The sequence below is a fragment of the Streptomyces sp. NBC_01017 genome (genome assembly GCF_045162795.1).
In the GTDB taxonomy this organism is placed as follows: domain Bacteria; phylum Actinomycetota; class Actinomycetes; order Streptomycetales; family Streptomycetaceae; genus Streptomyces; species Streptomyces machairae.
Genome location: NZ_CP108683.1, coordinates 6473792 through 6704477, shown reverse-complemented (window position 1 = coordinate 6704477; position 230686 = coordinate 6473792). Strand labels below are relative to the sequence as shown.

Annotated in this window: 188 protein-coding genes, 2 tRNA genes, 3 rRNA genes, 1 other RNA gene, 4 pseudogenes and 1 riboswitch (2 of these 199 cut by a window edge); of the genes and pseudogenes, 71 read left to right on the top strand and 127 right to left on the bottom strand. The window is 70.4% G+C overall.

Annotated elements, in window-relative coordinates; genetic code table 11:
- Nucleotides 1-2313: the 5' portion of a helix-turn-helix domain-containing protein gene (locus OG331_RS30755; RefSeq protein WP_406202180.1), read on the bottom strand. Its footprint begins 276 nt before the window's first position; 2313 of the gene's 2589 nt are visible here — the first part of the coding sequence; the start codon lies at nt 2311-2313; its stop codon lies beyond the left edge, outside the window.
- A gap of 211 nt (nt 2314-2524) precedes the next feature.
- Here OG331_RS30755 and OG331_RS30750 point away from each other — a divergent pair.
- The 5 genes and pseudogenes from OG331_RS30750 to OG331_RS30730 all read left to right on the top strand — a co-directional run.
- Nucleotides 2525-3616: pseudogene (locus OG331_RS30750) on the top strand (BTAD domain-containing putative transcriptional regulator); the annotation flags it as partial.
- Between the two features lie 398 nt (nt 3617-4014).
- A complete protein-coding gene (locus OG331_RS30745) occupies nt 4015-4815 on the top strand; it encodes a DUF6585 family protein (protein WP_406202178.1) in 801 nt (266 codons plus the stop codon).
- Between the two features lie 196 nt (nt 4816-5011).
- Nucleotides 5012-5869 carry an LLM class flavin-dependent oxidoreductase gene (locus tag OG331_RS30740; protein ID WP_406202176.1) on the top strand — a complete coding sequence of 286 codons (858 nt, stop codon included), beginning with the start codon at nt 5012-5014 and terminating at the stop codon, nt 5867-5869.
- A gap of 71 nt (nt 5870-5940) precedes the next feature.
- On the top strand, nt 5941-6438 hold the full coding sequence (locus OG331_RS30735) for a hypothetical protein (protein ID WP_406202175.1): 498 nt from the start codon (nt 5941-5943) through the stop codon (nt 6436-6438).
- Nucleotides 6439-6492: 54 nt separating this feature from the next.
- Nucleotides 6493-6795: a hypothetical protein gene (locus OG331_RS30730; RefSeq protein ID WP_406202173.1), complete on the top strand. Its 303-nt coding sequence runs from the start codon at nt 6493-6495 to the stop codon at nt 6793-6795.
- 98 nt (nt 6796-6893) lie between these two features.
- Here the strand turns inward: OG331_RS30730 and OG331_RS30725 are convergent, their stop codons facing one another.
- On the bottom strand, nt 6894-7253 hold the full coding sequence (locus tag OG331_RS30725) for a VOC family protein (RefSeq protein WP_406202171.1): 360 nt from the start codon (nt 7251-7253) through the stop codon (nt 6894-6896).
- A 137-nt stretch (nt 7254-7390) separates the two neighbouring features.
- On the opposite strand from OG331_RS30725, the gene OG331_RS30720 reads away from it, so the two are divergent.
- Complete coding sequence (locus OG331_RS30720) at nt 7391-8953, top strand: alginate lyase family protein (RefSeq protein ID WP_406202169.1); 1563 nt, start codon at nt 7391-7393, stop codon at nt 8951-8953.
- Between the two features lie 58 nt (nt 8954-9011).
- On the opposite strand, the gene OG331_RS30715 is transcribed toward OG331_RS30720, so the two are convergent.
- Nucleotides 9012-10505: an MFS transporter gene (locus OG331_RS30715; protein ID WP_406202167.1), complete on the bottom strand. Its 1494-nt coding sequence runs from the start codon at nt 10503-10505 to the stop codon at nt 9012-9014.
- A gap of 79 nt (nt 10506-10584) precedes the next feature.
- Nucleotides 10585-11952 carry a DUF445 domain-containing protein gene (locus OG331_RS30710; protein WP_406202165.1) on the bottom strand — a complete coding sequence of 456 codons (1368 nt, stop codon included), beginning with the start codon at nt 11950-11952 and terminating at the stop codon, nt 10585-10587.
- 233 nt (nt 11953-12185) lie between these two features.
- Here OG331_RS30710 and OG331_RS30705 point away from each other — a divergent pair, with 233 nt between their 5' ends.
- Nucleotides 12186-13523: an SGNH/GDSL hydrolase family protein gene (locus OG331_RS30705; protein ID WP_406202163.1), complete on the top strand. Its 1338-nt coding sequence runs from the start codon at nt 12186-12188 to the stop codon at nt 13521-13523.
- A 78-nt stretch (nt 13524-13601) separates the two neighbouring features.
- Here OG331_RS30705 and OG331_RS30700 read toward each other — a convergent pair whose 3' ends face one another.
- The 4 genes from OG331_RS30700 to OG331_RS30685 all read right to left on the bottom strand — a co-directional run bounded on the left by OG331_RS30700 (nt 13602) and on the right by OG331_RS30685 (nt 17173).
- Nucleotides 13602-14420, bottom strand: a complete 819-nt coding sequence (locus tag OG331_RS30700; RefSeq protein ID WP_406202161.1) for a DUF1707 domain-containing protein — start codon at nt 14418-14420, stop codon at nt 13602-13604.
- 62 nt (nt 14421-14482) lie between these two features.
- Nucleotides 14483-15523 carry an ATP-binding cassette domain-containing protein gene (locus OG331_RS30695; RefSeq protein WP_406210383.1) on the bottom strand — a complete coding sequence of 347 codons (1041 nt, stop codon included), beginning with the start codon at nt 15521-15523 and terminating at the stop codon, nt 14483-14485.
- Between the two features lie 17 nt (nt 15524-15540).
- Nucleotides 15541-16305 carry an ABC transporter permease gene (locus OG331_RS30690; protein ID WP_406210380.1) on the bottom strand — a complete coding sequence of 255 codons (765 nt, stop codon included), beginning with the start codon at nt 16303-16305 and terminating at the stop codon, nt 15541-15543.
- A gap of 67 nt (nt 16306-16372) precedes the next feature.
- The gene (locus OG331_RS30685) at nt 16373-17173 is read right to left on the bottom strand and encodes an ABC transporter permease (protein ID WP_406210377.1); all 801 of its coding nucleotides are present in this window, start codon (nt 17171-17173) and stop codon (nt 16373-16375) included.
- Nucleotides 17174-17411: 238 nt separating this feature from the next.
- Between OG331_RS30685 and OG331_RS30680 the strand changes: the two genes are divergently transcribed.
- Complete coding sequence (locus OG331_RS30680; RefSeq protein ID WP_406202159.1) at nt 17412-19820, top strand: transglycosylase domain-containing protein; 2409 nt, start codon at nt 17412-17414, stop codon at nt 19818-19820.
- A gap of 10 nt (nt 19821-19830) precedes the next feature.
- Here the strand turns inward: OG331_RS30680 and OG331_RS30675 are convergent, their stop codons facing one another.
- The 3 genes from OG331_RS30675 to OG331_RS30665 form a co-directional block, all read right to left on the bottom strand.
- Nucleotides 19831-20151 (bottom strand): DMT family transporter, encoded by a 321-nt coding sequence (locus OG331_RS30675; RefSeq protein WP_406202157.1) that lies wholly within the window; start codon nt 20149-20151, stop codon nt 19831-19833.
- A gap of 33 nt (nt 20152-20184) precedes the next feature.
- Nucleotides 20185-20257, bottom strand: a riboswitch (guanidine-III (ykkC-III) riboswitch).
- Nucleotides 20258-20303: 46 nt separating this feature from the next.
- Nucleotides 20304-20660 (bottom strand): co-chaperone GroES, encoded by a 357-nt coding sequence (locus OG331_RS30670; RefSeq protein ID WP_328881377.1) that lies wholly within the window; start codon nt 20658-20660, stop codon nt 20304-20306.
- A gap of 55 nt (nt 20661-20715) precedes the next feature.
- Nucleotides 20716-21045: a DUF3618 domain-containing protein gene (locus tag OG331_RS30665; RefSeq protein WP_328427386.1), complete on the bottom strand. Its 330-nt coding sequence runs from the start codon at nt 21043-21045 to the stop codon at nt 20716-20718.
- A 95-nt stretch (nt 21046-21140) separates the two neighbouring features.
- Here OG331_RS30665 and bcp point away from each other — a divergent pair, with 95 nt between their 5' ends.
- Complete coding sequence (gene bcp / locus OG331_RS30660; protein ID WP_406202154.1) at nt 21141-21608, top strand: thioredoxin-dependent thiol peroxidase; 468 nt, start codon at nt 21141-21143, stop codon at nt 21606-21608.
- On the opposite strand, the gene OG331_RS30655 is transcribed toward bcp, so the two are convergent.
- Nucleotides 21589-22131, bottom strand: coding sequence for a GNAT family N-acetyltransferase (locus OG331_RS30655; protein ID WP_406202152.1), 543 nt, complete (start codon nt 22129-22131; stop codon nt 21589-21591). The two genes, bcp and OG331_RS30655, sit on opposite strands and share 20 nt — an antisense overlap.
- Nucleotides 22132-22279: 148 nt before the next feature.
- Between OG331_RS30655 and OG331_RS30650 the strand changes: the two genes are divergently transcribed.
- The 3 genes from OG331_RS30650 (at nt 22280) to OG331_RS30640 (ending at nt 23696) form a co-directional block, all read left to right on the top strand.
- Nucleotides 22280-22942: an HNH endonuclease gene (locus OG331_RS30650; protein ID WP_406202150.1), complete on the top strand. Its 663-nt coding sequence runs from the start codon at nt 22280-22282 to the stop codon at nt 22940-22942.
- Nucleotides 22939-23634: an HNH endonuclease gene (locus tag OG331_RS30645; RefSeq protein WP_406202148.1), complete on the top strand. Its 696-nt coding sequence runs from the start codon at nt 22939-22941 to the stop codon at nt 23632-23634. The genes OG331_RS30650 and OG331_RS30645 overlap by 4 nt, the downstream gene beginning before the upstream one ends.
- A tRNA-Leu gene (locus tag OG331_RS30640) sits at nt 23613-23696 on the top strand. Before OG331_RS30645 ends, OG331_RS30640 begins: the two co-directional genes overlap by 22 nt.
- 54 nt (nt 23697-23750) lie before the next feature.
- On the opposite strand, the gene rdgB is transcribed toward OG331_RS30640, so the two are convergent.
- The 4 genes from rdgB to OG331_RS30620 form a co-directional block, all read right to left on the bottom strand.
- Nucleotides 23751-24353, bottom strand: a complete 603-nt coding sequence (gene rdgB, locus OG331_RS30635; protein WP_328881373.1) for an RdgB/HAM1 family non-canonical purine NTP pyrophosphatase — start codon at nt 24351-24353, stop codon at nt 23751-23753.
- A 150-nt stretch (nt 24354-24503) separates the two neighbouring features.
- Nucleotides 24504-24908 carry a hypothetical protein gene (locus OG331_RS30630; protein ID WP_406202145.1) on the bottom strand — a complete coding sequence of 135 codons (405 nt, stop codon included), beginning with the start codon at nt 24906-24908 and terminating at the stop codon, nt 24504-24506.
- Between the two features lie 147 nt (nt 24909-25055).
- Nucleotides 25056-25793 (bottom strand): ribonuclease PH, encoded by a 738-nt coding sequence (rph, locus tag OG331_RS30625; RefSeq protein ID WP_391402086.1) that lies wholly within the window; start codon nt 25791-25793, stop codon nt 25056-25058.
- Nucleotides 25794-25911: 118 nt separating this feature from the next.
- On the bottom strand, nt 25912-26145 hold the full coding sequence (locus OG331_RS30620; protein WP_406202143.1) for a glucose PTS transporter subunit EIIB: 234 nt from the start codon (nt 26143-26145) through the stop codon (nt 25912-25914).
- Between the two features lie 153 nt (nt 26146-26298).
- On the opposite strand from OG331_RS30620, the gene OG331_RS30615 reads away from it, so the two are divergent.
- Nucleotides 26299-27591 carry a PTS transporter subunit EIIC gene (locus tag OG331_RS30615; protein WP_406202141.1) on the top strand — a complete coding sequence of 431 codons (1293 nt, stop codon included), beginning with the start codon at nt 26299-26301 and terminating at the stop codon, nt 27589-27591.
- Between the two features lie 187 nt (nt 27592-27778).
- Nucleotides 27779-29044, top strand: coding sequence for a PTS transporter subunit EIIC (locus OG331_RS30610; protein WP_362382996.1), 1266 nt, complete (start codon nt 27779-27781; stop codon nt 29042-29044).
- 105 nt (nt 29045-29149) lie between these two features.
- Here OG331_RS30610 and OG331_RS30605 read toward each other — a convergent pair whose 3' ends face one another.
- A complete protein-coding gene (locus OG331_RS30605; protein WP_406202138.1) occupies nt 29150-29902 on the bottom strand; it encodes an MBL fold metallo-hydrolase in 753 nt (250 codons plus the stop codon).
- Nucleotides 29903-30156: 254 nt separating this feature from the next.
- On the opposite strand from OG331_RS30605, the gene OG331_RS30600 reads away from it, so the two are divergent.
- Nucleotides 30157-30621, top strand: coding sequence for a type II toxin-antitoxin system PemK/MazF family toxin (locus tag OG331_RS30600; protein WP_406202136.1), 465 nt, complete (start codon nt 30157-30159; stop codon nt 30619-30621).
- A 63-nt stretch (nt 30622-30684) separates the two neighbouring features.
- On the opposite strand, the gene OG331_RS30595 is transcribed toward OG331_RS30600, so the two are convergent.
- The 7 genes from OG331_RS30595 to clpS all read right to left on the bottom strand — a co-directional run bounded on the left by OG331_RS30595 (nt 30685) and on the right by clpS (nt 35682).
- Nucleotides 30685-31635, bottom strand: a complete 951-nt coding sequence (locus OG331_RS30595) for a cysteine synthase (RefSeq protein WP_362383002.1) — start codon at nt 31633-31635, stop codon at nt 30685-30687.
- A 5-nt stretch (nt 31636-31640) separates the two neighbouring features.
- On the bottom strand, nt 31641-31919 hold the full coding sequence (locus OG331_RS30590; protein WP_406202134.1) for a MoaD/ThiS family protein: 279 nt from the start codon (nt 31917-31919) through the stop codon (nt 31641-31643).
- 114 nt (nt 31920-32033) lie between these two features.
- Nucleotides 32034-32129 (bottom strand): putative leader peptide, encoded by a 96-nt coding sequence (locus tag OG331_RS30585; protein ID WP_316959376.1) that lies wholly within the window; start codon nt 32127-32129, stop codon nt 32034-32036.
- A gap of 98 nt (nt 32130-32227) precedes the next feature.
- Nucleotides 32228-32674 carry a Mov34/MPN/PAD-1 family protein gene (locus tag OG331_RS30580; protein WP_406202131.1) on the bottom strand — a complete coding sequence of 149 codons (447 nt, stop codon included), beginning with the start codon at nt 32672-32674 and terminating at the stop codon, nt 32228-32230.
- Nucleotides 32675-32919: 245 nt separating this feature from the next.
- The gene (locus OG331_RS30575; RefSeq protein WP_406202128.1) at nt 32920-34359 is read right to left on the bottom strand and encodes an amino acid permease; all 1440 of its coding nucleotides are present in this window, start codon (nt 34357-34359) and stop codon (nt 32920-32922) included.
- Nucleotides 34360-34699: 340 nt separating this feature from the next.
- Nucleotides 34700-35308 carry a DUF2017 domain-containing protein gene (locus tag OG331_RS30570; protein WP_406202126.1) on the bottom strand — a complete coding sequence of 203 codons (609 nt, stop codon included), beginning with the start codon at nt 35306-35308 and terminating at the stop codon, nt 34700-34702.
- A 56-nt stretch (nt 35309-35364) separates the two neighbouring features.
- A complete protein-coding gene (gene clpS, locus OG331_RS30565) occupies nt 35365-35682 on the bottom strand; it encodes an ATP-dependent Clp protease adapter ClpS (protein ID WP_328881361.1) in 318 nt (105 codons plus the stop codon).
- A gap of 109 nt (nt 35683-35791) precedes the next feature.
- Between clpS and OG331_RS30560 the strand changes: the two genes are divergently transcribed.
- Both OG331_RS30560 and OG331_RS30555 read left to right on the top strand, forming a co-directional pair.
- Nucleotides 35792-37150 carry a nicotinate phosphoribosyltransferase gene (locus tag OG331_RS30560; protein WP_406202124.1) on the top strand — a complete coding sequence of 453 codons (1359 nt, stop codon included), beginning with the start codon at nt 35792-35794 and terminating at the stop codon, nt 37148-37150.
- Nucleotides 37151-37286: 136 nt separating this feature from the next.
- Nucleotides 37287-37877, top strand: a complete 591-nt coding sequence (locus OG331_RS30555; RefSeq protein ID WP_406202121.1) for an isochorismatase family protein — start codon at nt 37287-37289, stop codon at nt 37875-37877.
- A 40-nt stretch (nt 37878-37917) separates the two neighbouring features.
- Here the strand turns inward: OG331_RS30555 and OG331_RS30550 are convergent, their stop codons facing one another.
- Both OG331_RS30550 and OG331_RS30545 read right to left on the bottom strand, forming a co-directional pair.
- Nucleotides 37918-38262, bottom strand: coding sequence for a hypothetical protein (locus tag OG331_RS30550; protein WP_328881358.1), 345 nt, complete (start codon nt 38260-38262; stop codon nt 37918-37920).
- A gap of 146 nt (nt 38263-38408) precedes the next feature.
- Nucleotides 38409-40757: an immune inhibitor A domain-containing protein gene (locus OG331_RS30545; RefSeq protein ID WP_406202119.1), complete on the bottom strand. Its 2349-nt coding sequence runs from the start codon at nt 40755-40757 to the stop codon at nt 38409-38411.
- Between the two features lie 391 nt (nt 40758-41148).
- Between OG331_RS30545 and OG331_RS30540 the strand changes: the two genes are divergently transcribed.
- Nucleotides 41149-41406 carry a hypothetical protein gene (locus tag OG331_RS30540; RefSeq protein ID WP_406202117.1) on the top strand — a complete coding sequence of 86 codons (258 nt, stop codon included), beginning with the start codon at nt 41149-41151 and terminating at the stop codon, nt 41404-41406.
- Nucleotides 41407-41451: 45 nt separating this feature from the next.
- Here the strand turns inward: OG331_RS30540 and OG331_RS30535 are convergent, their stop codons facing one another.
- Complete coding sequence (locus tag OG331_RS30535) at nt 41452-42132, bottom strand: RDD family protein (RefSeq protein WP_406202114.1); 681 nt, start codon at nt 42130-42132, stop codon at nt 41452-41454.
- A gap of 89 nt (nt 42133-42221) precedes the next feature.
- Nucleotides 42222-43775: an RDD family protein gene (locus OG331_RS30530; RefSeq protein WP_406202111.1), complete on the bottom strand. Its 1554-nt coding sequence runs from the start codon at nt 43773-43775 to the stop codon at nt 42222-42224.
- 264 nt (nt 43776-44039) lie between these two features.
- Here OG331_RS30530 and OG331_RS30525 point away from each other — a divergent pair, with 264 nt between their 5' ends.
- A complete protein-coding gene (locus OG331_RS30525; RefSeq protein ID WP_406202109.1) occupies nt 44040-44453 on the top strand; it encodes an SsgA family sporulation/cell division regulator in 414 nt (137 codons plus the stop codon).
- A 19-nt stretch (nt 44454-44472) separates the two neighbouring features.
- Here the strand turns inward: OG331_RS30525 and OG331_RS30520 are convergent, their stop codons facing one another.
- Nucleotides 44473-45879 carry an FAD-binding oxidoreductase gene (locus OG331_RS30520; RefSeq protein WP_406210375.1) on the bottom strand — a complete coding sequence of 469 codons (1407 nt, stop codon included), beginning with the start codon at nt 45877-45879 and terminating at the stop codon, nt 44473-44475.
- A 103-nt stretch (nt 45880-45982) separates the two neighbouring features.
- On the opposite strand from OG331_RS30520, the gene OG331_RS30515 reads away from it, so the two are divergent.
- On the top strand, nt 45983-47476 hold the full coding sequence (locus tag OG331_RS30515) for a tetratricopeptide repeat protein (protein WP_406202106.1): 1494 nt from the start codon (nt 45983-45985) through the stop codon (nt 47474-47476).
- Between the two features lie 7 nt (nt 47477-47483).
- Here OG331_RS30515 and nthA read toward each other — a convergent pair whose 3' ends face one another.
- The 4 genes from nthA to hppD form a co-directional block, all read right to left on the bottom strand.
- The gene (gene nthA / locus OG331_RS30510) at nt 47484-48065 is read right to left on the bottom strand and encodes a nitrile hydratase subunit alpha (protein WP_406202103.1); all 582 of its coding nucleotides are present in this window, start codon (nt 48063-48065) and stop codon (nt 47484-47486) included.
- A complete protein-coding gene (locus OG331_RS30505) occupies nt 48055-48342 on the bottom strand; it encodes an SH3-like domain-containing protein (protein WP_406202100.1) in 288 nt (95 codons plus the stop codon). Before OG331_RS30505 ends, nthA begins: the two co-directional genes overlap by 11 nt.
- A complete protein-coding gene (locus tag OG331_RS30500; protein WP_363047162.1) occupies nt 48335-48631 on the bottom strand; it encodes a hypothetical protein in 297 nt (98 codons plus the stop codon). The genes OG331_RS30505 and OG331_RS30500 overlap by 8 nt, the downstream gene beginning before the upstream one ends.
- A gap of 75 nt (nt 48632-48706) precedes the next feature.
- On the bottom strand, nt 48707-49852 hold the full coding sequence (gene hppD / locus OG331_RS30495) for a 4-hydroxyphenylpyruvate dioxygenase (protein WP_406202097.1): 1146 nt from the start codon (nt 49850-49852) through the stop codon (nt 48707-48709).
- A 137-nt stretch (nt 49853-49989) separates the two neighbouring features.
- Here hppD and OG331_RS30490 point away from each other — a divergent pair, with 137 nt between their 5' ends.
- Genes OG331_RS30490 through OG331_RS30470 form a run of 5 tightly spaced genes read left to right on the top strand, consistent with a single transcriptional unit; the run spans nt 49990 to nt 54214 of the window.
- Nucleotides 49990-50469, top strand: a complete 480-nt coding sequence (locus OG331_RS30490) for an Lrp/AsnC family transcriptional regulator (RefSeq protein WP_406202094.1) — start codon at nt 49990-49992, stop codon at nt 50467-50469.
- Nucleotides 50470-50495: 26 nt separating this feature from the next.
- Nucleotides 50496-51143 (top strand): ABC transporter permease, encoded by a 648-nt coding sequence (locus tag OG331_RS30485; RefSeq protein ID WP_328427358.1) that lies wholly within the window; start codon nt 50496-50498, stop codon nt 51141-51143.
- Nucleotides 51136-52386, top strand: coding sequence for a betaine/proline/choline family ABC transporter ATP-binding protein (locus tag OG331_RS30480; protein WP_406202091.1), 1251 nt, complete (start codon nt 51136-51138; stop codon nt 52384-52386). The genes OG331_RS30485 and OG331_RS30480 overlap by 8 nt, the downstream gene beginning before the upstream one ends.
- Nucleotides 52383-53258, top strand: coding sequence for an ABC transporter permease (locus tag OG331_RS30475; RefSeq protein ID WP_406202088.1), 876 nt, complete (start codon nt 52383-52385; stop codon nt 53256-53258). Before OG331_RS30480 ends, OG331_RS30475 begins: the two co-directional genes overlap by 4 nt.
- Nucleotides 53255-54214 (top strand): glycine betaine ABC transporter substrate-binding protein, encoded by a 960-nt coding sequence (locus tag OG331_RS30470; protein ID WP_406202086.1) that lies wholly within the window; start codon nt 53255-53257, stop codon nt 54212-54214. The genes OG331_RS30475 and OG331_RS30470 overlap by 4 nt, the downstream gene beginning before the upstream one ends.
- 84 nt (nt 54215-54298) lie before the next feature.
- On the opposite strand, the gene OG331_RS30465 is transcribed toward OG331_RS30470, so the two are convergent.
- The 7 genes and pseudogenes from OG331_RS30465 to OG331_RS30435 form a co-directional block, all read right to left on the bottom strand.
- Complete coding sequence (locus tag OG331_RS30465) at nt 54299-55090, bottom strand: PDZ domain-containing protein (protein WP_406202083.1); 792 nt, start codon at nt 55088-55090, stop codon at nt 54299-54301.
- Nucleotides 55091-55178: 88 nt separating this feature from the next.
- Nucleotides 55179-56288 carry an o-succinylbenzoate synthase gene (menC, locus tag OG331_RS30460; RefSeq protein WP_328881344.1) on the bottom strand — a complete coding sequence of 370 codons (1110 nt, stop codon included), beginning with the start codon at nt 56286-56288 and terminating at the stop codon, nt 55179-55181.
- Nucleotides 56285-57067 (bottom strand): chorismate synthase, encoded by a 783-nt coding sequence (locus OG331_RS30455; RefSeq protein WP_406202080.1) that lies wholly within the window; start codon nt 57065-57067, stop codon nt 56285-56287. The genes menC and OG331_RS30455 overlap by 4 nt, the downstream gene beginning before the upstream one ends.
- An 82-nt stretch (nt 57068-57149) precedes the next feature.
- Entirely contained in the window at nt 57150-57791 is a 642-nt protein-coding gene (locus OG331_RS30450) for an IclR family transcriptional regulator (RefSeq protein ID WP_406202077.1), read from the bottom strand.
- Between the two features lie 314 nt (nt 57792-58105).
- Nucleotides 58106-59911 (bottom strand): DEAD/DEAH box helicase, encoded by a 1806-nt coding sequence (locus OG331_RS30445; RefSeq protein ID WP_406202074.1) that lies wholly within the window; start codon nt 59909-59911, stop codon nt 58106-58108.
- Between the two features lie 202 nt (nt 59912-60113).
- Nucleotides 60114-60472: pseudogene (locus tag OG331_RS30440) on the bottom strand (type II toxin-antitoxin system death-on-curing family toxin).
- 194 nt (nt 60473-60666) lie between these two features.
- Nucleotides 60667-62121 carry an MFS transporter gene (locus OG331_RS30435; protein WP_406202071.1) on the bottom strand — a complete coding sequence of 485 codons (1455 nt, stop codon included), beginning with the start codon at nt 62119-62121 and terminating at the stop codon, nt 60667-60669.
- 337 nt (nt 62122-62458) lie between these two features.
- Between OG331_RS30435 and OG331_RS30430 the strand changes: the two genes are divergently transcribed.
- Nucleotides 62459-62530, top strand: a tRNA-Cys gene (locus OG331_RS30430).
- Between the two features lie 38 nt (nt 62531-62568).
- Here the strand turns inward: OG331_RS30430 and OG331_RS30425 are convergent.
- Nucleotides 62569-62991: a hypothetical protein gene (locus tag OG331_RS30425; RefSeq protein ID WP_406202068.1), complete on the bottom strand. Its 423-nt coding sequence runs from the start codon at nt 62989-62991 to the stop codon at nt 62569-62571.
- 195 nt (nt 62992-63186) lie between these two features.
- Here OG331_RS30425 and OG331_RS30420 point away from each other — a divergent pair, with 195 nt between their 5' ends.
- A complete protein-coding gene (locus tag OG331_RS30420; RefSeq protein WP_406202065.1) occupies nt 63187-63870 on the top strand; it encodes a neutral zinc metallopeptidase in 684 nt (227 codons plus the stop codon).
- 110 nt (nt 63871-63980) lie between these two features.
- Nucleotides 63981-65231, top strand: a complete 1251-nt coding sequence (locus tag OG331_RS30415; protein ID WP_406202062.1) for an LPXTG cell wall anchor domain-containing protein — start codon at nt 63981-63983, stop codon at nt 65229-65231.
- A 106-nt stretch (nt 65232-65337) separates the two neighbouring features.
- Here the strand turns inward: OG331_RS30415 and OG331_RS30410 are convergent, their stop codons facing one another.
- The 10 genes from OG331_RS30410 to OG331_RS30365 form a co-directional block, all read right to left on the bottom strand.
- Entirely contained in the window at nt 65338-66537 is a 1200-nt protein-coding gene (locus OG331_RS30410; protein WP_406202059.1) for an SUKH-4 family immunity protein, read from the bottom strand.
- A 292-nt stretch (nt 66538-66829) separates the two neighbouring features.
- Nucleotides 66830-69139, bottom strand: coding sequence for a xanthine dehydrogenase family protein molybdopterin-binding subunit (locus tag OG331_RS30405; RefSeq protein WP_406202057.1), 2310 nt, complete (start codon nt 69137-69139; stop codon nt 66830-66832).
- Nucleotides 69136-70767: a 2Fe-2S iron-sulfur cluster-binding protein gene (locus OG331_RS30400; RefSeq protein ID WP_406202054.1), complete on the bottom strand. Its 1632-nt coding sequence runs from the start codon at nt 70765-70767 to the stop codon at nt 69136-69138. Before OG331_RS30400 ends, OG331_RS30405 begins: the two co-directional genes overlap by 4 nt.
- Nucleotides 70764-71657: an FAD binding domain-containing protein gene (locus OG331_RS30395; protein WP_406202052.1), complete on the bottom strand. Its 894-nt coding sequence runs from the start codon at nt 71655-71657 to the stop codon at nt 70764-70766. The genes OG331_RS30400 and OG331_RS30395 overlap by 4 nt, the downstream gene beginning before the upstream one ends.
- A gap of 226 nt (nt 71658-71883) precedes the next feature.
- Nucleotides 71884-73512, bottom strand: a complete 1629-nt coding sequence (locus tag OG331_RS30390) for a beta-N-acetylhexosaminidase (RefSeq protein WP_406202050.1) — start codon at nt 73510-73512, stop codon at nt 71884-71886.
- Nucleotide 73513: 1 nt separating this feature from the next.
- Complete coding sequence (locus OG331_RS30385) at nt 73514-74365, bottom strand: carbohydrate ABC transporter permease (protein WP_328881330.1); 852 nt, start codon at nt 74363-74365, stop codon at nt 73514-73516.
- Nucleotides 74366-74370: 5 nt separating this feature from the next.
- The gene (locus OG331_RS30380; RefSeq protein ID WP_406202048.1) at nt 74371-75234 is read right to left on the bottom strand and encodes a carbohydrate ABC transporter permease; all 864 of its coding nucleotides are present in this window, start codon (nt 75232-75234) and stop codon (nt 74371-74373) included.
- 113 nt (nt 75235-75347) lie between these two features.
- Nucleotides 75348-76661: an extracellular solute-binding protein gene (locus OG331_RS30375; RefSeq protein WP_406202046.1), complete on the bottom strand. Its 1314-nt coding sequence runs from the start codon at nt 76659-76661 to the stop codon at nt 75348-75350.
- 216 nt (nt 76662-76877) lie between these two features.
- Nucleotides 76878-77162 (bottom strand): DUF3039 domain-containing protein, encoded by a 285-nt coding sequence (locus OG331_RS30370; protein WP_328427332.1) that lies wholly within the window; start codon nt 77160-77162, stop codon nt 76878-76880.
- 29 nt (nt 77163-77191) lie between these two features.
- Nucleotides 77192-77764 (bottom strand): YqgE/AlgH family protein, encoded by a 573-nt coding sequence (locus tag OG331_RS30365; RefSeq protein ID WP_328881327.1) that lies wholly within the window; start codon nt 77762-77764, stop codon nt 77192-77194.
- 253 nt (nt 77765-78017) lie between these two features.
- Between OG331_RS30365 and murA the strand changes: the two genes are divergently transcribed.
- The gene (gene murA, locus OG331_RS30360; protein WP_406202043.1) at nt 78018-79358 is read left to right on the top strand and encodes a UDP-N-acetylglucosamine 1-carboxyvinyltransferase; all 1341 of its coding nucleotides are present in this window, start codon (nt 78018-78020) and stop codon (nt 79356-79358) included.
- Between the two features lie 289 nt (nt 79359-79647).
- Here murA and OG331_RS30355 read toward each other — a convergent pair whose 3' ends face one another.
- The 6 genes from OG331_RS30355 to OG331_RS30330 form a co-directional block, all read right to left on the bottom strand.
- A complete protein-coding gene (locus tag OG331_RS30355) occupies nt 79648-79929 on the bottom strand; it encodes an HU family DNA-binding protein (protein ID WP_007498188.1) in 282 nt (93 codons plus the stop codon).
- 372 nt (nt 79930-80301) lie between these two features.
- Nucleotides 80302-81726, bottom strand: a complete 1425-nt coding sequence (locus tag OG331_RS30350) for an NAD-dependent malic enzyme (protein WP_406202039.1) — start codon at nt 81724-81726, stop codon at nt 80302-80304.
- A gap of 311 nt (nt 81727-82037) precedes the next feature.
- The gene (locus OG331_RS30345; protein WP_406202036.1) at nt 82038-84446 is read right to left on the bottom strand and encodes a HelD family protein; all 2409 of its coding nucleotides are present in this window, start codon (nt 84444-84446) and stop codon (nt 82038-82040) included.
- Between the two features lie 69 nt (nt 84447-84515).
- Nucleotides 84516-85346 (bottom strand): anti-sigma factor family protein, encoded by an 831-nt coding sequence (locus OG331_RS30340; RefSeq protein WP_406202034.1) that lies wholly within the window; start codon nt 85344-85346, stop codon nt 84516-84518.
- Nucleotides 85346-85867 (bottom strand): sigma-70 family RNA polymerase sigma factor, encoded by a 522-nt coding sequence (locus OG331_RS30335; protein WP_010039908.1) that lies wholly within the window; start codon nt 85865-85867, stop codon nt 85346-85348. Before OG331_RS30335 ends, OG331_RS30340 begins: the two co-directional genes overlap by 1 nt.
- Nucleotides 85868-86186: 319 nt before the next feature.
- On the bottom strand, nt 86187-86810 hold the full coding sequence (locus OG331_RS30330) for a CGNR zinc finger domain-containing protein (protein WP_406202032.1): 624 nt from the start codon (nt 86808-86810) through the stop codon (nt 86187-86189).
- A gap of 206 nt (nt 86811-87016) precedes the next feature.
- On the opposite strand from OG331_RS30330, the gene OG331_RS30325 reads away from it, so the two are divergent.
- Entirely contained in the window at nt 87017-87550 is a 534-nt protein-coding gene (locus OG331_RS30325) for an anthrone oxygenase family protein (RefSeq protein WP_391402724.1), read from the top strand.
- Nucleotides 87551-87801: 251 nt separating this feature from the next.
- Here OG331_RS30325 and OG331_RS30320 read toward each other — a convergent pair whose 3' ends face one another.
- The 6 genes and pseudogenes from OG331_RS30320 to OG331_RS30295 all read right to left on the bottom strand — a co-directional run bounded on the left by OG331_RS30320 (nt 87802) and on the right by OG331_RS30295 (nt 96874).
- A complete protein-coding gene (locus tag OG331_RS30320; protein WP_406202029.1) occupies nt 87802-88953 on the bottom strand; it encodes a uroporphyrinogen-III synthase in 1152 nt (383 codons plus the stop codon).
- Nucleotides 88954-89162: 209 nt separating this feature from the next.
- Nucleotides 89163-90545 (bottom strand): nitrate/nitrite transporter, encoded by a 1383-nt coding sequence (locus OG331_RS30315; protein WP_406202027.1) that lies wholly within the window; start codon nt 90543-90545, stop codon nt 89163-89165.
- 244 nt (nt 90546-90789) lie between these two features.
- Nucleotides 90790-91969, bottom strand: a pseudogene (locus tag OG331_RS30310) (amidase domain-containing protein).
- A gap of 115 nt (nt 91970-92084) precedes the next feature.
- Nucleotides 92085-93371, bottom strand: a complete 1287-nt coding sequence (locus tag OG331_RS30305; protein WP_406202024.1) for a hypothetical protein — start codon at nt 93369-93371, stop codon at nt 92085-92087.
- A 47-nt stretch (nt 93372-93418) separates the two neighbouring features.
- Entirely contained in the window at nt 93419-95674 is a 2256-nt protein-coding gene (locus OG331_RS30300) for a transglycosylase domain-containing protein (RefSeq protein WP_406210373.1), read from the bottom strand.
- Nucleotides 95675-95884: 210 nt separating this feature from the next.
- Complete coding sequence (locus OG331_RS30295; protein ID WP_406202021.1) at nt 95885-96874, bottom strand: LysR family transcriptional regulator; 990 nt, start codon at nt 96872-96874, stop codon at nt 95885-95887.
- Nucleotides 96875-96976: 102 nt separating this feature from the next.
- Here OG331_RS30295 and OG331_RS30290 point away from each other — a divergent pair, with 102 nt between their 5' ends.
- Nucleotides 96977-98239, top strand: coding sequence for an MFS transporter (locus tag OG331_RS30290; protein ID WP_406202018.1), 1263 nt, complete (start codon nt 96977-96979; stop codon nt 98237-98239).
- Nucleotides 98240-98770: 531 nt separating this feature from the next.
- On the opposite strand, the gene OG331_RS30285 is transcribed toward OG331_RS30290, so the two are convergent.
- The 16 genes and pseudogenes from OG331_RS30285 to OG331_RS30210 form a co-directional block, all read right to left on the bottom strand.
- Nucleotides 98771-99022, bottom strand: a complete 252-nt coding sequence (locus tag OG331_RS30285; RefSeq protein WP_406202016.1) for an acyl-CoA carboxylase subunit epsilon — start codon at nt 99020-99022, stop codon at nt 98771-98773.
- 8 nt (nt 99023-99030) lie between these two features.
- Complete coding sequence (locus tag OG331_RS30280; protein ID WP_406202013.1) at nt 99031-100644, bottom strand: acyl-CoA carboxylase subunit beta; 1614 nt, start codon at nt 100642-100644, stop codon at nt 99031-99033.
- Entirely contained in the window at nt 100641-101507 is an 867-nt protein-coding gene (locus OG331_RS30275; RefSeq protein ID WP_406202011.1) for a 4'-phosphopantetheinyl transferase family protein, read from the bottom strand. Before OG331_RS30275 ends, OG331_RS30280 begins: the two co-directional genes overlap by 4 nt.
- On the bottom strand, nt 101504-102916 hold the full coding sequence (locus tag OG331_RS30270; protein WP_406202008.1) for an MFS transporter: 1413 nt from the start codon (nt 102914-102916) through the stop codon (nt 101504-101506). Before OG331_RS30270 ends, OG331_RS30275 begins: the two co-directional genes overlap by 4 nt.
- Entirely contained in the window at nt 102913-103806 is an 894-nt protein-coding gene (locus OG331_RS30265) for an alpha/beta hydrolase (protein WP_406202006.1), read from the bottom strand. The genes OG331_RS30270 and OG331_RS30265 overlap by 4 nt, the downstream gene beginning before the upstream one ends.
- Nucleotides 103807-104185: 379 nt before the next feature.
- Nucleotides 104186-105649: pseudogene (locus OG331_RS30260) on the bottom strand (FAD-dependent monooxygenase); the annotation flags it as partial.
- A 42-nt stretch (nt 105650-105691) separates the two neighbouring features.
- Nucleotides 105692-107221: an FAD-dependent monooxygenase gene (locus OG331_RS30255; RefSeq protein WP_406202004.1), complete on the bottom strand. Its 1530-nt coding sequence runs from the start codon at nt 107219-107221 to the stop codon at nt 105692-105694.
- Between the two features lie 2 nt (nt 107222-107223).
- Nucleotides 107224-108174 carry an aromatase/cyclase gene (locus OG331_RS30250; RefSeq protein ID WP_406202002.1) on the bottom strand — a complete coding sequence of 317 codons (951 nt, stop codon included), beginning with the start codon at nt 108172-108174 and terminating at the stop codon, nt 107224-107226.
- Between the two features lie 98 nt (nt 108175-108272).
- Nucleotides 108273-109061 carry a 3-oxoacyl-ACP reductase FabG gene (gene fabG / locus OG331_RS30245; protein ID WP_328881304.1) on the bottom strand — a complete coding sequence of 263 codons (789 nt, stop codon included), beginning with the start codon at nt 109059-109061 and terminating at the stop codon, nt 108273-108275.
- A 144-nt stretch (nt 109062-109205) separates the two neighbouring features.
- Nucleotides 109206-109481, bottom strand: coding sequence for an acyl carrier protein (locus tag OG331_RS30240; protein WP_406201999.1), 276 nt, complete (start codon nt 109479-109481; stop codon nt 109206-109208).
- A gap of 586 nt (nt 109482-110067) precedes the next feature.
- Nucleotides 110068-111279, bottom strand: a complete 1212-nt coding sequence (locus OG331_RS30235; protein ID WP_406201997.1) for a ketosynthase chain-length factor — start codon at nt 111277-111279, stop codon at nt 110068-110070.
- The gene (locus tag OG331_RS30230; protein ID WP_406201994.1) at nt 111276-112562 is read right to left on the bottom strand and encodes a beta-ketoacyl-[acyl-carrier-protein] synthase family protein; all 1287 of its coding nucleotides are present in this window, start codon (nt 112560-112562) and stop codon (nt 111276-111278) included. The genes OG331_RS30235 and OG331_RS30230 overlap by 4 nt, the downstream gene beginning before the upstream one ends.
- On the bottom strand, nt 112559-112888 hold the full coding sequence (locus tag OG331_RS30225; RefSeq protein ID WP_328881300.1) for a TcmI family type II polyketide cyclase: 330 nt from the start codon (nt 112886-112888) through the stop codon (nt 112559-112561). The genes OG331_RS30230 and OG331_RS30225 overlap by 4 nt, the downstream gene beginning before the upstream one ends.
- Nucleotides 112889-112956: 68 nt before the next feature.
- Entirely contained in the window at nt 112957-113151 is a 195-nt protein-coding gene (locus OG331_RS30220; RefSeq protein ID WP_406201991.1) for a hypothetical protein, read from the bottom strand.
- A gap of 25 nt (nt 113152-113176) precedes the next feature.
- Nucleotides 113177-114949 carry an acetyl/propionyl/methylcrotonyl-CoA carboxylase subunit alpha gene (locus tag OG331_RS30215; protein ID WP_406201988.1) on the bottom strand — a complete coding sequence of 591 codons (1773 nt, stop codon included), beginning with the start codon at nt 114947-114949 and terminating at the stop codon, nt 113177-113179.
- 352 nt (nt 114950-115301) lie between these two features.
- Nucleotides 115302-116051 carry a response regulator transcription factor gene (locus OG331_RS30210; RefSeq protein WP_406201986.1) on the bottom strand — a complete coding sequence of 250 codons (750 nt, stop codon included), beginning with the start codon at nt 116049-116051 and terminating at the stop codon, nt 115302-115304.
- Between the two features lie 554 nt (nt 116052-116605).
- On the opposite strand from OG331_RS30210, the gene OG331_RS30205 reads away from it, so the two are divergent.
- Nucleotides 116606-117316, top strand: coding sequence for a ScbR family autoregulator-binding transcription factor (locus OG331_RS30205; protein ID WP_406201984.1), 711 nt, complete (start codon nt 116606-116608; stop codon nt 117314-117316).
- A gap of 709 nt (nt 117317-118025) precedes the next feature.
- Here OG331_RS30205 and OG331_RS30200 read toward each other — a convergent pair.
- On the bottom strand, nt 118026-119120 hold the full coding sequence (locus OG331_RS30200) for a ScbA/BarX family gamma-butyrolactone biosynthesis protein (protein WP_406201982.1): 1095 nt from the start codon (nt 119118-119120) through the stop codon (nt 118026-118028).
- Nucleotides 119121-119239: 119 nt separating this feature from the next.
- Between OG331_RS30200 and OG331_RS30195 the strand changes: the two genes are divergently transcribed.
- The gene (locus OG331_RS30195; RefSeq protein WP_406201979.1) at nt 119240-120073 is read left to right on the top strand and encodes a ScbR family autoregulator-binding transcription factor; all 834 of its coding nucleotides are present in this window, start codon (nt 119240-119242) and stop codon (nt 120071-120073) included.
- A 41-nt stretch (nt 120074-120114) separates the two neighbouring features.
- Here OG331_RS30195 and OG331_RS30190 read toward each other — a convergent pair whose 3' ends face one another.
- A complete protein-coding gene (locus OG331_RS30190) occupies nt 120115-120789 on the bottom strand; it encodes a response regulator transcription factor (protein WP_406201977.1) in 675 nt (224 codons plus the stop codon).
- A 64-nt stretch (nt 120790-120853) separates the two neighbouring features.
- Nucleotides 120854-121546, bottom strand: a complete 693-nt coding sequence (locus OG331_RS30185) for an antibiotic biosynthesis monooxygenase family protein (protein WP_406201975.1) — start codon at nt 121544-121546, stop codon at nt 120854-120856.
- A 259-nt stretch (nt 121547-121805) separates the two neighbouring features.
- On the opposite strand from OG331_RS30185, the gene OG331_RS30180 reads away from it, so the two are divergent.
- From OG331_RS30180 to OG331_RS30170, 3 genes are read left to right on the top strand one after another with little or no spacing between them, the layout of a single operon-like run.
- The gene (locus tag OG331_RS30180) at nt 121806-122249 is read left to right on the top strand and encodes a nuclear transport factor 2 family protein (RefSeq protein ID WP_406201972.1); all 444 of its coding nucleotides are present in this window, start codon (nt 121806-121808) and stop codon (nt 122247-122249) included.
- Nucleotides 122246-123556, top strand: coding sequence for a cation:proton antiporter (locus OG331_RS30175; protein WP_406201969.1), 1311 nt, complete (start codon nt 122246-122248; stop codon nt 123554-123556). Before OG331_RS30180 ends, OG331_RS30175 begins: the two co-directional genes overlap by 4 nt.
- Before the next feature lie 13 nt (nt 123557-123569).
- Nucleotides 123570-124121 (top strand): flavin reductase family protein, encoded by a 552-nt coding sequence (locus tag OG331_RS30170; RefSeq protein ID WP_406201967.1) that lies wholly within the window; start codon nt 123570-123572, stop codon nt 124119-124121.
- Nucleotides 124122-124157: 36 nt separating this feature from the next.
- Here OG331_RS30170 and OG331_RS30165 read toward each other — a convergent pair whose 3' ends face one another.
- Entirely contained in the window at nt 124158-124577 is a 420-nt protein-coding gene (locus OG331_RS30165; RefSeq protein WP_406201965.1) for a winged helix-turn-helix transcriptional regulator, read from the bottom strand.
- 161 nt (nt 124578-124738) lie between these two features.
- Between OG331_RS30165 and OG331_RS30160 the strand changes: the two genes are divergently transcribed.
- The 5 genes from OG331_RS30160 to OG331_RS30140 all read left to right on the top strand — a co-directional run bounded on the left by OG331_RS30160 (nt 124739) and on the right by OG331_RS30140 (nt 131770).
- Complete coding sequence (locus OG331_RS30160; protein WP_406201962.1) at nt 124739-126226, top strand: MFS transporter; 1488 nt, start codon at nt 124739-124741, stop codon at nt 126224-126226.
- A 34-nt stretch (nt 126227-126260) separates the two neighbouring features.
- Entirely contained in the window at nt 126261-126656 is a 396-nt protein-coding gene (locus tag OG331_RS30155; RefSeq protein ID WP_406201959.1) for a pyridoxamine 5'-phosphate oxidase family protein, read from the top strand.
- 176 nt (nt 126657-126832) lie between these two features.
- Nucleotides 126833-128305, top strand: a complete 1473-nt coding sequence (locus OG331_RS30150; RefSeq protein ID WP_406201957.1) for an FAD-dependent monooxygenase — start codon at nt 126833-126835, stop codon at nt 128303-128305.
- A 56-nt stretch (nt 128306-128361) separates the two neighbouring features.
- Nucleotides 128362-130089: an NAD(P)/FAD-dependent oxidoreductase gene (locus OG331_RS30145; RefSeq protein ID WP_406201955.1), complete on the top strand. Its 1728-nt coding sequence runs from the start codon at nt 128362-128364 to the stop codon at nt 130087-130089.
- 163 nt (nt 130090-130252) lie between these two features.
- Entirely contained in the window at nt 130253-131770 is a 1518-nt protein-coding gene (locus OG331_RS30140; protein WP_406201952.1) for an FAD-binding oxidoreductase, read from the top strand.
- Between the two features lie 77 nt (nt 131771-131847).
- On the opposite strand, the gene OG331_RS30135 is transcribed toward OG331_RS30140, so the two are convergent.
- Nucleotides 131848-132429: a TIGR03086 family metal-binding protein gene (locus OG331_RS30135; protein WP_363039900.1), complete on the bottom strand. Its 582-nt coding sequence runs from the start codon at nt 132427-132429 to the stop codon at nt 131848-131850.
- A gap of 64 nt (nt 132430-132493) precedes the next feature.
- Here OG331_RS30135 and OG331_RS30130 point away from each other — a divergent pair, with 64 nt between their 5' ends.
- Both OG331_RS30130 and OG331_RS30125 read left to right on the top strand, forming a co-directional pair.
- Nucleotides 132494-133516 (top strand): helix-turn-helix transcriptional regulator, encoded by a 1023-nt coding sequence (locus OG331_RS30130; protein WP_406201949.1) that lies wholly within the window; start codon nt 132494-132496, stop codon nt 133514-133516.
- Between the two features lie 44 nt (nt 133517-133560).
- Nucleotides 133561-134406: an SDR family oxidoreductase gene (locus OG331_RS30125; RefSeq protein WP_406201946.1), complete on the top strand. Its 846-nt coding sequence runs from the start codon at nt 133561-133563 to the stop codon at nt 134404-134406.
- Nucleotides 134407-134513: 107 nt separating this feature from the next.
- Here the strand turns inward: OG331_RS30125 and OG331_RS30120 are convergent, their stop codons facing one another.
- The 8 genes from OG331_RS30120 to ftsE form a co-directional block, all read right to left on the bottom strand.
- Nucleotides 134514-135497, bottom strand: a complete 984-nt coding sequence (locus tag OG331_RS30120) for an alpha/beta hydrolase family esterase (protein WP_406201943.1) — start codon at nt 135495-135497, stop codon at nt 134514-134516.
- A gap of 77 nt (nt 135498-135574) precedes the next feature.
- Nucleotides 135575-136138, bottom strand: a complete 564-nt coding sequence (locus OG331_RS30115) for a hypothetical protein (RefSeq protein WP_406201940.1) — start codon at nt 136136-136138, stop codon at nt 135575-135577.
- A complete protein-coding gene (locus tag OG331_RS30110; protein ID WP_406201938.1) occupies nt 136135-137145 on the bottom strand; it encodes a DUF4232 domain-containing protein in 1011 nt (336 codons plus the stop codon). Before OG331_RS30110 ends, OG331_RS30115 begins: the two co-directional genes overlap by 4 nt.
- A 202-nt stretch (nt 137146-137347) precedes the next feature.
- Nucleotides 137348-137734, bottom strand: a transfer-messenger RNA (tmRNA) gene (gene ssrA / locus OG331_RS30105).
- A 95-nt stretch (nt 137735-137829) separates the two neighbouring features.
- Nucleotides 137830-138378: an SsrA-binding protein SmpB gene (gene smpB, locus OG331_RS30100; protein ID WP_406210371.1), complete on the bottom strand. Its 549-nt coding sequence runs from the start codon at nt 138376-138378 to the stop codon at nt 137830-137832.
- 59 nt (nt 138379-138437) lie between these two features.
- Nucleotides 138438-139604 (bottom strand): S41 family peptidase, encoded by a 1167-nt coding sequence (locus OG331_RS30095; protein ID WP_406201935.1) that lies wholly within the window; start codon nt 139602-139604, stop codon nt 138438-138440.
- A 67-nt stretch (nt 139605-139671) separates the two neighbouring features.
- Nucleotides 139672-140589, bottom strand: a complete 918-nt coding sequence (gene ftsX / locus OG331_RS30090; protein ID WP_328427281.1) for a permease-like cell division protein FtsX — start codon at nt 140587-140589, stop codon at nt 139672-139674.
- Nucleotides 140590-140625: 36 nt separating this feature from the next.
- Nucleotides 140626-141315 (bottom strand): cell division ATP-binding protein FtsE, encoded by a 690-nt coding sequence (gene ftsE / locus OG331_RS30085; RefSeq protein WP_328427280.1) that lies wholly within the window; start codon nt 141313-141315, stop codon nt 140626-140628.
- A 257-nt stretch (nt 141316-141572) separates the two neighbouring features.
- On the opposite strand from ftsE, the gene OG331_RS30080 reads away from it, so the two are divergent.
- A complete protein-coding gene (locus OG331_RS30080) occupies nt 141573-141764 on the top strand; it encodes a hypothetical protein (RefSeq protein ID WP_048586204.1) in 192 nt (63 codons plus the stop codon).
- Between the two features lie 115 nt (nt 141765-141879).
- On the opposite strand, the gene OG331_RS30075 is transcribed toward OG331_RS30080, so the two are convergent.
- The 4 genes from OG331_RS30075 to OG331_RS30060 all read right to left on the bottom strand — a co-directional run bounded on the left by OG331_RS30075 (nt 141880) and on the right by OG331_RS30060 (nt 147078).
- Nucleotides 141880-142494: a hypothetical protein gene (locus OG331_RS30075; RefSeq protein ID WP_406201931.1), complete on the bottom strand. Its 615-nt coding sequence runs from the start codon at nt 142492-142494 to the stop codon at nt 141880-141882.
- Between the two features lie 295 nt (nt 142495-142789).
- Complete coding sequence (gene prfB, locus OG331_RS30070) at nt 142790-143896, bottom strand: peptide chain release factor 2 (protein WP_328881276.1); 1107 nt, start codon at nt 143894-143896, stop codon at nt 142790-142792.
- A gap of 92 nt (nt 143897-143988) precedes the next feature.
- On the bottom strand, nt 143989-145230 hold the full coding sequence (locus OG331_RS30065; protein ID WP_406201928.1) for a serine/threonine-protein kinase: 1242 nt from the start codon (nt 145228-145230) through the stop codon (nt 143989-143991).
- A gap of 135 nt (nt 145231-145365) precedes the next feature.
- Nucleotides 145366-147078 carry a serine/threonine-protein kinase gene (locus OG331_RS30060; protein WP_406201926.1) on the bottom strand — a complete coding sequence of 571 codons (1713 nt, stop codon included), beginning with the start codon at nt 147076-147078 and terminating at the stop codon, nt 145366-145368.
- A gap of 370 nt (nt 147079-147448) precedes the next feature.
- On the opposite strand from OG331_RS30060, the gene OG331_RS30055 reads away from it, so the two are divergent.
- From OG331_RS30055 to OG331_RS30020, 8 genes are all read left to right on the top strand, one after another.
- Nucleotides 147449-150943: an FHA domain-containing protein gene (locus OG331_RS30055; protein ID WP_406210369.1), complete on the top strand. Its 3495-nt coding sequence runs from the start codon at nt 147449-147451 to the stop codon at nt 150941-150943.
- Between the two features lie 244 nt (nt 150944-151187).
- Nucleotides 151188-152570, top strand: coding sequence for an ABC transporter substrate-binding protein (locus OG331_RS30050; protein ID WP_406201923.1), 1383 nt, complete (start codon nt 151188-151190; stop codon nt 152568-152570).
- Nucleotides 152571-152574: 4 nt separating this feature from the next.
- The gene (locus OG331_RS30045; RefSeq protein ID WP_406201921.1) at nt 152575-153921 is read left to right on the top strand and encodes a carbohydrate ABC transporter permease; all 1347 of its coding nucleotides are present in this window, start codon (nt 152575-152577) and stop codon (nt 153919-153921) included.
- Nucleotides 153918-154832: a carbohydrate ABC transporter permease gene (locus OG331_RS30040; RefSeq protein WP_406201919.1), complete on the top strand. Its 915-nt coding sequence runs from the start codon at nt 153918-153920 to the stop codon at nt 154830-154832. Before OG331_RS30045 ends, OG331_RS30040 begins: the two co-directional genes overlap by 4 nt.
- Before the next feature lie 168 nt (nt 154833-155000).
- Nucleotides 155001-157286 (top strand): CDP-glycerol glycerophosphotransferase family protein, encoded by a 2286-nt coding sequence (locus OG331_RS30035; protein ID WP_406201917.1) that lies wholly within the window; start codon nt 155001-155003, stop codon nt 157284-157286.
- A gap of 178 nt (nt 157287-157464) precedes the next feature.
- Nucleotides 157465-159666 (top strand): CDP-glycerol glycerophosphotransferase family protein, encoded by a 2202-nt coding sequence (locus tag OG331_RS30030; protein WP_406201914.1) that lies wholly within the window; start codon nt 157465-157467, stop codon nt 159664-159666.
- 9 nt (nt 159667-159675) lie between these two features.
- Nucleotides 159676-161916, top strand: a complete 2241-nt coding sequence (locus OG331_RS30025) for a CDP-glycerol glycerophosphotransferase family protein (RefSeq protein ID WP_406201912.1) — start codon at nt 159676-159678, stop codon at nt 161914-161916.
- Nucleotides 161917-162007: 91 nt separating this feature from the next.
- Complete coding sequence (locus tag OG331_RS30020; protein ID WP_406201910.1) at nt 162008-163654, top strand: hypothetical protein; 1647 nt, start codon at nt 162008-162010, stop codon at nt 163652-163654.
- Between the two features lie 19 nt (nt 163655-163673).
- Here the strand turns inward: OG331_RS30020 and OG331_RS30015 are convergent, their stop codons facing one another.
- Nucleotides 163674-164087, bottom strand: coding sequence for an organic hydroperoxide resistance protein (locus OG331_RS30015; RefSeq protein ID WP_328881267.1), 414 nt, complete (start codon nt 164085-164087; stop codon nt 163674-163676).
- 121 nt (nt 164088-164208) lie between these two features.
- On the opposite strand from OG331_RS30015, the gene OG331_RS30010 reads away from it, so the two are divergent.
- A complete protein-coding gene (locus OG331_RS30010) occupies nt 164209-164676 on the top strand; it encodes a MarR family winged helix-turn-helix transcriptional regulator (RefSeq protein ID WP_406201907.1) in 468 nt (155 codons plus the stop codon).
- 271 nt (nt 164677-164947) lie between these two features.
- Here OG331_RS30010 and OG331_RS30005 read toward each other — a convergent pair whose 3' ends face one another.
- The gene (locus tag OG331_RS30005; protein ID WP_406201905.1) at nt 164948-165193 is read right to left on the bottom strand and encodes a hypothetical protein; all 246 of its coding nucleotides are present in this window, start codon (nt 165191-165193) and stop codon (nt 164948-164950) included.
- Between the two features lie 138 nt (nt 165194-165331).
- Here OG331_RS30005 and OG331_RS30000 point away from each other — a divergent pair, with 138 nt between their 5' ends.
- Together OG331_RS30000 and galE are read left to right on the top strand one after the other, a co-directional pair.
- Nucleotides 165332-167032, top strand: coding sequence for a glycosyltransferase family 2 protein (locus tag OG331_RS30000; protein WP_406201902.1), 1701 nt, complete (start codon nt 165332-165334; stop codon nt 167030-167032).
- A 50-nt stretch (nt 167033-167082) separates the two neighbouring features.
- Nucleotides 167083-168063 (top strand): UDP-glucose 4-epimerase GalE, encoded by a 981-nt coding sequence (gene galE, locus OG331_RS29995; protein WP_406201899.1) that lies wholly within the window; start codon nt 167083-167085, stop codon nt 168061-168063.
- A 66-nt stretch (nt 168064-168129) separates the two neighbouring features.
- On the opposite strand, the gene OG331_RS29990 is transcribed toward galE, so the two are convergent.
- Both OG331_RS29990 and OG331_RS29985 read right to left on the bottom strand, forming a co-directional pair.
- A complete protein-coding gene (locus OG331_RS29990; RefSeq protein ID WP_406201897.1) occupies nt 168130-168774 on the bottom strand; it encodes a response regulator in 645 nt (214 codons plus the stop codon).
- Nucleotides 168775-168852: 78 nt separating this feature from the next.
- Entirely contained in the window at nt 168853-169491 is a 639-nt protein-coding gene (locus tag OG331_RS29985) for a TetR/AcrR family transcriptional regulator (RefSeq protein WP_406201895.1), read from the bottom strand.
- A gap of 198 nt (nt 169492-169689) precedes the next feature.
- Between OG331_RS29985 and OG331_RS29980 the strand changes: the two genes are divergently transcribed.
- From OG331_RS29980 to OG331_RS29965, 4 genes are all read left to right on the top strand, one after another.
- Nucleotides 169690-170613: an ABC transporter permease gene (locus OG331_RS29980; protein ID WP_406201892.1), complete on the top strand. Its 924-nt coding sequence runs from the start codon at nt 169690-169692 to the stop codon at nt 170611-170613.
- Between the two features lie 31 nt (nt 170614-170644).
- Nucleotides 170645-171538, top strand: coding sequence for an ABC transporter ATP-binding protein (locus tag OG331_RS29975; RefSeq protein ID WP_406210367.1), 894 nt, complete (start codon nt 170645-170647; stop codon nt 171536-171538).
- 155 nt (nt 171539-171693) lie between these two features.
- Complete coding sequence (locus OG331_RS29970; RefSeq protein WP_406201889.1) at nt 171694-173940, top strand: CDP-glycerol glycerophosphotransferase family protein; 2247 nt, start codon at nt 171694-171696, stop codon at nt 173938-173940.
- Nucleotides 173937-175643, top strand: a complete 1707-nt coding sequence (locus OG331_RS29965; protein ID WP_406201887.1) for a glycosyltransferase family 2 protein — start codon at nt 173937-173939, stop codon at nt 175641-175643. Before OG331_RS29970 ends, OG331_RS29965 begins: the two co-directional genes overlap by 4 nt.
- Nucleotides 175644-176013: 370 nt before the next feature.
- On the opposite strand, the gene OG331_RS29960 is transcribed toward OG331_RS29965, so the two are convergent.
- Nucleotides 176014-177513, bottom strand: a complete 1500-nt coding sequence (locus OG331_RS29960) for a hypothetical protein (RefSeq protein WP_406210364.1) — start codon at nt 177511-177513, stop codon at nt 176014-176016.
- Nucleotides 177514-177645: 132 nt separating this feature from the next.
- A complete protein-coding gene (locus OG331_RS29955; protein WP_406201884.1) occupies nt 177646-182580 on the bottom strand; it encodes an NAD-glutamate dehydrogenase in 4935 nt (1644 codons plus the stop codon).
- A gap of 775 nt (nt 182581-183355) precedes the next feature.
- Here OG331_RS29955 and OG331_RS29950 point away from each other — a divergent pair.
- Nucleotides 183356-183922 carry a DJ-1/PfpI family protein gene (locus OG331_RS29950; protein ID WP_406201881.1) on the top strand — a complete coding sequence of 189 codons (567 nt, stop codon included), beginning with the start codon at nt 183356-183358 and terminating at the stop codon, nt 183920-183922.
- Between the two features lie 95 nt (nt 183923-184017).
- On the opposite strand, the gene OG331_RS29945 is transcribed toward OG331_RS29950, so the two are convergent.
- On the bottom strand, nt 184018-184683 hold the full coding sequence (locus tag OG331_RS29945) for an HAD family hydrolase (protein ID WP_406201878.1): 666 nt from the start codon (nt 184681-184683) through the stop codon (nt 184018-184020).
- 78 nt (nt 184684-184761) lie between these two features.
- The gene (locus tag OG331_RS29940) at nt 184762-185277 is read right to left on the bottom strand and encodes a DUF6912 family protein (protein WP_406201875.1); all 516 of its coding nucleotides are present in this window, start codon (nt 185275-185277) and stop codon (nt 184762-184764) included.
- Nucleotides 185278-185630: 353 nt separating this feature from the next.
- Here OG331_RS29940 and OG331_RS29935 point away from each other — a divergent pair, with 353 nt between their 5' ends.
- A complete protein-coding gene (locus tag OG331_RS29935; protein WP_406201872.1) occupies nt 185631-186254 on the top strand; it encodes an Rv3235 family protein in 624 nt (207 codons plus the stop codon).
- A 148-nt stretch (nt 186255-186402) separates the two neighbouring features.
- Here OG331_RS29935 and secA read toward each other — a convergent pair whose 3' ends face one another.
- Nucleotides 186403-189252: a preprotein translocase subunit SecA gene (secA, locus tag OG331_RS29930; protein WP_406201869.1), complete on the bottom strand. Its 2850-nt coding sequence runs from the start codon at nt 189250-189252 to the stop codon at nt 186403-186405.
- A 270-nt stretch (nt 189253-189522) separates the two neighbouring features.
- Here secA and OG331_RS29925 point away from each other — a divergent pair, with 270 nt between their 5' ends.
- Together OG331_RS29925 and OG331_RS29920 are read left to right on the top strand one after the other, a co-directional pair.
- Nucleotides 189523-190104: a GNAT family N-acetyltransferase gene (locus tag OG331_RS29925; RefSeq protein ID WP_406201866.1), complete on the top strand. Its 582-nt coding sequence runs from the start codon at nt 189523-189525 to the stop codon at nt 190102-190104.
- Nucleotides 190105-190192: 88 nt separating this feature from the next.
- Nucleotides 190193-191398: a winged helix-turn-helix domain-containing protein gene (locus OG331_RS29920; protein WP_406201864.1), complete on the top strand. Its 1206-nt coding sequence runs from the start codon at nt 190193-190195 to the stop codon at nt 191396-191398.
- 22 nt (nt 191399-191420) lie between these two features.
- On the opposite strand, the gene OG331_RS29915 is transcribed toward OG331_RS29920, so the two are convergent.
- The 7 genes from OG331_RS29915 to mtnA all read right to left on the bottom strand — a co-directional run bounded on the left by OG331_RS29915 (nt 191421) and on the right by mtnA (nt 200583).
- On the bottom strand, nt 191421-192167 hold the full coding sequence (locus OG331_RS29915) for a response regulator transcription factor (protein WP_328881249.1): 747 nt from the start codon (nt 192165-192167) through the stop codon (nt 191421-191423).
- A gap of 202 nt (nt 192168-192369) precedes the next feature.
- Complete coding sequence (gene hpf, locus OG331_RS29910) at nt 192370-193062, bottom strand: ribosome hibernation-promoting factor, HPF/YfiA family (RefSeq protein WP_406201862.1); 693 nt, start codon at nt 193060-193062, stop codon at nt 192370-192372.
- 315 nt (nt 193063-193377) lie between these two features.
- Nucleotides 193378-194364 (bottom strand): ComF family protein, encoded by a 987-nt coding sequence (locus OG331_RS29905; RefSeq protein WP_406201860.1) that lies wholly within the window; start codon nt 194362-194364, stop codon nt 193378-193380.
- A gap of 305 nt (nt 194365-194669) precedes the next feature.
- Nucleotides 194670-196514, bottom strand: a complete 1845-nt coding sequence (locus OG331_RS29900) for an LpqB family beta-propeller domain-containing protein (RefSeq protein WP_406201857.1) — start codon at nt 196512-196514, stop codon at nt 194670-194672.
- A complete protein-coding gene (gene mtrB / locus OG331_RS29895; RefSeq protein WP_406201855.1) occupies nt 196504-198579 on the bottom strand; it encodes an MtrAB system histidine kinase MtrB in 2076 nt (691 codons plus the stop codon). The genes OG331_RS29900 and mtrB overlap by 11 nt, the downstream gene beginning before the upstream one ends.
- Nucleotide 198580: 1 nt before the next feature.
- A complete protein-coding gene (mtrA, locus tag OG331_RS29890) occupies nt 198581-199270 on the bottom strand; it encodes a two-component system response regulator MtrA (protein WP_187283109.1) in 690 nt (229 codons plus the stop codon).
- Between the two features lie 161 nt (nt 199271-199431).
- On the bottom strand, nt 199432-200583 hold the full coding sequence (gene mtnA, locus OG331_RS29885) for an S-methyl-5-thioribose-1-phosphate isomerase (protein WP_406201852.1): 1152 nt from the start codon (nt 200581-200583) through the stop codon (nt 199432-199434).
- Between the two features lie 140 nt (nt 200584-200723).
- On the opposite strand from mtnA, the gene OG331_RS29880 reads away from it, so the two are divergent.
- From OG331_RS29880 to OG331_RS29860, 5 genes are read left to right on the top strand one after another with little or no spacing between them, the layout of a single operon-like run.
- A complete protein-coding gene (locus tag OG331_RS29880) occupies nt 200724-202058 on the top strand; it encodes a glycerophosphoryl diester phosphodiesterase membrane domain-containing protein (protein WP_406201850.1) in 1335 nt (444 codons plus the stop codon).
- A gap of 4 nt (nt 202059-202062) precedes the next feature.
- Nucleotides 202063-202788, top strand: coding sequence for a DUF4129 domain-containing protein (locus OG331_RS29875; protein ID WP_406201847.1), 726 nt, complete (start codon nt 202063-202065; stop codon nt 202786-202788).
- On the top strand, nt 202785-203993 hold the full coding sequence (locus tag OG331_RS29870) for a DUF4350 domain-containing protein (protein WP_406201845.1): 1209 nt from the start codon (nt 202785-202787) through the stop codon (nt 203991-203993). Before OG331_RS29875 ends, OG331_RS29870 begins: the two co-directional genes overlap by 4 nt.
- A complete protein-coding gene (locus OG331_RS29865) occupies nt 203993-204982 on the top strand; it encodes an AAA family ATPase (RefSeq protein WP_406210362.1) in 990 nt (329 codons plus the stop codon). Before OG331_RS29870 ends, OG331_RS29865 begins: the two co-directional genes overlap by 1 nt.
- Nucleotides 204982-206292 carry a DUF58 domain-containing protein gene (locus OG331_RS29860; protein WP_406201842.1) on the top strand — a complete coding sequence of 437 codons (1311 nt, stop codon included), beginning with the start codon at nt 204982-204984 and terminating at the stop codon, nt 206290-206292. Before OG331_RS29865 ends, OG331_RS29860 begins: the two co-directional genes overlap by 1 nt.
- A gap of 115 nt (nt 206293-206407) precedes the next feature.
- On the opposite strand, the gene rrf is transcribed toward OG331_RS29860, so the two are convergent.
- The 4 genes from rrf to OG331_RS29840 form a co-directional block, all read right to left on the bottom strand.
- Nucleotides 206408-206524 (bottom strand): 5S ribosomal RNA (gene rrf, locus OG331_RS29855).
- Nucleotides 206525-206609: 85 nt separating this feature from the next.
- Nucleotides 206610-209728: ribosomal RNA gene (locus OG331_RS29850) — 23S ribosomal RNA — on the bottom strand.
- 317 nt (nt 209729-210045) lie between these two features.
- Nucleotides 210046-211571 (bottom strand): 16S ribosomal RNA (locus tag OG331_RS29845).
- The 16S, 23S and 5S rRNA genes sit together here, the layout of an rRNA operon.
- A gap of 566 nt (nt 211572-212137) precedes the next feature.
- Complete coding sequence (locus OG331_RS29840) at nt 212138-213145, bottom strand: stage II sporulation protein M (RefSeq protein ID WP_406201840.1); 1008 nt, start codon at nt 213143-213145, stop codon at nt 212138-212140.
- Between the two features lie 130 nt (nt 213146-213275).
- Between OG331_RS29840 and OG331_RS29835 the strand changes: the two genes are divergently transcribed.
- Nucleotides 213276-214232, top strand: coding sequence for an RDD family protein (locus tag OG331_RS29835; protein WP_406201837.1), 957 nt, complete (start codon nt 213276-213278; stop codon nt 214230-214232).
- Nucleotides 214233-214257: 25 nt separating this feature from the next.
- On the opposite strand, the gene OG331_RS29830 is transcribed toward OG331_RS29835, so the two are convergent.
- Complete coding sequence (locus OG331_RS29830; RefSeq protein WP_406201835.1) at nt 214258-214872, bottom strand: hypothetical protein; 615 nt, start codon at nt 214870-214872, stop codon at nt 214258-214260.
- Nucleotides 214873-215066: 194 nt separating this feature from the next.
- On the bottom strand, nt 215067-216524 hold the full coding sequence (gene ahcY, locus OG331_RS29825) for an adenosylhomocysteinase (protein WP_406201831.1): 1458 nt from the start codon (nt 216522-216524) through the stop codon (nt 215067-215069).
- A gap of 548 nt (nt 216525-217072) precedes the next feature.
- On the opposite strand from ahcY, the gene OG331_RS29820 reads away from it, so the two are divergent.
- Nucleotides 217073-219202 carry a fructose-specific PTS transporter subunit EIIC gene (locus OG331_RS29820; RefSeq protein WP_406201828.1) on the top strand — a complete coding sequence of 710 codons (2130 nt, stop codon included), beginning with the start codon at nt 217073-217075 and terminating at the stop codon, nt 219200-219202.
- Nucleotides 219203-219271: 69 nt separating this feature from the next.
- Here the strand turns inward: OG331_RS29820 and OG331_RS29815 are convergent, their stop codons facing one another.
- The 7 genes from OG331_RS29815 to OG331_RS29785 form a co-directional block, all read right to left on the bottom strand.
- Nucleotides 219272-220252 (bottom strand): cation diffusion facilitator family transporter, encoded by a 981-nt coding sequence (locus OG331_RS29815; protein WP_406201826.1) that lies wholly within the window; start codon nt 220250-220252, stop codon nt 219272-219274.
- Between the two features lie 187 nt (nt 220253-220439).
- Nucleotides 220440-221591, bottom strand: a complete 1152-nt coding sequence (gene manA, locus OG331_RS29810; protein WP_406201824.1) for a mannose-6-phosphate isomerase, class I — start codon at nt 221589-221591, stop codon at nt 220440-220442.
- 118 nt (nt 221592-221709) lie between these two features.
- Nucleotides 221710-222843: an SIS domain-containing protein gene (locus tag OG331_RS29805; protein WP_406201821.1), complete on the bottom strand. Its 1134-nt coding sequence runs from the start codon at nt 222841-222843 to the stop codon at nt 221710-221712.
- A gap of 314 nt (nt 222844-223157) precedes the next feature.
- Nucleotides 223158-223328 carry a Trm112 family protein gene (locus OG331_RS29800; protein WP_328427236.1) on the bottom strand — a complete coding sequence of 57 codons (171 nt, stop codon included), beginning with the start codon at nt 223326-223328 and terminating at the stop codon, nt 223158-223160.
- A gap of 308 nt (nt 223329-223636) precedes the next feature.
- Nucleotides 223637-225001 carry a phosphomannomutase/phosphoglucomutase gene (locus tag OG331_RS29795; protein WP_406201817.1) on the bottom strand — a complete coding sequence of 455 codons (1365 nt, stop codon included), beginning with the start codon at nt 224999-225001 and terminating at the stop codon, nt 223637-223639.
- A 113-nt stretch (nt 225002-225114) separates the two neighbouring features.
- Nucleotides 225115-226731, bottom strand: coding sequence for an L-lactate permease (locus tag OG331_RS29790; protein WP_406210359.1), 1617 nt, complete (start codon nt 226729-226731; stop codon nt 225115-225117).
- 139 nt (nt 226732-226870) lie between these two features.
- Nucleotides 226871-227248 (bottom strand): DUF3499 domain-containing protein, encoded by a 378-nt coding sequence (locus tag OG331_RS29785; RefSeq protein ID WP_256333189.1) that lies wholly within the window; start codon nt 227246-227248, stop codon nt 226871-226873.
- Between the two features lie 343 nt (nt 227249-227591).
- On the opposite strand from OG331_RS29785, the gene OG331_RS29780 reads away from it, so the two are divergent.
- The gene (locus tag OG331_RS29780; protein WP_362384847.1) at nt 227592-228041 is read left to right on the top strand and encodes a metallopeptidase family protein; all 450 of its coding nucleotides are present in this window, start codon (nt 227592-227594) and stop codon (nt 228039-228041) included.
- A 162-nt stretch (nt 228042-228203) separates the two neighbouring features.
- Here OG331_RS29780 and OG331_RS29775 read toward each other — a convergent pair whose 3' ends face one another.
- On the bottom strand, nt 228204-229721 hold the full coding sequence (locus OG331_RS29775) for a DUF5719 family protein (protein WP_406201814.1): 1518 nt from the start codon (nt 229719-229721) through the stop codon (nt 228204-228206).
- Nucleotides 229718-230686 carry the end of a glycosyltransferase family 2 protein gene (locus OG331_RS29770; RefSeq protein WP_406201812.1) on the bottom strand. The gene runs 2673 nt beyond the window's last position, so the window shows 969 of its 3642 coding nt (coding positions 2674-3642); the start codon falls outside the window, past its right edge; its stop codon occupies nt 229718-229720. Before OG331_RS29770 ends, OG331_RS29775 begins: the two co-directional genes overlap by 4 nt.

Here is a 230686-nt window from a genome sequence, read left to right as displayed (position 1 = left end):
GAAGGCGCCGCCGAGGCCGCTGATGATGCCGAGCACGAGGCCGGCGTCGGAGGACCAGACGAGCGGGCCCAGGGGCCCCTGCAGGAGGTCGACCACCACACCGCTGCCGAAACCGACCACTGCCCCGAACGTGGGTGCCCAGACGAGCAGTTGGGTGGTCACCGTGGCACGGTTGGTGTTGAGGAGGCTGCGTGGGCTGACGACGGAGTCGAGGTCGAGGGGGCTTTCGAGGACGCCGAGGAGGCAGAAGGTCAGGCCGGCCCCGGCACTGAACACGACGCCGAAGACGAGTCCGTCGACGAGCCCGATGCGCAGGCAGGTCGGGAGTGCGGCTTGCCAGCTGTACGCCTTGACCACGCCCGCCACGAAGCCGTAGGCGAATCCGAAGAACCCTCCGCCCAGTGTGCCGATCAGCAGTCGGGGGCCGGCCCTCCATGCGGTGGACTCCGGTCTGCCGCGGATCTGTAGGCGTACGGCGGACGGCGCTACGTGCTTGCCCTTGACCGAGTACGTTAGCCAGTGCACGAGCCCGAACATGAGGCCGGCGAGGAGCCCGACGACCGACGCGTCGAAAATGGCGCCCAGGAGCACGCCTCCGATGGCGAGACCGGCGGCCCCGTCGACGAGGCCGATCGCCAGGCCGGTCACGAGCGCGGTGACGAGAGTGCGGGTGGAGCGGCTCAGTCCGTTGCCGAGTCGCCACCAGGCGAGGTCGGGGGTTTCCAGCCGGGTCAGGTGGTGGGCGAGGTAGCCGAGCCAGTGCCGGGCGCGTTCCGCGTCGAAGTCCGGGGGCGGCTTGCCGGTCGGGCTCCGGTGGAGTCGGTGGCGGTAGACGGTGGGGATGAAGTTGTCGAGGAGGTGGTCCTCCAACTCCTCCGCGGTGCCGAAGCGTTCGGTGTCGAGGAGTGAGGCGGGGTCGTGGTCGGGGGTGTCGCTGTAGATGGTGCGGGCGAGCGCGACCATCAGGGGGGTGGCCAGGACCTTGGCGAGCGGGGAGGTGGGGTCACTTTCCTGTGGCTGATGCGGCTGGTGCGGCTGGTGCGGCTGCTGGTGGGGCTGGTTCCGCTGCTGGTGCGGCCGCTTGGCCAGTTCGGTCAGTACCGGTTTCCAGGCGTTCGCGGAGGGGTCCGCGCGGTCGGTCTTGCGGGTGGTGCGGGGCAGGTAGTCGGCCAGGTCGTCGAGGGTGAGGTCGGTGAGTTCGATCGCGGCGGCGGCGGTCAGTACGTCGGTTTCCGCGACGGCGGCGGCGTATTCGGCGGGGCGGCTGGTGAGCAGCAGGGGGAGGGTGGTGGCGTTCAGGGCTTCGAGTGCGGGGCGGCGCAGACCGTCGGCCATCTCGTCGAAGCCGTCCAGTACGGGGAGGATGCGGCCGGACTCGACCAGCGCCGAGGCCAGGCTCTCCCGGCCGGAACCCCGTGCGGCGTAACCCGGGTGATCGCGCGTCAGCTGGGCGGTCAGCCAGTCGCGCAGGGTGAGGGTGGTGGGGTTCCAGGCGCCGACACTGAAGATCACCGGGACGGGTTCCGCGGAGGTGCGCGACTTCAGGTGGTCGAGGACGAAGCGCAGGGCCAGGATCGTCTTGCCCGAGCCGGACCTGCCCAGGACGACGAGGCGTCCGGACGGGATGCGCCGGTAGGTGTCGCTGATCTCGTCCAGTTGGCCGTCCAGGTCGAGGGGGTCGGCCGTGGCTCTCGCCGGGAGCCGGAGGATGTTGGCCCAGTGGTCGGTGACGGCCTCGGACGCCGTCCGCCAGCGGACGGGGAGCGGGAACGGGTCCTGGACCTGGCGCTGTTCTTCCTCGCGTTGCCAGCGGGCGGCTACCTGCTTGGCGAGTTGCTCGGCGGGGTCGGGGGGTGTCGGGGAGGGCTCGGTCGCTGGGGCGTACGGGGGGTCGGGGTTGGGGCCGGTAGGGGGCTCGGGGTTGGGGTTGGGGGCGGCGTTGGGGTTGGCGTCGGCATCCGCGTCGGCCGTAGAACTGGCGCCGGGCTCCTCCTTGGCCCCGTCCTGCTGGTCGCCCTGGTGGTAGCCCTGTTGGTCGCCCTGTTGGTGGCCCTGTTGGTCGCCGTCCAGGTTCCTGGGGACGGCGGCGCGGAATAGTTGCTCCAGTTCCTCCGGCCGTAGCGGCAGCGCCTTGGCCAGTTCCTGCACCGTGGTCATGCGCGGGTTCGTACGGTTGCCGGTCTCCAGGCGGCGGATGGTGCGCTCACTCACCCCGGAGTTCTCCGCCAACTCGTCCTGGGTCAGCCCCGCCCGGACCCGCAACCGCCGCAGCACCTCGCCGAACGCCTCGAACCCGTCTAACTCACCGGCCACAAGTCACGACCCTTCCCCCGGGGATGTCGACTTTTCGCAGGTGAGGGACTCTAGCGCGGCCACCGGCCACATATGACCGCCTCAATGTCCTGTCCACGTTTCCTCCACCACGGCACCTTCGAGAGGACCGACGGGATCGACCGGATCAAGTGCGGCGAGTGCAGCGATTGCAGCGAGCGCCTTGCCCGGTCCGGAGAAACGGGGAACCGCCATGCCGACGACGACCGCACCCCAGGGGCACCCGAGCGCGACCGCCCTCACCGCGCACGCCCTCACCCCGCACACGCTCACCTCACAGGAGCGCGAGCTGCTCTACGCGCTCGGTTGCGGCCTGGAGGACGCAGAGATCGCCGACGCGCTCGCGCTGCCCGAGCATGAGGTGGCCGCACAACTGGGCCGTGTCCTGGTGAAGTTGGGGCTGCGCGACCGGACCGCCGCCATCGTGCACGCCTTCGACTGCGGGCTGGTCGTACCGGGACAGGGGCCGCGCAGGCGGGCGGCGGCGCGGGGGACGACGGTCCACGGACGGCCCGGCCCGGCGGCGCCCGGTACACGGCTCCGGGTCTCCTTGCTCGGTCCGTTGCGGGCCCGGTTCGCAGGGGAGCCCGTGGACGTGGGGCCGGTCCGGCAGCAGGCCGTGCTGGCGGCACTCGCGTTGAGCCCGGGGCGGTCGGTCAGCCGGCAGGAACTGCTGGACGGCGTATGGGGGATGGAGTCGCCCGGCGGGAACGTCGTACCGGTCTACGTGTACCGGCTGCGCAAGGGCCTGCGGCTCGGGGAGTGCCAGGACTCGGTGATCAGGACCGACCGGTACGGCTATCGGCTGGCGCCCGGGGCGGTCGACGTGGACGTGACCTGTATGGAGGAACTCGTCACCGCGGCCGGGGCTGCCGAGCGGGCCGGTGATCCGGCCGAGGCGGTGCGGCTGTGCGGGCGGGCGCTGGATCTGTTCCGTGGTGAGCCGTTGGCCGGACTGCCCGGGCCCTTGGCGGAGTTGGAGCGGCTGCGGCTCGTCGAGCGCCGGGTCGCCCTGGCGCAGCGCAAGGCGCAGTGGCAGCTCAGGCTCGGCCGGGTCGCCGAAGCGGCCGCCGACCTGTCCGAGCTGGCCCTCCAACAGCCACTCAACGAACCCGTCGCCGCACTGCTGATGCACGCCCTGAACCGCGACGGCCGCCGCGCCGAGGCCCTGTCCGTCTTCAACCGCACCGGCCGCCGCCTCGCGGACGAGTTGGGGGTACCCCCGGGGGAACTGCTGTGCCGGGCGCGGTGGTCGGTGCTGCGGGGGGAGGGTGGGGGACGGGGCCGGGATGGTGGGGGTCCGGGGCGGGACGGCAGGGGCCGGGGGCCGGACGGCACGAGCCGGGGGCCGGACGGCAGAACTCCCCGACGGGACGGCAGAGTTCCCAGCCCCGGTGACGGGCGTCGAGGCCTGGCCGACACAGGTCGCGGCCTGGACGACACAAGTCGCGGCCTGGACGGTGCGGCTCCCGGCTCGGGCGGCGAGGGCCGGGGCGAGCACGGCACGGATCATGGCCGGCATGGCGCAGCTCCGAGCCTGAACGGCAGACCTCCCGGCCCGGACGGCGGGGGACGAGGCCCGCTGAGCACCGGCCGCGACACGGAGAGCCCGGCTCCCGGCCCGAACGGCAGGGCTTCCCGCCGTAACGGCACCGCTCCCCGCCGTGGTCAGGCAGGTGCGGCGTGAGCGACGGGAGTCACCGGGACCGTTCCGACGACAGCGGGGGCGACCACTCCCTCACTCGCCCGGGCAACCCCTCCCCCACCCGCCCGGGCGACCGCTTCGCCGACCGCGCCGACCAGTTGCTGCTGGCCAGGGTCTCCGAAGCCGCCGGACGGGCCCGGCTCGGCAGGCGGCAGGCCACCTATGGGGCGCCGGTCACCGGACCCGGGGGCCGGGGAGCCGCGGTCGGGGTCGTGCGTCGACTGCTGGGGGGCGGCGGCCCGGCAGGGGCTAGGGCACGTGCGCGGCTGGACCTGTACGAGCGCGGGCTGACCGTCGCCGGGGCCGGGCGGATTCATGTCGTGCGGTACGACAGCACGGTGGTGCGGCGGCGCCGGGTGCTGTCCCCGCAGGGCCTCGCCCGTGCCTACGTGCTCGTCGATGTCGACGGTGAGCGGATCGTGCTGCGCTGCGGCGAGTTCGGCCACCCGGAGGTGTGGGGGCCGGAGATCCGCCGGGCCGTCACCGACGCCCAGTTGCCGCGCGCCCTGGCCGCGCTGGCCGAGGGGGCGCGGCTCGCCTTCGGCCCCGTGTGGCTCACCAGGGAGGCGGTCGGCTCCCGGGGGGCCTCCCTGCGCTGGGAGCAGGTCCGGCGGATCGAGGTCCTCAACGGGTCCTTCGCGGTGCGCGCCGCCGCCGGGCGGTGGCAGGTGTGGGGAACCGTCGCCTCGGGGATCCCGAACCTCTGCGTCCTCCAGGCCCTCGCCGAACACCTCGCCGCGACCGCGCCGCGCCGACGGGACGACGACAAGCGGAACTGAGCACAACCCGCCGAGCACACAAATGGTTTGTCCCGTGAAACCGGCCCGTTCTACAGTGAGTTCACTTCGACGAGACGTTCCCCTGGAAGCAAGCCGCAGAGCGGGAACGTCCCACCTCACCGAGCCACACCGAGCTCACCGAGGTGCCGAAGGGGCGGCAGTCGTCTTTGTCGACCCCTCTTTCGGAGGCCCCTTCATGAACATCGGTACGAACGTGGGCATCGGTCTGCCCATCGGCGACCCGGCCGCCCTGCTCACCTGGGCCCGGCGCGCGGACGCCGGTCCCTTCAGCACGCTCGGCCTGCTGGACCGGCTCGTCCACGACAACCCCGAACCGCTGGTCGCCCTCGCCGTCCTGGCAGGTGCCACCACGCGCATCCGCGTCCAGACGGAGGTCCTGCTCGCCCCGCTGCGCGAAACCGCCCTGCTGGCCAAGCAGGCCGCCACCCTGGACCGGATGACCGGGGGCCGCCTCGTCCTCGGCCTGGGCATCGGCGGCCGGGACGACGACCACCGGGCCGCGGGCACCGACCTGCGCACCCGGGGCCAGCGCCTGGACGCGCAGATGGCCACCATGTGCCGCCTGTGGTCGGGCGATCCGTACGGCGACGGCGTCGGCCCGATCGGTCCGGCGCCCGCTCGGCCCGGCGGCCCGGAGGTGCTGTTCGGCGGCTTCAAACCGGCCGCGCTCGAACGCGTCGCACGCTGGGGCGACGGCTTCCTCGCGGCCGCGCCACCCTCCTGGGCGGGCGGCCTGTTCGACACCGTCCGCCAGTTCTGGAAGGAGCACGGCCGCGACGGCGAGCCCCGCCTCGTCGCTCAGGTCAACGTCGCGCTCGGCCCACCGGACGTGCTCGACGACGCCCGCGCCCGCATGCACGCGTACTACGCCTTCACCGGCACGGCCGACCGCATGGTCGACGGCCTCCTCACCACGCCCGCCGAGATCCGCGCCGCACTCACCGCCTTCGCCGACCTGGGCGCCGACGAGGTCATGCTCTACTGCTACGGCCTGGACCCGGACCAGGTGGACCGTCTGGCGGATGTGCTGTGATCCCGGATCTGTGATCCCGGAGCTGTGACGCCTGTGTCACCGAGCCCGTGAGACCACTGTCTGGAGGACATGTGTCCCTGCTGTTCCTGCTGTTCGTCGTCATCGCGGTGATCACCGCCGTCGGGCTCTGCGGCTACGGCGCCCGCACCCTGGCCGACCGGCGCGCACAACGCACGGGCGCCTCCGGCCTGCTGCGCGGACTGGCGGCCCTCGCGGGCGCCGGTGCGTTGGTCATGTACGCCTGGGGGCTGCTCGCCGTCACAGGCGCGGTGATGACGGCGGAGGACGGCGGAACCGACTCGTCGCCACCTCGGTCCTGCCGTACGGCGGGCTGGTGGGAACGGGCTCAGCAGGGCGTCGAGATCGTCGACTACACGGTCACGTACGTCCCTCTCGCCTTCGTCTGCGAGACCAGTGACGGCGGGAGTTACGACAACGGCGACGTGCCCGGCTACGTCAATCCGGGCGTCCTGGGTCTCGCCCTCACCGCCGCCGGGTGCGCCATCGGCGCGGGGTACGTGTCGGAGCTGGGTGCCCGGGCCGAGCTGCGGAAGGGGGAGGCCGGTTAGCCTCGGACCGTCGAGGCCGGCAGGGGTTGCCGGCTGAAGTGGTGGGAGGCAGACATGGCGAAGATCCCCAGCGCGGTGCTCGCCGCAGGCGGACTCGTCGGCGGTTACGGCGTGGCCCGCTGGACCAGGAAGCGGCAGCTCGGCGGGGCCGTACTGGCCGTCGCCGGGGCCGCGGCCGCGCAGCAGTGGCGGCAGCAGGCGGGCGGGAAGGCCGCCGGCGCGCTGACCGCCGCGTATGTCGCCGCCTTCGCCGGTTCGCACCCGCTGGCCAAGAAGGTGGGCGCCTGGCCCGCCGTGTTCGGGGTGGCCGGGGCGGTGGCCCTGGCGTCGTGGGCGGTGGCGGACCGCCGGGGCTGACCCGCGCCGCCCCGACGCACGGCCACCGGACGGCCACCGGCCCGACGCGGCCAGGCGCGGGGCCTCGGCACATCGTCACCACCGGGCGCCCGACGCCGCTAGGCCCGGTGGGTCAGCACATTCACCACCCGCCCGTTCGGATCCCGTACGAAGAACCGCCGTACGCCCCACTCCTCGTCCCGCAGCTCCCGTACGATCTCCGCGCCCGACGCCCGTACCTGCGCGTACACGGCGTCGACGTCCTCGACCTCCACGCTCAGGTCGGGGACGACCGGAGCGGTGCGTTCCGCGGTGAAGAAGCTGATCTGGGCGGTGGGGTTGGCGGGGGACGCCAGGGTCATCACCCAGCCCATGTTCATCACCTCCTCGAAGCCGAGCAGGCCGTAGAAGTCCCGGCTGGTCTCCATCTGTTCCTCGGACCCGACCTGGAAGTCGGGCATGATCCTGCGGATCGTCATGGAACGCGGCTCCTGATCGTGGGCCGGGGTTTCGGCCGGGGTCGTCGGTGGGCCGCGATACCGGCGGCCGGAGTTTCTGTTATCCCCGGCAGTGTCTCCCCGTCTCCTCACCGTCCCCAGCCCCAGGCACGCGAGGAATGAGCCACGTGACACGACAGATCAGCCGCCGGAGCATGCTCAAGGCCACGGGTGCGACCGCCGGAGCCGTCGGGGCCGCGATGGGCGCCGGCGCCGGAATCGGCATCGGTACGACCGCTCTCGCACCCCCGGCAGCCGCCGTCGGCGCCTCGTTCGCGCACCCCGGCCTCCTGCACACCCGCGCCGACCTGGACCGGATGGCCGCCAAGGTGAAGGCCGGCGCCGCTCCCCACACGGCCGGGTTCGCCAAGCTGACCGCCAACCGGCACGCCCAGAGCGGCTGGACGGCCAACCCGCAGGCGACCGTGGTCCGGGGAGGCGCCGGCCAGAACTACGCGATCCTCTACAACGACATCCACGCCGCCTACCAGAACGCCCTGCGCGGCCACGTCAGCGGCGACAGCGCGTACCTCGACACCGCCGTGGCCATCCTCAACGCCTGGTCGGCCGAGCTGACCACACTCGCCGGCAACGCCGACCGCTTCCTGGCCGCCGGGATCTACGGCTACCAGTTCGCCAACGCCGCCGAACTCGTCCGCGACCACCCCGGCTTCGAGCTCGGCCGGTTCCAGGAGATGCTGACCACCGTCTTCGCGCCGCTGAGCGACAGTTTCCTGGTCAGGCACAACGACGCCGTCGTCTCCAACTACTGGACCAACTGGGACCTCACCGCCATGTGCTGCGTCCTGGCGACCGGCATCCTCTGCGACGACAAGGCCCAAGTCGCCCGCGCGGTCGAGTACTTCAAGCACGGCGAGGGGCTCGGCTCGATCCGGAACGCCATTCCCGTCGTGCGCGACGACGGCCTCGCCGAGTGGCTGGAGGCCGGACGCGACCAGGGACACGCGCTGCTCGGCGTCGGCCTGATGGGCACCTTCTGCGAGATGGCCTGGAACCAGGGCATCGACCTGTACGGCTACGACGACAGCCGCTTCCTCAAGGGTGCCCAGTACGTCGCCAAGTGGGCGATGGGCGGGGAGGTGCCCTTCACCGCGAACACCCGCAGGAAGGGTGCGCTCAACGGCTGGTCGGGGTCGGAGACCGTGACCGAGGCCGCGCCCGTCGACCCGGCGATGACCCGCCCGATCTGGGCGATGATCGCCAACCACTACACCAAGCGCCGGGGCCTGCCGGCGTCGTACCTCACCCGGATCGCCGCGAAGGCCTCGCCGGAGGGCGGCGGCGGGGACTACGGGCCCAACAGCGGGGGGTACGACCAACTGGGGTTCGGCACGCTGGCGTTCACGCGGGACAAGGTGACGGGGTCAGGGGCGGGCCCGGGCGGTTCGGCCGGTCCGGCGGCTTCGGGGGCGGCGTCCCCGGCGGCCGGGGCCGGGGCGGGGTCCGGGGCGGCGTCGGGGTCGGACGCCCGGCCGCAGACGGGGGCCACGGCAGCGCCCTCCGCGTCCGCCTCCGCGTCCGCCTCCTCCACCGCCGGCGACCTCGCTGCCACCGGCTCCAACGACGTCATCGGCTGGACCGCCGCCACCGGCATCACCGCCCTCGCCGGCGGCCTGCTCCTCCTGCGGCGCAGGGAGCGGGTCCGGGGCGCATCCCAGTAGGGCTGCGTCAGGGCTCCGTTAGGGCACTCCGTCTCTTGTCCCCGTGGGGCTACGCCCCTTACGCCTCCGTAGCCCCTGCAGTGCCCGCCCGGGCCGGCTTCGTCACCGCCGTGAGCGGCCGGGCGATGTCCTCCAGCGACCGGCGTTCCGCGCGGACCGCGAGGAAGGCCGCCACCAGGCCCGCCAGGCACATCAGGGCCGCGCCGATCTGGAAGGCGAGGACCGTGTCGCCGACCTTGCCCGTCTCGGTGAGGTCGGCGAAGAGCAGGGGGCCGCTGATACCGCCGGCCGCGGTGCCGAGGGCGTAGAAGAAGGCGATGGACATCGCGCGGGTCTCCATCGGGAAGACCTCGGACACCGTGAGGTAGGCGCTCGACGCGCCGGCCGACGCGAAGAACAGGACCGCGCACCAGCAGGCCGTCAATGTGCCGGCGCTGAGCGTGCCCTGGTCGAACAGCCAGGCGGTGCCGAACAGCAGGATGCCCGAGAGCAGGTACGTCGACGAGATCATGATGCGGCGGCCGACCGTGTCGAACAGCCTGCCCAGCAGCAGCGGGCCCATGAAGTTGCCGACCGCGATGACCGCGAAGTAGTAGCCGGTGTTGCCGCTCGGGACGTCGTAGAACGTGGTGAGGATCGCGCCGAAGCCGAAGGTGATGGCGTTGTAGAGGAACGCCTGGCCGATGAACAGGGAGAAGCCGAGGATCGCCCGCCTGCGGTACTTCGAGAAGACCGTGCGGCCGATCTCCACGAACGTCACGCTGCGGCGCTGGCGGATGGTGATCTCGCCCTCGGGGCGCGGCAGCGGCTCGTCCCGCTCGGCCTCCACCCGCTCCTCGATGGAGGACACGATCCGTTCCGCCTCGTCGTCGCGGCCGTGGATCAGCAGCCAGCGTGGGCTCTCCGGGACGTGCCGCCGGACCAGGAGGATGACCAGGGCGAGGACGGCGCCGAGCGCGAACGTCAGCCGCCAGCCGACGTCCGCCGGGAAGATCGCCGTGTCCAGCGCGACGATCGACAGCAGCGAGCCGCCGACCGCGCCCAGCCAGAAGCTGCCGTTGATCATCAGGTCGACGCGGCCGCGGTACTGCGCCGGGATCAGCTCGTCGATCGCGGAGTTGATCGCCGCGTACTCGCCGCCGATGCCGAAGCCGGTCAGGAAGCGGAACAGGAAGAACCACCAGGTGTGGAAGGAGAACGCGGTCAGGGCCGTCGCCGCCAGGTAGACCGCCAGCGTGATCATGAACAGCTTCTTGCGGCCCCACCGGTCGGTCAGGCGGCCCCAGAACAGGGCGCCCAGGCAGGCACCGGCCACATACAGCGCGGCGGCCAGGCCGGTGACCTGGCCGGAGGTGATCGGCAGTCCGCTGCCGGGCTCGGACAGGCGTGGCGCGATGTTGCCGACGACCGTGACTTCCAGGCCGTCCAGGATCCACACGGTGCCGAGACCGATCACGATCGTCCAGTGCCAGCGTGACCACGGGAGGCGGTCCAGGCGGGCGGGGATGTCGGTCGTGACGGTACGGCCGGTCTCGGCTTCTGCGGTGGTCATGGGCTCCCTCCCCATCGAGCGGAACCCGTGACGAGTGCCCTGAGGGGGGCGGTTCTACGCCGCCCGGGGCCTGGGAGGGCTACGCCCCCAGTGCCCGCGACACCGTGTAGATCACCAGGCCGGCGAGCGAGCCGACCACCGTGCCGTTGATCCGGATGAACTGCAGATCGCGTCCGATGTGCGCCTCGATCTTCTTCGTCGTGTGCTCGGCGTCCCAGCTCGCCACGGTGTCCGTGATCAGGGAGGTGATCTCCTTGCGGTAGGTGGTGACGACGTACACCGCCGCGCCCTCGACCCAGCCGTCGACCTTGGCCTGGAGCCGCGGCTCGACCGCCATCCGCGCGCCCAGTGACAGCAGTGAGGCCCGCACGCGCAGGCGCAGCTCACTGCGCTCGTCCTCGGCCGCCGAGACGATCATCGACCGTACGGCGGTCCACGCCGACGCGATCAGGTCCTGGACCTCGCCGCGCCCCAGCACCTCGCCCTTGAGCCGCTCGACACGCGCGCGCGTGTCCGTGTCGGACTGGAGGTCGGAGGCGAAGTCGGTGAGGAAGCGGTCGAGGGCGCCGCGGGCCGGGTGGGAGGGCATGTCGCGCATCTCGGTGACGAAGCGGAGCAGCTCCTTGTAGACGCGCTCGCCGACCCTCTTGTCGACGAACTTCGGGGTCCAGCCGGGGGCGCCGCCCTGGACCGCGTGCATGATCTCCTCGTCGTGCAGGATCAGCCAGTGCTGGGCCCGCGCGACGATCAGGTCGACGGCACGCTTGTGGCCGCCGTCCGCGACGATCTTGTCCAGCATCTTCCCTATGCCGGGCGCGATCTCCTGGGCGTCGGCCCGGCGGGTGATCGCCTCCCCCACCACCGCCTGGACGTCCGAGTCGCGCATGACCGCCAGGGCGCCTCTGAGCGCCGCCGACAGCTCGGCCGTCACGCGGTCCGCGTGCTCCGGGTCCGCCAGCCATGCCCCCAGCCGGCTGCCGATGCCGACCGCGCGCAGGCGCTGGCGTACGACGTCCTCGGAGAGGAAGTTCTCCCCGACGAACTCGCCCAGCGAGACGCCCAGCTGGTCCTTCTTGTTGGGGATGATCGCGGTGTGCGGGATGGGGATGCCGAGCGGGTAACGGAACAGGGCCGTGACCGCGAACCAGTCCGCGAGCGCGCCGACCATGCCGGCCTCGGCGGCCGCGGCGACGAAGTTCGCCCAGTCTCCGGCGCCCTGGTGCGACGCCACCTTGGCGAGGACGTACACCAGTGCCACGAACAGCAGCAGGCCGGTCGCGGTGAGCTTCATCCGCCGTACGCCGCGCTGCTTCTCCTCGTCGGCGGCGGTGAACGTCGTCATCGCACGTACGGCCGATGCGGGGACGCGCCGGTTACCGGCAGCGCCCGGCCGGGCATGCTGCTCTACGTCACGCGTTCCCGTTTCTTCCGGATTCGTACGTTCCATTCCGCTCCACCCGTCCAGGATCCCCCGTACTCATTGTCCCTACCTGACCGACTCCTGGAACGAAACAAGAGTTCCCGGCGTCTGTTCGGTGGGGGGAGGTCGATGACGAACTCCGGATGAACGCCGGCGGCCCAATGGGGGGTCCGTGCAACTCCCCTCCGCCTTATGACGCATCATGAGGTGATCACATCGGAGCCTCGGGCTCCCATCCCGCCCGAGGAGACACGCACCGCATGACCAGGCGTAACGGTTATGCCTTGCTCGCCGCGATCGTCACCCTGATCGTCACGCTTTCCGCGGCCATATACGTCGGAGTCGCCTCCGACGACGGCAGCGCCACCAGCAAGAGCACCCCCACCAACGAAGGCGCCCCTCGGGGCCCCGCCGCCCCGGCCTCCACCGGCATCTGGGTCGGCGCCTGGTCGACCTCCCCGGTCGGCTCCGAGCCCGGCACCGAGATAGAGGGCCTCGCGGGCCGCTCGGTGCGCAACGTCGTGCACACCGGCGTCGGCGGTACGAGTGCCCGGATCACGCTGTCCAACCTCTACGGCCAGTCCGCGCTGACCATCACGCACGCGTCGGTCGCCGTGGCCGCCGGCACCGGGACCGCGGCGGCGATCGTGGACACCATGCGCAGGCTGACCTTCGGCGGGAGCACCACGGTCGTCATCCCGCCCGGGCAGCAGGTACTGAGCGACGCCGTGCGCCTCGCCGTCCCGGCGGACACCGACATCCTTGTCACCACGTACTCCCCCACCCCGTCAGGGCCGGTGACCTACCACCCGCACGCGCGCCAGATCAGCTACGTCGCCGAGGGCGACGTCACCGAGGACGCGACCGGCGTGGCGTACACCGGGCAGGTCGGCTCCTGGCGCTACCTGACCGCGCTGGACGTCCTCAGCAACGAGTCCCACGGCACCGTCGTGGTCTTCGGCGACTCGCTGACCGACGGCATCACGTCCACCGAGAACGCCAACCGGCGCTGGACGGACGCCCTCTCGCGCCGGCTGCGCGCGGCGATCACGGCCCGCCAGGACGTGCCGCGCTACAGCGTCGTCAACCAGGGCATCAGCGGCAACCAGATCCTCGTCAGCGGCACCGGGCGCCCCGCGAACAACGAGGCCGGCCTCACCCGCTTCGGCCGCGACGTCCTCGCCCGTACGAACGTCAAGGTCGTCGTCATCGACCTCGGCGTCAACGACATCCTGCGCAACCCCAGGCTCGCCGACCCCGACAGCATCCTCGACGGTCTGCGCGCCCTGGTCCGCCAGGCCCACGCGCGCGGCATCAAGGTCGTCGGCGCCACCCTGATGCCCTTCCAGGGCCACCGCGGCTACACCGACGCCCGCGAGAACGTACGCCAGCAGATCAACGCCGAGATCCGCAGCGGCCGGGTCTTCGACGCCGTCGCCGACTTCGACGAGGCCCTGCGGGACCCGTACAACCCCCGCAAGTTCCGCCCCGACTACGACTCCGGCGACCACCTCCACCCCAGCGACAAGGGCTACGACCGCATGGGAGAAGCCTTCAACCTGGAGGACCTGAGGGGCGCGGCTCCGGCGAAGCTGTAGGGGCAGGCCGGCCAGCCATCGGCCGGCTGCGGGCCGTCGCGCCGCTCGGGCGACGCCCCTCCCAAGAAGGCCGGCAGCTCAGTCCTCGTCCCGCTCCCGCGACCGCCTGCCGCGCTCCCGGCGGTCGCCATGCGCATGCCGCCACATGTCCCGGTGCTCTTCGAGCATCTCGTGGTGCGCCTCGTACTGCTCGTCCCGGATCGACGCCCGCAGCTCCCGCTGCTGTTCCCGGCGCGCCAGCTTCTCCCGCCGGCGCTCCTCGCGGAACTCCTGGCGCTGTTCCCGCGTGCGCTTGCGCTCGACCCCCACGCCGCCCCAGAAGGCGAACCCCGTCACGATCACCCGAGGGGCGCCCGGATCCCCCGGCACGCCCTCCTCGCGGTGGTCGAACCCGCCCATGATCCCGAGCCCCCGCACGACGACCTCGACGCCGGGCGGCACGGTCACCTGCATCCCGCCCATGATCGCGATGCAGTTGATCACGGCCTCGCGGTCCGCGAAGTTGGCCTCGCGCAGATCGATCTCCCCGCCGCCCCAGAAGGCGAAGCAGTTGAACCGCCGGGGCACGGTCCACCGCCCCTTGCGCTGGAACCCGGACATCACGGCGACACCCCCCGTCGACGACCCCTCGCCGCCGACGATCCGGTCCGCCCAACTCCCGTCCGGCACCTCGGACTTCTTGACCATGTCGACCTTGGGAACGGCCACCGCGCCGACGGGCAGATCCCGGGTCAGCGGCGCCAGCTCCCCGTACGTACGCGCCTTGTACGTGGCATCCAGGCGTTCCTCGAACTCCTCCATGTCGAGACGCCCCTCCGCGACGGCGTCCCTCAGTACCTCGGCGACTCGTTCACGATCTGCGTCGGAGGCACGAAGCTCCGGGACGTCATCGGTCATGTGAGCAGCCTACGAGCAACCCCGCCCGGGGGCTACGAGATCGTGGGCTACGAGACGGCGGACTACGAGACGGCCCGCTCGGCCTGATCCGGCGGGGGTTTGGGGGTGTCCCCCAATGAGTGCAGCATCTTGGCGATCACCGCCTCGATGTCCGGCTCCCGCACCGACAGATCCACCAGCGGATACTCCGCCGCGATCGCCGCCACCAGCACCGCCGCGGACTCGGCCGCCGGGAACGCCAGCCACTGCCGCGGCCCCTCCACCTTCACCACCCGCGCGGGCGGCGCCTCGATCGGCGGCAGCTCCCGCTCCAGGTCGACGACCAGCGTGCGCTCGCTCTCCCCCACCTCGTGCAGCCCGGCGAGCGGACCGTCGTACATCAGCCGCCCGTGGTCGATGACCATCACCCGTGAACACAACTGCTCGATGTCCTGGAGATCGTGCGTGGTCAGCAGCACCGTCGTGCCACGCTCCACGTTCAGCTCCCGCAGGAAGTCCCGGACCTTCGCCTTCGAGATCACGTCGAGTCCGATCGTCGGCTCGTCCAGGTACACCACCTCGGGATCGTGCAGCAGCGCCGCCGCGATGTCGCCGCGCATCCGCTGCCCGAGGGAGAGCTGACGCACCGGGACGTCCAACAGTGCGCCCAGGTCGAGCAGTTCGACGAGCCGGTCGAGGTTCTCGCGGTAACGGCCGTCCGGGATGCGGTACATGCGGTGCATCAGCTTGTACGAGTCGATCAGCGGCAGGTCCCACCACAGCGTCGTGCGCTGCCCGAACACCACCCCGATCCGGTGCGCGAGCCGCATCCGCTCGCGGGACGGGTCGATGCCGGCGACCCGGAGCCGGCCCCCGCTCGGGGTCAGGATGCCGGTCAGCATCTTGATCGTCGTCGACTTGCCGGCGCCGTTCGGCCCGATGTAGCCCACCATCTCGCCGCGCGCCACGCGGAAGGAGATCGAGTCGACGGCCCGTACCTGCCGACGCTCCCGCTTCAGGAAACCGGTCTTCTTGCGCACCTCGAAGACCTTCTCGACGCCTTCGAGTTCGATGAACGCGTCCGCCCTGCCGTCCACGGCACTCACACCGTCCATGTCGTCCATGTCGTCCACCGCTGCCCCTAACTCCCCGTGCTCCGATACGACCGCAGCCCGGCCCGCCACGCCAGACCGGCCAGCGCACAGCACACCACCGCCACCAGCGGCGACGCGAAGGCCGCCCAGGGAGGCAGGCCGAGCGGATACGGGCGCTCCAGCACATAGGAGGCCGGCACCCAGTTGACGAAGGCGAGCGGCAGCACGAACGTCACCCCGCGCACGAAGTCCTTCCCGAACACCGTCGGCGGGTACTGCAACAGCGTGGTGCCGCCGTACGTGAACGCGTTCTGCACCTCGGCGGCGTCCTGTGCCAGGAACTGGAAGGCCGCGCCCGCCACGAACACGGCGCAGAAGATCACCCCGCCGCAGACCAGCATCACCGGCACCAACAGCACCTTCGCCACAGTCCAGTCCACGTCGACGGCCGGCAGCCCCCAGCCCAGCACCAGCGCGCCCTGGGTGATCCGGCCGAGGCGGCGCACCGCGAAGTGGTCCGCCGCGACCTGGGCCAGCACCGGGACGGGCCGCACGAGCAGCGTGTCGAACGAGCCGTCGCGCATCCGGCCGCCGAGGACGTCCATCGAGCCGAAGGTCAGGTCGGCGATCCCGAAGGCCGTCGCGGACAGCCCGTACAAGAAGGCGACCTCGGGCAGCGACCAGCCGCCCAGCGAGTCGACCTGCGAGAACATCAGCAGGATCGCCACGAAGTCCAGGCCGGTCACCAGCAGGTTGCCGAGGACCGTGACGACGAACGAGGCGCGGTAGGTCATCGCGGACCGGATCCACATCCCGGCGATCAGCCGGTAGGCCCGCAGCCCCTCACCGGCCCGGGACACCCCGATGACCCCGGAGATCTCACCCACCCTGCACCACCACCCGCCGCGTCGCCGCCGACTGCACCAGCCGCCCGGCCGCCAGCAGCACCACCGCCCACGCCGCCTGGAAGGCGTACGCCCGCAGCGGGTCGGTCTCCCCCATCAGCACGTCGGCCGGCATCTGGATCTGTGCCGCCCAGGGCAGCACCCGCACGATCTCGCCGAGGACGCCCGGGAAGGCGTTCAGGGGCAGCACCATGCCCGAGAAGAAGATCCCCGTGATCATCAGGGCCTGATTGACGCCCATGCCGTCCATCAGCCAGAACACGCTCAGGGCCGCCAGATAGCGGATCGCGAAGCTGACGAGCGTCGCGAGCAGGAGTGTGACCGCGAACGCCGCCCAACGGGTGACGTCCGCCGGCAGCGCCATCGGGAAGAAGAGCGCGCCGAACGCGAACGGGATCACGCCCCGCCCCAGCATCTGGAACAGCGCCCGCCCCACGTCCCCGGCCAGCCACCACAGCTGGAGATCGGCCGGCCGGTACAGGTCGACGGCGATGTCACCCGTGCGGATGCGCTGCATCAGATCCTTCTCGGCGCCACCGCCCTGGATGGCCAGCGTGGCGTACAGGCACTGGCCCAGCCACACATAGGTGACGGCCTGGGTCTGGTCGTAGCCGCCGAGATGCGGTTTCTCGTCCCACAGCGCCAGATAGGTGTAGACGAGGATCACGCCGAAGACCGTGTTGGTGAACACCCCGGCCGCGGTCGCCACCCGATAGGTCGCGTACCTTCTGAACCCGCCCACCGCGACGGCTAAGTACAACCGCCCCGATCCCACATCCACAGCCCTCCTCGCCCGCGCCCGGCACCGAAGCGCAGGAGCCTAGTGCGCGCGCGGCAGGGGCTGCCAGCCAATTTCCGGGCCCCGCCCGGCGGGAGAGTCTGCTCACTTTCCGCAGACACGCGCCGGTTTCCGGGAACGGAACGCCCGGTGCGAGAGTCTTCAGCAATGGGGGCGCACCAGGCGTACGAGGCGTACGGGAACGTACGACGCGAAACAGGAGTCCGTGCACGAGATGAGTGACGAGCCGCAGCCGCAGGGGCAGGGGCAGGCCCAGCAGCCGAACGAGAAGCCCGGGCGGCCGAAGAGGACGGGCTGGCGGCGGATCATCCCGACCTGGCGGATGGTGCTCGGCACCTTCGTCATCGGCACGCTGCTGCTGTTCGGGCTGTTCTTCCTGGGCTACTCCCTGGTCAAGATCCCGCCGGCGAACGCGCTCGCGACCAAGCAGGCCAACGTGTACATGTACGCGGACGGCTCGGTGATCGCCCGCGACGGCCAGGTCAACCGGGAGAACGTCACCCTGGCGCAGATGTCCAAGGACGCCCAGCACGCGATCCTGGCCGCCGAGGACCGCGACTTCTACACCGAGTCCGCGATCGACCCCAAGGCGATGCTGCGCGCCGGCTGGAACACGGCGACCGGCAAGGGCAAGCAGTCCGGCTCCACGATCACCCAGCAGTACGTGAAGAACTACTACCTGCGTCAGGAGCAGACCGTCACCCGCAAGGTGAAGGAGTTCTTCATCTCGATCAAGCTGGACCGCGAGAAGACCAAGAACGAGATCCTCGAGGGCTACCTCAACACCAGCTTCTTCGGCCGCAACGCCTACGGCATCCAGGCCGCCGCCCAGGCCTACTACGGCATGGACGCCAAGGACCTCGACCCGGGCCGCGCCGCCTATCTGGCCGCGCTGGTCAACGCGCCCAGCGAGTACGACGTCGTCGCCCACCCGGAGAACAAGTCCGCGGCCCTGGCCCGCTGGAACTACGTCCTGGACGGCATGGTCACCAAGGGCTGGCTCGACGAGTCCGAGCGGACGGGCATCAAGTTCCCGATGCCGAAGGAGGCGACGGCCTCCACCAACCTGTCCGGGCAGCGCGGTTACATCGTCCAGATCGTCAAGGACTATCTGACCCAGAACAAGATCGTCAGCGCGGAGGAGCTGGAGGCCGGCGGCTACCGCGTCACCACCACCCTGCAGAAGAAGCGGCAGGACGCCTTCGTCGACGCCGTCAACGACCAGCTGATGTCGAAGCTGGACAAGAAGAACAACAAGGTCGACACATACGTCCGCGCGGGCGGCGCCTCCGTCGACCCGAAGACCGGCAAGGTCGTCGCGATGTACAACGGCATCGACTACGTGAAGCAGTACACCCCGAACGCCACCCGCCGGGACTTCCAGGTCGGCTCCACCTTCAAGCCGTTCGTGTTCACCTCGGCCGTGGAGAACGACTCCACGACGCAGGACGGCCGCCCGATCACCCCGAACACGATCTACGACGGCACCAACAAGCGCCCGGTGCAGGGCTGGACGGGCGGCTACGACCCCGCGAACGAGGACGACGTCTCCTACGGCGACATCAGCGTCCGCGAGGCCACCGACAAGTCCGTCAACTCGGTGTACGCGCAGATGGCCGTCGACGTGGGCCCCGACAAGGTGAAGGACACCGCGGTCGAACTGGGCCTGCCCGCGGGCACCCCCGACCTCCAGCCGTACCCGTCGATCGCGCTCGGCACCGCCACCGCCAGCGTCCTCGACATGGCGGAGGCCTACGCCACGCTCGCCAACCACGGCAAGCACGGCACGTACACCATGATCGAGAAGGTCACCAAGGACGGCGCCGACGTCATCGAGCTGCCGGAGCGCAAGACCTCCCAGGTCGTCAGCCGCGAGGCCGCCGACACCACGACGTCCGTCCTGCAGAGCGTCGTCGACAACGGCACCGCCACCGCGGCGCAGGCCGCGGGCCGACCGGCGGCGGGCAAGACCGGTACGGCCGAGGAGGACACCGCGGCCTGGTTCGCCGGGTACACCCCCGACCTCGCCACCGTCGTCTCCGTCATGGGCCAGGACCCCGTCACGGCCAAGCACAAGTCGCTGTACGGCGCGATGGGCCTGGACCGCATCAACGGCGGCGGGGCGCCCACCGAGATCTGGGCCCAGTACACCGAGGCCGCGCTGAAGGGGAAGCCGGTCAGCGACTTCGACCTGGAGCTCCAGGAGGGCTCCGACGTACCCCAGTACCCGACGACCGACCCGACCCAGGGCGACGAGGGCACCGGCGGCCAGAACGACGGCGGCACCACCGGGGAGCCGACCACCGGCGGCCAGGACACCGAGGGCCAGACCGGCGGCGAGACGCCGGGTGAGACGGACGGCGGCACGACCGGCGGGACCGACACCGGCGGCACCACCGACGGCGGCACCACGGACGGCGGCACGACCGGCGGGACCGACACCGGCGGCACCACCGACGGCGGCACGACGGACGGCGGGACCACGGGCGGGACCGACACCGGCGGCACCACCGACGGCGGCACCACGGGCGGGGACACCTCCACCGGCGGAGGCGACACCGGCGGAGGCGGAGGGACGTCCGGGAACACGGCCGGGATCCTGAGCACGCCCCGCCGGCAGTGAGCCCCGGGGCTCAGTGACCGCTGGTCGCCTTGAGACCCACCACGGCGACCAGCAGCAGACAGACGAAGAAGATCCGCGCGGCGGTGACCGGCTCCCCCAGCACCACCATGCCCACCACCGCCGCGCCGGCCGCCCCGATGCCCACCCAGACGCCATAGGCGGTACCGATGGGCAGGGACTTGGCCGCGTACGACAGCAGCACCATGCTGACGACGATGCCGGCGCCGGTGAACAGGCTGGGGACGAGCCGGGTGAAACCGTCGGTGTACTTCATGCCGATCGACCAGCCGACCTCGAGCAGACCGGCGACGACGAGCAGAACCCAGGCCATGGGACGCACCTTTCGCAAGGACGGAAACCATTCGGTGCGTCGTCTTTGCGTTCACCCGGTACGGCGCGTCTCGTCGGGGTCCCTTCAAAGATAGCAAAAGGACAACGAAAAGGGCTGGTGGCGAAGGCCACCAGCCCTTTGGAACCGTTGAATCAGAGGTACAGCCCCGTCGAGTCCTCCGACCCCTCGAACCGGTCCGCGGCCACGGCATGCAGATCACGCTCGCGCATCAGCACGTACGCGACCCCGCGCACCTCGACCTCGGCACGGTCCTCCGGGTCGTACAGGACCCGGTCGCCGGGCTCCACGGTCCGTACGTTCTGACCCACCGCGACGACCTCGGCCCAGGCCAGCCGACGGCCGACGGCCGCGGTGGCGGGGATCAGGATGCCGCCCCCGGAACGCCGCTCGCCCTCGCTGGTGTCCTGCCGCACGAGCACCCGGTCGTGCAGCATCCGGATGGGCAGCTTGTCGTCGTGGGTGCTGTGCTCGTTTCTGTTGGCGCTCACGCCTTTGAACCTACCTGCCTTTGCCGCCTGCGTACGCCGCCGGGTCCGCCGCCGCTCAGCCCCTGCGGCGCCGGGTGCCGAGGGCCAGCAGGCCCACGAGACCGACGGCGACGAGGGCGACGGGCACGATCCGCTCCAGCCGGGGCGCGCCCTCCTCGTCGGTGAACTTGGCCCGCACATCGCTCATGGCCCGGTTGACCTCGACGTAGGCCCGCCCGAGCGTGTGATCGATGTTCGAGACGACCTTGGCCTTGGCGTCACCGACGATCGTCTTCGGGTGCACCCGCACCCCGATCTCGTCGAGCGTCTCGGCCAGCACAGCGCGACGGGCCTTGATGTCCGCCTCGATCTGCGCCGGTGTTCTGGTGTCCGACGTGTCCGCCACCGTTCGGCCTCCGAAGTGAAGCTGATGCTGTTTCCGGACAGTCTGTCAGTTCCATGCCGGACCGCACTGTCAGGCTCCCCGGTTACGCTGGTTCGATGAGCGAGCGACTCCAGCCGGGGGACGTGGCCCCCGCCTTCACCCTGCCCGACGCCGACGGCAACGACGTGTCCCTGTCGGACCACAAGGGCCGCAAGGTCATCGTCTACTTCTACCCGGCCGCCCTGACGCCCGGCTGCACCAAGCAGGCCTGCGACTTCACGGACAACCTGGAGCTGCTGGCCGGCGCCGGCTACGACGTCATCGGCGTCTCCCCCGACAAGCCGGAGAAGCTCGCCAAGTTCCGCGAGCAGGAGTCCCTGAAGGTCACGCTCCTGGCCGACCCGGAGAAGACGGTCACCGAGACCTACGGCGCCTACGGCGAGAAGAAGAACTACGGCAAGACCTACATGGGCGTCATCCGCTCCACGATCGTCGTGGACGAGGAGGGCAAGGTCGAGCGGGCCCTGTACAACGTGCGGGCGACGGGACACGTGGCGAAGATCATCAAGGACTTGGGTATCTGAACGAAACCCAGAGGTCAGGAGCCAGGTCAGGCCGCCCGGGCACTGGCCTGCGCTCCTCTTTCCATACCCCCGGAGCCATTTCCTCCGCCACCCGCCTCCAGAAAAGGACCGCGCCCCTGTTGGCGTCCTGAAAGGCGATCTCCCAACGCCCCGGGTGCAGGGCGACGACGTCCCGAACGGCTTGCAGGCCGATTCCCGTACGCCGGATTCCGCGCACGACGAAGAAGCTGTTCAGCACCCGTACGGGCCCGGTGAGACCCCGCACGAACGCAAACCCGGCAGCACTGTCGCCACTGCTGACGAGGTACGGCGCCCAGTCGGCGGAGCCACTGAAGGCAGCCTCCAGCCGCTCCCTGCGGAACGTCCCGTCCGGGTTGGGCAGGTGCCCGCCGAACTCCGACATGTCGTGCCTGAACATCAGCCAGAGCCGTTCGACGGCGGGGCGGTCGGCGGGAACGGCTCGACGGACCGTGAGGTCGCCGGGTGGGGTACGCCTGCTGGGCTGCGCTGGGTGAATGGTCATGAAAAAAGCCTCCCGGGGCGCTCGGTTGCCCGAGCCCGGAAGGCTTGCCTGGTGATCCACACCATATCAGCCCTGCCGTGACCGTCCGATAAGCGGTTCGTTGCTCCGTGCGAGCCATGAACATGCGGCCGAGGACGGAGGGAGCGCCATGGGGGCCAGTGCGTACACGAAGGAGCGGTTGGAGGAGGCGGCTCGGGGGGCTCGGACGTTGTCGGAGGCGTTGGGGAGGTTGGGGGTGGACCCGAAGAGCTGGAAGCGGCGGTACATCCACGAGCGAATGAAGAAGCTCGGGGTGAACATCTCGCACTTCGAGCGGGAGGGCGCCAAGTGGACGAGGGAGGTCCTCGAGCCGGTGGTCGCGGCGTCGAGGAGCGTCAACGAGGTTCTGCGCAGGCTCGGGCTCGAAGTCGTCGGAGGCCACCACACGAACATCTCCAGACGCATCAAGGCCTATGGCCTCGACACCTCGCACTTCACGCCGGCGGCCCGCACTGAGCGGCAGCGGAACAATCAGCGCCGCCGGACGGCCGAGGAGATCCTCGTCGAGGACACCTGGGCAGGGGCCACGCGCGTACCGAGCAGCCGGCCCAAGCGGGCCATGCGCGAGCTGGGCGTCACGGAGTGCTGCGCTCTGTGCTCGATCGAACCGGTGTGGCTCGGCGAACCGCTTCCTCTTGAGGTCGACCACATCGACGGCAACTGGCGGAACAACCGAATCCGAAACCTGAGGCTGCTGTGCCCCAACTGCCACTCGACAACCGACAGTTACCGAGGGCGCGGCAAGCGGGGCGCCAGGGGCCGGGCCTCATGACCAGCGGCACCCAGTACACCCGTGAGGGACTGATCGAAGCGGCCCGCGCGTGTCACGACATCGACGAGGTCATCGCTTTCTTCGGCACCCGACCGTACGGGAATCTCCGTCGCTACCTCGTCGGACGTTTCGCTCACTTCGGCATCGACATCTCGCACTTCCGCCCGTGCGGCAGGCGCCCGCGCCCCACGGAGCGCGAACTACGCGCAGCCGTATGCGAGTCGACCTCCATCGCAGAAGTACTGCGCCGTCTGAACCGCCCGGGCAACGGCACCCAGCGCACCCAGCTGCACAAGTGGATCGCCGAGCACGAGATCTCGACCGCGCACTTTCTGGGGCAGGCCCATCAACGGGGCAAAACGCCAGTGAACGCCAAGCCCCCGCACGAGGTGCTGGTCCAGCACAGCGGCACAGATCGGACCACGACCAAGCGGCTGCGTCGCGCACTTCTGGGAGTCGGTGTTGGCGATGAGTGCGCCCGGTGCGGGCTGGGCCCCGAGTGGCTCGGCAAGCCCATGACGCTGGAGGTCGATCACATCAACGGGGACCGGAGCGACGACCGGCGCGAAAACCTGCGGCTGCTGTGCCCGAACTGTCATGCCGTCACGAGTACCTGGTGCAGAGGAGGGAAGAGACATCAAGCACCTCCCGGTACGATGGCAGGCAGCGAGCGGCGGTGGTGCAACGGTTGACACAGCAGGTTTAGGTCCTGTGGCCCTGATAGGGCTTGAGGGTTCGAATCCCTTCCGCCGCACATGAACGGCCTGCGAATCGAAGGATCGATGCGCAGGCCGTTTCCTTGTGGGCCTCAGCCCAACAACTCCCGAACCACCGGCACCAGCGCCCGGAAAGCCTTCCCCCGGTGGCTGATCGCGTTCTTCTCCTCGGGGCTCAGCTCGGCGCAGGTCCGGGTCTCGCCGTCCGGCTGGAGGATCGGGTCGTAGCCGAAGCCGTGCGTGCCGACCGGCGTCTGGCGCAGGACGCCCCGCAACTGCCCCTCGACCACCCGCTCCGTGCCGTCCGGCAGGGCGAGTGCCGCCGCGCAGGCGAAGTGGGCGCCGCGGTGGGCTTCGTCGATGTCGCCCAGCTGGGCGAGGAGCAGCTCCAGGTTGGCCCTGTCGTCGCCGTGCCGGCCTGCCCAGCGGGCCGAGAAGATGCCGGGGGCGCCGTTCAGGACGTCGACGCACAGGCCCGAGTCGTCGGCGACCGCCGGCAGGCCGGTGGCCTGTGCCAGGGCGTGGGCCTTCAGCAGGGCGTTCTCGGCGAAGGTGACGCCGGTTTCCTTGACGTCGGGGATCTCCGGGTAGGCGTCCGCGCCGACGAGGTCGTGAGGCAGGCCTGCGTCGGCGAGGATCGCCCTGAGCTCGGTGATCTTTCCGGCGTTACGCGTGGCGAGGATGAGGCGGGTCATGGGGACCAGTATCCCGGGAGCGCCATGCTCGTTGACGCCCCCTCGGCCGCGCCCCACTAGGGGCGTGGGGAACTGCGCGACCAGCCATGACGCACCCGCGCCGGACCGAGCACCGCAACCAGGCGGACGCACTCGGCCCGGCCGGCGCAGCTACGGCGTGCAGACCTTGGTCAGCTCGCCCGCCGCGTCGGTGACCGGGCTGATGTCCGGGGTCTCGTCGCCGTTCTTCACGGAGTCGCGGACGTTGGTGACGGCCTGCTGGAGGTCGTCCACCGCCTTGTTGACGTCGGCGTTGTCCGTCTTGTCGCCGATCTTGTCGAGGTTCTTGTCGATGGAGGTCAGCGACTCCTCGAGCTGCGTCGGGTCGTTCGCGGCGCCCTCCACGGCCTGCTGGAGTTCCGTCACGCTGTCGGCGATGGCGTCGGCGGTGCTGACACAGTCCAGCGCCTTGTTGACGGCATCGCAGCCGGTGGTCAGCCCGGCCGTCAGCCCGACTGCCGCAATGGCTGCGGCGGTTATGGCGATTCGGCTCCGGCGGCGTCGGCTCGTGGCCATGCTTGACGTTCCCTCCCTGCTCAGGCCTCGCAGGCCCCCGTTGTGCATTGGCCGGGCGCACAGCGGTGTGCCGTACGCCCGTACCCCTAGTGACGCCAGGAATGGCAGCACGGTTGCCCGAAGCCGCAACTGTTCTTGGTGCGCCCTTTACTTTTCGAGGACCGTATCAAGGGCCTTGCGCTGCAGGTCCGCCAGCTCGCCGCAGCCCGAAACCGCCAGGTCCAGCAGGGAGTTGAGCTCTTCCCGGGCGAAGGGTTCGGCCTCGGCGGTGCCCTGGACCTCGACGAAGCGGCCGTCGCCGGTGCAGACGACGTTCATGTCGGTGTCGGCCTTCACGTCCTCCTCGTAGCGCAGGTCGAGGAGCGGCACGCCGGCGACGATGCCGACCGAGACGGCGCTGACGGTGCCGGTCAGCGGCTTGCGGCCGGGCTTGATCAGCTTCTTGCCCTGGGCCCAGGCGATGGCGTCGGCGAGGGCGACGTAGGCGCCGGTGATGGCGGCGGTGCGGGTGCCGCCGTCGGCCTGGAGGACGTCGCAGTCGAGGACGATCGTGTTCTCGCCGAGGGCCTTGTAGTCGATGACCGCGCGCAGGGAGCGGCCGATGAGGCGGCTGATCTCGTGCGTACGGCCGCCGATCTTGCCCCGGACGGATTCGCGGTCGCCGCGGGTGTTGGTGGCGCGCGGCAGCATGGCGTACTCCGCGGTGACCCAGCCCTCGCCGCTGCCCTTGCGCCAGCGCGGGACGCCTTCGGTGAAGGAGGCGGTGCACAGGACCTTCGTGTCGCCGAAGGAGACGAGGACGGAGCCCTCTGCGTGCTTGCTCCAGGCGCGTTCGATGGTGACCGGGCGGAGCTGTTCGGGAGTGCGGCCGTCGATTCGAGGCAGTGAGGACATGGCGTCGAGCCTAGCCCGAGTTGTGGAAGGGCCCCTCCCGTGGTGGCAGGGGCCCTCGGAGGTGAAGCGGGGGCCGTCAGGGGCTGAAGCCCGGGACGATGCCCGCGCTTCACATCATGTCTTCGATCTCCGCCGCGATCGGGTCGGCGTCGGTGCCGATGACGACCTGGATGGCGGTGCCCATCTTTACGACGCCGTGGGCGCCGGCGGCCTTCAGGGCGGTGTCGTTCACCAGCGAGGGGTCGCTGACCTCGGTGCGGAGCCGGGTGATGCAGCCCTCGATCTCCTCGATGTTGTCGATGCCACCGAGCCCGGCGACGATCTTCTCAGCCTTGCTGGCCATGTTCCTTCTCCCTGATCCGAACCGCTTTGTCGCAGTAACCCACAGTTGGCCCATCTTTGCGAGCGGTCATGTCGTAGGTGCCGAAGGATGGCGTTCACGACAGCGGAACCGTCCGACGACAACTGGTCTACACCACCTTACCGAGGGGCGTCCATGAGTGCCGACAGCTCCGCCATCAGCCCGGCGCGCGCTCGTTGGAACACAGCGTTCCAGGGCCTGCAGAAGATGGGCCGCAGCCTTCAGCTCCCGATCGCAGTCCTGCCCGCCGCCGGCATCCTCAACCGGCTCGGACAGCCGGACGTGTTCGGCGACGAGGGGCTGGGCTGGGACAACGTCTCGAAGGTGATGGACGGCGCGGGCAGCGCGCTGCTCGACGGTTCGCTCGGTCTGCCGCTGCTGTTCTGCGTGGGCGTGGCCATCGGCATGGCGAAGAAGGCGGACGGCTCGACGGCGCTGGCGGCGGTCGTGGGGTTCCTCGTCTACTACACCGTGCTGCGCGAGTTCCCGGAGGACTGCCCGGGCGGCTCGACGGCGGTCCCGAACGTCGGCTGCCAGGTGGAGGACGGGACGGTGACCGTCTTCGAGTACCAGAATCCCGGTGTCTTCGGCGGCATCGTCATCGGCCTGCTGGCCGCGTTCTTCTGGGCCCGCTATCACCGTACGAAGCTGGTGGACTGGCTCGGCTTCTTCAACGGGCGGCGTCTCGTCCCGATCATCATGGCGTTCGTGGCGATCGTGTTCGCGGTGCTGTGTCTGTGGGTCTGGCCGCCGATCGGTGACGCGCTGGAGAGCTTCAGCGACTGGATGAGCGACCTGGACGCGTGGGGCGCGGGAGTGTTCGGCATCGCGAACCGCGCACTGCTGGTGGTGGGCCTGCACCAGTTCCTGAACGTGCCCATCTGGTTCCAGTTCGGGACCTACACCACGCCCGACGGCGAGGTCGTGCACGGCGACATCAACATGTTCCTCGCGGGCGACCCGGACGCCGGTCAGTTCACCTCGGGCTTCTTCCCGATCATGATGTTCGCTCTGCCGGCCGCGGCCCTGGCCATGACCCACTGCGCCAAGCCGAGCCGCCGCAAGGAGGTCGGCGGTCTGATGACGTCGGTGGCCCTGACGTCCTTCGTCACCGGTATCACGGAACCGATCGAGTACTCGTTCCTCTTCATCGCGCCCCTGCTGTACGCGGTGCACGCGTTGCTGACGGGTGTGTCGATGGCGGTGACCTGGGCGCTGGGGGTCCATGACGGGTTCAGCTTCTCGGCCGGGCTGATCGACTACATCATCAACTGGAATCTGGCCACGAGACCCTGGGCGATCATTCCCATCGGTCTGTGTTTCGCCGTCGTCTATTACGCGATCTTCCGGTTCGCGATCACGAAGTTTGATCTCAAGACGCCGGGTAGGGAGCCGGACGAGGAGGTCGAGGACACGACGAAGGCGTAGCCGGTTCGCCGGGGGCGGCGTAGCCGATTCGTCACAGATATCGCGGGTTCCTTATCCGCCCTTCACCGTGCTACAACAGGTCTACACCACTAAGTGGTGTAGACCATGCGGCGTTTCCGCATGGCGATGAGACGCCGCCGTCCCCAGCCTTTTTCCCCGGGCGGCGCCATGCCCTCTGGAGGAAGTTGTGACCACGGCCAGCGCCGCTCCCGCGGCCGACAAGAAGAAGGGCGCCGGCGCGATGGCTGTCCTGCAGCGCATCGGCCGCAGCCTGATGCTGCCGGTGGCTGTGCTCCCCGCCGCCGCGCTGCTGGTCCGCTTCGGCAACGCCGACATGCTCGGCGACCCGGAGTACCCCGCCTTCCTGACGAAGATCGCGGGCTTCATGACCGCAGGCGGCAACGCCATCCTCGACAACATGGCCCTGCTCTTCGCAGTGGGCATCGCGATCGGCTTCGCGAAGAAGTCGGACGGCTCGACCGCGCTCGCGGCGGTCGTCGGCTACCTGGTCTTCAAGAACGTGCTGGGCACGTTCACCGACGGCAGCCTGCCCAAGAAGGAAGCCATAGTCGACGGCAAGATCGTCATGGTCGAGCAGGCGGTGGACGCCAAGGTCCTCGGCGGCGTGGTCATGGGCATCGTCGTCGCCCTCCTCTACCAGCGCTTCTACCGCACCAAGCTGCCCGACTGGGCGGGCTTCTTCGGCGGCCGTCGCCTGGTGCCGATCCTCTCCGCCTTCGCGGGTCTGCTGATCGGCATCGTCTTCGGCTACATCTGGCCCGTCCTCGGCACCGGTCTGCACAACTTCGGTGAGTGGCTGGTCGGTTCGGGCGCGGTCGGCGCCGGCATCTTCGGTGTCGCCAACCGTGCGCTGATCCCGATCGGCATGCACCACCTGCTGAACTCCTTCCCCTGGTTCCAGGCGGGCGAGTACGAGGGCAAGAGCGGCGACATCGCCCGCTTCCTGGCCGGTGACCCGACGGCCGGACAGTTCATGACCGGCTTCTTCCCGATCATGATGTTCGCCCTGCCGGCCGCCTGTCTGGCGATCGTGCACTGCGCCCGCCCCGAGCGCCGCAAGGTCGTCGGCGGCATGATGTTCTCCCTCGCGCTGACCTCGTTCGTCACGGGCGTGACCGAGCCCATCGAGTTCACCTTCATGTTCATCGCGCCGGTCCTGTACGCGATCCACGCGGTGCTGACAGGTGTCTCCATGGCGCTGACCTGGGCACTCGGCATGAAGGACGGCTTCGGCTTCTCGGCCGGCGCGGTCGACTTCGGCCTGAACCTCGGCATCGCCACCAACCCGTGGGGCCTGGCCCTGGTGGGTCTGTGCTTCGCCGCGGTCTACTACGTGGTCTTCCGCTTCGCGATCACGAAGTTCAACCTGCCGACGCCGGGCCGCGAGTCCGACGAGGAGCTCGCCGAACTCCAGAAGGCCGAGGCGAAGTAGCCGTTCGCCCCGGTAACGACGACGAAGGCCCCGGAACCGATGAGGTTCCGGGGCCTTCGGGCGCATCCGGACCTGAACCCCCGCACGGGCCGGTTTCCGACCGGGCTAGAGCTCGTACGTCTGCCTGGGCGCCGCGAGCGCCACCGGACCGTCGTAGACCTCACGCGCGTCGGCCAGGTTGACCCGGGGGTCGGTCCACGGCGGGATGTGGGTGAGGACCAGGCGGCGGGCTCCTGCGCGGGCCGCCGACTCACCCGCCTCGCGGCCGTTGAGGTGCAGGTCGGGGATGTTCTCCTTGCCGTGCGTGAAAGCGGCCTCGCACAGGAACAGGTCGGCGTCGCGGGCCAGTTCGTCCAGGGCCGCGCTGACGCCGGTGTCGCCGGAGTAGGTCAGCGTCCTTCCACCGTGTTCGATCCGGATGCCGTACGCCTCGACGGGGTGGGCCACGCGTTCCGTGTGCACCGTGAACGGGCCGATCTCGAAGGTGGACGGCTTGACCGTGTGGAAGTCGAAGACCTCGCTCATGGACGAGGCGGTGGGGGTGTCGGCGTAGGCGGTGGTCAGCCGATGCTCCGTGCCCTCGGGGCCGTAGACCGGGAGCGGGTCGCAGCGACCGCCGTCGTGCCGGTAGTAGCGCGCCACGAAGTACGCGCACATGTCGATGCAGTGGTCGGCGTGCAGATGGCTGAGGAAGATCGCGTCGAGGTCGTAGAGACCGCAGTGGCGCTGCAGCTCGCCCAGGGCGCCGTTGCCCATGTCGAGAAGCAGCCGGAAGCCGTCGGCCTCGACGAGGTAGCTCGAGCAGGCCGATTCCGCGGACGGGAACGACCCCGAGCAGCCGACGACGGTGAGCTTCATGAAACAGAAACCTCCGCTGGCGGAAAATGAGAAGATCGAGAAGGTTGGCGTCGGGGGTCGTGCGGTTTGTCGAGCGTAAGGCGCAAAACCTTTGGTCGCTCCTCCGCCAAGGGCTGTTGTGGGCGAACTCACCTGTGGTGTCACGCGTTCGGCTGGATGCGGTGGGGGTACCTCCCACGCCTTTAGGGCTGTGGGGGAGCATGAGGCGGAAGTGACGGCGCGCGGAGTGGGCGCGCGCCGGTACCTTCGTGCCCATGGACACGTCCTGGTGGCTCGCCCTCGCGGCGGTGGTACTGCTCGCGCTCATCGCCACGCTCGTGGACGGATGGGGGCGCGGACGGCGGCCCAAGGGGCGGCGGACCCGGCCGCCGGCGCGGCCCGGGGGACGTACGCGGGGGCGCACCACCGCTCGTCCCGAGCCCGCGGAGATCTGGTGGGCGAACGTGCCCTACGAGGACGGGCCGGGCGCAAAGGACCGGCCCTGTCTGGTGCTCGCGGTGCGCGGGAAGCGGGTCACGGTCGCGAAGATCACCAGTAAGTACCGCGACGAGCGGTACGGCGTCATTCCGCTGCCGCCGGGCTCGGTCGGGGACACCCGAGGGCGGGCGAGTTTCCTGGAGACGGGCGAGCTGCGGGACGTCCCGGTGTCGGACTTCCGGCGGCGGGTGGGGGTGATGGACCCGGTCGTCTGGGACCAGGTCCGTCACCTCGCCACCTAGGGCGCCGTCACTCGCCCCGTCAGGGCCTCGCGGACCCCGAGCCGGCAGGTCGTGCCGACCGGCTCACGCCCAGAGCTGCCCCTGGAGCGTCTCGATGGCCTCTTCGGTCGTCGCCGCGGTGTAGACGCCGGTCGAGAGGTACTTCCAGCCGCCGTCGGCGACGACGAACACGATGTCCGCGCTCTCGCCGGCCTTCAGCGCCTTGTTGCCCACGCCGATCGCCGCGTGCAGGGCGGCTCCGGTGGAGACGCCCGCGAAGATGCCCTCCTGCTGGAGCAGCTCGCGGGTGCGGGTGACCGCGTCGGCCGAGCCGACCGAGAAGCGGGTGGTCAGGACGGAGGCGTCGTACAGCTCGGGTACGAAGCCCTCGTCGAGGTTGCGCAGGCCGTAGACGAGATCGTCGTAGCGGGGTTCCGCGGCGACGATCTTCACGCCCGGCTTGTGCTCGCGCAGATAGCGGCCGACGCCCATCAGGGTGCCCGTGGTGCCGAGGCCGGCGACGAAGTGGGTGACCGAGGGGAGGTCGGCGAGGATCTCCGGGCCGGTCGTGGCGTAGTGGGCGCCCGCGTTGTCGGGGTTGCCGTACTGGTAGAGCATCACCCAGTCGGGGTGCTCGGCGGACAGCTCCTTGGCGACCCGTACGGCGGTGTTGGAGCCGCCCGCTGCGGGGCTGGAGATGATCTCCGCGCCCCACATGGCGAGCAGGTCCCGGCGCTCCTGCGAGGTGTTCTCGGGCATCACGCACACGATCCGGTAGCCCTTGAGCTTCGCCGCCATCGCCAGGGAGATGCCGGTGTTGCCGCTGGTCGGCTCCAGGATCGTGCAGCCCGGGGTGAGACGGCCGTCCTTCTCCGCCTGCTCGATCATGTGCAGAGCGGGGCGGTCCTTGACCGAGCCGGTGGGGTTGCGGTCCTCCAGCTTGGCCCAGATGCGGACGTCCTCGGACGGCGACAGCCGCGGCAGGCACACCAGAGGGGTGTTGCCCACCGCGGCGAGCGGGGAGTCGTAGCGCATGTGGATCAGGCCATACCGCCGGCCACGGCCGGCAGGATCGTGATGTTGTCGCCGTCGGCGACCTTGGTGTTGATGCCGTCGAGGAAGCGGACGTCCTCGTCGTTCAGGTAGACGTTGACGAAGCGGCGCAGCTGGCCGTCGTCCACGATGCGGGCGTGGATGCCCGCGTGCCGGGTCTCGAGGTCGGTGAACAGCTCGGCGAGGGTCTCACCACTGCCCTCCACCGCCTTCTGACCGTCGGTGTAGGTGCGGAGGATGGTGGGGATGCGGACCTCGATGGCCATGGCTCAGGGCTCCTGTCGGGAGTAGTCAGTCGGGGGCGCGCGGCAGCGCAAGTACAGCGGGGGTGGTGCGTGTGAGGCGCCGCGGCTCACGGCCGTACGGCGGCAGGGGCAGCGTCAACAGATGGCGCTGGCGAGCCTGCACAGGTCGACGTGCAGCCGCGCCACGAGCAGCATGCCCGGCGTCTTCTCGCTCACGTCGTGGAAAACCATGGGGTCATCGTATCGATTCCCGGTCCGGCTTTCGGAATGTGATCCCACATCGCGGACGCTTTACGGCCGGGGAGTGAGACCGCACTGTTCAGACCGGCTCAGTGAGCCGCGGTCCGCCCGGCTCGGTACGTCTCGACGACCTTGACCTCCTCCTCCGTCACCTCGCCGTCGACGATCCGGAAGGAGCGGAACTGGAACTCGCCGAGGCCGTCGGTGTCGGCGGTGGAGACCAGGACGTAGTGCGCGCCGGGCTCGTTGGCGTAGGAGATGTCGGTGCGCGAGGGGTGGGCCTCGGTGGCCGTGTGGGAGTGGTAGATGACCACCGGCTCCTCGTCGCGGTCGTCCATCTCGCGGTAGAGCTTGAGCAGATCGCCCGAGTCGAACTCGTAGAAGGTGGGCGACATCGCCGCGTTCAGCATCGGGATGAAGCGCTCGGGCCGGTCCGAGCCCGCCGGGCCCGCCACGACGCCGCACGCCTCGTCGGGGTGGTCCTTGCGCGCGTGGGCGACGATCTGGTCGACGAGGGCCTGGGTGATGGTCAGCATGCTCGTCAGGATAAGCAGAGGGCCGCCCCGTACCGAAGAGTGGTACGGGGCGGCCCATATGCCGGACGCCCTGAGCGGCAGCGGTCGGGAGCGCCACGAGTGCTCCCGACGGCGGGACGTCCTGGACAAGCAGCTCGGCAACGCCCCTGAAGGGGCGGGGGGAACTGCGCGACCAGCCACAGCGGCGCCGCAGACAACGGACGGCCTTCCGCGGCAATGACCTCGCGGCCCCCTCAGCGAAGCGCCTAGCCGACCTTTTCGAGCTCCGGCTCATCGCCGTCGCGGGCCGCGATCTGCGGGTTGCGGCGCTTGAGGAACGCCCAGCCGAGGCCCAGGGCGACGGCCCAGCCGGCCGCGACGTACAGGCAGACCCGCGCGTCCTTGTCGTACGCGATCATGAAGGTCACGCCGATGAGGAAGATGAGCGCGACCCAGCTGAACAGCGCCCCGCCGGGAGCCGGGAAGGACGAGGCACGCAGTCGGCCGGCGTCCACCGCTGCGCGGTAGCGGATGTGGCTGACGAGGATCATCATCCAGGTCCAGATGCCTGCCGCGGTGGCGACCGAGGTGACGTAGAGGAACGCCTTCTCCGGGACGACGTAGTTCAGGACGACGCCGATGCCCATGAGCGCCACGGAGACCGTGATGCCGACGGCGGGCGTCTTGCGGGAGTTGAGCTTGCCGAAGGCCTGCGGTGCCTCGCTGTTGGCGGCGAGGTCGCGCAGCATCCGGCCGGTCGAGTACATGCCGGAGTTGCAGGACGACAGGGCCGCGGTGAGCACCACGAAGTTGACGATGCCCGCGGCGAGCGGGATGCCGATCTTGCCGAAGGCGTGGACGAACGGGCTCTCGCCCGCGGAGAACTCGGTCCACTTGACCACGGAGAGGATCACCAGCAGCGCGCCGACGTAGAAGACGATGATGCGCCAGGGCAGCGTGTTGATGGCCTTGGGCAGGGTCTTCTCGGGGTTCTCGGACTCGCCCGCGGTGACGCCGACGAGCTCGACGGCGAGGTAGGCGAACATGACGCCCTGGAGCGTCATCAGGCTGGAGCCGATGCCGTTCGGGAAGAAGCCGTCGTGCGACCAGAGGTTGGAGACGGTGGCGGTGTCACCGGCGTCGGAGAAGCCGAGGGTGAGCACGCCGAGGCCGATGACGATCATGCCGATGATGGCCGTGACCTTGATCATCGAGAACCAGAACTCGACCTCGCCGAAGATCTTGACGGAGATCAGGTTGACGCCGAAGAGCACCACAAGGAAGACCAGGGCGCTGACCCACTGCGGGATCTCGGGGAACCAGAAGTGGATGTAGATCGCGGCGGCCGTGAGCTCGGCCATGCCGGTGACCACCCACATGAGCCAGTACGTCCAGCCCGTGACGAACCCGAAGAACGGGCCGAGGAATTCGCGGGCGTACTCGGCGAAGGAGCCGGAGACGGGCCGGTAGAGAAGCAGCTCGCCCAGGGCCCGCATGATGAAGAAGATGACGACGCCCGCGAGGGCGTACATGAGGATGATGCTGGGGCCGGCCTTCGCGATGTTCGCTCCGGCACCCATGAACAGCCCGACGCCGATGGCGCCGCCGATGGCGATCATCTGGACCTGACGGCTGCCGAGGCCTCGCTCGTACCCCTCTTCCGGGGCACCCGTGGCGTTCTCGTCAGTGACCTTCGCAGAGGTCATGTGTAGTGCGCCTTTCTCCATGCCGACCCGGGCCCTTCGTCGGCCTCGGATCGGGTCTCGATCCCCCCGGATTGCTGGAGCTGTGCCCGGCCGACGATCCGTCGACCAACTGGCGCACCCGGCCGAACATTCGGGTGGTGCTCGTCGGGCGTCGTGAAGATTTATCACGGCCGTCACGCTGATCGACTAAAGGACATGTGGCGCATCACACAAGGAGAACCGGACAAAAGGATCGCCGCCCCCCAAGGCGGGTGGCGGCGGTGACGCGATCGTTATCCGGATTTGAGCGTCCGCTGAGCGAACACAGAACCGTCACATATCGCTACGGAAGCGTCGCAATCTAAGGCAGCAGCGTGGCGACCAGCGTCTCCTGGAGACCGCCCAGCCACAGATACGCCATCACCATCGGCTTGCGCGGATCCTCGTCCGGGAGCCGGTAGAGCAGGTCGGTGTCGTCCTCGTCGGCGATGTCCAGGCGGGAGCCGATGGCCAGGCGCAGGTCGTTGAGGGCGCTGAGCCACTGCTGGGACTCCTCGACGGAGAGCTTGAGCACCGCACCCCCCTCGCCGGCGGAGGCGGTGCTGAGCCCGTCCAGGCAGCGGACCACCGTGAGCGCGTTGTCGCGCTTGCCGGCGCGCAGGTCGTTCTCGGTGTAGCGGCGGAACTCCGCGGAGTACGCCCGCTGCTCCTCGGCCTCCTTGGCCTGCGGGGTGCCCTCGGGGTCGCCGTAGGCGTCCGGGAAGAGGCGCTTGAGGACCGGGTCGGCGGGCGGTTCGCTCGGCCCGTCGTTGAACAGCTCGGCGAGCGGGTCGGCGGGGGCGTCCTCGGCGGGGCCGGGGCCGATGAGCTCCAGGAGCTGGACGGCCAGCGACCGGATGATGGAGATCTCGACGTCGTCGAGGGCGACGGCCGCACCGCCGCCGGGGAGCGGTTCGAAGGTTCCTGGCATGGAGGAGGTTCGCTACTTCCGGTCCTGTCGGTGGTTCCCGGGCTGCGGGCGAGCTGTCATTTGCGGTCCTGCTGGAGGGTGGCCCACAGACCGTAGCCATGCATGGCCTGCACGTCGCGCTCCATCTCCTCGCGGCTGCCGCTGGAGACGACCGCCCGGCCCTTGTGGTGGACGTCGAGCATGAGCTTGGTGGCCTTGTCCTTCGGGTAGCCGAAGTACGACTGGAAGACGTAGGTCACATAGCTCATCAGGTTGACCGGGTCGTTGTGGACGATGGTGACCCAGGGGACGTCCGGCTCGGGGACGGCGAAGACCTCCTCCGCCGACTCGGTGCGTTCGATCTCTAGGGGAGCGGGTGACGTCACAGTGCCCATGCTGCCACCGCAGGGGGGTGGTCGCACAAACGGGCTGCGCAACCGCGCCTGTTGTGACGTCCACCCCACAAATCGTCAAACTGACGAGATGGGGGTAGCATCCATCTCCATGAACACAGCGGACCTTGGGCTGCCGGTGGATGTTCCCTCGACGGCGCTCTTCACGGATCAGTACGAGTTCACGATGCTGCAGGCCGCCATGAAGGCGGGCACAGCCGAGCGGCGGAGCGTGTTCGAGGTCTTCACCCGGCGGCTGCCGGAGGGGCGGCGCTACGGCGTCGTGGCGGGCACCGGCCGCGTGCTGGACGCCGTCGAGAACTTCCGCTTCGACCCGGACGTCCTCGCCTTCCTGCGCGAGCGGAAGATCGTCGACGAGGAGACCCTGGACTGGCTCGCGGACTACCGCTTCTCCGGCGACATCTGGGGCTACCCCGAGGGCGAGGTGTACTTCCCGGGCTCGCCGATCATGCGGGTCGAGGGCACCTTCGCCGAGTGCGTGCTGCTGGAGACGGTGATCCTCTCCGTCCTCAACCACGACTCCGCGATCGCCGCGGCCGCGTCCAGGATGTCGTCGGCCGCCGGTGAGCGCCCGCTCATCGAGATGGGCGCCCGGCGCACCCACGAGCTGGCCGCGGTGGCCGCGTCCCGGGCGGCGTACCTCGGCGGCTTCACCTCCACCTCCGACCTCGCCGCGGGCTTCCGCTACGGCATCCCCACCGTCGGCACCAGCGCCCACGCCTTCACGCTGCTGCACGACCGGGAGCGGGACGCCTTCCAGGCCCAGGTGAAGTCCATGGGCCGGGGCACCACGCTGCTCGTGGACACCTACGACGTCGCCGAGGCGGTCCGTACGGCCGTCGAGGTCGCCGGACCCGAGCTGGGCGCCGTCCGGATCGACTCGGGCGACCTGCTGCTGGTCGCGCACCGGGTCCGGCAGCAGCTGGACGAGCTGGGCGCGACGGACACGAGGATCATCGTGACCTCCGACCTGGACGAGTACGCCATCGCCTCGCTGGCGGCGGCGCCGGTGGACGCGTACGGCGTCGGCACCCAGCTGGTGACCGGGTCCGGGCATCCGACCTGCTCGATGGTCTACAAGCTGGTCGCCCGCGCGGAGTCCACCGACCCGACGGCACCCCTGCTGCCGGTCGCCAAGAAGTCCACCGGCGGCAAGACCTCCATCGGCGGCCGCAAGTGGGCGGCCCGGCGCCTCGACGAGTACGGCGTCGCCGAGGCCGAGGTCGTCGGCACCGGGCCGGTGCCGGACGCTCTCGCCGACCGGCAGCTGCTGGTCGAGCTGGTCAAGGGCGGTGACGTGGTGGCCCGTGAGTCGCTGGACGTCGTACGGGACCGGCACACCGCCGCTCGCGCGAACCTGCCGCTGTCCGCGACACAGCTCTCGCGCGGGGAACCTGTCATCCCGACGGAATATGTCAACGGGCGCTCGGGGAGCCTGACGGGGTCGTGAAGCGAGTGCGCCCGGCGCGCTCACTCCATGCCCCCTCCCGCACCGCACCCGAAGTCTCTAGGCTCGGAGGTTCACGGCCGGGCCCGCACGCTCCTCACCGCCCGACCTCAGCGTCCATAACCGAAGGACACCGACCATGCGCCGCGCCTTGATCGTCGTAGATGTGCAGAACGACTTCTGCGAGGGAGGCAGCCTTGCGGTGGCCGGCGGTGCCGACGTGGCCGCCGCCGTCACCGAGCTGATCGGGCAGGCGGCCGGGTCGGGCTATCAGCACGTCGTGGCCACCCGCGATCACCACATCGCCCCCGGCGGCCACTTCTCCACGAACCCCGACTTCGCCCACTCGTGGCCGGCGCACTGCGTCGCCGGCACGGAGGGTGTCGGCTTCCACCCGAACTTCGCCCCCGCGGTCGCGTCCGGCTCGATCGACGCCGTGTTCGACAAGGGGGCGTACGCGGCGGCGTACAGCGGGTTCGAGGGGGCCGACGAGAACGGGGTGCGGCTGGCGGACTGGCTGCGGGCCAGGGAGGTCGTCGAGGTGGACGTGGTGGGCATCGCCACGGACCACTGTGTGCGCGCGACCGCGCTGGACGCGGCGCGGGAGGGCTTCCGTACGCAGGTGCTGCTGGATCTGACCGCCGGGGTGGCCTCGGAGACCACGGACCGGGCCCTTGAGGAGATGCGCGAGGCGGGCGTCGAGCTGACGGGCAAGCCGGTCGTCGCCTAGTCCGTCGCCCGGCGGCTCGTACAGGCCCTCGCGCGGTGGCTCACGCCGGTGCCGCCGGGCGCCTCATCAGCGCCCTGATCGGGTGCCACAGCTCCTGGGCGAGGTCCGGGGCGATCGCGACACCGTTGTCAGGTGCCGTTCGCCATATCAGGCCGTCGGGGTGGTGCAGGACCGCCGTGATCTCGTCGGGGGTCGGCGGGGCGGCGTTGCCCCGCAGGTAGACGGCGCGCATGCCCAGATTGCGGAGCCTGGTCAGGGCTCGGGCGCGGTTGTGGGCGTGCACGAGGACACGGACGCAGCCCGTGCCGTCGGCGGTGGGTCTGGGCAGGTTCAGCGCCACCACGACGCTGCCGGTCGGCAGCTTGCAGAAACCTCCTGCGGCCATGCGGTCACACCCCCGTGCGAGTCGATGTCAGGGTCGATGTCGGTTCCGGTGTCAATAACGGAAGCACAGGGTGCACCTAAACACGATCGGCGGCAACCCCGCCAGGGGGTCACCGCCGATAGCGCTCTGACCTGCGAAAATGCGGATTACTTCACCGCGGGACCAACTTCGAGCTCGATCGTCGAGCCGTCCTTGGCCTCCTTGACGATCTTGATCTTGGTGTTGGTGTCAGTGATCTTGACACCCGCGGTCGGGTTCGCCGCGTCGTAGTACGTGCTGGTGCGGTCGTTGAAGACCGACACCCCCGCACTCGACGGGATCTTCGTCGCGACGTCCGCGTTGTGCAGCCACATGCCGTCCGTGCGGAACTTGCTGAACGGCGAGTCGTAGGACTGGATGCGGTTGCGCATCAGCGTGCCGTCGGACCACTTCAGCGCGGTCGGGTGGGAGTCGATCGGCAGGACCAGGCCGGTACCGGGGTGCTGGCTGGTGTTGTTGTCCTGCTGAGAGGTGTCCCACTTCCAGATCAACAGGCCGTTCTGGTACGCGTAGTGCTCCACCCAGTCCGGAAGGCTCTTCGAGAAGCCGAAGTTGTACGGGCCGGTCTTCAGGGTCTTGTCGTACGACACGTACTGACGGTTCTCGGCGATGTAGTACTGCGCGTAGTCGTCCGTGATGGACGCGCCGATGCGCGAGAAGCCCTTCGTCTTCCAAGCGGCGTCGGCGGCCTCGGCGTTGTCGGAGAACACGGCCGTGCCGTCGGCGGTCACGGTGATCTGGTCGGCCGCGAAGCCCTTCTGGGCCACGCCGCCGTCCGTCTGGTAGCGGAAGCGCAGGTCGATCTTCTTGCCGGCGTAGGCGTCCAGCGGGAAGGCCAGCTTCTTGTACGCGTCAACCGTGCCGGTGATCGCCGGCTTGCCGCTCGCGTCCTTCGGGATGGCCGCACCGTCGACCGTGCCGTCGACCGCGGTCCAGTTGGCACCGCCGTCGGTGGAGACCTCGGTGTAGAGGTAGTCGTACTCGGCCTCGATGTCGTACCAGCCGTCGAGGGTCAGCGAGGCCGCCGACTTGCCGGTGAGGTCCACCGAGCGGGTCAGCGTGTTGGCGAGGTTGTCGCCGCTGCCGCTCCACCACTGGTTCGCGCCCTGCGCCGGGGCGACGATCTCGGTGGTGACCTTCTTCTTGGGCAGGTCGACCACGAGGGCCTGCTTGTGCTTGGTGTTGTACTCGGCGACGCCCAGCTTGTGCCACGAGTTCGTCCCGGCCTTGGCCGTGTCGTACTTCAGCCAGCCCAGCTGGAGCTTGTCCCAGGCGGTCATGTCGCCCGGCAGGTCACCGATCTCGTTCTTGCCGGTGCCGAGCCAGGAACCGGAGGACATCAGGGTCCAGAAGCCGGTGGAGTTGTCCCCGCCCTGGGTGTCGTAGTGGTCCGGCAGACCGAGGTCGTGGCCGTACTCGTGGGCGTAGACGCCGAGGCCGCCGTTCTCCGGCTGGACCGTGTAGTCGCCGACCCAGACGCCGGTGTCGCCGACCTTCGAGCCGCCCAGCTTGTTGCCCTCGGGGCCGGTGGCACCCGCGTCGGTGCCGAACGCGTACCAGCGGTGGGCCCAGATGGCGTCGGTGCCCTGCGCGCCGCCGCCCGCGGACTCGTCCTCACCGGCGTGCACGACCTGGAAGTGGTCGATGTAGCCGTCGGACTCGTTGAAGTTGCCGTCGCCGTCGAAGTCGTAGCGGTCCCACTGGTCGAACTGCTTGACGTCCGTCTTGATCTCGGCGTCGGTCTTCCCAGCTGCCTTCTGCTGGGCGACCCACGCGTTCAGACCGTCGCTGACGACGTTCCAGACGCTGGAGCAGTTGGTCTGGCCGCAGGCGTTGTTGCCGTAACGGGCCTCGTTGTAGGGGACCTTGACCCAGTCGGAGACCTCACCCTCGACCGTGTAGCGGCCGGAGGACTGCTTCTCGTAGTACTTCTTGACCGACTCGGTCTTCTTGCCGGTGCCGAAGTACAGGTCCTCGAAGTGCTTCTGGTTGTAGTCGGCCTTCCAGGCCGTGGAGTTGTCCTTCTTGCGGTCGGGCTTGGCTATCTGGTTGTGCAGCGGGCCGGCCGTGCCGCCGAACTCGCTGACCTTGTCGCCGAACTCGACCAGGATCGTGAAGATCTTGTCGGTCTTCTCGCGGCCCAGCTCGACGTACTTGCTGTCGCCCTTCTTGCTCTTCAGCTCGACGACCTGCGAGCCGTCGCGCTTCTTCACCTTGGTCCGGCCGGATATGACCTGGTTCAGTGCCTCCTCGCGCTGCGCCTCCTGAGTCTTGCTCATCGGGCCGTCGAGGTTGTGGTCGGCGTGAGTGTGCTCCGCCGGGTCGTGCCGCTCGACGGACGCCGCCGGCGCGCCTTCGTCGGCCTGAGCCACCGCGAAGGTCGAGAAAGTCGCCGCTGCGGTCGCGAGCGCGACGGCGGTTGCCGCCGATCGGAACGTCCAGGGTCTGCTGGTCACTTGCTTCCTCCCCCGCGTCCGGGCACGCGGAAGGAAGGGTCCTGGTCGTGGATTTTCCGCGGGCGCCTGATGAACGCGTGTAGTCAAGTGACGACATTTGACTAGAGGTTAAGCAGAAAAAACAGACCTTGACTTGGACAGGTCAACGCATTATGCGGAGTGCATGTTCGTTTAGCGGACGACGACCTTTCCGGCAATGGGCGCGTGTCGCTGTCCACTTGGTGGACGAGATGACTCCGTGCGCCCCCCGTGCACCGGCACTGTTGGTCAGGTCACGCTTACGGTTTGTTCCACTCGGGCATGCACGCCGTTAGAGTCGGATGGCGGAACGCCCGGACGTCGGCGGAAAGCCAGGCCGAGACCCCCGTGCACACCCGATTCCGAGGACACGATGATCATGCCTCGTCCGACTGCCGCACAGCTCGCCTACGGCTCGTGCACCGTGATCTTCTCGACGCTCGCCATGCTGCTGCTGTCACAGACCAGTTCGGGCGTGGGGATCGCGGTCATCGCCGTATCGGCGCTTCTGCTCGGGCTGCTGGTCGCCATGACGGTGCCCATGCCCAGGAAGCCCCGCGTGGTGGCGGTGCGCAAGCCCGTACGCACCGAACGGGAACAGGCCGAGCAGCCTGTCCTGACCCAGTCCTGACGCACGCAGGCCGCCGGCACCCGACTCCGGTTGCCGGCACCGGCGTCAGCTGGTGCTGACCACCACCGTCTTCGCCGACTTGTCGTGCAGGCCCTGCTTGTAGGGCCGGTCGAAGTAGCTCCAGCCACCGCAGATCACGGTCCAGATGCAGGCGCAGCAGAACGCGAACGGGATCCACAGCACCGCCGCACGGATCAGCGAGGTCTGCACGGAGGGCGTGGCCCCGTTGTCGAGGTTGGCCACCCGCATGTCGAGCAGCTTCTTGCCGAGCGTCTGCCCCGTCGTGGCGGTGAAGTAGGTGTCGTACCCGATGAAGAGCACGGCGGCGACGAGTGACTGCAGGAAGGACTTGCCGTACTCCACCTTGTCGGTGTCCACGTCGTACTCGGTGACTCCGAACCCCCACGTGAGCAGCCAGACGACGACGCCCACCAGGATCATGTCGATGATGCGGGCCAGCGTGCGCTTGCCGCTGCCGGCGAGCGGCGGCATCCCGGCGAGCGGGTCGGCGGGCTGACCGCCGCCGCCGTACGGGTCGCCTCCGTACGGGCCGCCGCCACCGTAGGGGGGCGGGGGCCGGCCGCCGGGGGGAGGCGGAGGCTGGTCGCCGTACGGCGGCTGATCACCGTACGGCGAGCCCGCGCCGCCGGACGGCGGGGGCTGCTTCTTGAACGGATCGTCTTCCGGGGGCTGCTGACCGGGGCCGGGAGGCGGTTCGCTGCTCATGGCCCGAGTCGACCGCGAACCGCGCGGCTCCGCATCCCGCGCGGGGCCGTCCGGGCTACGGAATCATCCGGGCCGTTTGCTGTATGCCGTCAGCCCGCAACGAACGTACGCGCCACCTTGTCGTGCCAGCACTGGTGCCAGGGCCGGTCGAACAGGCACCACAGCACGCCGACGACGCCGACGGCGAGCAGGCCGGGGATGCTGTAGACGAGCCAGCGGCGCAGGGCCGCGCCGAACACCGGGGGTTCGTGGGCCTCGATGTCCCGCACCTCCAGGCCGAGCAGCTTCTTGCCCAGCGTGCGGCCCCACTTGGCGGTGGGCAGGACCTCGTAGACCACGCCGAACAGGAGCAGCACGGCCAGGATGACGCCGAGATACGCGGAGGTCGTGCCGTCCAGCAGCCAGACGGTGACCGTCTCGCCGGAGAGCTTGGCGGCGTCGATCTTGTCGTTGACGTGGTCGAGCGCCTTGGTGCCGAGCGGGACGGCCGCCACGGCGGTGACGGCGGCCAGCACGACGGTGTCGAGCAGCCGGGCTGCCAGCCGCTTGCCGAGGCCCGCGGGGCGGGCGGCGGCCTGACGCATGGCGGCCGCCTGGAACGGGTCCAGGGTCGGCGGCTTCCACGGGGCGACCGGCTGGTCGTCGCCGGGGCCCGCGAGCCGGTGCACCTGCTGCGCCCAGGACGACTGGCCGCCGCCGGAACCCGACGACAAGGGCGTGCCGCCCGCGGCCGGCGGCTGCTGCGTGCCGCCGGACTGCTGGGGGATGCTCGGGGAGGCCTGCTGCGGGCCGGAGAAGGCCTCGGGGGCGCCGGTGGCGGCCTGGGCGGCAGCCGCGGCCCCGGCGGCCGTCTGAGCCTGTCCCTGGGCCACTGCGGCCCGTTCGGCGGCGGCCTTCCCGGCGCCGAAGCCGGGGCCCTGCGGGGCGCCGGCCGCGGAGGGGCGGTCCGCGTCCGGACGTGCGGCGCCCGAACCGGCGGACGCGCCCGTGCTCCCGGACTGCGCCCCGGCCGCCCTTCCCTGCTGCCCCGTGCGCGGGGACAGCGCGCGGATCGCCATGGTGCCGTCGACGGGGGCGGGGCCGCCGGGGCCCGGGATGCCGGGAGTGGCCTGGCCGCCGGAGTCCGCCACGGGCCTGCGCATCATGAACGTGTCACCGGAGGCGACGCCGCCGGCGGGCGCGTCCGGTTCGGCGGGCGGGGTCGAGGCGCTGCCGTCCGTGCGGGCGGTGCCGCCCGTGGCCGCCGCCGCGCGCGGGTCCCTCGGGTCGGGCTCCTGCGGGTTGCCCCAGGAGACGCGGTGGTCCTGCTCGCCGCCGAAGCCGGCCTGGTGGGCCGGGTCGGCACCCCAGGCGGACGCCGGCTCGGGCCGGCTGCCGTGCTGGGCGTCCGCCGGCAAGGGCCCCTGGACCGGCTCCTCGTCGAAGAAGTGCGGGCCGGTCTCCTCGACCGAGGCCGCCGCGGGCCCATCGGGGTTCGCGCCGGGCGGCGGCGCGAGCGATTCGCCGTCCGTCGGCGCCGGACGGCTGGTGCCCGGCACCCAGGAGGCGCCGTTCCAGTACCGGACATATCCAGGAATGGACGGGTCCGGGTAATACCCTTCGCGGGGCCTGTCGTCACCTGGGGCCGGGGTTGGGGCGCTCATGTCCGTCGTCCGGTATCTGCTCGTGGGTCAAATAGGGGCCTCCACATCTATCAGACCGACGCAACAACCACCGCCAGTCCCGTGGGACCCACCCCTTTCCGGGCAACCTCGTACACGTACTCCACATGTGCGGTACGGCCGTGGGAGCGGGGGCGGAAAAAAGTTCTGCGAACCCGCGTAATGGTCCACCCCTGTGCTCCCTCTCCACTCGTACGGGCCCGCCCATACAGGGCAGGCATGCGTCACGAGAGAGGAACGCACGCCATGGAGCACACCGTCGTCGAGCGCGAACTGGAGCTCAGGCTGATCCTGTCGCCGGAGCGCAGCGTCTGCGTGCCGGCGCTGCTGAGTTATCACAGCGACGATCCGTACGCCGTCCACATCGCCTTCCACATCAACTCCGAGCACCCGGTGCACTGGACCTTCTCCCGCGAACTCCTCGTGGAGGGGGTGTTCCGGCCGTGCGGGCACGGGGACGTGCGGGTGTGGCCGACGAAAGTCGAACGCCGCAGTGTGGTGCTGATGGCGCTGAGTTCGCCGGACGGCGACGCGCTGCTGGAGGCACCCGCGGCGCAGGTGTCGGCCTGGCTGGAGCGGACCTTGCGGGTGGTGCCCCCGGGGACTGAGGGCGGGCAGCTGGGGATCGACGACGCGCTCGACCAGCTGCTCGCCCAGTGAGCGGTGCCCGAGGGACGGATCAGAACAGCTTGCCCGGGTTCAGGATGTCCAGTGGGTCGAAGACCTGCTTGACACCCCGCTGCATCTCGATCCCGACGGGGCCGATCTCGCGCGCCAGCCACTCCTTCTTCAGGACACCCACGCCGTGCTCGCCGGTGATCGTGCCGCCGAGTTCCAGGCCGAGGGCCATGATCTCGTCGAAGGACTCGCGGGCGCGCCGCGACTCGTCGGGGTCGGCCGCGTCGAAGCACACGGTCGGGTGGGTGTTGCCGTCGCCGGCGTGGGCGACGACCCCGATGGTGAGCTGGTGCTTCTCGGCGATCCGCTCGACGCCCTCGATCAGGTCGCCGAGCCGCGAGCGGGGCACGCACACGTCGTCGATCATCGTCACGCCGCGCACCGCCTCCAGCGCGGTGAGGGACAACCGCCGTGCCTGGAGGAGGAGTTCGGACTCGGCCGCGTCGTCCGCCGGGACCACCTGGGTGGCGCCGGCCGCCTCGCACAGGGCGCCCACGGCGGCGAGGTCGGAGGCGGGGTCCGGGGTGTCGAAGGCGGCCAGGAGCAGGGCCTCGGTCGTCTCCGGCAGCCCCATGTGCGCGAGGTCGTTGACGGCCTTGACCGTCGTACGGTCCATGATCTCCAGCAGCGACGGCACATGCCCGCCGGCCATGATCCGGCACACCGCGTCACAGGCGGCCGCCGCGGACGCGAACTCGGCGGCCAGGACCAGCTGCTGCGGCGGCTGCGGCCGCAGCGCCAGGACGGCGCGTACGACGATGCCGAGCGAGCCCTCGGAGCCGACGAAGAGGCGGGTCAGGTCGTATCCCGCGACCCCCTTGGCCGTACGGCGGCCCGTGGACATCAGCCGCCCGTCGGCGAGGACGACCTCCAGGCCGAGCACGTACTCGGCGGTCACCCCGTACTTCACGCAGCACAGGCCGCCGGAGGCGGTGCCGATGTTGCCGCCGATCGTGCACATCTCCCAGCTGGAGGGGTCCGGCGGGTAGTACAGGCCGTGTTCGCCCACCGCGCGCGAGAGGGCGGCGTTGATGACGCCGGGCTCGACGACGGCGATACGGTCGACGGGGTTGATCTCCAGGATGCGGTCCATCTTGGTCAGGGACAGCACGATGCAGCCGTCGGAGGCGTTGGCCCCGCCCGACAGGCCCGTCCGGGCGCCCTGCGGGACGACCGGGACGCGCAGGGCGGTGGCGGTGCGCATGACGTGCTGGACCTCTTCGACGGTCCGCGGCAGGACGACGACGGCGGGGGCGCCGGCCGGGCAGAAGCTGGCCATGTCGTTGGCGTAGGCGGCCGTGACGTCGGGGTCGGTGAGGACGGCCTCGGCAGGCAGACCCGCGAGCAGCCGCTCGGTGAGGTCACCCCGGGCCTGGTCGGGTGCGGCTTCGGTACGGCTCATGATCACAGCGTCGCACTCGGGGCCATCGGTGTGAACCCCGCGTACGGCGGTCGGGTTCGGACGGGTGTGGTCGTCGTATTGACGCATGGCTTGACGCACAGTGAGCGCCATGGAGAACAGCGCCGCGGGGAACAGCGGCATGGAGACCGACGCCTCGCAGGACGCAGCACAGGACGCGGTGCAGGACGGACCGGGCACGCCGGGACGCAGGCGGCGCATCCGGCGGCGGGTGCTGATGGCCTCGGTGGCGGGGTGTGCCGTGCTCGGCGGGGTGCTGGTGCTGCTGCCGTGGGGTCCGAGCGGGACGCGGGCGCCGGGACCGGCACCGGGGGCGCAGGCGCTCGCCGCGGTCACCATGGGGGTGCCGGCCGCGCTGCCCGATCTGGCGGTGCTGATCGACGAGCGGGAGAGGCATCTGCGGGCCCATCCGGGGGACGCCCGTTCGTGGGCGGTGCTGGGCGCGGCGTATGTGGAGCAGGGGCGGCGCACCGCCGAGCCGGAGTACTACCCGAAGGCCGAGAAGGCGCTGCGTACGTCGCTGAAGGTGCGGGACCCGAACGCCGAGGCGCTGGCCGGCATGGCGGCGCTGGCGAACGCGCGGCGGGACTTCGGCGCGGCGCGGACCTGGGGCGAGGCGGCGCTGAAGGCGGACCGCAAGCGGTGGACGACCTATCCGGCCCTGATCGACGCCTACACGGGGCTGGGCGACCACAAGGCGGCCAAGCGGACCCTGGACCGGCTGCTGGACCTGCGCTCCGGTCCGGCCGTGCAGGCCCGGGCGGCGGCCGTCTACCGGGACCGCGGCTGGCGGGAGGACGCGGCGGTGGCGCTGTCCGACGCGGCGGCTGCCGCCGAGGCTCCGGCCGAGCGGGCCGCGTATCTCGAACGGGCCGGGCAGCTCGCCTGGGAACGCGGCGACCTGGACGTGGCCCTGCGGCACTTCCAGGCGGCCGTGCGCCTGGACCCCGACCAGCGGGCCGCGCTCGCCGGGCAGGGGCGGACGCTGGCGGCACTGGGCCGCACGACGGAGGCGCTGAACGCGTACCGGGCCGCCCTCGCCAAGCAGCCGCTGCCCGAGTACGCGCTGGAACTGGGCGAGTTGTACGAGGCGCTGGACATGGGGCAGGCGGCGCGCGTGCAGTACGACCTGCTGCGGGAGCGGACGGCACGGGCCGCGGCCGGCGGGGTGGACGACGAACTGGTGCTGGGCCACTTCGAGGCGGACCACGGCGACCCGGACTCCGCCGTGCAGCGGCTGCGCACCGAGTGGCGCCGGCAGCCGGGGGTCGCGGTGGCCGACGCCCTGGGGTGGGCGCTGCACCGGACCGGGGAGGACGAGGAGGCGCTGAAGTTCGCGAGGCTGGCGAACGACAAGAAGCGCGGGGGCGGGGTGCGCAGCGCGCTGTACGTCTATCACCAGGGCATGATCGAGCTGGAACTGAGGATGTCCGGGGCCGCACGGCGGCATCTGCAGGAGGCGTTGCGGATCAATCCGCACTTCTCTCCGACGCGGGTGCCGCTGGCCGAGGCGACGTTGAAGGAGCTGGGGGAACCGTCGGTGGAGGACGTACCGGACATGGACGCCAAGCCGAAGCGGCGCTGACCCGTCCCTACGGCACGGCCGTGCCGATCAGCGCGTTGCGGCTGACCAGCCCCGCCAGTTCCGCCTCCGGCATCCCCTGCGTGTTCTCCGGGCGACGGGGCAGCACCATGTAGCGCGTCTCCGCGCTGGAGTCCCACACCGTGATCCGGGTGCCGGCCGGCAGGTCGAGGCCGAACTCGGCGAGGACCGCCCGGGGCTCGCGGACCACGCGGGAGCGGTACGCCTCGGACTTGTACCAGCTGGGGGACGGGCCGAGCAGGCGGATGGGGTAGCAGGAGCAGAGGGTGCAGACGATGACGTTGTGCGTCGAGGCGGTGTTCTCGACGACGCGCAGGCGCTGGTAGCCGCCGTCCATGAAGCCCAGCTCGCGCACGGCCGCCGTACCGTCCGTCAGCAGACGGGACTTGAAGTCCTCGTCGGTCCAGGCCCGCGCGACGACCTGCGCCCCGCTCGCCGGCGAGGCACCCGCGAGGAACGCGTCGATCGCCTCGTCCAGTTCCCCGCCGGTGAGGACGCCCTTCTCCTCCAGGAGGGTCTCCAGGCGCCGCACCCGGCGGGCGATCGTCGCGTCGGAGTGGTCACCGCTCATCGCCACGGTCCTCTGCCAAGTAGCTTTCCCACAGATCCAGTACGACGTGATGGTCGCCCTCGCCCCACAGGTCACGCGCCCGGAACCGCACCGCGTACACCTGCTCCACCGGCACGTCCGCACGTCCCTGCGCGCTGACGTCGGCCAGTTCGGCGGGCCCTTCCGGCTCGATCACGACGCCCCGCTTGCCGCGTGCGTAGCGGGGCAGGCGGGTGTGGTGGGCCGGGTCGTGGAGGTACGTCACCACGCGCGCCCCCGGGACGAAACGGTCAGCCATCGAGCTCGTCCCGATCCAGCTCGCCGGGCTCCAGCACGCCCTTGCGTTCGAGGAGGTCGCTGATCGCGAGGAACCAGCGTTCGTAGTACGACGCCGCCAGGTACTCGCGCGGCGGGATCGACTCGATCGCGTCCCGGAACTCGTTCAGATTGAAGATCTGCTGCCCGCGCAGGGCGTTCCAGATCCCGAAGACGCGCGCCTCCCAGTCGGCGTGGAAGGGCTCGGAGTCGTCCGCGGTGTCGACGGGACCGAATCCCTCGACGCCGCCGACGTCGTTGATCCTGGCCATGGGATCAGCGTACGGCGCGTTCGGCGTGCGGGTCCCCCCGTGGAACCCGCACGCCGGGAGAGACTCAGCCGGCCGTCAGAGGTTCCCGCGCTTGTCCTGCTCCCGCTCGATCGCCTCGAACAGGGCCTTGAAGTTGCCCTTGCCGAACCCCATGGAGCCGTGGCGTTCGATGATCTCGAAGAAGACCGTCGGGCGGTCCTGGACCGGCTTGGTGAAGATCTGCAGCAGATAGCCGTCCTCGTCGCGGTCCGCGAGGATCTTCAGCTCACGCAGGGTCTCGACGGGGACACGAGTGTCGCCGACCCACTCGCCGAGGGTGTCGTAGTACGAGTCCGGGGTGTCGAGGAACTTGACGCCGGCCGCGCGCATGGTGCGTACCGTCTCGACGATGTCGTTCGTGTTGAGCGCGATGTGCTGGACGCCCGCGCCGCCGTAGAACTCCAGGTACTCGTCGATCTGGGACTTCTTCTTGGCGATGGCGGGCTCGTTGATCGGGAACTTGACCTTGAGCGTGCCGTCGGCCACGACCTTCGACATCAGGGCGCTGTACTCGGTCGCGATGTCGTCGCCCACGAACTCCTTCATGTTCGTGAAGCCCATGACCTTGTTGTAGAAGCCGACCCACTCGTTCATGCGGCCGAGTTCGACGTTGCCGACACAGTGGTCGATCGCCTGGAAGGTGCGCTGCGCGGGCGGCTCGACCATGGGGCTCGCCGCCACGTAGCCGGGGAGGTACGGGCCGTCGTAGCCGGTGCGCTCGACGAGGGTGTGGCGGGTCTCGCCGTACGTCGCGATGGCGGCCAGGACGACGGTGCCGTGCTCGTCCTTCACCTCGTACGGCTCGGTGACGGACGTGGCGCCGTGCTCGATCGCGTACGCGTACGCCTGCCGCGCGTCCGGCACCTCGATGGCGAGGTCGACGACGCCGTCGCCGTGCTCGGCCACGTGCTGGGCGAGGAAGTGGCCCCAGGTGGTGGCGGGCCTGATGACGGAGGTGAGGACGAAGCGGGCGGAGCCGTTCTCCAGCACGTAGCTCGCGGTCTCGCGGCTGCCGTTCTCCGGTCCGGAGTAGGCCACGAGACGCATGCCGAAAGCGGTCGAGTAGTAGTGCGCCGCCTGCTTGGCGTTGCCCACGGCGAAGACGACCGCGTCCATTCCCTTGACCGGGAAGGGGTCGGCCTGCCGGGCGGTGTCGGGAGTGTGGTGTGTGGTCTGCGTCATAAGCGCAGCCTCATGCCATGCGGCAAGGTGCGCAATAGTTTGGTTCTCGGCTGGGCAATCTGCTCAGTGATGGGCCCGGCCCTGCGGGCTTTCTGTACAGGATGACCACCCTCAGCGGAGAGAAGAGGCGGGCTGCCGTGGCGATCGATCATCTGGACGGGCGGATCATCGTGCTGCTGGCGCGGGAGCCGCGGATCGGGGTGCTGGAGATGTCCCGGCGCCTGGGGGTGGCCCGCGGGACCGTGCAGGCGCGGCTCGACCGGCTTCAGTCGAACGGAGTCATCCGCGGGTTCGGTCCCGAGGTCGATCCGGCGGCACTCGGGTATCCGGTCACCGCCTTCGCGACCCTGCAGATCCGGCAGGGGCAAGGGCCGGACGTACGGGCGCACTTGGCGACCGTGCCGGAGGTGCTGGAGCTGCACACGACCACCGGGACCGGGGACATGCTGTGCCGCCTCGTCGCGCGCTCCAACGCCGATCTTCAGCGTGTGATCGACCGCGTTGTCGGTTTCGATGGGATCGTCCGGGCCTCCACGGCGATCGTGATGGAGAACCCCGTTCCGCTGCGGATCATCCCGTTGGTCGAGCAGGCGGCGGAGGACCGGGCGCACAGCTAGCCCGCGACCTGGTGGGGTGAGTCCGTGTGAATTTCTGGGAGTACCTGGGCAACCGCCACCAGCAGCTGCTCACCGACGCCTACCAGCACGCCAGCGCCGTCTTCCAGTGCATGGTCGTGGCGACCCTGCTCGGGGTGCTGATCGGCGTGGCCACGTACCGCAGCGAATGGGCCGGCAATTTCGCCACGCTGACCACCGCGGGCATCCTGACCATTCCGTCGCTCGCCATGATCGGTCTGCTCATCCCGATCGTGGGGCTGGGCGTGCCGCCCACGGTGATCACGCTGACGCTGTACGGCCTGCTGCCGATCGTGCGCAACTCGATCGTCGGACTGCGCGGCGTCGATCCGTCCCTGGTGGAGGCTGCCCGGGGCATCGGCATGTCCCGGCTCACCCAGCTGCTGAAGGTGGAGCTGCCGCTCGCCTGGCCGCCGATCCTGACCGGGATCCGGGTCGCGACCCAGATGCTGATGGGCATCGCGGCCATCGCGGCGTACGCCTCCGGCCCCGGCCTCGGCAATGTGATCTTCCGCGGGCTCGCCTCGCTGGGCAGCGCGAACGCACTCAACCAGGTCCTCGCGGGCACGGTCGGGATCATCATCCTGGCGCTGCTGTTCGACGCCGCGTACGTCCTGATCGGGCGGCTGACCATCCCCAGGGGGATCCGTGTCTGAGCACGAGTCCGACAGCGGCAACCACGGAGCCTCCATCGAGCTGGAGAACCTGACCAAGCGCTATCCCGGCAGCCCGCAGCCGGCCGTGGACAGCGTGAACATGGAGATCAAGGCGGGCGAAGTGGTCATCCTCGTCGGCCCCTCCGGGTGCGGGAAGTCCACGACGCTCAAGATGATCAACCGGCTGATCGAGCCGACCGGCGGCCGGATCCGCATCGGCGGCGAGGACGTCACCGACATCGACCCGGTGAAGCTGCGCCGCAAGGTCGGTTACGCCATCCAGTCCGCCGGCCTGTTCCCGCACATGACGGTCGCGCAGAACATCGGCCTCGTACCGAAGATGATCGGCTGGTCGAAGACGCGGATCGGCTCGCGGGTCGAGGAGCTGCTCGACCTCGTCGGGCTGGACCCGGGCGAGTTCCACGGCCGCTATCCGCGCCAGCTCTCCGGCGGGCAGCAGCAGCGCGTGGGTGTGGCACGGGCGCTGGCCGCCGATCCGCCGGTACTGCTGATGGACGAGCCGTTCGGCGCGGTCGACCCGATCACCCGTGATCACCTCCAGGACGAGCTGATCAGGCTCCAGCACGAGCTGCACAAGACGATCGTCTTCGTCACGCACGACTTCGACGAGGCGATCAAGATCGGTGACCGGATCGCCGTTCTGCGCGAACAGTCGCACATCGCTCAGTTCGACACCCCGGAGGCGATTCTCACCAACCCCGCCGACGACTTCGTCTCCGGGTTCGTCGGAGCCGGTGCGGCGCTGAAGCGGCTGAACCTGACCCGGGTGCGGGACGTGGAGATCACCGACTATCCGACGGTGACCTTCGACGACCCGCTCCAGGAGATCTTCAACCGGCTGCGCTCCAGCGGCACCAACGAGATCCTGCTGCTCGACAAGCGCGGCCGGCCCTACAAGTGGCTGCGGCGCGGCGACCTGATGCGGGCCAGGGGTTCGCTCGCACGGGCCGGGACGCTGGTGACCGACACGGTGACGCGGGACGCCACGCTGCGGGACGCCCTGGAGGCCGTCCTCACCGACAACGCGGGGCGGGTGGTGGTGACCGGGCGGCGCGGTGAGTACACGGGCGTCGTCGACATGGAGACGCTGATCAACTCCGTGCACGAGCTGCTGGAGGCGGACCGGCTGGAGGCGCTGGAGGCCCAGCACGAGCTGGAGGGTTCCCGGGCCGGGCGGACGCACGCCGAGCAGGAGGGCGACGGAGGGGAGCAGAAGGCGTGAGCACTCCCGAGACCCCGAGGCCGTCCCGGGTGCAGGAGACGTCCGAGCCCGGCGAGGCGCCCGGAAACGCTGAGCCCGACCGCAACGATCTTGACGGGAACGACGAGACCAGCTCGCCCGTCGCCACGAAGCGCCCGGCCCGGAAGCTGAGTTGGCAGCAGCTCACCATCGTGCCGGCGATGCTGGTGGTGCTGCTGCTCGCCACCTGGCTGTGGTTCCAGCAGGCCGACCTCGACCCGGTCTCCGAGAACGCGCTGTCGAACGGTCAGGTCTCGCAGGCCCTGAGGGAGCAGGTCGAACTCACCGCGATCTCCACCTTCTTCGTGCTGATCATCGCGATCCCGCTGGGGATCCTGCTCACCCGGCGGGCGTTCAGGAAGGCGACACCGGTGGCCATGGCCCTCGCCAACATGGGCCAGGCGACCCCCGCGATCGGTCTTCTCGCCCTGCTGGTGATCTGGCTGGGCATCGGCCGGAAGGCGGCCCTGATCGGCATGATCGCTTACGCCGTCCTGCCCGTGCTGTCCAACACCATCGCCGGCCTCAAGGCGAACGACCCGACCCTGCTGGAGGCGGCGCGCGGTATCGGCATGTCCGCGACGGGGGTGCTGAGGCGGGTGGAGCTGCCGCTGGCGGTCCCGCTGATCCTGGCGGGCGTGCGCACGGCCCTGGTCCTCAACGTCGGTACGGCGACCCTGGCGGTCTTCGGCGGAGGCGGCGGGCTGGGCGTGCTGATCACGGCCGGCATCACCAACCAGCGCATGCCGGTCCTGGTCCTCGGCTCGATCCTCACGGTCGCCCTCGCCCTGCTGGTGGACTGGCTGGCATCGCTGGTGGAAGTGCTGCTGCGGCCACGGGGGTTGGACCTATGAGGCGGCCAACCGTCCTGCTCGCGACGGGGTTGCTGGTGACAGCCGCCGGGTGCGGCCTGACCAGCGGCTCCCCCATGGTCGACGACGTACGGCCCGGAAGCATCGGACGGGGCGAGCCGCTGGACGGCGCCGAACTGACGGTGACGTCGAAGTCGTTCACGGAGCAGCTCATCCTCGGCGCGATCATGGGCATCGCCTTCGAGGCGGCCGGCGCGGAGGTCCTCGACCGCACCGGCATCCAGGGCTCCATCGGCAGCCGCGAGGCGGTGCGCAAGGGCGATGCCGACGCCGGGTACGAGTACACGGGCACGGCCTGGATCACCTACCTGGGGCACAGTCAGCCCATCACCGACCCGCACGAGCAGTGGGAGGCGGTGCGCAAGGAGGACGCGAAGAACGGGCTGACCTGGCTCCCGCCGTCCGCGCTGGACAACACGTACGCCCTGGCGATGAACCAGGCGAACCACAAGAAGTACCGCACGAACGATCTCTCCGAGGTCGCCGCGCTGTCCGAGTCCGACCCCTCCGCGGTGACGCTGTGCGTGGAGGTCGAGTTCGCCAACCGGGCGGACGGGCTGCCGGGGATGCAGGAGGCGTACGGGATGAACGTACCGACGAAGAACATCACCCAGATGGACACCGGGATCATCTACACGCAGGCCGCGAAGGGGAACTGCACCTACGGCGAGGTCTACACGACCGACGGCCGCATCAAGTCCATGAACCTCGTGGTGATGGACGACGACAAACACTTCTTCCCCAACTACAACGCCGCCCCGGTGATCAACACCAAGACCCTCAAGGAATGGCCGGCCATCCCCGACGTCCTCGACCCGATCACCAAGAAGCTGAACAACACGGTGGCCCAGGACCTGAACGCGAAGGTGGATGTGGACGGGGAGGATCCGCATCAGGTGGCGTTGGACTGGATGAAGGCCGAGGGGTTCGTGAAGTGAGGAGCTGAGCTGCTCAACGGGCTACGGCGGAACGGACCCGCCACGGCCTCGATGCGCGCCGAGCGAGCCGACCGTCGCCGCCGGCTAGCAGCTCGGCACGGTGCCCTTGCCCGATTCCAGGGCCTCCAGCGCGCCCACCGCCCCCTTCAGCGTCGTCACCGGCACCAGTCGCAACCCCTTCGGCAGTTCCGCCTTCGCGTCGCCGCACTCGGCCTTCGGGACCAGGAACACGGTCGCGCCGTCGCGCTTGGCGGCCTGGGTCTTCAGGGAGACGCCGCCGACCGCTCCGACCTTTCCGGCCGCGTCGATCGTGCCGGTGCCGGCGATGCTGCGGCCGCCGGTGAGGTCGCCGCCGGCGGCGTTGCCGTTCAGCTTGTCGACGATGCCGAGCGAGAAGAGGAGACCGGCGCTCGGGCCGCCCACGTCCGCGAGGGTGAGGGTGACCTTGATGTTCTTGTCGTCGAGGTCCAGGTAGTTCAGCGCGGCCTCGGTCGCGGCGTCCTGGGACTCCTTCATCTGCTCGGTGTTGTACTGCTCGATCTCCCGGGTGCTCTGCCCGCTCGGGTAGACCGAGTCGCGCGGCATGACCGCCTTCTCCGTGCTGAACCAGGCGTCGATCACGTCGCCGAACCGCACGTCCGTGTCGGGGGACGTCGCCTCGATGGTCGTCATGCGCAGCTGGCCGCTCGTGTCACGGGTCGGTGCCCCGGAGATCGTGATCACCGGTTCGCCCTTGTTGTCGCCCAGCACGTTCGCCGTCAGACCGGGCTGCGTCAGCGAGAACGGCAGCGGCGCGAAGGCGGCCGTGGCGAGCAGGGCCACGACCGGCAGGGCGCAGACGGCGACGGCCCGGGGGCGCGTGAGACGAGAAAGCACGGGATCAATCTAACGTGGCGGCGGGTTCCGGCCAGGCGCAGGTCGGAGCTGCCGGGGTTTGCCCCGTTCGGGTCACGCGCGGGGCTCGTCAGGTGACGTACAGGTCGCGCCTGTCCTTCGTGAAACGCCGCAGTGTCTCCGGCACCGGCGCCACCCCGATGCCCGGCGACCGCGGCACCGGAAGGTGCCCGTCGACCAGCACGAACGGCTCCGTGATGTCCTCGGCGAAGTAGCGGCTGGACGCCGACGTGTCCCCGGGGAGCGTGCAGCCGGGCAGGGCCGCCAGCGCCAGGTTCGGGGCGCGGCCGATGCCCGTCTCCAGCATGCCGCCGCACCACACCGGCACCCCGTGCGCGTAGGCCACGTCATGCACGCGCCGCGCCTCCAGGTATCCCCCGACCCGCGCGGGCTTCACGTTCACCACCCGGCAGGCGTCCATCGCGATCGCGGACGCGGTGTCGGCGGCGTTGTGCAGGGACTCGTCCAGGCAGACGGGGGTCGCGATGCGCTGCTGGAGGCGGGCGTGGGCGTACAGGTTGTTCTCCGCGAGCGGCTCCTCGATCAGCAGCAGCCCGAACTCGTCCAGCCGCCGCAGATGCTCGGCGTCCGCGAGCGTGTACGCGGTGTTGGCGTCGACCTGGAGCGGCAGGTCCGCTCCGAAGCGGTCGCGCACGGCTCGTACGGGCTCCAGATCCCAGCCCGGCTCGATCTTCAGTTTGATCCGGACGTACCCCTCGGCGAGATACCCCTCGACGTCGTCCAGCAACTCGGCGACCGTCGGCCTGATCCCGACCGACACCCCGGCCGGCACCCGCTCGCGCACCGACCCGAGATACGTGGCCAGCGGCATCCCGTACGACCGCAGCTCCGCGTCGAGGACGGCGGTCTCCAGCGCCGCCTTCGCCAGCTCGTGCCCCTTGATCCCCGCCATCGCCGGGGCGAGGTGGGCCGCACCGAGCACGGGCAGAGCGGCGACGCGCGGCAGCAGGAAGTCACGCAGGACGATCTCCGCGCCGGCCACGAACTCCGAGCAGTACAGCGGCTCGGGGTCGGCCGCGAACTCCGACCAGCCCTCGGCCGCGTCCGTGACGACGTGCAGCAGGAAGGTGTCCTTCGTCGTCATCGTGCCGAAGGACGTACGGAAGGGGCTGACCAGCGGGATCGCCACGTGGACGATCTCGACGCGTTCGAGTTTCACGAGGTGGCCTCCCGGCGGGTGAGCGTGTACCAGCCGTCCCGGGACATGTCCGTCGCCGTGAACCCGTCGGCGAAGGCCTTCGTGAACACCTCGCGCACGGCCCGCCGCCAGCCCAGCGCCAGCTCCGGGTCCGCGGCCCGCAGCGCCACTATGTCGTCCGGTACGCGGCACCAGACATACCGGTCCTGCGGGTCCCGGCGGGCGAGCGGCCCGCCGTCGGGGGCCGTGTGGGTGGCGGGCGCGGCCTCGCGATCCGGGATGCCGGGCCCGGCGTGGTCGGACGGCCCTTGCGGTGGCCCGATCAGGTCCCAGGTCACCTCCAGCCGGTCGCTCTCGTCGCCGTCGTTCACTCCGTCCGCCATGGGGCCGTAGAAGTCGACGAGGTAGCCGGTGCCGGTGGCGCCGAGTTTCACGAAGTTGAACCGGGCATTCCGGCCCACCAGCGGATCGAAGGTCCAGCGCATGGTGAGCGCCCCGAGCTCCACCGCCCAGGCCCGCTGCGCCCGCTTGATCTGCGGCCCGAGCCCCTGCTCGGCAGCGGCCAGCAGCGAGTACGTGTCCCGCGACGCCGGCGGTCCGAACACGGCGACACAGGCACCGACGAGCCGCTGCCCGTCGTACGCGGCGTGCACCGCCCCACCCGCGTGGGCGAGGCTGTTCAACGTCTCGGGCAGCAGGGGCGGTGCGGTGCGGGGCGTCTGCCATACGTCACTGAAGTAGTCGGCAACAGCGGTGAACCCGGCGGGCTCGTGGACGGTGCGGATGCTCAGTGAGGTCATGACACGAGTGTCGGAGGTGGTGCGGGGCCCTGCCTAGTGCACCCACGCGTCAACGCAACGCCTCCGCCACTCCCACGCCGCGTCAGCGCAACGCCTCCGCCACCTCCCGAGCCGCGTCCATGACCCGCGGCCCCACCCGCTCCGGCACCGCGTCGGCCAGCATCACCACACCCACGCTGCCCTCGACTCCCGTCACGCCGATCAACGGCGCGGCGGCCCCGCTCGCTCCCGCCTCCAACTCCCCGTGGGTCAGGGTGTATCCGGGCTCCGACAGCGGCTGCTGCCGGGCGGAGAGTATGGCCCGGCCCGCGGCACCGCGGTCCAGCGGGTGCCGGAAACCGGCCCGATAAGCCACGTGATAGTCCGTCCAGGTCGGCTCGACCACGGCAACGGCCAGTGCCTCCGTGCCGTCCACCAGCGTCAAGTGCGCCGTCGCCCCGATGTCCTCGGCCAGCGAACGCAGCGCGGGCAGCGCGGCCTCCCGTACCAGCGGATGCACCTGTCGGCCCAGTCGCAGCACACCGAGCCCGACGCGGGCGCGACCGCCCAGGTCACGGCGTACCAGGGCGTGCTGTTCAAGCGTGGCGAGCAGCCGGTACACAACGGTCCGGTTCACGCCCAGTTTGTTGGAAAGCTCGGTGACGGTCAGCCCGTGGTCGGTGTCGGCCAGCAGCTTGAGGACGCGCAGTCCCCGGTCGAGCGTCTGAGAGGTCTCCGCGGTCACGACGCCCACTCCTTAGTGGTGAGGTCGGCAGCCTCCTCGTGGCGGGTGCGTCACCGAGTCCCGTCAGTGACGCGCTTCAGAGGCCGCCGATCGGCCGGCGGCCCGGACTGACTGTCCGGACCGCGTCGCTTCACGGCTGCGCTCCGCGGCGGCGCTGCCACGGGGCGTGTGCGTAGCGGGACATTAGCGAAGCCGGTTCGCTGAGCGGAAGGCTCCGTCCAGAATCCGGGCAACGGCAGGTACGGACCACTCCCGTTTGCCCTGTTACGTACGGCGTACGGCGCCCTGCGCGCACTCCCCGTACGCGCCCGGCGTCACCTCATCCGGGTGGCCCACTCCTGCACCTTGGCGATGCGCTGCCGCAGCTGCCCGGCCGTGGCCTCGGCGCTCGGCGGCCCGCCGCACACGCGCCGCAGCTCGGTGTGGATCACCCCGTGCGGCTTGCCGCTCTGATGGACGTACGCGCTCACCATCGTGTTGAGCTGCTTGCGGAGCTCCATCATCTCCTTGTGCGAGACGACGGGCCGCCGCTCGGCGGGCAGCTCCAGCAGGTCGGCCTCGGCGTCCGGCTTCTTGCGGCTGTGCGCGATCTGCCGGGCCTGCCGCTTCTGGAGGAGCATCTGCACCTGGTCGGGTTCGAGCAGGCCGGGAATCCCGAGGTAGTCCTGCTCCTCCTCGCTCCCGGGATGGGCCTGCATGCCGAACTCGGCGCCGTCGTAGAGCACCCGGTCGAAGACGGCCTCGGACTCCAGCGCCTCGAAGGAGAACTGCTCCTGCTCGCCGGTGTCCTCGTCCTGCTCCTTGTTCGCCTCCTCCATCTCCTTCTCGGATTCGGCGTACGGGTCCTCCTCGCCCTCCTTCTTCGGCTTGTCGAGGGCGTGGTCGCGTTCGACCTCCATCTCGTTGGCGAAGGTGAGGAGGTCGGGGACGGTCGGCAGGAAGACGGAGGCGGTCTCGCCGCGCCGCCGGGACCGCACGAAACGGCCGACGGCCTGCGCGAAGAAGAGCGGGGTCGAGATGGTGGTGGCGTAGACGCCGACGGCGAGCCGCGGCACGTCGACGCCCTCGGACACCATCCGGACGGCAACCATCCAGCGGTCGTTGTTGCCGCTGAAGTCGTCGATCCGCTTGGACGCCCCGGCGTCGTCGGAGAGGACGAGGGTCGCCTTGTTGCCGGTGATCTCCCGGATCAGCTTGGCGTAGGCGCGCGCGGAGTCCTGGTCGGAGGCGATGACGAGGGCACCGGCGTCCGGGATGGCCTTACGGACCTCCGTCAGCCGCTGATCGGCGGCACGCAGCACACTCGGCATCCACTCGCCGCGCGCATCCAGCGCCGTACGCCAGGCCTGGCTGATGGCGTCCTTGGTCATGGGTTCGCCGAGCCGCGCGGCGATCTCGTCGCCCGCCTTGGTGCGCCAGCGCATGTTGCCGCTGTAGGAGAGGAAGATGACCGGCCTCACCACATGGTCGGCAAGGGCGTTGCCGTAGCCGTACGTGTAGTCGGCGGCCGACCGCCGGATTCCGTCGTTCCCCTCCTCGTACGTCACGAAGGGGATGGGGTTGGTGTCGGACCGGAACGGCGTACCGGTGAGGGCGAGCCGTCGCGTGGCGGGCTCGAAGGCCTCCAGGCAGGCCTCGCCCCAGGACTTGGAGTCACCGGCGTGGTGGATCTCGTCGAGGATGACGAGGGTCTTGCGCTGCTCGACCCGGTTGCGGTGGAGCATGGGCCGCACGCCGACACCCGCGTAGGTCACGGCGACGCCCTGGTAGTCCTTGCCGAGCGGTCCGGCGCTGTACTCGGGATCGAGCTTGATGCCTATGCGCGCGGCCGCCTCCGCCCACTGCTTCTTCAGATGCTCGGTCGGCGCGACCACGGTGACCTGCTGCACGACATGGTGGTGCAGCAGCCAGGAGGCCAGCGTCAGCGCGAACGTCGTCTTCCCGGCGCCGGGAGTGGCGACCGCGAGGAAGTCACGCGGCTGCTCCTGGATGTACTTGTCCATCGCCCCCTGCTGCCAGGCACGCAGCTTGCTGGCGGTGCCCCAGGGGGCGCGGCCCGGGAAGGCGGGTGACAGGTGGTGGGAGTGGGAGGCGGAGCTGGAGCTGGAGCTGGCAGACATAGGTGTGGGCCCGGAGGGCCCTCCGTTGAGGGTGGTGGCGGGTGACGGGCGGGCGGTAGTCACGGTCTCCGGGGAGTGGGTCGGGAGGCTCGGCGTACGGGTGTTGGTGACTCGGCTACGTATGACAACCGGGCCACCCTACCGGCGGCCCGACCGTGTCCAGGGGCGACCGGGGCCGGGTCACACGTGGGTGGGACCGACGTCACAACCGTCGCAGCCGGCCCGCGATCACGGCGATGTCCTCCTCGTCACCGGAGGCGACATCGATGACCAGCGCGTACGCCACGTCCTGATCGACACCGGTGAGGTCGACGCCGTTGAGGGCGAGGAAGGTGGCGGCGGCGATCCAGGCGGTGCGCTTGTTGCCGTCGAGGAGGGGGTGGTTGGTGGCGATGGCATGCGGCAGTGCTGCGGCCTGCTGGTGGAGGTCGTCGTAGCCGACGTACCGAACATGCGGGCACGGGGCCGGTGCACCGCCGACGCGAGCAGCCCGGGCTCCCGTGCCTCGGGCGCCCGCCCGCCGAAGGCGACCTCGGCGAGGGCGGTGGACGAGGCCCCCAAACCCCTCGGAGACGCCACCTCTCGACGTCGGCCCGCTTCATCCAGCCCGTCCGGCGTTTGAGGACGAGGCCCCTTCAGGGCCGACAGCGGGGGTCTGGGGGCGGCAGCCCGCAGAGGCGGCCGGGGGCGAGGGGGCGGAGAACCTGGAGGACGGGACGGATAGGGGCGGCGGGCGAACCCCTCCCCGCTCCGACTCACCGCTCCCGCAACCGAGTGGTCACCCAAGCCCCCACCAACGCCACCCCCGCCATCGGCAGGAACACCGCCGCGAACGCCGCCGGATGCGACCCGCCGCCGGAGGCCCCCGTGGCCGCATGACTCACCGTGCCGCCGCCCAGGGCGGCGAAGGCGGCGCCTCCGGCGGCCAGGAGCACGACGTTGGACAGGCCGTCGGAGATCTGGAGGGCTGCGGAGTTCGTACCGGCCTCCTCGGGGGCGGAGAGATGGAGCAACAGCACGCTGGTGGAGGAGATCACCAGCCCCATCCCGAAGCAGCCGAACGCCCACGCCACGGCGACGGTCCAGGCGGGCACGGAGGCGATCAGGACACTCGGCGCGGCGGCGATGGAGGCCGCCACCAGCACCATCCCCAGCGTCATCAGCCGGTCCCGGTACGGCTCCACCCGCGGCCTCGACTGCATCCACGAACCCAGCGCCCACGTCCCGCCACCGGCCGCGAGCGAGAACCCGGCGAGCGTCGGCGACAGCCCCCTCTGGGTGACCAGCATCAACGGCACGAAGGACTCGGCCGCGATGAACGACCCCGCCGCGACCCCGCGCAGCAGCACCACGGACGGCAGCCCGCGCGCCGCGCGGTACGTGCCGCGCGGGAGCAGTCCGAGCACGGCCGGCACGAGGAGCGCGGCGCCCGCGACGCCGGGGACGAGGGAGAGCCACCGCAGGTCCTGGGCGGCGTACTGGAGCAGCCCCGCGCCGAGTGAGATGCCGAGGGCGAGCCGGATCCGGCGCCGGTCGAACGAGGTGCCGCGGGCGGAGGCGTCGACCGGTCCTCCCGCCCGCCGCCGTATCTGCGGCAGCGCGAGCGCGAGCGGAAAGACGACGAGCACCGGAATCCCGACGAACACCCAGCGCCAGCCCAGCTGCTCGGTCACCGCCCCGGCGGCCAGCGGTCCCACGATCGACGGCACGACCCAGCTCGCCGCGAACGCCGCCATGATCGCCGGCCGCAACCGCTCGGGGTAGGCCCGCCCGACGACGACGTACAGCGCGACGATCACCAGCCCGCCGCCGAGCCCCTGCACGGCCCGCCCGAGGATGAACAGCCACATCGCCCCCGCGGTCCCGGCCAGCAGCAGCCCGGCCCCGAAGGAGGCGATCCCGGCGGTGAGCGCGCCGAGCGGCCCGCGCCGGTCCGACCACTGGCCCGCGAGCACCATCCCGAACAGGCTGGTGGTGAAGTACCCCGAGAACGCGAAGGCGTACAACGACACCCCGTCCAGCTCCCGCGCCGCCACCGGCATGGCCGTCCCGACGGCGGTCGCCTCGAAGGCGATGAGCAGCACGACGGAGACGATCCCGATGCTCAGGGCCCGATAGTCCCTGCTCAGCACGGTCCCCTCGGACTCGGGGACCGGGGGGACATCGGATCTCTTCGCGACACCGGCGTCGCGCGGCTCGAGGGCAGTCATGTCCGCCAGCGTAAGGGCCACAACTGACATTGACCCCTGTCGGAAGACGGCCCCGGCCCGGGACCTTGGTCGTACGACCGACGCCCGACCGACGCCGTTCATGAACGCGGTGTGGCAGTCCCATTGCAGCGCCGCCGATTCCCTTGAGCGGCCCGCACACCCCCGCCTACGGTCGACTCACCGACCAGGGCACACCGCCCGAAGCCGGTGCAACGGCCGTGTGCCCGAGTGGTTCAGGGGCTCGCCCGCGCTGCATCCATCAGCGAGCTCCGCTCGCGTGGAGTCACGCGGGTCCGATTCCCGCCACAGCGGCGCGAACACGACCGAGATCAGCAATGGCCGTGTGCCCGAGTGGTTCAGGGGCTCGCCTGCAAAGCGAGTTACGTGGGTTCGAATCCCGCCACGGCCTCTCTTCCCCCCCCTCGCCGACGCCTGCGTCGGTCCGCCTCACGACGCAGGGTGCTGTCGGCCCGCGGCTCGCCGTCCGTTCCAGGGCATGGCTCCGATCACGGCGGAAACCGCGGCCGTCGCGGCGAGGCTCCCGGCCGTGACCATCACCACGCCGACCATGTACAGGCCCGAGGCGTCGTCCGACCAGTCGTAGAAGGCGGCGACGGCCAGGCCCATCGTGGGGCCGAGCACGGCGACCGTGCCCCGGTGCCGGGACGCAGCCCAGTACAGCGGCACCAGCAGGGTCAGCACGAGGCCTATCACCTGCCACGCCTCGTACGGGCCGGTCGTCGTGCCGTCCGGGTGTATGTCGCGGTGCTGGTCCCAGCCCAGCCAGGCGGCCCACCCCGCGAGCGATATGCCGGCCGTCACGAGGGTCGGCAGCAGGGAGGGGGCGGTTCTCAGTGGTCCTTGGCGCATGGGCCCAGCGTTGCGGCCGGCCCGCCGCGCGAACAGGGCTCAGGTACTCAGATCCGCCCGAGTACATGCGCCTGGTGCGCGCCGCGACTAGAACAGGGAGCCCCGGGCACCCAGTTGAGGATGCGACCTGCCGGTTTCGGGTGTTGAATTGCATTCGGCGCATTACTCCTCCCCCCTCCCCTCGCAGAGGTATCCATGAGCAGGGAATTCTGGCTGCGCGTATGCATGACGGCGGCAATCACTCCGCTGCTACTCGTCACCACTGGATACACCTATGGAGCCCCTGCGAATGCGGTCGACGCAAAAGCGGTCGACGCAATGGAGCAGGACATAGATACGGCGGTGCAGGGCGTCGACGCATTCTGGACCAGGCATTGGCCCGAATACTTCACCGGCACCTACGCGTCCCCCGACGTGCTGGGCCTGTACGACGGCACCTCCACTGACGCCCCCACCTGCGACGGGGAGCAACTGGAGGCGGGCAATGCGGCCTATTGCCGCCCGGAGGACTACCTGGCGTGGGACGTCGGACTCATGCGCGAGGGTTATTCGACCGGCGATGCCTACGTGTACTTCATCGTAGCGCACGAGTGGGGGCACGCCATACAGAACCGATTGAACAGCCAACTGCAAGAAGTCGCCGGCGAACTACAGGCCGACTGCATCGCGGGAGCAGAACTCCAAGGCGCCCAGAACGACGAAACAATCGTTTTCGAAGAAGGGGACGCCAAAGAGTTGATAGAGGCCATCCACAGCGTTTCCGACGAACTCCCCTGGACCACAGAGGGGGACCACGGGAACGCCGATCAGCGGAGCAACGCCTTTGTCAGAGGGCTGGAAGGCGGAGTTGACGCCTGCCTGCCCCTGACGGCCCAGTGACAGTTCCTCGTACGGACAGCACAACCCCAGGCGCCCTCCAGATGTCCAGTACATGACTGGACGGCCAACCTCCGGTCGCCGTACTTCCTGTCCTACGAGGAGACCCATCCGTGCGCCAGCGCATCCGCCCCTCGCACATCCGTCACTCGGCGGCCCTCGTGGCCGCTGCCGCCGCCGTCGCGGCGCTTCCCGCAGTCGTCGCTCCCGCGGCGTACGCCGAGGAGGGTGACCCCTCCCTGGTGATCTCGAGTCTGCCGAGTACGTCTCCCAAGCCCGGCGAGGTGTACGACGAGAAGGTCGTCATCACCAACAAGGGCACGGCGGCCGCGGACGGCGTCACCTTCCGGATCCGGCTGACCCGGGGGCTCGACTTCCCCGCGGCCGTCGAGGGCTGCACCTACTCGACCATCGGCGACAAGGTCAGGCAGGCGCTCTGCGAGCTCGACACCGTCATCGAACCCGGCGCCTCCGTCGAGACGCCCGTACGGTTCAAGGCGCTGCCCCACGCCCTGATGGAGGCGGTCGAGTACGGCACCTCGGCCACCGGCGAGGCCCCGGGCGAGGGGTTCGACGACAGCAACCGGCGCCTGACCCTGACCGCGGACAGCACCGCCGACCTCGTCGCCGTCGGTGAGGACACGGAGGCCCTCGCGGGCGACAAGCAGTCCGTCACGGTGCAGCTCCGCAATGACGGCCCCGGCTGGATCCAGAACCAGGAGAGCGACGACCAGCCGGCGCTCATGGTGCGGATCCCGAAGGGCACGACCGCCTCCGAAGTGCCTGAGGACTGCGCGCCGTTCGGGATCGACGGTCCGTCCGGGCCCGGGGGGACGCCGGGCAAGTCCACGTACGTCTGCTGGCCGGCCGACCACACCATCGAGGTCGGCGAGTCCCTCTCCTTCACCTTCATGCTGAAGATCGGGGACGACACCCGGACCACCACCGGTGAGGTGAAGGCGACTTCCGTCTACGACATCCACCCGGCCTTCGACAAGAACCCCGCCAACGACAAGGCCCAGATCCGCATCGCCATCCCGACCGACAACGAGCCCGGCCCGGCCACGTCCGGCGGTTCCTCCACCGGCGGCGGTTCCACGGACGGCGGCTCCACCACGGGCGGCAACGACCCCGAGGGCCAGTCCACCGGCGGCAACGGCAGCACGGGCGGCTCAGGCAGCACCGGCTCCACGTCGTCCGGCACCTCGACGGGCGGCTCCACCGGCTCCGTCGACGGCAACCTGGCGAGCACCGGCTCCGACGGCACCCCGCTCATCGCAGGCGCCGCAGCCGCCGTGGCGGCACTCGGCGGTGTCCTGGTCCTGGCCGTACGCCGTCGCCGCACCGTCGGCAAGTCCTCCTGACGACGCCTCAGGGGTACGGCGTCGTCCGCGCGACGTGGGTCTGGAGCAGGCGGGCCCTTCCAGGGTCTCGGTGATCAGCCGGCCGCCCAGCCCCGCGTCGCATGCCTCACCACACCCCGCCCACCGACTCCAGCACCCCGCTCGACTCGTCCTGGAACACCTCGGTCCAGTAGTGCCGGCCGTCCCCGCCCGCTGCCCTGATGCCGGTCGGGTCGACCGTCGACAAGACCTGGAGCATGGTCATGGCCAGCTGGTCGTAGGTGTCGGTCGTCAGTGCGCGGCCCGACTGCTCGTCGATCGCCTGCTCGCGGTGCAGCAGCCAGAGCGTGAAGGCGAGGGTGGACACGTCCGTGTTCAGGGGGAAGAGCCTCGCCTCGGGCTCGGACCAGTTCAGGACCGCGCCCGTCGCGCCGTCGATGACCAGGCTGTTGTCCTCGACGAGATGGCCGAGGCGTATCAAGTGGCCGGCCCCGAGGGGCAGTTCCGCCGACCACTCGTCGTCGGAGTAGTACTCGGCCAGCGTCTGCAGTGGCACATCGGTGTCGAGGCAGAACAGGAAGCCGTTTTCCGGCAGGCCCACCTCGCGCAGGAAGCGGCGCGTCGGCTCGTGCGTGAGCGTGGCGGAGAAGTCGACCTCCTCGAAGCGCACCACCTTGCCCTGCCCGAACTCCTGGTCCAGGAGGCGCCGGGGCAGGTCCAGGGCGAGGCCCGAATGCCCGGTACGGCCCGCCACGAGCGCCAGGGGGCGGATCAGGGCGGCCATCCTCCAGAACGGCGCCGGCTCGCCGTCCGCGCCCCCGTCGAACACCGCCAGCAGATGCCGGGACGCGTCCGCCACCGCCTGCGGGCCGTAGCGCCCGACGTAGGAGGCGAACTGGCCGCGCAAGCCCGCCAGTTCGTCCGTCGCCTCGGCGAACCGGACCAGCGTCCGCAAAGACGGGGCCAGCGCACGACGGTCCATCAGGTCGGGGCGGTCGTGCAGGAAGTACGCCGTGGAGACCTCGCCCGTCGCGCCGTCCAGCAGGACCGATTCCGTCTCCAGGCCGCCGGGGCCCAGCAGTCCGCCTATCACCAGCTGGTCCCGCAGCTCCGCCGCGAGCCGGCCCGCCGGATCGCCCGTCGAGTCCGCCACCGTCCGCAGGCCGTCCCGGCACAGCTCGGCGAAGCTCAACACGCCGCTGTCGCCGGGCAGTCCGGGTCCGGTCAGCCAGCGCCGCGTCGACGCGTGCGTGACATGCGGGTCCAGCGCGGCCTCGCTCAGAATGATCGCCGTATCACCGGCGTGCGTCGTGATCGTCGTGCTCATGGCTCCCCCGCATGCGCTTTCCCACCACCCTGGGCACGGCACAGCCGACCGACCGGCCCGCCGACCCCTGCCGCCGTCCCCACTGCCCAGAACACTACGCGCCACCACTGACAACGCCCGCCGAATGACAACGCCCGCCGAATCGGCACGACCATGGACAGCGCTTCACATCATTAGACGCTCGGCCCACCCTCGCGCGTTCCCTTCTCGCGCGTTCCGTTGCCGTGAGAATTACCGCCGCGGTCGCCCGCCGCGGTCTCCTCCCGCGCTCAGCTCCGAAGGGGCGGCCGGCTCACTGGCCGGTCACCACCGCCGCCTGCGGCCGGATCGGGAGGCGGTTGACCGGGCGGCCCGTAGCCGCGCGTACGGCCGACGCGATGGCCGCCGGGGACGTCACCACCGGTACCGCGCTGACCGCCTTCGCGCCGAAGGGCGCGACCACGTCCCGCTCCTCGACCAGTTTCACGATCCGGATGTCGGGGGCGTCCAGGGCCGTCGGCAGGGAGTAGCCGGTGAGGTCCGGGTGGCGGATCAGGCCGCGCGCGGAGCGCAGGTTCTCCGTGAGCGCTATGCCCACGCCCTGCGTCACGCCCGCCTCGATGCGCGCCTCCAGCTGGGCCGGGTTGAGCACCCGGCCCACGTCCTGGGCGAGCGCCAGCTCGACCACGCGGACCGAGCCCAGTTCGATGTCGACGTCGACGACCGCGCGGATCGCGCAGAAGGCCATGCCCACGAAGGCGTCGCCCTGGCCGACGTCGTTGAGCGGTTCGGTCGGGTGCGGGCGGCACTGGGCCGTCGCCCACAGTTCCTTGCCGTCCAACGCCTCGGTGACGGTGGTCGACAGGACGCCGTCGTACGACGTGATCTTGCCGTCGGTGATCTGGAGCAGCTCCGTGGACATGCCGAACTTGTGTGCCAGGGGTTGCAGCAGTTGCGTACGGACCATCTTGGCGGCCCGTTCCACCGCGCCGCCCGACACCCAGGTGTGGCGGCCGCGGCAGCCCGCGCCCGCCGGGGGCTGGTCGGTGTCCACGGGCGCCACGTGCACGTCGTCGATGCCCAGCGTGTCCTGGACGATCTGCCGGGCCAGCGTCGCGAAGCCCTGGCCCGTCTCGACGGCCGCGCACAGCACCGTCGCCACGCCGTCGTGGACCTTCACCGTCGCCGTGGAGACTTCGTCCGCGCCCTCGGCACCGAGCATGTGCACCATGCCCAGGCCGTAGCCCACGCCCCGTCGTACGGCACCGGGTTCGCCCGCGCCCTCGGGGCCGCCGGGCAGCAGCCACTCGTCCTCGGGCGTGTCCTTGGGGAGGGCCGGCAGGGGGTGGTCCTGTACGGCCTGGAGCAGTTCCGCGACGGGGGCCGGGCATGTCACCGTCTGGCCCGTCGGGAGTACGTCGCCCGTCGCCAGCGCGTTGCGCAGGCGCAGTTCGGCCGGGTCCACGCCGAGCTTCTTGGCCAGCTTGTCCATCTGCGCCTCGTAGGCGGCGCACACCTGCATGGCGCCCTCGCCGCGTACGTGACCGGAGGGCGGGTTGTTGGTGCGTACGGCCCAGCCCTCGATGAAGGCGTTCGGAACGACGTACGGGCCGCAGGCGAAGGCGACCGCTGCGGCCAGGGCCTCGGAGGACGTGTCGGCGTACGCGCCCGCGTCCAGCAGGATCTGCGCCTCGACCTTGACCAACCTGCCCTCGGCGTCCGCGTGGTGGCGGTACCGCAGCAGGGTGGGGTGCCGGTGCGTGTGGCCGAGGAAGGACTCCTCGCGCGTGGCCGTCAGTTTCACCGGGCAGCCGGTCTTGAGCGCCAGCAGGCCGAGCGGGAGCTGGAAGCCCTGGTCCTCGCGGTCGGCGGTGGCGCCGGGGACGCCGGTGACGACGACCTTGACGCGCTCGGGGTCAAGGCCGTAGCAGGCGGCGGCGCGGTCGCGGTCGGTGTGCGGGTCGGTCGAGGCGAGGTAGAGCTCCACGCCGCCGTCGGGGCGCGGTACCGCGAGGCCCGCCTCGGCGCCGATGGGGGCGGGGTCCTGGCGGCCGATGCGGTAGAGGCCCTCGACGACGATGTCGCCGGCCGCGTCGGGGTCGCCGTGGCGCAGCGGGATGTGGCGGATCAGGTTGCCGTCGGGGTGCAGCGGCTCGGCCTCGAAGGCCTGTTCGGGGTCGGTCACCGGGTCGAGCACCTCGTACTCGACGATGACGGCCGCGGCGGCCAGGCGCGCGGTGTCCGGGTGGTCGGCGGCGACCGCGGCGATGGGCTCGCCGTGGTGGCGTACGACCTCGGAGGCGAAGACCGGGCGGTCGGCCCTGCCACGGCCCAGCAGCGGGCTGCCCGGCACGTCCTCGTGCGTGACTACGGCTCGGACGCCGGGCATCTCACGCGCGTGGGTGGTGTCGATGGACGTGATGCGCGCGTGCGGGTGCGGCGAGCGCAGTACGGCCGCCCACAGCAGGCCCTCGGCCCACAGGTCGGCCGCGTACGGGAAGGTGCCCTCGGTCTTGGCGCGGGCGTCGGCGGCCGGCAGGGAGGCGCCGAGGCCGTGCGGGATCGGCTCGGGGGCAGGTGCTGCCTCCGCGGCTGTGGTCGCGGTGGCGGCTTCGTTGCTCACGTCTGGCCTCCGTCCTGTCCGTACGCCCGGTCATGCGGTCCCATGGCACCGGGGGCCTCGAACGCCGAGCGGTGGACCCCGCCGGCTCCCGGGCCTGCCTGGTGAGGGATACGCGGCTCGTCGCCGTCCTGTTCGCCGTCGTCGCCCGCCGAGTGCGCCTCGCGTTCGGCGACGACCTCCTTGACGGCCTCCACCACGCCCCGGTAGCCGGAGCAGCGGCACAGGTTGCCGCACAGCGCCTGGCGGGTCTCCAGCTCGCTCGGCGCCGGGTTGCCCTCCAGGAGGTCGTGCACGGTCATCGCCATGCCGGGCACGCAGAAGCCGCACTGCACCGCGCCGCACCGCGCGAGCGCGCGCTGCACGTCGGAGGGCTGCCCGTCGGCGGCCAGGCCCTCGACGGTACGGACCTCGCTGCCGGCGGCGGTGACGGCGGGCACCAGGCAGGACGCCACGAGCCGTCCGTCGACCTGCACGTTGCACGCCCCGCACTCGCCCTGCGAGCAGCCGTCCTTGGCGCCCGCGAGGCCGAGCCGCTCACGCAGCACGTAGAGCAGCGACTCGCCGATCCAGGCGTCCGAGACGGGCCGGTCGGCGCCGTTGACGCGCAGGACGTAGGAGGCGAGGGGGTGTTCCTCGCCGGTGGGCACCGGTGCCTCGGCGGAGGCGGCGGCCCGCTCGGGTTCCTGCGCGGCCTCGGCGTCGGAGCCACCGGCCTCGGCGGAAGCCTCTGCCGGGCCCTCTGCGGCCTCTGCGGCGCCCCGGGCGTCCGTGGCACGGTCGGTGGGCCCGGAAGCGGCCTGTGGGGCCTCTGAAGCGCTTTCGGCGGAGTCCTGGGCGGGCGCCTCGGCGGCGAAGTCGGGCGCGCCCGGGGCGGCCTGGTCCTGCGGGTGCGCGGCAGGCCGCTCGCCGGGCTGGTCCCCGGCGTGTACGGCGTGCTGGTCACCGGAGTACGCCCCGGGGTGCCCCGGGCGTCCGGGCACGTGCCCGGCGCCCGTCGGATGCCCGGCCGCGGGCCCGGCTTCCACCGCTCCCCCGGCCGCCCCGGCCTCCGCGTGCGGTGCCCACGGCTGCCCGGTCGGCTGCGGTGCCCACGGCGCGGGCGCGCCGCCCGGCAGTGTGGCCGGAGGCGTTCCGCCCCACTGCTCGACGAGCGACGACGTGGTGAACTCGCCCGATTCGTCCGGAAGGTCACCGTCGGCGACGGGGATCGACCACTGCCCGGTGACGTCGTGACGGGGCGCGGCAGCGGCGTCCTGGCCTGCGGCGGTCTCCGAGAAGTTCCACTGCTGGGTGGCCCCGGGGCTGTACGTGAACTGGCCGGTGCCGCCGTCCTGCGGCACGGCGTTGGGGTCGGGCCACTGCGCGTTGCCGTCGGGCGCACCCGCGACCGGCCAGCCGCCCGGGGCGGCGGGGTCGGTGCCCGATCCCGGCGCGACCGTTATCTGCGGCGGCACATAGCCGTGGCCACGCGCGGCGAGCGGAGTGTCCGAGGAGGCCAGGAGGGCGTCGATGCCCCCTTCGGGGAGCTTGACGAAGGCGGTGGCGCCGTCGTCGTAGTCGCCCTGGGGCAGCGGGTCCCAGCGGCCCGCGCCCTGGGGCGTGCTCTCTCCGTGCTGGTCGTCGGTCACGACAGCGCCCTCCCCAGTGCTCGTCGGGCCAGTGCGGCGACGGTGCGCCGCAGGTGCAGTACGGCGGGCGGATGCTGCGGTACGGAGCCGTCCTCGGCCGGCGTCGGGTCCGGAATGCAGGCCGCGGCGACATACTCGCCGAAGGCGTTCAGCGCCTCGGGGACGATCGCGCGGCTGTTGTCCCAGTCGATCAGCTGGGCGACCCAGTGCTCGGCGTCCAGCGGCCTGAGCGGCATCGGCGCTATGGCGCCCACTGCGCACCTGATGCCGCGCCGGGCGGGGTCGAGGACGACGGCGACGGACGCCATGGCGCGCCCCGGGCCGGTGCGGCCGGTGGCCTTCAGGAAGACCTGCGGGGCGTGCAGCAGCGGCACGCGCACGTAGCCGATGAGTTCGCCGGCGCGCAGCATCTCCATGCCGGCCAGCAGGTGCGACACCGGGATCTCCCGGCGGGCTCCGCCCGGGCCCGCGACGATCAGGGTCGCTTCGAGCGCGGCGAGGACCGGCAGGGCGTCACCGGTCGGGGACGCCGAGGCGATGTTGCCGCCCAGGGTGCCCGCGTTGCGGATCTGCGGCGGGCCCGCGGCGCGTGCGGCGGCGGCGAGCGCCGGGATCAGCGCGGCGAAGTCGGGGCGGCCCATACGCGCGTGCGTGAGGCCGGCTCCCAGCAGGGCGTGACCGTCCTGGTACTGCCAGCCGCGGATCTCGCTGATCTTGCCGAGGCCGACCAGCGCGGCGGGCCTGAGCTGCCCGGAGTTGACGGCGGCCATGAGGTCGGTGCCGCCCGCGACGGGCACGGCGGCGGGCATGGTGGCCAGTGCCGCCACGGCCTCGTCCAGCGTCGTGGGCAGCGTGACGGACTGCGCCGCCTGCGGTGCGTGCGTGGTCAAACCGGCTGCCCCTTCCCGCTGCCCCACCTGGTCCCACCTGTGCTGCCGTACGGTACGTGCTGACAGGGCGGACGTGGCAACTCTGGCACATCTTCGCAGGACCCGAGGACACGGGTCCGCTAGGAGGCATTCGCCCACCTCATCGGGGAGATGGTCCGTTTTCGCACGGCATCTCCGGTGAGTACCGATTGACACTCTTCGGTGACACCTTGCCGGTTTTTTTCAATTACTTGTTCGGGGGCGGGCCGTCGATCGGGCGGCCGAGGACCCCGGGGCGCCGCTGCCACGGCCGCGGTCCGGTCGGCGGACGGTAGGCGACTCCCAGGGCGTCAAGTCGCCCGTAGTGGGCGGCCATCCGCCGCTCGAAGTCGACGAAGTCCCGTTCCGCCGGGGCCGGAAGGCTGCTCCAGGCGACCTCGGCGAAGGCGGCGAGGCGCGGAAATGTCTGGTAGTCCACGCGTGCGTGGTCCTCCATCACCTCGGTCCACACGTTGGCCTGCGTCCCGAGCACATGCCGCGCCTCGTCCGGCGTCAACTCCGCGGGAACGGGCTCGAACCGATAGACGTCCTCCAGGGTGCGGACGTACCCGATCGGCACCGGCTCGTCGGCGCCGGCGTCCTGACGGTGGTCCAGATACACCTGCTGCTCGGGGCACATGACGACGTCGTGGCCCGCGCGGGCCGCCGCGATACCGCCCGCGTAGCCGCGCCAGGACGACACGGTCGCGCCCTTCGCGAGCCCGCCCTCCAGGATCTCGTCCCAGCCGATCAGCCTGCGCCCGCGCGCGGCCAGCCACTTGTCGAAGTGGCCGATGAACCACGCCTGGAGCTCGTCCTCGTCCTTCAGCCCGAGTTCCCTGATGCGCTCCTGCGCGGTCGGCGACTGCCGCCACTGGTCCTTGAGGCATTCGTCACCTCCGACATGAATGAACTCCGAGGGGAACAGCTCCAGGAGTTCCTCGAACACCCCCTCGTAGAAGCGCAGGGTGTTGTCAGTGGGGGCGAGTACGTTCGGATTGATCCCCCAGGTGTCCCAGACGGTGAGTGCGGAGGTGTCGATGACGTCGGTGTTGCCGAGTTCCGGGTACGCGGCGATCGCGGCCTGCGAGTGCCCGGGTACGTCGATTTCGGGGACGACGGTGATATGCCGCTCGGCGGCGTACGCCACGATCTCGCGGATGTCGTCCTGGGTGTAGTAGCCGCCGTGCGGCTTGTCGTCCCACAGCGGGGAGGCCCGGTGTCCGAATTTGGTACGCGCCCGCCAGGAGCCGACCTCGGTGAGCCGGGGGTACTTCCTGATCTCGACGCGCCAGCCCTGGTCGTCCGTCAGATGGAAGTGGAAGATGTTGAGTTTGTGGGCGGCCATCAGGTCGAGGTAACGCAGGACGCCGTCCTTGGGCATGAAGTGCCGGGAGACGTCGAGCATGAGGCCGCGCCAGCGGAATCGGGGGGCGTCCTGGACCTGGATCTCCGGCAGCCGCCACTGCCGGTCGGGCAGCGGGGCCCGGCGGTAGGCGTCGGGGCCGAGCAGTTGCCGTAGCGTCTGGGCGCCCCAGAAGAGACCGGCGGGGCCGCCGCCCGCGAGATGGACGGCTTCGGGCGTGACGGCGAGTCGATAGCCCTCTTCGCCCAGGTCCTTGGCGACCACCGGGTCGATGGACAGCCGGATGACGTCGGCCTCGTCCGCCTGCCCGGGCGTCAGCGCCAGCCCGGTGGCCGCACCCAGCGATGCGCGCAGCCAGCGTTCCGTCCGTTCCGTGCCTTCTCCCGCGGCCACGCGTGTCGCCGGTCCCAGTTCGAAGAAGCGCGAGCCCTGGCCCGCCACATGGCCCGGCGCTGGAATCAGTTCAGTCACGTCAGTCCTTTACCGCTCCGCCCAGCCCCGACACCAGTCGGCGCTGCACGAGCACGAAGAAGATCAGCACCGGAATCGTCATCACCGTCGACGCCGCCATGACGCCGCCCCAGTCCGGCTCGTCGGGCTTGTAGAAGACGAGCAGGGCCATCGGGAGGGTCGACTGCGAAGTGTCGCTGATGATGAAGGACTTGGCGAAGAGGAAGTCGTTCCAGGCCGAGATGAAGGAAAACACGCTCGTGGCCACGAGCCCCGGGAAGACCAGCGGGAAAAGGATCTGCCACAGGAATCGCGACCGGCTCGCCCCGTCGATGTACGCGGCCTCCTCCAGCGCCTCGGGAACCGCCTTCACAAACCCCCGCAGCATCCAGATCGCGAACGGCAGCGAGAAGGCGATGTGCGGCAGGATCAGCGAGCCGAGCGTGTTCAGCTGGCCGAAGTCCCGCATGAGGAAGAACAGGGGGATCGTCAGGGCCTCCACCGGCACCATCTGGGCCACCAGAAACATGATCAGCAGGGTGGTCCGGAAGCGGAAGCGGAATCGTGTCACCGCGGTCGCCGCGAGAAACGCGATCAACGCCGAGACGAGCACGACCGTGCACGCCACGACAAGGCTGTTGAGGAAGTAGCGGCCGAATTCGTTCTGCTCGAACACCCGGCGGAAGGAATCCAGGGAAGGGGCCAGTGTCCAGGGCCGTGGCTCGCTGGACTCGATCTCCCCCGCCGGTTTGAAGGCGCTGAGCACCATCCAGTACAGCGGAAAGGCCACCACTACGGCGATCAGCAGCGCGGACACCTCCGCGAGCAGCCGCCAGGGCCGCCGTACGAAGGGCACGGAACCCACGGACTTCACGGACCTCACAGTTCCTCCCCCTGCTTGCGCAGCAGCCGCAGATACACCAGCGTCACCGCGAGCAGGATCAGCAGCATCACGATGCCGATCGCCGAGCCGAGGCTGTACTGCGAGGACGCGAAGGCCTTCTGGTACGCGTACACGTTCAGCACGAGGTTCTGGCCCGCGATGCCGCCGCCGTTCGTCATGACGTAGATCTGGGTGAAGACCTTGAAGTCCCAGATGACCGACTGGATGGTCACGACCACGAGGATCGGCCGCAGCATCGGCGCCAGTACCGACCGCCAGATCCGCCACTGCGAGGCCCCGTCCAGCGCGGCGGCCTCCAGCACCTCGGCCGGTACGGAGCGGATACCGGCGTACACCGTCACCATCACGAACGGGAAGGAGCACCACACCACTTCGAGCAGGACGAGGAAGAAGGCACTGAAACGCCCGTACGTCCACGAGTGGTCGCCGAGCCCCAGGATGCGGTTCACCGGCCCGAAGTCCGGGTCGAACAGCAACAGCCACACCGTCGACCCGGTGATGGCCGGCGTCGCCCACGCCCCCAGCGCCGCCAGCATCAACGCGAGCCGTGGCACGGCACGCACGCGCGTGAGCAGCACGGCGAGCGCACACCCGACGGCGAGCGTCGACACGACACACGCCGCCGCGAACACGACCGTGGCCAGCAGCACCTGCCAGAACTGGGAGTCCGAGAACAACTCCGAGTAGTTGCCGAACCCCTGGAAGGTGGTGGGCTCCCCACCACTGACCTGCGCCTGCGTGTACGCGAAGAACGAGATCAGCCCAAGCTGATAGATGGGATAGACGAGCAGCCCACCGAGAACGACGAGTGCGGGGGCGAGATAGAGCCAGGGCACCATGTGACTCCGGGCACCCACACGCCCCCAGGGGCGCGGGGAACTGCGCGACCAGCCACGAACTGCCGGCAGCCGCACACGGTCCGCGCCTCCCGAGGTATTGGGCGGCACCCGCGTCACCCGGCGGAGCCGAACGCGGCGTCCATCTTCGTCGCCGCCTCACCCGCAGCCGCCGGCACGTCCTTCTTGCCGCTGATGACCTCCTGGAGCATCGTCGGCAGCACCAGCGAGGAGTCGATCTGCGCCCACGCGGGCGACGCGGGGACGAACTTGGTGCCCGCGGACAGGGTCTGCGCGAAGGGCTTGACGTACGGCTCCTCGGCGGCGACCTGCTGCCGTACGTCCGAGAAGGTGGGCAGGAAGCCCATCGCCCCGAACATCGAGGTCTGCGTCTTCTTCGAGGCCAGCTGCTCCATGAGGTCGACGGCCAGCGTGCGGTGCGAGGTGCTCTTCAGGACGCCGATGTTGTTGCCGCCCGCGAACGCCGGCGCGATGGAACCGGCCTTCACGCCCGGCAGCGGCACGACCGCGTACTTGCCCTTCGCCTTCCCGGCCTCCACGGCCGTGTGGCTGAAGTCGCCGCCGATCGCCATGCCCGCCTTGCCCGCAGCGAACGCGGTGATCGTGTCGTTGCCGCCCATGCCGGCGCACTTGGCGGCGGGACAGTTGTCGTCGCTGAACAGGGAGGTGTACGCCTTGATGCCCTTCTGGGCGGCCTCGCTGTCGATGGCGGAGGCGTACGAGCCGCCCTTGCCGGTGGCGAGTTCGCCGCCGTTGGCCCACACGAACGGCATCGCGCCGTACGTGTACGCACCGCCCACCACGAGCCCGTACAGCTCGGGCTTCGCGGCGCGGATCTTGCGGGCCGTCTCGGCCAGCTCGTCCATGGTCTTCGGCGCTTCGAGGCCGAGCTCCTCGAAGACGTCCGTGCGGTAGTACAGGGCGCGGACTCCGACGTAGAAGGGCGCGCCGTAGATCTTGCCGTCCACGGTGACGGACTGCTTGGCCGTGGGGTCGGTGTCCTTCGCCTCGGTCCAGTCGCCGAACTCCTTGGTGACGTCGAGGAGTCCGCCGTCCTTCACATAGCCGGCGGTGTCGGTGTTGCCGTACTCCATGACGTCGGGCGCGGACTTCGGGTCGTTGAAGGCGGCCTTGACGCGCTGGGCGCGGGTCTCGATCGGTATGTACTCGACGTCGACCTTCGTGCCCTCGTGGGCCTTCTCGAAGGCGGTGACGACGGAGTCGACGACCTTCTCCTTCGGCTTGTTGCCGACTTCCTGGAAGAGCCAGACCCGCAGGGTGCCGGTCTTCTCGTCCTTGTCGGAGGAGGAGTTGGTGGACGTCTGCGGGGCGCAGGCGGAGACGATCAGGGTGGCGGCCGCGAGAGCGGTGGCCCCAAGGAAACGGACGGACGGCTTCCTGGCGTTCATGGAGTGCTCCTCCGATGGAGTGTTGCAACATGCGCAATGACGGTTTCGCTGTGCACAACACTCGGAGGCTAGGGACTTCATGAACACGATCACAAGAGGTCTCAACCACTCTGTGACCGGCGAACGCACTCCCTGCAACGCACGGACAGCACAAAGGCCCTCAGGGCGCGCAAAACGCACCCTGAGGGCCTTACGTCTGCCGAACGGAAGGAACCGCTACTTCTTGTCGCCGTCCTTGCCCTTGTCGCCGCCGGCGCCCATGGACTCGTAGATCTCCTTGCACATGGGACACACCGGGTACTTCTTCGGGTCGCGGCCGGGCACCCACACCTTGCCGCAGAGCGCCACGACGGGGGTCCCGTCGAGGGCGCTCGCCATGATCTTGTCCTTCTGGACATAGTGGGCGAAGCGCTCGTGGTCGCCGTCGCCGTGGGACGTCTGCGGCGTCGGCTCTACGAGGGTTCCCGTACCAGTCCCGCGCTCGGGCTCGAGAGTGCTCATATCGCCAAGGGTACTGAAGCTCACAGGCATCAGTTGAGCGAAGGGTCGTCCGGATAGGTGGCCACCATCGCGAGCTCGTTGCGCTGCCTGCGCAGGACCTCGCGCCAGAGTCTTTCCGGCGCCGGCGAGGAGACGTCCCCGGGCTCCGATTCGACGACGTACCAGGCGCCCTCCACCAGCTCGTCCTCCAGCTGGCCCGGTCCCCAGCCGGCGTACCCGGCGAAGATCCTCAGGCTGCCCACGGCCGAGGCGAGCAGCTCCGGCGGCGCCTCCAGGTCCACGAGCCCGATCGCGCCGTGCACCCGGCGCCAGCCCAGCGGGGCGCTCTCGCCGTTCGCGTCGCCGGGGATGACGGCGACGCCGAGCGCGGAGTCCAGGGACACCGGGCCGCCCTGGAAGACGACACCGGGTTCGCCGGTGAGGTCCGCCCAGCCCTCCAGGATGTCGCCCACGTCCACGGGCGTCGGACGGTTGAGGACGACACCGAGGGAGCCCTCCTCGTCGTGGTCGAGAAGGAGCACCACCGCGCGGTCGAAGTTCGGGTCCGCCAGGGCGGGCGTGGCCACGAGCAGCCGTCCTGTGAGCGAGGACACCTCGGTCATGCCAGACATGATCCCGCATCTTCCCTTCGCGTGGGGAGGCAATGCCGGTTCGTCAGTGAATGCAGCTCAGGGCGGAAAGGAGCGTCCCCCGGCGCACGGCCGGGACGGTGACCGCTCGTACCCGATGGGGAACGGTTCGTGTTGTGACAGAGCTATGACGTTCCTGAGGCGTGCTTGGGCTTACAGAAGGGGGGTCCACGGCGATTACCCTTTCCCTCCTGGCCCCTGCCCAACTCATCGGAACGCGAGATACATGACCGTCAACGACGATGTCCTGCTTGTCCACGGCGGAACCCCGCTGGAGGGCGAGATCCGTGTCCGCGGTGCGAAGAACCTCGTACCGAAGGCCATGGTCGCCGCCCTGCTGGGCAGCGCGCCAAGCCGACTGCGCAACGTACCCGACATCCGTGACGTCCGGGTCGTACGCGGTCTGCTCCAACTGCACGGGGTCACGGTCCGTCCGGGTGAGGAACCGGGCGAGTTGGTGATGGACCCCTCCCACGTGGAGAGCGCGAACGTCGCTGACATCGATGCCCACGCGGGTTCGAGCCGCATCCCGATCCTCCTCTGCGGCCCCCTCCTGCACCGCATCGGGCACGCGTTCATCCCCGGCCTCGGCGGCTGCGACATCGGCGGCCGGCCCATCGACTTCCACTTCGAGGTGCTGCGGCAGTTCGGCGCGACCATCGAGAAGCGGGCGGACGGGCAGTACCTGGAGGCTCCGCAGCGGCTGCGCGGCACGAAGATCCGGCTGCCGTACCCGTCGGTGGGCGCGACCGAGCAGGTGCTGCTGACGGCGGTGCTCGCCGAGGGCGTCACGGAGCTGTCCAACGCGGCCGTGGAGCCCGAGATCGAGGACCTCATCTGCGTTCTGCAGAAGATGGGCGCCATCATCGCGATGGACACCGACCGCACGATCCGCATCACCGGTGTGGACACGCTCGGCGGCTACACCCACCGCGCTCTCCCGGACCGCCTGGAGGCGGCCTCCTGGGCGTCCGCGGCGCTCGCGACCGGGGGCAACATCTACGTCCGTGGCGCCCAGCAGCGCTCGATGATGACGTTCCTCAACACCTACCGGAAGGTGGGCGGTGCCTTCGAGATCGACGACGAGGGCATCCGGTTCTGGCACCCCGGTGGCCAGTTGAAGTCCATCGCCCTGGAGACGGACGTGCACCCCGGCTTCCAGACGGACTGGCAGCAGCCGCTGGTGGTGGCCCTGACCCAGGCGACCGGCCTGTCCATCATCCACGAGACGGTCTACGAGTCCCGGCTCGGCTTCACCTCCGCGCTGAACCAGATGGGCGCCCACATCCAGCTCTACCGCGAGTGCCTCGGCAGCTCCGCCTGCCGCTTCGGCCAGCGCAACTTCCTGCACTCCGCGGTCGTCTCCGGCCCCACCAAGCTCCAGGGCGCCGACCTGGTCATCCCCGACCTGCGCGGCGGCTTCTCGTACCTCATCGCGGCCCTGGCGGCCCAGGGCACGTCCCGGGTCCACGGCATCGACCTCATCAACCGTGGCTACGAGAACTTCATGGAGAAGTTGGTCGAGCTGGGCGCGAAGGTGGAACTGCCGGGCAAGGCCCTCGGCTGACGACGCCTCACGGCTCCGGTCCGCCCGGCGCCGCCCTCGGCCGGGGGTCCGGGGGTCGCCCCCCGGGCAGGCACAGCATGGAGAAGTTGGTCGAGCTCGGCGCGAAGGTGGAACTGCCGGGCAAGGCCCTCGGCTGACACACGTAAGCCGATGGGGCGGCCACCCGAACCGGGTGGCCGCCCCATCGGCGTTACTGCAGCGCCCTATAGGGGGCGCGGGGAACTGCGCGACCAGCCACGGCGGGCCCGCAGTCGCCCACGGCGCCACGCCACAACGGCGCTCGCGCGCCTTACTTACCCTTGGCCGCTTCCTTGAGCTTGGAGCCCGCGGAGACCTTCACGCTGTAGCCGGCCGGGATCTGGATCGGGTCGCCGGTCTGCGGGTTGCGCGCGGTGCGAGCGGCACGGTGGGTGCGCTCGAAGGTCAGGAAGCCAGGGATGGTGACCTTCTCGTCGCCCTTGGCGACAACCTCGCCGACGGTCTCGGCGAACGCGGCCAGCACGGCGTCGGCGTCCTTGCGGGTCACCTCGGCACGGTCGGCCAGCGCGGCCACCAGCTCACTGCGGTTCATGTTGTTACTCCCGTGTTCTTCTTGCTGTTGAGGCGTGCCACGCGGCGTAGCCGCATTGGGCACAGCCAAGCCGATGCTGCCAGGGTCCTCGGACAGTCCCCGGACCCGGGTCCGTCCTCGGACCCTCGCGCCCAGAGACGCATCCTGCCCCTACCTGCGGCGGGAAAGCCAATCCGGCACCCGGAGGAGTCGTGAGAACACCCTTGGGAGTCACACGAAGAGAGGCCTGAGCTTTTCGCGTCACGATAAACGGCAGCAATAGGCCCCAGGTTCCACGACGCGCCGTTACAAGGGCTTGCCGTGGCGATCCTCACAGCCCACACACATTTTTCGGGGCTGTGAGGCAGCGACACCCCGGTGATTACTCGATGATTACTCGACCGAACCCGCCGCGGTGACGGACTTCGCCGCCTCCCGCACCGCACCGGCGACCGCACCCGCGACCTTGTCGTTGAACACGCTCGGGATGATGTAGTTCGGGTTCAGCTCGTCCTCGGTCACCACATCTGCCAGCGCCTTCGCGGCCGCGAGCATCATGTCGGTGTTGACCGTGCGGGACTGCGCGTCCAGCAGACCGCGGAAGACACCCGGGAAGACCAGCACGTTGTTGATCTGGTTCGGGAAGTCGGAGCGGCCCGTGGCCACAACTGCGGCCGTCAGGCGGGCGATTGCCGGGTCGACCTCGGGGTCCGGGTTCGCGAGCGCGAACACGATGGCGTCGTCGGCCATGGCGGCCACGTCGTCGCCGTCGAGCACGTTCGGGGCCGAGACGCCGATGAAGACGTCCGCGCCCCGCACGGCCTCCTTCAGCGTGCCCGTCAGGCCCTCGGGGTTGGTGTTGTCGGCGATCCAGCGCAGCGGGGAGTCCGCGGCGGCCTGGCGCAGGTCCTCGCGCCCGGCGTGCACGACGCCGTGGATGTCGGCGACGACGGCGTTCTTCACGCCTGCCGCGAGCAGCAGCTTCAGGATGGCCGTACCGGCCGCGCCGGCACCGGACATGACGACGCGGATGTTCTCAATCGCCTTGCCCGCGACGCGAAGTGCGTTGGTGAGGGCGGCCAGGACGACGATCGCGGTGCCGTGCTGGTCGTCGTGGAAGACGGGGATGTCGAGGGCCTCGCGCAGCCGCGCCTCGATCTCGAAGCAGCGGGGCGCGGAGATGTCCTCGAGGTTGATGCCGGCGAACCCGGGGGCGATCGCCTTGACGATCTCGACGATCGCGTCGGTGTCCTGGGTGTCGAGGCACAGCGGCCAGGCGTCGATGCCGGCGAACCGCTTGAAGAGGGCCGCCTTGCCCTCCATGACGGGCAGCGCGGCCTTCGGGCCGATGTTGCCCAGGCCCAGCACCGCCGAGCCGTCCGTCACAACCGCAACGGAGTTCCGCTTGATCGTCAGGCGCCGCGCGTCTTCGGGGTTCTCGGCGATCGCCATGCAGACCCGCGCCACGCCCGGCGTGTAGATCATGGACAGGTCGTCACGGTTGCGGATGGGGTGCTTGGACTGCATCTCGATCTTGCCGCCGAGGTGCATCAGGAACGTACGGTCGGAGACCTTGCCCAGGGTGACGCCCTCGATGCCGCGCAGCTGCTCGACGATCTCGTCGGCGTGCGCGGTGGAGGTGGCGGCGATGGTGACGTCGATGCGGAGCTTCTCGTGCCCGGAGGCGGTGACGTCGAGGCCGGTGACCGAGCCTCCGTGGGACTCGACGGCCCCGGTGAGCTGGGAGACCGCGGTTCCGCTCGCGGGCACCTCCAGCCGGACCGTCATCGAGTAGGAGACGCTGGGCGCCGTTGCCATGGCCGACTTCCTCTGCTTTCACCTGAGACGCTGGATGCCGTCCGATCGTCGCACCTACCGCCGAGTAGGAGTTAGCCGGGCTTGGATTGCGAACGTATTGTTCGCCACGCTCTCCCATGAAAAGAGACCCACGTCACTTGCGTGACGTGGGTCTCCAACGTTCATGACACCGACCCGCCATGCTCGCCTCGCGGCAAGTGGTCGCTCGTAGCGACGAAGGTTGGGCCCGGGGGCTTGGATCGAGCCGGTGCCACACCCAGGCTAACAAACCGATCCCGTAGGGCCATTCCCGTACCGGTGGTTCATCCGGATCAATCTCGGAGCAGGTCCGGCACCCCGCTCGTGTCGGGCTCGTCGCGCTCCCCCGACACCACCGTGAGCTGCTGGGTGGCCCGGGTCAGTGCGACGTACAGCACTCGCAGGCCGGCCGGGGACTCGTCGGCGATCTCCGCCGGGGAGACGACGACCGTCGCGTCGTACTCCAGCCCCTTCGCCTCCAGGCTGCCGAGCGCCACGACCCGGTCGCCGAGCCCGGCGAGCCACCTGGCCGCCTCCTCGCGCCGCTGCATCGCGACGACGACGCCGACGGTGCCGTCGACCCGGTCCAGCAGTCGGGCGGCCTCCTCGCGGACCGTCTGCGCGAGGGAGTCCCGTACGACGGTGAAGCGCGGCTCGACGCCGGTCGAACGCACCGCCGACGGTGACGTCGAGCCGGGCATGGCGAGGGCGAGCACCTTCGCCGCCAGCTGGGCGATCTCGGCCGGGTTGCGGTAGTTCACGGTGAGCTGGAAGCGGCGGCGCGGGCGGGTGCCGAGGGCCTCGTCGCGGGCCTCGGCCGCCTCGTCGACGTCGGACCACGAGGACTGGGCCGGGTCGCCGACGACCGTCCAGGTGGCGTGCCGGCCGCGGCGGCCGAGCATGCGCCACTGCATCGGCGTGACGTCCTGGGACTCGTCGACGATGACATGGGCGTACTCGGTGCGCTCGGCCGCCAGCCGCTCGGCGCGCTCGCGCTGCGACTCCTCGCGCACCGGCATCAGCTCCTCCAGCCCGGTGAGCTGGTCGAGCGGGTCCAGGTCGCGCGTCTTCCTCGGGCGGGCCGGGGTGCCGAGGATCGACTGGAGCTCGTCGAGCATGGCGATGTCGTGCACGGAGTACCCGTCCCGCTTCAGCGAGCGGGCGACCTTGCGCACCTCACCGGGGTTGAGGATCCGGCGGGCCCAGCGGCCGAGGCGTCGCTCGTCGGCCATCGCCGTCAGGACCGCCTTCGGGGTCAGCTCCGGCCACCAGGCGTCGACGAAGGCGATGAAGCTGTCCTCCGACATCACGTCCTCGTCGAAGGAGGCGCGCAGCTCGGCGGCGAGCTCCGGGTCGGTGTGCCGGCCGGCGCCGCCCGACTGCGACCACAGGGCGTCGAGCAGCAGCTTGCGGGCGCGCGGGCGCAGCAGGTTCACGGGTGCGGTGCCGCCCAGCGCGGTGCGGCGGATACGTTCCAGCGCGTCGGCCTCCAGCTCCAGCCGGCGCCCGAAGGCGACCACGCGCAGCCGGGTGGGCGGACCGGAGGGGGTCCGCGCCAACTCGTCGGTGTCCGTGTCGTCATCGCCGAAGGCGAGCTGCCCCGTCCGGTTCGCCGCGGTGTTGCCGGCGGCGGGCCGACGAGCATCGGCCCCGCTGCCCGGCCCCAGCTCCAGGGCGCCCCGGGCAGCCTTCCGCAGCACCTTGAGCATGCGGTACGAGCCCTTGGCGCGGGCGGTGGCCGGGGAGTCGTACTGCGTGGCCTCGGCACCGTCGACGAGGGAGCCGATCGCGCGGATGGCGACCTGGCCCTCCTCGCCCAGCGACGGGAGCACGCCCTCGGTGTACGCCACGAGCAGCGGGGTCGGCGAGACGATCAGGATGCCGCCCGCGTACCGGCGCCGGTCCTGGTAGAGCAGGTAGGCGGCGCGGTGCAGGGCGACGGCGGTCTTGCCGGTGCCGGGGCCGCCTTCGACATACGTCACGGAGGCGGCGGGCGCGCGGATGACCAGGTCCTGCTCGGCCTGGATGGACGCCACGATGTCCCGCATGGTGTGGCTGCGGGCCTGGCCGAGGGCGGCCATGAGGGCGCCGTCACCGATGACGGGCAGTTCGTCGCCGCCGAGGAACGCCCTGAGCTCGGGACGCATCAGGTCGTCCTCGACGCTCAGCACCCGGCGCCCCTTGGAGCGGATGACCCGGCGCCGTACGACCCGCCCGGGGTCGACCGGCGTGGAGCGGTAGAAGGGCGCCGCGGCCGGGGCCCGCCAGTCGATGACCAGCGGGGCGTAGTCCTGGTCGAGCACGCCGATGCGGCCGATGTGCAGTGTCTCGGCGATGTCGGCGGTGTTGTCCTCGCGGACCGCGCCCTCGGCCGGCTCGACGGCGGTGTACGCGCCGTCGGGTCCCTTCTTGCCGTCCTTGCCGAGCAGCAGGTCGATACGTCCGAAGAGGAAGTCCTCGAACTCGTTGTTGAGGCGATTGAGGTGGACACCTGCGCGGAAGACCTGTGCGTCCCGCTCGGCGAGCGCACCGGGCGTGCCGACCTGGCCGCGCTGGGCCGCGTCGTTCATGAGGAACTCCGCCTCGTGGATCTTCTCCTCGAGGCGCTGGTACACCCGGTCCAGGTGTACCTGTTCAACGCCGATCTCCCGATCTCTCAAGGAGTCTTCGAGCGCGGTTTCCTGCGGAGCCTGAGCGGCCACCGGGCCCCCTTCTGACGTGCTGGGCAGCCGTCAACCGTACGCGAAGGGGACCCGGAATTGCTACGGCGACTACACGTCGACGTCGACGATCTTCTTTCCGTCGAACGTCATGACCTCGACGTGATCGACGTCGTCGGGGGCCATGGACACTCCGCCGCTGACGTAGAGCGGGTTCCTGGCCTGCTCGGTCTTGGCGTCCGGGATGCCGTAGCCCCACTTCGGGACGGACCAGGAAGCCGCCGTCTCGCGCTCGCCGTCCTTGCTGACGAAGATCATGGAACACTTGAGCGGACCCTTGACGCCCTTGAGCTCAAGGGCCGTCTCGGTGCCCCACGGCTTCTCCGACATGGCGACGGTGGCGCTGGCGCCGGTTGCCGAGTCGGTCCCCGAGACCTTGTTCTCGATACCCGTGAACAGGTCCTTGGCGGGGCTGGCCGCGAGGGTCTGACCGGGGCTGCCGCCGCCGTCCGAGTCGCCGCCGTTCGTCGCCACGGCCACGAACGGACCGCCGACGATCAGCGCCGCCGCCGCGGCCACCATGTAGAAGCTGCGCCGGCGCTTCTGGGCGCGGCGCTCGGCGACCTCGTCGACGAGCTTGTTCACGAGGCGCGGGCTGGGCTTCGCCGACAGGGACTCGCCGATCGCGGGCGAACCGGTACCCGGCAGGTCCGCGAGCGCGGCCAGCATCGGCTCCATCCCGGCGAGTTCGTCCAACTGCTGGGCGCACCATTCGCAGGTCGCGAGATGTGCCTCGAAAGCGGTTGCCTCGGCGTCGTCGAGAATCCCGAGGGCGTAGGCGCCGACGGTCTCGTGTTCGCTCGGAACCGGATGTCCCGTCATGGGTCCAGACATACCCGAACCGCCCATCCCGAATCCCTGGTTTCCCCCGTAAACACTCATCACGCCGTCACCCCCCGCTCCTCCAGAGCCAGCTTCATCGACCGCAGGGCATAGAAGACCCTTGAGCGAACAGTGCCGCTGGGTATGCCCAGCGTCTCGGCCGCCTCATTGACCGTACGCCCCTTGAAGTACGTCTCGACCAGGACTTCCCGGTGGGCGGGCGTCAGGTCGTCGAGTGCGTCCGACAGCGTCATCAGCCACAGCGCCTTGTCGATCTCGTCCTCCGCGGGGATGACCTCCAGCGGCGACGGATCGACCTCCTGCGGCCGGGCCTGCCGACTGCGGTGGCCGTCGATGACGATGCGCCGGGCGACCGTCACCAGCCAGGGGCGTACCGATCCGGTCGCTCGATTGAGCTGTCCGGCGTTCTTCCAGGCACGGATGAGCGTCTCCTGCACAACGTCCTCTGCTCGTTGCCGATCACCGGCGACCAGTCGAAGGACATACGCAAGGAGGGGTCCGGCGTGCTCTCTGTACAGCGCACGCATCAGCTCCTCATCAGGTTCCGAGGGCTGGGACATGCGATGTCGGGCCCTCGATCCACGTTCATTGGCCACGACGGAATCCTTGCGCACGCCCACCTCCGATGTCCGGGGGTTCCCCCAGTCGGTCGCTCGACTACCCGTACGCAAGCGGCGCTTTGAATGTTCAAACCAAGGCGACAGTTTTCTTCGGAGTGACGTGACGAGCGGGACATGGCAGCACATTCCCACCGTGCGATCTTTACATTTCCGTCACAACGGCAAGATCGAAAGGGAGCTTCCCTACGGCCCCGTAGGTAAACGATGTGTAATCGAAATCACTTCGACGGCCGTTTCACAGAAGCCGCATAACGGGCTGTCAGGCTCGGGGGAGTGCCGTGCGGCGACGATGCCTGGCCACTCTTTCGCGGTTCCCGCAGACCTCACTGGAGCACCAGCGCCTCCTGCGCCCCCGGGACGTATCGACATAAACGATCGGACAGTTGTCGCCCTCGCACTCCCGCAGCCCGGCCCGTGCGGCCGGATCGGTGAGCAGTTCCAGGGCGTCCCGCGCGACGGCGCCGAGCAGGGCGGGGCACTCGGGCGGGTGATCCAACTGCCGGACGAGGGCGCCGTCTTCACCCCTGACGGCACGGGGGGCCGGTGGCGCCACGCGGGCGATGTCGTTCACGCGGGCGAGCGCGATGTCGTACGACGGGCTGTCGTACGGCCGGTCGTACGACGTCCGGCGCCCGGGGGCGAGATCGCCGCGGACCAACTGGTCGATACGGCCCCGCAGTTCGCAAAAGCCCGCCAGCCAGGAGGCGTCGGCGTGGGTCAGCGGTGTGCCCGGCGGGGCGAGGCCGGACCCGATGATCCAGGCGCACAACACCTCGACGGAGTCGAACCGTTCCTCGGGGTGCGTGGTCGCGAGGAGATCCAGACAGATCCGCCCGGCGTCGAACCGCAGCTCGAACGCGCCCGTGGCCGTACCCAGTGCCATGTGCCTGTCACCGCCTAGGGGTCACCCCGGTCATGAGGGGTCGGTGAGATGCCGTGAGGAGAGCCGGGAGAACCGTTCCCCCTAACAGTGCCTGCCCGGGGGCGGGGCCGGAACCCCTCGTACCGCCTGCGGGCCTGGACGTCCGCGTATGCGGCTGCGCGTGACGGCCATGTTCGGGATGCGTGCGGGTCCGTTGACTGGAGGGCATGACCACAACACCGAACAGCAAAGTCGTGGGGACCGTACTGGGCGCGGCCACGGTCGCGATGGGCCTGATCGCCGGGGCCTTCTACATCTTCGCCTGCGGGGTGATGCCGGGGTTGGCGCGCAGCGACGACCGGGTGTACGTCGAGGTCATGCGCGACATCAACGACGCGTTCGAGAACCCGGTGTTCTTCCTGAGCTTCTTCGGGGCACTGGTGCTGACGGGCGTATCGGCGTGGCAGGTCCGCGGGACGCCCTACCGGGGGTGGGTATGGGCGGCGGCGACCGCGTACGGGCTGGCCTTCGTGGTCACCGTCCTGTTCAACGTCCCGCTGAACGACAGCCTGAAGGGGGCCGGTGATCCGACCGCCCTGCGGGAGGAGTTCGAGGACCCGTGGCTGGCGTGGAATGTCGTACGGACGGTGCTGTCGACGGTGGCGTTGGGGTGCTTGGGCCGGGCGCTGGTGCTGTACGGCCGGATCACCCGGGTGGCTGCTCAGCACCGGTCAGCTCAATCCAGCCCGTCGGGGGTCTGAGGTCGGGGCCGCACCATCCCGTGGCCCGACTCACCCGCGGCGGGCTCCGCCGCACGGGGCCGGCGAGCACTCTCGGACGCGTCCCGGCACTCCGGCCCGCACCGCCTCACCGCGCGGACGGTCACGTCCCAGCGCCGGTCCAGGCAATGTCAGCCCGTCCGGCGTTTGAGGACGACGCCCGTTCGGGGCCGAAGCGGGGGGCATGGGGGCCGCAGGCCCCCACAGGGGTGACTCCGGCGCCGGGTGCCTCCCTACCCGTCCGCGTACTTCGCGTCCGTCGCCGGGTCCAACGCCAGCCGGTACCCCCGCTTCACCACCGTCTGGATCAGCTTCGGCGCCCCCAGGGCCGTACGGAGCCGGGCCATCGCCGTCTCCACGGCGTGCTCGTCGCGGCCGGCGCCCGGCAGGGCACGCAGCAGCTCCGCGCGGGGCACCACCCAGCCCGGCCGTCGGGACAGGGCCCGCAGCAGGGACATGCCCGCCGGCGGTACGGGGCGCAGCGCCCCGTCGACCAGGACCGCGTGGCCCCGGATCTCCACCCGGTGCCCGGCGATCGGCAGCGACCGGGCCCGCCCGGGCAGCTCCTGGCACAGCAGCTGGACCAGCGGTCCGAGCCGGAAGCGCTCGGGCTGGACCGTGTCGACGCCGAGCGCCTGCAGGGGCAGCGCGGTGACGGGGCCGACGCAGGCCGGCAGGACGTCGTGGTTGAGGGCGGCGAGCAGTTCGGGAAGCAGCCCGCGCTCCTCGGCCCGCGACAGCAGGGACGCCGCGGCCGGGGCGCTGGTGAAGGTGAGGGCGTCCAGGCCCCGGGAGACGCTGGCGTCCAGCAGCCGGTCGACCGGCGCGATGTCCTCCGGCGGCAGCCACCGGTAGACCGGTACCCCGAGCACCTCCGCTCCCCCGGCCCGCAGCGCCTCCACGAAGCCGGGCAGCGGCTCACCGTGCAGCTGGATGGCGACCCGGCGCCCCTCGACGCCCTCCTCCAGCAGCCGGTCCAGCACCTCGGCCATGGACTCGCTGGACGGCGACCACTCCTCCGTCAGCCCGGCGGCCCGTACCGCGCCCTTGACCTTGGGGCCGCGCGCGAGCAGCTCGACGCCGCGCAGCCGTTCCAGCAGGTCCTCGCCCAGGCCCCAGCCGTCGGCGGCCTCGATCCAGCCGCGGAAGCCGATCGCGGTGGTGGCGATCACGACGTCCGGCGTCCGCTGGATGATCTCCTTGGTGGCGGCGAGCAGTTCGCTGTCGTCGGCCAGCGGCACGATGCGCAGGGCAGGGGCGTGCAGTACGGCGCCGCCACGCCGCTGCAGCAACGCCCCGAGCTCGTCGGCGCGGCGCGCGGCGGTGACGCCCACGGTGAATCCCGCGAGGGGCCCGTGTTCGGGTTGCTGCTGTTCGTCGTACATAACTCTCGTCCCGCACTCGAGTTGTGATGCCTGCACCAGGGTCTCCCACCGGGGTCGGCGGGAGCGGCTCCTGATCTTGTGGCTCCAGATCTCCTGACTCCTGGTCGTCTGGCTCCCGATCGCGCCCTTGGCGGTTACACCTGTATGCCGAGCGAGCCTGTCAACGGTGCGTGACAGGCTCGGTTCGACTTGATGTCGGTGGTGTTACGTCACACCTCGGCGTAGCTGAGCTGCGGCTTTGCGTCGGTCGCAGGTGCCGTGTCGGTCTGCGCGGCGGCCGGGCGGCGAAGGTATACGGCCCAGGTGACCGCGAAACAGAGGCCGTAGAAGGCGAGGAAGGCGACGAAGGCGCCGGTGCCGGAGCCCACGGTGAGGAACGACTGGCGGAAGGCGAGGTTGATGCCGAGTCCGCCGAGTGCGCCCACCGCGCCGATGAGCCCCATGGAGGCACCGGAGAGCCTGCGGCCGTAGGCGGCGGCCTCCTCGCCTTCGAGCCCCTTGGCGAGGGCCTTCGCGTGGAAGATGCCGGGGATCATCTTGAACGTCGAGCCGTTGCCGAGGCCGCTGAGCACGAACAGGGCGATGAACGCGGTGGTGAACAGCGGCAGCGACTTCTGCATCGAGGCCACGACGACGACAGCGGTCGCGGCGGCCATACCGACGTAGTTCCACAGCGTGATCTTCGCGCCGCCGTACCGGTCGGCGAGCCAGCCGCCCACGGGCCGGATCAGGGAGCCGAGCAGCGGGCCGATGAAGGTGACGTAGGCGGCCTGGAGCGGTGTACGGCCGAACTGCGTCTGGAGCACCAGCCCGAAGGCGAAGGAGTATCCGATGAACGACCCGAAGGTGCCGATGTAGAGGAACGACATGATCCAGGTGTGGGCGTCCTTCGCGGCGTCCTTGGCCGCACCGGTGTCGTTCTTGACGGACGAGATGCTGTCCATCTTCAGCCACGCGAGGACGGCGGCGACCACGATGAACGGGATGTAGATCCCGAGCAGCAGGCGCGGCCCGCCGCTGGCGCCGATGACCGCGAGCCCGACGAGCTGCACGACGGGCACGCCGATGTTGCCGCCGCCGGCGTTCAGGCCGAGCGCCCACCCCTTCTTACGGAGCGGGAAGAAGGCGTTGATGTTGGTCATGCTGGAGGCGAAGTTCCCGCCGCCGATGCCGGCCAGCATCGCGCACAGCAGGAAGGTCGTGAACGACGTTCCCGGCTCCATCACGGCGAACGCGGCGACCGTCGGCACGAGCAGCAGGCTCGCCGAGACGACCGTCCACATCCGGCCACCGAAGACGGCGACGGCGAAGGTGTACGGGACGCGGACGATGGCGCCGACCAGCGTGGCCATCGAGACGATCGTGAACTTGTCCGCGGGGGTGAGCCCGTACTCCGGCCCCATGAACAGCACCATCACCGACCACAGGGTCCAGATCGAGAACCCGATGTGCTCGGAGAGGACGGAGAAGAACAGATTCCGTCGGGCGACCTTCTCTCCGGTCTCGTTCCAGAAGGCCTCGTCCTCGGGATCCCAGTGATCGATCCAGCGGCCTCCCCTGCTCGAGGCGGGGGCTGTACTCGGGGCTGTCATGACGCCTCCACGGTTCCTTCGGGGCTCGGTCGCTCTCGATTGCTCTGCGAGTGGCTGATCCCGAAGGTAGGGAGGGCTCGTTTCGGGGCTGTGGCATCGGGTGACCGGAAAGGAACTTTGCTCTCACCTGGTGGGGTGGGGGGCTGAGAGGTGCCGCCGGTCGGTCGCTGTACGGCGACAGCAGGACGGCCCCCGGCATCAGCGCCGGGGGCCGCGTCACGTCGAGCCGGCGAGGCTCGGAGGATCAGGTGCGGTACGCGTAGTACAGAGCGTTCGGGTACGACGCGATGATGCTCGCCACCGACCTGCTGTAGGTGTTGGTGGAGTGGTACGTCAGATACGGCACGCCGCGGTTGCGGGACGTGACGATCATGGTGTGGTCCTTCGAGCCGTCCTTGTCGAAGTCGAGCTGGAGGACATCGCCGACGTCCAGCTGGTAGACGTTCGCGAGGCTGGTCGTCCGCTTCGAGTTCTGGGCGAACCAGGACCACTCGTTGACGCCGATGAACGAGTGCGACTGGATGTCGGCGTTGCCGAACCACTTGGTGTAGTCGTACACGTAGCCGGGAGCGTGCTTCCAGCCGCCCGCCTTCAGGGACTGGCTGACGAAGTTGGTGCAGTCGCCGCCCGCGCCCTGGCCGTTGAAGTTCGGGTAGGCCGGGTTGTAGTTGGACCAGTACTGCTTGGCGTAGGTGGCCATGGCCGGGTAGTCCAGACCGGACGCGGTGAAGTTCTTCGGGTTTGCCGGGCCGGGGTACGAGGTCGATGCCTTGGGCGCCGACGGCGTGGTGCCGGCGACCTTAGCGGTCATGGGTTCGACGACCGGCCTGGCCGTCTGGTTGACCGCGAGGTCGCCCTCGTCGGTCGCGCGGATTCCGGTCAGCTGCCAGTCGCCCCGCCGGTCGGCGGCTGAACGTCAGCTCGTGGTGGGCCTGGAACCCGGTGGTCCCCGGCTCGCTGCCGCGGACCTTCTCGTAGGTGAGGGTGGTGGTCTCGGTGACCGCGACCTTGGCCTTGCGGCCCTTCACGCTGGTGGCGTCCAGGCTGACGGTGGTGCTGCCCTTGCTGTACTTCTCACCCAGCTTGGCGAGCTTGTCCTTGCGCTGGTCCAGCGCGGACAGTGCGGCGTCCTCGCCGCGGGCCGTACCGGCGGACATCCGGACGTCACCGGAGAAGCCGTCGGTCAGCGGCTTGTCCCGGTTGCCCTGCCGGCCGTCGACCAGCGCGTCCGTACGGTCGGTGAAGACCGCGTCCGCCAGCCGCTGGAAGGTGGCCTTGGTCCGGGCGTCCACCGTGGGGTCGTCGACGACCGCGGCGCCCGCGCTCCAGTTGGGCAGCATCGCCGCTCCGGCGACGACCGAGGCGGCCGCCGCGCCGAGTATGGTGGCGCGTCGCCGCGTACGGCTCAATTTCCTTGTCTTCACTGATGGTTCCCCTCTTGTCCCGGCGGACGGATGCCGGGGGCAGCGCATCTTCGCATGGCATGTGTGGCTGTTGTGAAGGGGGATGCGTTCGTGATTCAAGGACGTTATGGGAACGTCACTGCACGACGGTCGACCAGTCCGGGGACTGCGCCGGATCGAGGCTGCGCAGCCGCTCCAGCGTCGCCGGCTTCTGCACGTCCATCCAGTCGGCGAGCTCCTTGAAGGACACGCACTTGACGTCCTTCTTGGTGCACACCTCCTCGATGATCCGGTCGACGGCCCGCATGTAGATGCCGCCGTTCCAGTCCTCGAAGTGGTTGCCGATGAACAGGGGCGCCCGGCTGCCGTAGTACACGCGGTTGAAGCCCGCCAGGTAGGTGCCGACGGTCTCCTCCTCCCACTGGGGGTACCGGGCCGGGTCGCCCTCGGTCTCGCCCTCGGACTGGTTGTAGAGGAAGTTGAAGTCCATGGAGAGGCCCTGGTACTTGCCCCCCTCGTAGGGGAGCATCTGGAGCGGGAAGTCCCAGATGCCGTTCTTCTTGGTCGGCCATATCTGGAAGTCGCCGGCGGAGCTGGCGTCGTAGCGGTAGCCGTAGTCCTTGGCGGCCTTCAGCAGGTTCTCCTGGCCCTCCAGGCAAGGGGCCCGCCCGCCGGTGACCGCCTTGGAGACGTCGAACGGCAGCGGGGGGAGATCCGTGGCGCCGGTGTTGGTCTTCCACTTCGACACGAACGAGTTGAACTGGTCGATCTCGCTCTTCCACTCCTCGACGCTCCAGTCGCCGCCGCCCTTCTCGCCGCAGAAGTGGCCGTTGAAGTGGGTGCCGATCTCGTTGCCGTCCTGCCACGCCTTGCCGAGCTGCTCCACCGTGGTGAGGATGTGCTCGTCCGTGGGGTAGCTGATCGCCGCGGCTCCCCTGTCGTGCTGGGGCGGGTCGTACAGCGCCTTCTTGTCCTTCGGCAGCAGGTAGATGCCCGTGAGGAAGAACGTCATGTGGGCGTCGTACTTCTTCGCCACCTCGCGGTAGTGCGAGAAGAGCTTGTCGTCGCCCTCCAGCCCACCGTCCCAGGAGAAGACGACGAACTGCGGCGGCTTCTGTCCGGGCTTGAGCGGCACCGGCTTCAACTGGCCCTTCTGCGGACCGGTGTAGGAAGTGGAGCCGTCCCCCAGGATCTTGGTCCTGCCGTCCCACTGCGGCTCCTTGGCGCCCGCCCCGCCCGCCTTGCGCTGTTCCCCGGACGACGCGGTCGGCTCGGTGTTCCCCGTGCGGTTCAGCACCAGGTAGCCCGCCGTCAGCGAGGCGACGACGAGGAGTGCCGCCAGGGCCAGGAACCCCGGACGGCGTGCGGCGGCGGTGCGGCGCGATGCCCGGGCCTTGCGGCGACGCCCAGACGGTGGCTTCATGTGCGGCTCATTCTCCTGACGGTTGGACTGCGGTACCGGGTCGGTGGTCAGCCGAGGGGGCTCATGGCCCCGGACCAGATGCCGTAGGGGACGCTGTCGTCGGCGGTGCCGGCGAGACCCTTCAGCGGCAGCGGTTCGAGGCTCTTGGCGAGGTCGATGCGGTAGACGACGACCGCCGTGGAGACGGACTTGTGGGTGCCGACGTACCAGGAGGCGGTGTCCTTGGGTGTCGTCCCGGCCTTCCCGGCCACCTGCGCCGTGGCGGGCGCCGCGTCGGGGTGGGCGGTCCGGAAGGCGTCCGTGAGCGCGGAGGTGACCTCCTCGGCCACGTCGGCGCCGACCGCCCGCCGGGGGTCCGGCAGGTTCAGGGAGATCTTGTCGCCGTTGTGGGTGATCCGCCGCACCGAGTACGGCTCGGTGTGCTTGCCGGCCGCCGCGAACGTGGAGTAGCCGCTGGCCATGCGGATGGCGCTGGGCGTCGAGCTGCCCATGGACAGCGTCGGCACCTGGGCCCCGATGCTGGAGCTCAGCAGACCCGCGGCCTCGGCGGTGGAGCGCACCTTGTCCAGGCCGGTGTCCATGCCGAGTTGCATGAACGGCGTGTTCACCGACAGCGCCATCGCCCGGTGCAGGGAGATCTGCCCGTACGACCTGTTGCCGTCGTTGCTGGCGGCCACCTTGCGGCCGCTGCGGTCCCAGTACGGCCCCTCCGGCGTGGTCACCGGCACGTCGTCGTCGCCGTCGTAGACGGACTCCCCGGTGACGGCGGTCGCCTCCCCGTCGCGGGTCTTGCGGACGCCGTGCTCCAGACCGGCCGCGTACACGAACGGTGTGAAGGCCGAACCGGCCGGGACGGTGGTGGCGTTGGACTCGTTGTAGCCCTGCTTACGGTGGTCGGGGCCGCCGTGGACGGCGAGGATCCGGCCGTCGCCGGCCACCGACGCCGCGCCGTAGTGCACGCTCTTCGCGGCCTTCGGGTCGTCCTTCTGAGCCTTCTTGCGCGCGTTCGTGACGGCCTCGGTGAGCTGGTCCTGCCGTCTCTTGTCGAAGGTCGTGTAGATCTGGTAGCCGCCGAGGTCGTAGTCCTTGTCGGAGATCTGGGCGGCCTTCTTGGCGTACTGGGAGGCGAGTTCGACGAGGTAGTCGCTCTGCTCACCGGTGTCGTACAGCGGGTTGCGCTTCAGCGGCTCGGGGAACTTCTTGTAGGTGTCCCGCTCGGACTGCGAGAGCTTGCCTATCTGGACCATCCGGTCGAGCGTCCAGGACCAGCGCTCCACGGCCCGGGCGCGGTTGGCGCTGCTCAGGGTCGGGTCGTACAGGCCGGCGCCCTTGAGCAGGGCGGCCAGGAACGCGGCCTCGCTGGCGTTGAGCTCGCTGACGTCCTTGCCGTAGTAGGCCTGGGAGGCGCGCTGGATGCCGTAGGTGCCGCGGCCGAACCAGCTGGTGTTCAGGTAGCTCTCGAGGATCTCGTCCTTGCTCATCCGGTTGTCGAGCTTGAGGGCGATCATGGCCTCGCTGACCTTGCGGCGCAGCGTCTGGTCCTGGTTCAGGTAGACGTTCTTGACGTACTGCTGCGTGATGGTCGAGCCGCCCTGGGTGTCGCCCTGGCCCAGCGTGCGGAACAGGGCGCGGGTGATGCCCTGGACGGAGATGCCGGGGTCGCTGTAGAAGCTCGCGTTCTCCGCGGCGAGGACGGCCCAGCGGACGTCGTCGGGGATGTCCTTCAGCGGCATCGCCTGCCGCTGCACCCAGCCGGTACGGGCCATGGGCGTCCCGTCGGCCCAGAAGTACACGTTGTCCTGCTGGGTGGCGTACGAGTTGAGGTTGTCCGGGATGTCGGTGGCCGCGTAGGCGACGGCGAGGAGGAGGCCGCTGAGGCCGACGCCGGCCAGTGCGCCGCCGAGCCACTGCCGCCAGGACGGCAGCCAGCGGCGCCACCCGGTGCGGCCGGGCCGGGGGTACTGCGGCCGCATCCGGCGGGCGTAGGGCGCGAGGCGGGCGGCCAGGGGGGCGAGGCGGGCGAGGTGGGGGGCGAGGAAGGCCAGCAGGGGCGCCAGGTGAAGAGCGGCGACGAGGCGGGGGCCCAGGGGCGGGCTGGGGGCTTTGCGGCGGTTGCGGTTGCTGCGGCGATGCTGCTGGTCGGGCGTGTCATCACCGGATATCCGCTGCGATGATTCCGTTTCCGCGGAACGGGATATTTCGGATATCGCCGATTCGCTTTCGGCATCGGATATGCGTTGGGACGGCACACGCAACTGAACGGTCTGGTCCACCGGAAACAAACCGGACACCTTCAGCTGCATGGTGGCGTCCCGCTCTTGAGGCTCCTCCCGCTCCTCCTCCCCACGCCCCCTCAGCGCCACGACCTCCCCCTCGCATTCGGTATATGCCGACCTCACAGTCCAGCGCGCCTACAAATTACCAGCGCCCTTCACAATCTCTCCACGGAGGAAAGTGTTATCCGACTCAGAACATCGGCAAATAAGGGACATTTGACGTACAAGTGATGGCGCTCACGTCGGGCCGTTAGTTGTATACACCCAGGATGTGGAGTCCGCGTCCGAGACCCATCCATCGGCGGGCGGCTCCAGCCACCCCTCTTCGGCCGCGAGCCGGGCCGCGGCGTGTCGCAGGGCGTCGAACGCGGGGTGCGCGAGGCCCTTTCGCCACACCAGCGACACCGGCGACAAGGGCACGGGGTCGGTCAGGGGACGCAGCACGGTCCCGGGCATGGCCGGGAAGTCGACGACGGCGAGGACGGGGTGGCGCAGCTTGGCCATGATCCGCTGGAACTCCTCGTCGCCGACGGCGAGCGGCGCGGGCGGGGCGACCTCGATGCCCCGCCCGTCGAAGAGCCGGTGCGCGAGGTCGGTCCACTCCGGGGTACGGGGGTTGCCGGCACCGGCGTACACGGTCTCGCCGGCCAGCGCGGCCAGCGGCACCCGCTCCAGGGCGGCCAGCGGATGGTCCTCGGGCAGCACGATCGCCATCGGCTCGTAGCGGACCGGCTGATGGTCGAGGCCGGCCCGCAGCGCCGGGTCCAGTCCCGCGAACCGTCCGAAGGACGCGTCCAGCCGCCCCGCGACCAGCTCCGCGGCCGCACCCGTCAGGCCGCTCTCGTAGCGGGCCATCAGTTCGTGCTCGGGGGCGAGTTCGCGGGCCCGGTGCAGGACCCGGCGGCCGGTGACCAGGCCCGGCGAGTTCAGGTCCACCAGCAGGGGCCGCGCCTGGCCGAAGGCGGCGAGCAGGTCGTCCTGGGCCTGGAGGGCACGGCGGGCGTACGGCACCAGCCGCTCGCCGTCGGCCGTCAGCGTGACGTACCGGGTCGTCCGCACGAACAGCTCGGCGCCCAACTCCCGCTCCAGCCGCCGTACGTCCCGGCTCAGCGCCTGCTGGGCGACGTACAGACGGGCCGCGGCGCGCGTGAAGTGCAGCTCGTCCGCCACGGCGAGGAAGGCGCGCAGGAGGCGGGGGTCGAGGTGGGCGGGGGCGGCAGCGGGCATGCGGGGGAATTTACAGCTCGCGCGTCTCTCACAACACAGGTGCGTGAATCCGTCCCGAACAGGTGTTGGACCCCTTGATCCACTGCGGGCGACGGTGGAGCCATGCCGCAGTCGCCGTCCACGAACGCCCCCGCCCCCTCCGCCGGTCACTCCTCCCGCCCGTACCGCCGGCTCTTCGCCCACCCCGGCACCCGCGCCTTCACCCTCGCGAACCTGGCCGCCCGCCTCCCCATGGGCATGTTCAGCGTGAGCGCGGTCGTGATGATCGCCGGTACCCGGGGGTCGTACGCCCTCGCCGGCGCCGTCACCGCGACCGGCCTCGCGGCGACCGCGCTGGTCGCCCCCTGGACGGCGCGGCTCGTCGACCGGTACGGCCAGGCCCGGGTCGCCGTACCCGCCACGCTCTGCGCGGCGCTGGGCAGCCTCGCGCTGCTGCTGTGCGTGCGCTACGACGCCCCCGCCTGGACCCTCTTCGCCGCGTACGCCGCCACCGCGACGACCCCCAACACCGGCGGCATGTCCCGCGCCCGCTGGGCGCACCTGCTCAAGGGCGACCCCGAGGCCCTGCACACCGCGAACTCCTTCGAACAGGCCGCGGACGAGCTGTGCTTCATGCTGGGCCCGGTGCTCGCGGCCTTCCTGTGCGGGACCTTCTTCCCGGAGGCGGGGACGCTCGTCGGGGTGGTGCTCCTGGTGACGGGTGTGCTGGCGTTCGCGGCCCAGCGGTCGACGGAACCACCGCCCTGGGCCCCCACGGCCGAGGCCGCCGGCACGTCACCGTTCCGCGCTCCCGGCATGCCCCCGCTGCTGGCCGTCTGCCTCGCCATGGGAGCGGTGTTCGGGTCGACGGAGGTCGTCACGATCGCGTTCGCGGACGCCCAGGGCCACCGGACGGCGGCGGGTGCGGTGCTCGCGCTCCAGGCGGCCGGTTCCTGTGCGGCGGGTCTGCTGTACGGGCGGCTGCGGCTCTCCGGTCCCGCCGAGTACCGCTACGTGTGGTGCATAGCGGCGATGACCGCGCTGCTGACGCTGCCCCTGCTCGCCGCGTCCCTCACCGGCTCGCTCCCGCTGCTGTGCGTCGCGCTGCTGTTCGCCGGCATGGCCACGGCCCCGACCATGATCACCAACATGGCCCTGGTCCAGCAGCGCACCCCGGAAGGCCACCTCAACGAGGGCATGACCCTCGCGGTGACCGCCCTGCTCGGCGGCATCGCGTGCGGCAGTGCGACCGGCGGCTGGCTGGCGGAGCACCTCTCCCCCGCGGCGGCCTACGGCGTGCCGGTCTCAGCGGCGGCCGCGGCACTGCTCATCGCCCTCGCGACAGGGGCCGTCGACTCGGCGCGCGGTCGCGTGAACAGTGGGTGATCGTGCTGCCGGGTGGGGGGCCGTTGTGCTGTACTTGGGTGCAGAAGGGCCCTCGCCCGGCCGTGTGACCGGACGGTGGCCCGCGCTCAGCAAGGGCCTGTCGGATGTCCCCAGTGGCTTTCGGGACATCCGGAAAGTGGGCCTCGCCCGAAGCGGACAACTTCGAGCGAGGCCCGGCTCAGCAAGAGCCTGTCGGATGTCCCCACGCGGTATGGGGACATCCGGCTACCTGCTGCACCACCAGAGCACCCACCTCCTCGCGTGCCTTGCCGCTCGCTCCGGCAGAAGCCGGATCAGCCGCATGACGAAAGTCAGTTTCTGCTCCTCGTGACGCCCATCCGGGGGCGTCCTCCCTTCGACGTGAGGCGGCCGGCCACGGTCCCGGAGCCGCTCTCGTCGGGCCGGGCCCCGACGAGGTGGGGCCCGGAATGAAGGGAGGACGCACCCATCGGGTGCGTCACGGGGGCAACCATACCGGCTACGGCGTGTTGTCGTGCGACAACGGACAGCGACGGGAGGCCAGTTGGCGCCTCAGCCGTGCCAGGCCCGTGGGCAGGCGTAGGCACGCAGGCGTTCCGGGCGGGTCCAGTGGGCCGTGGCGGCGCGTTGCGGGGTGGGGGCGTGGGTGGCGTCCGGGGTGGTCAGACGCAGGGTCAGGACGGCTGTGAACGCCGCGAGTTCCTCGGGACTCGGCTCGCCCCGCAGGACCTTGAAGGACGTGGCGGTGAGCAGGTCGGAGGTCGACGGGTGGGGGGTCGGGGTCTGGGTCCGGGTCGTGGTCATGCGGGCTCCTACTGGGGCGGGTTGCCGTGCTTGCGGGTGGGCAGGGCCGCGGACTTGGTGGCGAGCATCGCCACGGCACGGCTGAGGATCTGCCGGGTCTCGCGGGGGTCGATCACGTCGTCGACGAGGCCGCGCTCGGCCGCGTAGTAGGGGTGGACCAGTTCGTCCTTGTATTCCGCGATCTTCTGGCGGCGCATCGCCTCGGGGTCGTCGGCGGCCGCGATCTCCCGGCGGAACACGACGTTCGCCGCGCCCTCCGCTCCCATCACGGCGATCTCGTTGGTGGGCCAGGCGAGGGCGACGTCGGCGCCGATGGAGCGGGAGTCCATGACGATGTAGGCGCCGCCGTAGGCCTTGCGCAGGACGACCGAGACGCGGGGCACGGTGGCGTTGCAGTACGCGTAGAGGAGCTTCGCCCCGCGGCGGATGATGCCCTCGTGCTCCTGGTCGACGCCGGGCAGGAAGCCGGGCACGTCCACCAGGGTGATCAGCGGGATGTTGAACGCGTCGCAGAACTGCACGAACCGCGCGCCCTTTTCGCTCGCCCGGATGTCGAGCACGCCGGCCATGGAGGCGGGCTGGTTGGCGACGATGCCCACGACGTGGCCGTCGAGGCGGGCCAGCGCGCAGACGATGTTGGTGGCGAAGGCGGCGTGGACCTCCAAGTAGTCGCCGTCGTCGACGAGTTCCTCGATCACCTTGCGGATGTCGTAGGAGCGGTTGCCGTCCTCGGGGACCAGGTCGAGCAGCGCGTCGCCGGGGCGGTCCGCGGGGTCGTCGGTGGGGTGGGCGGGCGGCAGTTCGCGGTTGTTGGAGGGGAGCAGGGACAGGAGGTAGCGGACCTCTTCGAGGCAGGTGCGCTCGTCGTCGTAGACGAAGTGGGCGACGCCGGAGATACCGCCGTGCACGTCGGCGCCGCCGAGGCCGTTCTGGGTGATCTCTTCGCCGGTCACCGCCTTCACCACGTCCGGGCCGGTGATGAACATCTGGGAGATGTCGCGTACGGCGAAGACGAAGTCGGTCAGGGCGGGTGAGTAGGCCGCGCCGCCCGCGCACGGGCCGAGCATCACGCTGATCTGCGGGATGACGCCGGACGCCTTGGTGTTGCGCTGGAAGATGCCGCCGTAGCCGGCCAGGGCGGAGACGCCCTCCTGGATGCGGGCGCCCGCGCCGTCGTTGAGGGAGACCAGGGGTGCGCCCGCCGCGATGGCCATGTCCATCAGCTTGTGGATCTTCTGGGCGTGGGCCTCGCCGAGGGCGCCGCCGAAGATGCGGAAGTCATGGGCGTAGACGAAGACCGTGCGGCCCTCCACCGTGCCCCAGCCGGTGACGACGCCGTCGGTGTACGGCCGCTTCGCCTCCAGGCCGAAGCCCTGGGCGCGGTGTCGGCGCAGGGCCTCGACCTCGGTGAACGAGCCGGGGTCGAGGAGGAGTTCGATGCGTTCGCGGGCGGTGAGCTTGCCCTTGGCGTGCTGGCGTTCGGTGGCCTTGGGGTCGGGGCCGTTGCGGGCGCGTTCCTTGATGGTCCGCAGTTCCGTGAGCCGGTCCGCCTCGCTGGTGTCCGGGGCGGTGTCGAGCACGGGAGCTTCGGGAGCTCGGGGTTCGGTGACGGTTACGGTCATGATGCCTGGGCCCTTTCCTTCCTGTTCCTGGTGTCGATGAGGGCGTGCGTCCGGACGGCGGACGGGTCGTGGGCGCGCAGTACCGTGCGCAGGGCCGGCTGGACGGCGGAGATCCGCCGGTCGGCGTCCCGGGTGTGGAGCCACTCGGCGGGCACCGGGTGCAGGGCGGCCCGCCAGTCCTTGCTGCCGGCCAGCGCGGCGGCGCCGACATGGCCGTCGCACAGGGGCATGTTGCGCACCGTCCAGCCGGTCGGGCGCCAGGACTCGGCGGCCTCGCCGAGGTAGTCGAGGTCGGCCGCGCGGGCGAGCCCGGTGCCGAGGCCCTTCAGATACGCCTCCTTGCGGGACCACAGCCGTGCGAAGGCCCTCTGGCGCCGGTCGGCGGGGAGCCGGGTGATCTCCTGCCGCTCGGCCGGGTGCAGCAGGGGCAGACAGGCGTCGACGGTCTCCGGCGACGGCAGCGCCTGGACGTCGACGCCGACGCGAGTGCGGGCGACCGCGACCAGGGCCAGGCCGTGGCTGTGCGAGAGCGAGAACTCGGGGGCGCCCGGCAGATCGACCAGGACCGGCCGGCCGTGCCGTTCCCCGCACTCCTCGCACCACTCCCGGCCGAGGGGCAGGCGCCGGGGTGCTACGCCGGTGTAGACCGACAGGACCCGGCGCAGGCCCACGTGGGCGGCGACGTACATCTGCCGGTCGCTCTGCCTGCGGTAGGCGGCCGCCCGGCGCCGCTCGTGCTCGTCGAGTTCGCCGACCGGTATCTCGCGCGGCGAGGCGGGGGGCGGCAGCAGCCAGACGTGCAGGTCCGACGGACCCAACTCCCGGGTATCGCGTGGGGTGTTCGGAATGCGGGGGAGGTTCATGGGCGGCTCCCGGTGCCGGGCGTGGGTTCGGATGCGGGTTCGGTTGCGGGGTCGGCTATTGGGTCGGTCTTCGGGTCCGCCGGGTGGGGGTGCGGGTGTTCCTGGGGCCGGTCGGCCGGGGTGGTGGCCGGGGCGCGTGTGTCACTGCGGTCGGCCGCCGCCGCTACGAGGGCGGCCGCCAGGGAGATCAGGCCGCCCGCCCACAGCGCGGAACGGGTGCCGAGGTACTGGGTGACGACGCCCACGAACAGGGCGCCGAGCGGGGCGCTGCCCTGGAGGATCAGGGTGTAGAGGGCCATGACACGGCCCCGGTAGGCAGGGTCGCTGCCCAGCTGGACCCGGTGGTTGGCGGCCTGCGCGAAGTACAGGGACGCGAAGCCGGTCGGTACCAGCAGGACCAGCGCCGTCGCCAGGTTCGGCGCCCAGCCGGTGGCCGCCGCGAGGGCGCCGAAGGCACAGGCCCAGCCGATGACCAGGCGGGCCCGGGGGCGGCCCCGGCGCAGGGTGCCGGTGAAGGCGGCCAGCAGCGATCCGGCGGCGAGCGCCGCGGTGAGCAGGCCGAAGGCGGCGGCGTCGGTGTGGAAGACGGTACGGGCCATGAGCGGCAGGGTCAGCTGGAGGTTCAGGCCGAACAGCGACACCGCCGCGAGCAGGGCCAACGTCGCCACCAGGTCGGGCCGGGACCGCAGATGGGCCAGCCCCTCGGTGACCCGGGCCTGGCCCGCGGCCGGGCGGGGCGGTCGGTGCAGTTCCCCGGGCCGCATGGCGCGCAGCCCGGCCACGGTCGCCGCGTAGCTCGCCGCGTTGAGCAGCATCACGGTGCCGGTGCCGGCGGCCTCGATCAGCAGCCCGGCCAGGGACGGGCCCAGCACCCGCGCGATGTTGAAGTAGGCGCCGCTGAGCGCGGACGCGTTGGGCACCAGGTCGGGTCCCACCAGCTCGGCGATGAAGGACAGCCGGGCCGGGACCTCCACAGCGTTCGCGACGCCGAGGGCGAGTGCGAAGACGTAGACGTGCCACAGCTCGGCCGCGCCGCCGGTGACCAGCAGGCCGAGCAGCAGCGCCAGCACACCGGAGACGACGTTGGCGCCGGTCAGCAGGGCCCGCTTGTCGTACCGGTCGGCGATACGGCCGCCGTACAGCGTCAGCAGCAGCATCGGCGTGAACTGGAGCGCGGTGACCGTGGCGAGGGCCGTGCCGGAGTCGCCGGTCAGTTCGAGCACGAGCCAGTCCTGGGCGACGACCATCATCCAGGTGCCGGTGGCGGACGCGATCTGACCGCCGGCGAAGAGACGGAAGTTGCGTACGGTCAGGGAGCGCAGGCTGGTGGCCAGGAGTCGGCGGGGCGGTCGTCGGGACTTGCGCAGTGCTGTGCGTCGAGGAGTGCGTGGTGTCCTGGCCGGGGTCATGGACCGTCCCGCTCCGGCATGCCTTCCTCGAAGTACAGGCACTCCTCGAAGAAGGCGAGCGCGCGCAGGTGGTAGGCGCGGGCCGTCAGGCCCAGGCTGATGTTGTGCCCGGCGTCCGGCTGCCGGTCGACGACCACGCGCGGCGCGGCGCTCAGCCTCGCCCGCAGGTCGTCGAGGGCGTCGGCGTCGTGCCGCCACCACAGTTCGTGCTCGGCGAAGGTCAGGCGTACGGGGACGCGCACGCGCGGGGCGAGCGCGTCGAAGACGTCAGGCCAGTCCGAGGCGGCCCGCAGCTCCAGTTCGGGGATGGGCTTCACGAAGGCGGCGCTGCGCTTGAAGGTGGCGGGCGGATAGAGGCCGAGCCGGCCCCAGTTGTGCTTCCAGCGGGCCCGGTCGGGGCCGGTGAGCAGTTCCGCGGAGCGCGGGGCGTAGCGGTGGCCGCAGCCGGAGATGTCCAGGCCCAGCAGTTCGGCGGGCGGGGCTTCGGCGGCCAGGGTGAGGGCGAGTTTGCCGCCGAAGGAGTGCGCGAGCAGGAACGTACCGATGCCGATGTCGTACTCGGCGTCGAAGTGGTCGAGCGCGGCCCGCAGGACGCGGGCCTGCCCGGCGAGGTCCAGGCCTTCGGGGAGCCCGGCGGCGGAGTCGCCGTAGCCGGGCCGGTCGACGGCGAGGACCGCGTACCCCAGATGCGCTCCCAACGCGCACAGGGAGGCGTCCGGTTGGGCCCCGCCGTCGAAGTACCCCGCGCTCATCCCGGCCCCGTGCAGGGCGACCACGGTGGCACGCGGCGGCGTGCTCTCGGGTGCGCTCAGCAGGGCCGACAGGGTGTACCCGGCGGCATCGAGCGTGATCCGCCGCACGCGCGGGCCGACCGACAGGGACGTGACCATCGTGCTACGCCACCTCCGGGGTGCCGAACCAGTGGTGCAGGGCGATGACGAGGGCCTCGATACCGGTCGGGTCGTCCGCGAACGGCCAGTCGGCCTCGGGTGTCGTGGCCTCGGCACCGCGGAGGGTGCCGGGGACGGGGCTGTCGGCAGCCGTGGGGCTGGGGATGCGGCCACCGGCGGGCGAAGGAACGGGACCGGGAGCTCCGGCGGGCACGGGGCCGGAGGCCGGCGCGCCGGCGGGCACGGCACCGGAGGCAGGCGCGGAGACAGCGGAGACAGGCGCGTCCGCGGCCAGTGGGCCGGAGACACGGCCGTCGGCCGTCGTGGGGCCGGAGGCGGGGGCGGCGGCGGTCGGGGGGCGCCGGGTGGAGGCTGTGGTGCTCTCGCCGACGGCCGCCCAGGCCACATGGCCGTCGGGGCGGACCAGCAGGGCCGTCGCGCCGGCGAAGACGCCGAAGTGTTCGGGGGTGGCCGTGACGACGGTGACCCGGTCGGCCCAGGTGGCCGCGGCCTCGCGGAGGTTGGCGTCGTCCGTCAGGTCGAGCAGGACACCGCGGGCCGGGTGCAGCAGGGCCGTCGTGGTGGTCGGGGTGCCGTCGGACAGGTGGAGCGGGCGCGGGGGCAGGCGGCGGCCGACGAGGGGGTGGGTGCCGGGGCCGAGGTCGTAGGTGATGTCGAGGTGGCTGACGACGCCGGCCAGTCGGCGGCGTACGTCCTCCAGCTCCATCAGCTCGCCGAACACCTTGCGCACCGGGTCGGCCTCGGCGCCGCCGAGGAAGATCATGCCCTGCGCGCGGGTGTTCATCAGCAGCCGGGCGCCGACGGGGTGCCGTTCGTCGTGGTAGCTGTCGATGAGGGCGTCAGGCAGCTCACCGCGGATCACCGCGGCCAGCTTCCAGCCGAGGTTGACCGCGTCCTGCACGCCTGTGCTGAGCCCCTGTCCGCCGGCCGGCAGATGGACGTGCGCGGCGTCCCCGGCGAGCAGCACCCGGCCCCTGCGGTAGGCGGAGACCTGGCGGGTGGCGTCCGTGAAGGAGCTGACCCAGTCGGCGCCGCCACCGGCCAGCGACTCGCCGGTGATGCGCTCCCAGGCGGCGGCGACCTCGTCGAACTCCACCTCCTCGGGCCGGTCCCCGGCCGGCGTGCCGTCCTCGCACACGATGATCCGGTCGACGCCCGGCGCCAGCGGCGCGGCCATCACCATGCCGTTCTCCAGCCGCTCCCCCAGGAAGCGGGGCCGGATCTCGCAGCCGGTGACGTCGGCCAGGTACATGCGGCGGGTGGCCGCGAGCCCGGGGAAGTCGAACCCGGCGGCCTTGCGCACGACGCTCTGCCCGCCGTCGCAGCCCACCAGGTACGCCCCGCGCAGCCGCTGCTCGCCCTCGGGCGTGACCGCCACGATCTCGACGCCGTCGCCGTCCTCGGCCAGCTTGGCGAGTTCCCAGCCGCGCCGGATGTCCGCTCCCAGTTCGCCGGCCCATTCCTCCAGGACGGCCTCCGTCTGCGACTGCGGGACGCCCCGCGCGCCGAAGTGGGCGTCCTCCAGGACGGTGTAGTCGAACTGCACGCCGCCGAAGTGCCCCATCGGGCTCTTCTCCAGCGCGCCGAACCGCGGCAGCAGCCCGCGCTGGTCGAACACCTCCATCGCGCGGGCCGTGAACCCCAGCCCCCGGGACTGCCCGGTCGGCCGTGCCAGCTTCTCCACGACGACGACCCGGGCGCCGCCCAGCCGCAGTTCCCCGGCCAGCATGAGGCCGGTCGGCCCCGCCCCGACGACGATCACGTCCGTCACATCCGTGTCCACAGCGCTTCCCTCTCTGAACCTGAATTGAGATGATTTCATCTGAATTGCCATGACCGTGGTGTCCGGCGTCGCGTCTCCCGGTCAGAGCCCGGGATCGGGCCGTCCGAACCAGTGGCGGATCGCCGCCGACGCCGCCCACGGGTCCTCCCCCGCCCAGGCGACATGGCCGTCGGGGCGGATCAGCAGCCCGTCGGCACCGTGCAGCGGCTCGGCCGAGTCCCGTCGTACCGCCACCGGAGTGACACGGTCGGACCAGACCTTGCCGAGCCAGCGCAGTTCGGCCCGGGCTGAGTCGGCGACCAGCAGCAGTCCGCGCCCGTCGCGCAGGGACTCGGCGACGCCGACCGGGCCGTCCGGCGTCGGCAGCGTGCCGAGCGGGAGCCGGGCGCCGAGCAGGGGGTGGGTGCCGCCGCCCACGGGGTAGCGGATGTCGAGCCCGGTGATCATCGCCGCGAGGTGGTCCCGCGTGGGTCCCGCGGCGATGAGCTCGCCGAGCAGGGTGCGCGCCGGTTCCACCTCCGGCCCGCCGAGCAACAGCAGCGCCTGGGCCCGGATGTTGGCGAGCACCCGGCGCCCGACCTCGTGCCGCTCGTCGTGGTAGGTGTCGAGCAGCCCCGCCGGGACCCGGCCGCAGGCCACCGCGGCCAGCTTCCAGCCCAGGTTGGCCGCGTCCTGGAGGCCGAGGTTGAGCGCCTGGCCGCCGCTCGGCATCTGCCGGTGGGCGGCGTCGCCGGCGAACAGCACCCGGCCGTGCCGATACCGCTCCAGCTGCTGGTTGGCGTCGCCGAAGGAGTTGAGCCACACCGGGCGTCCGCCGCTCAGGTCCTCGCCGGTGACGCTTCGCCATACGTCCACCACCTCGGCGAACTCCGGCGGTCCCGTCCGGGGCCGGGCCGGGCGGCCGAAGGCATGCACCATCACGCGGGTGACACCGCCGGGCATCCGGGCCGCAATGGCCAGCCCGTGCTCCCGGCGCTCGAAACGCCGGTTCGGGATGTCGATCCCGGCGATGTCGGCGCGCAGCAGTTCCCGTCCCGCCGGGGTGCCGGGGAAGGCCGCCCCGGTCAACCGCCGCACGGTGCTGTCCTCGCCGTCGCAGGCGACGACATACGCCGCCCGCAGCCGACGTACGCCGTCCGGGGTGTCGGCCGTGACCTCCACGTACCCGTCCTCCTGGGCGAGTTCGCGCACCTCCCAGCCACGGCGGACGTCGGCGCCGAGGGCGCCGGCCCAGCCCTGGAGCAGGTCCTCGGTCCTGGTCTGGGGCACCTTCCACTGGCCCGAGTACGGGCCGGGCACGGTCAGGTCCATCGGTACGCCGCCGAAGTGGCCGCGCGGCTCCCGGGGCGGGTCGCCGAGCGCGTCCAGGAGCCCGCGGCAGTCGAAGAGTTCCGCCGTACGGGCGTGCAGCGTGGAGGCCCGGGACTCCGTGGTGGGGATGCGCAGGCGTTCCAGTACGACCACGTCGGCGCCGCCGAGGCGCAGCTCGCCGGCGAGGAAGAGGCCGACGGGGCCCGCGCCGACCACGATGACCCGGGTGGCCGGGGAGAAGTCGTCGCCCGTCACCCGGGAGGCCTCGTCCGCCAGGGCGCGGGAGGTGTCGTCGGCCATGGTCAGCGGCTCTTCTCCGCGTGGTCCCTGGCGTGCCCCAGCGTGGCGCGGCTGTTGGTGCTCAGGGCGCCCTGGACGTACTCGCGGGCGTCCTCGACGGTCGCGTCGGAGCCGAGGATCCGCTCGATGTTGTCCGGGTTGAGCACCACCGTGTGCTGCGAGGTGGCGGCGACCCCGCGCGGGTACTCCTCGAACGTCCACAGGCCGGTGTGCAGCGTCATCAGGGCCGGCAGGGTGACCTGCTTGTAGGCGATCGCGCGGTGCGGGAAGGTCACCCGGTACGACTTGGTGGTGTGCGTCGAGCCGTCCTTGGCCCTGGTGTCCATCTCCAGCACCTGGAGGCCGGGCGTGGGCTCCTCGAAGCCGACGCGGGCCACGTGCGGCAGCCGGTCCACCCAGAGGTGGGCCTCGTTGATGAAGTCGTACACGTCCTTGGCGGAGCCCTCGATGAGCACCGTGTCCTCGAAGGAGAAGGTCAGCTCGCGGGTGGCGTGGGCGCGCTCGACGTTCTCCTTCAGGGCGGCCAGCTCCGAGCGGGAGTTGCGGTCGACGGCCTCGTCGATCCAGGCGAGGCCCTCCGGGTCGTCGTCGACGGCTCGGTAGTCGTGCAGGAGCCGTACCAGTGAGTCGCCGCCCGGCAGTTCCTCGATCACCCAGGCGCCGCCCATCGCGGCGACCGGGGGCGCGGAGACCTCCTGGCGGAACGTGATCCGGCGGTTCTCGGGGTCCAGGGTGCGGCGCGAGGTCCAGCTCTTGGGGGCGCCGTTGGCGGTGGCCCAGATGCGGATGCGCTCCTCGCGCTCGCCCTTCTCCAGGTGGTCCACGTAGATGGTGGGCGGGAAGATCCGGGGCCAGTTCTCCACCTCCGCGATCAGCCGGTAGACGGCGTCGGCGGGGGCCGAGACGGTGATCTCGTGCGCCACCTCGCGGGTTGTCTCTTCCGTCGTGGTCACGTCCTCGTCCTCATCTTCCTGTGTTGGTCCGGCGGGCGGGTGTCGGCGTCGGCGTCGGGAGCCGGCGTGAGGAGCCGGCGTCGGGAGCCGGCCGGGGGTCAGAAGTTGCCCAGGCCGCCGCAGACGTTGATCGCCTGAGCGGTGACGGAGGCGGCGGTGTCGGAGGCGAGGTAGCCGACCATCCCGGCGACCTCCTCCGGCGTGGAGTAGCGGCCGAGCGGGATCTTGGCCTGGAACTTCTCGAGGATCGCGTCCTCGGTGGTGTCGTAGGCGGCGGCGTAGCCCTGGCGGACGCGCTGGGCCATCGGGGTCTCGACGTAGCCCGGGCACACGGCGTTGACGGTGATGCCGGTCGGGGCGAGCTCGTTGCCGAGGGCTTTGGTGAAGCCGACGACGCCGTGCTTGGAGGCGGAGTAGGGGGCGCCGAGGACGACGCCCTGCTTGCCGGCGGTGGACGCGATGTTGATGATCCGGCCCCAGGTGCGGCCGCGCATGCCGCCGGTGTTGAGCACCTCGCGGGTCATCCGGAAGACGCTGTTGAGGTTGGTGTCGATGACGTCGTCCCACAGCTCGTCGGCGATGTCGGCGGTCACTCCGCCACCGCTGCGGCCGGCGTTGTTGACGAGGATGTCGACGGCGCCGAAGCGGTCGACGGCGGCCTGCACGAAGGCCTGGACGGCGTCCGCCGAACGGACGTCCACGGCGGCGCCGTCCGCCTCCAAGCCCTCCTCCTGGAGCTGCTTGACCGTCGCGGCCACGTTGTCGGCGTCACGCGCCCCGATGAACACGCGGTGCCCTGCGGCGCCCAGCTGCCGGGCCGCGGCCAGGCCTATGCCACTGGTGGCTCCGGTGATCAGCGCGACGCGCTGCGTCTGGTGCTGCGGCATGCTTTTTCAGCTCCCTTGGGTGGAGGACTACGGAGGGGTGTGGGTGTGGGGGTGGGGGGACGAGTGGTGAGCCGCCGCCGGGTGAGTGGAGTGGGGGATGCGCCGACGGCGGCGTGATCACGAAATGTCGGGTACGGCGAGGCGTCAGGCGGCAGCCTGAGTTCCGCCCCCCAGCTGGGTGTTGACCGCATCGATCAGGGCGCGCGGCGTGTTGCTCTCCGACAGGACGTCGTCGTCCAGGACGATGCCGTACTCCCGCTCGATCCGGCCGCCGGTCTCGAGCAGCGCCAGCGACTCGTAGCCGAGGTGCTCGAAGTCCGCGTCGAGGATGTCGCCGTCAAGATCGACGCTCTCCTCGGCGCCGGCGCCCTCGATCAGGATGCGCTTGAGGTCGTCGATGGTGAACTGCTGCGGTTCCACGTGGAGTTCCTTTCGGGTACGGGTTGGTGGCTGGTGGCCCGGCCTGGTGGTGGGTGGCTGCCTGGTGGCCCGGAGGCGGTGGGCGGCTGGCCGGAGGCCGGGAGGCCGGTGGGCGGCTGGCCGGAGGCCGGGAGGCCGGTGGGCGGCTGGCCGGAGGCCGGGAGGCCGGTGGGCGGCTGGCCGGAGGCCGGGAGGCCGGTGGGCGGCTGGCCGGAGGCCGGGAGGCCGGTGGGCGGCTGGCCGGAGGCCGGGAGGCCGGTGGCCGGAAGGCCTCGTTCAGTGACCGGAGGCCTGTTGGCCTAGGTCCGTGGCCTGTTGGGCGGAGGTCGGAGGCGGTGGGCGGCTGGCCGGAGGCCGGGAAGCCGGTGGCCGGAAGACCGGTGGCCGGGAGGCCGGTGGTCGGAAGGCCTCGTTCAGTGACCGGAGGCCTGTTGGCCTAGGTCCGTGGCCTGTTGGGCGGAGGTCGGTTGACCGGAGGTCGGTGACCTGTTGACCGGGGACCAGTGACCTGTTGGCCGGAGGTCACTGGCTGCCGGGCCACTGGCCGTGGGCCAGCCGGCCCCGGGCCCCGATGGGCGGCGGGCCCTCAGGCCACCCCCCGCACCACCGCCGCCGAGTTGAACCCCCCATACCCCCGGGCCAGGATCAGGGCCGTTCGCAGTGTGGTCTCGCGTGGGCGGTCGGTTACCAGGTCGAGGGGGTGGTCGGGGGACGGGGTCACGTGGACGGTCGGGGGGATGATGCCGTCGCGGATGGCGAGGAAGGCGGTGGCCAGGTCCAGGGGGGCCGCGCCCGAGTAGAGGCGGCCCGTCATCGTCTTGGGGGCGGTGACCGGGACGGAGCGGGGGCCGAAGACCGCCGTGATCGCCTCGGTCTCGATGCGGTCGAGCTCGGGGTCGGCCGCCGCGTCGGCGAAGACCACGTCCACCTGGTCGGCGTTCAACCCGGCGTCTTTCAGGGCGAGTTCGATCGCGCGGCGCAGGGCCGGCGGGCGTTCGGTGCCCGGTGCGGGGTCGAACGTCGCGGCGTACCCGGCGATCTCGCCGTAGATCCGCGCACCGCGCGACCGCGCCGACTCCTCGGACTCCATGACGAGCAGCGCACCGCCCTCGCCCGGCACATACCCGTCGGCGGCCCCGTCGAAGGGCAGATACGCCTGGCTGGGCTCGTCGCGCGTGGTCAGTCGCTGCGCGGCGAGCTGGGCGACCCAGCCCCACGGGCAGATGGAGGCGTCCACGGCGCCCGAGACCACGATCGCCGTGCCCTTACGGATCTGGCGGCGTGCCTGCGCCACCGCGTCCAGACCGCCCGCCTGGTCGCTGACGACCACGCTGCTCGGACCCTTCATCCCGTGCCGGATGGAGATCTGGCCGCTGTTGACCGCGTAGAACCAGGCGAACGACTGGTACGCGCTGACGTACTGACTGCCCCGGCTCCACAGCGCCTGCAGCTCGCCCTGGCCGAACTCGAAGCCGCCCGACGAGCTCGCCGTGACCACGCCCATGTCGAACCCGGGCAGGTCCTGCGGCCGTATCCCCGCGTCCGCGAGCGCCCAGTCGGCGGCGACCAGTGCCAGCCGGGTCATCCGGTCGGTCTGCGGCAGCAGCCGGCTCGGCAGGTGCTCCTCGGCCGCGAAGCCGGGGATCTCACCGGCCAGCCGCGCCGGATAGCCCGACGGGTCGAAGCGGGTGATCCGCCCGATGCCGCTCTTGCCGGCGAGCGTCGCCGCCCAGTAGTCCTGAACTCCCAGGCCGTTGGGGGCCGTGACACCGAGGCCCGTCACCACGACCGCGTTCATGCCATGCTCCTCTCGGGACGGGCGAGCACCATCGCGCTCTGGAAGCCGCCGAACCCACTGCCCACCGACAGCACCGCGTCGGTCAGCTGCTCGCGGGCGGTGAGCGGCACGTAGTCGAGGTCGCACTCCGGGTCGGGGGTGTGCAGGTTCGCCGTGGGCGGCACCACGTGGTGCTCCATCGCCAGCGCGGACGCGGCGATCTCGATCGACCCGATCGCGCCGAGCGAGTGCCCCACCATCGACTTGATGGAGCTCACGGGAGTGCGGTAGGCGTGCTCGCCGAGGCTCTTCTTGAAGGCGGCCGTCTCGTGCCGGTCGTTCTGCTTGGTGCCGGAGCCGTGGGCGTTGATGTAGTCGATCTGGTCCACGTTCATACGGGCCTCGTCCAGCGCCACCGTGATCGCCTCGGCCATCTCCGCACCGTCCGGCCGCAGACCGGTCATGTGGTACGCGTTGCTGCGGGTGGCGTAGCCGGCGATCTCGGCGTAGATGTGCGCCCCGCGGCGCCGCGCGCTCTCCAGCTCCTCCAGGACGAACACCGCACAGCCCTCGCCGAGCACGAACCCGTTGCGGGTGCCGTCGAACGGCCGCGAGGCCTGCTCGGGGTCCTCCCGGCGCGGGGTCGTCGCCTTGATGGCGTCGAAGCAGGCCATGGTGATCGGCGAGATCGGCGCGTCGGACGAACCGGCGATCATCACGTCGGCCGAGCCCTCACGGATCAGCTCGACGGCGTAGCCGACCGAGTCGATGCCGGAGGTGCAGCCGGTGGACACCACGGTGTTGGGGCCCTCCGCGCCCACTGTCCAGGCGACCTCCGCCGAGAAGGAGCTCGGGACGAAGTAGTTGTAGAGGTGCGGTACGGCGTACTCGTGGTCGACCAGGTGCAGCCGGCCGCCGTCACTGACGATCCGGTACTCCTCGTCCAGCCCCATCGTGGCGCCGACCGCGCTGCCGATGGTGACGCCCACCCGGTGCGGTTCGTGGGCGGTGAGGTCGATCCCGCTGTCGGCCACCGCGCCGCGCGCCGCGACCACCGCGAACTGCGCGGCCCGGTCCATCCGGCGGACCTCCTGCGGGGTGAGCCCGTGCCGGTCCGGGTCGAAGTCCATCTCCGCGGCGACCTGCGAGCGGAACGGGCTCGGGTCGAAGAAGGTGATCCCGCGCGTCGCCGTGCGGCCCTCGCTGAGCAGGTTCCAGAAGCTGCCCTTGCCGACGCCTCCGGGCGCGAGGACCTCGATCCCGGTGATGACGACCCGCGCGGGACTGTCCCGACGGCCGCTCATCGGGAGGCCTCCCAGTTGTAGAAGCGCGTCGCCATGGCGTCGGCGGGAGACCGCCAGGTGGCCGGGTCGTACGCCTCTATGTGGGGCTTCAGGTCCTCACTGATGCGCACGAAACGCTCGTCGGACTTGGCCTTCTCGATCAGCTCGCCACCGTTGTCCGCGTCGAAGTCCTGCAGGTGGAAGTAGAGACCTCGGTAGTGGAAGAGCTGGCGGCGTCGCGTACCCATCAGATGGGGCATCTCGGTCTCGTCGAACGCGCCGAACAACTTGGCGACATCGACCGCGGAGCCCGGTTCCATCCGAGCCACGATCAAGGTGCTGTGCATGAGCTCTCTCCTTGGAAATGGTGCGTGGGAAAGGGGGTACGGAACACGGAACGGGAAGTCGATTTCCGTCAGTCGATGCCCCGGCAGATGTGCGGATGGTCGCTGTCGTTCTCGTCGTCCTCGCCGGCCAGGAGCCAGGCGGGCGCCCGGGGCGCGGGCACGTCGTGCCCGTCGTACGACTCGGAACCCGTCCTGGAAAAGGCCTCGGAATAGGTTTCGGAGTACGTCTTGGAATACGTCTTGGAATACGTCTCGGAGTACATCTGGTCACACCTCCCTGGGACTTCCTCAGTCCTTGATCTCGCAGATGGCTGCGCCGGAGGTGAGGGAGGTGCCGACGACGGCGGACAGGTCCTTGACGGTGCCGGACCTGTGGGCGTTGAGCGGCTGTTCCATCTTCATCGCTTCGAGTACGACGATCAGGTCGCCTTCCTCGACCTCCTGGCCTTCCTCGACGGCGACCTTGACGACGGTGCCCTGCATCGGGGAGGCGAGGGTGTCTCCGGAGGCGGCGGGGCCGGAGTTGCGCGCCGCCCGCCGCTTCGGCCTGGCACCGGCGGCCAGGCCGGTGCGGGCCAGGGTCATGCCGAGGGAAGCCGGCAGGGAGACCTCCAGACGCCGACCGCCGACCTCGACCACCACGGTGTCGCGACCGGGCTCGTTCTCGGTGTCGGTGTCGACGGGGGTGGCGAAGGGCTTGATCTCGTTGACGAACTCGGTCTCGATCCAGCGGGTGTGGACCGTGAACGGGCCCTTCTGACCATGGACTTCGGGCGCGAAGGCCGGGTCCTTGACGACCGCGCGGTGGAACGGGATCGCGGTGGCCATGCCCTCGACCTGGAACTCGGCGAGGGCGCGGGCGGCGCGCTGGAGCGCCTGCTGACGGGTGGCGCCGGTGACGATCAGCTTGGCGAGCAGGGAGTCCCACGCCGGGCCGATGACCGAGCCCGACTCGACGCCGGCGTCCAGGCGGACACCGGGACCGGTGGGCGGGGCGAACGTGGTGACCGTGCCCGGCGCCGGGAGGAAGCCCCTGCCGGGATCCTCGCCGTTGATGCGGAACTCCAGCGAATGGCCACGGATGACGGGGTCGTCGTAACCGAGTTCCTCGCCGTCGGCGATGCGGAACATCTCGCGCACGAGGTCGATGCCGGTGACCTCCTCGGTGACCGGGTGCTCGACCTGGAGGCGGGTGTTGACCTCCAGGAACGAGATCGTGCCGTCGGCCCCGACCAGGAACTCCACGGTGCCTGCGCCGACATACCCCGCCTCGCGAAGGATCGCCTTCGACGCCCCGTACAGCTGGGCGACTTGAGCCTCGGAGAGGAACGGGGCCGGGGCTTCCTCCACCAGCTTCTGGTGGCGGCGCTGCAGCGAGCAGTCACGCGTGGAGACCACGACCACGTTGCCGTGCTGGTCGGCCAGGCACTGCGTCTCGACGTGCCGGGGCTTGTCGAGGTAGCGCTCGACGAAGCACTCCCCGCGCCCAAACGCGGCCACGGCCTCACGAACCGCGGAGTCGTACAGCTCCGGCACTTCCTCCAGCGTGCGGGCGACCTTCAGTCCGCGTCCGCCGCCGCCGAAGGCTGCCTTGATCGCGATCGGCAGGCCGTGCTCCTCGGCGAAGGCGACGACCTCATCCGCCCCCGACACCGGGTCGGGCGTGCCCGCGACCAGCGGGGCGCCGGCGCGCTGGGCGATGTGCCGGGCGGCGACCTTGTCACCGAGGTTGCGGATGGCCTGCGGCGGCGGGCCGATCCAGATCAGGCCGGCGTCCAGGACAGCCTGGGCGAACTCGGCGTTCTCCGACAGGAAGCCGTAGCCCGGGTGGATGGCGTCCGCGCCGGACTCGCGCGCCGCGTTCAGGACTTTTTCGATGTCCAGATAGCTGCTTGCCGGGGTGTCACCGCCCAGGGCGAACGCCTCATCCGCAGCGCGGACATGCGATGCGTCGCGGTCCGGATCCGCGTAGACGGCCACGCTCGCGATCCCGGCGTCCCGGCAGGCCCGGGCCACGCGGACAGCGATTTCGCCACGGTTGGCGATGAGCACCTTGCGCACGACTGGCCCCCTCCTCAATCGGCAGGAATTCTGGGATGATCAAGCGCGGCCGGGGTAATTCCCCTCCCGGGCAGGCGCTGAATACCTGTCCATACTCGGTGCCTGACCTCGGCGCTTTCAACAGCCGGCCATTAAGCCTTCGGACCAGATCCTCAGCGGGGATACGGCTTTGTTGGCGCAGCGCCAGGCAAGTGTCAGGGAATTGTCAGAAGCCCCGTCGAACCGCTGAGGGCGGCAGAACCGTCGACCGGCACAGGAAAAGGCCAGGGCATGCGAAAGGGCGGGCTCCCCGTCCGGAGCCCGCCCTTTTCGAAGTCGGCGGCGATGTGGTGACATCGCGCCGGGTGCGAGATCAGCCACTACCGAAGCGGAACCCCACTCCGCGTACGGTGACGATCCAGTCGCTGCCCCCCAACTTGCCTCGTAGGCTGCTGACATGGGTGTCCACGGTTCGACGGGACCAGGACCCACCCCAGACCTGCTGCATGATGCGCTTGCGCGAGATCACCGTCTCCGGGTGGGAGGCGAGCAGATAGAGCAGATCGAACTCCTTGCGGGTGACCTCCACGACCTGGCCGTGCAGACTCACCTCGCGCGAGGCGGCGTCGATGCGCAACGGCCCCCGCGAGACGACCTGCTCGATCTGCACCTGCGGACGCGAGCGACGCATGACGGCGTCCATCCGGGCCATCAGCTCCCGGAAGCCGTAGGGCTTGACGAGGTAGTCGTCCGCGCCGGCCTGGAGACCGAGGACACGGTCCAGTTCCGTCCCCCACCCCGTGACGGCTATCAGCGGGACGTCGCTCAGGGCACGGATGGAGCGGCATACCTCCAGACCGTCCAGGTCGGGTAGTTCGAGATCCAGCAGAACGATGTCCGACACCTGGTAGGCCTGCAGAGCCGCGTTGCCCGTGCCGACCCCCTCGACCTGGTGGCCGTGCCGCCGCAGACCGGCGGCGAGGGCCTCCATGTCGCCGGTGTTGTTCTCGACCACCAGGACCCGCCAGTTGGTCGACGGCTTCCGGATCTGCGAGGTGATGGGCTTTCGAAACTCCAGAGTGCTGCTCGTTGCGCGTTGGCTCACTGCTCTCCCCCTGAACATGTAGTTCCCGCTCGAGCGCCTTGGCTTGTCGAGCCTAAAAACCTACCTCTCGGTTTGTCAAAAAAAAACTCGGTAAACTCACGGTCTGTGACAACTGATGCCACTTTTGCCGGAGTTGCCAGGACATGAAGGATCAATTCCGCCGCGAAACGTAACTGGGCTTGTGATTCTGGATCTTGAAAGTGGTCAAAATTCGCCCCCAGGCCACGAGAAAGTAATCACTGACGGCGGCTGCGGTTTGTTCTGGGTCTCAACAACCGGGCCTGCTCACCCGTAGATCAAGTACCGAGGGCGGCCTCGCCCGATGCATTGCGCATCCCCTGGGGCAGTGGTAGACCGTCCGGGATGTTCTCGGCTGGCTGATTCCCTGCTTCCACTTCTCCCTCGCCCTGGTCATGAGGTGGGAAAGTGTGATCTTCTGGGCAGTACTGACGGTGTGTCGATAGAAACGAGAGCCGCAGCCGGACCGACGCTCCCGTCACTCGGACATCCGCACCCCACAAACAAACCTTCAAGTCCGTTTCCTGGACTGCGGGATGAAAGGATTCAGGCAGGTGGGACTACAACAGGAGAGGGCGATCCGCACCCGCCGGCTCATGCTGAAGTCGGCGGCAGAGGTCTTCGACCGCGAGGACTACGCCTCGGCCAGGCTCTCCGACATCAGCGCGCGGGCCAACATGAGCACGGGCGCGCTGCACTTCCACTTCGCGAACAAGGAGGACCTGGCCCAGGCGGTCGTGAGCGAGGCGCGCGGCATCCTGTGGCGCGCCGCGCGCCTCGCGTACGAGAAGAACTCCGAGCCGCTGCAGGCCCTCACCGACATCTCGCACACCCTGAGCCAGTTGCTGTCCTGGGACGTGGTGTCACGGGCCGGGCTGCGGCTGGACAACGACCGGTCCCGCAAGGGGCGGGAGCAGTTCATCCACGCGTGGCACGCCTGCGTGCAGCGACTGCTGGACCGCGCGCGCCAGGAGGGCGGGGTCGCCGCGCAGGTCCAGCTGCCGGCGCTGACCTGTGCGATCGTCGCCGCGACGACCGGCATAGGAGTACTGATAAAGGGGGGCGAGGGCGACCGGACCCGGCTCGCCTTCACGGGGTTCTGGCAGGGCTTCCTGCCGGGACTCGCCGCGCCGAGCCTGCTCGGCGGACTGAACCCCGGCGGCACACCGGACGTCGTCGAGCACGCGGTCGCCGTGTCGCGTTACCTGCCCTACGCCCCGGAGGAAGAGGTCGACGCGGAGGCAGCAACGACGGGGGTGAGGTGATGCGGGCCCGATGCCGGGCCCGATGCCGGGTCCGGGACCGGCCGTGGGAGCGGTCGTTGGACCGGCCGTCGGCGCGGAAGTGGGAGCGGCAGTAGGGGCGGTCGTGAGATCAACCGTCGGAGCGGCCGCGAGACCAGCTGCGGGACCGCGCGTCGGCGCGGCCGCAGGACCGGCAGTAGGACCGGCCGCGAGATCGACCCTCGGACCGACCATGAGATCAACCGTCGGAGTGGCCGCAGGACCAGCCGCGGGACCGGCCGTCGGCGCGACAGCGGGAGCGGCCGTCGGCGCGACAGCGAAACCGACAGTACGAGCGGCCGCGAGATCGACCCCGGACCGACCATGAGATCAACCGCCGGAGTGGCCGCAGGACCAGCCGCGGGACCGGCCGTCGGCGCGGCAGCGAAACCGGCATCAGGAGCGACCGTGAGGTCGACCGCCGGCGCGGCAGTGGGAGCGGCCGTCGGATCGGCCGCGGGACCGGCCCTGAATTGGGGTGCCCGCGCCATCGCGTCCTGGCGGTGCCGTCAGCGGCGGACCGTCGGCCCCCGGCGACCGCGCGGGAGTCGCCGGCGGCAGTGCGCGGGTCGGCCACGGCCGTACGCCCCCGCGACGCACGCCGTGGCGACCGTGTGTCCGCCGTCCGGGACGGACGAGATGACCGGCGAATCCGCCGGAACCCCTGGCGCCGCCGCCGGGACGTGCCGGCTCAGCCGCCGTCCCTCGGCGCGCCGCCGCCCAGGGTCAGCGTGAAGACGGGTTCGTCCTGTTGGAGGCCCTGCACCTGCATCACGGTGCCCTGCTCCGCGGACCGGTCCGGGCCGGCCAGGATCCAGCAGGGCTCGGTCAGTTCGCAGTACTTGTGGAAGGCGATCCGCATCGAGGCGGGGTGGAAGTCGTGCCCGGGCGTCAGCACGTTGGCGGCCTGGCGGGCGGCTTCGAGGAGCACCATGCCGGGGACGTGGTCGTTCGGCCGGGCGAAGAGTGTGGGGTGCGTGGTGTCCAGGCGGAGCCGCCAGCCGGGCCGGTGCCTGGAGGGGGCGAGGACGACGTCCTTGCGGTCGCCGCGGCCGGTCTCGCGGGGCGCGACGGCGGGCAGCAGCGGCAGGGGCCGGCCGGCGACGGACATCCGCTCGCCGCGCAGCCGGCGGTAGACGCGCGCCGAGGTGCAGCCCAGGATGCCCATGCTCGTGGCGAGGAGCCGGCCGAGGCGCTGGAAGCGCAGGTCGACCCGCATGCCGACGAGGCGCCCGGCGCGTAGCTGGACGTCGGTGCACTCGACCACGACGTCGATCGCGCCCGAGGCGCCCGCCACGGTGAACTCCGTTGTCTCGACGCGGTATCCGAGCTCCCGCATGACGAACTGGTCGCCGATCGGGACTCCGAACTCGGCGTGGGCCAGCATCATCGTCGCCTGCCGGGTGGTCTCGGCGACGAGCAGCGGATCCTGATGCCCGCCGGGCAGCGGGGCGAAGAAGCGGTGTGCGGCGGGCCAGTTCACCGAGACCAGGAAGCTGTGCTCGGTCAGGCGCAGCCACTCGACGGGGAAACGGTCCTCGGGGTCCGGGCGGTGGCACAGCTCGGCGGTGGCCCGGCCGTCGGGAATCAGAACCGGGGAGTCGGTCCGGTATGGGGGCCGTGAGGCGGACTCTTCCGAGTGGATCGGTGCGGCCGGTCCGGCAAGCGGACCGCTGTGCCGGGCCGTGCTGTCCCCATGGGCGGGGTCGGGTCGCTCCTGCGCCGGGTCCAGACCCGTACGAGACTCAACAAACCGTTCGACTACGGATATCGCGCCATCAGGCATGGATTGCCCCCTGAGTCGATACATGTGGGGATCGTTCCCCTCTCGACAAAAGACTGGCAGTCCGGTTCTCTTTGCGGGGGAACCTGACCAAGCTCTGACATAGAAACAGGCACGGACGCATGGCACGTCAAGCAAGAGCCATCCAGACCCGGAAGTCGATCCTGCTGGCGGCCGCCGAGGTGTTCGACGAGCGGGGGTACAGCACCGCCACCATCACGGAGATCATCGCGCGGGCCGGTGTCACCAAAGGGGCGCTGTACTTCCACTTCACCTCCAAGGAGGACCTGGCCCTCGGGGTGATAGCGGCGCAGCTGGAGCTCGGCCCGTTGCCTCCGCAGCGCACGAAGCTGCAGGAACTCACCGACCAGGGCCTGTTGTTCGCGCATCAGCTGCAGCACGACCCGCTGACCCGGGCCAGCGTCGGACTCGCCATGGACCAGTGGAGCGAGAGTGCGGAGAGCGCCGAGAGCGGCAATCCCTTTCACGGCAGACCGTTCCAGTCCTGGGCGGACCGCCTCACCGGACTGCTCGTCGAGGCGCGCGGACGCGGCGAGTTGCTGCCGCACGTGGACCCCGCGGAGACGGCGGAGCTGCTGTCCGGGTCCTTCACCGGTATCCAGTGGACGTCCCAAGTGCTGTGTCAGCGCAAGGACTTGACGCGCCGGGTGATCTCCATGTTCCGCCACCTCCTCCCGACCATCGCGATGCCGCAGATCCTCCCGACGCTGGAACTGACCCCCGACCGAGCCGTGTCGCTGCTCGAGTCGCGCGATGCGGCACTGGAGGGGGAGGACGCACCGGCCGACGAGGAGTACGACACCGCGGCCGAGGACGACGCAGCGGCCGAGGACGACCTCGCGTCGGAGGCCGGCCCGGCCTGGGAGTCCGACACCGCCCCCATCCGGGTACGGGAAGGGAGCGCTGCCCCGGAGGGGGAGGGCAGCGCTGCCTGATCGGCGGTCCGTAACGGCCCCCGGAGAACCTGCATCGCACATCACCGGAGCGGGGCGGAGGACGACGTTTCCTCCAAGCGGTAGCCGACGCCCCGGACCGTGGTGATCCAGCCCTCGCCCAGCTTGGCGCGCAGGGCGCTGACGTGGGTGTCCACCGTGCGGGTGGAGATGGCCCACTCGTCCGCCCAGACCCCGGCGATCAGGTCCCGGCGTGAGATCACCGTCTCCGGTGCCGAGGCGAGCAGCAGCAGGATGTCGAACTCCTTGCGGGTCAGCTCCAACGGCTGCTCGCCGAGCCACGCCTCACGCGTCCCGGGGTCCAGCCGCAGGGCCCCGCAGGACACGCCGGCCGGACCCCCGCCGGTGGCGACGCGCCGGGTCACCGCGTTCATCCGGGCGATCAGCTCCCGGAACCCGTACGGCTTCACCAGACAGTCGTCCGCACCCGACCGCAGGCTGAGCACCCGGTCCAGTTCGGTGTCCCGGCTGGTGAAGGCGATCAGCGGGGTGGTGCCCCTGGCCCGGATCTCGGCGCACACCTGCAGACCGTCGAGGTCGGGCAACTCCAGGTCGAGCAGGACGACTTCGGCCTGCTCCCAGGCCTGAAGGGCGGCCCGTCCGGTGCGGGCCCGCCGGACCTGATGGCCGTTGCGCACCAGGCGGCAGACCAGGGGCTCGGCGGTCCCGTCATCCGGATCGATCACAAGTACGCGCATGTGCACTCCACTCCGGGCCGCGTCCGGGCGGCGCCAGGCACCTCCCGGTCGGCGGCCCGGACCGTCACTCGCCCGCCGCCCGGGTGTGCACCACGCGGTAGGTGTTGGAGTCCCGCCAGATGGCCAGCGCGTCCAGCTTGGCCTCGATCTTCTGCCGCTCCGCCGACCGCTGCGCCGCGGGCTGCTCGCGGAAGGCGTCGTAGGCCTCCTTGCTGTCCCACTGCGCGTAGACGACGACCCACTTGCCCTCGATGCCACGGCCGCGCAGACCGCGCAGCACCGTGTGGCTGCGGTATCCCGGGACCTTCTGCAGCCAGTCCTGGGCCGCGCCGAGGGTGTCGACCAGGTCGTCCTGGTGCTTCTCGGCGACGCCGTACAGGTCGATGACCGTGTAGTCCTCGCGCTCCGGCCCGATCTCGGTGTCCCCGGCGCCCGGCTTCGACTGGGTGAACACCGCCTCGTTCTGGAGGAGCCGGATCGCGGTGGTGATCTCACCGAAGAGCGGCAGGGTGCGGTGCTTGAACTCCTCGCCGGCGTAGCGGGCCTCCAGGTCCTCGGTGGAGCGCCACTGGATGAAGTTGGCGGTGCCGAACTTGGTCTGCCCGCTGTGCACGGTGCTGGAGATCCAGCCGTCGTAGGCGGCGGCGTCGACGATCTCGCGCATCGCGGCGAGCAGGCTGTCCTGCTTCTCGGCGGAGTCGGTGGAGAACAGGTTGAGGACGGTCAGGTTCTTACCATCGGCTGCGATCTTCGGCATTCTCTTCTCTTCCGGTAGATCGGGTGATGAAAGGTTGACGAAAGAAGCAGAACTCAATTTCCGGCTCAGCGGATCAGCTCAGCGGATCAGTGCTTCCCGACCAGCATGACAAGTCCTCAACTCCTGCTGAAGGCCGCTGTGTTCAGGACTCCGCGCGGATTGTCAGGTCTTTTCCGTCAGCGTCAGATCTTCCGCAGCTACGTCAGGTCTTCGACAAGTGCCCTTGGGTGCCCATTGGCCACCGCGCGATGCTCGGGTAATGAATTCCGTCACGTCAGCAGCCGAAATCAGCACCTTGCTGGACCGATATCTATTGGGCCTCGACGAGGACAAACTCGACGACGCGTGGGCGCGCACGCTGTTCAGCGACGACGCCCGCGTCGAGTTCCCGATGAGTGTGCACGAGGGCATCGAGGGGCTGGCCGCCTGGCACCGGCAGGCACTCGACGCGTTCGCGCGTACCCAGCACCTCAACTCCCCGGCGGTGGTGGACCTCACCGGCGAGAAGCGGGCGGTGCTGCGCGCCAACCTGGTCTCCACCCACGTACACCACCCGGACGCGCCCGGCGATCCGCTGTTCGTCTCCGGCACCCTGGTGCACGGCGAGGCCCGGCACACCGGGCAAGGCTGGCGTCTGACGGAGCTGTCGTTCCAGCTGGTCTGGTCGACCGGCAGCCCGCCAAGGCCCAAGGGCTCCCGATGACCGCGCCGGCGGCGGGGGGCGGAGAGCAGCAGATCGCCACCATGCTGCTCGGCATCGGCGTGATCCTGCTGGTCGGCGCCGCGCTCGGTGCGCTCGCCCGGAAGCTGGGCCAGCCGAAGGTGCTCGGCGAGATCACCGCCGGCATCGTGCTCGGCCCGAGTCTGCTCGGCCTGTTCCCCGGCAATCTGACGGAGCGCCTGTTCCCGGACGATGTACGGCCGTTGCTTTCCGCGGTCTCCCAGGTCGGCCTGGTCCTGTTCATGTTCGTGGTCGGCTGGGAGTTCGAGAAGCGGCTGATCCGGCCGCACGCGCGTCTGGCGGCGGGCGTCTCGCTGTCGTCGATCGTGCTGGCCTTCGGGCTGGGCGTCGCCGCGGCGGTCGTGCTGTATCCGCACCACGACACGGTGGCCGGCAAGCACATCTCCTTCCTCGCGTTCGCCACCTTCATGGGCACCGCGATGTCCGTGACGGCGTTCCCGGTGCTGGCACGGATCCTCACCGAGAACAAGCTGATGGACACCCGGGTCGGCGCCCTGTCACTGGCCAGCGCCGCGATCGACGACGTCCTCGCCTGGTGTCTGCTGGCGTATGTGTCGGCGCTGGTCAGCTCGGACGGCGACTACGCGGGCCTGGCCCGGATCGGGGCGCTCAGCGTCGTCTATGTCGCGCTGATGTTCCTGGTGGTACGGCCGCTGGTGGCCCGGCTGGTGTGGCGTTGGGCGGCGACGGAGCGCTGGAGCGCGCTGCTCGCGGTGCTGTGCGCGGGCGTGTTCGCCTCGTCGTGGCTGACCTCGTGGATCGGCATCCACCAGATCTTCGGCGCGTTCCTGTTCGGCTTCGTCATGCCGCGCGAACCCAGGAGGGTGCTCGCGGCGAACCTGCGCCGTCCGCTGGACGACGTCAGCGTGGTGCTGCTGCCGGTGTTCTTCATCGTCACCGGACTCGGCGTCGACCTCGGCTCCCTGACCGCGACCGACTACCTGTCACTGGCCCTGGTCATCGCCGTGGCCTGCGCGGGCAAGCTGCTCGGCGCGATCGTCCCGGCCCGGCTGTCCGGCCTGTCCTGGCGTGAGTCCAAGGACCTGGGCGTGCTGATGAACACCCGTGGCCTGACCGAACTCATCATCCTCAACGCCGCCGTCAGCCTCGGAGTGCTCGACGGACGGATGTTCACCATGCTGGTGATCATGGCCCTCGTGACGACGGCGATGGCGGCCCCGCTGCTGTCCCGGCGCGAGCACCTCATGGCCGGCGTGACCGAAAAGGCTCGTACACCCGTCGCGGACGCGACCGCGCCGCGCACCTGACGAGGGGGCTCATGTGATACCCGTCCAACCGTTGTCCCAGCACAGCCGGCAGCTGCCGCAACCGCCGGTCGACGGCCGCGCGTTGCGCACGGTGTGCGGCAACTTCGCCACCGGCGTCACCGTCATCACCACCGGAGGTCCCGAGGACGGCGCCGCCACCACGGTGAACTCCTTCACGTCCGTCTCACTGGAGCCGCCGCTGGTGCTGTTCTGCCTGCACCGGCAGTCGCGTCTGCGTCCGGCCCTCCAGCGGTCCGGAGGCTTCGTGGTCAACTTTCTGACGCACAGTCAGGCAGGGCTGGCCTGGAAGTTCGCGGGCCGTGAGTCGGCACGCCTGGCGGAGGTCCCGCACCACCGCTCCACGAGCGGACTGCCGGTCCTCACCGAGGCGCTGGCTTTCCTGGAGTGCCGTCTCGCCGACGAGTACGACGGCGGCGACCACGCCATCCTGCTCGGCGAGGTCACCGCCCTGGGCACGTCGACGGAGGAGACCGACCCGCTGGTCTTCTACAAGGGCGCGATGCGCGCCCTCGGCACCGATGTCCCCGCGCCGGCCCGGGGTTAGCCGCCGTCCGGGGTCAGCAGCCGGTCCCGGCGCAGGTCAGCGCGACACAGCGGCCGGTTCGTCCGCCGCGTCGAACTCCCGCCTGGCCCGCTCCACCTTCTGGAGGTTCTCCCCGGACCACTCGGCGAGGTGGGCGAAGATCGGCGCCAGGCTGCGGCCCAGCTCGCTGATCTCGTACTCGACCCGGGGCGGCACCTCGGGGTAGTACGTCCGCACGACCAGGCCGTCGCGCTCCATCTGGCGCAGTCGCTGGGTGAGGACCTTCGGCGTGATGGTGCGGATGTTGCGCTGGAGCTCGACGAAACGCTGCCGGCCGAACTCGTGCAGCGTCCACAGGATCGGTGTCGTCCAGCGGCTGAAGACGATGTCGACCACCGGGGAGACCGGGCACGCCAGCTCCGAGTCGACCTGTCCGCCACGCGTGGTGGTGCTGCCCATGGCGCCAGTGCTGCCCATTCGGACCCTCCCAGGAAGTCACTTTCCTCTAGGTACCTACTTTACCCAGGATGCTAGCTTCCCGGAAGACGGTGAGCGGGCCCCCGCTCCCGGCCTCGCGCCATGTCATTCCCGCACTTCCCGTCCCTACGGAACTCTCCGTCACATCTCCTAGGAGCGACATGTCGACCCAAGAGTCGCTGCGTCCCCACCCCACCGACGAATCGGCCCCGCCGCACCGCCCGGGACTCATCCTGGCGTTCCTCTGCCTGGCCGGCTTCATGACCTTCCTCGATGTGTCCATCGTCAACGTGGCCCTGCCGACCATCGAGGACGAACTGCACATCTCCCAGACGTCGCTGCAGTACATCGTCACCACGTACGGCATGCTGCTCGGCGGCTTCCTCCTGCTGACCGGCCGGCTGGCGGACGCCTTCGGCCGTCGCCGGATGCTGCAGACCGGCCTGATCCTCTTCGCCCTGTCCTCCCTGCTCGCCGGGTTCGGGCAGAGCGCGGCCATGCTGATCGTGGCGCGCGGCGCCCAGGGCCTCGGCGCCGCGTTCATCGCGACCGCCGCGCTGTCCCTGCTGGCCAACAACTTCGCGGAGGGCGCCGAGCGCAACAAGGCACTCGGTGCGTGGGGCGCGCTCAGCGGTATCGCCGCCGTCGCCGGTGTCACCCTGGGCGGTCTGCTCACCGACGGTCCGGGCTGGCGCTGGATCTTCTTCATCAACGTGCCGATCGGCCTGGTCTGCGCCCTGATCGCCCCGAGGATCGTCGGCGAGAGCCGCGCCGCGGAACGCCGCAGCTCCTTCGACATCGCCGGTGCCGTGACGCTGACCGCCGGTCTCGTGCTGCTCATCTTCAGCCTCGGCCAGACCATCGACGACTCGGACGTCCCGATGGCCCGCGTCTACGGCGGCTTCGCCCTCTCCGCGGTCCTGCTCATCACGTTCCTGCTGATCGAGCGCCGCGCCGAGGCACCGCTGATCCCGCTCGGCGTCTTCAAGCGCAAGTCGCTGCGGGCCTCCAACATCGTCGCCGTCCTGCTGCTCGGCACCTGCGTGACGCTGTTCTTCTTCGCCAGCCTGTTCATGCAGCAGGTCCTCAACTGGTCCGCCCTGAAGACCGGTCTGGCCTACGTCCCGCTCGCCGTGATCGTCGCGGTCGGCGCCGGTATCGCCTCCCAGCTGGTGACGAAGGTCGCCGCCAAGCCGGTGCTGATGGCCGGCCTGACACTGACCAGCGTCGGCATGTTCCTGCTGTGGCGGGCCCCCTCCGACGCCTCCTACGTCGTGGACCTGCTGCCCGCGTTCCTGATCTCCGGCCTCGGCCTCGGCCTGTCCTTCGTGCCGGTGCAGGTCGCCGCGTTCACCGGCACCCAGGAGGACGAGTCCGGTCTGTCCGCGGGGCTCATCAACACCGCGCAGGAGGTCGGCGGTGCCCTCGGCCTCGCCGTGGCCGCCACCTACGCCTTCCGCCAGGTCGAGCAGCTGACCGAGTGGGCGGACGGGGTGCCCGCGCGGGTGACCCAGGCGCGCACCGAGGTCTTCCACGACGCGTTCCTCGCGGGCGCCTGCTTCGCCGTGGCCGGCCTGCTCCTCACGCTGCTCCTGCTGCCCTTCACCAAGGCGTCGGACCAGCCGGCCGCCGCTCCCGCCGAAGCCTGAGATCGGAAACCCCGCCATAGATCGGAAAGCCACCATGCCGACGTCACCACGGTTGTCCTCCGCGGCCGAGGACTTCCTCGCCGAGAACCATCTGTGCACCTTCACCACGCTGCGCCCCGACGGCTCGCCCCATGTGACGCCCGTGCGGTTCACCTGGGACGGCGAGGAGGGCCTGGCGCGGGTCATGACCGCGGTGACACGGCGCAAGGCCAGGAACGTACTGACCACGCCGGCCGGCCGGGCCTCCCTCTGCCAGACGGTGGGGCCCCGCTGGATCACCCTGGAGGGCACCGCCACCGTCCACGACGACCCGTTACGGGTCCAGGAGGGCATCCGGCGGTACGCCAAGCGGTACTGGACGCCGCCGCCGGAGCCGCCGGGCCTGGTCGTGATCGAGATCCAGGTCGACCGGGTGCTGGGCCTGCTCTGAGCCGGGTCCGAACCGGCCGAGGGCGTCGGAACTTCCTTCCGGCGCCCTCGCGCATTTCCACCGCCTGACGCAGCTGCAGAATCTCTGACGAAACTTGTCAGAGACCTGTACTTGCGGCCATTCAGCTTCCCCAACTCCCCCGGAATACTGGAGAAAAATCCACTGGGAGAGGAAACATGGATAATTTTCATGCCGACGTGATTGTTGCCGGGGCCGGCCCTTCCGGACTCATGCTCGCCGGTGAACTCCGCCTGGCCGGACGGTCGGTGGTCGTACTCGACCGCCTGGCGGAACCGATGCAGCAGTCCCGGGCGCTCGGGTTTTCCGCCCGCACCATCGAGGAGTTCGGTCAGCGCGGACTTCTCGAGAAATTCGGTCAACTCGAGACGATACCCTTCGGGCATTTCGGTGGACTGCCCATCGACTATCGCATCGTCGAGGGCGGCAATTTCGGCGTCCGTGGTGTTCCGCAGTCGCGGACCGAGGCCATTCTGCTCGAGTGGGCGACCGGCCTCGGCGCCGAGATCCGCCGCGGGCACGAGGTCGTCGGCATGACCCAGGACGAGGAGGGCGTCGTCGTCGAGGTCGGCACCGCCGACGGCGTCGAGACGCTGCGCGCGGCCTACCTGGTCGGCTGTGACGGCGCCCGCTCCACCGTGCGCAAGCTGGCCGGCATCGACTTCCCCGGCACCAGCGCCACCATCGAGATGCTGATGGCCGACGTCGCCACCAACGAGCTGCGCATCCGCCCGACCGGCGAGGTCGGCGAGTCCGGCATGGTCGTGGTGCTCCCCCTCGGCCCCCAGGCCACCCGCGTCGTCGTCTTCGAGCGCGGCGCCGGCGTCCGCCCGACCCAGGACGCGCCCACCTTCCCCGAGGTCGCCGCCGCCTTCCAGCGCGTCACCGGCGAGGACATCACCGGCCACAAGCCGCTGTGGACCAGCTACTTCACCGACGGCAGCCGTCAGGCCTCCGAGTACCGCAAGGGCCGGGTCCTGCTCGCGGGCGACGCCGCCCACATCCATCTGCCCATCGGCGCCCAGGGCATCAGCGCCGGCGTCGGCGACGTGGTGAACCTCGGCTGGAAGCTGGCGGCCGAGCTCGACGGGCACGCCCCCGAGGGCCTGCTGGACACCTACCACACCGAGCGCCACCCGGTCGGCGCCCGCATCGTCGCCAACACCCTCGTGCAGCGCTCCCTGTACCTCGGCGGCCCCGAGATGGAGCCGCTGCGCCGCCTCTTCGGCGAGCTGGTCGGCATCGAGGCGGTCCGTCGCCATCTGGTCGGCCTGGTCACCGGCCTGGACATCGGCTACGACATGGGCGAGGGCGGCCACCCGCTGCTCGGCCGCCGGCTGCCCGACCAGGACCTGCTGGTCGGCGACGAGAAGAGCAGCACGTACGAACTGCTCACCCGCGGCCGTCCGCTGCTGCTGAACCTGCGCGGCGGGGACGCCCTCACCGAGGCCGCCGCCGGCTGGGCCGACCGCGTCGACGTGGTCGCCGCCTCCCGCCCCGACCCCGCAGCCCCGGCCGCCGACCTGCTGGTCCGCCCCGACGGCTACATCGCCTGGGTCGGCATCGACGGCTCCACCGACGGCCTCGCGACCGCTCTGGAGCGCTGGTTCGGCTCACCCACAGGTAACTGACCGCCCATCCGACCGGCGCCGACGCGCCGACGGTTCGTCAGAAGAGGAGTTCCGAGTTGACCGGCAAGGCCGAGACACAGATGCCCACCAAGGCCGACACGCAGAAGACGGCGTCGAAGGCCGGCGAGTGGACCGAGTGCGACGTGATCATCCTGGGCGCCGGGATCGGCGGCTCGATCACCGGCGCGATCCTGGCCCGGCAGGGCGCGAAGGTGGTGCTCGTCGACGCCGGGCAGCACCCGCGGTTCGCGGTCGGTGAGTCGCAGAACCCGCAGCTCGTTGAGTGGCTGCACATCCTCGCCGTGCGCTACGACGTTCCCGAGATCAAGCACCTGCTCGACATCAAGGCGGTCACCAAGTACATCGGCGCCCACCACGGCAGGAAGCAGAGCTTCGGATTCGTACGCCACGTCCCGGACCGGGAGCCGGACCCGCGCGAGGCGACGATGTTCGTCATCCCGAAGATGCTGACCGAGGCGTCGCACATGTTCCGCCAGGACACCGACACCTACTACTTCAACGTCGCCGCCAAGTACGGCTGCACCCTGCGGCAGAACTGGCGCGCCACCGACCTGGACTTCGACGACGACGGTGTCACCGTCACCGGCCAGAGCGGCGAGGTGTTCCGCGCGAAGTACCTCATCGACGCCAGCGGCTTCCGCTCCCCGCTCGCCCAGAAGTTCGATCTGCGCGAGAAGCCCGCGCGGATCAAGCACCACGCGCGCTCGATGTTCACGCACTACGTCGGCATCAAGCCGTACGACGACGTGTGCAACTACCCCGACGCGCTGCGCCCGCCGGCCGAGTCCCCGTTCCACGGCGGCACCCTGCACCACCTGATCGAACGCGGCTGGTTCTGGATCATCCCGTTCGACAACCACAAGGACTCGCGCAACCCCATGTGCAGCGTCGGCCTGACCTTCGACGAGCGGCTCTACCCGCAGCCCAAGGACAAGACGCCGGACGAGGAGTTCAACCACTACCTCGACATGTACCCGGCCGTGAAGCGCCAGTTCGACGGCGCGCGGCGGGTGCGGGAGTGGATCTCCACGCCGGACCGCATCCAGTACTCGTCCCGGCAGACCGTCGGCGACCGCTGGTGCCTGATGTCGCACGCGGCCGGCTTCGTCGACCCGCTGTACTCGCGCGGCCTGTCCAACACGTTCGAGGTCGTGGACGCGCTGTGCTACCGCGTGCTCGACGCACTGCGCGACGACGACTTCTCCGCGAAGCGGTTCGAGTACGTCGAGCAACTGGAGCAGGGGCTGCTCAAGTACAACGACATGATCGTCGACAGCTCCTACATCGCGTTCTCCCACTTCCGGCTCTGGAACGCGGTGTTCCGGGTGTGGGCCTGCTTCACGACGCCCGCCACCATGCGGCAGATCCAGGCCCGCCAGGAGTTCACCCTGGACGGCGACGACCGGCACTTCCGGGAGATGGAGAACTCCCCCTACCCGGGCCTGTGGTGGCCGGACAGCCACGCCTTCAAGCACCTCCTCGACGTCACCCACGAGACCTGTGTGCGCTACGAGAACGGCGAGATCGACGGCGACAAGGCGGCCGACATCGTCTTCCAGGCCATCAACGACTGCGAGTCGGTCAACACGCCCTTCGGCTGGAAGGACGGCGAGGACCACCGCTTCTACCGGGCCACCACCCCCACGATGATCAAGTTCATGTGGTGGGCGAGCACCAACGGCCCCAAGGAGATGCGCGACCTCGGCCGCGCGATGCTCAAGGGCGTCGCCAAGTCCGCCGTACGCGGCAAGAAGGTCTCCTGACCTCCTGACCACCGCCGCACCGCACCCCCTGAGACCGGCCCGCACAGGGCGTGGTGCCACCCCCACGCGCAGCCCTGTGCGGGCCCCCGGGCCCCGGCCCCTGGCCCCGGCGCCCTCACCGAAACCTCCGTCCACCACACCCGCATCGACACTGGGACACCGTGTGATCAGTCGTAGAACCCTGCTCGGCGCCGGCTCGGCCGCAGCCGGCATCGCCCTCGTGCCCGCCATCCCCGTCGCCGCCGAGGGCTCGGGGACTCCCTGGAGCCAGCTCGCCGGCAGGCTCTCGGGCCGGCTCGTGCTGCCCACCGACCCCTACTACTCCGTCGCCCGCCAGCTGGAGCTCGGCCAGTTCGACGCCGTCAACCCGCAGGCGGTGGCCTACTGCGCGAGCGCGGCGGACGTCTCGGTCTGCGTGCGCTTCGCCCAGGACAACGGCGTCCGTACGGCGGTCCGCAGCGGCGGCCACAACTACGGCGGCTGGTCCACGACGCCGGGCCTGATCATCGACGTGTCGAGACTCAACGCCGTGACGGTGAAGAGCCCCACGTCGGTGGAGATCGGCCCGGGCGCGCAGAACGTCAACATCCTGAACGCGCTGGCCCCGCACCACCTGGTGGTCAGCGAGGGCGGCTGCCCGACCGTGTGCGCGGGCGGCTTCCTCCAGGGCGGCGGCTTCGGCTTCCTGACCCGGCCGACGGGCATGGCCAGCGACGCGGTGACCGCCGCCCAGGTGGTGCTCGCCGACGGCCGCGTGGTGACCACATCGGCGAAGCAGTACCCGGACCTGTTCTGGGCGATCCGCGGCGGCGGTGGCGGCAACTTCGGCATCGTCACCCGGTTCACGGTCACCCCGCACAGCGGCGACCAGATGGCGATCAGCAACCTGATCTTCCCGTACGACCGGATGGCCGACGTCCTCGACGGCGTGGCCCGGTGGCTGGTGGACGCCCCGCACACCATCGGCGGCGGCGCCTACGTCGTGCAGCCCGACGCGGCGCCCGGCTCGGTGCCGCAGGCCAACGTCTTCCTCGCCTCCCGCGGCACGCCGACCGAACTGGCCGGTGAGGCGGCCCGGTTGACCGCCCTGACCGGCGCCCCCGTGCAGCGCCAGGACGGCGTCATGACGTACCAGCAGCTCATGATGATGATCTTCGGCTGCGCCACCCTCACCGAGGCCCAGTGCCAGCGCTCCGAGAAGACCCCGCAGGGCACGCTGTCCCGGCCGGCGTACGGCCTGGAGCGCACCCGGATGGGCACCGAGCCGTACTCGGCGAGCGGCTGGGCGGACGTGATGACGGCATTCGACGCGAACCGCAGGGCGGGGCAGGCGCGTTACCTGGACTTCCACTTCTTCGGGGGCGCCGCGAACGACATCGCGCGCACCGCCACCGCGTACGTGCACCGCGATTCGCTCTTCTCGGTCAACTACCGGGTCCTGGTCAACGACCCGGCCCAGGTAACCGACGAGGCCAAGGCGGTGGCGAACGCCTGGGCCAACCACGGCTTCGCGACGATCGACCCGCTGTCGAACGGCGAGACCTACCAGAACTGGATGGACCCGTCGCTGAAGGACTGGAAGGCGTCGTACTACGCGGAGAACTACTCCCGGCTGACCCGGATCAAGTCCAAGTACGACCCGTACCGGTTCTTCCGCTTCCCGCAGTCCATAGGTGCCTGACCGTCACGTCCCGACACCCACGAACGGCCGCCGGACAACGGGGTCCGGCGGCCTCGCGGGGCAAGTGCGGTACCGACTCAGGGCTTGCGGCCGTACCAGCCGACGAGGCGGTCGATGGCGGGGGCGTCCTCCGGGACGTCCACAACGGGGCCGAACGGCACCTGGCCGCCACGCGGTTCGCGGGGCACGGCGCGCTGCATGGCGGCGAGCGGTGCGGCCAGGACCTCGTCGTCCCAGGCGGGGCTCTGGCCGGTCGCCTTGGCCAGGTCCCAGGTGTGCAGCACGAACTCGTTGGTGTAGATGACCGCGGCGGCGGCGCCGGGGACGGGCCCCCAGGGCAGCCCGATCTCCCGGCCCAGAACCGCCGGGTCCGTCCAGACGGACCGCAGCTCCTTCGTCCCGGCGGCCCAGGCCTCGGCCCAGGCGCCGTCGGCGACGTCCTCGGCGAAGTGCGGAACGCTGAAGAACTGTCCGCCGGCGCCGATCACGGCGACCCGGCGGAGTACGGAGACAAGGTGATTGGACAGTTGGCGCACCGAGTAGTCCGGACACGGCGTGGTGCGGTCGTAGTCCTCGGGCCGCACCGAGGCGAGCACGTCACCGGCCAGGTCGACGGCCTTCAGCAGTCCGTTGCGGGGGTCGCTCATGGAGTTCGTCATGTCATCGAGTCTTCCGGCCAAACAGGCCACCCTCCGGCCACTTTCCAGGAAAGGCTGATCACTGATGCGAGCTGACCGATTGGTGGCGGCTCTGCTCTTCCTCCAGGCGCGCGGCCGGGTGACCGCCGCGGAACTCGCCGCCGAGCTGGAGATCTCCGAACGCACCGCGCGGCGCGACCTGGAGGCCCTGATCGCCTCCGGCGTCCCCGTGTACGCGCAGCGCGGCCGGGGCGGCGGATGGCGGCTGGTCGGCGGAGCACGCACGGATCTGACCGGGCTCACCTCGCCGGAGGTCCAGGCACTGTTCCTGGCCGCGGGCTCCTCGGCGGCCTCCCCCGAACTGCGCTCGGCGCTGCGGAAGTTGCTGCGCGCGGTGCCGGAACCGCTGCGGCCGCACGCCGAGGCGGCGTCCCGGGCGCGGATCGTCGACGATCAGGACTGGTCGCGCACCGCCGTGATGGCGAGCGGCCCGCACCATACGGCCCTGGAGCGCGCGGTGCTGGACGGCGTACGGGTCCGGCTCGGCTACGCCCGCCCAGGCGGCGTACCGCACGAGCGCACCGTGGACCCGCTCGGGCTGGTCCTCAAGGCGGGCCACTGGTACCTGGTGGCCGGTACGCCGGACGGGCTGCGCTCCTTCCGGCTGGGCCGGGTGACCTCGGCGGATCCGACCGACGAGCCGGTCCGCCGTCCCGCCGACTTCGATCTGACGGCCGCCTGGCGGACGTTGGTCACCCAGCTGGAGGACCGCCTCCTCGCCGCGACCGTGACGGCGCGGGCCGATCAGGACGCCCTGCCCGTGCTCCAGCGGCTGCTCGGCGGGCGGCTGAGCATCGGCCGGTTGCTGGAGGACGGCAGACGGGAGATCGAGGCCGCCGGGCCGTCGGTGGAGGTGCTGGCCGCGCAGCTGGCGGGTCTGGGGGCCCGGGTCGAGGTGGTGGGCCCGCCCCAGGCACGCGAACACCTGGCCCGCCTGGGCCGCGACCTGACGGCGCGCTATGGGGCGCTCCAGGAGGCGGCGACACATAGTCACTTTCCTCTAGGTACCTACTATACGGAGGATGCTAACGTCGCAGACATCGCGTGAATCCGCCCCAACTCCACCCTCTTTACACACCTTTGGGAGTTCTCATGTTCGCTATCACCGGAGCCTCCGGAAACGTCGGCCGCCCGCTCGTCGAGACCCTCGCCGCCGCCGGCGAGAAGGTGACGGCCGTGTCCCGCAATCCCCTCTCCTACGACCTTCCGGAGGGAGCGCGGCATGTCCGCGCCGACCTCGCCGATCCCGCCACGCTGGGTCCCGCCCTGGACGGCGCCGAGGCCCTGTTCATCCTGCTCGCCGGTGAGCTGCTCGGCGGCGGCGCGCCCGCCGTCGACGTGCTGGCGGCGGCCAAGGAGGCCGGCGTGCGGCGCGTGGTGCTGCTCTCCTCGCAGATCAACGGCACCCGCCCGGACGCCCTCTCGCACGGCCGGTTGCGGGAGTTCGAGGAGGCCGTACGCGGCTCCGGCCTGGACTGGACGATTCTGCGCCCGGGTGGCTTCGCCTCCAACGCCTACGCCTGGATCGAGAGCGTCCGCACGCAGCGCGCGGTGATCGCCCCGTTCGCCGACGTGGCGCTGCCGGTCGTGGACCCGGCGGACATCTCCGAGGTCGCCGCGGTGGTCCTGCGCGGGAAGGGCCACGCCGGCCGGACGTACGAGCTGACCGGCCCGGCCGCCGTCACCCCGCGCGAGCAGGCGGCGGCGCTGGCCGAGGCGATCGGCGAGCAGGTCGGCTTCGTGGAGCTGACCCGTGAGCAGGCGCGGGAGCACATGGCGCAGTTCATGCCCGAGCCGGTGATCGACGGGACGCTCGACATCCTCGGCGAGCCCCTCCCCGCCGAGCAGCGGGTCAGCCCCGACACCGAGAAGATCCTCGGCCGCCCGGCCGGCTCCTTCGCGGGCTGGGCACAGCGCAACGTCCACGCCTTCAAGTGACGCCGACGCCCGGCGCCGCGGAGTAACGCACCCCGCGGCCCCCTCAGCACCGCCCCGGACCCGGAATCCCCCGTACGGGTCCGGGGCGGGCCATTCGGCCTCCAGCGTCATCCCAGTCCCCAGGCCCGCCCCATCCGGTACGCGGCGCACAGGTTCACGTCGAGGACGTACGCCCCGGCCGTCCCGCACTGCTCGCTCCCGCTCCCCGGGTCGACGGGCTGCCCGTGCCCCATCCCGGTGACGCTGTACGTCTCCACGACCGCACGCCCGCCCGCGTCCCGGAAGACCTGATGCGGATACCCGGCCACGGTGTCACTGACGTCGGCGACCTGATCGCCCCCGTGCACATCGGTCCACTGCTTCACCAGGTCGGTCATGTTGACGGGCTTCACGGTGTAGTCGGCCGTGCCCTGGAAGGCGACGAGGGCCGGCCAGGGCCCGGTGTACCCCGGCCGGGCGGCCCGCACCCGGTCGCCCCACTGCTTCGGGGTCTGCGTCGCCCCGACGTACATGCACACATACGGTGACCCGGCCGCCTGCGCACACCCGTACGGCAGCCCGGCGACGATCCCGCCCGCCGCGAACTTCTCCGGGTACGCCGCCATCATCACGGCGGTCATCCCGCCCCCGGCGGACAGCCCGGTGGCATACACGCGCGACGCGTCCGCGGAGGTGTCGGCGAGCTGCCGGTCGACCATCTGGGCGACGGACGCGGCCTCGCCCTGGCCGCGCGCGATGTCCCCGCTCTGGAACCAGTTGAAGCAGGACGAGGCGTTGTTGGCGCTCTGCTGCTGCGGCAGCACGACGGAGAAGCCCCAGCGGTCGGCCAGCTGGAGCCATCCGCTGCCGGTGCCGTATCCGGAGGCGTTCTGCGTGCACCCGTGCAGCGCGACGACCACGGGCCGTCCGGCGGGCAGCCCGTCGGGGACGTACCGGAACATGCGCAGCGCACCGGGGTTGGACCCGAACCCGGTGACCTCCTGGAGGGAGGCGGCCTCGGCTCGGCCCGGCGTGAGGAAGGCGGCGATCAGGGCGACGAGAAGGCTCGCGCAGACGGCGATTCGACGACTTGCGGCTCTGGTCTGTGTCATGCGGAGGGACCGTAGAAGCATGAACGACCCGTCGATATGGAGCGGGACACCACAACGGACGCCTCAGCCATGGTGGTTCATCGGGCGAGCGACCGCTCCGTACGGAACTGCCGCACGAGCTTCTGCGGATCCCGCGCGACCTCCCGCAGCCCGACCGCGAGCAGCAGCAGGCTGCTGACGAAGCAGACCCAGAACACGAACTGGGCGCCCGCCGCGAGGTTGTGCGTCCCGCCGTCCTCGTAGAGGCAGTACGCCTGCGGGGGAAACGCCTTGGACACACCGACGCCGCCGTAGCGCATGGAGCACGGGTCCTCGCCGGGGTCCTTGACCGTGTCATCCGCCGTGACGACCAGCAGCCAGGCCGCCGCGGCGACCGGAATCGTGACGAACGCCGTCGCCCTCGCCCAGGCCGGAAGGCGGGGATGGCCGACGAGTCCGTTCAGTGCGAGCAGCACGACGGCATACACGGCGACGACGGTGACGGCGACGGCGAGCCGCCCGAACACCTCGTCCAGGAGCCAGGCCACTCCGGCCACCGGAGGCGCGGTGAGAACAAGGACCTTGACGCCGGGCGCGATGCGCGGGTGGACGAGCAGGCCCAGCGCGAGGGCCCCCGCCAGGACGGCGAGAAGGCCGGTCACCGGTACGTCTCGTCCTTCTTCCACGGCCCCACGCCGAGCTTCCCGGTCGTCCCGAGGTCCAGTTCCGGCATCACCGTCACGGGGTCGGCACCCTGCTTGGCCCGCACCCGGACGTACGGCGCGTTGACCGGGTCACCGACGCCGGCCTCGGTGGTGTTCCGCCAGGCCAACGTCGACTGAGCGGCCTCACCCGGCCGCAGGGTCACGCGTTGCGGGCGGCCGGTGCCACCGGTGCCGGTGCTGATCCGATCGGTGCCCTGGAGGATCCGTACGCCGTCGACGATGTCGTGGTCCGCGTCGAGGACTTCGAGCCGCGGGTAGCCGTTGAGCTCGTAGGTCCGGGTGCCGCAGTTGACGAGATGCAGCCCGACGACGCGCAGCCCCATGGCGGCGTCCCCCCGGTCGGCGTAGACGTGCACCCCGGACGCGGGGCACGCCCCCGAGGCGGACGATGCCTCGCCGACGGGAACGCTGCGCACCTTGAGCACTTCCGCACCCGTCACCTCGGGTGCGTGCCCGGCCGTCTTCGTCATCGCGACGGCCGCCTTGACGGTCCGGCCCGGCGCGACCGACGCGACGGTCTGATCGACGTTGTCGACGGCGCCTCCGGACGCCGAAAGGAAGCTGATGGTCACCGTGTAAGTGGCCGCCTGCGTCCCCTGGTTGGTGACCTCGAACTCGGCGGAGAAGTCGGCGTCACAGCCGCTGTCCTGCCCCCAGGCGTACAGGCCGGTCACCTTGACCCCGTCCTCGCCCGGACCGTCGGTCGAGGAGGGCAGGGGCAGCGGCGTCGGCGTACCGGAGGGGGTGACGGCCGGTTCGACGGACGGCGGCGGGCTGCCGTACTGCACGAAGTCCGACGGGCACAGCGACGCGGCGCTGACCGGGGCCCCGGCGCCGCGAGCCCTCGTCGCGCCGTCGCCCTGGGAGGCACTCTGGGAACCGCACGCGGCCAGCAGCAGAACACCGGCGAGGGCAGCGGGGACGGTGCGCGAGGCGGTAGGCATCCGCCCACCTCACCAGGGGCCGCGCCCACGGTCTGTGGCGGAACCCACACCTCCGGTCACAGGGGTGTCACAGATCACTCCAGCCCCGCAAGGCCCGGCGCGAGAGTCCGGACAGGAGAGTCCCGGCATGACAAAGGCCCCGCTGCCCGGAGGCGGCGGGGCCTTTGCCCACATGGGTTAGGAAGGCTCGGAAACCTTCCGATCGTGGAGATGGCGGGAATCGAACCCGCGTCCAACGGTGCAGAATCAGGGCTTCTCCGTGTGCAGTTCGCTGCGATTTTCTCGGCCCCGGCGATCACGCGAACAAGTCGCCGACGGGCCCAGTCACTGTTTGGTTTCCCATCGAACCCCGTGACCGGGCTCGATGGTTTAGTCCCCTAGATTATGCCAGGGTCCGGGTCGGGAACATCCCCGGGCTGACACCCGTAAGGGCCTTCACTCACTGCTTATTAGGCAGCGAGGGCGAAGGCGCGGGAATCGCTCTTGGAATTGGCGATTATTGGTTGCGACATATGGTTAACGAGATCATTGCCGCTTCCTCGACACGCTTCCCCTGCTTCAACAGCCGCTGTCGAAACCGATCATCCCCATGTTGTTTTTTCAATGCTCCCGGAGGAGCGCGCACCCTCTGTGAGGTGCAGAACCCATCGTACGTGACCAACGCACGACGGTGCCAGCCTATTCCTACTGGGCCCGCTGCTTCCGCTTCGCCGCCGCGATCGCCCGGTCCGACTCCCGCCGGTCCTGCTTCTCCCGCAGGGTCTGGCGCTTGTCGTACTCCTTCTTGCCTCGCGCCAGCGCGATCTCCGCCTTCGCGCGGCCGTCCTTGAAGTACAGGGCGAGGGGCACGATCGTGTGACCCGTCTCCTGGGACTTCGCCTCCAGCTTGTCGATCTCCTCGCGGTGCAGCAGCAGCTTGCGCTTGCGGCGCGCGGAGTGGTTGGTCCAGCTGCCCTGGTGATACTCGGGGATGTGGGCGTTGTGCAGCCACGCCTCACCGCGGTCGATCTGGACGAAGCCGTCGGTCAGCGAGGTCCGACCCTCACGCAGCGACTTGACCTCGGTGCCCATGAGGACCAGTCCGGCCTCGAAGGTGTCGACGATCGCGTAGTCGTGCCGGGCCTTCTTGTTCTGGGCGACGATCTTGCGCTTGCCGCCCTTCTCGCCGTCTCGGGCCTTGCCGGCGGCCGCCCCGCCGCCCTGCTTGGGCTGGGACTCCTTGGGTACGTACATTCCCTTGCTCATAGTGCTGTCCATTTTCGCACTACGGAGGGGGTGTGCGGAAAGCCGATTTACGAGTCGCCGAGGCCGCTGAGGACCGTCTCGGCCCGCTCGAGGACCTGTTGGTCGGCCTCCAGGTCGGGGGTGATGCCGCGGCCGTCGACGGTTCGCCCGGAGGGGGTGCGGTAGTGCCCGACGGTCAGCTCGGCGACGGAGCCGTCGGGGAGGCGGCTCGGCATCTGGACCGAGCCCTTGCCGAAGGTGCGGGTGCCCACGACGACCGCGCGGCCGCGGTCCTGCAGGGCGCCGGTGAGCAGCTCGGCCGCGCTCATCGTGCCGCCGTCGACGACCGCGACGAGGGGTCTGGCGGTGTCGCCGTCGGGTTCGGCGTGCAGGGCGCGCTGGTCGCCGTCGACGTCGTAGGTGGCGACGAGGCCGCCGTCGAGGAAGGCGGAGGCGGCGGTGACGGCCTCGGTGACCAGGCCGCCGGAGTTGCCCCGCAGGTCGAGGACGACACCGGAGGCGGCCGGGGCCCGGCGGACGGCCTCGCGGACCGCGGCGCCGGAGCCCTTGGTGAAGGAGGCGATCCTGATGACGGTGACGCCGTCGGCGAGCTCCCGGACGGTGACGGAGTCGGTGGACAGCCGGGCCCGGCGCAGCGTGAGGTCCCACGCGTGCGTGCCGCGCTCCAGCCCCACCTCCACGGCCGTACCGGCGTCCGCGTCGGTCGCGTCGCCCCGCAGTAACGAGACGACCTCGGTGACCGGACGCCCGTCGACCTTCCTGCCGTCGATGCTGCGCACCAGGTCGCCCGAGCGGATCCCGGCGACGGCGGCGGGTGACCCCGCCCGCACCTTGGTCACCTCGATACTGCCGTCGCGCTCTCGGCGCGCCCACAGCCCGACGCCGGTGTACGCGCCGTCGAGGGCCTCCTCGAACTCCTCGTACTCGCCCTGGGAGTAGACGGCGCCCCAGCGGTCCCCGCTGCGGCTGACCGCGCGCTCGGCGGCCTCCATGGGGGACTTGCCCGCGGCCATGGCCTCGGCGGCCGCCTCGGCGACATCCACGCGCCGGCCCGCCGGAGCGGCCGAACCGGCGGCGTCGGCGGGGGTTTTCCGGTCAGGGCCGGGCAGCGAGCCGGTCGCGGCACCGGCGACGAGCACGCTCGCGAAGACCAATGTCAGGGCGGCCCCGCGGCCGAAGCGGCGGGGCTGACAGAACAGGTCACGACCTGACATGCCGGTGAGTCTAGGACAACGCGAGGGGCCGTACGGTCCGTTGACCGGACGGCCCGCTTGGCGTTGGTCACACCTTCAGATACTTGCGCAACGCGAAGAACGCCGCCAACGCGGGCATCAGCAGGCTCGTCGCGAGGATGAGCGGCAGCTTCGTCAACACCGCGTCCCAGCCGATGAAGTTGATCAGCGTCAGCTTCTCCGACAGGGCCAGGCCGTGGTCGATGATGAAGTACCGCGCCATCACCAGGAAGGCACAGGCGACCGACCCGCCGATGAGCCCGGCGACCGCGGCCTCCATGATGAACGGCGCCTGGATGTAGAAGCCGGAGGCGCCGACCAGCCGCATGATGCCGGTCTCACGCCGCCGGCTGAACGCGGACACCCGCACGGTGTTGACGATCAGCATGAGCGCGACCACGAGCATCAGGGCCATCACGGCCCGCGCGGCCCAGTTCATGCCGTTCAGCAGCCCGAAGAGGTTGTCCAGAATGCCCTTCTGGTCCTGCACCGACTGCACACCGTCGCGCCCGTCGAAGGCGGTCGCGATGACCTGGTACTTCTCCGGGTCCTTCAGCTTGATCCGGTACGACTCCTGCATCTGGTCCGGCGTGAGCGAGGCGGCCAGCGGGGAGTCGCCGAACTGCTCCTTGTAGTGCTTGTACGCCTGGTCCTGCGACTCGTAGACGACCTTCTCGACGACCGTCATCTTGTCCAGGTCGGCGAGGATCTCCTTCTTCTGGTCGTCGGTCACCGCGCCCTTGGCGCAGTTGGGATCGGACTCGGCGTCGCTCTTGTTGCAGAGGAACACCGAGACGTTGACCTTGTCGTACCAGTAGCCCTTCATGGTGCTGACCTGGTCGCTCATCAGGAGCGACCCGCCGAACAGGGCGAGCGACAGGGCGACGGAGACGATGACGGCGAAGGTCATCGTCAGATTGCGGCGGAGACCGACACCGATCTCGGAGAGTACGAACTGGGCGCGCATGGCGTCTTCTTCAGGCCTTTCCGTGGACGGTCGCGGTCAGTGCTGGTAGCCGTAGACGCCGCGCGCCTGGTCGCGGACGAGGCGGCCCTGCTCCAGCTCGATGACGCGCTTGCGCATCTGGTCCACGATGTTCTGGTCGTGCGTCGCCATCACCACGGTGGTGCCCGTCCGGTTGATCCGGTCGAGCAGCTTCATGATGCCGACGGAGGTCTGGGGGTCGAGGTTGCCGGTGGGCTCGTCGGCGATCAGCAGCTTGGGCCGGTTGACGAAGGCCCTGGCGATCGCCACGCGCTGCTGCTCACCACCGGAGAGCTCACCGGGCATCCGGTCCTCCTTGCCGCCCAGCCCGACGAGGTCGAGCACCTGCGGCACGGACTTGCGGATCTCGCCTCGCGACTTGCCGATGACCTCCTGCGCGAAGGCCACGTTCTCGGCGACCGTCTTGTTCGGCAGCAGCCGGAAGTCCTGGAACACGGTCCCCAGCTGGCGGCGCATCTGCGGCACCTTCCAGTTGGACAGGCGCGCGAGGTCCTTGCCCAGGACGTGCACCTGCCCGTGGGTGCACCGCTCCTCGCGGAGGATCAGCCGCAGGAAGGTGGACTTTCCGGAGCCGGAGGACCCGACGAGGAACACGAACTCGCCCTTCTCCACTTCCAGGGACACATCCCTGAGTGCGGGGCGGGTCTGCTTGGGGTAGACCTTGGAGACGTTGTCGAGTCGGATCACGGATGCACCATGGGTCGCCGGGGGTAGATGAGCGTGACCATACGCGAACCAGGGGTAGGGGCGCAGGCACCGGGAGGGGTTGCGTGAGGCTTGTGCATTTTGTGCCGGGTTGAGTGACGCCCTCAGGGGCGATGGCAATCCCCCTCCTCCAAGAGCGCCCGCGCCCTTTCCCGGGGAACCTGGCATTGTGGAGGGGGGAACGTTCTCGGGGCCAAACCCGTTGAACCCCCCGAGGGAACTCGCTAGGAGGGTGGCGCATGACGTACGACCGGCTGGTGTGCGCGAACTGTGCCGCGCCCGTGAGTGAGGGCCGCTGCCCCGTCTGCCGGGCGAACCGTGAGCGGCTGCAGCAGGAGAACCCGTTCGCGGGTCTGAACCCGATGACGCTGATCGCCCTGCTGGCGGTGCTGATCGCGGCTGTGGCACTGCTGGCGCACCAGACGGCATAGGGCGACGCCCGCACCGCGTACCGACATACGGACATGACGAGGGGCCCGGAGCGAATGCGCTCCGGGCCCCTCGGCCGTACGGCGTGAATCACGCAGCGTGGACGACCGGCTACCGTCAGGCAGCCGCACCGCCACGGCCGCCCACGAGGCGCGGCAGGAGGCGGAAGCCGATACCGCCGGCGATCATCGTGGCGGCGCCGACCAGCAGGAACGTGGTCTGAGCGGCACCGGTCTCGGCGAGCTCCTCACCGTTGCCCTGGGCGGACGTGTTGGCGCCGGTGCCCGTGCTGTCGGTGTTGGTCTCCGTCAGGGAGGAGGAACCCTCTTCCTGGGGGGACGTGCCACCGTCGGGGTCGGTGTTGTTGTTACCGCCGCCGTTGTTGCCGTTGCCGTTCCCATTGCCGTTGCCGTTCCCGTTGCCCGGGTCGGTCGGCTCGGTGGTCGGGTCCTCGGTGGGCTCCTCCGGCTCGGTCGGCTCGTCCGTCGGGTCCGTCGGAACCGTGGGCTCCTCGGTCGGGATGTCCGTCGGGATGTCGGTGGGGACATCGGTCGGCGGGTCGGTCGGCGTGGGCGGCTCCGTCGGGTCCTCGTCGGAGCACAGGATGCCGAGCAGGCAGTCGTCGTCCGACGGGGCGGCAGATGCGGCACCCGCAGCGGTCAGCGAGGCACCGGCCGCGATCACCGTGCCGGCCGCGAGGCGCGCGATACGGATCCGCGTCTTCTTCGTCATGTGGTTGCTACCCCCAGTAGCTGAATCGTCAGAGAGGCGGGCGCTCGGGGGCCGTGATCGACGGAGGACGTCGCTTAACTCGAATCCCCCGGTTCACATGCGCCCCAGAGATACGCATGCCACGCTTTACCCTTCCCATTTTTCAAAGACACGTCAAGGCCGTTTGCTGGCGCCATGTCCAAATACGGGAGCTATGCATGGGGTTGGAGACTGTGAGTGTGATGTAAAACCCAGACATGCAGGCACAGAAAAGGCAACTGCCGCCGGAGTGGCGGCAGTTGCCTTGTCGACAAAGTTACTTCTCCTGCTGCTTGCGCCAGCGAATCCCGGCCTCCAGGAACCCGTCGAGCTCACCGTTGAACACGGCTTCGGGGTTGCCGACTTCGAACTCGGTGCGCAGGTCCTTGACCATTTGGTACGGGTGCAGCACGTACGACCGCATCTGGTTGCCCCAGGAGTTGCCGCCGTCGCCCTTCAGGGCGTCCATCTTGGCCTGCTCCTCCTGACGGCGCCGCTCGAGCAGCTTGGCCTGGAGGACGTTCATCGCGGTCGCCTTGTTCTGGATCTGCGACCGCTCGTTCTGGCAGGAGACGACGATGCCGGTGGGGATGTGGGTGAGGCGCACCGCGGAGTCGGTGGTGTTGACGCCCTGGCCGCCGGGCCCGGACGACCGGTACACGTCCACGCGCAGCTCGGACTCGTCGATCTCGACGTGGTCGGTCTGCTCGACCACGGGAAGGATCTCGACGCCCGCGAAGGAGGTCTGGCGGCGCCCCTGGTTGTCGAAGGGGGAGATGCGCACGAGCCGGTGGGTGCCCTGCTCGACCGAGAGCGTGCCGTAGGCGTACGGCACCTGCACGGCGAAGGTGGTCGACTTGATGCCGGCCTCTTCGGCGTACGACGTCTCGTAGATCTCGGTCTTGTAGCCCTTCTGCTCCGCCCAGCGCAGGTACATCCGCTGCAGCTTCTCGGCGAAGTCGGCGGCGTCGACGCCGCCCGCCTCGGCACGGATGTTGACGAGCGCCTCCCGGGAGTCGTACTCGCCGCTGAGGAGCGTCCGCACCTCCATCTCGTCCAGCGCCTTGCGGACGGCGGTGAGCTCGGACTCGGCCTCGGCACGGGTGTCCGGGTCGTCCTCCTCCTCGGCCATCTCGAACAGCACGGCGAGATCGTCGATCCGGCCACGCAGGGCTTCGGCCTTCCGCACCTCGGCCTGGAGGTGGGACAGCTTGCTGGTGATCTTCTGCGCCTCGTCCGGGTTGTCCCACAGGGACGGCGCGGCCGCCTGCTCCTCGAGCACGGCGATGTCTGCCCTCAGCTTGTCGAGGTCCAGAACGGCCTCGATCGACTCCATGGTCGAGGAGAGGGACTTGAGCTCTTCGGATACATCGACGACTGCCACGCCTCCAGCGTAACGGCTCCGCCAAGCGGGCCATGCCGGGTGACCGTGCCCGACGGCGCGCCCCTGACGTACCTGGGGGCTCGGCGACGAAACTACGGGGTCGCCGGCGCCGTGTTGTTCGTGTCCTGGGGTGTGGCCCCGGCGTCGTCCTCCGACGTCGCCAGCCACGCGCCCACGCCGGCCGCCGCGACCAGCGCCACCGCGGCCGCCCCCACCGCCACCCGGCGCCGCCGCGTCACGGCGCGGTGGCGGGCGGAGCCGGGGCGCGGGGCGCCCGCTGCCCGAGGCACCCGCGCCGTACCGCGCGCACCCCCGGCCAGTTCGTCGGGCCCCGGCACTCTCATCGACGTATGCGTGTCCCGGTTGGAGTCCGCCGGCTTGGCGCCCGGCACCAACGGGACCGCGCCCCGCCGCCGCACCCGCTCCCCCGCAGGCGCCGCCTCCTCGGTGACCGGAGCCTCGTCCTCCGCAGGCTCCGAGTCCGGCTCGTCCACGTCCAGCGGCGGCATCCCGGCCACCAACGGCAGCAGCTCCCGCAGCCGCACCCCCAGCTCCGACCCCCGCAGCCGCGAGGCCGGTGCCTTCGCCAGGCACTGGACGATCATTTGCCAGAGCTCGTCGGGGATGCCGGGGAGCGGCGCCACCGCCTCCGTGACGTGACGGCGGAGCACCGCGCCCGGGTGGCCGCCGCCGAAGGGGGTGAAGCCCGCGAGAAGCTCGTACAGGACGGTCGCCAGCGCGTAGATGTCGACCGCGGCCCGCGGTGGCAGCCCCTCCACGATCTCCGGGGCCAGGTAGTCGGGCGTACCGATGATCTTCGTGGCCCGGGTGCGGCGCGGCGAGTCGATGAGTTTCGCCACTCCGAAGTCGGTCAGCAGAGCGGGATGGGACCCACCGGGCCCCAGTGGCCCCTGCATGTCCAGCAGGACGTTCTCCGGCTTGACGTCCCGGTGCACGACCCCGGCCGCATGCGCCGCCGCCAGTCCGTCGGCGACGTCCGCGACGATCGCCACGGCCGCCTCGGGCGCGAGTCGCCGCTCGCGGTCGAGCCGGGTGCGCAGGTCCGTGCCCCGGACCAGGTCCATGACCAGCGCGAGGTCGTTGCCGTCGACCACGAGGTCGCGCACGGAGACGACGTTCGGATGCTCCAGGCCGAGCAGGGCCGTGCGCTCCTGAACGAAGCGTCCGACGAGTTCCTGGTCGGACGCGAGGTCCTCGCGCAGCAGCTTGATGGCGACGGGCCCCTCGGGCCCCTCGCCCAGCCACACCGTGCCGGCGCTGCCCCGCCCCAGGATCTGGTTGGCGGTGTACCGGCTGCCGATCTTCCGTGCCAAGGCTGCTCCTACAGACGCGTGTGTCGCTAAAACTACGCGTCCGAGGAGCCAACCTTCACCGCCGCGGCGGAAATCACCCGCCAGGTGTCGACAAATAACCAAACCAGCCGACGCCGTACCGCGTCGGCCCTCGGGTCAGCTCGTGCCCGAGCCCCCGCCCGAACCGCCACCCGAGCCGCCCAGGTCTCCGATCCACCCGCTCACGGTGCTGACCCAGTCGCTGAGCTGCTCCCAGTAGCCCTTGCCCGTGCCGATCCACTCCTGCAAGGGGCTCAGCTCCCAGACCAGCCAGCCCGCGACGAAGAGGATGACGATCGTGAAGAGGCATCCCTTGAGGCAGCCGAGCCCGGGGATCCGCATCGGGTTGGCACTGCGCTGGCGCGGCTGACGCGGCTCGCGCTGGGGCCGCTGCGGCTCCGGCGTGGGCGGCGGGGCGTACCGCTGAGGCTGCTGCTGCGGCTGACGCTGCGGGGCGTACTGCTGCGGCTGGTGCTGCTGCGGATGGCCGTAGCCCTGCTGCCGGCCCTGCGGCGGGCGCTGCTGTTGGGGCTGCTGGGGCTGCTGCTGCGGACGGGCGACCTGGCGCTGGGGGCGCCGGCGCAGCGGGTCCTGGCTGGGGTCGAGGTACTGGACCTGCGTCTGCTCGTTGCGGTCCCGGGCGGCACGCAGCTGGTTCTGCCAGGGGTGCGGGTCCTCCGGGCCGGGCTGACCGGGCTGTCCCGGCGGCACCGGCGGCATGACGGCCGTCGGGTCCGCGGCGCCCCGGCCACCGGGGCCGCCCGTGTTCGGCAGTACGGCAGTGGGATCCGCGGCACCCGCCATGCCGGGGGCGCCGGTGTGCGGCAGGACACTGGTCGCGCCGTTCGGGTCGTACGCCCCCGGGGCGCCGTGCTGCATCACCTGGGTGGGGTCGGCCGAGCCCGGCACGGCCGCCGGCGCCGGGTCGGGGGCGAGCAGCGCGGCGACGCCCTCGGCCGCCGCGATCTGCGCGGAGTTCGCGTGCACGCCGATGCCCTCGGCGACGACGCGCAGGCCGCGGGCGAGGTTCTCGGCGCTCGGCCGTTCGTCGGGGTTCTTGCGCAGGCAGCGTTCTATGACGGTCCACAGCGGGTCGGGGACCGTGGACGGGCGGCGCGGCTCGGCGCTCAGGTGCTGGTGCAGGACCTCCAGAGCGGAGCCGCCGCCGAAGGGGGGACGGCCGGTGAGCAGCTCGTAGAGGAGGATTCCGGCGCCGTAGATGTCGACGGCGGACGTCTGCGGGCGGCCCTCGGCGGACTCGGGCGCGATGTACGCGGGCGTGCCGACGAACTCGTGGGTGCGGGTCAGGCCCGGGGAGTCGGCGAGGCGGGCGATGCCGAAGTCGGTCAGCATCGGGTGCATCTGGCCGCCGTTCTGCTGGAGCAGGACGTTGGCGGGCTTGAGGTCGCGGTGGACGACGCCGTCGGCGTGGCTGCAGGCCAGCGCGTCGGCGATCTGCGCGGTGAGCAGGGACGCGGCGACCGGGGTGAAGGGGCCGTTCTCGCGCAGGTAGCGGTGCAGGTCGGGGCCGTCGATGAGGTCCATGACGAGCGCCAGCAGCTCACCCTCGACGACCAGGTCACGGACCCGGACGATGTTCGGGTGGGTCAGCCGGAGCAGGACGGACCGCTCCCGCAGGAACCGCATGACGATGTCCGCGTCGCTGGCGAGCTCCTCCTTGAGGACCTTGATCGCGACGGTCTCGCCGGGCTGCCCCTGCACCGCGGCCTCGGCGCCCGCGGTCTCCCGCTGGCGGGCTCGCCAGACGGTCCCCGTGGCGCCGCGCCCCAGCGGCTCCTCGAGGAAGTACTTGCTGCCTACCGGCCGCACGTCGCGCTCCCTGCTGCTTGCCTACGTTCCGACCCACTGTAGTGCCGTGCCCCGGGGCACCGGCCTGTCCTCATTCTGTGCGTCTTACGTACGGCTTCCCGTACATGTTCGAAGGAAAGACGCTCGGCTCTGTCTCGTGGTTGCCGCAAGCGGACGTGACCGATCTCAAGCGGTCGTCGGTAGGTCATCTGTCAGGCACTTTTGCGGGCAGAGCCGACCAATCAAGATCACTTGTCTTCGGGCGGGGGGCGCGTTGTCAGTGGCAGGTGCGAGGATGCGTGCAGTACTGGCCGATGTGCTCGTGTGGGGTGGGGAGGGCCGTCTTGGAGGGCCCTGGTCCGCGTCCGCGCAGAAGGGACCGCTGACGCCGATGCAGATCCGGCTGACCGTCGTAGACCCACTGGCCCCGCCTGCCCCGGCGCGTGGCCGCGCCGCGAGCTGCGACGTACTGGTGACGGCACCAGCGGGCACGGCCCTGGCCGCGGTGGCCTCGGCACTCGCCTCGGCGGTGTCCGGGGGCGACGGCCCGGTCGTGCTGTACGCGGGCGCGGAGCGCCTCGACGACCGGCGCAGCACCCTCGGCGAGCCCCCTCTGATAGACGGCGCCGTGCTCTCCCTCGGCGCCCCGCCGGCGCCCGAGCCCCACCCCGAGCTGGACGACGCCCCGACCCAGCTCCATGTCGTGGCGGGCCCCGACGCGGGCGGGGTGCACCTGCTGCACGGCGGCGAGATCCGCATCGGCCGCTCCGCCGAGGCCGACGTACCGCTCGACGACCCGGACGTCTCCCGGCTGCACTGCGCGGTCACGGTCGCCGCCGACGGCCGCGTCTCGGTGGCCGACCTCGGCTCCACCAACGGCACGACGCTGGACGGCACCAGGCTGACCACCCGCCCGGTGCGCTTCGTACCGGGCGCGCTGCTGCGGATCGGCGAATCGGCCCTGCGGCTGGCTCCGGCCGGCGGCCCGGGGGCACGGGTGCGGACCGAGCCGGACGGGGAGGGGCACACCCGCGTGCCCGCCGGGGGTGACCGCGAGGTCGACGGCCCGGCGGCGCCCGCGAGGGGTGACGCGGCAGTGCCGCACGCACGCGTGGCGGACGGAAGCGGCGCGGACGCCTCCTCGGGAGCGCGGCCGACCGCTCAGGAGCACGGCCCCGTCGAGCCGCCGGGCGTACCCGTCCAGGGCGGGGCACCGCGCATCGAGCGGCACGGCGGGTCTGGACCGCTCCCGGGACCGCGCGGGGGCGACACGCACGGCGCGGGCTTCGGGGTGGGCACGCTCGACGGACGTCAAGGCGAGGAGGACGCCCGGGACTTGTTCCCCGGTGCGTCCCCCACGGCCGCCGGGACCGGGCTCACCGACGGCGCAGCGGCCGGCAGTACCCGCAAGGGCACCCCGCTGCGGGGCACCGACATCCCGCCGGGCGTGCGCAGGCGCGGCGGTCTCACGGCATGGGCGCGGCGGCTGGCCGGCGGGCGCGGCGAGCAGGATGCGGTCCGGCACGACGCGTACGACGTCGACGAGCCGGGCGAGGCGACCGGCCTCCCCTCGACGACGAAGCGCTCGCGATTGCCGGAGGCCTGGCCGGACCCGGCGTCCCTGCTGCTGACCGCGCTCGGGCCCGGGCCCCGGCTGTGGGAGCGCTCACCGGCTCACCCGGAGGCCCTCACGGTGCGGCTCGGCACGGCCGACCGTGCGGCACCCGACCGCTCGGGGCTGCTGCCCGCCGTGCCGGTGACCGCCGATCTGCGGGAGGTCGGGGCGCTGGGCCTGGCCGGTCCGCGCGAGCGGCTCGCCGGGCTGGCCCGCGCGGTGGTCGCCCAACTCGCCGCGCTGCACTCGCCCGACGCCCTGGAGGTGGTGCTGCTCAGCGCGGACCGCTCCCGCACGCTGGAGGAGCGCACCGCCGAGTGGGCGTGGCTGGGCTGGCTCCCGCATGTCCGCCCCGGGCACGGCCAGGACTGCCGCCTGCTGCTGGCCTACGACCGCGAACAGGCGACGGTCCGCACCGAGGAGTTGCTGCGCCGGCTGGAGGACCTGACGGCGCAGCCGCGCGGTGCGGGCGCCGCGGCCGTGCCGGACGGGCAGGTGCCGGCGCAGCGTGCCGCTCGGCGGCCCTCGTGGGCGCAGGACGACGTGCCCGGCGAGGGGGCGGACGGGTTCCCCGGGCCGTACACCGTGGTCGTCGTGGACGGCGATCCCGGGGGCGCCGATGTGCGCGAGGCGGTGGCGCGGCTGGCGTTGGAGGGGCCGCGGGCCGGGATCCACGTGGTGTGCCTCGCCGAGACGGCTTCGGCGTCGCCCGCGTCGCCCGTGACGGAGACCTACGAAGCGGCGTGCACGGTGGCGCCGGTGTTCCGGGAGTGCGGGGCGGTCGGGCTGCTCAGCGGAGACGTGGCGACAGCGCTGCGGCTGATGCGGGTGGCGCGGGGCGGCTCGCCCGAACAGGGCGCCGTCGGACGCGAGACCGCCGCGGCTCACGGCACGGTCGGCGATGCCGCGGGCGGTCACGACACGGCCCTCGACGGCCCGGCCGGTCCCGGCGCCGCCGGCCCCACTCCCCCCGCAGCCACCCCCCACGGCCCCATCGGGCACGGCACCGTCGCCGCGGTGGACGCCGTCTCGCTCGCCTGGGCGGAGCGGTTCGCGCGGGCCCTGGCGCCGTTGCGGACGGAGGGGACCGTCGGGGAGGGGCACACGCGTGTGTCCGTGCCGTTGCCTCAGGCGGCGCGGCTGCTCGACGAGTTGGGGCTGGCCCGGGCCACCCCGGCGTCGCTGATGGCGCGGTGGGCCGACGCGGCCGACGACCCTCAGGCGCTCGGCGGGCGGGCATGTGCCGTGCTCGGGGCCGGGCCGCGCGGGCCGGTCGGCGCGGACCTCGGCGCCGACGGACCGCACCTGCTGATCGAGGGCCCGCCCGGCAGCGGGCGTACGGAGTTGCTGCGGGCCGTCGTCGCGTCGCTCGCCGCGGCCGAGCGGCCGGACCGGCTGGGCGTCGTGCTGATCGACGGCCGGGACAGCGTCGGCGGGGGCGGCGGGCAGGCCGAGGGGCTGCGGGCGTGCACGGACATACCGCATGTGACCACCCACCTGACCGCCAACGACCCCGTCCGCATGCGGGAGTTCGCCCAGTCGCTCAGCGCCGAGCTGAAGCGGCGCGCGGAGCTCCTCGGGCGGTCCGACTTCGCCGAGTGGCACACCGGGCGTGCGCTGTCGGGCCGGATGGTGGCACAGCGCGCGGCGGGGGCCGGTTCCGGTGCCGCCGACCTGACGGGGGATCTGGACGCGCCGTCCAGTTCCACGATCCGGCTGCGGCCGGGGGCGGCCCGTCGGCAGGCCGAGGCCGTGCCGCCGCTGCCCCGGCTCGTGGTGGTCGTGGACGACCTGGACGCGCTGGTCTCGCCCGCACTGGGATCGCCGGGCCGGCCCGCGGCGGGCTCGGTGATACGCGCGCTGGAGGCGGTCGCCCGCGAGGGCGAGCGGCTCGGCGTGCATCTGGTGGCCGCGGCGGCCATCGGTGGCCGTACGGCGGAGTCGGAGCCGGCGCGACTGGCGACGCTGCGGGTGACGCTGGACGCGGTGACGGCGGGCCCGGACGAACCGGCGCCGGGGCGGGGGCGGCTGACCTGGGCGGACGGCAGAGCGGTGCCGTTCCAGGGCGGGCGGGTCACGGGACGTATCCCGCGGACGGCGACGCTGCGGCCCACTGTCGTGCCGCTGGAGTGGCACCGCATGGGCGATCCGCCGGCCAGGCGCCCGGTCCGCGAGCTGGGGAACGGGCCTACGGACCTGGCGCTGCTGGCCAGTGCGGTGGAGAGGGCGGCGCGAGAGGTCGCGGCGACCGAGGTGCCCTCACTCCTGTGACGCCGGTCCGCCACATTTCAGCCCGTCCGGGGATTGAGGACGAGGCCCTTCAGGCCGATAGCGGGGGTCTGGGGGCGGCAGCCCCCAGGGACGTTCACCCCGGCGCAGGGCCCCTGGTCACGAGCCGGTCACGATCTCCCGCTTGACAGCGAACGCGGTCTTGCCGCCCCCAAACCCAAGGCGTAGACCAGATCGCACGGGACAGCGCTCGAACGTTCGACGAGGCACGAAGAACGGGGCAGTGATGCGCACCAGCACGAACAGCAGGAACCGGACAACCAGGGCCGTCAGGGCCGCGGCGGCCGTATGCGCGGGCGCCCTCGCACTCTCGCTCACCGCATGCGGAGGCGACGACAACGACAGCGGCAACGAACAGGGCGGATCCGGCCAGGAGACCGCCGACACCGTCACCCTTCCCAAGCTGAACGGCGAGTCCCTCGAGGTCGCCGCCGTGTGGACCGGTGCCGAGCAGGAGAACTTCAAGAAGGTCCTCGCGGAGTTCGAGAAGCGCACCGGCGCGAAGGTCACCTTCGTGCCCGCCCAGGACCCGATCATCAACTTCCTCGGCTCGAAGGTCGCGGGCGGCCAGCCGCCGGACATCGCGATGCTGCCGCAGCCCGGCGCCATCAAGCAGGCCGTCGACAAGAAGTGGGCCAAGCCGCTGGGCGCCGAGGCGATCAAGGAGCTCCAGGAGAACTACTCGCAGGGCTGGCAGGACATCGGCAAGGTCGACAACAAGCAGTACGGCGTCTACTACAAGGCCGCCAACAAGTCCCTGATCTGGTACAACGCCCAGGTCTTCGAGAACGCGGGCGCCACCGAGCCCAAGACGTGGGACGAGCTGCTCACCACCGCGCAGACCGTCTACGACTCCGGCGTCACGCCGTTCTCGGTCGGCGGCGCGGAGGGCTGGACCCTCACCGACTGGTTCGAGAACGTCTACCTGTCGCAGGCGGGCCCTGAGAAGTACGACCAGCTGGCCAGGCACGAGATCAAGTGGACCGACCCGTCCGTGAAGGACGCGCTCACCACGCTCGCCCAGGTATGGGGCAAGAAGGACTATGTGGCGGGCGGCGCGGACGGTGCGCTGCAGACGGACTTCCCGGCTTCCGTCACGCAGGTCTTCACCGGCGGCGACCAGCCGAAGGCCGCCATGGTCTACGAGGGCGACTTCGCGCAGGTCAACATCACTCAGGCCAAGGCGAAGGTCGGCACGGACGCGAAGGTGTTCCCGTTCCCGACCGTGGGTGACACCGCACCCGTCGTCTCCGGCGGCGACGCGGCCGTCATCCTCCAGGACTCCGAGGCCGCGCAGGCCCTGGCCACCTTCCTGGCCTCCCCGGACGCGGCGACCATCCAGGCGAAGCTGGGCGGTTACCTCTCGCCGAACAAGAACGTCGACAACTCGGCGTATCCGAACGAGGTGCAGCAGAAGATCGCCAAGGCCCTGATCGACTCGGGTGACGACTTCCGCTTCGACATGTCCGACCAGGCCCCGCAGGCCTTCGGCGGCACGCCCGGCAAGGGCGAGTGGAAGGCGCTTCAGGACTTCCTGAAGAACCCGTCGGACGTCGCGGGCACTCAGCAGAAGCTGGAAGCCGACGCGGCCGCGGCCTTCGGAAACTGACGCCATGGCGTCGACGGAAGCGGCAGGGGGCACTGCGCCCCCTGCCGCACCCAAGTCGCGCAAGAGTGTGACCGGCACGCGCAGGTCCGTGGTGGTGCTCTTCCTGCTGCCCGCTCTGGTGCTGCTCGGCGCGCTCGTGGTCTACCCGATCGGGTACTCGCTCGTCCGCAGTTTCTACGACCAGTCCGGCGGCGGCTTCGCCGGATTCGACAACTACGAGGCGCTGTTCACGGACGAGGGCATCCGTACGGCACTCAAGAACAACGTGATCTGGGTGGTGTTCGCCCCGACGATCGCCACCGCGCTCGGTCTGATCTTCGCGGTGCTGACCGAACGGGTGCGCTGGGGCACGGCGTTCAAGCTGGTCGTCTTCATGCCGATGGCGATCTCGATGCTGGCGGCGGGCATCATCTTCCGGCTCGTGTACGACCAGGATCCGGACAAGGGCGTCGCGAACGCGGTGTGGGTGGGCGTGCACGACACCTTCGCGCAGGCGTCGGCGTTCCCGAAGGCCCACCCGGGGCGGGAGTCGCCGCTCGAAGCGGCACCGGGCGGCGGCTTCATCACCAAGGACACCGTCAGCGCGGGCACCCCGGTCAGCCTGCCCCTGGTGGGCGTCGCCCCCGACCAGATGCCGGACGACTCCAAGGCGGCCGTACAGGCGAAGGCCGATCCGGCCGGGATCACCGGCACCACCTGGCAGGACTTCACACGCGGCAAGGGCGTCGGCACCCTCGGCGGGGTCGACGCGGCCGAGCTGGGCTATGCCGGGATGAAGATCGAGGCCGTCAAGGACGGCAAGGTCGTGGCCGGCGCGAAGGCCGCCGACGACGGCACGTTCACGCTGCCGGCCGCGGCCGAGGGGGCCCAACTGCGGCTTCCGCCGGACAACTTCAAGGAGCCGTACAACGGCCTGGACTGGCTCGGCCCGTCCCTCGTCACGCCGGCCATCATCGGGTCGTACATCTGGATGTGGGCCGGCTTCGCGATGGTGCTGATCGCGGCCGGGCTCGCGGGCATCCCCCGCGATCTGCTGGAGGCGGCCCGCGTCGACGGCGCCAACGAGTGGCAGGTGTTCCGCCGCGTCACCGTGCCGCTGCTGGCGCCCGTCCTCGCGGTCGTCACCGTCACCCTGATGATCAACGTCCTGAAGATCTTCGACCTGGTCTTCATCATCGCCCCGGGCTCCTCCCAGGACGACGCGAACGTCCTGGCACTGGAGCTGTACCGCAAGGGCTTCTCCGAGGACCAGCCGGGCATCGCGAGCGCGATCGCGGTGTTCCTGCTGCTCCTGGTCATTCCCGTGATGTGGTTCAACATCCGTAGGCTCAGGCGGGAGGGCAGGCGATGAGTACCGATGTCGGCGGGCTCGGCAAGGCGGTACCGCCGCCGCCCGAGACCGTGAAGGCCGAGCAGTCCCTCGGCGGCCGGCTCGCCTCGTTCGTCAGCGGCGGGGTGGTGCGGGTGTTCCTGATCCTCGTGGGCCTGTTCTGGCTGGTCCCGACGATCGGGTTGCTGCTGTCGTCGCTGCGGCCGCCGGAGGAGATGACCGCGAGCGGCTGGTGGGAGGTCTTCAGCAAGCCCTCCCAACTCACCTTCGACAGCTACGACAAGCTCCTGAGCAACAGCGACATCACCGACTCGATCCTCAACACCGTGCTGATCACCGTCCCGGCGACGGTCCTGGTCGTCGTGATCGGCTCGCTCGCGGGATACGCGTTCGCGTGGATGGAGTTCCCGGGCCGCGACTGGTGGTTCCTGGGCGTGGTCGGCCTGCTGGTCGTGCCGGTGCAGGTGGCGCTGATCCCGATCGCCGAACTGTTCGGCAAGATCGGCATCTTCGGCTCCCTGACCGGCGTGATCCTCTTCCACGTCGGCTTCGGACTGCCGTTCGCGGTGTTCCTGCTGCGGAACTTCTTCGCCGAGATCCCGAGAGAGCTGCTGGAGGCGGCCCGGCTGGACGGCGCCGGTGAACTGCGCCTGTTCTTCCGTGTCGTGATGCCGCTCGGCGGTCCGGCGATCGCCGCGCTCGGCATCTTCCAGTTCCTGTGGGTGTGGAACGACATGCTGGTCGCGCTGATCTTCACGGACTCCGGGAGCCAGCCGATCACGGTCGCCCTGCAGACACAGGTACGGCAGTTCGGCAACAACATCGACGTCCTGGCACCCGGCGCGTTCATCTCCATGGTGATCCCGCTGGTCGTGTTCTTCGCGTTCCAGCGGCAGTTCGTGTCCGGCGTGATGGCGGGCGCGGTCAAGTAGGCGCAAGCGCACCACGCTTGAAGGGGCGGACCGTCATCGGTCCGCCCCCTCACGTTCATTCATGATCCCCCGTATGCCGTACCGCGGCGTAACCAAGTCACTCCATTGGCCGTTGCCGGGCAAGGCGCTGTCGCCGCCTACCGCCCCGGCCGACCCAGTGGATGTCCCTTGCCCAGGTTCAGTGTCATTGTCCCCGCGTACAAGGTTCAGGCTTACCTGCACGAGTGCCTGGAATCGGTGCTCTCGCAGTCGTACCCCGATCTCGAACTGATCGCCGTCGACGACTGCTCGCCGGACGCGTGCGGCGCGATCATCGACGAGTTCGCGGCCCGCGATCCGCGCGTACACCCCGTGCGCCTCGCGCGGAACCAGGGCCTGGGACCCGCGCGCAACGCCGGTATGGCCGAAGCCACCGGCGACTACCTGGTCTTCCTCGACGGCGACGACACGCTCACCCCCGACGCCCTGCACGAGATCGCGGACCGGCTCAAGGAGACCGGTGAGCCGGACGTCCTGGTCTACGACTACGCGCGCACCTTCTGGACGGGCGAGACGATCCGCAACCAGGCCGCCGCCCAGCTCACCGAGGACGGCCCGGCGCCGTTCCGGCTGGCGGACCGTCCGGGGCTGCTGCGGCTGCTGATGGTCGCCTGGAACAAGGCGTACCGGCGGGAGTTCGTCGAGGAGGAGGGCTTCGCCTTCCCGGCCGGCTACTACGAGGACACGCCCTGGACGTACCCGGTCCTGATGACGGCGGAGGCGATCGCGACCCTGGACCGGGTGTGCGTGCACTACCGGCAGCGCCGCCGGGGCGCGATCCTCGGCACGGTCAGCCCGCGGCACTTCGACATCTTCGAGCAGTACGACCGTGTCTTCGCGTACGTCGACCAGAACCCCGAACTGGCGCGGTGGCGCCCGCTGTTGTTCCGCAGGATGGTCGACCACCTGGTCGTGGTGTTCGCCCGCCGTGACCGCCTCCCGCGCCGCAGCCGCGCCGCGTTCCTGCGCAAGGCCCGCACCCACTACCGCCGTTACCGCTCCTCCGGCGCCCCCGTCCCCCCGCGCAACCGCCTGCGGCACGGCCTGGTCCGTCTCGGCCTGCACCGCACGTGGCGTGCCCTGCAGCTGGCGTCGGCCCTGCTGCGCCGCGCCGGCAAGCTCACCGACCGCCTGCTGAAGGGCCTGCGCGGCGGCGCCCTGCGCCTGCACTACCGCGTCCAGCGCCGCCTCCCCCTGCGTGCCGACCGCGCCGCCTTCGCCGCCCGCGGAGTCCACGACCCCTCCGACAGCCCGGGCGCCCTGGAGCAGGCCTTCCGCACGCACGCCCCGCACATCCGTACCGCCTGGATCGCGGACGCGGACGCGGACACGGACGCCGACGCCGAGGGGCACGACGCCGCCCCGTCCGGCCCGCGCCGCCTGCGCCCCGACACTGCCGCCTACTGGACGGCCCTTGCCCGCTCGAAGTACCTCGTCCACAACGACGGCTTCGACCGCCGCCTGGTCAAGCGCCCCGGCCAGGTCCTCGTGCAGGCCCAACAGGGCACCCCACTCGGTCACATGGGCCTGGACCTGAGCGAACGCCCCGCAGCAGCAGGCGACACGGACGTCGACGAACTCCTCGACGACATCGACAAGTGGGACTACGTCCTGTCCGCCAACCGCCACTCCACCCTGACCTGGGAGCGCGTGCACCCGGGCGGCTACACGACCCTCGAATACGGCAGCCCCCGCAACGACGTGTTCCAGCAGGCGACCTCCGCGGACGTGGCCCGGATCCGCGAGCAGCTCGGCATCCCCGACGGCACGGTCGTGATCCTCTACGCCCCCGCCCACCGCGACTACCGCCGCACCCAGCGCACCCCTCTCGACCTGCACCGGCTCCTGCGCCGTCTGGGCCCCCGCTTCTTCGTCCTGGCCCGCGCCGACCCGCGGCACGGCGGCCCCCTGACGCCCACCACCGGCCGCGTCATCGACGTCACCGGCCACCCGAGCGCAGAGGCGCTGTGCCTGGCCTCGGACGCCCTGGTCACGGACTACTCGTCGATCATGTTCGACTACGCCAACCTGGACCGGCCGATCGTGATCCACACCGACGACTGGGAGGCGTACGAGGCGGCCCGCGGCACCTACTTCGACCTGCGCTCCTTTCCGCCGGGGGCGGTGGCGCGCGGCGAGGACGAGCTGATCGACATCTTCGCCTCCGGGCACTGGCGGGGTTCGCGCTCCGCGCAGCTGAGGTCGGCGTTCCGCGAGCGTTTCTGCCCGCACGACGACGGACGCGCCGCCGAGCGGGTCGTACGCCATGTGGTGCTGGGCGAGACCTGCCATCCGCCCGTCGTACCGCTCGAAAAGCGCCACCCCGTGCCGTCGCCGGCCGCGTCGCTCGCGCGCTCCCCGCTGACGACCGTGCCGCGACCGACGGGGCGCCGGACCGTCACCGAGAGCCTCTGAACGCCGTTCTCACGGAAACGGAAGAGGAGTTCCCATGCCCTCCAGCCCGTCCCGGCCCACGCCGACCCGGCCGTCCACCTGGCGTCCGGCCGGGCGGCCCGGCCGTACTCGCGCCGGCTGAGGCCGGCCCCGACCTGCTGAGGAACCCTGCCGCCGGAACATCGACAGAAAGAGCAGTATGCCCCGCTTCAGCATCATCGTTCCGTCCCATGGGGTCGCGGGCCGGCTGTCCCAGGCGCTGGACTCCGTCCTGACCCAGTCCTTCGGCGACTTCGAGCTGATCCCGGTCTGCGACGCCCCCGACTCCCCGGCGGCGGACGTCGCCGCCGGGTACGCCGAGCGGGACTGCCGGGTGGCGCCGGTGAACTCGCCGCCGACGGCCGGTCTGGCGAGGGCGCGCAATGCCGGGCTGCGGGCGGCGATCGGCGACTGGCTGCTGTTCCTGGACGGCGACGACGAGCTGGTGCCGGGCGCGCTGGCGGCGCTGGACGCCCGGCTGAGCGAGACCGGTGACGTGGACGTCCTGTACTTCGAGCACGAGCGGACCCCGTGGTGGGTGGGCGAGCCGACCAACCCGGCCGCCCAGGTGCTCGCGCGTACGCCGGGCGGAGTGTTCGCCCCCGAGCAGGCTCCGATGCTGACGGGCGTCCAGCTCCCGGCATGGAGTGCGGTCTACCGGCGGGCCTTCCTCGCCGCACGTCAACTCCCCTTCCCGGACGGCCACTTCACCGATGTGGGCTTCGGTGGCCTGGTCGTGCTGGGCGCCGAGCGCATGGCGGTGCTGCGCCAGGTCGTCCTACGGCACCTGGTGCGGCGGCAGGGCAGCCGGCTGAACCTGCCCGGGGAGCACCACTTCGAGCTGCTCGACCAGGCCGAGCTGGTGCTGGCGCGGGCCGTCGAGCAGGGGCTGCCGGAGAGCCGGCTCGGGCCGTTGTTCGAGCAGCTCTTCGCCGCCGTACTGAAGACGGCCGCCCACCCGCGACGGCTGCCGCGCCGGCGCCGGGCCTTCTTCCGGCGGGCGAGCGGGCTCCACCGGCGGTACCGGCCCGCCGGGTTCCGGGTGCCGGGCGGGAGTCTCGGGGTGCAGCACCGGCTGCTGGCGAGGGGGGCGTACGCGGCGTTCCGGGCGCTGCGCGGCGCCAACCGGGCGGCGACACGGGCGGCTTCCGCGGTGCCGCGGCCGCACGGGCTGCGCACCCGGCTGCGGTACCGGTGGCAGCTGCGCCGCCGGCTGGACCGGAATCTCGCCGTGTACTGCGCGTACTGGGGCCGCGGCTACGTCTGCAACCCGGCCGCCATCCATGCCAAGGCGCGAGAACTCGCCCCGCATCTGCGCTCGGTGTTCCTGGTCGAGGCCGAGCAGGCACACACCGTGCCGAAGGGTGTGGAGTACGCGGTCATCGGCAGCCGCAGGTACTGGGACGTGCTCGCCCGGGCCAAGTACCTGATCAACAACGCCAACTTCGCGGACGCCGTCATCAAGCGCAAGGGCAGCGTGCACCTGTCGACCCAGCACGGCACCCCGCTGAAGAAGATGGGCGCCGACCAGGCGACGTATCCCGTGGTGGCCGCGGCGACCGGCAGCTTCGCCAAACTGCTGGCCCGCGTCGACCGCTGGGACTACAACCTCACCTCCAACCGGCACTCCACGGAGATGTGGGAGAGCGCCTACCCCGCCGCGCACGAGACCCTTGAGTACGGCTATCCGCGCAACGACGCCTACTACACGGCGACCGCCGCCGACGTGGCCCGCGTCCGCCGCGAACTCGGCATCCCCGAGGGCAAGAAGGCCCTGCTCTACGCGCCGACGCACCGCGACCACGCCACCGGCTTCGAGTCGAGCCTCGACCTGGAGGCGCTGTGCGAGGAGATCGGCGACGAGTACGTCGTGCTGCTGCGCGCCCACTACTTCTACGACCGCGGCGCCGGGCGCGGCACCGGCCGGATCATCGACGTCACCGCGCACCACTCCTCCGAGGACGTGTGCCTGGCCGCCGACGCGCTGATCACCGACTACTCGTCGATCATGTTCGACTACGCCAACCTGGACCGGCCGATCGTCGTGTACGCCGACGACTGGGACGTCTACCGGGAGGTGCGGGGCGTCTACTTCGACCTGATGGAGGCACCGCCGGGCCGGGTGACGCGGACCCCGGGCGAGCTGGCGGCCGTCCTGCGCGACGGCTCGTGGGCGGACGACGAGGCCACGGCCCTGCGCGCGGCGTTCCGGGAGCGGTTCTGCCAGTTCGACGACGGACGCGCCGCCGAGCGCGTCGTACGCCGGGTGCTGCTGGGCGAGCCGCCCGAGGCGATCCCGCCGGTGGTCCCGCTCGCCGAGCGCATCCCCGCCCCCGCCGCGACGACCCTCGTAAGGAACTGAGGTACCGACGTGCCCCGCTTCAGCATCATCGTCCCCGTCTTCAAGGTGCAGGGCTTCCTGCGGGAGTGCCTGGACTCGGTGCTCGGGCAGTCGTACACCGACTTCGAGGTGATCGCCGTCGACGACCGCTCCCCCGACGGCTGCCCGGCCATCCTGGACGCCTACGCCGACCGCGACGCACGCGTGCGCGTGCTGCACCTGCCGGAGAACGTCGGCCTCGGCCGGGCCCGCAACGCCGGTCTGGAGCAGGCGAGCGGCGACTACGTCCTCTTCCTCGACAGCGACGACCAGTACACGCCGGGCCTGCTGGCGGCCGTCGCCGCCCGGCTGGAGGCGGCCGACGAGCCGGACATCCTGGTCTTCGACCATGTGCGCACCCACTGGTGGGGCCGCGGTGGCCGCAGTACGGCGGCCGACCTGCTGGCCGCGGCCGGCGCGGGCACCTTCAACGTCCGGGAGAACCCGGAGTACCTGCACCTGTTCCTGGTCGCCTGGAACAAGGCGTACCGGCGGGACTTCTTCCTGAAGCACGAGCTGCGCTACGCGCCGGGCCTGTACGAGGACGCGCCCGTCACCTACCGCTCGATGGTGCTGGCCGACCGCATCGCCTGCCTGGAGCGGATCGGGGTCGAGTACCGGCAGCGGCGGCAGGGAGCGATCACGAAGACGCCGGGGCGGCGGCACTTCGACATCTTCCCGCAGTACGAGGGCCTGTTCGCGTTCCTCGCCCGGCGCACGGACCTGGCGTGGGCGCGCCCGCTGCTGTTCGAACGGGCCCTGGATCACATGCTGTTCGTCCTCGCGCGCGAGGACCGGGTGCGGCCCGCGGACCGGCCGGACTTCTACCGTGAGATCCGCTCCTTCCACGCCCGCCACCTCCCCGAGGGCTTCACACCGCCCGACGGCCGGCGCGGCAAGGAGATGCGGCTGCTGGCGACGGCCTCCTACGCGTCGTACGCCGTGGCACGCGGTCTGCATGATGCGCGCAGGGCGGCCGGCAACGGCAAGCGGCGTGTGACGCGCGCGGCGTCGAACCGGGTCCAACGCGCCTGGTACGCGGCCCAGTCGAAGCGCCCGCTCGATCCGCAGCTGGCCGTCTACTCGGCGTTCTCCCATCGTGGGGTGCTGGGTGATCCGGCGGCGATCCACGCCAAGGCCCGCGAGGTCGCCCCGCACATCAGGGGCGTGTGGGTGGTCCAGGAGGACGCGGTGGACGCGCTGCCGCCCGGCATCGACTTCGTGACGCCCGGCTCGCGGCGCTACCACGAGGTCATGGCGCGGGCCACGTACTGGGTGAACAACGTCAACTGGCCCGGCACCCTGGCCAAGCGCCCCGGCAGCGTCCACGTCCAGACCCATCAGGGCACCCCGCTCAAGCACATGGCGGCCGACCTGCTGACCAAGCCCGGCGCCCGGCACGGCTTCGACGTGCCGAAGATGCTGTGGCGAGCCGACCGCTGGGACTACAGCCTGGTGGCCAACCGGCACTCGGAACTGGCGTGGGAGCGGGCGTATCCGTGCCATTTCTCGTCGCTCAGGACGGGCAGCCCGCGCAACGACGTGCTGGTCAACGCGGGCCCCGAGGCAGGCGAGGCCGTGCGGGCGCGGCTCGGCGTCCCCGCGGGCAACACCGTCGTGCTGTACGCGCCGACCCGCCGTGAGTACCGCCGGGGCGGCCATGTCGACCGGATCGACCTGGCCCGGTTCGCCCGGGATCTCGGCACGGGCCACACGCTCGTCGTACGGCTCCATCCGTCGCTCGCGAAGGGCACGGCCCGTGGGATGGGCCTGGCCGATCTGCACCGGCGGGGCGTGGTGATCGACGCGACGGACGAACCGCATGTCGAGGACGTACTGCTCGCCGCCGACGTGCTGGTCACCGACTACTCCGCCCTGATGTTCGACTACGCCAACCTGGACCGGCCGATCGTGGTCCACGCCGACGACTGGGGGGCGTATGCGGCGAGCCGGGGCGCCTACTTCGACATCACGGCCGACGCGCCGGGCCATGTGTCGCGCTCGTACCGGGAGTTGGCGTGGCTGTTCGCGTCCGGGACGTGGCAGGACGGGGACTCGGAGCGGCTCAGGGCGGGGTTCCGGGAGCGGTTCTGCGAGTTCGACGACGGGTTGGCCGCGGAGCGGGTCGTGCGGACGGTGATGCTGGGTGAGCGGATGCCGGAGCGTCCGGGCGGCGTGGAGCGGGTGCCTGCCCCGACGGCGGCGAGGTCGTCGCTCATGGATGCCCGCTGAAGGGTTCCCGCGACGCGTTCCCGGAACGGTGGGCTCACTCGATGAGGTGACGTGAGGTAGAGGCATTGATCCTGCCGGGAACATACGGCAAATGCCTCAAACCCACACAACCTCCACGACCAGAGCCGCGGGCGCCGCTGTCGGCGTCCTCGTCCGGAGGACCGTGCGCGGCGCGAGTGCCCTGCGCGGCGGACGCAGCCCGCGTCCGACGCCCTACCAGGTCTACGGCTTCCTGTTCTACCTGGTGATGCTGCTGGCGTACTGGGCCGTGCCGCTGTGCTGCGACGCGGGTCAGCACGCGGCGGTCGTCGAACGCCTGAAGGCGGACCTGCTCCACCCGCGCCACCCGATGGCGGACCTGCCGGGCGCGGGCAGCCCGTACTACTCGCCGTTCGCGGTCGCTCAGGGCGTGCTCGCCCGGCTGACGGGGCTGGGCGGCTGGGAGGTGGTGCGGCTGGCCGGTGCGCTGAACCTGCTCGTGCTGCTGACCGGCATCGGCCGCCTGGTGCGGGTGCTGACGCCGAGACCGTGGGCGCCGGTCCTCGCGCTGGGGGCGATGACGCTGCTGTGGGGGACCGAGCGGGCCTGGTGGAGCGGCTATCTGAGCCTGATGTCGATGACGGGGAATCTCGGCTATCCCTCGGCCTTCGCCATCGGCCTCACCTTCTGGGCCTGGGCGTTGACGGGGGCGCGGGCGCGGGGCCAGGGGCAGGGACAGGAGCAGGAGGAGGACCGGCGGCAGGGGCTCGTCCGGTACGTCGGACCGAGCGGGCTGCCGGGGCTCGCCGGGTACGCGGGGATCGGGGTGCTGTACGGGCTGATCCTGCTGATCCATCCGATCACCGCGGTGGCCGCGGCGCTGGGCGCGGTGGCGTTCGTGGCGGGGTGGCAGCGGGGCCTGCTTCGGGGGCAGGGAAGCGCCTTGGCCGTGCGGTGGGGGGTGATGACGGGCACGGCGGTGCTGCTCGCCTGGTCCTGGCCGTACTTCGACGTGTTCGCGCTGGCCGGGGACGACAGCGTGGACTGGATGCACGAGCGGCTGTACGAGCAGCTCGGCGGGCAGTTCTGGCTCGCCCTGCTGGGGCTGCCGGCGCTGTGGCTGCGGTGGCGGCGCGGCTCGTGGCGGGATCCGCTGGTGCTGCTCTTCGCCCTCGACTGCCTGCTCGTGGCGTACGGCTGGGTCAGCGGCCACTACACCTACGGCAGGATCCTCGGGCTGACCCTGGTGCCGCTGCAGTTCGCCCTGGCCGTGGAGCTGGCGGCGCCCCGGCCCTGGCGCAGGGCACGCCGGGTGCTGGGCGGGGCCGCGGTCGCCGGGGCCTGCGTCGGTTTCCTTACCGTGCAGGGCGGGGCGGTGGTGCCGCGGGCACTGGATCCGATCGGGCTCGAACAGCCCTCACTGTGGCCGTCGTACGCCTGGGTGGCACGGCAGGTCGGAAAGGGCGGGGTGGTGATCAGCGACGGGCACTACGCCCCTCGCTCCATCCCCGGATACGGACCGAACCTGGCCGCGCCGATCTGGCCCGACCCCGCCCTGGACGAGCGGGAACGGGAACGCCGGCTCGCCGATGTCCGCGCCTACCTCTCCCCCGCCTCGACCCGCGCCGAGCGCACGACCGTCGCCCGGCGCTACCACGCGCGCTGGCTGCTGCTGACGCGGTGGAAGCGGGTGCCGGAGGAAGCGGTGGTGGTGGCGTGGAGCCGGGAGACGGGGGAGGTGCTGGCGCGGATCGGGTGACCGCCGCTCCTGCGTGTGGCTACTCGATGACGAGGTCGACCTCGATGTTGCCGCGGGTGGCGTTGGAGTAGGGGCAGACCTGGTGGGCCTGGTCGACCAGCTTGCGGCCGGTCGCCTCGTCGAGGGTGTCGGGGAGCTCCACGCGCAGCGTCACCTTCAGGCCGAAGCCCTCGCCCTGCTTGCCGATGCCGACCTCGGCGGTGACGGCGGCGTCGGAGACGTCGACCTTCGCCTGGCGGCCGACCAGGCCGAGGGCGCTGCCGAAGCAGGCGGCGTAACCGGCGGCGAAGAGCTGCTCCGGGTTCGTGCCCTGGCCGTTGCCGCCCAGCTCCACCGGCGCGGCCAGCTGCAGGTCGATCTTGCCGTCGTTGGAGACGGCGCGACCCTCGCGGCCGTGGGTGGCGGTGGCGACAGCGGTGTAGAGCGCGTCCATGGAAACCATCCCTCTCAAGTCACGTTCCGGCGGCTCCGTTGGCGGCCGCCGACGACGACAAGTAGAGCACACAATTCAATTGTGCACAACTAAATTGACGGGCACGAGCTACCCTGGAGTCATGACGAGCACGCCCACGGCGGACTGGCTCCGCCTCGACCAGCAGATCTGCTTCTCCCTCAACGCCGCGTCGCGCGCCTTCGGCGGTGTCTACCGCGTGGTCCTGAAGGACCTGGGGCTCACCTACCCGCAGTACCTGGTGATGCTGGTGCTGTGGGAGCAGGGCGACCTGCCCGTGAAGAAGCTGGGCGAACACCTGCGCCTCGACTCCGGCACCCTGTCGCCGCTGCTCAAGCGGCTGGAGGCGGCCGGCCTGGTACGCCGGGAGCGCAACGCCCGCGACGAGCGCTCGGTGGAGGTGCGGCTGACCGAGGAGGGCGCCGCACTCCGCGAACGGGCCTTGCAGGTGCCGCGCCGGATCGCCGCGGCGACGGGCTTCGACGTCGACGAGATCCGCGAGCTGCGGGCACGGCTGGACGAGCTCACCTCGGCGCTGGACTCGGCGGCCGTGGAAGGCGCGGGCGGTTAGGCGACTGCGGGGTGCGTTCTGCGGCCAGGTGCGCCATGCGTTCCGACGCCAGGTGCGCCATGCGTTCGGCGGCCGGGCGGCGGACGTACAGCCGTAGCGGACCGTCGGGCAGTCCCGCGGACAGCGGCCGGAACTGCTCGCCCACGATGTCGAGCTTGACGCGCTCGGTGGGATTGCTCGGGTACCACGGGGAGGTCAGCGCGTACGGCTCGGCGACGACCCAGACCCGGTCGACCGAGGCAAGCCTGCGCCGCAGTTCGCCGGCCCGACCTCACGGCCGTAGAGCGTCCCCGACCGCGGCCCGGACTGCCGCAGCGCGATGTCCCACGCCCACCGGAACCCCCACCGACCGCCGCGCGACCTGGAAGGTCACCCCCTCGTCCCGCCACATGCCGTCGCGGTCGAGGCCCCACAGCCCGAGCCCGAGCATGACGACCACGGGGACACACACGGCGACGATCGCAGCCGCACCGCCCTCGCGACCGCTGTTCCTCGGCTCCCGGTCCCCGATCACCACGGGAACGAGTTTGTACTATTAACTGATGCTTACTGATCATTGACGGCGTATCACCGTGTATCGCCACTGATGTGCCACTCACCCGGCATACGATCGCGCGGTAATGAACCAATCCCGCGATTCCGGACCGTGCCCCTGATGGACCCTCACGCCGCTCCCACCGTCCGCACCGCGCGCGCCTCGCAGGTCGGCGTGATCGTCATCGGCTACAACGACGCCGCACACGTGACGACCGCCGTCCGCTCGGCGCTGGCGCAGGGCCCCGCCGTCCATGAGGTCGTCGCCGTCGACGACTGCTCGACGGACCGCAGCGTCGAGGTGCTCACCCGTCTCGCCGCGACCGAACCACGCGTGAAGGTGGTCCGGCGCCAGGTCAACAGCGGCGGCTGCGGCAGCCCGCGCAACACCGGGCTCGACCGGGTGACCTCGCCGTATGTGATGTTCCTGGACAGCGACGACGTCCTTCCGCCGGGGGCCGTGGACGCGCTGCTCGCGGCGGCGACGGGGGCGGGTGCGGAGGTGGCGGGCGGCCTGTGTGTGCGGCGGGAGCTGCCCGGACGGCGCGAGGTGCCATGGCAGGCGCCCCTCTACGCCGCGCACGCCGTGTTCGAGCGCCCCGCCCAGCGCCCACGTCTGGTCCACGACACGCTCTGCGTCAACAAGCTCTACCGCACGGACTTCCTGCGCGAGCACGGCATCCGTTTCCCCGAAGGCCGCTTCCCCTACGAGGACTTCGTCTTCACCGCACGCGTGCTCGCCGCCCGGCCGCGCATCGCGCTCGTCCCCGACCGGGTGTACGTCTGGCACGTGCGCCGCTCCGCCGATCGGCTGTCCATCTCCCTGGACCGCGCCGACATCGCCAACTGGCGAGCGCGCACGGAAGCGAGCCGGCTGGCGTACGACATCCTGCTGGGCGCCGGGCAGAAGGAGCTGGCGCGCGCGGCACGCGACAAGTTCCTGGACCACGAGGTGCGGATATACGCGCGCGAGTTGGGGTTGCACGACGCCCACTACCAGCGCGCATGGTGGGCGCACACGCGGGCGTACCTCGCGGAGTACGACGCGTCCGACTGGGCCCACAACCCCACCGCGCCCGGCCGCCTCATCGGCCGTGTCGTCCTCGCCTCCCCCGAGCCCCGCGACCTGCCCCGCCTCAGGGACCTGGCCGCCCGCCCCGCCCGCCTCCTGCCGCCTTACGCGCACGCCTCCGACGGCACCCCCGTCTGGTCGGCCGACCTCCCCGAACCCATCCTGGACGCGCTGCTCACCCGCCCCGTCCGCCTCCTCCCCCTCGCCGTCGACGCGGAACTGCACCCACGCGCGCGTACCGCCCTCCTCCGACTGCGCCTGCACGAGCTGTACGGCAGGGTGGCGCAGGCGGGGCCCGAGGCGCTGGAGGTGGAGTGGCGGTGCCGGGAGACGGGGCGGGCGGCGGGGCCGCGTACGAGGGTGGCGCTCACGCCGTCGCCCTCGCCCGACGGCGTCTGGGGGGCCGAGACCACGGTCCACTGGGCCGCGTTCTCCGCAGTACCCGGGACGTCCGGGCCGTACGGGCCGTCCAGCGCGTCCCGCACCTGGGATCTCCGCCTGCGGGTCCGCTTCCAGGGCGGCGCGTATCGCGAGGTCACGGCGCACGCCCTCACGAGCGCCGGTCCGCTGCGCCGACGCGCGGTGGTCGGAGCGGGTCACGCCGTAGTACTCGTACAGCCGTACGTCACACACTCCGGAGCGCTGGCGCTGCGCGTGGCCCCCGGTTCACGGGGAGTTATGTCCGTGGTCCGCAGCAGACTCCGCCGCCTGCTTCACTGGCAGACGCACACTTGGAGACAAGACCGGTAGCGCAGACCACGGACGACCACAGGGCCCACTGACGAGGGGAACGGCCGCACATGACCTGGCTGATCACCGGCGGCGCCGGTTACATCGGAGCGCACGTCGTACGGGCGATGACCGAGGCGGGCGAACGCGCCGTGGTGTACGACGACCTGTCCACCGGCATCGCCGACCGCGTGCCCGACGGCGTCCCGCTGGTCGTCGGCTCGACCCTGGACGGCGAGCGCGTCGCCCGCGCCATCGCGGCCCACCGCATCACCGGTGTCGTCCACCTCGCGGCGAAGAAGCAGGTCGGAGAGTCCGTCGACCTCCCCCTGGACTACTACCGGGAGAACGTCGAGGGCCTGCGCATCCTGCTGGAGGGCGTGACGGCGGCGAACGTACGGTCCTTCGTCTTCTCCTCCTCGGCGGCCGTGTACGGCATGCCGGACGTGGACCTGGTGACGGAGGAGACGCCGTGCGCGCCGATGTCGCCGTACGGCGAGACCAAGCTGGCCGGCGAGTGGCTGGTCCGGGCCACGGGCCGCGCGACAGGCCTGTCCACGGCGTCGCTGCGCTACTTCAACGTGGCGGGCGCGGCCACCCCCGAACTCGCCGACACCGGCGTCTTCAACCTCATCCCCATGGTCTTCGAGAAGCTCACGGAGAACGCGCCTCCGCGCATCTTCGGCGACGACTACCCGACCCCCGACGGCACCTGCATCCGTGACTACATCCACGTCGTCGACCTGGCCGAGGCCCATGTCGCCGCGGCGCGGGCCCTGCAGTCCTCCCCCGGTCACTCCCTCACCCTCAACATCGGCCGCGGGGAGGGCGTTTCGGTCCGCGAGATGATCGACCTGGTCAACGCCGTCACCGGCTACGACCGCCCCCCGACCGTCACCCCGCGCCGCCCCGGCGACCCGGCCCGCGTCGTCGCCTCCGCCGACCGCATCGCAACGGAACTGGACTGGAAGTCCAAGCACGACGTGCAGGACATGATCGCGTCGGCCTGGGAGGGGTGGGTCCGGCTGCATCCGGGGGCGGCGCGGAGGTAATTCGGGGGCGCGTGGGGTGTTTCGGGGGGCGGGGGTGCTTCGGCGGCCCAGCTGCGTGCCGGCTGCCTACGAGTTGTTCAGATACGTCAGCACCGCAAGCACCCTGCGATGACCGCTGTCGCTCTGCGGCAGCCCCAGCTTGAGGAAGACGTTGCCGATGTGTTTGTCGACGGCGCGTTCGGTGACGACGAGGCTCTTGGCGATGGTCGCGTTGTCGTGGCCCTCCGCCATCAGGGCCAGGACCTCGCGCTCGCGCGGGGTGAGGGAGTCGAGCGGGGAGTCGCGGAGCCGGGTCAGGAGCTCGGTGACGACCTCGGGGTCCAGGGCGGTGCCGCCGGCCGCGACCCGCTCCAGCGCGTCGAGGAACTCGTCCACCCGGCCGACCCGGTCCTTCAGCAGATAGCCGAGGCCGCTCGCGCCGCCGGCGAGCAGTTCGGCGGCGTACGACTCCTCGACGTACTGGGAGAGCACCAGGACCGGCAGCCCGGGCAACTCCTTGCGGGCGGTGAGCGCGGCGCGCAGACCCTCGTCGCGGAAGTCCGGGGGCATCCGCACGTCGAGCACGGCGGCGTCGGGACGCTGCTGCCGCAGTGCGGGCAGGATCTCGGGGCCCGTGGTGGCGGCGGCCACGACCTCGTGTCCGGCCGACGTCAGGAGGAGCACGAGGCCTTCGCGCAGCAGGGCGTTGTCCTCGGCGATCACGACTCTCACGGCAGTTCCGCCTCTACTCCGGTCACCGCGCCCGCGGTGACACCACCTCGCTCAGCCGGCGGTCGCTGCGCAGCCTACTCACAGCGCCTTGAGCGCCTCCGTGGTGGCCCGGGCCAGCGCGTCCAGATAGCCCGTGGGCAGCTTCCGGCCGCGGGCCACGACCATCCGCCAGTACAACGGGCCCGAGATCAGGTCGAGCGCCAGCTCGTTGTCGATGCCCGCCCGTACCTCGCCACGCTGCTCCGCCCCGGTCAGGATCTTGCTGGCGACCCCCTCCTGCCCCTGCTCCAGCGCCTTCTGCAGCGCCTCGGCGATCTCGGGGTTGCGGGCCGCCTCGGCCTGGAGGTCGGGGATGATCTGCGACACGACGGGGTGACGCAACGCGCGCGAGGTCACCTCGTACAGCATCCGCAGGTCCCCTTCCAGGGAACCCGTGTTCGGTGTCGGCAGCCCCATGACCGCCACCGCCGACACCACGTCGAGCACCAGGTGCAGCTTGGAACGCCAGCGGCGGTACACCGCGGTCTTGCCGACGCCCGCGCGGCGCGCGATGCCCTCGATCGACATCCGCGCGTAGCCGACCGACGCCAGCTCCTCGAAGACGGCCGCCCGGATGGCCTCCGTCACGTCCTCGCGGAGCACGGCCGCCCCGGCGGGGGTCCGGCGGCGCGGACTCGTCTGGGGCCGGTCGGCGTTCGTCGTCATGCGGAACAGCATAGGGCGTTGCGACGAAACGGTTGCGTTCCGACGTACACAAGACCTACGCTCACGTTGCGACGATACGGTCCCGTCCCGACGTAAGAATTCGTGAAGAGAAGCGTAAGAACCCGCCCCGCCCCGCAACGCCGCCCTCTCCATGCACCTCCTTGCACCCTCCTCCTCGCACCACCCTCCCCCCGAGCGAAAGCAGCGGATGTGACCCAGGCCCTCCACACGCCGCCCCCCACGGCCCCCGGTCCGCCCTACGAAGCCGACCTCGCGGCCCTCGCCGCCCGGCACGGCCTCTCGGTCAGCGGGGCCCGCCCCTCCCTGCACGCGTACGTCCGCCGGCTCTGGGCGCGCCGGCACTTCATCGGCGCCTTCTCGACGGCCAAACTCACGGCGCAGTACAGCCAGGCGAAGCTCGGCCAGCTCTGGCAGGTGATGACGCCGTTGCTGAACGCGGCGGTGTACTACCTCATCTTCGGCAAGTTGCTGGGCACGAGCCGGGGGGTGCCCGACTACATCCCGTTCCTGGTGACGGGGGTGTTCGTGTGGACGTTCACGCAGAGCTCGATCATGGCGGGCACCCGCGCGATCTCCGGCAACCTCGGCCTCGTCCGGGCCCTGCACTTCCCGCGGGCGGCGCTGCCGATCTCCTTCGCGTTGCAGCAGCTCCAGCAGCTGCTGTTCTCGATGGCGGCCCTGGTCGTGATCCTGCTCTTCTTCGGCATCCCGGTCGGCGTCTCGTGGATCCTGGTGCTCCCGGCGCTGGTGCTGCAGTCCGTCTTCAACACCGGCATCGCGATGATCATGGCCCGCATGGGTGCGAGCACACCGGACATCGCCCAGCTGATGCCGTTCGTGCTGCGCACGTGGATGTACGCGTCGGGCGTGATGTTCAGCATCAGCCACATGATGGCCAAGCACACCGACTGGCCGTCCTGGCTGACCGCGACCCTGCAGGCCAACCCCGCGGCCGTCTACATCGACTTGATGCGCTTCGCGCTGATCGACAGCTTCCACGCCAGCCAACTCCCGCCGCACGTGTGGGCGATCGCGACGGGCTGGGCACTGCTCGCCGGCGTCGGCGGCTTCATCTACTTCTGGAAGGCTGAGGAGACGTACGGCCGTGGCTGACAACGCACAGAACGCACAGATCGCACAACGGATCACACAAGAGCAGGTCCATCAGGCCCAGCCGGCCCAGCAGGACCAGCAGCTCCAGCAGGTCCCCACCGTCATCGCGGACGGCGTCGACATCGTCTACCGCGTCAACGGCACCGGCACCGGCCGCGGCTCCGCCACCGCCGCACTCAACCGCATCCTGCGCCGCAAGCAGACCGAGAAGGCGTCGGGCGTGCGCAAGGTGCACGCCGTCAAGAACGTCTCCTTCGTGGCGTACCGGGGCGAGGCGATCGGGCTCATCGGCACCAACGGCTCCGGCAAGTCGACCCTGCTGAAGGCGGTCGCCGGACTCCTCCCGGTCGAGAACGGCCGTATCTACACCGACGGGCAGCCCTCCCTCCTCGGCGTGAACGCGGCCCTGATGAACGACCTCACCGGCGAGCGCAACGTCCACCTCGGCGGCCTCGCGATGGGCATGTCCCGCGAGCAGGTCAAGCAGCGCTACGAGGAGATCGTCGACTTCTCCGGCATCAACGAGAAGGGCGACTTCATCACCCTCCCCATGCGCACGTACTCCTCCGGCATGGCGGCCCGCCTGCGCTTCTCCATCGCCGCCGCCAAGGACCACGACGTGCTGCTGATCGACGAGGCCCTCGCCACCGGCGACCGCTCCTTCCAGAAGCGTTCCGAGGCCAGGATCCGCGAGCTGCGCAAGCACGCGGGCACGGTGTTCCTGGTCAGCCACAACAACAAGTCGATCCGGGACACCTGCGACCGCGTGCTGTGGCTGGAGCGCGGCGAGCTGCGGATGGACGGGCCGACGGACGACGTACTGAAGGAGTACGAGGCCTTCACGGGGGACAAGTCGGCCAAACCGAGCCCGAAGCCCAAGCCGAAGCCGAAGCCGGCACCCGCGGCAGCGCCTCTGCTCTCGTAGGGCTCCCTTCTGAGGCACCCCTCCTGAGGCAACCCGCCGGAGGCAACCCCTCGCGAGGCATCCCTCGTCAGGCGCAACCAGAGGTCACCCTTTCACCCCATTAGTGTCACTATGACCTAGCCCGATAAGTCCTGGGAGGTGAAGGAGTCTCCGCGATGCCCGAGCTCAGCGTCATCGTCCACGGGCCGAACACCCAGGACCGCCTGACCGGCCTCCTCGCCTCCCTGGCCGCGCACCCGCACCCCGACGTCGAGGTGATCGTGGCCGCGGTCGGGCCGTGGGCCCAGGAGACGGCCCGGGCGTACGCGCCGGAGATGCTGGTGCTGCCCCTGCCGGACGGCACGGACGACGCCGCGGCCCGCTCGGCCGGCGCGGCCCGGGCCTCCGGCCGCTGGCTGCACTTCGTGCACGCGAAGGACGGCCTGCCCGCCGGCGCCCCGCGCACGGTCGCCGAGCGCGTCGCACAGTTGCCGGACGAGGTGGACGTCCTGCTCTTCGACCACGTCCGCTCCACCTGGGAGACGGCCGGCCTGCCCTCCTCGGACGGCCCCCGCCTGGCCCGCGCGGGCCGCGCCGCCCACCCCCTCGACGACATCGCCCGCAGCGCACTGCGCATCACCCCGCTGCTGGGCAACCGCGCGCTGCGCACCCCCTTCTGGCACGCGCACGAGCCGCACCTCACCACCCCGGACGAGCCGTACGCCGCCTACGCCACCCTGCTCCTCGCCGACCATGTGGCCGCCCTGAACCAGGTGGCGTACGAGCACCACGAGCTGCGCCCCGAGAGCCTCCCCCCGGTCACCCCCGAGCAGCACCACGCCCTCGTCGACCGCTACGAAGCCCTCCTCACCCTCGCCACCGGCGCCGCGGGCCGCGCAGTCCCCGCAGTCCCCGCAGTCGCCCCGGGCCACGCAAGCCGCGCCACCCACGCCGTCCTGTACGACGTGATGATCCGGGACTGTCTGCGTACCTTCGCCCGCACGCCCATGCCGGACCCGGTAGCCAGGGAGTTCTTCCGCCGCGCCGCCGAAGCCGCCGTCCGGCAACGCCCGCCCGGGTACCGCCGCCCCGCCGGCCCCGAGGGCATCCGCCGAGGCCTCCTGGAGGAGAACGCGTACACCGGGTACCGCGCCTTCCAGGCCGCCAACCGCAGCCGCCGCGCCGCGAAGTCGGCCCTGGGAGCCCGCGCACGCCAGGTCTCCGCCGCCCTCGGCGACCACCATTACCGCAGGTCACTGTCGCGCCCGGTCAACCCCAACCTGGCCGTCTTCGCCGCGTACTGGAACCGCGGAGTCGCCTGCAACCCGGCGGCGATCGCGGCGAAGCTCTCCGAACTGGCCCCCCAGATCCACCCGGTGTGGGTGGTGACACCCGACAACGCGCCCCTCCTCCCGCCCCACACCGACCACGTACTTCCCGGCACCCGCCGCTACCGCGAGGTGCTGGCCACGGCGAAGTACCTGGTCAACAACGTCAACTTCCCCAACGCGGTCGTGAAACGCCCGGACGCGATCCACCTCCAGACCCACCACGGCACCCCGCTCAAGCGCATGGGCGTGGACCAGATGGATTTCCCGGCGGCGGCCAAGGGCCTGGACTTCCAGGCCCTGCTGTCCCGTATCGACAGGTGGGACTACAGCGTCTCGGCGAACAGCCACTCCACCCGCATGTGGGAGCGCGCGTACCCGTCCCGCTTCGTCTCCCTCGACCACGGCTATCCGCGCAACGACGTCTACTACACCGCCACCGCGGCCGACATCCGCACGATCCGCGACCGCCTGGGCATCCCCCCGGCCCACCGCGCGATCCTCTACGCCCCCACCCACCGCGACTACGAGGCCGGCTGGACGCCCCGCCTGGACCTCGCCACCCTCGCCGAGCAACTCGGCAAGGACACGGTCCTGCTGGTCCGCGGCCACTACTTCTACGGCGGCACCCCGTCCCCGCTGACCGCCCTGCGCCGCACGGGCCGGGTCATCGACGTCTCCGCCTACGAACCGGTCGAGGACCTGGCCCTGGCCGCGGACGCGCTGATCACGGACTACTCGTCCATCATGTTCGACTACGCCAACCTCGACCGCCCGATCGTCGTCCACGCCGACGACTGGGAGACCTACCGCTCCACCCGCGGCGTCTACTTCGACCTGATGGCCGAGCCGCCCGGCCAAGTGGCCCGCACCCAGCAGGAACTGACGGAGATCCTCACCACCTCGGCCTGGCACGACGAGGCCGCGACGAAGGCACGGACCGCTTTCCGCCACCGTTTCTGCGAGTACGACGACGGACGCGCCGCCGAACGCGTCGTACGCCGGGTGTTCCTGGGCGAGAGCGAGGACGCCCTGCCGCCGGTGACTCCCCTGGAGGAACGCACACCGGCACCGAGCCCGAGGGAGGCGGTATGACCCCGAGAGCCACGCCCCCGAACTCCGCACTCCCGGACGCCGCACTCCCTGATGCCACCGTCACGGTCATCGTCTTCAACGACGCCGAGCGCCTCCCGCGAGCCGTGGAGTCGGTACGCCGCCAGACCCACGCCAACATCGAGATCATCATCAGCGACGACCACTCGACGGACGAAACGCCGCAGGTGGCAAGGCAGTTGGCCGCCCGCGACCCGCGCATCCGCCACCTTCGCCTGCCCGAGAACAGCGGCGGCTGCAGCGCCCCGCGCAACCGCGCACTGGAGATCGCGCGGGCGCCGTACGTGATGTTCCTGGACAGCGACGACGAACTGACGGACAACGCAGTGCAGTTGCTCCTGGCCGCCCACCGCGAGCGGGAGATCGACTTCGCGATGGGCGCGGTCGTGCGGATCCGCGACGACAACGGCCGCCGTACGAAATGGATGCCGCACCTGGTCGCCGAGCGCCGCACGGTGCTCGGCATCGAGTCCGAACCCCGGCTGCTCTTCGAGCACCTGTCGACGAGCAAGATGTACGCCCGGGCCTTCCTGGACCGCCACGACCTCCGCTTCCCCGAGGGCATCCACTACGAGGACCAGCTGTTCTCGGCGCAGGCGTACTGCCTGGCCAAGGAGTTCACGATCGTCCCGGAGCAGGTGTACCGCTGGCACATCGCGCCCTACGCGGCCACCGACGCGGCATCGATCTCCAACCAGCGCGACCGGCTCGACAACGTCCGCGACCGCGTCCGCGTCCAGCGCCTCATCGACGACTTCCTCGCCGAGAGCGGGCACACGGGGCTGCGCGACGACAAGGACTTCAAGTTCCTCAAGCACGACTTCCGCATGTACGCCGGGGACCTGCCGTACCGCGACGAGCAGTGGCTGACCTCCTTCGCGGACATCGTGACCCCCTACCTGGAGACCCTGTCCCCCGCCGCCTACGCCCGCCTGCCCCGTGCGGAACGCGTGGTCCTGCAACTGGTCCGCGAACGCCGCTTCGAGGAAGCGAGGCGGGCGGCGCGGGGCCTGGGCCAGGGCGTGGCCCCAAGACAGGTGACACCGGACGCACAGGGCCACACGTTCTGGGGCGAGACCATCCCCACAACCGACTGGTCCCGCCGCGAACTCGACGTCACCGACCTCGAACTGGACACGCGCCCCTTCCGAAGCGCCCAGTTCCGCCACGAGATCACCGAGCTCACCCGCGGCCCCGGCGCCTCGATCGACCTCAGCATCCGCACCTACGACCCCGGCCTACGCCTCCCGGTCGGCCCCCACCGCGCCGGCCTCCTCCTCACCCCCGGCCGACACCGCCTCAAGGTCCCCTTCCGCCTCACCCCGGTCCGCCCCGGCATCTACGAGGGCCACGTCCACCTGGACCTCACCACGGCCCCGGTCCCCCTCCACGGCTTCGCCGGCGTCCGCCACCCCTTGCTCCGCATCGAACACCAGGGCCAGGCCCACTCCGCCGTACTCCTGGCCCCCCTGGACTTCCCCAACCTGACCACCCGCATCCCGTACCGCACGGGCGCGGCACCGCACCGAGTGACCATCGAGCCGGAGGGCCGAGGCACCGGCCGACTCCAGATCCGCTGGCAGCCGGTGGGCGTAACGGCCAAACTCCTCCACCCCCTGGCACGCCACGCGGCCCGACCGAGGGTGAGAAGGGCGGCACGCTTGCTGAGGAGCGCGTTGCGGTAGGACGACCGTGGGTCAGCTACGGGCGCCGGTCCCGGCCTTCCATCCCGCCCACGCGGGCGGTACCTCTCGGCACGGCACCGGTCCCGGCATTCCAGCCCGCCCGGCGTTCAAGGACGAGGCGGCGCCATCCCCAACCCCCACCCACCCGCAGGGGGCTGCGCACGCGTGCCAACGGTCCTTCTCGACACCGGTCCCGGCATTCCAGCCCGTCTGGGGGTGCCCCCTCTGGGGGAGTTTGAGGACGAGGCCGTTCAGGCCGACAGCGGGGGTCCGGGGGCGGCAGCCCCCAGGGGCAGGGGTCGAAGGGGCAGCGCCCCTTCAAGGACGGGAAGGGTAGGGGCGGCGGGGGCGAGGCAAACCCGCAAACCCCTCACCGCACCACCTCATACAAGACCTGCCCACCCGGCCCCCGAGCCACCACCCGCACCCCGGAGCCCAACCCACGCGCACCCCCGTCCCCATCCCCATCCCCTCGATCCACAACCCACCGCACCCCATACGCCCGCACAATCCCCCGCCGAACCCCCTCCGACGCCCCCACCGCGAAGTACCGCCGCACAGCCTCCCCCCGCCGCCCCTCATCCGGCAGAAAGAAGTCGGGATACCCGGGCGCCACGGTGTACGCCCCATACGCCGGAATCTGCCGAGCCGCAGAAGTCCGGGCCATCACAACGTCCCCGTACGCAACCCACGGCGTGACCCAGTGGTACCCCACCCAAGGCACCCGGTACTTCGCCGCAACCACCCCCGGCAACACACCCCGCGGAACGACGTACCCGACAGTCCCGACCTGAGTCCAGCCCCCCACGACCAACGCCCCACAAAGCACCCCCACCCCCACCCCACGCCACCACGGCCGCCGCCCCCAAACCTCCACCACGCCCACCCCCGCAGCAATCTGCGCAGGAATCACCACAGCCGGCACCGCCCGCCCCCACGAGTAATGCCCGCTCACCCCGCCCACCCCCACGACCACCACCCCCAGCACGAAGAACAGCACCAACGGATCCCACCGATCCCGCCACCACCGCACCCCCAGCGCCACCACCCCCGCCAGCACCAGCCAGTACCGCCCCACCAGATCCCGGTACAACCCCCGATGCACCGCCTCCAGATCACCCCCCGCCCCGACCAACGCGAAGAAGTCGTAGTACGGCCACACCCACAGAACCCCCACCCCCACCAGCGCCCCCACCCCCAGCCGCCACCACACCGCACCCCCCACCCGCGCGGCGATCACCGTGGCCAACGCCCCCAGAGAAGCCACCACCCCCGAGAACTGATGGCACAGCAGAATCACCGCCCACAACACACCAAGCCCCACCCACACCCCCCACCCCCGCGCCGAGCCCGCCCGCACCGCCCCCGCCAGCCAGGCCCAGAAGTGAAACGCCAGCCCCAAGGCGAACACACTCGGATACGACACCGTCAACGCCAGCGAGTTCAGCCCGAGGAACCCGCTCCAGGTGAACAGCGACGTCCCCCACAGGAACACCAGGCACAGCAAGGACAGCGCGGGCGCAGCCGGATGCACGCTCAGCGTCCGCACGTACCGCCACACCCCGCTGACGAACAACCCGAGCGCGGCCACCGCACCGATCCGCAGCACGACGAAGACGGAGAACCCCGTCACCCGGGCGACACACCCGAGCACCAGCATCCACGGCGAGTAGTAGGGACTCGGGGTGTCCGCGTCGACGAGCGGGTTGCCGGGGTCGACCAGGTCGTGCCGCAGACGTTGCACGGTCGCCGCGTGCATACCGAGGTCCCCGGCCCACGGCAGTCGGACGACAACCAGCAGGAGCAGCACGACCACCAGCACGGCGCCGACCTGCGCAACGACCGAAGGTCTCCGCAGCGCGCCCCGCATCGTGCTCACGCGAGCACTGTAATTCCCGTTTTGCCCCAAATACGCGAGCGCCCCGGACTGTCACAGTCCGAGGCGCCCCGGCCGACGTACGACCTACGTACGGCCTACGTACGGCTCACCGATCCCGCACGGCTACGAGTGCTGCCGCAGCAACGTCCTCATCGTCCGCATGGCCACCGACAGGTTGGCCAGATCGAACGCCTCCGACCCCTGGATCTCCTCCAGCGTCGTACGCGCCCGTCCCAGAATCGCCGCGTTCTTCTGCTCCCACGACTTGAAGCGCTGCTCGGGCGTCGCGCTGCCGTTGCCGGCCGCGAGGATGTCCGAGGTCAGGGCCGCGTGGGCGGCGTAGAGGTCCTCGCGGATGGAGGCGCGGGCCATGGACTGCCAGCGGTCCGCGCGGGGCAACTCGATGATGCGGTCCATGAGCTGGGTGATACGGAGCCGGTCGGCGAGGTCGTAGTACACCTCGGCGACGTCCATCGGGTCCTTGCCGAGGCGGTCGGCCACCAAGACGATGTCCAGCGTCGGGAAGGCCGAGGAGAACCCGGACACCCGGGTGGCCAGTTCGGCCGGGACGCCGACAGCGGTCAGCTCGTCGTAGATCTGCTGGTACCACTCCAGGTCCGCGCCCTTGAGCAGCTTCGGCAGCTGCGACCACACCTGCTCGACACGGTCGCTGAAGAAGTCGATCGTGTCGGCGAGCTCCAGCGGCTGCGGCCGGTTGTTGAGCAGCCAGCGCGTCCCCCGCTCGACGAGGCGGCGCGAGTGCAGCCGGATCCGGGTCTGGACGGCGGCCTCGACCTTGTTGTCGAGCGCCTCGACCGCGTCCCACACGACCCCCGAGCGGAAGATCGCGCGGGCCACCGTTTGCGCCCGGACGATCTCCTCCAGGGAGGCCCCGGTCTCCTCGCGCAGCCGGTGCAGATACGTCGTACCGCCCGTGTTGACCGTGTCATTGACCAGCACGGTCGTGGTGATCTCACGGCGCAGCGGGTGGCTGACGAGGTGGGCCGGGAACTGTTCGCGCAGCTCCTTCGGGAAGTACGCGTGCAGCAGGGTGCTCAGGTACGGGTCGTCCGGCAGCGTGGTGTGCAGCAGTTCCTCGGCGACCGTGATCTTCGTGTACGCCATCAGGACGGCCGTCTCGGGACCGGTCAGGCCGTGGCCGCTGCCGAGGCGTTCACGGATCTGGCGGTCGGTCGGCAGGAACTCCAGCGCCCGATCCAGGTGCCCCTCCCTGACCATGTGCTTCATGAAGCGCTGCTGGGCGTGGAGCATGGCACTGGACTGCGCGAGGGCGTTGGCGATCGCCGTGTTCTGCGCGTAGTTGTTGCGCAGGACCAGGAGGCCGACCTCGTCGGTCATCTCGGCGAGCAGCTTGTTGCGCTGCTTGACGGTCATGTCGCCGTCGCTGACCAGGCTGTTGAGCAGGATCTTGATGTTCACCTCGTGGTCGGAGGTGTCCACGCCCGCGCTGTTGTCGATGGCGTCGGTGTTGATCCGGCCGCCCTGCCGCGCGAACTCGATCCGGCCGAGCTGCGTCAGGCCGAGGTTGCCGCCCTCGCCGACGACCTTGACGCGCAGGTCGGCACCGTCGACGCGGATGGCGTCGTTGGCCTTGTCGCCGACGTCCGCGTGGGACTCGGTCGAGGCCTTGACGTACGTACCGATGCCGCCGTTCCACAGCAGGTCCACCGGCGACTGGAGGATGGCCTTCATCAGCTCGGCCGGGGTCATCTTGGAGACCTTGCCCTCGATGCCGAGGGCGTCGCGGATCTGCGCGTTGACCGGGATCGCCTTGGCGCTGCGGGGGAAGATGCCGCCGCCGGCCGACAGCAGCTCGGTGTTGTAGTCCTCCCAGCTGGAGCGCGGCAGCTCGAAGACGCGGCGGCGCTCGGCGTAGGAGGTGGCCGCGTCCGGGTTCGGGTCGATGAAGATGTGCCGGTGGTCGAAGGCGGCGACCAGGCGGATGTGCTCGCTGAGCAGCATGCCGTTGCCGAAGACGTCACCGGACATGTCACCGATGCCGACGACGGTGAAGTCCTCGGTCTGCGTGTCCACGCCCAGCTCGCGGAAGTGCCGCTTGACGGACTCCCAGGCGCCGCGGGCGGTGATGCCCATGCCCTTGTGGTCGTAGCCGGCCGAGCCGCCGGAGGCGAAGGCGTCACCGAGCCAGAAGTTGTACGACTCCGCGACCCCGTTGGCGATGTCCGAGAACGTCGCCGTGCCCTTGTCGGCCGCGACGACGAGGTAGGTGTCGTCCTCGTCGTGCCGGACCACGTCGGCCGGGGGCACGACCTCGCCGGCCACCATGTTGTCCGTGATGTCGAGCAGGGCCGAGATGAACATCTTGTAGCTGGCGATGCCCTCGGCCAGCCACGCGTCCCGGTCCACGCTCGGGTCGGGCAGCTGCTTGGCGACGAAGCCGCCCTTGGCGCCGACGGGCACGATGACGGTGTTCTTCACCATCTGCGCCTTGACCAGGCCGAGGATCTCGGTGCGGAAGTCCTCACGCCGGTCGGACCAGCGCAGGCCACCGCGCGCGACCTTGCCGAAGCGCAGGTGCACGCCCTCGACGCGCGGCGAGTAGACCCAGATCTCGTACGCCGGCCGCGGCGCCGGCAGGTCGGGGATGGCCTGCGGGTCGAACTTCATGGAGACGTAGTCGTGCAGCTTGCCGCCCGCCGCCTCCTGGAAGAAGTTCGTCCGCAGCGTCGCCTTGATGACGGTGAGGAAGGACCGCAGGATCCGGTCCTCGTCGAGGCTCGCCACCTGGTCGAGCGCCGCGTCGACCTCTTCGAGCAGCGCGTCCACGATCTCGCGGCCCGCGCGCTGGCGGTCCGGCGACATCCGCGCCTCGAACAGGGAGACGAGCAGCCGAGTGGTGTGGACGTTGTTGCGGAGGGTGTCCTCCATGTAGTCCTGCGAGAAGGTGGAGCCCGCCTGCCGCAGGTACTTGGCGTACGCCCGCAGCACCATCGCCTGCCGCCAGGTCAGCCCGGCACCCAGCACCAGGGCGTTGAAGCCGTCGTTCTCCGCCTGGCCGGTCCAGGTGGCGGCGAAGGCCTCGGAGAACCGTTCGCGCGCGTCGTCGCCGAGATAGTCACCGCCGCCCGCGGACGGGGCCATGCGCAGACCGAAGTCGTAGATCCAGGCGACACTGCGGTCGGAGCAGCGCAGTTCGTACGGCCGCTCGTCCACGACCTCGACGCCGAGGCGGCTGAGGACCGGCAGGACGGCCGACAGGGAGACGGCCGCACCCTTGCGGTAGATCTTGAACCGGCGCTCCTCGGGCGCGGCGCCGACGGGCTCGTACAGGCTCAGCGAGAAGTTGTTGTCCTCGGTGAGCTGCTCGATGTGGACCAGGTCGGAGACCGCCGAGCGCGGGGAGTGGTCGGCCTTGTAGCCCTCGGGGAAGGCATTGCCGTAGCGGCGCGACAGCTCGGCGGCGCGCTCCTCACCGAGTTCCGCGTTCAGCGCGTCGGCGAAGCCGTCGGCCCAGGAGCGCGCGGCCTCGACGAGACGCGCTTCGATGCGCTCCTTGTCGCTGTCGCTGAGCTCCGGCAGCTCGGTGCCCTGCGGGACCCGGACGACGAAGTGCAGCCGGGAGAGGATCGACTCGGTGTTCCAGGCGGTGAAGTCGACGCTGGTACCGCCGAGTTCCTCCTTCAGGATGTCGATGATCCGCAGGCGTACGCCGGTGGTGTAGCGGTCGCGCGGGAGGTAGACGAGGGCCGAGTAGTAGCGGCCGTACTCGTCCTGCCGCAGGTACAGCCGCAGCCGGCGGCGTTCCTGCAGGTAGAGCACGGAGGTGGCGATGCGCTGCAGCTCGGGGACCGGGGTCTGGAAGAGCTCGTCGCGCGGGTACGTCTCCAGGATCTGCAGCAGGTCGCGCCCGTCGTGGCTGTTGGGCGAGAACCCGGCGACCCGCAGCACGTCGTCGACCTTGCGCCGGACGACGGGCACGCGGCGGACGGACTCGGTGTAGGCGGCGGAGGAGAACAGGCCCAGGAAGCGGCGCTCACCGACGACCTCGCCGTTCTCGTCGAACTTCTTCACGCCGACGTAGTCGAGGTACGACGGCCGGTGCACGGTCGCCCGGCTGTTGGCCTTGGTCAGGATGAGGAGCTTGTGCTCGCGGGCCTTGGCGCGGGCGTCGGCGGGCAGCCGCTCGAAGGAGGGGCTGACGGGGTGGCTGTCGGTCTCGGAGTGCTGCGGGTCGGCGCGCAGGATGCCGAGGCCGGTGCCCGGAACGGCGGCCAGCGAGTCGTCCTCGCGCAGCTCGTACTCGCGGTAGCCGAGGAAGGTGAAGTGGTCGTCGGCCAGCCAGCGCAGCAGCTCGCGGGCCTCCTCGAATTCCTGCTCACGCAGATCGGAGTGCGGCTCCTGCGGCAGCTCGTCGGCCATGCGCAGGGCCAGGTCCCGCATCTTGCTCCAGTCCTCGACGGCCTCACGGACGTCGGACAGGACGCGCACCAGGTCTGCGGTGATCTGCTTCAGGTCGCCGCGGTCGGTCTCGCGGTCGATCTCGACGTGGATCCAGGACTCGGTGTGGGTGTCGTGCGGCACGTCACCCGTGGGCGGCGCGGAGAGCACCTCGATCAGCTTGCCGGCGACGTCCCGGCGGACGAAGACCTGGGGGTGGATGACCACATGGATCCCCCGGCCCTGCCGAGTCAGCTCGTTGGTCACCGAATCGACCAGGAAGGGCATGTCGTCGGTGACGACTTCGACGACGGAGTGGCTGCAGGTCCACCCGTTCTCCTCCACGGTGGGCGTGTGAACCCGCACGTTGGCCGTGCCCTGGGGGCGGTTCTCGGCCAGCCGGTAGTGCGAGAAAGCGGCTCCGAAGATGTCGACCGGGTCGCGGTCGGTGAGGTCCTCCGGGGCGGTGTGCAGGTAGTAGCGCTGGAGGAACGTGAGCACGGTGTCGTGGTCCGGGGTGCCGGTGCTGCTCTCGTCCGTCGTCCCAGTCGGTAGGTACCCCCCGACCGGGCTGTTCTCAGCTACCCGAGCGGCCCTCTCGAGCAGCTCGGCCTTGGCTTCGTCCAGCTTGGTCTGCATTGTCCTCTGGCTCCTGTCGCGCGCCGTTGCGTGACGTAGAAGGAAGTACGGTCTCTTGCCCTCCGGTGTAACGCCGCGACGCGGGGTGTCCGGTCTGCTTCGACGCTATGCCGCGAGGTGAGATGGGCGGGGGTATATGAGCCAATCTTGAGCTGCCCAAGGGGTGTGACGCTGCTCTCTGCGACGTCCGGGCCCGGGGTGTGCATGACGTCCCGGGAGCCCTTACGCCCCCCTCCCGCCCGCGAAGACCAGCGACCGCCACCCGGTCACGGATGTAGTCCGTGTTCTCCGGGCGCGGGGCAGGGGCAACACTGCCCCCGCGAGCTATCGCGCTGATCACGCCACTAAGGCTATCGCTCCTTACAGGGGGGCCGTCATGAGCCGTATGTGTACAAAACCAGGGGTGGAACTTTGACGTTCTGCACAGGGGCAAACGGGGTGGGGAGGGCGTAACTGGCGGGTCGGGGTGCACAGGGGGAGGCTGGGGTGAGGGACTGTGACGACGACCGGGGCCGGGTTTCGAGACGGAAGCAGGCCATCCGGAAGCGACCGGTGTCCAAAAACAGCCGCGGCACGGGCGCCCCCTGCAGCTCGCCTGTCCGCGACCCACCGGGTGTGCAGGCGCTCCCGCAGCCGGGCGGCCCGGCCGGCCGCAGCGGCACCCCACACCGCCGGACCGCGCACGCCCCCTTGGCAAGCGCCCCACCCCGAGGCACGTTGCCCCCAAGGCCCGACGGAGACGCAGGCCCCGGCCAGAAAGAGGAGCGCACCCGACATGACAGCGAAAATCCTCATCGTCACCGGCGACGCCGCAGAGTCACTGGAGGTCCTCTACCCCTACCAGCGCCTCCGCGAAGAGGGCTACGACGTCCACATCGCCGCCCCCACCCGCAAGAAGCTCCAGTTCGTCGTCCATGACTTCGAACCCGGCTTCGACACCTACACCGAGAAACCCGGCTACACCTGGCCCGCCGACCTCGCATTCTCCGAGGTCGACCCCGGCGACTACGCCGCCGTCGTCATCCCCGGCGGCCGGGCCCCCGAGTACCTGCGCAACGACCCCGAGCTCCGCAAGATCCTCAAGTCGTTCTTCGACGCCGACAAGCCGGTCGCCCAGATCTGTCACGGCCCCCTTCTCACCGCAGCGATCGACAGCCTCCACGGCCGCCGCGTCACGGCGTACCCCGCCCTGGAACTGGACATGCAGGCGGCCGGCGCCACCTTCCAGGACGCGGAGGCCGTGGTCGACGGCACCCTGGTCTCCTCCCGCGCCTGGCCGGACCACTCCGGCTGGATGCGCGAGTTCCTGAAGGTCCTACGAGCGAAGGCACCGGTGACCTGACCGAGGCCCGGACTCGAGCCCGCGCCCAGGCCCGGCGAGTACGGGCGCGGCGTGCCACCGGGAGCGCCGCACCCCTGACGGGTGGCGGCCGGCGCTCAGGCGGCCAGCCGCTCCGCCTCCGCGACGGCCTCCACCAGCGTGTCCACGACCGGCACCCCGACCCCTTCGAGGCTCGCCCGGCTGTGCGACCCCCCGGTGTAGAGCACGGCCTGAGCCCCCACGTGCAGCGCCGCCACCGCGTCGTCCGCGGCATCCCCGATCACGACCGTGCGAGCAGGGTCCACGCTCGCCAGGGCCTTGATGTGCCGCACCATGTGCTCGGCCTTGCTGCCCCCGGACGGCCCGGTCCGCCCGTCGACGCGTATGAAGTGCTGCTCGATCCCGAACCCCTGCACCAGCGGAACGAGTTCGTCGTGCACGTACATGCTCAGGATCGACTGGCTGCGCCCCGCCGACCCCCACTCCACGAGCAGCTCCGCCACGCCCGTGGTGAGCCCGCACGTCACCCGGTGCTCGGCGTAGTACCGGTGGAAGGTCTCGTCCATGACCTCCCACTCGGCGTCGGTCGGCAGCCGACCGAGCAGCCGCTCGTAGAACTTCGGCACCGGCACGCAGTACAGCGCCCGGTACTGCTCCATCGTGATCGGCTTGAGCCCCAGCTCGGCGAACGCCGCGTTCGTCGCCCCGATGATCGCGTCGTTGTCGTGGAACAGCGTCCCGTTCCAGTCCCAGACGATGTGCGCCCCTACTTGCATCCCCATGCCAAAAACCGTACCCGCCCCCACTGACAATCAAGAGAACGGCGGGTCAAACAGCAGGTCGATGAAGGCGGCGCCGAGTCAGTCCGCCAGTCCGACCAGGTTCGGGATCTCCTGGGTGGCGAACCACAGCAGCTCATGGTCCTCGGCACCGTCCACGACGAACTGCGCGTCGTCGTCCCCGCCGTCCGCCGCCGCCAGCGCCTCGGCGGCGGCGGCCACGTCCGTCTCCGCATCATCCGAGTCGACGTGTACGGCGGCCGCCTTGGCCAACACCACGCCACCGGCGATCCGCACCTCGCCGAGTGCCGCCGGGTCCAGCCCCCGGTCCGGGTCGGCGACGGCCGCCCTGTCGGGCACGTCGACGGCGACCACGACCCGGCGCCGCGCCGCCCCGCCGTCCGCTGCCAGGAGCCGCAGCGAGGCCAGCGCGGCCCGGTTCAGCGCCGCGTACTCCAACTCCTCGATGTCGTCGGAGAGGTACCACTCGCGCAACGCGGGCGTGACGGCGTACGCGACGAGTGACTCGGCCTCCAGCTCGCCCGCCTTGTGCGCCTCGGCGAGACCGGGGAGGGTCAAGGGGACGTAGACGCGCATTGCTGACCGCTTTCTTCGTTCTCGTAGCACTCGTAAGGCTCTGCAAGGGCCCGGAGAGGGGCGATCCCCGCACCTCCGGAGGGCCTTCAGGATACGTGCGGCCGATGCCTGGGGCGTCCCCTTTCGAGCCCCGTCCGCCACCCCGCCGGGCGTCCACCTCGGTCCACGAACTCACCCGGTGCACCCCTGCCGTCACAGGCTTCCGCGGCCCTCGATCACCCGGATAAGTGAAGATTCCGGCCGCCCGCTCCGAGTCCCCGCTTCCTTGCTGCCGACACCCGCGGCCCCGTACAAGATCACCAACCACGAAGTTACTCACCGGTATCGATCCGGGTTCACCGAACGGGGACTCCATGAACAAGGTCATGACCAGGGCACAGCACCGCCCCGGCACCCGCCCACCGACCCGCCGCGACACCCGCCGCCCGGCCGGCAGCCCGCCTCGCACGCCGAGCGGCGGCATGCCCCGTACCGCATCCCCAGCAGGCCGCCCACCGGGCTCGTCAGGCGCCACGGGAACCCTCCCGCGCACCAGGCCCACGGACACCCGCCCACCGACCGCCCCCGCCCCCACGCCGCGCACCTGGCGCCACCCGGCGGACGGAACCGGCACCCTCGACAGGCCCGCCGTCCCGCAACCCCGTCCCACGGACGTCTTCGCCGACCGCCTGCTCCTCGTCCTCAGCGGCCAGCGCCCCGTCCACTGGATGCTCCGCCACACCGCCGGCCGTGCCTACGACGAACTCGCCCGGCTCGCGGAACTCGGTCTCCTGCGCACCCGCGGCACCCGCCCCGTCGTCCGCGACATCGGCTACTTCGAACCCCGCCCGGGCGCCATCGAGGCCTTCGCCCGCATCGGCGCCGGAGACCAGCTACGCGCCATGGCATTCCGCCTGGAACAGGGCGGAGACCTCCGCTGGCGCTGCACTGCGGTGGAACTGGGCGGCCCACGCAGGCCGTGCGGGGACGACGACTGACCACCGCCGCCCCCACGCCCGCGTAGACCGCACGGACCGTTGCGGGGCAACTGTGGGGGCCGCTGGAGGACCGAGCAAGCCGATGGGCCGGGTCCCCTCAAGGAAACCCGGCCCATCCAACTGCTACGGCGTCACAGCCACCGTCACGTCACTTCTTGCGGCGGCGTCCGCCACGCGCCTGCTTGCGGCGCTCCGCGCGCGTGAGGCCGTCGGCCTCCGAGCGCACCGGCTCGTCGCCGTTGTCGAAGTCGCCCTCGACGATGTCGCCCTCGCCGTCCACCTTGGGCGCGGTGTAGTGCAGCCGGTCCGGGCGGCGCGGGGCCTCGAGGCCCTTGGCGCGGATCTCGGGACGCGCGCCCGCCTGCGCCGGCACCGCGTCCTTCTTCTCCAGGTCGGCCACCGGCTTGGTGTCCTCGACCGGGACCTCCTCGACCTGCTGCTCGACCTGGACCTCCAGGTTGAACAGGTAGCCGACGGACTCCTCCTTGATGCCCTCCATCATGGCGGTGAACATGTCGAAGCCCTCGCGCTGGTACTCGACCAGCGGGTCCTTCTGCGCCATCGCCCGCAGGCCGATGCCCTCCTGGAGGTAATCCATCTCGTAGAGGTGCTCGCGCCACTTACGGTCCAGGACCGACAGCACGACCCGGCGCTCCAGCTCACGCATGATCTCGGAGCCGAGCTGCGCCTCACGCGCCGCGTACTGGTCGTGGATGTCGTCCTTGATGGACTCGGAGATGAACTCGGCGGTCAGCCCCGCACGGTCGCCGGCCGCATCCTCGAGCTCCTCGACGGTCACCTTCACCGGGTACAGCTGCTTGAAGGCGCCCCACAGGCGCTCCAGGTCCCATTCCTCGGCGAAGCCCTCGGCGGTCTCCGCGCCGACGTACGCGTCGATCGTGTCGTCCATGAAGTGCTGCACCTGCTCGTGCAGGTCCTCGCCCTTCAGAACGCGGCGGCGCTCGCCGTAGATGACCTCACGCTGACGGTTGAGGACCTCGTCGTACTTCAGGACGTTCTTACGGGTCTCGAAGTTCTGCTGCTCGACCTGCGACTGCGCGGACGCGATCGCGCGCGTGACCATCTTGTTCTCGATCGGCACGTCGTCCGGGACGTTCGCCATCGACATCACGCGCTCGACCATCTGAGCCTTGAACAGGCGCATCAGGTCGTCGCCGAGGGAGAGGTAGAAGCGGGACTCGCCCGGGTCACCCTGACGGCCGGAACGACCGCGCAGCTGGTTGTCGATGCGGCGCGACTCGTGCCGCTCGGTGCCGAGGACGTAGAGACCGCCGAGGTCCTTGACCTCCTCGAACTCCGCCTTGACCGCCTGCTCGGCCTTCTCCAGGGCGGCGGGCAGGGCCGCGGCCCACTCCTCGATGTGCTCCTCGGGGTCGAGGCCGCGCTGGCGCAGCTCCGCCTCGGCGAGGTCCTCGGGGTTGCCGCCGAGCTTGATGTCCGTACCACGGCCGGCCATGTTGGTGGCGACGGTGACGGCGCCCTTGCGGCCGGCCTGGGCGACGATGATCGCCTCACGGTCGTGCTGCTTGGCGTTCAGCACCTCGTGCTGGACCCCGCGCTTGGACAGCTGCTGCGACAGGTACTCGGACTTCTCGACCGACGTCGTACCGACGAGGATCGGCTGGCCCTTCTCGTGCTTCTCGACGATGTCGTCGACGACCGCCTCGAACTTCGCGACCTCGGTGCGGTAGATCAGGTCCGACTGGTCCTGGCGGACCATCGGCCGGTTGGTCGGGATCGGGACGACGCCGAGCTTGTAGATCTGGTGGAACTCGGCGGCCTCGGTCATCGCCGTACCGGTCATGCCGCACAGACCGGGCTGTTCCTTGTCCTCGTGGTCGTGGCGCTTGTAGAGGCGGAAGAAGTTCTGCAGGGTGATCGTGGCGAGCGTCTGGTTCTCGTCCTTGATGTCCACCCCTTCCTTCGCCTCGATCGCCTGGTGCATGCCCTCGTTGTAGCGGCGGCCGGCGAGGATACGGCCGGTGTGCTCGTCGACGATCATGACCTCGCCGTCGATGACGACGTAGTCCTTGTCCTTCTTGAAGAGCTCCTTGGCCTTGATGGCGTTGTTCAGGTAGCCCACCAGCGGCGTGTTCACCGACTCGTAGAGGTTGTCGATGCCCAGCCAGTCCTCGACCTTTGCGACACCCGCTTCGTGGATGGCGACCGTGCGCTTCTTCTCGTCGACGTCGTAGTCGCCGGTCTCCTCAAGGCCCTTGAGCTGGTTGCCCGCCTCGCCCTTCTTCAGGCGCGTGACCAGTTTGGCGAAGTCGCCGTACCACTTGGTGGCCTGGTCGGCCGGGCCGGAGATGATCAGCGGCGTACGGGCCTCGTCGACGAGGATGGAGTCGACCTCGTCGACGATGGCGAAGTTGTGGCCGCGCTGGACGAGTTCGTCCTGGGACCACGCCATGTTGTCGCGCAGGTAGTCGAAGCCGAACTCGTTGTTCGTGCCGTAGGTGATGTCGCACGCGTACTGCTCGCGGCGCTGGGCCGGCGTCATGTTGGCGAGGATGCAGCCGACGCTCAGGCCCAGGAACTTGTGGACGCGGCCCATCATCTCCGAGTCGCGCTCGGCCAGATAGTCGTTCACCGTGATCAGGTGGACGCCCTGGCCGGACAGCGCGTTCAGATAAGCGGGCAGCGTGCCGACGAGCGTCTTGCCCTCGCCGGTCTTCATCTCGGCCACGTAGCCGAGGTGGAGGGCCGCGCCGCCCATGATCTGGACGTCGTAGTGACGCTGGCCCAGAGCGCGCTTGGCGGCCTCGCGAACGGTGGCGAAGGCCTCGGGCATCAGGTCGTCCAAGCTCTCACCGTCTGCGTACCGCTGCTTGTACTCATCGGTGAGGGCCCGCAGCTCGGCGTCGGAGAGGTCGACGAAGTCCTCTTCGATGGAGTTGACCTGGTCCGCGATGCGGTGCAGCTTGCGCAGGATCTTGCCTTCGCCTGCACGCATGATCTTCGAGAGGACGGACACGGGGGTTGGTCTCCTTGCCGGTCGGGCCTGGGACGGTCGGTTTCCATTTGACTTGACTGAGCAACGGCCATCGTATGCGAGGACCCCGCCACGCCGGGAGCCTGCCGTGGACGTCGAACGTCCGCTGCTTCAAATCTCCGTCAAAGGGACAACGGCCGGGGGCTGCGGATGGTGCCGCGTTCCGCCAACGAATTGTGCGAAATGCGTTCGCGCGCTCACACACCGCTTATAAGGATGGCGCTTGCGACGGCCCCCGAGCAGAATCGGCCGATGGAACCCGTCACGCTCACCACCAGCCGTCTCCTCATGCGCACGGTCGGCCCGAAGGACACCGACACGGTGTACGAGGCCGCGCAGGACCCCGACATCCAGCGCTGGACCACGATCCCCTCGCCCTACCTGTACGAGCACGCCCAGAGTTTCGCGGAGCAACTGGTCCCCGAGGGCTGGGCGAACGGTTCGATGTTCACCTGGGGGCTCTTCCTCCCCGTAGGGGAGGACCTGGTCGGCATGCTCGGCCTCACGATGCGGTCCATGAGCGAGGCCGAAATCGGTTTCTGGGGCACGAAGGAACACCGCGGCAACGGCTACATCACCGAGGCCGTCCTCGCCGCGTCCCGCTGGGCCTTCGTCCACCTGTCGCTCGATCGCGTGGAATGGCGCGCGGAAGTCGGCAACAGGCCCTCCCGCGCGGTGGCGGAACGCGCCGGCTTCGCCCTGGAGGGCACCCTCCGCTCCGCCATGGTCCACCAGGGCGTACGCCGGGACTGCTGGGTGGGCTCCCTGCTCCCGTCGGACCTGAGCCTGCCGTCGACGGCCCCGTACCTGCCGACGAGGAACCAGCCCGCATGACCGCGCCCTCGCACCCGCGCGCAGCCCCACCACGGACAAATCCCCAGCTCACCCCGCACTGTCAGTGCCACCGCCTATCGTGCCGACCATGACGACCCTGCGCCCCACCACCGACCTCTCGGCCGACGAGGCCCGCCGGATCGCCCTCCGCGCGCAGGGCTTCCTCGGCACCCCCGACCGCAGGTCAGGCGTCCGCGGCATACTGCGTCACCTCGGCGCGGTCCAACTCGACACCATCTCGGTGCTGGCCCGCTCCCACGAACTCATCCCGTACGCCCGCCTGGGCGCGGTGGACCGCAAGACGGTCGAGAAGGCCTACTGGACGACTGCGGCCACGGCTGCGGGCAAGCCGTCGGCGCAACCGCACGCTTTCGAGTACTGGTCCCACGCCGCCTGCATCCTCCCCGTCGAGGAGTGGCCGCACTTCGCCTTCCGCCGCCGCGCCTACCGCAACCGCCCTCACTGGAACCACGACCTCCCGGACGGCGCCTACGACCAGGTGATCAAGCAGCTGCGCACCGAGGGCCCTCTCACCGCGACCGAGCTGGGCGGCGCGAAGCGGACCAGCGAGTGGTGGGACTGGTCGGGCGCCAAGGTCGCCGTCGAACGCGCTCTGATGCACGGCGAGGTGGTCTGCGTCGAGCGCCGCGGCTGGAAGCGCGTCTACGACCTCGCCGAGCGCGCCATCCCGGAGACGCTGCTGCACGACGAGCTGGACGACGCCGAGTGCCTGCGCCGCCTCGTCCGCCTGGCGGGCCAGTCCCTCGGCGTGGGCACGCGCGCGGACATCGCCGACTACCACCGGCTCAAGGGCGAACAGGTCGACGCGGTGATCGCCGACTCGGGCCTGGTGCCGGTCACGGTCGAGGGCTGGGGCAAGCCGGCCTGGGCCGACCCGGCGGCCCTGGAGACCTCTCCGCGCGGCCGCCACCGTACGACGCTGTTGTCCCCGTTCGACTCCCTGATCTGGGAGCGGGCACGCACGGAGCGGATCTTCGGCTTCACCCACCGCCTGGAGGCGTACGTCCCCAAGCAGAAGCGGATCTACGGCTACTTCGCGATGCCGGTCCTGGCCGGTGGCCGCCTCGTGGGACGCGTGGACCCGGCCCGCGAAGGCACCACCCTGGTCGCCAAGCAGGTCACCCTGGACGGCCCGAAGGCGGTCCCGGCGGTGGCGCAGGCGCTGGTGGAGGCGGCTAGCTGGGTGGACTGCACGGACGTACGCGTGGAACGGGTCGACGCGCCCGACCTGCGCGAGCCCCTCGCCACGGAACTCACACGCTTGCTGGCGTGACCCCGAGGCCGGTCATCCGGCCTCAGCGGATCTCGAGGATCTTCTCCCGCATCGCGTACACCACGGCCTCCATCCTGGAGTGCAGCTGCAGCTTCTCCAGGATGTTGCGCACGTGGTTCTTCACGGTGTTCTCGGAGATGAACAACTCCTTGGCGATGTCCCGGTTGTTCATCCCCGTGGCCACGAGCTTGAGGACCTCCAGCTCGCGGTCCGTCAGCCGCGGGGCGGGCACGAGGCGGCGCTCGTCCGTGCGCTGGATCATCGACTTGAATTCGGTGAGCAGCTTCGACGCCATGGAGGGACTGATCTGCGACTGTCCGTCGGCCACGGCGCGAATGGCGGTGGCCACCTCGTCCGTGGAGATCTCCTTCAGGAGATAACCGGTCGCGCCCGCCTTGATCGCGTCGTAGAGGTCGGCCTCCTCGTCGCTGATCGTCAGCATGATGATCTTCGCGCTGGGGGCGACCTCCTTGATGGAGGTGCAGGCCTCGATCCCGCCCCGCTTGGGCATCCGCACGTCCATCAGGATGATGTCCGGCAGCAGGTCAGCGGCCTTGTCCACGGCTTCCGCGCCGTCGCCCGCCTCTCCCACGACCTGGATGTCCTCCTCGGCCGCGAGCACGATCTCCAGTCCACGGCGGAACAGGGCGTGGTCGTCGACGACGAGGACTCTGATCGGCTCCTTGCGTGGAGAGCCCGCGTCCGGGCCCATGCCGACGACATCACCGTCGGCATCCTCGTCCCGCATCGGTCCGAAGCTGTCCGCCATCGTTCCTCCCCCTGAAGGCTGTGGCTGGTCGTCTGCCATCGCCAACCCAAGGCAGCGGCCCAACGGTTGGGCCGGTGCGGCCATGATTCCATGCCTGGCCGACACTACGGTGACGAGCGGGGCGCGAAGAGGTCGCACACCGGTGCCCCTGGGGGCGCACACCGCGCTCCAGGGGCACCGGCTCAGCTGTCAGCCGGGTGGGTCAGCCGCCCAGCACGCCGCCTGCCGCGGGAGCCTGCGCCTGGGTGACCATCGGGTCCGTGCTGAGGTGAATGACGCCGTAGTCGTAGGCGTGCCGCCGGTAGACGACGCTCGGTTCCTTCGTCTCCGAGTCGACGAACAGGTAGAAGTCGTGCCCGACCAGCTCCATCTCGTAGAGGGCCTGGTCGAGGGTCATCGGGGAGGCGACGTGCGTCTTCTCGCGTACGACGAGGGGGCCTTCGCCCTTTACTTCCAGCGAGCCGATCTTCTTGGTGGGAATTCCGTCCGGCTCTTCTTCCTGGAACGTGCGGCCATTCCCGTTCAGCGTCGCCGCGCCCGGTACGTGGTCGGGGACCTCGGCCGCCGTGAGTCGGCGTGCGCCTCGGCGCGAGAAACGCTTGTCGTGCTGCTTGCGCAGCCGGGCATCCAGCTTTTCCGCCGCGAGGTCGAGCGCCGCATACGGATCGCTGGCCGCTGCCTCCGCCCGGATCACCGGACCGCGGGAGCGGAGCGTGATCTCCACTCGGTCACAGCGGTCGGCCTGTCGCGGGTTGGGCTCCTTGGACACCTCGACGTCGAGGCTGATCACCTTGGCATCGAGCCTCTGGATCTTCTCCAGCTTCAGCTTCTCGGCCACGTGCTTGCGGAACCGCTCGGGCACCTCGGTCTTGCGGCCCTTGACGACGATGTCCACGCAGAACTCCGTTCCCGGATCGCCCCGCTCCATCGGCGGAGCATCTCCCTTTTGCACCAGGCTCCGGGGAACCCCGGAACCTCGGACTCGGTGACTTCCACCTCCTCCTCCCCCATGGGCAAGATCTCCACCCCATGGCCGCGAGTGATTGCGCAAAACCCACGGCACGGCATTCGGATATGACGGGGATGGCCTGCGCCTTTCCCTCACAACCGAACATATCTCGCCCGGACGGATGTCGTCACCCTCTACTGCGGCGTACCTCCGTTCAGGTGAATTGACCCTCTCGTTACCTGCAACGATGCAAGTTCTCAGTCAGTTCCGGTTTATTTCGAAAGAATCCAGCGACGCGGCGACCACAGCTGCGCAGATCAGGTCACGGGCCCGTCCTGCACCCATGATTCCCGGCCTCTGACGCAACTGCCACACACCGCCCTCCGTCGATCCGGCACTCCGTTCCCCTGTGCTTTCCCGACTTCCCGCTTGGTACACGGCTGTTGCTGTGGACTCGGCCGTACGACTGTTGGGGCCCACCCTCCCCCGGCCACCGGAGCCCACCCCCTCCGCCGCCGCCAACCCCACCCGCACAGCCCGCGCCGCCTCAGCCAGCGACGCACCCGTCGTCATCAGATCGTCGACGAGCACAACGGGACCACCACCGGCGAGCAGCCGCGCTCCCCCAGGCGCCACCACCAGCGCACCCGCGAGATTGTCCAGCCGCTGCCGCGAGTTGAGCCCCGACTGATCGGCCACCCCGCGCACTTGCCGCAGCACGGCGAGCACGCGCGCCGGCGTCCCGGCCCGCCGCAGCTCACCCGCCGCCGCGAGCGCGATCCGCCGAGCCGGATCATGCCCTCGCGCACGCACCGATCCACGCGCGGACGGAACAGGGACGAGCAGTACAGGCGCCTCGCCGCCCGCCACCCGACGCACCCCGTAGGCCCGCACCTGCGAACCCTGGGACCACACAGCCCGCCCCGACGCCCCACTGTCGCGAGACGCACGGTCCTCCCGAAGCCCGGCCCGCACAGCCCCCGCCAGCGCCGCTCCGAGCGGTGCCGTGAGCGCCAGCGCGCCGCGTTCCTTGTGGGCGAGCAGCACTGCCCGCGCTTCGTCCGCGTACCGGGCCGCCGCGTGCACGACCGGCAGCCCGGGCGGCTCCGGCACCGGTCGCACCCGGCTCGGTACGGCCCCGCTCAGGGCGGCACGGCACTCCGGGCAGAGCACCGTGCGAGGCCTTCCGCAGCCTCCGCACTCGGCCGGCAGCACCAGGTCGGTCAGGTCCTGCCACCACCCCCGCATGCCCACCACTGTGCCAACGCCCGCGCCGACCGACCACCCCTGTGGATAACTGCCTGTGGATAACCCGAGCCCGATGCGGCCGGCCCCACTTCCATCCCGGAACCGAGCCACGTTTCCGTCCCGGAACCGAGCCGCGTTCCCACCCACGCACCCGGCCACCTGCCTACCCACGCACCCACGCACCCGGCCACTCGCCCGCCCGCCCACCAAAACGAAGCGACCGCCCCCAGCCGAGGGACTCACCCCGGCCGGAAGCGGCCACCACACTCCCCGTCCCGGACCTCAAAGGCGGTCCGGGCGAAGCCTCACCCCGGGTAGACCGGAGCGGCCCCGTCCGTCACCACCTTCTGCCACTGCGCCCCCGACGGCAGCCGCACGATCCCGTCCTCCGAGTAACCGACCAGCGGCAGCCGCGCGTCCTCGGACGCGGTGATCTCCTTCACGCCGCTGAGAGCCGCGGGCGCCGGTCCCTCCGGTGTGGAGCCGTCGACCTGCACGTACCGCATGGTCTGCACGCCGCCCTTCTCGCGCCCGACCACGACGAGCCGGCTGTCCCCGGCCCACGACATGGCCGAGACCTCCTCCAACTCGGGAGTCGCGGAGCGCAGTTCGTGCACCGAGACGCTTGAGGGCTCCTCCGCCTTGCCGTCCTGGCTCCGTTCGATCCGCCCGATGAGCAGTGACGACTTCTCGCCCTGCTTCACCACGAGCGCAATGCGCACACCGTCGGCGGCCACCTTCACCGACTCGATGCGCCCCTCAAGACCCGGCGGCGTCTTCACCACCAGCGGCTCGCCGACGCCCTCCTCCAGCAGGAGCAGGCGGGGGTTGCCGGGATTGCGGTCGGCCACCCACAGGTCGCCCTGGGCATCCCAGCTGGGCGCCGACAGCCGCTGCTCCCTCGTCGGGCCCGCGCTTCTCAGCTCCGGCTCCCCGAGCGGACCACCCGACACCAGCGCACCGACGTACAGGTTCTTGCCGTCGAGGCCGACCCCGGCCGCCATGTCCTCGTCACGCGACACCGCCACGGACTTCAGCTGCACATCGCCGTCGCCCAGGGCGCCCGGCACAGGATCGGGCTCCGTGTCGCTGGTGGCGGCGGGCAGCCGTACGAGCCGGTGCTCGGCGTTGAGGAAGTACAGGTAGTCGGCGCGCTCCACCGATCCGCGCGCGGCGACGGCCTCTGCACTCTCCTCGGTGAGCGAGCACAGCTGTCTGCCGTCGGACCGCAGCTCGACCTCGTCCACGGTGGGGGTGAGGTTCTGCAGGGTGAACAGGAGCTGGGCCGCCATCTCCTTGCACTGAGTCAGTCCGACCCGGGCCGCCTTGTCGTTCAGCTGCACGGTCAGCCTGTTCTGATCGTCGGGCGTCAGCGCGGTGACGCCCTTCCTCAGTGCCGTGCCGGTGGGGAAGCTCGACCTGACCACCGGGTTGAGCCAGCTGGTCGGCCCGGTGAGCAGGGAGCGGACCATCTGCGTCATGGGGTCCACGTTCCTGCGCACGTAGACGGGATCGGCGACGGCCGCCGTGTGCGGCGAGGCCCCGAGGGTGGTGTTCGTGGCGAAGTAGTACTTGTCGACGGACATGTAGTTCCGCTGGAAGTCCGACTTGCCCATGACGACGCCGCGCGGCGGGATGTCGATCCGCCACTGCTTCGTCTTCTTGTCCCGGGTGAGGTGCATCGGCTCGCTGTAGTCCCCGCCGGCGGGCGCGTACGACTGCTGCGCGTCGACCAGGGCGACCTTGGTGCCGGTCAGCGTGTAGGAGAGGCTGTCGGTCTCCTCCCGGCCCCCGACACGTTCGACGTCAGCGCCCGGTCCGTCGGCGAGCACCGTGGTGGACAGCAGAGGCTGCCACTTGTCCGACGCTTCCTTGGTGAGGTACTTGCGCGCGATCTCGTAGTCCGGATCGTCGCTGGTCAGTGCCTCCAGGAAGCCCGACACGATCTCCGAGGACGAGGCGTCCTCGTGGGGCGGCATGGCGAAGACCCGCACCTGCGTGTCCTGTCGCGGCGTGGACTCGACGCCCTGCAGATCGCCGCTGTCGGGCATCGAGGCGCACCCTGCCAGCAGTACGGCGCCACAGGCGACGTATGCCACCGCGCGCCCCGCCCCGCGCCGGGTGGCGCCCCTCTCGCGGTCAGCGGCCACGAGATGCCTCCCCATGCTTACTCGACTCCCCGTCCTGTCCGGCTTCCTCGCTCGCCGGCTCCTGCGCACCTGGCGTCTCCTCCAGCCGCCGCGCGACCGAAGCGGGCCGGGGCACCACACGCGCGCCGTTGCCGGGCAGCGCCGTCGGGTCGGCTTTGGGGGCCGCCCCGCCCGTCCGGGTGACGATCGGGTCCCTGGAGGGCATCGGGGGCACCTGGTCCCCGTTGGGCTGGACCGGCACCGTCGCCGCCTTCTCGCCGCCACCGCTGGGCAGTCCGGCGTCGTCGAGGCCGCGATTGCGCCGTGAGTCCTTGGGTTCCAGGGGTATCGGCGAGCCCCGCAGCGGTTCGTCCGCGGTCCGCGGCAGGGTCAGCCGGAACTGCGAACCGCCGCCCGGCTCGCCCCAGGCCTGGAGCCAGCCGCCGTGCAGCCGTGCGTCCTCCAGCGCGATCGACAGCCCCAGACCCGTACCGCCCGTGGTACGCGCGCGTGCCGGGTCCGCCCGCCAGAAGCGGCTGAAGACGCGGGTCGCCTCGCCGGGCTTGAGCCCGACGCCGTAGTCGCGCACCGCGACCGCGACCGCCCCGCCTGCCGAGGCGAGCTTGACGACGACGTCCCTGCCCTCGCCGTGTTCGACGGCGTTGACGACGAGGTTGCGCAGCACCCGTTCGACGCGCCGGGCGTCGGCCTCGGCGACGATGGGCTGCTGGTCGCCGACGACGCGTATCTGGGTGCCCTTGCGCTCGGCGAGCGGCTCGGCCCCGCTGACGACACGTCGTACGACCTCCCTGAGGTCGATCGGCTCGGCCTCCAGCGCCGCAGCGCCCGCGTCGAACCGGCTGATCTCCAGCAGGTCGGCGAGCAGTGACTCGAATCGGTCCAGCTGGTCGGCCAGCAGTTCCGCCGACCGCGCGGTCACCGGGTCGAAGTCCTCCCGCGCCTCGTGGATGACGTCGGCGGCCATGCGCACGGTCGTCAGCGGCGTCCGCAGCTCATGGGACACGTCGGACACGAACCGCCGCTGCATGCGCGACAGGTCCTCCAGCTGCTGGATCTTCAGCTGAAGGTTCTGCGCCATCTTGTTGAAGGCCTCGCCGAGCCGCGCGATGTCGTCCTCGCCGGTGACCTTCATCCGCTCTTGCAGCCGCCCTGCGGACAGCCGCTCGGCGATACCGGCCGCCATCCGCACCGGCGTGACGACCTGCCGCACCACGAGCCAGGCGATGGCCCCGAGGAGTACGACGACGAAGAGCCCGGCGGTGGCCAGCGTCCCCTTGACCAGGCTCAGCGACTTCTCCTCCTGGGTGAGCGGGAAGAAGTAGTAGAGCTGATAGGGGTCGCCGTTGGGGTCGTTGACCTGCTTGCCGATGACCAGGGCCGGCTGGGACTCCTTGTCGGCGGTGCGGTTGTAGACGATGCGGGTGTAGTTCTGGAACGCCCCCATGTTGCTGTCGATCCGCTCGCGCAGGTCCTCGGGCACGCTCGCCGTCGGGTCCACGCCGCCGGAGGCTCGGGGGCCGCGTCCACCGCTGTCTCCTGCCGCGGAGGCCGGAAGGGTGACCACGTCGAAGGCGCCCTGGCCGCCGCTGGAGAGCGAGGACACGAGATCGCTCATCCACTGGATGACGTTCTGCTCGGACCGCCCGTCGACCGTCCCGGCGTCGTCGGCGGCCCCGGCCGCGGCCTCGTCGGCGCTCTTCTTGGCCGCGGCGAATCCGCCGGTGGCCTGGCTCTGCGAGGCCTTCACCTTGGCGTCAAGCAGGCCGTTGCGCACCTGCCCGATGACGACGAAGCCCAGCAGCAGGACGACGCCGAGCGACATCAGCAGGGTCGTGACGACGACCTTGAGCTGGATGTTGCGCCGCCACAGCCGCATGACGGGCAGCAGTGGCCGGCGCACCCAGCGCAGCAGGAGCCGGAGGACCGGACTGCCCTGCACTCCGCCCTGCAGCAGCCCGCCCTCGAGGAACCGTCCCCAGCGGGAGCCCGCCTTCTTCCGGCCGACAGGCCGCTCCGGACGGGCCCCGGTCCGACCGGGGGCCGTAGCGGCACTGTCCCCGGACATGTCAGCTCGGCCCTGCCTTGTAGCCGACGCCACGGACGGTCACGACGATCTCCGGCCGCTCCGGGTCCTTCTCGACCTTGGAACGCAGCCGCTGCACATGCACATTGACCAGACGCGTGTCGGCCGCGTGCCGGTAGCCCCACACCTGCTCGAGGAGCACCTCACGCGTGAACACCTGCCACGGCTTGCGGGCCAGCGCGACCAGCAGGTCGAACTCCAGCGGCGTCAGCGCGATCGACTGCCCGTCCCGCTTCACGGAGTGCCCGGCCACGTCGATGACCAGGTCACCGATGGCGAGCTGCTCGGGCGCCGGCTCCTCGGACCTCCGCAGCCGCGCCCGGATCCGGGCGACGAGCTCCTTCGGCTTGAACGGCTTGACGATGTAGTCGTCGGCGCCGGACTCCAGGCCCACGACGACATCGACGGTGTCGCTCTTCGCCGTCAGCATCACGATCGGCACGCCGGACTCCGCCCTGATCAGACGGCACACCTCGATGCCGTCCCGTCCGGGCAGCATCAGGTCCAGCAGCACCAGGTCGGGCTTGGCCTCACGGAATGCGGCCAGCGCCTTGTCGCCGTCGGCTACGAAAGACGGCTCAAAACCTTCACCACGCAGCACGATGCCGAGCATCTCGGCCAGTGCGGTGTCGTCGTCGACGACAAGGACTCGTCCCTTCATAAACGACATCATCCCATTCTCATAACAGTGGCGAAGGCTGAGGTGAGGTAGGTCACCGGCCAGTGACCTTAGTCGTACGCCGTCGCCACTGTCTGCCCTCGCTCAGATCACAGCGAGTGACCTTTGAGCGGGTTTGGCCCGCTCTGCCCGAACTGGTTCCACCAATGTCCGCCTCACTGCGTCGGCGTCACCTGCCGTGACCTGGCACACAGCTCGGCCAGCGCCTCGGCCGTCACGGGCGAGGCGACCCCTTCCTCGGTGACGATCGCCGTCACCAGCTCGGGCGGCGTCACATCGAACGCAGGGTTGTACGCCTGGGTCCCCAGGGGCGCCACCGGAATCCCGCCTCCCGGTTCGCCTCCCGCCACCGGCGCCTGAGGCGCCGCGATCTCGGTCACCTCGAACCCGGGACGCTGCTCGACCTCGATGGACGCCCCGTCCGGGGTCTCGGGGTCCACTGTCGTCAAGGGTGCCACCACGATGAACGGCACATGGTGGTAGCGCGCGAGCACGGCGAGCGGATAGCTCCCCACCTTGTTCGCCACCGACCCGTCGGCCGCGATCCGATCGGCCCCTATCAGCACCGCGTCCACCTCACCGGCGGCGAACAGGGACCCCGCCGCGTTGTCCGTGAGCAGTGTGTACGCCATCCCGTTGCGCGCAGCCTCGTACGCCGTCAGGCGAGCCCCTTGCAACAACGGCCGCGTCTCGTCCACCCACAGCCTCCTGAGCCGCCCGGCCCGGTGCGCCGCGAGCGCGACCGCGAACGCCGTGCCCTCCCCGCCCGACACCAGCGCCCCGGTGTTGCAGTGCGTGAGGATGCGGTGCCCGCCACCGGGCAGCAGCTCGTCCAGCAGTGCCAGCCCCTGCCCAGCCATGCGCGTGCTGGCCTCGGCGTCCTCCTGATGCAGCGCCCGCGCGGCCCGCAGCGCCGCAGCGGCGGCCCGCTCGGCGTCCCCGCTCCCGGCGAGCTCGTCCCGGTACGCCGCCTGAGCCCTGCGCACCCCGAGGGCAAGGTTCACGGCGGTGGGCCGGGCCCCCGCGAGCGACTCGGCGGCGTCGTCCACGTCGAAGCCGCGCACGGCGGCGAGCGCGACGCCGTACGCCCCGGCGATCCCGAGCAGCGGCGCACCGCGCACGGCGAGCGAACGGATCGCCTCCACCAGCGCGGGCGCGTCCGTACAGACCAGCTCGACCTCCTCGGCCGGCAGCCTTGTCTGGTCGAGAAGGACCAGTACGGGGCCTTCAGGTGGTTCGTCCCACCGGATCGCCGGGATCTCGTGCGGCTTGCTGTCCTCGCCGGATTGCGCGTACCGATCAGCCATGCGGTCAGTCTGCCCTTTGTCCGGCGGACAATTGAAGGTGTCCAGCCCATACCGCGGCCGGTACCTCTGCGGCCACCCCATGGCACGATGGCTGCCAACCTGCCGCCGCGACCGCGGACGGGCACCGTGAAGGAGCGACGATGAAAGACACTCCGGGCTGGGCCTCGCCCGGATCCGCCCCGTCCGACGGCCAGGAACCCGGCGCGTCCGGCCCTGCCGAGCCCGCAGACCGTCCCGACCCCGCGCAGCAACCGGGACCCGACCCACAGGGCACCGGCTCGAAGTGGTCCAAGGAGCAGCCGCCGGCCGGCCAGTGGTCCGCCCCGACCGGACCCGAGGCCCCCGGCCAGACCCCGCCACCCCCACCGCCCGGCCCGGGCTGGGGCACCACCCCTCCTGCCGGCACCGGCGGGTTCGGCGGTGGCTCTCAGGGCTACAACGCCCCGGGCGGACACGGCTCCTGGGGCAGCGGCTGGGGCGGCCCGCCGCCCGCTGCCAAGCCCGGCGTGATCCCGCTGCGCCCCCTCGGCGTCGGCGAGATCCTCGACGGCGCGGTCTCCACCATGCGCACCTACTGGCGCACGGTCCTGGGCATCTCCCTGACCGTCGCGATCGTGACGGAAATCCTCGTCATCCTCCTTCAGGGCTTCGTCCTGAACGACCTCGCCGGCAGTGAGGCCCTCAACGACCCGGACGCCACCCTCAGCGAGGTCACCCGGGCCACGGGCGACGCCCTGCTCAGCTCCAGCGTGATCTTCCTGATCTCGGTGATCGGCGCGATCATTGCGACCGCCCTGCTGACGACGGTCACCAGCCGCGCGGTGCTCGGCAAGTCCGTGACCACCGGCGAGGCCTGGCGCGACGCCCGTCCTCAGGTGCTGCCGCTGTTCGGCCTGCTCCTCCTGCTGCTGCTCATGACCTTCGGCCTGGTGTTCGTGGGTGCCCTGCCCGGCATCCTCGTGGTCGTCTCGGGCTCCGGTGCTGCGGGCGGAGCGCTCGCGATCCTGGGCATCCTCGGCGCGGGCATCGTCGCAATGTGGCTGTGGTTCCGCTTCTCCCTCGCCTCGCCCGCGCTGATGCTGGAGAAGCAGGGCATCGTGAAGGCGCTGAGCCGCTCCGTGAAGCTGGTCCGCGGCTCCTGGTGGCGCGTCTTCGGCATCCAGCTGCTCGCCACGCTCATCGCGAACATCGTCGCGGCGATCGTCGTCATCCCCTTCACCTTCCTCGCCGCCGCGTTCAGCGGTGACGGCGCCACCGCCTTCCTCGACGGCAGCTCCGACTTCGGCTGGACGTTCCTCATCATCAGCGGCATCGGCTCGGTGATCGGCTCCATGATCACCTTCCCGATCACGGCCGGCGTCACCGTCCTGCTCTACATCGACCAGCGCATCCGCCGCGAGGCCCTCGACCTCGAACTGGCCCGCGCAGCCGGCGTCCAGGACCACAGCGCTGGCACCGGCATCCCGGGGAGCTGAACCGGTGAGCCTGGCGGGGGGAGTTCTCACAACAGCGTCAGCACTGTCGCTGACGGCACGCTCGGCCGACGAGCCACCACTGACGATCCCGCGCGATCCCGCGCGGGAGGCGGCCCGTCGCGAGCTGTCCAAGCAGATGTACCACGAGCACGAACCCAGCTGGTTCCAGCGAGCCCTGGACGCCTTCTGGGCCTGGGTCGAGGACTTGTTCAACAGCGCCTCGACCGTGACGCCCGGGGGACCGCTCGGCCTGGTCGTCATCATCCTGGTCGTCGTCGCGGTCCTGGGCGCCCTGTGGTGGCGCCTGGGCACTCCGCGCCGCCAACCCACGTCCTCCGCCGCCCTGTTCGACGACCGCCCCCGCAGCGCCGCCGAACACCGGTCCGCCGCCGAGGCGCACGCCGCCCAGGGCCACTGGAACCAGGCCGTCCAGGAACGCATGCGCGCCATCGTCCGCTCCCTCGAGGAGCGCGCACTTCTCGACGTACGCCCCGGGCGCACCGCGGACGAGGCCGCCGCCGAAGCAGGCCGTTCACTGCCCGCCCACAGGGACCGACTGCGCACCGCCGCACGGGACTTCGACGACGTGACGTACGGCGGCAGGACCGCGACCCAGCAGGCGTACCAGCGCATCGCGGAACTCGACCGCGACCTGGAGAGCAGCAAGCCACAACTCGCCGGCAGCACCCCCAGTACGGCACCCAACGCCCGCCAGGGAGCCGCCGAATGACCACCGGGGCCACGCTCCAGTCCACCTCGGCCTCGCCCACCCCGCGCCAGGTGTGGACCCGCGCGCGAGGCATCGCCCTCGCCGTCGTACTCCTCCTCGTGGCGGCCGTCGTGATCGCCACGATCCGCTCCGACTCCCGGCACGGCACCCTCGACCCACGCTCCGCCGACCCCAAGGGCAGCCGGGCCGTCGCCGAACTCCTCGCCGACCGCGGCGTGGACACGCGTGTGGTCACCACCCTGGACGACGCGCGCGCCGCGGCCGCCCCGGACACCACCCTCCTGGTCGCCTCCCCAGACCTTCTGACGCACCGTCAACAGTCCTGGCTGCGCTCGTCGACCGCCGGCTCCGGCGGCCGTACCGTACTCGTCGCCCCCGGCAGCTGGTCCGTCGAACGGCTCATCCCCGGCGTCACCGCGGACCCCGCCACCAGCCTCGCCTCGGAGCTCTCCCCCGCCTGCACCCTGCCCGCCGCCCGGCGCGCAGGCACCGCCGACCTGGGCGGAGTCCGCTACACGACCACCCACCTCGACGCCGACGAGTGCTACCCGAGCGAGCGCCTCGCCACCCTGCTGCGCGTCCCGGACTCCACCGGGGACGGCGCCGGCGACACCGTCGTCCTCGGCGCGCCCGACGTCCTCAACAACGACCGTCTCGACGAGCAGGGCAACGCCTCGCTCTCGCTCCAACTCCTCGGTTCCCGCCCCCACTTGGTCTGGTACCTCCCCTCGCTCTCCGACACGTCGGCCGCCGACTCGGACGACGAACGCAGCTTCCTCGACCTGCTCCCCTCGGGCTGGCTCTGGGGCACACTGCAGCTCTTCATCGCCGCAGGCCTGGCCGCCCTCTGGCGGGCACGCCGACTCGGCCCCCTCGTGCCCGAAAAACTCCCCGTGGCGATCCGCGCCTCCGAAACCGTCGAAGGCCGCGCCCGCCTCTACCGCAAGGCGAACGCCCGCGACCGCGCGGCCGCCGCTCTTCGCTCCACCACCCGCACGCGCCTCGCCCCCCTCGTAGGTGTCCCCGTCACCCAGGCGCACATGCCCGAGGCCCTGCTCCCCGCGCTGTCCGCCCACCTCCACCACCACGGGGACGGACAGACCCTGCACACCCTCCTCTTCGGCCCGCCGCCCAGCGACGACGCAGCACTCATCGCCCTCGCCGACCAACTCGACGCCCTCGAAAGAGAGGTACGCCGTCCATGATGGACCCGACCACTGACAACGCCGGGAACACCGGGGATCCGGGCACCGCCCGCGCCTCCCTGGAGGCCCTGCGCGCCGAGATCGCCAAAGCCGTGGTCGGCCAGGACCCCGCCGTGACCGGCCTCGTCGTCGCACTCCTGTGCCGCGGCCACGTCCTCCTCGAAGGCGTTCCCGGCGTCGCCAAGACCCTCCTCGTACGCGCCCTCGCCTCCGCACTCGAACTCGACACCAAGCGCGTCCAGTTCACCCCCGACCTCATGCCGAGCGACGTGACGGGCTCCCTCGTCTACGACACCCGCTCCGCCGAGTTCTCCTTCCAGCCCGGCCCGGTCTTCACCAACCTCCTCCTGGCCGACGAGATCAACCGGACTCCCCCCAAGACCCAGTCGTCCCTCCTGGAAGCCATGGAGGAACGCCAGGTCACCGTCGACGGCACGCCCCGCCCGCTCCCCGACCCGTTCCTGGTCGCAGCAACCCAGAACCCGGTGGAGTACGAGGGCACTTACCCCCTCCCCGAAGCCCAGCTGGACCGTTTCCTCCTCAAGCTCACGATCCCGCTCCCCTCCCGCCAGGACGAGATCGGCATCCTCACCCGCCACGCAGAGGGCTTCAACCCGCGCGACCTGCGCGCCGCCGGCGTACGCCCCGTAGCGGGCCCCGCGGACCTGGAAGCGGCACGCGCGGCCGTGGCCAAGACGACGGTCTCCCCGGAGATCACGGCCTACGTGGTCGACATCTGCCGAGCCACCCGGGAATCCCCCTCCCTCACCCTCGGGGTCTCCCCCCGCGGCGCCACGGCCCTCCTGGCCACCGCCCGCGCGTGGGCGTGGCTCACAGGCCGCGACTACGTCATCCCCGACGACGTGAAGGCCCTGGCCCTCCCCACCCTCCGCCACCGCGTACAACTCCGCCCGGAGGCCGAGATGGAAGGCGTCACCGCCGACTCCGTGATCAACGCGATCCTCACCCACGTCCCCGTCCCGCGCTGATGGCACTCACCGGACGCGCCGCACTCCTCGCGGCCCTGGGCTCCCTCCCCGTAGGCATCTGGGACCCCAGCTGGACGGGCATCCTTGCGGTCAACGCCCCCTTGGTGGCGGCCTGCGCCTGCGACTTCGCGCTGGCCGCACCCGTACGCCGCCTCGGCCTGACCCGCTCAGGCGACACCTCCGTACGCCTGGGCGAAACGGCCGACGTCACCCTCACGATCACCAACCCGTCCAGCCGCCCCCTCCGCGCCCACCTCCGCGACGCCTGGCCCCCCAGCAGCTGGCAGCCGGGCACAGAGGTAGCGGCCTCCCGCCACCGCGTGACGGTCCCCGCAGGCGAACGCCGCCGCATCACCACCCGCCTACGCCCCACCCGCCGCGGCGACCGCCAGGCCGACCGCGTGACGATCCGTTCCTACGGCCCCCTGCACCTCTTCTCCCGCCAGGGCACCCACAACGTCCCCTGGACGGTACGGGTCCTCCCCCCATTCACAAGCCGCAAGCACCTCCCCTCCAAACTGGCCCGCCTGCGAGAACTCGACGGCCGCACCAGCGTGCTCACCCGCGGCGAGGGCACTGAATTCGACAGCCTGCGCGAATACGTCCCCGGCGACGACACCCGCTCCATCGACTGGCGCGCAACAGCCCGCCAGTCCACGGTCGCCGTACGCACCTGGCGCCCCGAACGCGACCGCCACATCCTCCTCGTCCTGGACACCGGCCGAACCTCAGCAGGCCGCGTCGGCGACGCTCCCCGCCTGGACGCCTCCATGGACGCAGCACTGCTCCTGGCCGCCCTCGCCTCCCGCGCCGGCGACCGAGTGGACCTACTCGCCTACGACCGCCGAGTACGAGCCCTCGTCCAGGGCCGCACAGCAGGAGACGTCCTTCCCTCTCTGGTAAACGCGATGGCCACACTGGAACCCGAGCTGATCGAAACGGATGCCCGAGGCCTGACGGCCACGGCTCTCCGTACGGCCCCCCGCCACTCCCTGATCGTGCTGCTCACGACCCTCGACGCGGCCCCCATCGAGGAGGGACTGCTCCCGGTGCTGTCCCAACTCACCCAGCGCCACACAGTTCTGCTGGCCTCGGTAGCGGACCCCCACATCGCACGCATGGCAACCGCACGCGGAAACACAGACGCCGTATACGAGGCCGCAGCCGCCGCCCAGGCCCAAAGCGAACGCCACCGCACGGCAGAACAACTCCGCCGTCACGGCGTCACTGTCGTCGACGCCACACCAGAAGAACTCGCGCCGGCACTGGCAGACGCGTATCTGGCCCTCAAAACGGCGGGACGCCTGTAACCGGGGATTTTCCGAAGGGGCTCTCCTTTCAGAGAGCCCCGAAACTATGCGTTGCGCAACCCACCACAAACGCAGAAAGGCCCACACCTTATGGTGTGGGCCTTTCTCACAATTTGTTCGGCGGCGTCCTACTCTCCCACAGGGTCCCCCCTGCAGTACCATCGGCGCTGTAAGGCTTAGCTTCCGGGTTCGGAATGTAACCGGGCGTTTCCCTCACGCTATAACCACCGAAACACTATGAAACTGTCAGCCGCACCGCATGTGGCCATACGGGGCTGTTCGTGGTTTCAGAACCAACACAGTGGACGCGAGCATCTATGGACAAGCCCTCGGCCTATTAGTACCGGTCACCTCCACACGTTGCCGTGCTTCCAGATCCGGCCTATCAACCCAGTCGTCTACTGGGAGCCTTACCCCATCAAGTGGGTGGGAATACTCATCTCGAAGCAGGCTTCCCGCTTAGATGCTTTCAGCGGTTATCCCTCCCGAACGTAGCCAACCAGCCATGCCCTTGGCAGAACAACTGGCACACCAGAGGTTCGTCCGTCCCGGTCCTCTCGTACTAGGGACAGCCCTTCTCAATATTCCTGCGCGCGCAGCGGATAGGGACCGAACTGTCTCACGACGTTCTAAACCCAGCTCGCGTACCGCTTTAATGGGCGAACAGCCCAACCCTTGGGACCGACTCCAGCCCCAGGATGCGACGAGCCGACATCGAGGTGCCAAACCATCCCGTCGATATGGACTCTTGGGGAAGATCAGCCTGTTATCCCCGGGGTACCTTTTATCCGTTGAGCGACGGCGCTTCCACAAGCCACCGCCGGATCACTAGTCCCGACTTTCGTCCCTGCTCGACCCGTCGGTCTCACAGTCAAGCTCCCTTGTGCACTTACACTCAACACCTGATTGCCAACCAGGCTGAGGGAACCTTTGGGCGCCTCCGTTACTCTTTAGGAGGCAACCGCCCCAGTTAAACTACCCATCAGACACTGTCCCTGATCCGGATCACGGACCCAGGTTAGACATCCAGCACGACCAGAGTGGTATTTCAACGATGACTCCCCCTGAACTGGCGTCCAGAGTTCACAGTCTCCCACCTATCCTACACAAGCCGAACCGAACACCAATATCAAACTGTAGTAAAGGTCCCGGGGTCTTTCCGTCCTGCTGCGCGAAACGAGCATCTTTACTCGTAGTGCAATTTCACCGGGCCTATGGTTGAGACAGTCGAGAAGTCGTTACGCCATTCGTGCAGGTCGGAACTTACCCGACAAGGAATTTCGCTACCTTAGGATGGTTATAGTTACCACCGCCGTTTACTGGCGCTTAAGTTCTCAGCTTCGCCAGGACGAATCCTGACTAACCGGTCCCCTTAACGTTCCAGCACCGGGCAGGCGTCAGTCCGTATACATCGCCTTACGGCTTCGCACGGACCTGTGTTTTTAGTAAACAGTCGCTTCTCGCTGGTCTCTGCGGCCACCCCCAGCTCAGGAAGCAAGTTCCCTCACCAGTGATGGCCCCCCTTCTCCCGAAGTTACGGGGGCATTTTGCCGAGTTCCTTAACCATAGTTCACCCGAACGCCTCGGTATTCTCTACCTGACCACCTGAGTCGGTTTAGGGTACGGGCCGCCATGAAACTCGCTAGAGGCTTTTCTCGACAGCATAGGATCATCCACTTCACCACAATCGGCTCGGCATCAGGTCTCAGCCTTGTGTGCGACGGATTTACCTACCGCACGGCCTACACCCTTACCCCGGGACAACCACCGCCCGGGCTGGACTACCTTCCTGCGTCACCCCATCACTCACCTACTACAGGTCTGGTCCGTCGGCTCCACCACTCCCCTTTGCCCGAAGGCTCCAGGGCGGCTTCACGGACTTAGCATCGCCTGGTTCAATGTTTGACGCTTCACAGCGGGTACCGGAATATCAACCGGTTATCCATCGACTACGCCTGTCGGCCTCGCCTTAGGTCCCGACTTACCCTGGGCAGATCAGCTTGACCCAGGAACCCTTAGTCAATCGGCGCACACGTTTCTCACGTGTGAATCGCTACTCATGCCTGCATTCTCACTCGTGAACCGTCCACCACTGCCTTCCGGCGCGGCTTCACCCGGCACACGACGCTCCCCTACCCATCACAGCACCCGTTGGGGCTATTTGCTGCAATGACACGACTTCGGCGGTACGCTTGAGCCCCGCTACATTGTCGGCGCGGAATCACTAGACCAGTGAGCTATTACGCACTCTTTCAAGGGTGGCTGCTTCTAAGCCAACCTCCTGGTTGTCTCTGCGACTCCACATCCTTTCCCACTTAGCGTACGCTTAGGGGCCTTAGTCGATGCTCTGGGCTGTTTCCCTCTCGACCATGGAGCTTATCCCCCACAGTCTCACTGCCGCGCTCTCACTTACCGGCATTCGGAGTTTGGCTAAGGTCAGTAACCCGGTAGGGCCCATCGCCTATCCAGTGCTCTACCTCCGGCAAGAAACACACGACGCTGCACCTAAATGCATTTCGGGGAGAACCAGCTATCACGGAGTTTGATTGGCCTTTCACCCCTAACCACAGGTCATCCCCCAGGTTTTCAACCCTGGTGGGTTCGGTCCTCCACGAAGTCTTACCTCCGCTTCAACCTGCCCATGGCTAGATCACTCCGCTTCGGGTCTTGAGCGCGCTACTGAATCGCCCTATTCGGACTCGCTTTCGCTACGGCTTCCCCACACGGGTTAACCTCGCAACACACCGCAAACTCGCAGGCTCATTCTTCAAAAGGCACGCAGTCACGAGAATGTGCAAGCACATTCCGACGCTCCCACGGCTTGTAGGCACACGGTTTCAGGTACTATTTCACTCCCCTCCCGGGGTACTTTTCACCATTCCCTCACGGTACTATCCGCTATCGGTCACCAGGGAATATTTAGGCTTAGCGGGTGGTCCCGCCAGATTCACACGGGATTTCTCGGGCCCCGTGCTACTTGGGTGTCTCTCAAACGAGCCGCTGATGTTTCGACTACGGGGGTCTTACCCTCTACGCCGGACCTTTCGCATGTCCTTCGCCTACATCAACGGTTTCTGACTCGTCTCACAGCCGGCAGACTGTGAAAGAGAGATCCCACAACCCCGTATACGCAACCCCTGCCGGGTCTCACACGTATACGGTTTAGCCTCATCCAGTTTCGCTCGCCACTACTCCCGGAATCACGGTTGTTTTCTCTTCCTGCGGGTACTGAGATGTTTCACTTCCCCGCGTTCCCTCCACACTGCCTATGTGTTCAGCAGCGGGTGACAGCCCATGACGACTGCCGGGTTTCCCCATTCGGAAACCCCCGGATCAAAGCCTGGTTGACGACTCCCCGGGGACTATCGTGGCCTCCCACGTCCTTCATCGGTTCCTGGTGCCAAGGCATCCACCGTGCGCCCTTAAAAACTTGGCCACAGATGCTCGCGTCCACTGTGCAGTTCTCAAACAACGACCAGTACACCGTCACACACCACCTCAGTGGTGCTTCACCGGCGCCGGCAACCGAAGCACAACCTTGCGGCCGTTACTTCAGACACCCAACAGCGTGCCCGACCAGATCCCGTCCGGAGATCATGCTTTCCACGCTCTTGCGAGCAGTACTTGCAGCCTCCGACCCGGAAACCCGGCCGAATAATCAACGTTCCACCCATGAGCAACCACCGCAGAACGTTTGCCTGCGTAGTGGCCTCTGACCTCGCCCCGAAGGACTCGGTAAGAAGTGCTCCTTAGAAAGGAGGTGATCCAGCCGCACCTTCCGGTACGGCTACCTTGTTACGACTTCGTCCCAATCGCCAGTCCCACCTTCGACAGCTCCCTCCCACAAGGGGTTGGGCCACCGGCTTCGGGTGTTACCGACTTTCGTGACGTGACGGGCGGTGTGTACAAGGCCCGGGAACGTATTCACCGCAGCAATGCTGATCTGCGATTACTAGCAACTCCGACTTCATGGGGTCGAGTTGCAGACCCCAATCCGAACTGAGACAGGCTTTTTGAGATTCGCTCCACCTCACGGTATCGCAGCTCATTGTACCTGCCATTGTAGCACGTGTGCAGCCCAAGACATAAGGGGCATGATGACTTGACGTCGTCCCCACCTTCCTCCGAGTTGACCCCGGCGGTCTCCTGTGAGTCCCCATCACCCCGAAGGGCATGCTGGCAACACAGAACAAGGGTTGCGCTCGTTGCGGGACTTAACCCAACATCTCACGACACGAGCTGACGACAGCCATGCACCACCTGTACACCGACCACAAGGGGGGCACTATCTCTAATGCTTTCCGGTGTATGTCAAGCCTTGGTAAGGTTCTTCGCGTTGCGTCGAATTAAGCCACATGCTCCGCTGCTTGTGCGGGCCCCCGTCAATTCCTTTGAGTTTTAGCCTTGCGGCCGTACTCCCCAGGCGGGGAACTTAATGCGTTAGCTGCGGCACCGACGACGTGGAATGTCGCCAACACCTAGTTCCCACCGTTTACGGCGTGGACTACCAGGGTATCTAATCCTGTTCGCTCCCCACGCTTTCGCTCCTCAGCGTCAGTAATGGCCCAGAGATCCGCCTTCGCCACCGGTGTTCCTCCTGATATCTGCGCATTTCACCGCTACACCAGGAATTCCGATCTCCCCTACCACACTCTAGCTAGCCCGTATCGAATGCAGACCCGGGGTTAAGCCCCGGGCTTTCACACCCGACGTGACAAGCCGCCTACGAGCTCTTTACGCCCAATAATTCCGGACAACGCTTGCGCCCTACGTATTACCGCGGCTGCTGGCACGTAGTTAGCCGGCGCTTCTTCTGCAGGTACCGTCACTTTCGCTTCTTCCCTGCTGAAAGAGGTTTACAACCCGAAGGCCGTCATCCCTCACGCGGCGTCGCTGCATCAGGCTTTCGCCCATTGTGCAATATTCCCCACTGCTGCCTCCCGTAGGAGTCTGGGCCGTGTCTCAGTCCCAGTGTGGCCGGTCGCCCTCTCAGGCCGGCTACCCGTCGTCGCCTTGGTGAGCCATTACCTCACCAACAAGCTGATAGGCCGCGGGCTCATCCTTCACCGCCGGAGCTTTCAACCTTCACAGATGCCAGTGAAGGTGGTATCCGGTATTAGACCCCGTTTCCAGGGCTTGTCCCAGAGTGAAGGGCAGATTGCCCACGTGTTACTCACCCGTTCGCCACTAATCCCCACCGAAGTGGTTCATCGTTCGACTTGCATGTGTTAAGCACGCCGCCAGCGTTCGTCCTGAGCCAGGATCAAACTCTCCGTGAATGTTTTCCCGTAATCGGGACGACACACACGAGAGCGGAACAGCCAGGCGGAATAAGCCCGGCCGTTCACAGCGTCCTCGCTGTGTTTATTTCAAAGGAACCTCGCCACCGGGAACTAATGTTTCCGGTAGACGGGGTATCAACATATCTGGCGTTGATTTTTGGCACGCTGTTGAGTTCTCAAGGAACGGACGCTTCCTTTGTACTCACCCTCTCGGGCTTTCCTCCGGGCGCTTCCCTTCGGTCTTGCGTTTCCGACTCTATCAGACCTTTTCTCGATCCGATTTCCTCGGTGCTTTCCAGGTTTCCGCTCTCGCGTTTCCCTTTCCGGCGACTCCGACTTTATCAGAAGTTCCGGGCTGGATTGACCAGCCACTCTTTTCTGAATCATCAGGAGGGGCTTCTCGGGAATCGATGTTCCACCGAAGCAGATAGATAGTCACTCTGCCCGGCTGGACTCTCATCCGTTTCCAGGCAACTGTTCTAATCTACCTCCCCACCAGGTCCGTGTCAACGGCTCTTGTGGGGCGAAGAGGAGACTAGCAGCTCAGCGGGCGTGCCCGCACATCAGGCGGCGGTGGGAACCGTGGCGCTGCGCTCGGCGGCCTCGACGTCGCCCGTCTCCCCCGCTCGGGCGGCACGACCGCCGAGGACATAGACGTATGCGAGGAAGGCCAGCTCAGCGGCGACGCCGATGCTGATGCGCGCCCAAGTGGGCAAGCCGGATGGGGTGACGAAGCCTTCGATGGCGCCGGAGATGAAGAGGACCAAAGCGAGGCCTATTGCCATGCCTATTGCGGCTCGGCCTTCCTCGGCGAGGGCCGAGCGTCGGGTGCGGGGGCCCGGGTCGATGAGGGTCCAGCCGAGGCGTAGGCCTGTGCCGGCGGCGACGAAGACCGCGGTCAGTTCGAGGAGGCCGTGCGGCAGGACGAGGCCGAGGAAGGTGTCGAGGCGACCTGCTGAGGACATCAGGCCGAAGCCGACACCGAGGTTGAGCATGTTCTGGAAGAGGATCCACAGCACTGGGAGGCCGAGGAAGACTCCGAGGATCAGGCAGAGGGCGGCGGCCCAGGCGTTGTTCGTCCAGACCTGGGCTGCGAAGGAAGCCGCGGGATGGCTGGAGTAGTACGTCTCGTACTGCCCGCCGGGGCGGGTGAGCTCGCGTAGTTCGCTGGGGGCCGCGATGGTGGCCTGTACTTCGGGATGGGTGCCGATCCACCAGCCCAGGAGGGCCGCGACCAGGGTGGACAGGAGCGCCGTGGGTACCCACCAGTGGCGCGCTCGGTACACGGCGGCCGGGAATCCGTATGCGAGGAAGCGGGTGACATCGCGCCATGAGGCGCGTCGCGTGCCTGTCACCGCGCTACGCGCGCGGGCCACGAGCTGGCTGAGCCGGCCGGTCAACTGCGGGTCGGGCGCGCTGGACTGGATCAGGGAAAGGTGGGTGGCGGTGCGCTGGTAGAGGGCGACGAGTTCGTCGGCCTCGGCGCCGGTGAGGCGGCGCTGGCGCCCGAGGAGGGCGTCGAGGCGGTCCCACTCGGCTCGGTGGGCGGTGACGAAGACGTCGAGGTCCATCTGGTTTTCTGCTCCTCGGCTGTTCGTCGGCGACTCGTCGTAGGTGTCAGCTTGTCGTACTGCGGCGCGATGCGCCCTCAGCTTGGCAGACTGGCCATTTCAGGGGCAGGTCAGGGGAAGGACGGTCGGCGTGAGTGAGCTGGTGACGGGCGAGGCGGTGGCGCTGGAGTTGCGCCCCGCGAAGCTGCCCAGCAGGGCCTTGGCCGTGCTGCTTGATCTGGCCGTGGCGGTGATCGCCTACATCGTCGTGACCATTGGCGTTGTGGCTGCCACCGCTTCTCTGGACGAGGCGGCGCAGACCGCGCTGTCGATCGCGATGTTCGTTCTGCTGCTGGTCGGCGGGCCGATCGCGGTCGAGACGCTCAGCCATGGGCGCTCGCTCGGGAAGCTTGCGTGCGGCTTGAGGGTCGTTCGCGACGACGGTGGGCCGATCCGGTTCCGGCACGCGCTGGTGCGTGGCCTCATAGGCGTGATCGAGATTCTGATGACGCTCGGTGTCGTCGCCGTCATCGCCTCGCTGGTGTCCGCGCGCGGGCGGCGGCTCGGGGACGTCTTCGCCGGGACTCTCGTCGTACGGGAGCGGGTGCCCCTCGCGCGGACGGGGTTCGTTCCGCCGCCTCCGCCATGGCTGGCCGGGCGGTTCTCGGGGCTTGATCTGTCGGCGGTTCCCGATGGTCTGTGGCTCGCCATTCGCCAGTACCTGACGCGGATGCAGCAACTCGACCCGCAGGTGGGGTGGAGCATGGCGGAGCAGCTCGCCGCGGATCTCGTGGCGCGTACGGGCACTCCGGCGCCGCAGGGTGTTCCGCCGGCGGCGTATCTGGCGGCAGTTCTGCAGGAGCGGCAGGCGCGGGAGGCACGGCGGGCCTTCAGCCACGGGTCGTTCGACGGTGGTGCGCCCTCTGTGAGTGGTGCGGGGGCCGGGGCCGGTGGGCCTGGCGCGTACGGTCCACCGGTTGTGCCGACCGCCGCCGCTGCTGCGGTGCCTCCGACTTCCCCATACGGCGCGGAAGGGGATCGTTCCTCGGCGCCGTATGACGCCCCGGCGGACGACCGGCCCTCCACGGGCTTCGCTCCGCCGGCTTAGGTCGTCCCGAGCCAGGGTCCGTCGCTCAAGCGAACGTCGACGGCGGCGATTTCAGGTCCTCCAGCTCGATGCCGGGTGCCGCGAGGACCACGTCGCCCGCGATGTGTACGGCGTGCTGTTCGCCGGTGTCCAGGGCTGTGACCTGGTATTCGTCCACGGTCAGAGGGCCGTTGTCAGTGGCGTGTGTTTCTCTGTTCACCAGGGCCCAGGACTGGTCCACGGTGCGGGGGGCGAGGACCGGGTCCGTGAGGGCCAGGAGGCGTACGCGGGTTGCTGAGGCGGAGGGGGTGAGGCGCAGGAGGCGAGTGGTGGCGATGAGGAACGCGGGGGATGCCCCGGTGAAGGCATGGGCGCGCACATTGCCTTCCGTGGCCTGAGCCCCGGTGGGGTCGGTACGGACCCAGGTGACGCCGTCGATGGCGGCTCCGCGTACCTGCCAGCCGCCGGCGTGGAGTTCGAGACGGATGGGGCGGCCGAGTTCGTCCAGGGCGAGGTCGACGGAGCCGCTGTGATCGCCCGCAGGGGTGGTCAGCTGGGAGACGTAGCGCCAGCCGGACGGGCCGGGGGCGCAGTGGAAGTGCTCTTCTGCGAGGGGGGTGTGATCGTGCGGATCGTGGAGCGAATAACGGCCGCGGGGCATCGGGGTCCTGGGTCTTGACGGGTTGGTCCGCCCACGCGGGCCACGAGGGTCGCGCGGGCTGAAACGGCTGCACGGGTCAAAGGGGCAGGCCCCCGGCACGGGGGTGCGGGGGCCTGCCTCGGAGGATCTGCTGCCGATGAGCGTGCGCCGCTGGGCAGCAGCCTGGTTCGGCGGCGGCTCAGCGGCGGGTCGGCTCAGTAGCGGTAGTGGTCCGGCTTGTAGGGGCCCTCGACCTCGACGCCGATGTACGCGGCCTGCTCGGGGCGGAGCTGGGTCAGTTTCACGCCGAGCGAGTCCAGGTGCAGGCGGGCGACCTTCTCGTCCAGGTGCTTGGGCAGCGTGTACACGCCGGTCGGGTAGGTGTCCGGCTTGGTGAACAGCTCGATCTGGGCCAGTGTCTGGTCCGCGAAGGAGTTGGACATCACGAAGGACGGGTGACCGGTGGCGTTGCCCAGGTTCAGCAGGCGGCCCTCGGAGAGGACGATCAGCACCTTGCCGTCGGGGAACTTCCAGGTGTGGACCTGCGGCTTGACCTCGTCCTTGACGATGCCCGGGATCTTGGCGAGGCCGGCCATGTCGATCTCGTTGTCGAAGTGGCCGATGTTGCCGACGATCGCCTGGTGCTTCATCTTGGCCATGTCCGAGGCCATGATGATGTCCTTGTTGCCGGTCGTGGTGATGAAGATGTCGGCCTTGTCGACGACCTCGTCGAGGGTCGTGACCTGGTAGCCGTCCATCGCCGCCTGGAGGGCGCAGATCGGGTCGATCTCGGTGATGATCACGCGGGCGCCCTGTCCGCGCAGGGACTCCGCGCAGCCCTTGCCCACGTCGCCGTAGCCGCAGACGACCGCGGTCTTGCCGCCGATCAGGACGTCGGTGGCGCGGTTGATGCCGTCGATCAGGGAGTGGCGGCAGCCGTACTTGTTGTCGAACTTCGACTTGGTGACGGCGTCGTTCACGTTGATCGCCGGGAACAGGAGGACGCCGTCGCGCTGCATCTCGTACAGGCGGTGGACGCCGGTCGTGGTCTCCTCGGTCACGCCGCGGATCTCGGAGGCGAGCTGGGTCCACTTCTGGGAGCCGTCGGTGATGGTGCGGTTCAGGAGTTCGAGGATGACGCGGTGTTCGTCGTTCTCGGCGGTGTCGACCGAGGGGACCTTGCCGGCCTTCTCGTACTCGACGCCCTTGTGGACGAGGAGGGTGGCGTCACCGCCGTCGTCCAGGATCATGTTCGGGCCGCCGGTGGGGGTGTTCGGCCAGGTCAGCGCCTGCTCCGTGCACCACCAGTACTCCTCCAGGGTCTCGCCCTTCCAGGCGAAGACCGGGACGCCCTGGGGGTTGTCCACGGTGCCGTTCGGGCCGACGGCGACGGCGGCGGCCGCGTGGTCCTGGGTGGAGAAGATGTTGCAGGACACCCAACGGACCTGGGCGCCCAGGGCGACCAGGGTCTCGATCAGGACGGCGGTCTGCACGGTCATGTGCAGTGAGCCCATGATGCGGGCGCCGGCCAGCGGCTGGGTGGCGGCGAACTCCTTGCGGATCGCCATCAGGCCGGGCATCTCGTGCTCGGCGAGGGTGATCTCCTTGCGGCCGAAGTCGGCCAGGGAGAGATCGGCGACCTTGAAGTCCTGTCGGTTCTCGACAGTCGTCATTACGAGCTGCTCCTCGGGGTTGGGTCGAGGGTGGGTACGGCTGGTCTGCACGGCGGCGGACACCGGGGTGCCCGAAGAGGACACAGGCATGCCCGCGTACGCGCAGCGCAGTCCGTCGGAGGCCCTCTCTCCCTCGGCCGGTCCGCGTCGGGACCGCCCGACCGCCATCAGCAGCGACGTCTGGCTCTGTCCCAAGCTACACCGGGACGCCCGGGAGCCACAGCGGGAGGCCTGGGCGTTCCTGGTCTGTCTTGTCCGGCTCCGTACAGATCGCGCCATCAGGGCATCCGGGGGTGGGAGGGCGGCGGCCGTTCACGGGTCGGTGCGGTGGGGCGGTGGCGGTCGTGGGCGGGGGTGCTGTGCGGGAGCGATAACAGGACACCAACGAACGGCGCACAGGAGGCGGCAAACCCGGGCGAAGCGCCACTTTCGCCCCTTTGAGGCTGCGGCTGGGTGGTGCAGGATGCCCAGGAGATCTGAACAACTGATCGATCTTGCGGGACGTCCGGGACGGCGATCCGCACCAACAAAGGCGTTAGGAGATCGACGTGACCAGTCCGGCCGGCCCTCCCCCCACGGGCGGCGGCAGCGGCGAGCAGAAGCGGTTGAAGCTGCTCGCGGTGACCGCATGCCCGACCGGCATTGCCCACACGTACATGGCGGCGGAAAAGCTCGCGCAGGCTGCCGAGAGCCGCGGTATCGACATGAAGGTGGAGACGCAGGGATCCATCGGGGCTGAAAACGTCCTCGATGACAACGATGTCAAGCACGCGGACGGCATCATCGTCGCCGCGGACAAGGATGTGGACCTGAGCCGTTTCGCGGGCAAGCGGGTCCTTACGGTCGGTGTGGCCGAGGGCATACGCCACCCCGAGCGGCTGATCGAGCAGGTGCTGTCGGCGCCGGTGCATGAGGCAGGGGCGGTCACCGCGGCCTCGGGGGCCGGCGGTGGCAAGGAGCGGAGCGTCGGGTACAAGGCGCTGATGAACGGGGTCAGTTACATGATCCCGTTCGTCGTGGTCGGCGGGCTGCTGATCGCGATCTCGCTCTCGCTCGGCGGGCACACGGACCCGTCGGGCGGTCTGGTCATCCCGAAGGACTCCTTCTGGATGGACGTGAACAACATCGGTGTCATCGGGTTCACGCTGATGGTGCCGATCCTGTCCGGTTACATCGCGTATGCCATCGGGGATCGGCCCGCGCTGGTGCCGGGCATGATCGGTGGCTGGATCGCCAACACCGGGGAGTTGTACGACTCCAAGGCGGGCGCCGGGTTCATCGGGGCGATCGTGACCGGGTTCCTCGCCGGGTATCTGGTGTTGTGGATCAAGAAGGTCAAGGTTCCGAAGTTCGCGCAGCCGATCATGCCGATCATCGTGATCCCGATCGTGGCGACGACGGCGCTCGGGCTGTTCTTCATCTATGTCATCGGCAAGCCGATCTCCTGGGTCTTCGAGAACCTGACCGACTGGCTCAGCGGGATGACGGGGACGAGCGCGATCCTGCTCGGCGCGATTCTCGGGCTGATGATCGCGTTCGACATGGGCGGGCCGGTCAACAAGACGGCGTTCCTGTTCGGCGCCGGGCTCATCGCGACCGGCAACCAGACGGTCATGGGCATGTGCGCGGCCGCGATCCCGGTCATGCCGCTGGGTCAGGGCCTCGCCACGCTGATACGCAAGCGGCTGTACACCGAGCAAGAGCGGGAGACGGGGCTCGCCGCGCTGTTCATGGGCTGCTTCGGCATCTCCGAGGGCGCGATCCCGTTCGCCGCGGCGCGGCCCGCGCAGGTCATCCCGGCCAACATGCTCGGCGGCGCGGTCGCCGGTGCGACAGCCGGAGTCGCCGGCGTCGAGGACGCGGTGCCGCACGGCGGGCCGATCGTGGCGGTGCTGGGCGCGGTGAGCGGCGTACCGATGTTCTTCGTGGCCGTGGTGATCGGCACGGTCGTCACCGCGCTGACGACGGTTGCCCTGGTGGACATCAGTGAGCGCAGGCGGCGCGGGGAGGCTCTCGTCGGCACGGGCACGGGCACGGCCGGGCTCGAACCCGCGCTGGTCGGTGCGGGTGTCGGAGTGCCGGGCGCCGGCGCCGCTGCTGTCGTGGCGCAGGCTGCCGTACGTGAGTCGGCGGCGACCGGCACGACGAGTGGGTCGCCCGCAGGGTCGCCCGGACTGTCCACGGGTTCCGCGGACGAGTCCGAAGCCGATGATTCCCCTGCCGAGGTCCTCTCCGGCCACCTCACCGAGCGGACCGTGAAGGTGCGGCTCGATGCGGCCGACAAGGAGTCGGCGATCCGCGAGATGGCTGAACTGCTGGCAGGTACCGGCAAGGTCGTGGACGTGGACGAGCTGGTGGCGACCGCGCTGCGGCGGGAGGCGCAGGGGACGACCGGGCTCGGTGAGGAGATCGCGATTCCGCATGCCAAGACCGATGCGGTGACCGCGCCGGTCGTCGGTTTCGCGCGGTCCGTGCAGGGTGTCGAGTGGGACTCGCTGGACGGTACGAAGGCGAGGCTGGTGTTCATGATCGCCGTACCGGAGGCGGCCGCGGGCGACGAGCATCTGCGGATTCTGTCGCTGCTGTCGCGGAAGTTGATGGACGCCGGGTTCCGGGAGCGGCTGTTGGCCGCGCCGGACGAGTCGGCCGTCCTCGGGGTGTTGCGCGAGGTCGGCTAGCCGGGGCAACGGACAACGGGGCCCGCCGAACGTCTCGGCGGGCCCCGTTGGAAGCTGTCCTGCGGAACGTCAGTGCTCGGTTCCGTGGGGCGTCGGTCCGCCCGGCGCCGCGTCGCGGTCGGCACCCTTGGCCGCTTCGGCCTCGCTGTAGATGTCGGGCTCGAGGTAGATCACGCGGGCGATCGGGACCGCCTCGCGGATGCGGGCCTCGGCGGCGTTGATGGCGGAGGCGATCTCGGCGCCCGTGTCGCCCTGCGGGACGGCGATCTTGGCGGCGACCAGGAGCTCCTCGGGGCCGAGGTGGAGCGTGCGCATGTGGATGATGCGGGTGACCACGTCGCCGTCGACGATGGCGGCTTCGATCTTCTGTTCGTCCTCGGCGCCCGCGGCCTCACCGAGCAGCAGCGACTTGGTCTCGATGGCCAGGACGACCGCGATCAGGACGAGCAGAACGCCGATGCAGACGGTGCCGATGCCGTCCCAGACGCCGTCGCCGGTGAGCAGGGCCAGGCCGACGCCGCCCAGGGCGAGGATCAGGCCGACCAGCGCGCCGAGGTCCTCCAGGAGGACGACGGGCAGCTCGGGCGCCTTGGCGTGGCGGACGAACTCCTTCCAGGACTTCTTGCCCCGAAGGAGGTTGGACTCCTTGATGGCCGTACGGAAGGAGAACGTCTCGGCGATGATCGCGAAGACGAGAACGCCGACCGGCCAGTACCAGTGCTCGATCTCGTGCGGGTGCTTGATCTTCTCGTAGCCCTCGTAGAGGGCGAACATGCCGCCCACGGAGAACAGGATGATCGAGACGAGGAAGGCGTAGATGTAGCGCTCGCGGCCGTAGCCGAAGGGGTGCTGCGGGGTCGCCTCGCGCTTGGCCTTCTTGCCGCCGACCAGCAGCAGGGCCTGGTTGCCGGAGTCGGCGAGCGAGTGCACGCCTTCGGCGAGCATCGACGACGAGCCGCTGAACGCGAACGCGACGAACTTCGCTGCCGCGATCGCGAGGTTGGCGGCGAGTGCCGCCACGATCGCCTTGGTACCGCCTGACGCGCTCATGTGTCGCGTTGTCCCTTCGCCTTCGTCTTCGTACGCCTGTACGCCCGTACGTCTGCACGTCCGTACGCTGTTCAGGGCGTCGCCGAGGGGGCGTGCGGCCCTCGTTCGGCTTTGCCCGTCCTTTGCCGGTGGGCCATTGTTGCAGCCCGGTCCGACAACAGCGCGCCGGGTCGTCGGATGCGCTCGGTCAGGCGACGACCGTGGCGCGGAAGACCGTACCGGCGCCGGACACTTCGGCCTTTTCGCCGGCCGGTACGAAGACGGACCGACCGGGCGTCAGTTCGTGCTCGCCGATGCGGACCGAGCCCGCCGTGCAGAGCAGGATCTGCGGGGTCGCGCGCGTGAGGTCGTGCGCGGCGGTGCCCTCCGGGAGGACGTACCGGGACAGCCGGAACTCGTCGATGGGGGTCTCGTAGACCTCCTCGCCGTCCGGGGACGCCTCCGGGCGCAGCACCCCGGCGTCGCCGGCCTCGAAGCGGACGATGCGCAGGAGTTCGGGGACGTCGACGTGCTTGGGGGTCAGGCCGCAGCGCAGGACGTTGTCGGAGTTGGCCATGATCTCGACGCCGAGGCCGTTGAGGTAGGCGTGAGGGATGCCGGCGCCGAGGAACAGGGCCTCGCCGGGCTGCAGACGGACGTAGTTGAGGAGCATGGCGGCGATGACGCCGGGGTCGCCGGGGAAGTGGTGGGCGATGTCGGCGTACGGGGCGTAGTCGCCGCCGAGGCGGGCGCAGGCGGCCGATGCGTCGGCGACGGTGCGGGCCATCTCGTCCGGGTCGGCGGTGAGGATCGCGGTGAGCACCTCGCGCAGGGCCGCGTCCTCGGGGTGGGCGTGCAGCAGGTCGACGTACGGCTTGAGGGAGTCGACGCCGAGGCCGTCCAGCGCGTCGGCTGCCGCGATGGGGTCGCGGAAGCCGCACAGGCCGTCGAACTCGGTGAGCGCGCAGATCAGTTCGGGCTTGTGGTTGGCGTCCTTGTAGTTGCGGTGGCCGGCGTCCACCGGGATGCCCCGGCGCTCCTCGTCCTGGTAACCCTCCTTCGCCTGCTCCAGGTTGGGGTGCACCTGGAGGGAGAGCGGGGCTCCCGCGGCGAGGATCTTGAGGAGGAAGGGCAGGCGGGGGCCGAACTTCGCCACGGCCGCGGCGCCCAGCTCGCGCTCCGGGTCGGCCTCGATGACCTCGACCAGCGTGCCGCGCTCGGTGCGCGAGGGTGCGCCCGGGTGGGCGCCCATCCACATTTCCGCCTGCGGTTCGCCGGTCGGCTCGGCCCCGAGGAGCTGCGGGATCGCGGTGGTCGAACCCCAGGCGTAGGGGCGGACGGTGTTGTCGAGGCGGTCCATGCGGTTGTCTGCCTGTTCTCTGCGGGTAGGCGGGTTCTCTTCGTGGTGGACGCCGGTTCGCCTTGTGTACGCCTGCCGGTTCCTGCGGCGTACGGCTTCCAGTGCCCCCTGGGACAGATCAGGCTCCCGAAGCGAGCGCCAGGTAAACGGCGGCGAAATCCGTGATGGCGATCAGTTCCGCGAGGGTCTCCAGCTCGCCGCCTGCTTCCGGCTCCAGCTCACTGACCGGCGTGTCGTGGCTCAGGGCCAGGTCGCGCGCGGTGGGCGCGGCGGTGAGGCCGCCGATCGGGCGGTCGCGCAGCAGCACCACGCGCGCGTGCAGGGCCGGTGTCTCCTCGACGCGGTCGCGGAAGAAGTCGTCGGGGTCGGCGCTCGCCGCGAGCCTGCCGGCGAGCAGGGCGCTGTGCGCGGCGAGTGCCTCGGGCAGTTCGGCGACCAGCGCGGGGTGGCCGGAGAGCTCGGCGAGTGCGGCGGCGAAGCGGCGGCCCGCGGGGCCGGCGGAGACGCCCTCGGTCCAGATCAACGGGAGCGAGTCGGCGAGTTCCGCGGCCAGGGTCTTGGCGGGGTTGCTGTAGGTCGCGATGGCCGGCCCGCAGCGTTCGGCGATGTGGTCGAGGCGGTCGGCGACCTTCTCCACGGCGTCGGGCGGAGCGGTGAGCAGGCCCGTGCGGTCGAGGAGCGCCAACAGCGGGGTGAGCAGGGCCCACAGGACGCCGGGGGCGGAGGCTGCGGGGACGTCTTCCTCTTCCTCCTCGTACGGGGCGGTCGCCATCGGCACGAAGAGGCCGTGGTTGTTGTGCACCGCTTCGGTGAGCGGGGAGCCTGCGGGGGCCACGGCGACGACCGTGAGGCCGCGGCGGTACGCCTGCTCGGCGAGGAGCGACAGGCCCGGCTCGGTGCCGTCCGGGGTGGTGATCAGCAGCAGGTCCACGGAGCCGGACCAGCCGGGCAGCTCCCAGCGCAGGGCGCCGGCGGCGGGGGCGACACCGGCCGGAGCCAGCCGGATGACGGGGCTGGTGGCGCCGGCGAGCGTGCCGAGGAGGTCGGCGACGCAGATGGCGGCGGCGCCGGGGCCCGCGATCAGGATGGCGCGGGGGCGGCCGTCGGGTTTGAGGTCGTTGATGCCGGCCTCGGCTGCGTGGCGGGCGGCGGTGCGGACACGGGCTCCTGCTTCGGCCGCACCGCGCAGCAGGGCACGGCGGTCGGCCTCGGCGAGCGCCTCCGGCGTGTCCAGCAACGATTCGTCGAGCATGGGCGGCAGCCTCCGATCGCCGGGTCTTTGGGGGCGGGGGGTCTTGCGCGGGGGTGTGCGTCGGGGGGCTTGCTCGATCGTGGGGGACGACGGCGGGCTTGGTGCCGGGTGGGGCTTGGTGCCGGGCGTCCTGGTCACGGCATCGGTCGGCGGGCGTCTCCGTGCTCCGTGCCGGTGGCTGGAGTCCGCACGCCGGGGCCGGGACGGCGCCACGTCGAGGCAGCGGGGGCCGGACGTCTGTACGGCGGAGGCGGCCTGGTACCGGACGGTGACCGGTCGTTGAGTCGCCCCTGCGCCGGTGTCGTGGCGTCCCGTTACGCGGGGCGGCGGGCCTCGTCCACGAGCAGGACGGGGATGCCGTCGCGGACGGGGTACGCCAGGCCGCAGCCCTGGCCGGTGCAGATCAGCTCGGCTTCCTGCTCCTTGAGGGGGGCGTGGCAGGCCGGGCAGGCGAGGATCTCCAGGAGGCCGGCTTCCAGCGGCATGAGGTGTCCCTTCTGGGGCGGGTGGGTGTGGTGCGTGCGTGAGTGCGGATGTGCCTGGTCAGCGTACCGCCGGTGGGGGCGGGGTGCCGGGGTTGGGCGGCGGTGGGGTTGGCGGGGGTTGTTTCGCCCCCGCCGCCCCTGCCCGTCCCGTCCTTGAAGGGGTGCTGCCCCTTCGACCCCGGACCTGGGGGCTGCCGCCCCCAGACCCCCGCCATCGGTCTGAACGGCCTCGTCCTCAAACGCCGGACGGGCTGGAATGCCGGGACCGGCGTCGAGAAGCACGCAGCCCTCGCCCCCACGTGCCCTCCTCAACTCCTGATGATCGCCAACGCCTCGTCCCGCACCTTCGCCATCGTCGCCTCGTCCCGTGCCTCCGCGTTGAGGCGGAGCAGCGGCTCGGTGTTGGACGGACGGACGTTGAACCACCAGTCGGCGGCCGTGACGGTCAGGCCGTCGAGTTCGTCGAGTTCCACGCCCTCTCGGGCCTCGTAGGCGGACTTGATGGCGGCCAGGCGGCCCGCCTGGTCGGCGACGGTGGAGTTGATCTCGCCGGAGCCGGCGTAGCGGTCGTACTGGGCTACCAGTCCGGACAGGGGGCCGTCCTGGCCGCCGAGGGCCGCGAGGACGTGCAGGGCGGCCAGCATGCCGGTGTCGGCGTTCCAGAAGTCCTTGAAGTAGTAGTGGGCGGAGTGCTCGCCGCCGAAGATCGCGCCGGTCGTGGCCATCTCGGCCTTGATGAAGGAGTGGCCGACGCGGGTGCGCACCGGCGTACCGCCGTTCTCCTTGACGACCTCCGGGACCGACCAGGAGGTGATCAGGTTGTGGATGACCGTGCCCTTGCCGCCGTGCTTGGCGAGCTCGCGCGAGGCCACCAGGGCGGTGATGGCGGAGGGGGAGACGGGCCCGCCGTGCTCGTCGACGACGAAGCAGCGGTCGGCGTCGCCGTCGAAGGCGATGCCCAGGTCGGCGGACTCCTCGCGGACCCGCTTCTGGAGGTCCACGATGTTCGCCGGGTCCAGCGGGTTCGCCTCGTGGTTCGGGAACGTGCCGTCCAGCTCGAAGTACATCGGGACCACGTCCAGCGGGAGGCCCGCGAGCACGGTCGGCACGGTGTGGCCCCCCATGCCGTTGCCCGCGTCGACGACGACCTTCAGGGGGCGGATGGAGGTCAGGTCGACGAGGGAGCGCAGGTGAGCCGCGTAGTCCTCCAGCGTGTCCCGCTGGGTGATCACTCCCGTCCGTGCCGTCGGTGCCGGGGCGCCCGACTCGGACCAGCCCTCGATCAGTTCACGGATCTCCGCGAGGCCGGTGTCCTGGCCGACCGGGGCGGCGCCCGCGCGGCACAGCTTGATGCCGTTGTACTGGGCCGGGTTGTGCGATGCCGTGAACATCGCGCCCGGGAGGTTCAGCGCTCCCGAGGCGTAGTACAGCTGGTCGGTGGAGCACAGGCCGATCTCTGTGACGTCGACGCCCTGGGTCGCCGCCCCGCGTGCGAAAGCGCGGGACAGACCGGGGGACGAGGGTCGCATGTCGTGCCCGATCACGATCGCGCTCGCGCCGGTCACCCGCACGAAGGCGGCCCCGAAGAGCTCGGCCAGGGACTCGTCCCACTGGTCCGGGACGACCCCGCGCACGTCGTACGCCTTCACGAGCTGTGACAAATCAGCAGCCACGGCCAACCCTCCTGAAAGTCCTGTCGGTCACCCCAAACTACCCGCCCGGACTGACACTGCGCTGGGTGACCACTGAGTGGACCCCCAGCCGTAACCTCAGGTCAGCGTGGAGGTCAGGGCAGCATCCAGCCCAGCACCGGTGAACTCTGGCCGATCACGATCAGGCACATCACCAGCAGCAGGCCCAGACTCCACGGCAGCACGCGTCGCAGCAGGTCGCCCTCGCGGCCCGCGAGCCCCACAGCCGCGCACGCGATGGTGAGGTTCTGCGGCGAGATCATCTTGCCGAGCACACCACCTGAACTGTTGGCGGCGGCCAGGAGTTCCGGCGACAGCCCCGACTCCCGGGCCGCCGTGACCTGCAGTGCCCCGAACAGTGCGTTGGCCGAGGTGTCCGACCCGGACACGGCCACCCCGAACCAGCCAAGCACCGGCGACAGGAAGGCGAGCCCGGCGCCGGCCGCCGCCACGAAGTAGCCAATGGTGGCCGCCTGTCCGGAGAGGTTCATGACGTACGCGAGCGCCAGCACGGACGTCACGGTCAGGATGGCGAACCTCAACTCGTGCACGGTGGCGGCCCACTCCTTGACCGCCACGCGCGCGTGCACCCCCAGCACGACCGCCGTGCACACTCCGGCGAGCAGCACGAGCGTGCCGCCGGTGGACACGATCGGCCAGCTGAAGACATTGCCGCTGACCGGCTCGCCGTCCGGGTTCGCGACGTTCAGGAAGGGCCAGTCGAAGGTCCGGGTCGCCCCGGCCAGCCAGTCCTTGACGACCGGAATCTGTGCGATGGAGAAGATCACGACGATCAACGCGTACGGCGCATAGGCCCGTACGACCTCGCGCCGCGGATCGTCCTCGTCCAACTCCTCGCTCCGCGACCCGGTCAGCACGGACGCGCGTACGGCCTCGGTGGCGGGCACACGCGCGTGCGGTACGGCGACCAGGGCGCCCGCACCGGCCAAGGCGGCGCCGATGTCGGCGAGTTGCGCGGAGACGTAGTTGGAGGCGGCGAACTGGGCGACGGCGAAGGCGATGCCGCACGCCAGGGCGGGCACCCAGGTCTCCCGCAGCCCGCGCCGCCCGTCCACGAGCCCGACCAGCACGAGCGGAACGACCAAGGCCAGCAGGGGTGTCTGACGTCCCACCACGGAAGCCACGTCGTCCAGCGGCAGTCCGGTGACCTGCGCCAGCGTCACCACGGGCGTTCCCATCGCACCGAAGGCCACGGGCGCGGTGTTGGCGACCAGCGCGACGACCGCCGCACGCACCGGATCGAACCCGAGCGCCACCAGCATGACCGCAGAGATCGCGACGGGCGCCCCGAAGCCCGCCAGGGCCTCCAACAGGGCCCCGAAACAGAAGGCGACGACGAGTGCCTGGATCCGGGGATCGTCGGAGAGCCGCCCGAACGACCGGCGCAGGATGTCGAAATGACGCGTGCGGACGGTCATCCGGTACACCCACAGGGCGTTGACGACGATCCACAGGATGGGGAAGAGCCCGAAGAGCGCTCCCTGGGCGCCACTGGAGAGCGTCTGCCCGAGCGGCATGCCGTACGCGAGCCAGGCGACCAGCACGGCCGCCAGCAGCCCCGTCAGGCCCGCCAGATGCGCCTTCATGCGGACCCCGCCCAGCAGGACGAGGACGATCACCAGCGGCAGGGCCGCCACGAGCGCGGACAGGCCGAGCGAGCCGGCGACGGGTTCCAGTTCCTGCACGTACACGGGCGCCTCCCCGGGTTCCGCCATGCGGAAAGCGATTTCTCGTTCCGACATGCGGAATGGTCGTGTCCGCGCCAACGACACGTCAATGCTTGTGCATCACTCAACAAAACAAGCACACGAGAAACAGGAAATCCGACCGTCAGTTGTCGGGGGACCGCAGCACCCGCAGATGCCCACGCCGCGCGACCTCCATCGGGTCGGCCCCACGGCCTCCGCCCCCGCCTGCCTGCGCCGCCCGCTCCTGCGGACGGGCCGCCTCACGCACCGCGTTGGCAAGCGCTTCCAGGTCATCACCGCTGGGACGGGCCGGAGCCGAACTGTCGAGCAGCCGCACGACCTCCCACCCGCGAGGGGCGGTGAGGCGCTCCGAGTGCTCGGCGCACAGGTCGTAACAGTGGGGTTCGGCGTAGGTGGCGAGCGGGCCGAGGACCGCGGTCGAGTCGGCGTAGACGTACGTCAGCGTCGCGACGGCGGGGCGGCCGCAAGCGGTGCGCGAACAGCGACGTACAGGGCTCACGACGTTGGACGGTACCGCACTCTTGAGCGGGCCGCGACGACTCTCCCCCGGCTCACTCCACCGTGTCGTGTTGTGAAACACCCCACACGCCCCTTTCACCCCACCTCGCTGACCTGCACGGAAGCCCCACCCCAAGATCCCGCCCGCCACTGAAACCGGTCACCACTCGCCACAAACCCCGTCATTTACCTCGCCATCGACGGTCTCGGAGGCATACGGAAACGAGCCCAACCTTGGCTGGAATGGTCATCTACAGACATGCCGTGCAAGCGGCCGAACGTCACCCCCACCACCCCATCTGGATCGGACAGGCACCGGCCACGAGGACTACCCTTCATCAGTGATGGACACCCCCGTACCGCCCCGCGCCGCCGGCCCCGGGCCCCGCCGTCGTGATCGCCACGGCCGGGGCATGCGCGGCCCGATCGCACCGCCCCAGGTCCCCCTCGCCGCGAGCCGCGCCGACGTTTTCGCCGACCTGGTCCAGGACTCCGTGGAACGCCTCGAACGCCGCTGGCCCCAGCTGGCCGACATGGACTTCCTGGTCCTGGAGGTGCCCCGCCTGGACGGCCCCGGCCGAGCCTGGAACGACGAGGCGGTCCCCCTGGGCGGCACCATCCCCGCCCGCGAGGGCCGACCGGCACGGGTCGTCATCTACCGCCGCCCGGTGGAGATCCGCACCAAGAGCCGCGACGAGCGAGCAGCCCTGGTCCACGAGGTGGTCGTAGAACAGGTAGCCGAGCTACTGGGCCTCACACCGGAAACGGTGGACCCCCGCTACGGCGAGGACTGAACCGCCCGACAGCTGGCGCGCGGCGCTGTTCAGTCCGGTGGCCCCGCGGCGCCTCACCCGCGTACGGCGGCAAGGGGACACACCCCGGCACGACCCCGACCCACAGCTACGCGAACCCCCGCCCACCCCGCACAGGGCGCCGCAGGCATCCCGCAGACCTGCCTACCTCTGCAGCACCGACAAGTCCTCATCCGCCTCAGGCACAGCCACCATCCCCCGATCGTCCGGCAACGTCTGCACAGTGAACCCGGCCACCCCGTCCGCCGAGACCGCCAGCGTCCGAGACGCGTACACCGGCCCACCCGACACCGACTCCACAGTCAACGCGTACGTGCCCTTCAGCCCGCTCGGCACCGGGACCGCCACGTCCTGAGTAGTGCCGGACTTGACCGAGTACGACTTCGACGCCGCCGCACCGCCCTCACTGCCCGCCGAAGCCGTCACTTTGACCTCCGCGGCACCGAAGGGCGCCGTCACGGACAACGTCGTCCCCTTCGCCCGGTTGTCCACCGCCGTCGCGCGCGTGCCCACCGCCCGGCTCGCCGGGATGAACGCCGTCTCCTGCTTGTCCCCCTTCCCACGGACCACCCGCACCGCCGCAACAACCGGCACCGATCGGTCCGTAGGAGTCAGCACCAGCGACCCCGCCTCGCCCTGCATGACGTCACCGAGATCCACCGCACTGGTCATCCCTGCCTTGACGTGCAACGTCTCGTTCCCGGCAGGTGTGATCAGCCCGGACGGCGAGGCAAGCCGCACCTTCAGATCCGCGTCGGCGTCCCCTGGCGTGAAGGCGACCAGCCGCACGGAGGTGGCGTCCTTCGGAATGCCGGGCAGCACCAGACTCCCCGCGGGGTCGGCGGACGCCGCCAGCCAGTCCCCACCGAGCTTGTCGTCCAGCGCCTGAACCGAGGCCCCCACCCGACCGCTGCGCACGCTCACATGCACGGTCATGTTGTCCTGCTTCTCACTGGTGAGCGTGGACAGCAGAATCGGCTCACCGGAGTGCGGCTGAACCGTGACCCCCTCCCCCACCGTGGTCTCGAGCGCACCGTCCTTGCCGTACAGCTCGATGTCGACGACGGCGGCGGAGTCGTCGGGGTTGGTCAGATGCACGTAGTCCGTGCGGTCGGGAGCCGTACTGGCCCCGGGGAACCAGAACTCGGTGTCCGGCGCGGTGCAGTTGACGCCCTGCAGACCACGCCCCGTGCCCGCGGCGACCTCGGTGGTCTCCTGCACGGTCCAGCCCGGCGCGAACTTCCCGTCGGCGGTCCCGATGAGCGCGGGCGAGTCGGCTCCGGACGCATCACCACTGACCGGCGTGCCCGGCTCCTTGCCCTCCAGAACCGGCTTGTCGGCCTTCCCGGCCTTCCCGGCGTCGTCGCCCTTCTCGCCCTTGCCGTCCGCTGCGTCGCCCTTCTCCTGCGCCGCGGACTGCAGTTCGCCCTTCCCGTCACTCGCCGTCCCCTTGGTGACGGGCGTGAACGAGGTGTACGTCGTCTCGGCGAGGTCCGAGATACTCGGCGCCGGACACACCAGGCTCGTACGCTCCACCGGCAGCTCGGCGGCCGCCTTGGCGGTGTTCGCGTCGGACGCGTCCGGCGTGGTGAGCGCCGCGAGCCCGGTGACGGCGGCGAGGGCGGTGACGCCGGCGATCAGGGACAGGGTGGTGCGGTTCACTGCTGGCTCCCGTCGGGACGCTCACTGCCGTGCGGATGCTGCTGCGCCGGGTCGTACGTGCCGTCGTAACCCTGCTGGTACGTCTGGTCGTACGACGGGTCGTACGCCGCTGTGGGGGACTGCCCGCCGTACGCGTACGGGTCGTACTGGCCGCCCTGATACGGATCCGCCTGATACGCCTGGTCGTAGGCGCCGCCCGCCGGGTACTGCTGTCCGCCGTAGTTGCCGTACTCGGCACCCGAGTAACCGGGTGTGTCCCACTCGCCGTAGGACTGCTGCTGGGGAATCGCCGCAGCCGGCGGCTCCGAAGGAGGCGCGGGGAACTCGCCTTGCTGACCGGCCTCTTCGGCGTCGGCCTCGGCCTGGGCGCGCAACCGACGGGCCCGCCGCCCCTCGCCGGCCATGGCCTCGGCCGGGACGACCGGCTCCTCGGGCAGGTCGTCGTCGATGTCGCGGCGACGTCCGGGAAGGGCCATCACCACGAGTACGAGGGCGAGGAAGCCCTGGGCCCACAGCCACGCGCTGTGGCCGATGGGGTCGTCGTAGGTGACGTCCAGCTTGCCGCCGCCGGCGGGCAGTTCGAAGCCCTGGGCCCAGCCGTCGACCGTGGTCGCGGTGAGCGGCTTGCCGTCCAGGGTGGCCGTCCAGCCGTCGTCGGCACTGTCGGCGAGCCGCAGGACCCGCCCCTCGGCACCACTCGGAATCGTCGTGTGGATCTCAACGGGCCCCGCGGCAACAGGCTGAGGCTCACCGGCCCCGGAGCCGGCGGCGACGACGGCCGCCCGCGACACCTGCCGGTCGATCCGCCACAGCGCACTGCCGTTCTGCTCGCTCAGCCGCGACAGTCCGGGCGTGGCGTCCAGCACGCGCGTGACCTCACGCGGTGCGCCCTTGTGGACGAGGACGTACCGCACGGCGAACGCGCCGAGTTGGTCGGCCTGGTCGGCGCCGGAGCCGGCGACGAG

Bases quoted from the DNA above. Each gene is read 5' to 3' on its own strand.
- OG331_RS30740 (WP_406202176.1), top strand. From the start codon at position 5,012: ATGAACATCGGTACGAACGTGGGCATCGGTCTGCCCATCGGCGACCCG.
- OG331_RS30730 (WP_406202173.1), top strand. From the start codon at position 6,493: ATGGCGAAGATCCCCAGCGCGGTGCTCGCCGCAGGCGGACTCGTCGGC.
- OG331_RS30725 (WP_406202171.1), bottom strand. From the start codon at position 7,253: ATGACGATCCGCAGGATCATGCCCGACTTCCAGGTCGGGTCCGAGGAA.
- OG331_RS30720 (WP_406202169.1), top strand. From the start codon at position 7,391: ATGAGCCACGTGACACGACAGATCAGCCGCCGGAGCATGCTCAAGGCC.
- OG331_RS30715 (WP_406202167.1), bottom strand. From the start codon at position 10,505: ATGACCACCGCAGAAGCCGAGACCGGCCGTACCGTCACGACCGACATC.
- OG331_RS30710 (WP_406202165.1), bottom strand. From the start codon at position 11,952: ATGGAACGTACGAATCCGGAAGAAACGGGAACGCGTGACGTAGAGCAG.
- OG331_RS30705 (WP_406202163.1), top strand. From the start codon at position 12,186: ATGACCAGGCGTAACGGTTATGCCTTGCTCGCCGCGATCGTCACCCTG.
- OG331_RS30700 (WP_406202161.1), bottom strand. From the start codon at position 14,420: ATGACCGATGACGTCCCGGAGCTTCGTGCCTCCGACGCAGATCGTGAA.
- OG331_RS30695 (WP_406210383.1), bottom strand. From the start codon at position 15,523: ATGGACGACATGGACGGTGTGAGTGCCGTGGACGGCAGGGCGGACGCG.
- OG331_RS30690 (WP_406210380.1), bottom strand. From the start codon at position 16,305: ATGTGGATCCGGTCCGCGATGACCTACCGCGCCTCGTTCGTCGTCACG.
- OG331_RS30680 (WP_406202159.1), top strand. From the start codon at position 17,412: ATGAGTGACGAGCCGCAGCCGCAGGGGCAGGGGCAGGCCCAGCAGCCG.
- OG331_RS30675 (WP_406202157.1), bottom strand. From the start codon at position 20,151: ATGGCCTGGGTTCTGCTCGTCGTCGCCGGTCTGCTCGAGGTCGGCTGG.
- bcp (WP_406202154.1), top strand. From the start codon at position 21,141: ATGAGCGAGCGACTCCAGCCGGGGGACGTGGCCCCCGCCTTCACCCTG.
- OG331_RS30655 (WP_406202152.1), bottom strand. From the start codon at position 22,131: ATGACCATTCACCCAGCGCAGCCCAGCAGGCGTACCCCACCCGGCGAC.
- OG331_RS30650 (WP_406202150.1), top strand. From the start codon at position 22,280: ATGGGGGCCAGTGCGTACACGAAGGAGCGGTTGGAGGAGGCGGCTCGG.
- OG331_RS30645 (WP_406202148.1), top strand. From the start codon at position 22,939: ATGACCAGCGGCACCCAGTACACCCGTGAGGGACTGATCGAAGCGGCC.
- rdgB (WP_328881373.1), bottom strand. From the start codon at position 24,353: ATGACCCGCCTCATCCTCGCCACGCGTAACGCCGGAAAGATCACCGAG.
- OG331_RS30630 (WP_406202145.1), bottom strand. From the start codon at position 24,908: ATGGCCACGAGCCGACGCCGCCGGAGCCGAATCGCCATAACCGCCGCA.
- OG331_RS30620 (WP_406202143.1), bottom strand. From the start codon at position 26,145: ATGGCCAGCAAGGCTGAGAAGATCGTCGCCGGGCTCGGTGGCATCGAC.
- OG331_RS30615 (WP_406202141.1), top strand. From the start codon at position 26,299: ATGAGTGCCGACAGCTCCGCCATCAGCCCGGCGCGCGCTCGTTGGAAC.
- OG331_RS30605 (WP_406202138.1), bottom strand. From the start codon at position 29,902: ATGAAGCTCACCGTCGTCGGCTGCTCGGGGTCGTTCCCGTCCGCGGAA.
- OG331_RS30600 (WP_406202136.1), top strand. From the start codon at position 30,157: ATGGACACGTCCTGGTGGCTCGCCCTCGCGGCGGTGGTACTGCTCGCG.
- OG331_RS30595 (WP_362383002.1), bottom strand. From the start codon at position 31,635: ATGCGCTACGACTCCCCGCTCGCCGCGGTGGGCAACACCCCTCTGGTG.
- OG331_RS30590 (WP_406202134.1), bottom strand. From the start codon at position 31,919: ATGGCCATCGAGGTCCGCATCCCCACCATCCTCCGCACCTACACCGAC.
- OG331_RS30585 (WP_316959376.1), bottom strand. From the start codon at position 32,129: ATGGTTTTCCACGACGTGAGCGAGAAGACGCCGGGCATGCTGCTCGTG.
- OG331_RS30580 (WP_406202131.1), bottom strand. From the start codon at position 32,674: ATGCTGACCATCACCCAGGCCCTCGTCGACCAGATCGTCGCCCACGCG.
- OG331_RS30575 (WP_406202128.1), bottom strand. From the start codon at position 34,359: ATGACCTCTGCGAAGGTCACTGACGAGAACGCCACGGGTGCCCCGGAA.
- OG331_RS30570 (WP_406202126.1), bottom strand. From the start codon at position 35,308: ATGCCAGGAACCTTCGAACCGCTCCCCGGCGGCGGTGCGGCCGTCGCC.
- clpS (WP_328881361.1), bottom strand. From the start codon at position 35,682: ATGGGCACTGTGACGTCACCCGCTCCCCTAGAGATCGAACGCACCGAG.
- OG331_RS30560 (WP_406202124.1), top strand. From the start codon at position 35,792: ATGAACACAGCGGACCTTGGGCTGCCGGTGGATGTTCCCTCGACGGCG.
- OG331_RS30555 (WP_406202121.1), top strand. From the start codon at position 37,287: ATGCGCCGCGCCTTGATCGTCGTAGATGTGCAGAACGACTTCTGCGAG.
- OG331_RS30550 (WP_328881358.1), bottom strand. From the start codon at position 38,262: ATGGCCGCAGGAGGTTTCTGCAAGCTGCCGACCGGCAGCGTCGTGGTG.
- OG331_RS30540 (WP_406202117.1), top strand. From the start codon at position 41,149: ATGATCATGCCTCGTCCGACTGCCGCACAGCTCGCCTACGGCTCGTGC.
- OG331_RS30535 (WP_406202114.1), bottom strand. From the start codon at position 42,132: ATGAGCAGCGAACCGCCTCCCGGCCCCGGTCAGCAGCCCCCGGAAGAC.
- OG331_RS30530 (WP_406202111.1), bottom strand. From the start codon at position 43,775: ATGAGCGCCCCAACCCCGGCCCCAGGTGACGACAGGCCCCGCGAAGGG.
- OG331_RS30525 (WP_406202109.1), top strand. From the start codon at position 44,040: ATGGAGCACACCGTCGTCGAGCGCGAACTGGAGCTCAGGCTGATCCTG.
- OG331_RS30515 (WP_406202106.1), top strand. From the start codon at position 45,983: ATGGAGAACAGCGCCGCGGGGAACAGCGGCATGGAGACCGACGCCTCG.
- nthA (WP_406202103.1), bottom strand. From the start codon at position 48,065: ATGAGCGGTGACCACTCCGACGCGACGATCGCCCGCCGGGTGCGGCGC.
- OG331_RS30505 (WP_406202100.1), bottom strand. From the start codon at position 48,342: ATGGCTGACCGTTTCGTCCCGGGGGCGCGCGTGGTGACGTACCTCCAC.
- OG331_RS30500 (WP_363047162.1), bottom strand. From the start codon at position 48,631: ATGGCCAGGATCAACGACGTCGGCGGCGTCGAGGGATTCGGTCCCGTC.
- hppD (WP_406202097.1), bottom strand. From the start codon at position 49,852: ATGACGCAGACCACACACCACACTCCCGACACCGCCCGGCAGGCCGAC.
- OG331_RS30470 (WP_406202086.1), top strand. From the start codon at position 53,255: ATGAGGCGGCCAACCGTCCTGCTCGCGACGGGGTTGCTGGTGACAGCC.
- OG331_RS30455 (WP_406202080.1), bottom strand. From the start codon at position 57,067: ATGACCTCACTGAGCATCCGCACCGTCCACGAGCCCGCCGGGTTCACC.
- OG331_RS30445 (WP_406202074.1), bottom strand. From the start codon at position 59,911: ATGTCTGCCAGCTCCAGCTCCAGCTCCGCCTCCCACTCCCACCACCTG.
- OG331_RS30435 (WP_406202071.1), bottom strand. From the start codon at position 62,121: ATGACTGCCCTCGAGCCGCGCGACGCCGGTGTCGCGAAGAGATCCGAT.
- OG331_RS30425 (WP_406202068.1), bottom strand. From the start codon at position 62,991: ATGCGCCAAGGACCACTGAGAACCGCCCCCTCCCTGCTGCCGACCCTC.
- OG331_RS30420 (WP_406202065.1), top strand. From the start codon at position 63,187: ATGAGCAGGGAATTCTGGCTGCGCGTATGCATGACGGCGGCAATCACT.
- OG331_RS30410 (WP_406202059.1), bottom strand. From the start codon at position 66,537: ATGAGCACGACGATCACGACGCACGCCGGTGATACGGCGATCATTCTG.
- OG331_RS30380 (WP_406202048.1), bottom strand. From the start codon at position 75,234: ATGGTGCCCTGGCTCTATCTCGCCCCCGCACTCGTCGTTCTCGGTGGG.
- OG331_RS30375 (WP_406202046.1), bottom strand. From the start codon at position 76,661: ATGAACGCCAGGAAGCCGTCCGTCCGTTTCCTTGGGGCCACCGCTCTC.
- OG331_RS30370 (WP_328427332.1), bottom strand. From the start codon at position 77,162: ATGAGCACTCTCGAGCCCGAGCGCGGGACTGGTACGGGAACCCTCGTA.
- OG331_RS30365 (WP_328881327.1), bottom strand. From the start codon at position 77,764: ATGACCGAGGTGTCCTCGCTCACAGGACGGCTGCTCGTGGCCACGCCC.
- murA (WP_406202043.1), top strand. From the start codon at position 78,018: ATGACCGTCAACGACGATGTCCTGCTTGTCCACGGCGGAACCCCGCTG.
- OG331_RS30355 (WP_007498188.1), bottom strand. From the start codon at position 79,929: ATGAACCGCAGTGAGCTGGTGGCCGCGCTGGCCGACCGTGCCGAGGTG.
- OG331_RS30350 (WP_406202039.1), bottom strand. From the start codon at position 81,726: ATGGCAACGGCGCCCAGCGTCTCCTACTCGATGACGGTCCGGCTGGAG.
- OG331_RS30340 (WP_406202034.1), bottom strand. From the start codon at position 85,346: ATGAGTGTTTACGGGGGAAACCAGGGATTCGGGATGGGCGGTTCGGGT.
- OG331_RS30335 (WP_010039908.1), bottom strand. From the start codon at position 85,867: ATGTCCCAGCCCTCGGAACCTGATGAGGAGCTGATGCGTGCGCTGTAC.
- OG331_RS30330 (WP_406202032.1), bottom strand. From the start codon at position 86,810: ATGGCACTGGGTACGGCCACGGGCGCGTTCGAGCTGCGGTTCGACGCC.
- OG331_RS30325 (WP_391402724.1), top strand. From the start codon at position 87,017: ATGACCACAACACCGAACAGCAAAGTCGTGGGGACCGTACTGGGCGCG.
- OG331_RS30320 (WP_406202029.1), bottom strand. From the start codon at position 88,953: ATGTACGACGAACAGCAGCAACCCGAACACGGGCCCCTCGCGGGATTC.
- OG331_RS30315 (WP_406202027.1), bottom strand. From the start codon at position 90,545: ATGACAGCCCCGAGTACAGCCCCCGCCTCGAGCAGGGGAGGCCGCTGG.
- OG331_RS30305 (WP_406202024.1), bottom strand. From the start codon at position 93,371: ATGAAGCCACCGTCTGGGCGTCGCCGCAAGGCCCGGGCATCGCGCCGC.
- OG331_RS30300 (WP_406210373.1), bottom strand. From the start codon at position 95,674: ATGCAGCTGAAGGTGTCCGGTTTGTTTCCGGTGGACCAGACCGTTCAG.
- OG331_RS30295 (WP_406202021.1), bottom strand. From the start codon at position 96,874: ATGCCCGCTGCCGCCCCCGCCCACCTCGACCCCCGCCTCCTGCGCGCC.
- OG331_RS30290 (WP_406202018.1), top strand. From the start codon at position 96,977: ATGCCGCAGTCGCCGTCCACGAACGCCCCCGCCCCCTCCGCCGGTCAC.
- OG331_RS30285 (WP_406202016.1), bottom strand. From the start codon at position 99,022: ATGACCACGACCCGGACCCAGACCCCGACCCCCCACCCGTCGACCTCC.
- OG331_RS30280 (WP_406202013.1), bottom strand. From the start codon at position 100,644: ATGACCGTAACCGTCACCGAACCCCGAGCTCCCGAAGCTCCCGTGCTC.
- OG331_RS30275 (WP_406202011.1), bottom strand. From the start codon at position 101,507: ATGAACCTCCCCCGCATTCCGAACACCCCACGCGATACCCGGGAGTTG.
- OG331_RS30270 (WP_406202008.1), bottom strand. From the start codon at position 102,916: ATGACCCCGGCCAGGACACCACGCACTCCTCGACGCACAGCACTGCGC.
- OG331_RS30265 (WP_406202006.1), bottom strand. From the start codon at position 103,806: ATGGTCACGTCCCTGTCGGTCGGCCCGCGCGTGCGGCGGATCACGCTC.
- OG331_RS30255 (WP_406202004.1), bottom strand. From the start codon at position 107,221: ATGGCCGACGACACCTCCCGCGCCCTGGCGGACGAGGCCTCCCGGGTG.
- fabG (WP_328881304.1), bottom strand. From the start codon at position 109,061: ATGCCGCAGCACCAGACGCAGCGCGTCGCGCTGATCACCGGAGCCACC.
- OG331_RS30235 (WP_406201997.1), bottom strand. From the start codon at position 111,279: ATGAACGCGGTCGTGGTGACGGGCCTCGGTGTCACGGCCCCCAACGGC.
- OG331_RS30230 (WP_406201994.1), bottom strand. From the start codon at position 112,562: ATGAGCGGCCGTCGGGACAGTCCCGCGCGGGTCGTCATCACCGGGATC.
- OG331_RS30225 (WP_328881300.1), bottom strand. From the start codon at position 112,888: ATGCACAGCACCTTGATCGTGGCTCGGATGGAACCGGGCTCCGCGGTC.
- OG331_RS30220 (WP_406201991.1), bottom strand. From the start codon at position 113,151: ATGTACTCCGAGACGTATTCCAAGACGTATTCCAAGACGTACTCCGAA.
- OG331_RS30210 (WP_406201986.1), bottom strand. From the start codon at position 116,051: ATGTTCAGGGGGAGAGCAGTGAGCCAACGCGCAACGAGCAGCACTCTG.
- OG331_RS30200 (WP_406201982.1), bottom strand. From the start codon at position 119,120: ATGCCTGATGGCGCGATATCCGTAGTCGAACGGTTTGTTGAGTCTCGT.
- OG331_RS30195 (WP_406201979.1), top strand. From the start codon at position 119,240: ATGGCACGTCAAGCAAGAGCCATCCAGACCCGGAAGTCGATCCTGCTG.
- OG331_RS30190 (WP_406201977.1), bottom strand. From the start codon at position 120,789: ATGCGCGTACTTGTGATCGATCCGGATGACGGGACCGCCGAGCCCCTG.
- OG331_RS30185 (WP_406201975.1), bottom strand. From the start codon at position 121,546: ATGCCGAAGATCGCAGCCGATGGTAAGAACCTGACCGTCCTCAACCTG.
- OG331_RS30180 (WP_406201972.1), top strand. From the start codon at position 121,806: ATGAATTCCGTCACGTCAGCAGCCGAAATCAGCACCTTGCTGGACCGA.
- OG331_RS30175 (WP_406201969.1), top strand. From the start codon at position 122,246: ATGACCGCGCCGGCGGCGGGGGGCGGAGAGCAGCAGATCGCCACCATG.
- OG331_RS30165 (WP_406201965.1), bottom strand. From the start codon at position 124,577: ATGGGCAGCACTGGCGCCATGGGCAGCACCACCACGCGTGGCGGACAG.
- OG331_RS30160 (WP_406201962.1), top strand. From the start codon at position 124,739: ATGTCGACCCAAGAGTCGCTGCGTCCCCACCCCACCGACGAATCGGCC.
- OG331_RS30155 (WP_406201959.1), top strand. From the start codon at position 126,261: ATGCCGACGTCACCACGGTTGTCCTCCGCGGCCGAGGACTTCCTCGCC.
- OG331_RS30150 (WP_406201957.1), top strand. From the start codon at position 126,833: ATGGATAATTTTCATGCCGACGTGATTGTTGCCGGGGCCGGCCCTTCC.
- OG331_RS30135 (WP_363039900.1), bottom strand. From the start codon at position 132,429: ATGACGAACTCCATGAGCGACCCCCGCAACGGACTGCTGAAGGCCGTC.
- OG331_RS30130 (WP_406201949.1), top strand. From the start codon at position 132,494: ATGCGAGCTGACCGATTGGTGGCGGCTCTGCTCTTCCTCCAGGCGCGC.
- OG331_RS30125 (WP_406201946.1), top strand. From the start codon at position 133,561: ATGTTCGCTATCACCGGAGCCTCCGGAAACGTCGGCCGCCCGCTCGTC.
- OG331_RS30120 (WP_406201943.1), bottom strand. From the start codon at position 135,497: ATGACACAGACCAGAGCCGCAAGTCGTCGAATCGCCGTCTGCGCGAGC.
- OG331_RS30110 (WP_406201938.1), bottom strand. From the start codon at position 137,145: ATGCCTACCGCCTCGCGCACCGTCCCCGCTGCCCTCGCCGGTGTTCTG.
- smpB (WP_406210371.1), bottom strand. From the start codon at position 138,378: ATGTACGTACCCAAGGAGTCCCAGCCCAAGCAGGGCGGCGGGGCGGCC.
- OG331_RS30095 (WP_406201935.1), bottom strand. From the start codon at position 139,604: ATGTCAGGTCGTGACCTGTTCTGTCAGCCCCGCCGCTTCGGCCGCGGG.
- ftsX (WP_328427281.1), bottom strand. From the start codon at position 140,589: ATGCGCGCCCAGTTCGTACTCTCCGAGATCGGTGTCGGTCTCCGCCGC.
- OG331_RS30080 (WP_048586204.1), top strand. From the start codon at position 141,573: ATGACGTACGACCGGCTGGTGTGCGCGAACTGTGCCGCGCCCGTGAGT.
- OG331_RS30075 (WP_406201931.1), bottom strand. From the start codon at position 142,494: ATGACGAAGAAGACGCGGATCCGTATCGCGCGCCTCGCGGCCGGCACG.
- OG331_RS30055 (WP_406210369.1), top strand. From the start codon at position 147,449: ATGCAGATCCGGCTGACCGTCGTAGACCCACTGGCCCCGCCTGCCCCG.
- OG331_RS30050 (WP_406201923.1), top strand. From the start codon at position 151,188: ATGCGCACCAGCACGAACAGCAGGAACCGGACAACCAGGGCCGTCAGG.
- OG331_RS30045 (WP_406201921.1), top strand. From the start codon at position 152,575: ATGGCGTCGACGGAAGCGGCAGGGGGCACTGCGCCCCCTGCCGCACCC.
- OG331_RS30040 (WP_406201919.1), top strand. From the start codon at position 153,918: ATGAGTACCGATGTCGGCGGGCTCGGCAAGGCGGTACCGCCGCCGCCC.
- OG331_RS30030 (WP_406201914.1), top strand. From the start codon at position 157,465: ATGCCCCGCTTCAGCATCATCGTTCCGTCCCATGGGGTCGCGGGCCGG.
- OG331_RS30020 (WP_406201910.1), top strand. From the start codon at position 162,008: ATGCCTCAAACCCACACAACCTCCACGACCAGAGCCGCGGGCGCCGCT.
- OG331_RS30015 (WP_328881267.1), bottom strand. From the start codon at position 164,087: ATGGACGCGCTCTACACCGCTGTCGCCACCGCCACCCACGGCCGCGAG.
- OG331_RS30010 (WP_406201907.1), top strand. From the start codon at position 164,209: ATGACGAGCACGCCCACGGCGGACTGGCTCCGCCTCGACCAGCAGATC.
- OG331_RS30000 (WP_406201902.1), top strand. From the start codon at position 165,332: ATGGACCCTCACGCCGCTCCCACCGTCCGCACCGCGCGCGCCTCGCAG.
- galE (WP_406201899.1), top strand. From the start codon at position 167,083: ATGACCTGGCTGATCACCGGCGGCGCCGGTTACATCGGAGCGCACGTC.
- OG331_RS29985 (WP_406201895.1), bottom strand. From the start codon at position 169,491: ATGCTGTTCCGCATGACGACGAACGCCGACCGGCCCCAGACGAGTCCG.
- OG331_RS29970 (WP_406201889.1), top strand. From the start codon at position 171,694: ATGCCCGAGCTCAGCGTCATCGTCCACGGGCCGAACACCCAGGACCGC.
- OG331_RS29965 (WP_406201887.1), top strand. From the start codon at position 173,937: ATGACCCCGAGAGCCACGCCCCCGAACTCCGCACTCCCGGACGCCGCA.
- OG331_RS29960 (WP_406210364.1), bottom strand. From the start codon at position 177,513: ATGCGGGGCGCGCTGCGGAGACCTTCGGTCGTTGCGCAGGTCGGCGCC.
- OG331_RS29955 (WP_406201884.1), bottom strand. From the start codon at position 182,580: ATGCAGACCAAGCTGGACGAAGCCAAGGCCGAGCTGCTCGAGAGGGCC.
- OG331_RS29950 (WP_406201881.1), top strand. From the start codon at position 183,356: ATGACAGCGAAAATCCTCATCGTCACCGGCGACGCCGCAGAGTCACTG.
- OG331_RS29945 (WP_406201878.1), bottom strand. From the start codon at position 184,683: ATGGGGATGCAAGTAGGGGCGCACATCGTCTGGGACTGGAACGGGACG.
- OG331_RS29940 (WP_406201875.1), bottom strand. From the start codon at position 185,277: ATGCGCGTCTACGTCCCCTTGACCCTCCCCGGTCTCGCCGAGGCGCAC.
- OG331_RS29935 (WP_406201872.1), top strand. From the start codon at position 185,631: ATGAACAAGGTCATGACCAGGGCACAGCACCGCCCCGGCACCCGCCCA.
- OG331_RS29925 (WP_406201866.1), top strand. From the start codon at position 189,523: ATGGAACCCGTCACGCTCACCACCAGCCGTCTCCTCATGCGCACGGTC.
- OG331_RS29920 (WP_406201864.1), top strand. From the start codon at position 190,193: ATGACGACCCTGCGCCCCACCACCGACCTCTCGGCCGACGAGGCCCGC.
- OG331_RS29915 (WP_328881249.1), bottom strand. From the start codon at position 192,167: ATGGCGGACAGCTTCGGACCGATGCGGGACGAGGATGCCGACGGTGAT.
- OG331_RS29905 (WP_406201860.1), bottom strand. From the start codon at position 194,364: ATGCGGGGGTGGTGGCAGGACCTGACCGACCTGGTGCTGCCGGCCGAG.
- mtrB (WP_406201855.1), bottom strand. From the start codon at position 198,579: ATGTCCGGGGACAGTGCCGCTACGGCCCCCGGTCGGACCGGGGCCCGT.
- mtrA (WP_187283109.1), bottom strand. From the start codon at position 199,270: ATGATGTCGTTTATGAAGGGACGAGTCCTTGTCGTCGACGACGACACC.
- mtnA (WP_406201852.1), bottom strand. From the start codon at position 200,583: ATGGCTGATCGGTACGCGCAATCCGGCGAGGACAGCAAGCCGCACGAG.
- OG331_RS29880 (WP_406201850.1), top strand. From the start codon at position 200,724: ATGAAAGACACTCCGGGCTGGGCCTCGCCCGGATCCGCCCCGTCCGAC.
- OG331_RS29870 (WP_406201845.1), top strand. From the start codon at position 202,785: ATGACCACCGGGGCCACGCTCCAGTCCACCTCGGCCTCGCCCACCCCG.
- OG331_RS29865 (WP_406210362.1), top strand. From the start codon at position 203,993: ATGGACCCGACCACTGACAACGCCGGGAACACCGGGGATCCGGGCACC.
- OG331_RS29860 (WP_406201842.1), top strand. From the start codon at position 204,982: ATGGCACTCACCGGACGCGCCGCACTCCTCGCGGCCCTGGGCTCCCTC.
- OG331_RS29840 (WP_406201840.1), bottom strand. From the start codon at position 213,145: ATGGACCTCGACGTCTTCGTCACCGCCCACCGAGCCGAGTGGGACCGC.
- OG331_RS29830 (WP_406201835.1), bottom strand. From the start codon at position 214,872: ATGCCCCGCGGCCGTTATTCGCTCCACGATCCGCACGATCACACCCCC.
- ahcY (WP_406201831.1), bottom strand. From the start codon at position 216,524: ATGACGACTGTCGAGAACCGACAGGACTTCAAGGTCGCCGATCTCTCC.
- OG331_RS29815 (WP_406201826.1), bottom strand. From the start codon at position 220,252: ATGAGCGCGTCAGGCGGTACCAAGGCGATCGTGGCGGCACTCGCCGCC.
- manA (WP_406201824.1), bottom strand. From the start codon at position 221,591: ATGGACCGCCTCGACAACACCGTCCGCCCCTACGCCTGGGGTTCGACC.
- OG331_RS29805 (WP_406201821.1), bottom strand. From the start codon at position 222,843: ATGCTCGACGAATCGTTGCTGGACACGCCGGAGGCGCTCGCCGAGGCC.
- OG331_RS29800 (WP_328427236.1), bottom strand. From the start codon at position 223,328: ATGCCGCTGGAAGCCGGCCTCCTGGAGATCCTCGCCTGCCCGGCCTGC.
- OG331_RS29780 (WP_362384847.1), top strand. From the start codon at position 227,592: ATGGACACCCCCGTACCGCCCCGCGCCGCCGGCCCCGGGCCCCGCCGT.